Source organism: Nocardioides sp. (assembly GCF_030019515.1).
Taxonomy (GTDB): Bacteria; Actinomycetota; Actinomycetes; order Propionibacteriales; family Nocardioidaceae; genus Nocardioides.
In genome coordinates this window covers 1-227,572 of record NZ_JASEEQ010000002.1, presented here as the reverse complement: position 1 = coordinate 227,572, position 227,572 = coordinate 1, and the positions used below count along the sequence as shown (strand labels likewise).

Annotated in this window: 212 protein-coding genes and 2 tRNA genes (1 of these 214 cut by a window edge); 122 read left to right on the top strand and 92 right to left on the bottom strand. The window is 72.7% G+C overall.

Annotation, left to right across the window (positions count from 1 at the left end; genetic code table 11):
- The 5 genes from QMC84_RS03485 to QMC84_RS03465 form a co-directional block, all read left to right on the top strand.
- Positions 1-68: the 3' end of an RluA family pseudouridine synthase gene (locus tag QMC84_RS03485; protein WP_300371813.1), read on the top strand. 871 nt of this gene lie to the left of the window's left edge; only the last 68 of its 939 coding nucleotides appear in the window; its start codon lies off the left edge, out of view; the stop codon is at positions 66-68.
- Positions 58-756, top strand: a complete 699-nt coding sequence (locus QMC84_RS03480) for a GNAT family N-acetyltransferase (RefSeq protein WP_300371811.1) — start codon at positions 58-60, stop codon at positions 754-756. Before QMC84_RS03485 ends, QMC84_RS03480 begins: the two co-directional genes overlap by 11 nt.
- 327 nt (positions 757-1,083) lie before the next feature.
- Entirely contained in the window at positions 1,084-4,635 is a 3,552-nt protein-coding gene (gene dnaE / locus QMC84_RS03475; RefSeq protein WP_300371809.1) for a DNA polymerase III subunit alpha, read from the top strand.
- The gene (locus QMC84_RS03470; protein ID WP_300371807.1) at positions 4,632-5,255 is read left to right on the top strand and encodes a hypothetical protein; all 624 of its coding nucleotides are present in this window, start codon (positions 4,632-4,634) and stop codon (positions 5,253-5,255) included. Before dnaE ends, QMC84_RS03470 begins: the two co-directional genes overlap by 4 nt.
- Positions 5,256-5,265: 10 nt before the next feature.
- The gene (locus tag QMC84_RS03465; RefSeq protein ID WP_300371805.1) at positions 5,266-6,867 is read left to right on the top strand and encodes a DUF3352 domain-containing protein; all 1,602 of its coding nucleotides are present in this window, start codon (positions 5,266-5,268) and stop codon (positions 6,865-6,867) included.
- Here the strand turns inward: QMC84_RS03465 and ybaK are convergent.
- Both ybaK and QMC84_RS03455 read right to left on the bottom strand, forming a co-directional pair.
- Positions 6,854-7,306: a Cys-tRNA(Pro) deacylase gene (gene ybaK / locus QMC84_RS03460; protein ID WP_300371803.1), complete on the bottom strand. Its 453-nt coding sequence runs from the start codon at positions 7,304-7,306 to the stop codon at positions 6,854-6,856. The two genes, QMC84_RS03465 and ybaK, sit on opposite strands and share 14 nt — an antisense overlap.
- Before the next feature lie 199 nt (positions 7,307-7,505).
- Positions 7,506-8,171 (bottom strand): LON peptidase substrate-binding domain-containing protein, encoded by a 666-nt coding sequence (locus QMC84_RS03455; protein ID WP_300371801.1) that lies wholly within the window; start codon positions 8,169-8,171, stop codon positions 7,506-7,508.
- A gap of 144 nt (positions 8,172-8,315) precedes the next feature.
- Between QMC84_RS03455 and hisD the strand changes: the two genes are divergently transcribed.
- The 9 genes from hisD (at position 8,316) to QMC84_RS03410 (ending at position 14,735) form a co-directional block, all read left to right on the top strand.
- Entirely contained in the window at positions 8,316-9,611 is a 1,296-nt protein-coding gene (gene hisD / locus QMC84_RS03450) for a histidinol dehydrogenase (RefSeq protein WP_300371799.1), read from the top strand.
- Positions 9,611-10,693 carry a histidinol-phosphate transaminase gene (locus QMC84_RS03445; protein WP_300371797.1) on the top strand — a complete coding sequence of 361 codons (1,083 nt, stop codon included), beginning with the start codon at positions 9,611-9,613 and terminating at the stop codon, positions 10,691-10,693. Before hisD ends, QMC84_RS03445 begins: the two co-directional genes overlap by 1 nt.
- Positions 10,690-11,298: an imidazoleglycerol-phosphate dehydratase HisB gene (gene hisB / locus QMC84_RS03440; protein WP_300371795.1), complete on the top strand. Its 609-nt coding sequence runs from the start codon at positions 10,690-10,692 to the stop codon at positions 11,296-11,298. The genes QMC84_RS03445 and hisB overlap by 4 nt, the downstream gene beginning before the upstream one ends.
- Before the next feature lie 11 nt (positions 11,299-11,309).
- Entirely contained in the window at positions 11,310-11,966 is a 657-nt protein-coding gene (hisH, locus tag QMC84_RS03435) for an imidazole glycerol phosphate synthase subunit HisH (RefSeq protein WP_300372306.1), read from the top strand.
- Positions 11,967-11,973: 7 nt separating this feature from the next.
- Positions 11,974-12,303, top strand: coding sequence for a hypothetical protein (locus QMC84_RS03430; RefSeq protein WP_300371793.1), 330 nt, complete (start codon positions 11,974-11,976; stop codon positions 12,301-12,303).
- Positions 12,304-12,311: 8 nt separating this feature from the next.
- Complete coding sequence (priA, locus tag QMC84_RS03425) at positions 12,312-13,043, top strand: bifunctional 1-(5-phosphoribosyl)-5-((5-phosphoribosylamino)methylideneamino)imidazole-4-carboxamide isomerase/phosphoribosylanthranilate isomerase PriA (protein ID WP_300371791.1); 732 nt, start codon at positions 12,312-12,314, stop codon at positions 13,041-13,043.
- Positions 13,043-13,804, top strand: a complete 762-nt coding sequence (gene hisF / locus QMC84_RS03420) for an imidazole glycerol phosphate synthase subunit HisF (RefSeq protein ID WP_300372304.1) — start codon at positions 13,043-13,045, stop codon at positions 13,802-13,804. Before priA ends, hisF begins: the two co-directional genes overlap by 1 nt.
- 12 nt (positions 13,805-13,816) lie before the next feature.
- On the top strand, positions 13,817-14,242 hold the full coding sequence (locus QMC84_RS03415; RefSeq protein ID WP_366145733.1) for a phosphatase PAP2 family protein: 426 nt from the start codon (positions 13,817-13,819) through the stop codon (positions 14,240-14,242).
- A gap of 112 nt (positions 14,243-14,354) precedes the next feature.
- Entirely contained in the window at positions 14,355-14,735 is a 381-nt protein-coding gene (locus QMC84_RS03410; RefSeq protein ID WP_300371789.1) for an HNH endonuclease, read from the top strand.
- Here QMC84_RS03410 and QMC84_RS03405 read toward each other — a convergent pair.
- Both QMC84_RS03405 and QMC84_RS03400 read right to left on the bottom strand, forming a co-directional pair.
- Positions 14,693-14,872: a hypothetical protein gene (locus QMC84_RS03405; protein WP_300371787.1), complete on the bottom strand. Its 180-nt coding sequence runs from the start codon at positions 14,870-14,872 to the stop codon at positions 14,693-14,695. The two genes, QMC84_RS03410 and QMC84_RS03405, sit on opposite strands and share 43 nt — an antisense overlap.
- A gap of 56 nt (positions 14,873-14,928) precedes the next feature.
- Complete coding sequence (locus tag QMC84_RS03400; protein ID WP_300371785.1) at positions 14,929-15,561, bottom strand: TIGR03085 family metal-binding protein; 633 nt, start codon at positions 15,559-15,561, stop codon at positions 14,929-14,931.
- 113 nt (positions 15,562-15,674) lie between these two features.
- Here QMC84_RS03400 and QMC84_RS03395 point away from each other — a divergent pair, with 113 nt between their 5' ends.
- The 6 genes from QMC84_RS03395 (at position 15,675) to QMC84_RS03370 (ending at position 20,987) form a co-directional block, all read left to right on the top strand.
- Positions 15,675-17,468: an ABC transporter ATP-binding protein gene (locus QMC84_RS03395; RefSeq protein WP_300371783.1), complete on the top strand. Its 1,794-nt coding sequence runs from the start codon at positions 15,675-15,677 to the stop codon at positions 17,466-17,468.
- The gene (locus QMC84_RS03390; RefSeq protein ID WP_300371781.1) at positions 17,465-19,264 is read left to right on the top strand and encodes an ABC transporter ATP-binding protein; all 1,800 of its coding nucleotides are present in this window, start codon (positions 17,465-17,467) and stop codon (positions 19,262-19,264) included. The genes QMC84_RS03395 and QMC84_RS03390 overlap by 4 nt, the downstream gene beginning before the upstream one ends.
- A gap of 36 nt (positions 19,265-19,300) precedes the next feature.
- Positions 19,301-19,687: a phosphoribosyl-AMP cyclohydrolase gene (hisI, locus tag QMC84_RS03385; RefSeq protein ID WP_300371779.1), complete on the top strand. Its 387-nt coding sequence runs from the start codon at positions 19,301-19,303 to the stop codon at positions 19,685-19,687.
- The gene (locus QMC84_RS03380) at positions 19,680-20,258 is read left to right on the top strand and encodes a Trp biosynthesis-associated membrane protein (RefSeq protein WP_300371777.1); all 579 of its coding nucleotides are present in this window, start codon (positions 19,680-19,682) and stop codon (positions 20,256-20,258) included. The genes hisI and QMC84_RS03380 overlap by 8 nt, the downstream gene beginning before the upstream one ends.
- Positions 20,259-20,326: 68 nt before the next feature.
- Positions 20,327-20,527 (top strand): HGxxPAAW family protein, encoded by a 201-nt coding sequence (locus tag QMC84_RS03375; protein ID WP_300371775.1) that lies wholly within the window; start codon positions 20,327-20,329, stop codon positions 20,525-20,527.
- Positions 20,528-20,540: 13 nt separating this feature from the next.
- Positions 20,541-20,987: a DUF2752 domain-containing protein gene (locus QMC84_RS03370; RefSeq protein WP_300371773.1), complete on the top strand. Its 447-nt coding sequence runs from the start codon at positions 20,541-20,543 to the stop codon at positions 20,985-20,987.
- 71 nt (positions 20,988-21,058) lie between these two features.
- Here QMC84_RS03370 and QMC84_RS03365 read toward each other — a convergent pair whose 3' ends face one another.
- Positions 21,059-21,406 (bottom strand): DUF4190 domain-containing protein, encoded by a 348-nt coding sequence (locus QMC84_RS03365; RefSeq protein ID WP_300371771.1) that lies wholly within the window; start codon positions 21,404-21,406, stop codon positions 21,059-21,061.
- Positions 21,407-21,596: 190 nt separating this feature from the next.
- On the opposite strand from QMC84_RS03365, the gene trpC reads away from it, so the two are divergent.
- The 8 genes from trpC (at position 21,597) to pyk (ending at position 33,803) form a co-directional block, all read left to right on the top strand.
- A complete protein-coding gene (gene trpC / locus QMC84_RS03360) occupies positions 21,597-22,379 on the top strand; it encodes an indole-3-glycerol phosphate synthase TrpC (protein WP_300371770.1) in 783 nt (260 codons plus the stop codon).
- Positions 22,376-23,641, top strand: a complete 1,266-nt coding sequence (gene trpB, locus QMC84_RS03355) for a tryptophan synthase subunit beta (RefSeq protein WP_300371768.1) — start codon at positions 22,376-22,378, stop codon at positions 23,639-23,641. The genes trpC and trpB overlap by 4 nt, the downstream gene beginning before the upstream one ends.
- Positions 23,638-24,462 carry a tryptophan synthase subunit alpha gene (gene trpA, locus QMC84_RS03350; protein WP_300371766.1) on the top strand — a complete coding sequence of 275 codons (825 nt, stop codon included), beginning with the start codon at positions 23,638-23,640 and terminating at the stop codon, positions 24,460-24,462. Before trpB ends, trpA begins: the two co-directional genes overlap by 4 nt.
- A complete protein-coding gene (locus tag QMC84_RS03345; RefSeq protein WP_300371764.1) occupies positions 24,455-25,117 on the top strand; it encodes an SCO family protein in 663 nt (220 codons plus the stop codon). Before trpA ends, QMC84_RS03345 begins: the two co-directional genes overlap by 8 nt.
- Positions 25,114-26,082: a prolipoprotein diacylglyceryl transferase gene (lgt, locus tag QMC84_RS03340; protein WP_300371762.1), complete on the top strand. Its 969-nt coding sequence runs from the start codon at positions 25,114-25,116 to the stop codon at positions 26,080-26,082. The genes QMC84_RS03345 and lgt overlap by 4 nt, the downstream gene beginning before the upstream one ends.
- Before the next feature lie 107 nt (positions 26,083-26,189).
- Positions 26,190-30,749 (top strand): glutamate synthase large subunit, encoded by a 4,560-nt coding sequence (gltB, locus tag QMC84_RS03335; protein ID WP_300371761.1) that lies wholly within the window; start codon positions 26,190-26,192, stop codon positions 30,747-30,749.
- Positions 30,742-32,238, top strand: coding sequence for a glutamate synthase subunit beta (locus tag QMC84_RS03330; protein ID WP_300371760.1), 1,497 nt, complete (start codon positions 30,742-30,744; stop codon positions 32,236-32,238). The genes gltB and QMC84_RS03330 overlap by 8 nt, the downstream gene beginning before the upstream one ends.
- 101 nt (positions 32,239-32,339) lie before the next feature.
- Positions 32,340-33,803, top strand: a complete 1,464-nt coding sequence (gene pyk / locus QMC84_RS03325) for a pyruvate kinase (RefSeq protein ID WP_300371759.1) — start codon at positions 32,340-32,342, stop codon at positions 33,801-33,803.
- A 6-nt stretch (positions 33,804-33,809) separates the two neighbouring features.
- Here pyk and QMC84_RS03320 read toward each other — a convergent pair whose 3' ends face one another.
- Positions 33,810-34,433 carry a hypothetical protein gene (locus QMC84_RS03320; protein ID WP_300371758.1) on the bottom strand — a complete coding sequence of 208 codons (624 nt, stop codon included), beginning with the start codon at positions 34,431-34,433 and terminating at the stop codon, positions 33,810-33,812.
- A 74-nt stretch (positions 34,434-34,507) separates the two neighbouring features.
- Positions 34,508-34,584, bottom strand: a tRNA-Leu gene (locus QMC84_RS03315).
- Positions 34,585-34,648: 64 nt separating this feature from the next.
- Here QMC84_RS03315 and QMC84_RS03310 point away from each other — a divergent pair.
- On the top strand, positions 34,649-35,263 hold the full coding sequence (locus QMC84_RS03310) for a response regulator (protein ID WP_300371756.1): 615 nt from the start codon (positions 34,649-34,651) through the stop codon (positions 35,261-35,263).
- Between the two features lie 182 nt (positions 35,264-35,445).
- The gene (locus QMC84_RS03305; RefSeq protein ID WP_300371754.1) at positions 35,446-36,789 is read left to right on the top strand and encodes an ABC transporter substrate-binding protein; all 1,344 of its coding nucleotides are present in this window, start codon (positions 35,446-35,448) and stop codon (positions 36,787-36,789) included.
- Between the two features lie 101 nt (positions 36,790-36,890).
- Here QMC84_RS03305 and QMC84_RS03300 read toward each other — a convergent pair whose 3' ends face one another.
- The 8 genes from QMC84_RS03300 to QMC84_RS03265 all read right to left on the bottom strand — a co-directional run bounded on the left by QMC84_RS03300 (position 36,891) and on the right by QMC84_RS03265 (position 44,258).
- Positions 36,891-37,664 carry an ABC transporter ATP-binding protein gene (locus QMC84_RS03300; protein ID WP_300371752.1) on the bottom strand — a complete coding sequence of 258 codons (774 nt, stop codon included), beginning with the start codon at positions 37,662-37,664 and terminating at the stop codon, positions 36,891-36,893.
- A complete protein-coding gene (locus QMC84_RS03295; RefSeq protein ID WP_300371750.1) occupies positions 37,661-38,584 on the bottom strand; it encodes an ABC transporter ATP-binding protein in 924 nt (307 codons plus the stop codon). Before QMC84_RS03295 ends, QMC84_RS03300 begins: the two co-directional genes overlap by 4 nt.
- Positions 38,574-39,554: a branched-chain amino acid ABC transporter permease gene (locus tag QMC84_RS03290; protein ID WP_300371748.1), complete on the bottom strand. Its 981-nt coding sequence runs from the start codon at positions 39,552-39,554 to the stop codon at positions 38,574-38,576. Before QMC84_RS03290 ends, QMC84_RS03295 begins: the two co-directional genes overlap by 11 nt.
- A gap of 20 nt (positions 39,555-39,574) precedes the next feature.
- Positions 39,575-40,810 (bottom strand): branched-chain amino acid ABC transporter permease, encoded by a 1,236-nt coding sequence (locus tag QMC84_RS03285; protein ID WP_300371746.1) that lies wholly within the window; start codon positions 40,808-40,810, stop codon positions 39,575-39,577.
- A 264-nt stretch (positions 40,811-41,074) separates the two neighbouring features.
- A complete protein-coding gene (locus tag QMC84_RS03280; RefSeq protein WP_300371744.1) occupies positions 41,075-41,809 on the bottom strand; it encodes an amino acid ABC transporter ATP-binding protein in 735 nt (244 codons plus the stop codon).
- Positions 41,806-42,600, bottom strand: a complete 795-nt coding sequence (locus tag QMC84_RS03275) for an amino acid ABC transporter permease (protein ID WP_300371742.1) — start codon at positions 42,598-42,600, stop codon at positions 41,806-41,808. The genes QMC84_RS03280 and QMC84_RS03275 overlap by 4 nt, the downstream gene beginning before the upstream one ends.
- Positions 42,597-43,436: an ABC transporter substrate-binding protein gene (locus QMC84_RS03270; RefSeq protein WP_300371740.1), complete on the bottom strand. Its 840-nt coding sequence runs from the start codon at positions 43,434-43,436 to the stop codon at positions 42,597-42,599. The genes QMC84_RS03275 and QMC84_RS03270 overlap by 4 nt, the downstream gene beginning before the upstream one ends.
- Before the next feature lie 75 nt (positions 43,437-43,511).
- Complete coding sequence (locus QMC84_RS03265) at positions 43,512-44,258, bottom strand: DUF554 domain-containing protein (protein ID WP_300371738.1); 747 nt, start codon at positions 44,256-44,258, stop codon at positions 43,512-43,514.
- Between the two features lie 110 nt (positions 44,259-44,368).
- On the opposite strand from QMC84_RS03265, the gene QMC84_RS03260 reads away from it, so the two are divergent.
- Positions 44,369-44,944, top strand: a complete 576-nt coding sequence (locus tag QMC84_RS03260; protein WP_300371736.1) for a GNAT family N-acetyltransferase — start codon at positions 44,369-44,371, stop codon at positions 44,942-44,944.
- Between the two features lie 105 nt (positions 44,945-45,049).
- Here QMC84_RS03260 and QMC84_RS03255 read toward each other — a convergent pair whose 3' ends face one another.
- The gene (locus QMC84_RS03255) at positions 45,050-45,529 is read right to left on the bottom strand and encodes a hotdog fold thioesterase (protein WP_300371734.1); all 480 of its coding nucleotides are present in this window, start codon (positions 45,527-45,529) and stop codon (positions 45,050-45,052) included.
- A 42-nt stretch (positions 45,530-45,571) separates the two neighbouring features.
- On the opposite strand from QMC84_RS03255, the gene polA reads away from it, so the two are divergent.
- The 4 genes from polA to QMC84_RS03235 all read left to right on the top strand — a co-directional run bounded on the left by polA (position 45,572) and on the right by QMC84_RS03235 (position 51,633).
- Positions 45,572-48,253, top strand: a complete 2,682-nt coding sequence (gene polA, locus QMC84_RS03250) for a DNA polymerase I (RefSeq protein WP_300371732.1) — start codon at positions 45,572-45,574, stop codon at positions 48,251-48,253.
- Complete coding sequence (locus QMC84_RS03245) at positions 48,253-49,269, top strand: LLM class flavin-dependent oxidoreductase (protein WP_300371730.1); 1,017 nt, start codon at positions 48,253-48,255, stop codon at positions 49,267-49,269. The genes polA and QMC84_RS03245 overlap by 1 nt, the downstream gene beginning before the upstream one ends.
- A gap of 79 nt (positions 49,270-49,348) precedes the next feature.
- The gene (locus QMC84_RS03240) at positions 49,349-49,825 is read left to right on the top strand and encodes a hypothetical protein (RefSeq protein WP_300371728.1); all 477 of its coding nucleotides are present in this window, start codon (positions 49,349-49,351) and stop codon (positions 49,823-49,825) included.
- Positions 49,822-51,633, top strand: a complete 1,812-nt coding sequence (locus QMC84_RS03235; RefSeq protein WP_300371726.1) for a glycoside hydrolase family 15 protein — start codon at positions 49,822-49,824, stop codon at positions 51,631-51,633. The genes QMC84_RS03240 and QMC84_RS03235 overlap by 4 nt, the downstream gene beginning before the upstream one ends.
- On the opposite strand, the gene QMC84_RS03230 is transcribed toward QMC84_RS03235, so the two are convergent.
- Positions 51,630-52,877 carry an oligosaccharide flippase family protein gene (locus QMC84_RS03230; RefSeq protein WP_300371724.1) on the bottom strand — a complete coding sequence of 416 codons (1,248 nt, stop codon included), beginning with the start codon at positions 52,875-52,877 and terminating at the stop codon, positions 51,630-51,632. The two genes, QMC84_RS03235 and QMC84_RS03230, sit on opposite strands and share 4 nt — an antisense overlap.
- 119 nt (positions 52,878-52,996) lie before the next feature.
- On the opposite strand from QMC84_RS03230, the gene QMC84_RS03225 reads away from it, so the two are divergent.
- Positions 52,997-54,664 (top strand): hypothetical protein, encoded by a 1,668-nt coding sequence (locus tag QMC84_RS03225; protein WP_300371722.1) that lies wholly within the window; start codon positions 52,997-52,999, stop codon positions 54,662-54,664.
- Positions 54,665-54,694: 30 nt separating this feature from the next.
- Complete coding sequence (locus QMC84_RS03220; protein ID WP_300371720.1) at positions 54,695-54,850, top strand: hypothetical protein; 156 nt, start codon at positions 54,695-54,697, stop codon at positions 54,848-54,850.
- A 10-nt stretch (positions 54,851-54,860) separates the two neighbouring features.
- Here QMC84_RS03220 and QMC84_RS03215 read toward each other — a convergent pair whose 3' ends face one another.
- Positions 54,861-56,009: a glycosyltransferase family 4 protein gene (locus QMC84_RS03215; protein ID WP_300372300.1), complete on the bottom strand. Its 1,149-nt coding sequence runs from the start codon at positions 56,007-56,009 to the stop codon at positions 54,861-54,863.
- A gap of 45 nt (positions 56,010-56,054) precedes the next feature.
- On the opposite strand from QMC84_RS03215, the gene QMC84_RS03210 reads away from it, so the two are divergent.
- Positions 56,055-56,795 (top strand): class I SAM-dependent methyltransferase, encoded by a 741-nt coding sequence (locus tag QMC84_RS03210; RefSeq protein WP_300371718.1) that lies wholly within the window; start codon positions 56,055-56,057, stop codon positions 56,793-56,795.
- The gene (locus QMC84_RS03205; RefSeq protein ID WP_300371716.1) at positions 56,762-60,907 is read left to right on the top strand and encodes an alpha-(1->3)-arabinofuranosyltransferase; all 4,146 of its coding nucleotides are present in this window, start codon (positions 56,762-56,764) and stop codon (positions 60,905-60,907) included. Before QMC84_RS03210 ends, QMC84_RS03205 begins: the two co-directional genes overlap by 34 nt.
- On the opposite strand, the gene QMC84_RS03200 is transcribed toward QMC84_RS03205, so the two are convergent.
- Positions 60,805-62,034: an acyltransferase gene (locus QMC84_RS03200; RefSeq protein WP_300371714.1), complete on the bottom strand. Its 1,230-nt coding sequence runs from the start codon at positions 62,032-62,034 to the stop codon at positions 60,805-60,807. The genes QMC84_RS03205 and QMC84_RS03200 overlap by 103 nt on opposite strands.
- Positions 62,031-63,863, bottom strand: a complete 1,833-nt coding sequence (locus QMC84_RS03195; protein WP_300371712.1) for a hypothetical protein — start codon at positions 63,861-63,863, stop codon at positions 62,031-62,033. The genes QMC84_RS03200 and QMC84_RS03195 overlap by 4 nt, the downstream gene beginning before the upstream one ends.
- 129 nt (positions 63,864-63,992) lie before the next feature.
- On the opposite strand from QMC84_RS03195, the gene QMC84_RS03190 reads away from it, so the two are divergent.
- Genes QMC84_RS03190 through QMC84_RS03180 form a run of 3 tightly spaced genes read left to right on the top strand, consistent with a single transcriptional unit; the run spans position 63,993 to position 66,996 of the window.
- Positions 63,993-65,192: a nucleotide sugar dehydrogenase gene (locus QMC84_RS03190; protein ID WP_300371710.1), complete on the top strand. Its 1,200-nt coding sequence runs from the start codon at positions 63,993-63,995 to the stop codon at positions 65,190-65,192.
- An 11-nt stretch (positions 65,193-65,203) separates the two neighbouring features.
- Entirely contained in the window at positions 65,204-65,959 is a 756-nt protein-coding gene (locus QMC84_RS03185; RefSeq protein WP_300371708.1) for a glycosyltransferase family 2 protein, read from the top strand.
- Positions 65,956-66,996: an NAD-dependent epimerase/dehydratase family protein gene (locus QMC84_RS03180; protein WP_300371706.1), complete on the top strand. Its 1,041-nt coding sequence runs from the start codon at positions 65,956-65,958 to the stop codon at positions 66,994-66,996. The genes QMC84_RS03185 and QMC84_RS03180 overlap by 4 nt, the downstream gene beginning before the upstream one ends.
- 10 nt (positions 66,997-67,006) lie before the next feature.
- Here the strand turns inward: QMC84_RS03180 and QMC84_RS03175 are convergent, their stop codons facing one another.
- Positions 67,007-67,684, bottom strand: a complete 678-nt coding sequence (locus QMC84_RS03175; protein ID WP_300371704.1) for a class I SAM-dependent methyltransferase — start codon at positions 67,682-67,684, stop codon at positions 67,007-67,009.
- 118 nt (positions 67,685-67,802) lie between these two features.
- On the opposite strand from QMC84_RS03175, the gene QMC84_RS03170 reads away from it, so the two are divergent.
- A complete protein-coding gene (locus QMC84_RS03170; RefSeq protein ID WP_300371702.1) occupies positions 67,803-68,732 on the top strand; it encodes a DUF3068 domain-containing protein in 930 nt (309 codons plus the stop codon).
- 82 nt (positions 68,733-68,814) lie between these two features.
- Here the strand turns inward: QMC84_RS03170 and QMC84_RS03165 are convergent, their stop codons facing one another.
- On the bottom strand, positions 68,815-69,633 hold the full coding sequence (locus tag QMC84_RS03165; protein WP_300371700.1) for a class I SAM-dependent methyltransferase: 819 nt from the start codon (positions 69,631-69,633) through the stop codon (positions 68,815-68,817).
- 224 nt (positions 69,634-69,857) lie between these two features.
- Between QMC84_RS03165 and rpsA the strand changes: the two genes are divergently transcribed.
- A complete protein-coding gene (gene rpsA, locus QMC84_RS03160) occupies positions 69,858-71,330 on the top strand; it encodes a 30S ribosomal protein S1 (RefSeq protein WP_300371698.1) in 1,473 nt (490 codons plus the stop codon).
- Positions 71,331-71,518: 188 nt separating this feature from the next.
- Here the strand turns inward: rpsA and QMC84_RS03155 are convergent, their stop codons facing one another.
- On the bottom strand, positions 71,519-71,665 hold the full coding sequence (locus tag QMC84_RS03155; RefSeq protein ID WP_300371696.1) for a hypothetical protein: 147 nt from the start codon (positions 71,663-71,665) through the stop codon (positions 71,519-71,521).
- 93 nt (positions 71,666-71,758) lie between these two features.
- Here QMC84_RS03155 and QMC84_RS03150 point away from each other — a divergent pair, with 93 nt between their 5' ends.
- The gene (locus tag QMC84_RS03150; protein ID WP_300371694.1) at positions 71,759-72,703 is read left to right on the top strand and encodes a helix-turn-helix domain-containing protein; all 945 of its coding nucleotides are present in this window, start codon (positions 71,759-71,761) and stop codon (positions 72,701-72,703) included.
- Here QMC84_RS03150 and QMC84_RS03145 read toward each other — a convergent pair.
- Together QMC84_RS03145 and QMC84_RS03140 are read right to left on the bottom strand one after the other, a co-directional pair.
- On the bottom strand, positions 72,700-73,977 hold the full coding sequence (locus tag QMC84_RS03145) for an AMP-binding protein (RefSeq protein ID WP_300371693.1): 1,278 nt from the start codon (positions 73,975-73,977) through the stop codon (positions 72,700-72,702). The genes QMC84_RS03150 and QMC84_RS03145 overlap by 4 nt on opposite strands.
- A gap of 192 nt (positions 73,978-74,169) precedes the next feature.
- Positions 74,170-75,747 (bottom strand): methyl-accepting chemotaxis protein, encoded by a 1,578-nt coding sequence (locus tag QMC84_RS03140; protein ID WP_300371691.1) that lies wholly within the window; start codon positions 75,745-75,747, stop codon positions 74,170-74,172.
- Positions 75,748-76,034: 287 nt separating this feature from the next.
- On the opposite strand from QMC84_RS03140, the gene QMC84_RS03135 reads away from it, so the two are divergent.
- Genes QMC84_RS03135 through coaE form a run of 3 tightly spaced genes read left to right on the top strand, consistent with a single transcriptional unit; the run spans position 76,035 to position 79,454 of the window.
- Positions 76,035-78,371 (top strand): TPM domain-containing protein, encoded by a 2,337-nt coding sequence (locus tag QMC84_RS03135; RefSeq protein ID WP_300371689.1) that lies wholly within the window; start codon positions 76,035-76,037, stop codon positions 78,369-78,371.
- Between the two features lie 44 nt (positions 78,372-78,415).
- Positions 78,416-78,820, top strand: coding sequence for a hypothetical protein (locus tag QMC84_RS03130; protein ID WP_300371687.1), 405 nt, complete (start codon positions 78,416-78,418; stop codon positions 78,818-78,820).
- 31 nt (positions 78,821-78,851) lie between these two features.
- The gene (coaE, locus tag QMC84_RS03125) at positions 78,852-79,454 is read left to right on the top strand and encodes a dephospho-CoA kinase (RefSeq protein ID WP_300371685.1); all 603 of its coding nucleotides are present in this window, start codon (positions 78,852-78,854) and stop codon (positions 79,452-79,454) included.
- Here coaE and QMC84_RS03120 read toward each other — a convergent pair.
- Both QMC84_RS03120 and QMC84_RS03115 read right to left on the bottom strand, forming a co-directional pair.
- Entirely contained in the window at positions 79,443-80,402 is a 960-nt protein-coding gene (locus tag QMC84_RS03120; RefSeq protein ID WP_300371683.1) for a sigma-70 family RNA polymerase sigma factor, read from the bottom strand. The two genes, coaE and QMC84_RS03120, sit on opposite strands and share 12 nt — an antisense overlap.
- Before the next feature lie 165 nt (positions 80,403-80,567).
- Positions 80,568-82,778, bottom strand: a complete 2,211-nt coding sequence (locus tag QMC84_RS03115) for a S9 family peptidase (RefSeq protein WP_300371681.1) — start codon at positions 82,776-82,778, stop codon at positions 80,568-80,570.
- Positions 82,779-82,801: 23 nt separating this feature from the next.
- Between QMC84_RS03115 and QMC84_RS03110 the strand changes: the two genes are divergently transcribed.
- From QMC84_RS03110 to QMC84_RS03100, 3 genes are all read left to right on the top strand, one after another.
- Entirely contained in the window at positions 82,802-83,497 is a 696-nt protein-coding gene (locus QMC84_RS03110) for a 5-oxoprolinase subunit PxpA (protein WP_300371679.1), read from the top strand.
- Between the two features lie 365 nt (positions 83,498-83,862).
- Positions 83,863-84,462 (top strand): allophanate hydrolase subunit 1, encoded by a 600-nt coding sequence (locus QMC84_RS03105; RefSeq protein ID WP_300371677.1) that lies wholly within the window; start codon positions 83,863-83,865, stop codon positions 84,460-84,462.
- Entirely contained in the window at positions 84,459-85,340 is an 882-nt protein-coding gene (locus QMC84_RS03100; RefSeq protein WP_300371675.1) for a biotin-dependent carboxyltransferase family protein, read from the top strand. The genes QMC84_RS03105 and QMC84_RS03100 overlap by 4 nt, the downstream gene beginning before the upstream one ends.
- Here QMC84_RS03100 and QMC84_RS03095 read toward each other — a convergent pair.
- Positions 85,288-86,616 carry a DNA polymerase IV gene (locus tag QMC84_RS03095; protein ID WP_300371673.1) on the bottom strand — a complete coding sequence of 443 codons (1,329 nt, stop codon included), beginning with the start codon at positions 86,614-86,616 and terminating at the stop codon, positions 85,288-85,290. The genes QMC84_RS03100 and QMC84_RS03095 overlap by 53 nt on opposite strands.
- A 237-nt stretch (positions 86,617-86,853) precedes the next feature.
- Here QMC84_RS03095 and QMC84_RS03090 point away from each other — a divergent pair, with 237 nt between their 5' ends.
- A complete protein-coding gene (locus QMC84_RS03090; protein WP_300371671.1) occupies positions 86,854-87,789 on the top strand; it encodes a DUF4192 domain-containing protein in 936 nt (311 codons plus the stop codon).
- Between the two features lie 319 nt (positions 87,790-88,108).
- Complete coding sequence (locus QMC84_RS03085) at positions 88,109-89,353, top strand: HNH endonuclease signature motif containing protein (protein ID WP_300371669.1); 1,245 nt, start codon at positions 88,109-88,111, stop codon at positions 89,351-89,353.
- A 127-nt stretch (positions 89,354-89,480) separates the two neighbouring features.
- On the opposite strand, the gene QMC84_RS03080 is transcribed toward QMC84_RS03085, so the two are convergent.
- The 3 genes from QMC84_RS03080 to QMC84_RS03070 form a co-directional block, all read right to left on the bottom strand.
- Complete coding sequence (locus QMC84_RS03080) at positions 89,481-90,473, bottom strand: LuxR C-terminal-related transcriptional regulator (RefSeq protein WP_300371667.1); 993 nt, start codon at positions 90,471-90,473, stop codon at positions 89,481-89,483.
- Between the two features lie 187 nt (positions 90,474-90,660).
- On the bottom strand, positions 90,661-92,133 hold the full coding sequence (lysS, locus tag QMC84_RS03075; protein WP_300372298.1) for a lysine--tRNA ligase: 1,473 nt from the start codon (positions 92,131-92,133) through the stop codon (positions 90,661-90,663).
- Between the two features lie 92 nt (positions 92,134-92,225).
- A complete protein-coding gene (locus QMC84_RS03070) occupies positions 92,226-92,672 on the bottom strand; it encodes a DUF3151 domain-containing protein (protein ID WP_300371664.1) in 447 nt (148 codons plus the stop codon).
- Positions 92,673-92,710: 38 nt separating this feature from the next.
- Between QMC84_RS03070 and QMC84_RS03065 the strand changes: the two genes are divergently transcribed.
- The gene (locus QMC84_RS03065) at positions 92,711-94,186 is read left to right on the top strand and encodes an MFS transporter (protein WP_300371662.1); all 1,476 of its coding nucleotides are present in this window, start codon (positions 92,711-92,713) and stop codon (positions 94,184-94,186) included.
- Between the two features lie 77 nt (positions 94,187-94,263).
- Here the strand turns inward: QMC84_RS03065 and fbaA are convergent, their stop codons facing one another.
- Together fbaA and QMC84_RS03055 are read right to left on the bottom strand one after the other, a co-directional pair.
- Positions 94,264-95,295: a class II fructose-bisphosphate aldolase gene (gene fbaA, locus QMC84_RS03060; RefSeq protein WP_300371660.1), complete on the bottom strand. Its 1,032-nt coding sequence runs from the start codon at positions 95,293-95,295 to the stop codon at positions 94,264-94,266.
- Between the two features lie 142 nt (positions 95,296-95,437).
- Positions 95,438-96,085: a TrmH family RNA methyltransferase gene (locus QMC84_RS03055; RefSeq protein ID WP_300372296.1), complete on the bottom strand. Its 648-nt coding sequence runs from the start codon at positions 96,083-96,085 to the stop codon at positions 95,438-95,440.
- Positions 96,086-96,185: 100 nt separating this feature from the next.
- Here QMC84_RS03055 and QMC84_RS03050 point away from each other — a divergent pair, with 100 nt between their 5' ends.
- Positions 96,186-96,950, top strand: a complete 765-nt coding sequence (locus tag QMC84_RS03050; protein WP_300371658.1) for a VTT domain-containing protein — start codon at positions 96,186-96,188, stop codon at positions 96,948-96,950.
- A 23-nt stretch (positions 96,951-96,973) separates the two neighbouring features.
- Here the strand turns inward: QMC84_RS03050 and pyrE are convergent, their stop codons facing one another.
- Positions 96,974-97,513, bottom strand: a complete 540-nt coding sequence (gene pyrE, locus QMC84_RS03045; RefSeq protein WP_300371656.1) for an orotate phosphoribosyltransferase — start codon at positions 97,511-97,513, stop codon at positions 96,974-96,976.
- Between the two features lie 49 nt (positions 97,514-97,562).
- Here pyrE and QMC84_RS03040 point away from each other — a divergent pair, with 49 nt between their 5' ends.
- Positions 97,563-98,717 carry a pyridoxal phosphate-dependent aminotransferase gene (locus QMC84_RS03040; RefSeq protein ID WP_300371654.1) on the top strand — a complete coding sequence of 385 codons (1,155 nt, stop codon included), beginning with the start codon at positions 97,563-97,565 and terminating at the stop codon, positions 98,715-98,717.
- 12 nt (positions 98,718-98,729) lie between these two features.
- On the opposite strand, the gene QMC84_RS03035 is transcribed toward QMC84_RS03040, so the two are convergent.
- Both QMC84_RS03035 and clpB read right to left on the bottom strand, forming a co-directional pair.
- Complete coding sequence (locus QMC84_RS03035) at positions 98,730-99,773, bottom strand: hypothetical protein (RefSeq protein ID WP_300371652.1); 1,044 nt, start codon at positions 99,771-99,773, stop codon at positions 98,730-98,732.
- Positions 99,774-99,817: 44 nt separating this feature from the next.
- Positions 99,818-102,412: an ATP-dependent chaperone ClpB gene (gene clpB / locus QMC84_RS03030; RefSeq protein WP_300371651.1), complete on the bottom strand. Its 2,595-nt coding sequence runs from the start codon at positions 102,410-102,412 to the stop codon at positions 99,818-99,820.
- 145 nt (positions 102,413-102,557) lie between these two features.
- Between clpB and QMC84_RS03025 the strand changes: the two genes are divergently transcribed.
- Both QMC84_RS03025 and QMC84_RS03020 read left to right on the top strand, forming a co-directional pair.
- Positions 102,558-103,382 (top strand): pentapeptide repeat-containing protein, encoded by an 825-nt coding sequence (locus tag QMC84_RS03025; RefSeq protein ID WP_300371649.1) that lies wholly within the window; start codon positions 102,558-102,560, stop codon positions 103,380-103,382.
- 92 nt (positions 103,383-103,474) lie between these two features.
- Entirely contained in the window at positions 103,475-104,974 is a 1,500-nt protein-coding gene (locus tag QMC84_RS03020; RefSeq protein ID WP_300371646.1) for a hybrid sensor histidine kinase/response regulator, read from the top strand.
- A 32-nt stretch (positions 104,975-105,006) separates the two neighbouring features.
- Here QMC84_RS03020 and QMC84_RS03015 read toward each other — a convergent pair whose 3' ends face one another.
- The 5 genes from QMC84_RS03015 to QMC84_RS02995 form a co-directional block, all read right to left on the bottom strand.
- Positions 105,007-105,441, bottom strand: coding sequence for a helix-turn-helix transcriptional regulator (locus QMC84_RS03015; RefSeq protein WP_300371645.1), 435 nt, complete (start codon positions 105,439-105,441; stop codon positions 105,007-105,009).
- A 1-nt stretch (position 105,442) separates the two neighbouring features.
- Positions 105,443-106,639, bottom strand: a complete 1,197-nt coding sequence (locus QMC84_RS03010) for a DnaJ C-terminal domain-containing protein (protein WP_300371643.1) — start codon at positions 106,637-106,639, stop codon at positions 105,443-105,445.
- Between the two features lie 62 nt (positions 106,640-106,701).
- Complete coding sequence (grpE, locus tag QMC84_RS03005) at positions 106,702-107,322, bottom strand: nucleotide exchange factor GrpE (RefSeq protein ID WP_300371641.1); 621 nt, start codon at positions 107,320-107,322, stop codon at positions 106,702-106,704.
- Positions 107,319-109,184 carry a molecular chaperone DnaK gene (gene dnaK / locus QMC84_RS03000; RefSeq protein ID WP_300371639.1) on the bottom strand — a complete coding sequence of 622 codons (1,866 nt, stop codon included), beginning with the start codon at positions 109,182-109,184 and terminating at the stop codon, positions 107,319-107,321. Before dnaK ends, grpE begins: the two co-directional genes overlap by 4 nt.
- Before the next feature lie 203 nt (positions 109,185-109,387).
- A complete protein-coding gene (locus QMC84_RS02995; protein ID WP_300371637.1) occupies positions 109,388-109,885 on the bottom strand; it encodes a MarR family transcriptional regulator in 498 nt (165 codons plus the stop codon).
- Between the two features lie 39 nt (positions 109,886-109,924).
- Between QMC84_RS02995 and QMC84_RS02990 the strand changes: the two genes are divergently transcribed.
- Positions 109,925-110,890 (top strand): EamA family transporter, encoded by a 966-nt coding sequence (locus QMC84_RS02990; RefSeq protein WP_300371636.1) that lies wholly within the window; start codon positions 109,925-109,927, stop codon positions 110,888-110,890.
- On the opposite strand, the gene QMC84_RS02985 is transcribed toward QMC84_RS02990, so the two are convergent.
- Together QMC84_RS02985 and QMC84_RS02980 are read right to left on the bottom strand one after the other, a co-directional pair.
- Complete coding sequence (locus QMC84_RS02985) at positions 110,809-111,384, bottom strand: hypothetical protein (protein ID WP_300371635.1); 576 nt, start codon at positions 111,382-111,384, stop codon at positions 110,809-110,811. The genes QMC84_RS02990 and QMC84_RS02985 overlap by 82 nt on opposite strands.
- Positions 111,385-111,498: 114 nt before the next feature.
- Positions 111,499-111,951: a nuclear transport factor 2 family protein gene (locus tag QMC84_RS02980; protein WP_300371633.1), complete on the bottom strand. Its 453-nt coding sequence runs from the start codon at positions 111,949-111,951 to the stop codon at positions 111,499-111,501.
- 83 nt (positions 111,952-112,034) lie between these two features.
- Between QMC84_RS02980 and QMC84_RS02975 the strand changes: the two genes are divergently transcribed.
- From QMC84_RS02975 to QMC84_RS02955, 5 genes are all read left to right on the top strand, one after another.
- Complete coding sequence (locus tag QMC84_RS02975; protein ID WP_300371631.1) at positions 112,035-112,913, top strand: TIGR03619 family F420-dependent LLM class oxidoreductase; 879 nt, start codon at positions 112,035-112,037, stop codon at positions 112,911-112,913.
- Positions 112,913-114,064, top strand: a complete 1,152-nt coding sequence (locus QMC84_RS02970; protein WP_300371629.1) for a hypothetical protein — start codon at positions 112,913-112,915, stop codon at positions 114,062-114,064. The genes QMC84_RS02975 and QMC84_RS02970 overlap by 1 nt, the downstream gene beginning before the upstream one ends.
- Positions 114,061-114,903, top strand: a complete 843-nt coding sequence (locus QMC84_RS02965; protein WP_300371627.1) for an SDR family oxidoreductase — start codon at positions 114,061-114,063, stop codon at positions 114,901-114,903. The genes QMC84_RS02970 and QMC84_RS02965 overlap by 4 nt, the downstream gene beginning before the upstream one ends.
- A 55-nt stretch (positions 114,904-114,958) precedes the next feature.
- Entirely contained in the window at positions 114,959-116,116 is a 1,158-nt protein-coding gene (locus QMC84_RS02960; protein ID WP_300371625.1) for a sulfotransferase, read from the top strand.
- A gap of 142 nt (positions 116,117-116,258) precedes the next feature.
- The gene (locus QMC84_RS02955; protein ID WP_300371623.1) at positions 116,259-116,993 is read left to right on the top strand and encodes an NAD(P)H-binding protein; all 735 of its coding nucleotides are present in this window, start codon (positions 116,259-116,261) and stop codon (positions 116,991-116,993) included.
- A gap of 65 nt (positions 116,994-117,058) precedes the next feature.
- On the opposite strand, the gene QMC84_RS02950 is transcribed toward QMC84_RS02955, so the two are convergent.
- The 9 genes from QMC84_RS02950 to QMC84_RS02910 all read right to left on the bottom strand — a co-directional run bounded on the left by QMC84_RS02950 (position 117,059) and on the right by QMC84_RS02910 (position 125,624).
- The gene (locus QMC84_RS02950; protein ID WP_300371621.1) at positions 117,059-118,456 is read right to left on the bottom strand and encodes a cytochrome P450; all 1,398 of its coding nucleotides are present in this window, start codon (positions 118,454-118,456) and stop codon (positions 117,059-117,061) included.
- 70 nt (positions 118,457-118,526) lie between these two features.
- Complete coding sequence (locus tag QMC84_RS02945; protein ID WP_300371619.1) at positions 118,527-119,279, bottom strand: ZIP family zinc transporter; 753 nt, start codon at positions 119,277-119,279, stop codon at positions 118,527-118,529.
- 113 nt (positions 119,280-119,392) lie between these two features.
- A complete protein-coding gene (locus QMC84_RS02940; RefSeq protein ID WP_300371617.1) occupies positions 119,393-120,304 on the bottom strand; it encodes an alpha/beta hydrolase in 912 nt (303 codons plus the stop codon).
- Positions 120,301-120,891, bottom strand: a complete 591-nt coding sequence (locus QMC84_RS02935) for a TetR/AcrR family transcriptional regulator (RefSeq protein WP_300371615.1) — start codon at positions 120,889-120,891, stop codon at positions 120,301-120,303. The genes QMC84_RS02940 and QMC84_RS02935 overlap by 4 nt, the downstream gene beginning before the upstream one ends.
- Complete coding sequence (locus QMC84_RS02930) at positions 120,888-122,258, bottom strand: NAD(P)-binding domain-containing protein (protein ID WP_300371613.1); 1,371 nt, start codon at positions 122,256-122,258, stop codon at positions 120,888-120,890. The genes QMC84_RS02935 and QMC84_RS02930 overlap by 4 nt, the downstream gene beginning before the upstream one ends.
- Before the next feature lie 42 nt (positions 122,259-122,300).
- Positions 122,301-123,275 (bottom strand): sucrase ferredoxin, encoded by a 975-nt coding sequence (locus QMC84_RS02925; RefSeq protein ID WP_300371611.1) that lies wholly within the window; start codon positions 123,273-123,275, stop codon positions 122,301-122,303.
- Positions 123,272-124,399, bottom strand: coding sequence for a cupin domain-containing protein (locus QMC84_RS02920; protein ID WP_300371609.1), 1,128 nt, complete (start codon positions 124,397-124,399; stop codon positions 123,272-123,274). The genes QMC84_RS02925 and QMC84_RS02920 overlap by 4 nt, the downstream gene beginning before the upstream one ends.
- A complete protein-coding gene (locus tag QMC84_RS02915) occupies positions 124,400-124,672 on the bottom strand; it encodes a hypothetical protein (protein WP_300371607.1) in 273 nt (90 codons plus the stop codon).
- Between the two features lie 25 nt (positions 124,673-124,697).
- A complete protein-coding gene (locus tag QMC84_RS02910) occupies positions 124,698-125,624 on the bottom strand; it encodes a sucrase ferredoxin (protein ID WP_300371605.1) in 927 nt (308 codons plus the stop codon).
- Positions 125,625-125,872: 248 nt separating this feature from the next.
- Between QMC84_RS02910 and QMC84_RS02905 the strand changes: the two genes are divergently transcribed.
- Positions 125,873-127,003, top strand: coding sequence for a TIGR04053 family radical SAM/SPASM domain-containing protein (locus QMC84_RS02905; protein ID WP_300371603.1), 1,131 nt, complete (start codon positions 125,873-125,875; stop codon positions 127,001-127,003).
- 3 nt (positions 127,004-127,006) lie between these two features.
- Here the strand turns inward: QMC84_RS02905 and QMC84_RS02900 are convergent, their stop codons facing one another.
- The 3 genes from QMC84_RS02900 to QMC84_RS02890 all read right to left on the bottom strand — a co-directional run bounded on the left by QMC84_RS02900 (position 127,007) and on the right by QMC84_RS02890 (position 131,311).
- Positions 127,007-130,063: a helix-turn-helix transcriptional regulator gene (locus QMC84_RS02900; protein ID WP_300371601.1), complete on the bottom strand. Its 3,057-nt coding sequence runs from the start codon at positions 130,061-130,063 to the stop codon at positions 127,007-127,009.
- Positions 130,064-130,076: 13 nt separating this feature from the next.
- Positions 130,077-130,232: a hypothetical protein gene (locus tag QMC84_RS02895; RefSeq protein WP_300371599.1), complete on the bottom strand. Its 156-nt coding sequence runs from the start codon at positions 130,230-130,232 to the stop codon at positions 130,077-130,079.
- 74 nt (positions 130,233-130,306) lie between these two features.
- Entirely contained in the window at positions 130,307-131,311 is a 1,005-nt protein-coding gene (locus tag QMC84_RS02890) for an AraC family transcriptional regulator (RefSeq protein ID WP_300371597.1), read from the bottom strand.
- Between the two features lie 130 nt (positions 131,312-131,441).
- On the opposite strand from QMC84_RS02890, the gene QMC84_RS02885 reads away from it, so the two are divergent.
- Entirely contained in the window at positions 131,442-131,696 is a 255-nt protein-coding gene (locus tag QMC84_RS02885) for a DUF4242 domain-containing protein (RefSeq protein WP_300371595.1), read from the top strand.
- A 22-nt stretch (positions 131,697-131,718) separates the two neighbouring features.
- Here QMC84_RS02885 and hutI read toward each other — a convergent pair whose 3' ends face one another.
- From hutI to QMC84_RS02870, 3 genes are read right to left on the bottom strand one after another with little or no spacing between them, the layout of a single operon-like run.
- Positions 131,719-132,885 carry an imidazolonepropionase gene (gene hutI / locus QMC84_RS02880; protein ID WP_300371593.1) on the bottom strand — a complete coding sequence of 389 codons (1,167 nt, stop codon included), beginning with the start codon at positions 132,883-132,885 and terminating at the stop codon, positions 131,719-131,721.
- Complete coding sequence (locus tag QMC84_RS02875; protein WP_300371591.1) at positions 132,882-134,195, bottom strand: formimidoylglutamate deiminase; 1,314 nt, start codon at positions 134,193-134,195, stop codon at positions 132,882-132,884. The genes hutI and QMC84_RS02875 overlap by 4 nt, the downstream gene beginning before the upstream one ends.
- Entirely contained in the window at positions 134,192-135,379 is a 1,188-nt protein-coding gene (locus QMC84_RS02870; protein ID WP_300371589.1) for an allantoate amidohydrolase, read from the bottom strand. The genes QMC84_RS02875 and QMC84_RS02870 overlap by 4 nt, the downstream gene beginning before the upstream one ends.
- 22 nt (positions 135,380-135,401) lie before the next feature.
- Between QMC84_RS02870 and QMC84_RS02865 the strand changes: the two genes are divergently transcribed.
- The 8 genes from QMC84_RS02865 (at position 135,402) to QMC84_RS02830 (ending at position 142,814) form a co-directional block, all read left to right on the top strand.
- Positions 135,402-136,043 carry a nitroreductase family protein gene (locus QMC84_RS02865; RefSeq protein WP_300371588.1) on the top strand — a complete coding sequence of 214 codons (642 nt, stop codon included), beginning with the start codon at positions 135,402-135,404 and terminating at the stop codon, positions 136,041-136,043.
- A 76-nt stretch (positions 136,044-136,119) separates the two neighbouring features.
- Entirely contained in the window at positions 136,120-137,466 is a 1,347-nt protein-coding gene (locus QMC84_RS02860) for a M20 family peptidase (RefSeq protein ID WP_300371586.1), read from the top strand.
- Positions 137,466-138,929, top strand: coding sequence for an MFS transporter (locus tag QMC84_RS02855; protein WP_300371584.1), 1,464 nt, complete (start codon positions 137,466-137,468; stop codon positions 138,927-138,929). The genes QMC84_RS02860 and QMC84_RS02855 overlap by 1 nt, the downstream gene beginning before the upstream one ends.
- A gap of 102 nt (positions 138,930-139,031) precedes the next feature.
- Complete coding sequence (locus QMC84_RS02850; RefSeq protein ID WP_300371582.1) at positions 139,032-139,583, top strand: DUF1992 domain-containing protein; 552 nt, start codon at positions 139,032-139,034, stop codon at positions 139,581-139,583.
- A complete protein-coding gene (locus QMC84_RS02845) occupies positions 139,580-140,437 on the top strand; it encodes a 3-hydroxybutyryl-CoA dehydrogenase (protein WP_300371580.1) in 858 nt (285 codons plus the stop codon). Before QMC84_RS02850 ends, QMC84_RS02845 begins: the two co-directional genes overlap by 4 nt.
- Before the next feature lie 160 nt (positions 140,438-140,597).
- On the top strand, positions 140,598-141,695 hold the full coding sequence (locus QMC84_RS02840; protein ID WP_300371578.1) for a CoA ester lyase: 1,098 nt from the start codon (positions 140,598-140,600) through the stop codon (positions 141,693-141,695).
- The gene (locus QMC84_RS02835; RefSeq protein WP_300371576.1) at positions 141,692-142,570 is read left to right on the top strand and encodes a CoA ester lyase; all 879 of its coding nucleotides are present in this window, start codon (positions 141,692-141,694) and stop codon (positions 142,568-142,570) included. Before QMC84_RS02840 ends, QMC84_RS02835 begins: the two co-directional genes overlap by 4 nt.
- Before the next feature lie 100 nt (positions 142,571-142,670).
- Positions 142,671-142,814 carry a hypothetical protein gene (locus QMC84_RS02830; RefSeq protein WP_300371574.1) on the top strand — a complete coding sequence of 48 codons (144 nt, stop codon included), beginning with the start codon at positions 142,671-142,673 and terminating at the stop codon, positions 142,812-142,814.
- On the opposite strand, the gene QMC84_RS02825 is transcribed toward QMC84_RS02830, so the two are convergent.
- From QMC84_RS02825 to hutH, 3 genes are all read right to left on the bottom strand, one after another.
- On the bottom strand, positions 142,815-143,825 hold the full coding sequence (locus QMC84_RS02825) for a M48 family metallopeptidase (RefSeq protein WP_300371572.1): 1,011 nt from the start codon (positions 143,823-143,825) through the stop codon (positions 142,815-142,817). It lies immediately after the preceding gene.
- A gap of 127 nt (positions 143,826-143,952) precedes the next feature.
- Positions 143,953-145,620, bottom strand: coding sequence for a urocanate hydratase (hutU, locus tag QMC84_RS02820; protein WP_300371570.1), 1,668 nt, complete (start codon positions 145,618-145,620; stop codon positions 143,953-143,955).
- Entirely contained in the window at positions 145,617-147,188 is a 1,572-nt protein-coding gene (hutH, locus tag QMC84_RS02815; RefSeq protein WP_300371568.1) for a histidine ammonia-lyase, read from the bottom strand. Before hutH ends, hutU begins: the two co-directional genes overlap by 4 nt.
- A gap of 322 nt (positions 147,189-147,510) precedes the next feature.
- Here hutH and QMC84_RS02810 point away from each other — a divergent pair, with 322 nt between their 5' ends.
- The 8 genes from QMC84_RS02810 (at position 147,511) to QMC84_RS02775 (ending at position 158,485) form a co-directional block, all read left to right on the top strand.
- Positions 147,511-148,806 carry a choice-of-anchor P family protein gene (locus QMC84_RS02810; protein ID WP_300371566.1) on the top strand — a complete coding sequence of 432 codons (1,296 nt, stop codon included), beginning with the start codon at positions 147,511-147,513 and terminating at the stop codon, positions 148,804-148,806.
- A 105-nt stretch (positions 148,807-148,911) separates the two neighbouring features.
- Entirely contained in the window at positions 148,912-150,105 is a 1,194-nt protein-coding gene (locus tag QMC84_RS02805) for an MFS transporter (RefSeq protein ID WP_300371564.1), read from the top strand.
- 88 nt (positions 150,106-150,193) lie between these two features.
- Entirely contained in the window at positions 150,194-150,562 is a 369-nt protein-coding gene (locus QMC84_RS02800) for a hypothetical protein (protein ID WP_300371562.1), read from the top strand.
- Positions 150,563-150,636: 74 nt separating this feature from the next.
- Positions 150,637-151,407, top strand: coding sequence for an IclR family transcriptional regulator (locus QMC84_RS02795; RefSeq protein ID WP_300371560.1), 771 nt, complete (start codon positions 150,637-150,639; stop codon positions 151,405-151,407).
- A gap of 57 nt (positions 151,408-151,464) precedes the next feature.
- Positions 151,465-153,894, top strand: a complete 2,430-nt coding sequence (locus QMC84_RS02790) for a hypothetical protein (RefSeq protein ID WP_300371559.1) — start codon at positions 151,465-151,467, stop codon at positions 153,892-153,894.
- Positions 153,895-154,021: 127 nt separating this feature from the next.
- Positions 154,022-157,156, top strand: coding sequence for a heterodisulfide reductase-related iron-sulfur binding cluster (locus QMC84_RS02785; RefSeq protein WP_300371557.1), 3,135 nt, complete (start codon positions 154,022-154,024; stop codon positions 157,154-157,156).
- A 98-nt stretch (positions 157,157-157,254) separates the two neighbouring features.
- Positions 157,255-157,521 (top strand): hypothetical protein, encoded by a 267-nt coding sequence (locus QMC84_RS02780; protein WP_300371555.1) that lies wholly within the window; start codon positions 157,255-157,257, stop codon positions 157,519-157,521.
- Between the two features lie 10 nt (positions 157,522-157,531).
- Positions 157,532-158,485 carry a hypothetical protein gene (locus tag QMC84_RS02775; RefSeq protein WP_300371553.1) on the top strand — a complete coding sequence of 318 codons (954 nt, stop codon included), beginning with the start codon at positions 157,532-157,534 and terminating at the stop codon, positions 158,483-158,485.
- Here the strand turns inward: QMC84_RS02775 and QMC84_RS02770 are convergent.
- Complete coding sequence (locus QMC84_RS02770; RefSeq protein WP_300371551.1) at positions 158,467-158,745, bottom strand: hypothetical protein; 279 nt, start codon at positions 158,743-158,745, stop codon at positions 158,467-158,469. The genes QMC84_RS02775 and QMC84_RS02770 overlap by 19 nt on opposite strands.
- Positions 158,746-158,755: 10 nt before the next feature.
- Positions 158,756-160,486 (bottom strand): sodium:solute symporter family protein, encoded by a 1,731-nt coding sequence (locus QMC84_RS02765; RefSeq protein ID WP_300372294.1) that lies wholly within the window; start codon positions 160,484-160,486, stop codon positions 158,756-158,758.
- Positions 160,487-160,667: 181 nt separating this feature from the next.
- Here QMC84_RS02765 and QMC84_RS02760 point away from each other — a divergent pair, with 181 nt between their 5' ends.
- From QMC84_RS02760 to QMC84_RS02750, 3 genes are read left to right on the top strand one after another with little or no spacing between them, the layout of a single operon-like run.
- Positions 160,668-161,201 (top strand): pilus assembly protein HicB, encoded by a 534-nt coding sequence (locus QMC84_RS02760; protein ID WP_300371549.1) that lies wholly within the window; start codon positions 160,668-160,670, stop codon positions 161,199-161,201.
- A gap of 39 nt (positions 161,202-161,240) precedes the next feature.
- Entirely contained in the window at positions 161,241-162,098 is an 858-nt protein-coding gene (locus QMC84_RS02755) for a DUF4097 family beta strand repeat-containing protein (protein ID WP_300371547.1), read from the top strand.
- 60 nt (positions 162,099-162,158) lie between these two features.
- The gene (locus QMC84_RS02750; RefSeq protein WP_300371545.1) at positions 162,159-162,314 is read left to right on the top strand and encodes a hypothetical protein; all 156 of its coding nucleotides are present in this window, start codon (positions 162,159-162,161) and stop codon (positions 162,312-162,314) included.
- Here the strand turns inward: QMC84_RS02750 and QMC84_RS02745 are convergent, their stop codons facing one another.
- Together QMC84_RS02745 and dcd are read right to left on the bottom strand one after the other, a co-directional pair.
- The gene (locus tag QMC84_RS02745) at positions 162,315-163,268 is read right to left on the bottom strand and encodes a siderophore-interacting protein (protein WP_300371543.1); all 954 of its coding nucleotides are present in this window, start codon (positions 163,266-163,268) and stop codon (positions 162,315-162,317) included.
- 27 nt (positions 163,269-163,295) lie between these two features.
- Complete coding sequence (dcd, locus tag QMC84_RS02740; RefSeq protein ID WP_300371541.1) at positions 163,296-163,871, bottom strand: dCTP deaminase; 576 nt, start codon at positions 163,869-163,871, stop codon at positions 163,296-163,298.
- Positions 163,872-163,935: 64 nt separating this feature from the next.
- Here dcd and QMC84_RS02735 point away from each other — a divergent pair, with 64 nt between their 5' ends.
- From QMC84_RS02735 to QMC84_RS02715, 5 genes are all read left to right on the top strand, one after another.
- A complete protein-coding gene (locus QMC84_RS02735) occupies positions 163,936-164,745 on the top strand; it encodes an SGNH/GDSL hydrolase family protein (RefSeq protein WP_300371539.1) in 810 nt (269 codons plus the stop codon).
- Between the two features lie 31 nt (positions 164,746-164,776).
- Positions 164,777-164,852 (top strand) — tRNA-Gly (locus QMC84_RS02730).
- 280 nt (positions 164,853-165,132) lie between these two features.
- Complete coding sequence (locus tag QMC84_RS02725; RefSeq protein ID WP_300371537.1) at positions 165,133-166,386, top strand: hypothetical protein; 1,254 nt, start codon at positions 165,133-165,135, stop codon at positions 166,384-166,386.
- On the top strand, positions 166,386-167,471 hold the full coding sequence (locus QMC84_RS02720; protein WP_300371535.1) for a hypothetical protein: 1,086 nt from the start codon (positions 166,386-166,388) through the stop codon (positions 167,469-167,471). Before QMC84_RS02725 ends, QMC84_RS02720 begins: the two co-directional genes overlap by 1 nt.
- A gap of 152 nt (positions 167,472-167,623) precedes the next feature.
- On the top strand, positions 167,624-168,265 hold the full coding sequence (locus QMC84_RS02715; RefSeq protein WP_300371533.1) for a DUF2461 domain-containing protein: 642 nt from the start codon (positions 167,624-167,626) through the stop codon (positions 168,263-168,265).
- A gap of 25 nt (positions 168,266-168,290) precedes the next feature.
- On the opposite strand, the gene QMC84_RS02710 is transcribed toward QMC84_RS02715, so the two are convergent.
- The 3 genes from QMC84_RS02710 to QMC84_RS02700 form a co-directional block, all read right to left on the bottom strand.
- Entirely contained in the window at positions 168,291-168,743 is a 453-nt protein-coding gene (locus QMC84_RS02710) for a nuclear transport factor 2 family protein (protein WP_300371531.1), read from the bottom strand.
- A 130-nt stretch (positions 168,744-168,873) separates the two neighbouring features.
- Positions 168,874-169,332: an Rrf2 family transcriptional regulator gene (locus tag QMC84_RS02705; protein WP_300371529.1), complete on the bottom strand. Its 459-nt coding sequence runs from the start codon at positions 169,330-169,332 to the stop codon at positions 168,874-168,876.
- Between the two features lie 74 nt (positions 169,333-169,406).
- Positions 169,407-170,303: a sulfite exporter TauE/SafE family protein gene (locus tag QMC84_RS02700; RefSeq protein ID WP_300371527.1), complete on the bottom strand. Its 897-nt coding sequence runs from the start codon at positions 170,301-170,303 to the stop codon at positions 169,407-169,409.
- Between the two features lie 256 nt (positions 170,304-170,559).
- Between QMC84_RS02700 and QMC84_RS02695 the strand changes: the two genes are divergently transcribed.
- The 10 genes from QMC84_RS02695 (at position 170,560) to QMC84_RS02650 (ending at position 178,960) form a co-directional block, all read left to right on the top strand.
- Positions 170,560-171,069 carry a DUF2231 domain-containing protein gene (locus tag QMC84_RS02695; RefSeq protein ID WP_300371525.1) on the top strand — a complete coding sequence of 170 codons (510 nt, stop codon included), beginning with the start codon at positions 170,560-170,562 and terminating at the stop codon, positions 171,067-171,069.
- A gap of 20 nt (positions 171,070-171,089) precedes the next feature.
- Complete coding sequence (locus tag QMC84_RS02690) at positions 171,090-171,779, top strand: response regulator transcription factor (RefSeq protein ID WP_300371524.1); 690 nt, start codon at positions 171,090-171,092, stop codon at positions 171,777-171,779.
- Positions 171,780-171,786: 7 nt separating this feature from the next.
- On the top strand, positions 171,787-173,133 hold the full coding sequence (locus QMC84_RS02685) for a HAMP domain-containing sensor histidine kinase (RefSeq protein ID WP_300371522.1): 1,347 nt from the start codon (positions 171,787-171,789) through the stop codon (positions 173,131-173,133).
- A 144-nt stretch (positions 173,134-173,277) separates the two neighbouring features.
- Positions 173,278-173,538 carry a hypothetical protein gene (locus QMC84_RS02680; protein WP_300371520.1) on the top strand — a complete coding sequence of 87 codons (261 nt, stop codon included), beginning with the start codon at positions 173,278-173,280 and terminating at the stop codon, positions 173,536-173,538.
- Positions 173,535-174,470 carry an FAD:protein FMN transferase gene (locus tag QMC84_RS02675; protein ID WP_300371518.1) on the top strand — a complete coding sequence of 312 codons (936 nt, stop codon included), beginning with the start codon at positions 173,535-173,537 and terminating at the stop codon, positions 174,468-174,470. Before QMC84_RS02680 ends, QMC84_RS02675 begins: the two co-directional genes overlap by 4 nt.
- The gene (locus QMC84_RS02670; protein WP_300371516.1) at positions 174,467-175,072 is read left to right on the top strand and encodes a hypothetical protein; all 606 of its coding nucleotides are present in this window, start codon (positions 174,467-174,469) and stop codon (positions 175,070-175,072) included. Before QMC84_RS02675 ends, QMC84_RS02670 begins: the two co-directional genes overlap by 4 nt.
- A complete protein-coding gene (locus QMC84_RS02665) occupies positions 175,069-176,325 on the top strand; it encodes an NADH-ubiquinone oxidoreductase-F iron-sulfur binding region domain-containing protein (protein ID WP_300371514.1) in 1,257 nt (418 codons plus the stop codon). Before QMC84_RS02670 ends, QMC84_RS02665 begins: the two co-directional genes overlap by 4 nt.
- Positions 176,322-176,513 carry a ferredoxin gene (locus QMC84_RS02660; RefSeq protein ID WP_300371512.1) on the top strand — a complete coding sequence of 64 codons (192 nt, stop codon included), beginning with the start codon at positions 176,322-176,324 and terminating at the stop codon, positions 176,511-176,513. Before QMC84_RS02665 ends, QMC84_RS02660 begins: the two co-directional genes overlap by 4 nt.
- A 270-nt stretch (positions 176,514-176,783) precedes the next feature.
- A complete protein-coding gene (locus QMC84_RS02655; protein WP_300371510.1) occupies positions 176,784-178,637 on the top strand; it encodes an acyl-CoA dehydrogenase in 1,854 nt (617 codons plus the stop codon).
- A 92-nt stretch (positions 178,638-178,729) separates the two neighbouring features.
- The gene (locus QMC84_RS02650) at positions 178,730-178,960 is read left to right on the top strand and encodes a DUF6458 family protein (RefSeq protein WP_300371508.1); all 231 of its coding nucleotides are present in this window, start codon (positions 178,730-178,732) and stop codon (positions 178,958-178,960) included.
- 15 nt (positions 178,961-178,975) lie between these two features.
- Here the strand turns inward: QMC84_RS02650 and QMC84_RS02645 are convergent, their stop codons facing one another.
- Positions 178,976-179,857, bottom strand: coding sequence for a LysR family transcriptional regulator ArgP (locus QMC84_RS02645; RefSeq protein ID WP_300371506.1), 882 nt, complete (start codon positions 179,855-179,857; stop codon positions 178,976-178,978).
- A 70-nt stretch (positions 179,858-179,927) separates the two neighbouring features.
- Between QMC84_RS02645 and QMC84_RS02640 the strand changes: the two genes are divergently transcribed.
- From QMC84_RS02640 to QMC84_RS02630, 3 genes are read left to right on the top strand one after another with little or no spacing between them, the layout of a single operon-like run.
- The gene (locus QMC84_RS02640; protein WP_300371504.1) at positions 179,928-180,530 is read left to right on the top strand and encodes a LysE/ArgO family amino acid transporter; all 603 of its coding nucleotides are present in this window, start codon (positions 179,928-179,930) and stop codon (positions 180,528-180,530) included.
- Between the two features lie 10 nt (positions 180,531-180,540).
- On the top strand, positions 180,541-181,377 hold the full coding sequence (locus QMC84_RS02635) for a maleylpyruvate isomerase family mycothiol-dependent enzyme (protein ID WP_300371502.1): 837 nt from the start codon (positions 180,541-180,543) through the stop codon (positions 181,375-181,377).
- Positions 181,378-181,384: 7 nt separating this feature from the next.
- Positions 181,385-182,326 (top strand): oxidoreductase, encoded by a 942-nt coding sequence (locus QMC84_RS02630; RefSeq protein ID WP_300371500.1) that lies wholly within the window; start codon positions 181,385-181,387, stop codon positions 182,324-182,326.
- Here QMC84_RS02630 and QMC84_RS02625 read toward each other — a convergent pair.
- Positions 182,317-183,765 (bottom strand): hypothetical protein, encoded by a 1,449-nt coding sequence (locus QMC84_RS02625; protein WP_300371498.1) that lies wholly within the window; start codon positions 183,763-183,765, stop codon positions 182,317-182,319. The genes QMC84_RS02630 and QMC84_RS02625 overlap by 10 nt on opposite strands.
- A gap of 80 nt (positions 183,766-183,845) precedes the next feature.
- Here QMC84_RS02625 and QMC84_RS02620 point away from each other — a divergent pair, with 80 nt between their 5' ends.
- Entirely contained in the window at positions 183,846-184,667 is an 822-nt protein-coding gene (locus QMC84_RS02620) for an oxidoreductase (protein ID WP_300371496.1), read from the top strand.
- 29 nt (positions 184,668-184,696) lie between these two features.
- Here the strand turns inward: QMC84_RS02620 and QMC84_RS02615 are convergent, their stop codons facing one another.
- On the bottom strand, positions 184,697-185,383 hold the full coding sequence (locus QMC84_RS02615; RefSeq protein ID WP_300371494.1) for a VC0807 family protein: 687 nt from the start codon (positions 185,381-185,383) through the stop codon (positions 184,697-184,699).
- A 102-nt stretch (positions 185,384-185,485) separates the two neighbouring features.
- Here QMC84_RS02615 and pgm point away from each other — a divergent pair, with 102 nt between their 5' ends.
- A complete protein-coding gene (gene pgm, locus QMC84_RS02610) occupies positions 185,486-187,135 on the top strand; it encodes a phosphoglucomutase (alpha-D-glucose-1,6-bisphosphate-dependent) (RefSeq protein ID WP_300371492.1) in 1,650 nt (549 codons plus the stop codon).
- Positions 187,136-187,145: 10 nt separating this feature from the next.
- Here pgm and QMC84_RS02605 read toward each other — a convergent pair whose 3' ends face one another.
- Genes QMC84_RS02605 through QMC84_RS02585 form a run of 5 tightly spaced genes read right to left on the bottom strand, consistent with a single transcriptional unit; the run spans position 187,146 to position 192,314 of the window.
- Positions 187,146-187,541 carry a hypothetical protein gene (locus QMC84_RS02605; RefSeq protein ID WP_300371490.1) on the bottom strand — a complete coding sequence of 132 codons (396 nt, stop codon included), beginning with the start codon at positions 187,539-187,541 and terminating at the stop codon, positions 187,146-187,148.
- Positions 187,542-187,577: 36 nt separating this feature from the next.
- Positions 187,578-188,369 (bottom strand): ATP-binding cassette domain-containing protein, encoded by a 792-nt coding sequence (locus QMC84_RS02600; protein ID WP_300371488.1) that lies wholly within the window; start codon positions 188,367-188,369, stop codon positions 187,578-187,580.
- Positions 188,369-190,228, bottom strand: a complete 1,860-nt coding sequence (locus QMC84_RS02595; RefSeq protein WP_300371486.1) for a branched-chain amino acid ABC transporter ATP-binding protein/permease — start codon at positions 190,226-190,228, stop codon at positions 188,369-188,371. Before QMC84_RS02595 ends, QMC84_RS02600 begins: the two co-directional genes overlap by 1 nt.
- Positions 190,225-191,109: a branched-chain amino acid ABC transporter permease gene (locus tag QMC84_RS02590; protein ID WP_300371484.1), complete on the bottom strand. Its 885-nt coding sequence runs from the start codon at positions 191,107-191,109 to the stop codon at positions 190,225-190,227. The genes QMC84_RS02595 and QMC84_RS02590 overlap by 4 nt, the downstream gene beginning before the upstream one ends.
- Entirely contained in the window at positions 191,109-192,314 is a 1,206-nt protein-coding gene (locus tag QMC84_RS02585; RefSeq protein WP_300371482.1) for an amino acid ABC transporter substrate-binding protein, read from the bottom strand. The genes QMC84_RS02590 and QMC84_RS02585 overlap by 1 nt, the downstream gene beginning before the upstream one ends.
- 228 nt (positions 192,315-192,542) lie before the next feature.
- Here QMC84_RS02585 and QMC84_RS02580 point away from each other — a divergent pair, with 228 nt between their 5' ends.
- From QMC84_RS02580 to QMC84_RS02550, 7 genes are all read left to right on the top strand, one after another.
- On the top strand, positions 192,543-194,114 hold the full coding sequence (locus tag QMC84_RS02580; protein WP_300371480.1) for an NAD(P)/FAD-dependent oxidoreductase: 1,572 nt from the start codon (positions 192,543-192,545) through the stop codon (positions 194,112-194,114).
- A gap of 43 nt (positions 194,115-194,157) precedes the next feature.
- Positions 194,158-195,090, top strand: coding sequence for an ABC transporter ATP-binding protein (locus QMC84_RS02575; RefSeq protein ID WP_300371478.1), 933 nt, complete (start codon positions 194,158-194,160; stop codon positions 195,088-195,090).
- A complete protein-coding gene (locus tag QMC84_RS02570) occupies positions 195,074-195,985 on the top strand; it encodes an ABC transporter permease (protein WP_300371476.1) in 912 nt (303 codons plus the stop codon). The genes QMC84_RS02575 and QMC84_RS02570 overlap by 17 nt, the downstream gene beginning before the upstream one ends.
- A complete protein-coding gene (locus QMC84_RS02565; RefSeq protein ID WP_300371474.1) occupies positions 195,985-196,896 on the top strand; it encodes an ABC transporter ATP-binding protein in 912 nt (303 codons plus the stop codon). The genes QMC84_RS02570 and QMC84_RS02565 overlap by 1 nt, the downstream gene beginning before the upstream one ends.
- Positions 196,893-197,612: an ABC transporter permease subunit gene (locus QMC84_RS02560; RefSeq protein WP_300371472.1), complete on the top strand. Its 720-nt coding sequence runs from the start codon at positions 196,893-196,895 to the stop codon at positions 197,610-197,612. Before QMC84_RS02565 ends, QMC84_RS02560 begins: the two co-directional genes overlap by 4 nt.
- A 61-nt stretch (positions 197,613-197,673) precedes the next feature.
- Positions 197,674-198,063 (top strand): DUF2510 domain-containing protein, encoded by a 390-nt coding sequence (locus tag QMC84_RS02555; protein ID WP_300371470.1) that lies wholly within the window; start codon positions 197,674-197,676, stop codon positions 198,061-198,063.
- A 178-nt stretch (positions 198,064-198,241) separates the two neighbouring features.
- The gene (locus tag QMC84_RS02550) at positions 198,242-198,640 is read left to right on the top strand and encodes an ester cyclase (RefSeq protein ID WP_300371468.1); all 399 of its coding nucleotides are present in this window, start codon (positions 198,242-198,244) and stop codon (positions 198,638-198,640) included.
- A gap of 79 nt (positions 198,641-198,719) precedes the next feature.
- Here the strand turns inward: QMC84_RS02550 and QMC84_RS02545 are convergent, their stop codons facing one another.
- The 7 genes from QMC84_RS02545 to ctlX form a co-directional block, all read right to left on the bottom strand.
- A complete protein-coding gene (locus QMC84_RS02545; RefSeq protein ID WP_300371466.1) occupies positions 198,720-199,370 on the bottom strand; it encodes an endonuclease/exonuclease/phosphatase family protein in 651 nt (216 codons plus the stop codon).
- Positions 199,371-199,554: 184 nt separating this feature from the next.
- The gene (locus QMC84_RS02540) at positions 199,555-200,022 is read right to left on the bottom strand and encodes an SRPBCC family protein (protein WP_300371464.1); all 468 of its coding nucleotides are present in this window, start codon (positions 200,020-200,022) and stop codon (positions 199,555-199,557) included.
- Between the two features lie 42 nt (positions 200,023-200,064).
- Entirely contained in the window at positions 200,065-201,408 is a 1,344-nt protein-coding gene (locus QMC84_RS02535; RefSeq protein ID WP_300371462.1) for a hypothetical protein, read from the bottom strand.
- A 397-nt stretch (positions 201,409-201,805) separates the two neighbouring features.
- Positions 201,806-202,999 (bottom strand): hypothetical protein, encoded by a 1,194-nt coding sequence (locus QMC84_RS02530; protein WP_300371460.1) that lies wholly within the window; start codon positions 202,997-202,999, stop codon positions 201,806-201,808.
- Positions 202,996-204,816 (bottom strand): AAA family ATPase, encoded by a 1,821-nt coding sequence (locus tag QMC84_RS02525; protein ID WP_300371458.1) that lies wholly within the window; start codon positions 204,814-204,816, stop codon positions 202,996-202,998. The genes QMC84_RS02530 and QMC84_RS02525 overlap by 4 nt, the downstream gene beginning before the upstream one ends.
- 199 nt (positions 204,817-205,015) lie before the next feature.
- Positions 205,016-205,204 carry a DNA/RNA helicase domain-containing protein gene (locus QMC84_RS02520; RefSeq protein WP_300371456.1) on the bottom strand — a complete coding sequence of 63 codons (189 nt, stop codon included), beginning with the start codon at positions 205,202-205,204 and terminating at the stop codon, positions 205,016-205,018.
- A 43-nt stretch (positions 205,205-205,247) separates the two neighbouring features.
- Positions 205,248-206,288: a citrulline utilization hydrolase CtlX gene (ctlX, locus tag QMC84_RS02515; RefSeq protein WP_300371454.1), complete on the bottom strand. Its 1,041-nt coding sequence runs from the start codon at positions 206,286-206,288 to the stop codon at positions 205,248-205,250.
- Positions 206,289-206,422: 134 nt separating this feature from the next.
- Here ctlX and QMC84_RS02510 point away from each other — a divergent pair, with 134 nt between their 5' ends.
- Genes QMC84_RS02510 through QMC84_RS02495 form a run of 4 tightly spaced genes read left to right on the top strand, consistent with a single transcriptional unit; the run spans position 206,423 to position 212,629 of the window.
- Positions 206,423-207,424: an iron ABC transporter substrate-binding protein gene (locus tag QMC84_RS02510; protein WP_300371452.1), complete on the top strand. Its 1,002-nt coding sequence runs from the start codon at positions 206,423-206,425 to the stop codon at positions 207,422-207,424.
- A gap of 8 nt (positions 207,425-207,432) precedes the next feature.
- A complete protein-coding gene (locus QMC84_RS02505) occupies positions 207,433-209,001 on the top strand; it encodes an iron ABC transporter permease (protein WP_300371450.1) in 1,569 nt (522 codons plus the stop codon).
- Positions 208,998-210,059 carry an ABC transporter ATP-binding protein gene (locus QMC84_RS02500; RefSeq protein ID WP_300371448.1) on the top strand — a complete coding sequence of 354 codons (1,062 nt, stop codon included), beginning with the start codon at positions 208,998-209,000 and terminating at the stop codon, positions 210,057-210,059. Before QMC84_RS02505 ends, QMC84_RS02500 begins: the two co-directional genes overlap by 4 nt.
- The gene (locus QMC84_RS02495) at positions 210,056-212,629 is read left to right on the top strand and encodes an AMP-binding protein (protein ID WP_300371446.1); all 2,574 of its coding nucleotides are present in this window, start codon (positions 210,056-210,058) and stop codon (positions 212,627-212,629) included. The genes QMC84_RS02500 and QMC84_RS02495 overlap by 4 nt, the downstream gene beginning before the upstream one ends.
- On the opposite strand, the gene QMC84_RS02490 is transcribed toward QMC84_RS02495, so the two are convergent.
- The 3 genes from QMC84_RS02490 to QMC84_RS02480 all read right to left on the bottom strand — a co-directional run bounded on the left by QMC84_RS02490 (position 212,607) and on the right by QMC84_RS02480 (position 216,254).
- On the bottom strand, positions 212,607-213,824 hold the full coding sequence (locus QMC84_RS02490) for a phosphoribosyltransferase family protein (protein WP_300372292.1): 1,218 nt from the start codon (positions 213,822-213,824) through the stop codon (positions 212,607-212,609). The genes QMC84_RS02495 and QMC84_RS02490 overlap by 23 nt on opposite strands.
- Positions 213,825-213,996: 172 nt before the next feature.
- Positions 213,997-214,614, bottom strand: a complete 618-nt coding sequence (locus tag QMC84_RS02485; protein ID WP_300371444.1) for a PASTA domain-containing protein — start codon at positions 214,612-214,614, stop codon at positions 213,997-213,999.
- Between the two features lie 191 nt (positions 214,615-214,805).
- On the bottom strand, positions 214,806-216,254 hold the full coding sequence (locus tag QMC84_RS02480) for an RNB domain-containing ribonuclease (RefSeq protein ID WP_300371442.1): 1,449 nt from the start codon (positions 216,252-216,254) through the stop codon (positions 214,806-214,808).
- An 18-nt stretch (positions 216,255-216,272) separates the two neighbouring features.
- On the opposite strand from QMC84_RS02480, the gene yaaA reads away from it, so the two are divergent.
- Positions 216,273-217,028, top strand: a complete 756-nt coding sequence (yaaA, locus tag QMC84_RS02475; RefSeq protein ID WP_300371440.1) for a peroxide stress protein YaaA — start codon at positions 216,273-216,275, stop codon at positions 217,026-217,028.
- A gap of 117 nt (positions 217,029-217,145) precedes the next feature.
- Here yaaA and QMC84_RS02470 read toward each other — a convergent pair whose 3' ends face one another.
- The 3 genes from QMC84_RS02470 to QMC84_RS02460 form a co-directional block, all read right to left on the bottom strand.
- Entirely contained in the window at positions 217,146-218,372 is a 1,227-nt protein-coding gene (locus tag QMC84_RS02470; RefSeq protein ID WP_300371438.1) for a bifunctional RNase H/acid phosphatase, read from the bottom strand.
- Entirely contained in the window at positions 218,369-219,073 is a 705-nt protein-coding gene (locus tag QMC84_RS02465) for a C4-type zinc ribbon domain-containing protein (protein ID WP_300371436.1), read from the bottom strand. The genes QMC84_RS02470 and QMC84_RS02465 overlap by 4 nt, the downstream gene beginning before the upstream one ends.
- 102 nt (positions 219,074-219,175) lie before the next feature.
- Positions 219,176-220,294 carry a Nif3-like dinuclear metal center hexameric protein gene (locus tag QMC84_RS02460; RefSeq protein WP_300371434.1) on the bottom strand — a complete coding sequence of 373 codons (1,119 nt, stop codon included), beginning with the start codon at positions 220,292-220,294 and terminating at the stop codon, positions 219,176-219,178.
- Positions 220,295-220,345: 51 nt separating this feature from the next.
- Here QMC84_RS02460 and QMC84_RS02455 point away from each other — a divergent pair, with 51 nt between their 5' ends.
- Complete coding sequence (locus QMC84_RS02455; protein ID WP_300371432.1) at positions 220,346-220,657, top strand: antibiotic biosynthesis monooxygenase; 312 nt, start codon at positions 220,346-220,348, stop codon at positions 220,655-220,657.
- A gap of 353 nt (positions 220,658-221,010) precedes the next feature.
- Here QMC84_RS02455 and QMC84_RS02450 read toward each other — a convergent pair whose 3' ends face one another.
- Positions 221,011-222,576 carry an AMP-binding protein gene (locus QMC84_RS02450; RefSeq protein WP_300371430.1) on the bottom strand — a complete coding sequence of 522 codons (1,566 nt, stop codon included), beginning with the start codon at positions 222,574-222,576 and terminating at the stop codon, positions 221,011-221,013.
- Between the two features lie 217 nt (positions 222,577-222,793).
- On the opposite strand from QMC84_RS02450, the gene QMC84_RS02445 reads away from it, so the two are divergent.
- The 3 genes from QMC84_RS02445 (at position 222,794) to QMC84_RS02435 (ending at position 225,289) form a co-directional block, all read left to right on the top strand.
- Entirely contained in the window at positions 222,794-223,174 is a 381-nt protein-coding gene (locus tag QMC84_RS02445; protein ID WP_300371427.1) for a hypothetical protein, read from the top strand.
- 64 nt (positions 223,175-223,238) lie between these two features.
- The gene (locus QMC84_RS02440) at positions 223,239-224,633 is read left to right on the top strand and encodes a HAMP domain-containing sensor histidine kinase (protein ID WP_300371426.1); all 1,395 of its coding nucleotides are present in this window, start codon (positions 223,239-223,241) and stop codon (positions 224,631-224,633) included.
- A complete protein-coding gene (locus QMC84_RS02435; RefSeq protein ID WP_300371425.1) occupies positions 224,618-225,289 on the top strand; it encodes a response regulator transcription factor in 672 nt (223 codons plus the stop codon). The genes QMC84_RS02440 and QMC84_RS02435 overlap by 16 nt, the downstream gene beginning before the upstream one ends.
- Positions 225,290-225,441: 152 nt before the next feature.
- On the opposite strand, the gene QMC84_RS02430 is transcribed toward QMC84_RS02435, so the two are convergent.
- On the bottom strand, positions 225,442-226,293 hold the full coding sequence (locus tag QMC84_RS02430; protein WP_300371424.1) for a serine/threonine-protein kinase: 852 nt from the start codon (positions 226,291-226,293) through the stop codon (positions 225,442-225,444).
- A 4-nt stretch (positions 226,294-226,297) separates the two neighbouring features.
- Positions 226,298-226,726, bottom strand: a complete 429-nt coding sequence (locus QMC84_RS02425; RefSeq protein ID WP_300371423.1) for a hypothetical protein — start codon at positions 226,724-226,726, stop codon at positions 226,298-226,300.
- Between the two features lie 199 nt (positions 226,727-226,925).
- On the opposite strand from QMC84_RS02425, the gene QMC84_RS02420 reads away from it, so the two are divergent.
- Positions 226,926-227,572 (top strand): hypothetical protein (locus QMC84_RS02420; RefSeq protein WP_300371421.1); only part of this gene is annotated, 647 nt, incomplete at its 3' end.

Below are 227,572 nucleotides of genomic sequence, written 5' to 3'. Positions count from 1 at the left end.
TCCAGTACGAGTCGGAGTACCCGGAGGACCTCGCGCACGCGCTCGAGGTGATCCGCGGTGCAGACTGACCTGCTGCTGAGGCAGGCGGGGCCCGAGGACGCCGGGGCGATCGCCGATCTCTACACCGCCGCCCGGGTCGCGGCGGTCCCGCAGATGCCACCGGCGGTGCACAGCAACGCCGAGGACCGAGCCTGGATGGCGGGCCAGCTCGCCCGCACCGACCGCGAGGCGTGGATCGCCGAGCGGCACGACGAGCCCCTCGGGTACGCGCTCCTCGCGCCGGTCTGGCTCGACCACCTGTTCGTACGGGCCGACGCGACCGGGGAGGGTGTCGGGACCGCGCTCCTCGACCTGGTCAAGGCGCTGCGTCCCGACGGGTTCTCGCTGTGGGTCTTCGAGACCAATGCCGGGGCCCGTCGCTTCTACGCTCGCCACGGCCTGGTCGAGCTCGAGCGCACCGACGGCGCGGCCAACGAGGAGAAGGCCCCCGACATCCGGATGGCCTGGCCGGGAGCGGACGCGCTCGGGTTCTACCGCGGTCTGATCGATGAGGTCGACGAGCAGCTCGGCGACCTGCTGGCCCGGCGCGCCGCGCTCACCCGAGCCGTCCAGGCCCACAAGACGGACGGCGCCCGCGACCCCGAACGCGAGCGTGCGATCGCCGAGGCGATGGCCCGGCGCGCGCCCGGGCTCGGCGTCGAGCGACTGGAGCGGATCGTGCACACGATCATCACCGAGAGCCTCGGCCGGTCCTGAGCCGAGCTGTGCCCTGAGCTGGCCCCGCCAGAGCCACCCGGGTCGGCGAGACGCGGTATCGCGCGCCCCACAGGCACCACCGGTCGGCCGATCCCTGCACTTCTCGGCCGAAGTTTCGGCCCAACAGTGCAGGCTTCCCCGGGTACCCGGGGAAACCGCCGCGGGCCCCTCCGGGCGTTGTCGGCGGTTGGTGCCACGATGCGGCGTACGGGCGGGTTAGGGTGGTCCCCTTCCCCCAGGTCCACGCCGCGATTCCCCCGTGGCTCTGGTTCTGCATGCCCGCACGACGAGTTTCCGCCTGAGCACATCGAGGAGTGGCCCGCGACGATGGCGACCGGCACCCAGGACTCCTTCGTCCACCTCCACGTCCACACCGAGTACTCCATGCTCGACGGGGCCTCGTTGCTCGACGGGCTGTTCCGCCGGGTGGCCGACCTCGAGATGCCGGCGATCGCGATGACCGACCACGGCAACCTGCACGGGGCGTTCGACTTCTACTCCAAGGCCCGCAAGCACGGCGTGAAGCCGATCATCGGCATCGAGGCCTACATCACGCCGGGCACGGGCCGCGGCGAGCGTCGGCGGGTGCGCTGGGGCAAGGGCGACGCGGCCGAGGAGGGCGGCGACGACGTCGCCGGCGGCGGTGCCTACACCCACATGACGATGTGGGCCGAGAGCACCGAGGGCATGCACAACCTGTTCCGGCTCTCCTCCCTGTCCAGTCTCGAGGGCTACTTCTACAAGCCCCGGATGGACAAGGAGATCCTCCAGCGGCACAGCAAGGGCATCATCGTCAGCACCGGGTGCCCCAGCGGCGCCATCCAGACCCGGCTGCGGCTGGGGCAGTGGGACGAGGCCGTCCGCGAGGCCGGCGAGCTGCAGGACATCTTCGGCCGGGACAACGTCTACCTCGAGCTGATGGACCACGGCATCTCCGTCGAGAAGCGGGTCCGCGACGACCTGCTGCGGCTGGGCCGCGAGCTCGGCATCCCGCCGCTGGCGACCAACGACTCCCACTACAACAACCCCGACGACGCGGACGCCCACGACGCCCTGATCTGCGTCGCCTCCGGCAAGCGGCTCTCCGACACCAACCGGCTCAAGTTCGACGGCGGCGGCTACTACATCAAGTCGCCGGCCGAGATGCGCCAGCTCTGGGCCCAGCACGACCTCGCCGCCGCGTGCGACAACACCCTGGCCGTCGCGGAGCGCTGCGAGGTGGAGTTCGTCGAGTCCACGGGCGGCTACATGGCCCGGGCCGACGTCCCGGCGGGCGAGACGGAGGACAGCTGGTTCCGCAAGGAGGTCTGGCGCGGCATCGAGGCCCGCTACCCCGGCGACCGGCTGACCCAGGAGGTCAAGGACCGCGTCGAGCTGGAGCTCGCGATCATCTCCCAGAAGGGCTACTGCGGCTACTACCTCGTGGTCGCCGACTTCATCCAGTGGTCCAAGCGCAACGGCATCCGGGTCGGCCCGGGTCGCGGCTCGGGCGCGGGCTCGATCGCGGCGTACGCGCTGAGCATCACCGACCTCTGCCCCCTCGAGCACGGGCTCTTCTTCGAGCGCTTCCTCAACCCCGAGCGTCCGTCGATGCCCGACTTCGACATCGACTTCGACGACCACCGCCGCGGCGAGGTCATCAAGTACGTCTCCGACAAGTACGGCGCCGACCGGGTCGCCCAGATCGCCACCTTCGGCCGGCTCAAGGCCAAGGCTGCGATCAAGGACGCCGCGCGGGTGCTCGACTTCGGCTTCGCGATCTCCGACCGGATCACCAAGGCGCTCCCGGCCGACGTCATGGGCAAGGGCGTCGCGCTCAAGGACATCTTCGAGCCCGGCCACAAGCGGTACGGCGAGGGCGGGGAGTTCCGGTCCCTGCACGACTCCGACCCCGACGTGCGCCGGATCTACGAGACCGCCGTCGGACTCGAGGGCCAGATCCGCAACTGGGGTGTGCACGCCGCGGGCGTGATCATGTCCAGCGAGCCGCTGATCGACATCGTGCCGATCATGGCCCGCCCGCAGGACGGCACGATCATCACCCAGTTCGACTACCCCATGTGCGAGTCGCTCGGGCTGGTCAAGATGGACTTCCTCGGCCTGAGCAACCTCCACATCCTCGACGACGCGGTCGCGAACATCGAGGCCAACCGGGGGGAGCAGGTCGTCCTGGAGGAGCTGCCCTTCGACGACCGGGCGACCTACGAGCTGATGGGCCGCGGCGACACGCTGGGCGTGTTCCAGCTCGATGGCGGCGGCATGCGGGCGCTGCTGCGCTCGATGCAGCCCGACCAGTTCGCCGACATCACCGCGGTCAGCGCGCTGTACCGGCCCGGCCCGATGGGTGCGGACTCGCACAACAAGTACGCCCGCCGCAAGAACGGCCGCGAGCCGATCGAGCCGATCCACCCGAGCCTGGCGGAGGCGCTCGAGCCGGTGCTGGGGGAGACCTACGGCCTGATCGTCTACCAGGAGCAGGTGATGGCGATCGCCCAGGTCCTGGCGGGCTTCACGCTGGGGGCCGCGGACAACCTGCGCCGGGCGATGGGCAAGAAGAAGAAGGAGGAGCTCGACAAGCAGTACGCCGGGTTCCAGTCCGGCATGCTGGAGCGCGGCTTCCCGCAGGCCGCGATCGACACGCTCTGGGCGATCCTGCTGCCGTTCTCCGACTACGCGTTCAACAAGTCCCACTCCGCGGCCTATGGCGTCATCACGTACTGGACCGCCTACCTCAAGGCGAACTACCCCGCCGAGTACATGGCCGCGCTCCTGACGTCCGCGAAGGACGACAAGGACAAGCTCGCCATCTATCTCAACGAGTGCCGCCGGATGAAGATCCAGGTGCTTCCGCCGGACGTCAACGAGTCCGCCCACAACTTCACGCCGGTCGGCAACGACATCCGCTTCGGCCTGACCGCGGTCCGCAACGTCGGCAGCAACGTCGTCGACGGCATCGTCGCGGGCCGGGAGGAGAAGGGCCGCTACGAGGACTTCAACGACTTCCTGTCCAAGGTTCCCGCGCACGTGTGCAACAAGCGGGTCTTCGAGTCGCTGATCCTCGCCGGCGCCTTCGACGACATGAAGCACAAGCGCCGCGCCCTGCACCTCAAGCACGAGGAGGCGGTGGACCGCTACGTCGGCCTCAAGCGCGAGGACGAGGGCCAGGACTCGCTCTTCGGCGGCTCGGGCTCCGACGACGTGGTCTTCGACGTCAGCATCACGCTGCCCGAGGTCGACGAGTGGGACAAGATGACCCTGCTCAGTCGGGAGCGGGAGATGCTCGGGCTCTACGTCTCCGACCACCCCCTGCTCGGCCTCGAGCACGTGCTGGCCAACAGCAGCGACTGCAGCATCGGCCAGCTGATGCTCGACGAGGACCGTCCCGACGGCTCGTCGGTCACGATCAGCGGCCTGGTCACCACCGTCCAGCGCAAGATCACCAAGCGCGGCGACGCCTGGGCGATGGTCACCATCGAGGACCTCGACGGTGCGATCGACGTGCTGCTGTTCCCGAGCGCCTACCAGCTCGCCGGACCGCACCTGGTCGAGGACGCGATCCTCACGGTGAAGGGCCGGCTGTCCCGGCAGAAGGACCAGCCCGAGATCCATGGCCAGGAGGTGACCGTCCCCGACCTCTCGGACGGGCCCTCCGGGCCGGTGGTGATCAGCCTGCCCTCGACCCGCTGCACGCCGCCGGTGGTCGAGCAGCTCAAGGACGTGCTCGGCACCCACCCGGGCCTGACCGAGGTCCGCCTGCGACTCTTGACCCGTGAGGAGACCGTGGTCATGCGGCTCGACGACCGGCTCCGCGTCACCCCGAGCCCGGCGCTGTTCGCCGACCTCAAGCAGCTGCTGGGGCCCGGGTGCCTGACGGGGTGAGCGGCCCCGGGCATCGCGCGTCCCTGCGCCCAGGGCTGGTCCAGCTCCTGATCGGCGTGCTCGTGCTCGCCGCCGCGGGCGCGCTGGGCGGGGTGGTCTGGGAGTGGGTGTGGACCGCCCCGGTCGGTGTGGTCGCCGACCACCAGTGGCTCGCCGAGGACGAGGCCGGCCTGCGCGGACAGTTCTCCGGGACCGGCTGGTTCGTCGTCGTCGCCACCGTCACCGGACTGCTCGCGGGCGGTGTCGTCGCGACCTTCCTCGACCGGATGCCGCTGCTCACGCTGCTCGCGGTCGTGGTCGGCTCCGCAGCCGGCACCTGGCTGATGCTCACCGTCGGCACCGCTCTCGGCCCGCCCGACCCGACCCTGATCGCGCGCACCGCCGAGAACGGCACCCACCTCCCCGGCGAGCTCGGCGTGTCCCGCCGTACGCCGTGGATCTCGATGCCCGCCGGAGCGCTGGTGGCGCTCACGCTGGTCTTCTTCGGGCTCTCCCCGGGACGCCGGCACCACCACGACCACGTCCACGAGCAGCACGACGAACACCGCCGCGAACACGGCCACGAACACCGACACGAGCACCGCCAGGATCCGCACTCGCCGGAGCACCGCGCCGGGTAGGCTCCCGCCCGTGGAGAACAGCCCGGAGTACCTCGACAGCGGCACCGGCGGACCGCTTCAGCGGCCGTCCACGCCGTCCGGCCGCAGCGGGCCCCGGACCGGTTGGATCGTCGGTGGCGGCGTCGCCGTGCTCGCCGTGGTCGGCGCCGGGGCGTGGGCCGCCTGGTCGTTCTTCGCCACCGGTCCGCAGCCGGCCGAGGCGCTGCCGGGCGCCACGATCGCCTACGCGAGCGTCGACCTCGACCCGAGTGGCGGGCAGAAGATCGAGGCGCTCCGCACGCTGCGGAAGTTCCCGGCGTTCAAGGACGAGATCGGGCTCGAGACCGACGACGACATCCGGCAGTGGATCTTCGAGGAGGTCCAGGGCTCCGGCGCCTGCGCGGATCTCGACTACGGCGACGACGTCGAGCCCTGGCTCGGCGACCGGATGGCCGTCGCCGCGGTCGACGCCGGTGAGGACGCGCCGTCACCCGTGTTCGTGCTCCAGGTGACCGACGAGGGCAAGGCCGACCGGGGGCTGGCCAAGATCCAGGACTGCAGTGGTGGGGACGGCGGTGCCTGGTCGATCGCCGACGGCTGGGCGCTGGTGGGGGAGACCCAGGAGATCGTCGACCGGGTCGCTGCCGACGCCGCCGAGTCCCCCCTCTCGGAGGACGAGGACTACCGCACCTGGACCGACGCAGCCGGCGACGCCGGCATCGCGACGGCCTACCTCGCGCCCGAGGCCGGGCAGGTCCTCGCCGACAACCTCGGTGGCCTGATGCCGCCGCTGTACGGGCTCGGCGACGCCGTCCCGGGCTCGAGCACCGACCTGCTGCCCTCCGAGGTCACCCGGGGGCTCGAGGAGTTCGGTGGCCTGGCCGCGACCCTCCGCTTCGACGACGGCTCCCTCGAGCTGGAGGTGGCCGCGGACGCCGGCAAGTCCCAGGAGGCGCTCGACGGCGCCGACCGCGGGGACGACGTGCTCGCGACGCTCCCCGACGACACCGCGGCCGCACTGGGCATCGGGTTCGCCGACGGGTGGTTCGGCGACCTCGTCGACCAGTTCGCCGGCCAGCTCGGCGGCGACCTGAGCGGTGACGAGCTCCTCGACGAGCTCTCCTCCGATTCCGGCCTCGACCTGCCCGAGGACGTCGAGACGCTGACCGGCGAGTCCGCCGCGCTGGCCATCGGGGGCGACTTCGACCTCGAGACGTTCGTGAACTCCGCAGACGGCAGCGGGGTGCCGGTCGGGCTGAAGGTGCAGGGCGACCCGGACGGGATCGAGTCCGTGCTGGACAAGCTGCGCCCTCAGCTCGACGGCGCCGAGTCCTTCCTGGGCAGCGACCGCGACGGCGACCTGATCGCCATCGGCCCCGACGCCGACTACCGCCAGCAGCTGCTCGAGGACGGGGACCTCGGCGGGTCCGAGGTGTTCGAGAACGTCGTGCGCGAGGCCGGCGACGCGGCCGCGATCCTGTTCGTGAACTTCGACGCCGGCGACTGGCTGGCGAGTCTCGCGGGCGACGACCCGGAGGTCGAGGACAACCTCGAGCCGCTGCAGGGGCTGGGTGTGAGCACCTGGCTCCAGGACGACGCCAGCCACGTGGTGCTCCGGCTCACGACCGACTGATCGCCGCCACGGTCGCGTCGGTGGCCCGCACCAGGTCGGCCGGCGCGATCCCCAGGTCCAGGCCGCGACGCCCCGCGGAGACGTAGACGGTGTCGAAGCCGAGCGCGCTCTCGTCGAGCACGGTCGGGTGCGACCGCTTCTGGCCCACCGGCGAGATCCCACCCGCGACGTACCCGGTCGCCCGCTCGGCCGCCGTCACCTCGGCCAGCGCCGCCCGGCTCGCGCCCAGCGCACGCGCCAGGGCCTTGAGGTCGAGCTGACCGGTCACGGGCACGATGCCCACCGCCAGCCTCCCGTCGACGCTGGCCATCAGCGTCTTGAAGACGACGGCCGGGTCGAGGCCGAGCGCCTCGGCCGCCTCCAGGCCGTACGACGCGGCCCGCGGGTCATGGTCGTACTCGTGGAGGGTGAACGGGACCCCGGCCCTGGTCAGCGCCACGCTCGCGGGGGTGCCACCGTGTCCGGTTCTGGTCTTCTTGGCCACTGGACCGGTCTGCACCCTTCCGTTGGTGGTGAAGGCCGACTCTCGGCCCACCGGATTTCGACGCGCTCGCGCGACTTCGTACCTCAGTCGCGTCGCTTGCTCAATCTTCGCTCACCACGCGCCCACGCTCGTTCCTCGCGTGCGCGCTGTTCGCTCAGTTCGGCGACCAGCGGGTCCGGGCCACCTCGGTGGCGGGCAGCGAGGGGATCACGTTCATCGCACGCAGCTCGGCGCGCAGCAGGTCGGTGACCATGACCAGGCGGATCGCCGCGTCCTCGGCCTCGAGCAACGACTGGCGCTCCGGCATCGGCAGGGGCGCGACGGCCGCCAGGGTCCAGGACAGGTACGTCGGGTCCCGCGGCAGGGCCCCGGCGTACGGGTCGGCCCGGATGTCGGCCAGGGCGGCTCGGTAGGCCGTGAACGCCATCCGGGCCCGGTCGAGGACCGCCTCGGCCACCGGCGCCTCGGGATCGGGCAGGTCGGTCACGTGGCCGACCGGGAAGAGCCCGGTGGTGTCGAGCCGGTCGAGCTGGATCCGCTCCAGGCCGACCGCCACCACGTCGAAGCTGCCGTCGGGGTGCGGCTCGACCTCCGTGAGCTGCACCCGGCAGCCGACCCGGTACAGCGACTGGGCGCCGTGCTCGCCCACCTCGTAGCCCTCCCGGATCGCCACGGACCCGAAGACCCGCGCCGCGGGGTCCTCGATGCGCAGCAGGTGGTGCACGAGCGCCCGGTACCGGTCCTCGAAGACCGTGAGCGGCACGCTCACCCCCGGGAACAGCACCGCGTTCAGCGGGAACATCGGCAGCGTCTCGGGCACGGTGCCAACGTAGCCGCTGGGGATGTCCGGGGTTTCGAGGCTCGCTGCGCTCGCACGTCAACCACCGGGCCGGCTCGCGGCGCTCGCACCTCAACCGCCGGACGGAGTCGGGCACGGGCCGCGCGCGCTCGTAGAATCGGGTCCATGATCCGTCGCATCGACCTGCGCGGCGCCGACCCTGGTGCCGACTACAGCGCAGCGGTTCCCCGCGCCGACTTCGACGTCGAGGCGGCGGTCCCGGCGGTGCACGCGATCTGCGAGGACGTCCGGACCCGCGGGCTGGAGGCGATCCGCGAGCTGTCGGAGCGGTTCGACGGGGTCGCCGTCGACGACCTCCGGGTGAGCCCGGAGGCGCTGTCCACCGCGCTCGAGCGGCTCGACCCCGACATCCGGGCCGCCCTGGAGGAGTCGATCGCGCGGCTGCGCGCCACCTGCGCGAACGAGCTCGAGCAGGACGCCGTCACCGATCTGGGCCCCGGTGCGCGGGTCACCCACCGCAAGGTCCCGGTCGGGCGGGTCGGCCTCTACGTCCCCGGTGGCCTGGCGCCTCTCGTCTCCAGCGTGCTGATGAACGTCGTGCCGGCCCAGACCGCGGGCGTCGGGTCGATCGCGCTCGCGAGCCCGCCGCAGCGCGAGTTCGGGGGCGCCGTGCACCCGACCATCCTGGCGGCGTGCGCGCTGCTCGGGGTCGAGGAGGTGTACGCCGTCGGCGGCGCCCAGGCGATCGCGATGTTCGCCTACGGCACCGGCCCGTGCGCCAAGGTCGACCTGGTCACCGGACCGGGCAACATCTACACGGTCACCGCCAAGCGGCTGCTGAAGGGCCTGGTCGGCATCGACTCCGAGGCGGGACCCACCGAGATCGCGATCCTGGCCGACGACACCGCCGACCCGGCGTACGTCGCCGCCGACCTGCTCAGCCAGGCCGAGCACGACCCGCTCGCGGCGGCGGTGCTCGTCACCCCCTCCGACCGCCTCGCCGACGCGGTCGCGGCCGAGCTCGAGACGCAGGTCGCGGCGACCAAGCACGTGGAGCGGATCCGCACCAGCCTGTCCGGACGGCAGTCCGGGGTGGTGCTGGTCGACGACCTCGAGCAGGGCCTGGACGTCGTGAACGCCTACGCCGCCGAGCACCTCGAGATCCACACCGAGGACGCCGCGTCGTACGCCGCCCGGGTCCGCAACGCCGGCGCGATCTTCGTCGGCCCCTACGCGCCGGTCAGCCTCGGCGACTACTGCGCCGGCTCCAACCACGTGCTGCCGACCGCCGGCTGCGCCTGCCACTCCTCGGGTCTCTCGGTGCGCGCGTTCACCAAGTCGGTGCACGTCGTCGACTACTCCCGGGCCGCGCTCGACGCCGTGGCCGGGCACGTCGTGACGCTCGCCGAGGCCGAGGACCTGCCCGGCCACGGCGCTGCGGTCAAGGCCCGGTTCAGCTGATGACCTGGCCTCCGCTGCGGGAGGAGCTGCGGGGGGTCGAGCCGTACGGCGCTCCCCAGCTCGACGTCCCGGTGCAGCTCAACACCAACGAGAACCCCTACGGTCCGTCCGACGCCTGCGCCGACGACATCGCCGCGGCGGTGCGCGCGGCGGCCACGTCGCTCAACCGCTACCCCGACCGCGAGCACACCGAGCTGCGCGCCGCGCTGGCGGCGTACCTCGGGCACGGGGTCACGCCCGAGCAGGTCTGGGCGGCCAACGGCTCCAATGAGGTGATGCTGCAGCTGCTGCAGGCGTTCGGCGGACCCGGACGCACGGCGCTGAGCTTCGCGCCGACGTACTCGATGTATCCCGAGTACGCCCGCGACACGGTGACCGAGTGGGTCGTCGGGCACCGGGAGTCCGACTTCGCGCTCGACCTCGACCACGCTCACGACCTGGTCTTGGAGCGCCAGCCGAGCGTGGTGCTGCTGCCGAGCCCGAACAACCCGACCGGCACCGCGCTGCCGCCCGAAGCCGTCGGGTTGCTGTGCAAGGCCGCTGGCGACGGCGGGATCGTCGTCATCGACGAGGCGTACGGCGAGTTCCGCCGAGAAGGCGTCCCGAGCGCGCTCGAGCTGATGCCCGAGCACCGCAACCTGGTCGTCACCCGCACGATGAGCAAGGCGTTCGCGGCGGCCGGCCTGCGGCTGGGCTACCTCGCCGCCGATCCCGCGATCTGCGACGCGATCCGAGTGGTCCGGCTGCCGTACCACCTCTCCTCGGTCACCCAGGCGACCGCGCTGGCGGCGCTGAAGCACGCGCCCGAGCTGCTCGGGAAGGTCGACGAGCTGCGCGCCGAGCGGGACGCGACCGTGGACTGGCTGCGGGCGCAGGGGCTGCGCGTCGCCGACAGCGACGCCAACTTCGTGCTGTTCGGCACCTTCGCGGACCGCCATGCTGTCTGGCAGGGACTGCTCGACCGGGGCGTGCTGATCCGCGAGACCGGCCCCGACGGGTGGCTCCGTGTGTCGATCGGCACCGCGGACGAGATGATGGCCTTCAAGAACGCACTGACCGAAGTCATGGGAGACGAGTCATGAGCCGGACGGCACGCATCGAGCGGCAGACCAGCGAGTCCAAGGTGCTCGTCGAGGTCGACCTCGACGGCACCGGGCGCCACGACGTCTCGACCGGCGTGGGGTTCTACGACCACATGCTGACCGCGTTCGCCCGTCACGCGCTGGTCGACCTGACCGTGCAGACCGACGGCGACACCCACATCGACGCGCACCACACCGTCGAGGACACCGCGATCGCGCTCGGCCAGGCGCTGCGCCAGGCGCTCGGCGACAAGCGGGGCGTGCGCCGGTTCGGCGACGCGACCGTGCCGCTCGACGAGGCCCTGGTCCAGGCGGTCGTCGACGTCTCCGGCCGGCCCTACTGCGTGCACACCGGCGAGCCCGAGGGGCAGCAGTACGTCCAGCTCGGTGGCACCATGCCCGCCTACCTCGGGTCGCTGACCCAGCACGTCTTCGAGAGCATCGCGTTCCACGGCCACTTCGCGCTGCACGTGCGGGTGCTGGCCGGCCGCGAGCCGCACCACATCGTGGAGACCCAGTTCAAGGCGTTCGCCCGGGCCTTCCGCGACGCCGTCGCGCTCGACCCGCGCGAGACCGGCGTGCCCTCGACGAAGGGCTCGCTCTGACCGCCCCACGGCTGAGCGGAAAGCCCCGCGTCGTCGTCCTCGACTACGGCTCGGGGAACCTCCGCTCCGCCGTGCGTGCCGTCGAGCGCGCCGGCGCCGAGGTCACCCTCACCGCGGACCGGGCGCTCGCGCAGGAGGCCGACGGCCTGCTGGTGCCGGGCGTGGGCGCCTTCGCGGCCTGCCTGGCGGGCCTGCGCTCGGTGCGTGGTCAGGAGGTGATCGGACGGCGCCTGGCCGGCGGCCGGCCCGTCCTCGGGATCTGCGTGGGCATGCAGATCCTCTTCGAGCGCGGCGTCGAGCACGGGGTCGAGACCGAGGGCTGCGACGAGTGGCCCGGCGTGGTCGAGCGGTTGCAGGCGCCCGTCGTACCCCACATGGGGTGGAACACGGTCGAGGTGGCCGAGGGCAGCACGCTGTTCCGCGGCATCGAGGAGGAGCGGTTCTACTTCGTGCACTCCTACGGCGTGCGGCACTGGGCGCTGGAGACCCACGGCCGCACCCGGCCGCCGCTGGTCTCCTGGGCCCAGACCGGCCTGACGGAGCACGGCGGGGACCGGTTCGTCGCGGCGGTCGAGAACGGACCGCTGAGCGCCACCCAGTTCCACCCCGAGAAGTCCGGCGACGCCGGAGCGGCGCTGCTGCGCAACTGGGTGGAGTCGCTGCGGTGAGGACGACATGAGCAAGGAGCGGGCGCAGCGCCGGGCCGAGCGCGAGCGGGAGGCCGCGGTGCTCGCGGCGGCCCGGGCGGCCGCGGCGGAGCGCAAGGAGCGTCGCGACGCACGCGTGCGCGCGGTCACCGACCGGCTGCCGAGGCCTCCCAGGCGGCCCAGCGGCCTGCTCGCGCAGCGGCGCCGACGCCAGAACGGCGCGCTGGTCGCCGCGCTCCTCGCGTTCAACGTGCTGGCCTGGATCTTCTTCGGCGAGTGGGAGATCCGGCTCGCCGCGTTCGTGGTCAGCGTGCTGGCCGCGCCCGTCCTCCACACAATGCTGTTCCGACGTACCTGAAGGGCACCATGTCTGACTACCTCGAGCTCCTCCCCGCCGTCGACATCACCGAGGGGCGGGCCGTCCAGCTCGCCCAGGGGGTGGCCGGCTCCGAGCGCACGTACGGCGACCCGGTGGCGGCTGCGATGCGCTGGCAGCAGGCCGGCGCGGAGTGGATCCACCTGGTCGACCTCGACGCGGCGTTCGGCCGCGGCTCGAACCGCGAGCTGCAGGCGAAGATCGTCGCGGCGCTGGACGTCCAGGTCGAGATGAGCGGCGGGATCCGCGACGACGAGTCGCTCGCGGCCGCGCTGGCCACCGGCTGTCGCCGGGTGAACATCGGCACCGCCGCGCTCGAGCAGCCCGAGTGGTGCCGGCGGGTGATCGCCGAGCACGGGGACCGGGTCGCGATCGGCCTCGACGTACGCGGTCGGACGCTCGCCGCACGGGGCTGGACCAAGGAGGGGGGCGACCTCTACGAGACGCTCGCGCGCCTGGACGCCGAGGGCTGCGCGCGCTACGTCGTCACCGACGTCAACAAGGACGGCATGCTCCAGGGACCGAACCTCCAGCTGCTGCGCGAGGTCTGCGCCGCCACCGACGCCCCGGTGGTCGCGTCGGGTGGCGTCACGACGCTGGCCGACATCGAGGCGCTGATGGAGCTGGTGCCGGTCGGTGTGGAGGGCGCGATCGCCGGCACCGCGCTCTACGAGGGCCGGTTCACCATCGAGGACGCGCTTGCGCTGACGCGCGGTGCGTGATGGCGCTCGCCGTACGCGTCATCCCGTGCCTCGACGTGGACGCCGGGCGGGTGGTCAAGGGCATCAACTTCAAGGAGCTCCGTGACGCCGGGGACCCGGTGGAGCTGGCCCGCACCTACGACGCCGAGGGCGCCGACGAGCTGACCTTCCTCGACATCTCCGCCTCCTTCGAGGGGCGGGCGACCACGATGGAGATCGTCTCGCGCACGGCCGAGGAGGTCTTCATCCCGCTGACGGTCGGCGGGGGAGTGTCCTCGGTCGCGGACGTGGACCGGCTGCTGCGCGCAGGTGCCGACAAGGTGGCGGTCAACACGGCCGCGATCAACCGGCCGGAGCTGGTGGCCGAGATCGCCGACCGCTTCGGCAACCAGGTGCTGGTGCTCTCGGTGGACGCCCGCCGCGCGCCTGGCACCGCGTCGGGCTTCGAGGTGACCACCCACGGCGGCCGGAGGTCGGCCGGGATCGACGCCGTCGAGTGGGCCGTGCGCGCGGCGGACCTGGGCGCGGGGGAGATCCTGCTCAACGCCATGGACGCCGACGGCACCCAGGACGGCTTCGACCTGGAGCTGATCCGTGCCGTACGGCGGGAGGTGACCGTGCCGGTCATCGCCTCCGGCGGCGCCGGCGCGGTCGAGCACTTCCCGCCGGCGGTCGAGGCCGGCGCGGACGCCGTCCTGGCGGCCACGGTCTTCCACTTCGGCACGCTGCGGATCGCGGACGTCAAGGAGTCGCTCGCCGGGTCGGGCCACCCGGTCCGCTGACGCTGCGACTGGATCGTCCGGCTCACCGGGGCCGTCTTCTTCGGCCTGGTGCTCGCGGGTGTCGGCGGGTTCTACGCGATCGCCACCATGGTGATCAGCCGGGACCGGCCGCCGGTGCGGATCCTCGACCCCGGCCTGGTGCCCGACGACAGCTTCCCCTCGGGCCACCTCGGCACCGCGATCGCGGTGTACGGCGGCACCGTGCTCGTGCTGCGGTGGCTGAGGCCCCGGGCGCGGGCGTGGGCCTGGCTGCTGCTGCTCTTGCCGGTCGCCGTGGCGCTCGCCCGGCTCTACCAGGGCGCCCACCACCCGACCGACGAGCTGGCCAGCGTGCTCTACGCGACGGCCTGGCTGGGCGTCGTCGGCAGGGTGGTGCTCGGCCTGGTCACGTCGTCGCGAGACCACAGGGTGCGAAGACGCGAGTCGGTGCTCGGCTGAGAGGTGCGAGATCCGCGCGTCGAGCCGCGCGGTCGGGTCGACCGACGGACCGACCGGGAGCCTCTCGGCGAGGTGTGCCCGTCGACGGCCGGAGGCGCCCTAGTCTCGGCTCGTGGCCTCCCGGACCCGCGCGGCGACGTACGCCCGCCGTCGCAAGCGCCGGATGGGCGCCGTCACCCACGACCTGACCGACGCCCAGTGGTTGGCGCTGATGGAGGTGTGGGGCGGGTGCGCCTACTGCGGCAACGAGGCCGCGGCCCTGCAGAAGGACTGCATGCTCCCGATCTCACGCGGCGGCCGCTACACCCTCTCGAACGTCGTTCCCGCCTGCGGGTCGTGCAACGCCAGCAAGTGCAACGCCGAGGTGACCACCTGGCTGCGCCGCAAGAAGCGCGACGACGGGGCGTTCTTGGTCCGCCAGGTGCAGATCGTTCGGACGATCGAGAGAAGTCAGAACGGTCCGCCGAAGTTCGGTCCGCTCGGGTTGTTGTAGTTCTCCACGTCGCCCTGGCTGCGCCGCTTCAGACCACGGACGTCACCGTCGACGATCCCGCTGCGGCTCGGCCAGAACGCCCAGACGGCCGCAGCGACCACGACGATCACGACGATCCCGACGATGATCCATACCATGATGTGACCCCGATCGACACTGTCCTGGAGACAGTGGGTCTCGCGAGCCTAGCCGCTCACACGCCCAGGTCGGCGGAGCGGAGTCGGGCGACGGCGTCCGGAGCGCCCTCGAACGTCAGCCCTCGGGTCTGGTCGCGTCCGAAGAGGAACAGCACCAGCTCGACGACCGGTCCGGAGACGACGACCGGGTCCGGCCCCTTGCGCACGGTCGCAGTGATGCCGGTGTCGGAGCGCCGGACCACGGCAGGGACCGGGAGCCGGCGCCCGATGAAGGCGCCGCCCCTGCTCAGCTGCGACCACAGCAGGTCGAGGTCGGCGTCCGGCAGGCTCCGCGGCTCCCACCCGGGCTGTGCCCGGCGCAGGTCCTCGTGGTGCACGACCAGCTCGAAGGTGTTCATCAGCCCGTCCAGCAGCGGCACGAGTCGCAGCGGCGGCGAGGGGCGCCGGAGCCGCTCGACCTGCACGCCGAAGGAGCGTTGGCGGCCCTGCGCCATCGCCCGGTCGGTCAGCCCGGCGAGGCGGGGGACGACGTTGCCGAGCGCCGAGACCGGCCGGCGCTCGCGGATCAGCAGGTGGTCGACCAGGTCGCGGGCATCCCATCCCTCGCACAGCGTCGGAGCGTCCGGGCCGAGGGCGAGGGCCAGGTCGCACAGCTCGGTCCGTTCCTGCAGGGCGAGGGGAGCACTCATGCCCCGAGACTATGTCGGTGGCCCCGGGGAATACCCTGTGCGGGCCGCGGGGTTGCCCGCGAGAAGGACCAGAACGACCAAGACCGGGACGACAGGGACGGGCCAGGACCAAGGTGGCGGACGAGCGCGGGAGCCGGCGTGGGACGACGCGCGAGGGATTCGCCGTCCTGGCGGTCGCCATCAGGCGGGAGCCCTGGATCTTCGCGGCCTCGACGATCGGCAGCGTGCTCTTCGGCGCACTGACCGTGGCCGACGCCTGGGTGCTCGGCTGGTCGACCGACCACGTGGTCCTGCCGGCCTTCGAGGACGGCGAGGTCGGTGGCGACCTGCTGCTGGCGGTGCTGGCGCTGTTCCTCGGCGTGGCGATCCTGCGCGCGGTCGGGATCGTCGCCCGTCGGCTCGGCGCCGGCGTCATGCAGTACCGCATGCAGGCCCACACCCGCCGCGCCGTCACCCGGCAGTACCTCGCGCTCCCGATGGAGTGGCACCAGCGCCACCCGACCGGCCAGCTGCTCTCCAACGCCAACTCCGACGTCGAGGCCGCCTGGGGGCCGATCGCACCGCTCCCGATGGCCGTCGGCACCGTGGCGATGATGGTGATCGCGGTCGTCCAGATGTTCGTCGCCGACGTGGTGATGGCGCTGGTCGGACTGCTGGTGTTCCCCGCCGTGATCGCCGCCAACCTCGCCTACCAGCGACTCGCCTCGCCGCTGATGACCCGCGCCCAGCAGCTGCGCGCCGAGCTCAGCGAGGTCGCCCACGAGTCCTTCGACGGCGCGATGGTCGTCAAGACGCTCGGCCGCGAGCCCGAGGAGACCGCCCGCTTCGCCGACCGGGCCCACCAGCTGCGCGAGGTCAACGTCCGCGCCGGGCGGATCCGCGCCGCCTTCGACCCCACGCTCGCCGCCCTGCCCAACGTGGGCGTGCTGGTCGTGCTCGCCGTCGGCGTCGAGCGGGTCCTCAGCGGGGCCACGGACGCCGGCGACGTGGTCACGGTCGCGTACCTGTTGACGATCGTCTCCTTCCCGATCCGCTCGATCGGGTGGCTGCTCGGCGAGTTCCCGCGCAGCGTGGTCGGCTATCACCGGGTGCGCTCGGTGCTGCGCGCGACCGGCGAGATGCCGTACGGCGACCGGTCCGCCGCCCGGGGCGACGGCGGCGCCCGGCTCGAGGTCGAGCACCTCGGCTACGGCTACGACTCCGACCAGCGGCTGCTCGAGGACGTCACCTTCGCCGTCGAGCCCGGCCGGACCGTCGCGGTGGTCGGCGCCACCGCCTCGGGCAAGAGCACCCTCACCACGCTGATGGCGCGCCTGGTGGACCCCGACGCCGGCCGGATCCTGCTCGACGGGACGGACCTGCGCGACCTGGGCCGGGGCCAGCTGGCCGAGACCGTCGCGGTCGTGCCCCAGACCGCCTTCCTCTTCGACGACACCGTCCGCGGCAACGTGACCCTGGGCGCCGACGTCTCCGACGACGACGTCTGGGCCGCGCTGCGGGCCGCCCAGGCCGACGGCTTCGTGGCCGCCCTCCCGCACGGGCTCGACACCCGGCTGGGCGAGCGCGGCACCTCGCTCTCCGGTGGCCAGCGGCAGCGGATCTCGCTGGCCCGGGCGCTGGTCCGGCGGCCCCGGCTGCTGATCCTCGACGATGCGACCTCCGCCGTCGACGCCGAGGTCGAGGCCCGGATCCTCGCGGCCCTGCGCGCCGGCGGGGGCGAGAGCACCCTGGTGGTGGTCGCCTACCGCAAGGCCACCATCGGGCTGGCCGACGAGGTCGTGCACCTCGAGGACGGGCGGATCGCCGACCGGGGCACGCACGCCGAGCTGCTCGAGCGCAGCGCGTCCTACGCGCACCTGGTCAACGCGTACGAGCAGCACGCCGAGCTGGTGGAGGACGCCGGATGAGCACCGTCCTGGACTCCGGCGAGGAGATCGGCGCGATCGCCACCCTGCGCCGCGGCGTGCACTACTCCCCGGAGCTCACCGAGGGGATCTGGCGTACGATGGCGCTCGCGATCCTCGCCTCCCTCGGCCAGGTCGTCGTCCCCGTGGCCGTCCAGCAGACCCTCGACCGCGGCCTGAACGGTCCCGGTGGCCCGGACGTCTCGTTCACCGTGCTCACCGGCATCGGCGCCGCGGTCGCGATCGCGGCGACCAGCTGGGCGTCGTACGCCATGACGGCGCGGCTGTTCACCGCCTCCGAGCGCGGCCTCGCGACCCTGCGGATCAAGGCGTTCCGCCACGTGCACGACCTGCCGCTGCTCACCCAGAACACCGAGCGCCGCGGCGCCCTGGTCTCGCGGGTCACCAGCGACGTCGACCAGGTCAGCCAGTTCCTGGTGTTCGGCGGCCTGCTGTTCGTGGTGAGCATCGGCCAGGTGCTGGTCGCGACCGTCGTGATGGTGGTCTACAGCTGGCAGCTCGCGCTGGTGGTGTGGCTCTGCTTCGCGCCGCTGTTCCTGTCGCTCCGCTACTTCCAGCGCAAGCTGTCCGATGCCTACGGCACCGTGCGGCGCCAGGTCGGGGTCATGCTCTCCGCGATCTCCGAGCCGGTCGTCGGCGCCGCGGTCGTCAGGTCGTACGCCGTCGAGGCCCGCACCCAGGACCGCATCGACGGCGCGATCGACGAGTACAAGGCCGCGAGCACCCGGGCCCAGGGCTTCACCGCCTTCTCGTTCTCGCTCGGCGGGGTGTCGGCGGGGCTCGCCAACGCCGGCGTGCTCATCGTCGGCATCTGGCTGGGGCTGGAGGTGCTGCCGACCGGCGCCGACATCACGGCGGGCGAGGTGCTGGCGTTCGCGTTCCTCGTCACCCTGTTCGTGGGGCCCGTGCAGATGGGCACCCAGATCCTCACCGACGCGCAGAACGCCATCGCCGGCTGGCGCCGGGTGATCGGCATCCTCGAGACGCCCGCGGACCTCGTGGACCCGGGGGAGCAGGGCCGGACGCTGCCGCGCGGCCCGATCGACGTGCACCTCCGGGGCGTCACGTTCGCCTACCCGGGCGGCCCTCCGGTGCTGCGCGACGTCGACCTCGACATCGCGGCCGGCACCCGGGTGGCCGTGGTCGGCGAGACCGGCTCCGGCAAGTCGACGATCGCCAAGCTGCTCACCCGCCTGATGGACCCCTCCGAGGGGACGGTGCTGCTCGACGGCATCGACGTGCGGGAGATCGCCCAGGCCTCGATGCGCCGCAGTGTCGTGCTGGTGCCGCAGGAGGGGTTCCTGTTCGACGACACCATCGCGGCCAACGCGCGCTACGGCCGGCTGGAGGCCACCGAGGAGCAGATCCTCGCCAGCGCCTCCGAGCTCGGGCTCGGCGACTGGGTCGCCGGGCTGCCGCACGGCCTCGGCACCCGGGTCGGCCAGCGCGGCGAGTCGCTCTCGGCCGGGGAGCGGCAGCTGGTCGCCCTGTTGCGCGCCCAGCTGGCCGACCCCGACCTGCTGGTGCTCGACGAGGCGACCAGCGCGGTCGACCCGGCCCTGGAGATGCGGATCGGCCGCGCGCTCGAGCGGCTGATGAGCGGTCGTACGTCGGTGACGATCGCGCACCGGCTCTCGACCGCCGAGAGCGCCGACGAGGTCGTGGTGGTCGATCGGGGCCGGATCGTCCAGCGCGGACCGCACGCCGCGCTGGTCGCCGAGGCCGGATCGGTCTACGCCGGGCTGTACGCCTCGTGGACGGCGCAACAGGGCTCCTGACGGCGTCTCGGCGCACCGGCACGGGATACTGGACCGGTGACCACCCTCGACCCCGCCATCGCCGGCCGGCTCAAGCGCAACCCCGACGGGCTGGTGCCCGCGGTCGTGCAGCAGCACGACACCGGCGAGGTGCTGATGCTGGGGTGGATGGACGACGAGGCGCTCGCTCGCACCCTCACGACCGGCCGGGCGACGTACTGGAGCCGGTCGCGGCAGGAGTACTGGCTCAAGGGTGAGACCTCCGGCCACGTGCAGTGGGTCAAGGAGGTCCGCCTGGACTGCGACGGCGACACGCTCCTGGTCAAGGTGGAGCAGGTCGGCGCGGCGTGCCACACCGGCGACCGCACCTGCTTCGACGCCGACCGGCTGCCCACTCCCGACCGGCCTGCCCCCGATCAGCCCAGCGCCGCCGGCCGTGGCTGAGCCCCGCCGTACCTTCGGCCCGGTGGTGCTCGTCGGCCTGGCCGCCGGTGCCCTCGCCGCCATCGCCGGTGACAAGCCGTCCGCCGCGGCGGACGGGGCGGGTGCGGGCGCGGCCCTGGTCACCTACGACGCCCACCTGCCGGTCGTGACCGCGCTCGGCCTCGTGGTGCTGGCCTGCTGGGGCGTCGTCCTGGTCACCCGCGGCCGGGTGCGCCGCGCCGTGGCCGGGCTGGGGCTTCTGGCCGCCGTCGGTGCGGTCGCCGGCGTCGTCGCCGGCTTCTCGCAGGTGCCGGACCGACTGCGCGAGGAGCTGACCCAGGTCGGCGTCACCGGTGCGGACGTCGGCCACACGGCCTGGTTCTGGGTGGCCGGCGCCGGCGCGCTGCTGTCGGTGCTGGCGACGGCGGCCGCGGTGGCCTGGGTGCCCGGCTGGCCACAGATGGGCAGCCGGTACGACGCCCCGGGAGCCGCGCCGGCGACCCCGGCGGCGCCGCCGGAGGAGCAGACCAGCCTGGACCTCTGGAAGGCGATCGACGAGGGTCGCGACCCCACGGACGCCGCGCCTGAATAGACTGTGGCCGCGACACCCACCCCAGTGACCGACGAGCCCGTCCGGACCCCGCTTCGAGGAGCCCCTGCATGTCGAACAACCACGGCAACACCCCCGCGGCCTGGACGGCGGTCGCGATCGCGATGCTGGGCTTCGTCGTCGGGGCCGTGGGCCTGCTCCTCGACCCGGTGAGCTACCCCGTCTTCTGGGTCGGCGTCGCGCTCGGCGTCGCCTCGCTGGCGGTCTTCGTCGTGATGGCCAAGCTCGGCTTCAACCAGTCGGACCACTGAGCCGGTTCCCGCCGTGACCACCACCGCGCCGCCCACCGCCTCCTCGGCCGTCTCCCGCGCGACCCGGTGGCAGCGGATGGCGGCGCCCGCGTTCACGATCGGCGCGCTGGGCGTGGCCACCTTGGCGCTGCACGTGCGCGACCCCCACGAGAGCGGCTCCTGGGGCTACTGCCCGAGCGCGGCCCTCGGCTTCTGGTGCCCGGGATGCGGCGGCCTGCGCGCCGTCAACGACCTCACCCGGGGCGACGTGGGCGCTGCGGCGTCCAGCAACCTGCTCTTCATCGCGATCCTGCCGCTGCTGGTGTTCCTGCTCGGGCGCTGGGCGGTCGACCGCTGGGTGGGGCGCGAGCGCGAGCCCGATGCGCGTCTGGTCACCGTCGGCACGGTGACCCTGTGCGTGGTCGCCGTCGTGTTCGCGGTGCTCCGCAACCTGCCGGCCGGGTCCTGGCTGGCCCCGTAGATCGAGGCTGAGGCTCGAGACGCGCGAAGGGCCGACCCCGCCGGGGTCGGCCCTTCCTCGTCGCAGCGCGTCTAGGACGTGCTGTACTCGAAGTTCGTGTCCAGGGTGCCGGTGGCGACCAGGATGATCGTGACGATCACCATCGCGATCCCGACGAACCCGGTGATGATGCCGGCCAGCGCCATGCCATCGCCCTTGAGCTGGCCGTTGGAGGCGCGGATGTCCTTGCGGGCCAGGAAGCCGAGGACCAGCGCCACGATGCTGGTCACCACCAGGAAGCCGCAGCAGATCGTCAGCAGGCCGACCAGGCCGGTCACCAGCGAGCCGATCGCCTTGCCCGAGGTCTTGGGGGGCAGGCCGCCCTGCGGCGGCACGGGTGCGCCGTACTGGGGTGGGGGAGGTGGCTCTGAGTAGCTCACGTGCTCGAAACCCTTCGTCTGGCCGTCCGTCTGCCGGCCGCTTGCTGCGGACCCTACCGGTGCCGTGACCCCGGCACCGGCGCCTCGCCGTCCGCGTCCCGAGGCGCGGTCCGCGGGCGACCGGTGGCGTGACAGACTTCCCTTGCCGTACCGCCCTGCCCGACGCCCGCTGACTGGAGTGAGTGCCCACATGTCCGTGCTCGACGACATCGTGGCCGGCGTGCGGCTCGACCTGGCGGAGCGCGAGTCCACGACCAGCCTCGCCGACCTGCGCGCCGCGCTGGCCGACGTCGACGCGCCCCGGGACCCGATGCCGCACTTCCGGGCGCCCGGCTCGAGCGTGATCGCCGAGGTCAAGCGCCGCAGCCCCAGCAAGGGCGACCTCGCCGCGATCCCGGACCCCGCCGAGCTCGCCCGGCGCTATGCGGCCGGCGGTGCGGCCGCGATCAGCGTGCTCACCGAGCAGCGCCGGTTCGGTGGCAGCATCGCGGACCTGCGCGCCGTCCGCGCGGCGGTCGACACCCCGATCCTGCGCAAGGACTTCATCGTCACGAGCTACCAGGTGGTCGAGGCCCGCGCGGCCGGCGCCGACCTGGTGCTGCTGATCGTCGCGGCCCTGGGGGACGACGAGCTGCGGCGGCTCCACGACGAGGCCCGCGAGCTCGGCCTGACCGTCCTCGTCGAGGTCCACGACGAGGCCGAGACCGAGCGCGCCGTCTCCCTCGGCGCGGAGCTGGTCGGCGTGAACGCCCGCAACCTGAAGACCCTTGCGATCCACGACGACACCTTCGGGCGGCTCGCGCCCCTGGTGCCCGACGATCGCGTCAAGGTGGCCGAGTCGGGGATCTTCGGCCCCGACGACGTGACCCGGTTCGTGCGCGAGGGTGCCCGCGCCGTGCTCGTCGGCGAGGCACTGGTGAGGGACGGCGACCCCGAGGGCGCCGTGCGCAGGATGACAGGAGTCGAGGCATGACGACCAGGCCCGAGAGGACGACGACGTACGACGCGGACGCGCTCGGGTGGTTCGGCGGACCCGAGGAGGGCTTCGGCGGCCGGTTCATGCCCGAGGCCCTGGTCGCCGCCCTGGACGAGCTCACCGTCGCCTGGCAGGACGCGATGGCCGACCCGGAGTTCGTCGCGGAGTTCGACACGATCCTGCGCGAGTACGCCGGCCTGCCGAGCCCGCTGTACCTCGCCGAGCGGCTCAGCGCCCAGGTCGGCGCCCGGATCCTGCTCAAGCGCGAGGACCTCGCCCACACCGGCGCGCACAAGATCCGCAACGTGCTGGGCCAGGCCCTGCTCACCCGGCGGATGGGCAAGACCCGGGTGATCGCCGAGACCGGTGCCGGCCAGCACGGCGTCGCGAGCGCCACCGCGGCGGCCTACTTCGGTCTCGACTGCACCGTCTACATGGGCTCCGTCGACACCCGGCGGCAGGCCCTGAACGTGGCCCGGATGAACCTGCTCGGCGCCACGGTGGTGCCGGTCGACTCCGGCAGCGCCACGCTCAAGGATGCGATCAACGAGGCGCTGCGCGACTGGGTGGCCAGCGTCGACCACACGGCGTACCTCTTCGGCACCGCGGCCGGCCCGCACCCGTTCCCCAGCATGGTGCGTGACTTCACCCGGGGGATCGGTGACGAGGCCCGCGCGCAGTGCCTCGATCGGTTCGGCCGGCTCCCCGACGCGATCGCGGCCTGCGTCGGCGGCGGCTCCAACGCGATCGGCCTGTTCACGGCGTTCCTCGACGACGCGGACGTGGCGATCTACGGGTTCGAGGCCGGCGGCGAGGGCTTCGAGACCGGCCGGCACGCCGCCACGATCCACGCGGGTGAGCGGGGCGTCCTGCACGGGGCGCGCACCTACGTCCTCCAGGACGAGGACGGCCAGACCCTCGAGTCGCACTCGATCTCGGCCGGGCTGGACTACCCCGGTGTCGGCCCGCAGCACGCGCACCTCGCCGCGACCGGGCGGGCGACGTACCTCCCCGTGACCGACGACGAGGCGATGGCGGCCCTCGCCCTGCTCAGCCGCACCGAGGGCATCATCCCGGCGATCGAGTCCGCCCACGCCGTCGCGGGCGGCCTCCGGGTCGCCGAGCGGCTGGCCGCCGAGCAGGGACCCGACGCGACCGTGCTGATCAACCTGAGCGGACGCGGCGACAAGGACATGGGCACCGCGATCGAGTACTTCGGGCTGGTCGACGGTCAGGACGCCGAGGAGCCGATCGGATGAGCACGCGCACCGCGTTCGAGAGGGCGAGGGCCGAGGGTCGTGCGACCCTCGTCGGCTACCTGCCCGCGGGCTTCCCGGACGTCGCCGGCGGCATCGACGCGATGCTCGCGATGGTCGACGCAGGCTGCGACGTGATCGAGGTCGGGCTGCCCTACAGCGACCCCGTGATGGACGGTCCGACGATCCAGGCCGCCGCACAGCAGGCCCTCGACCGGGGGGTGCGCACCGCCGACGTGCTGCGCACCGTGGAGGCGGTCGCGGCGACCGGGACCCCGACCGTCGTGATGACCTACTGGAACCCGGTCGAGCGGTACGGCGTCGCCCGGTTCGCCGCCGACCTCGCGAACGCCGGGGGAGCGGGCCTGATCACGCCCGACCTGACCCCCGACAGTGCGCCGGAGTGGATCGCGGCGGCCGACGCGCACGACCTGGACAAGGTGTTCCTGGTCGCGCCGTCCTCGACCGACGAGCGGATCGCGATGACCACCGCGGCGTGCCGCGGCTTCGTGTACGCCACCGCCGTGATGGGCGTGACCGGCGCCCGCGCGACGACCAGCGACCTCGCCGGGCCGCTGGTCGCACGTGCCAGGACCGCGATCTCCGCGGCGGGCACGGACCTGCCCGTCGGCGTGGGAGTCGGGGTCAGCACCGGCGACCAGGCCGCCGAGGTGGCGGCCAAGGACGGGATCGGCGCCGACGGCGTCATCGTGGGCTCGGCGTTCGTGCGCACGCTGCTCGACCACCCCGACGACCGGGCCGCCGGCCTGCGGGCGCTCCGGGCGCTGACCGAGGAGCTGGCAGCCGGGGTCCGGCGTGCGTAGGCGGCCCCCCGCAGCGTCCGCCCGCCCGGTCGTCAGCAGGGTCGTCGGCAGGGTCGTCGGGCTGGTGCTGGCCGGGGCGCTGGTCGCCGGCTGCTCCAGCAGCACGGCCGAGGGCGACGGCGGCTACCGCGCCGCCGTGACCCACGACCCCTACCCCGTCTCGGCCACGCCGCTGACGGACACCGACGGCCAGCCGTACTCGCTGGCGAAGGACACCGACAAGCCGGTGACGCTGGTGTTCTTCGGCTACTCCAGCTGCCCGGACATCTGCCAGGTCGTGATGGCCAACGTCGCGTCCGCGCTGACCCGGCTCGACGAGGCCGACCGCAGCTCCGTCGACGTGGTGTTCGTGACCACCGACCCGAAGGTCGACACCGAGCAGCACCTGCGCGACTACCTCGACCGCTTCGACCCGTCCTTCATCGGGCTGACCGGGGACCTCGACACGATCGCCGCGATCGGCAAGCCGCTCGCCGTGTACGTCGCCGACGGCGAGCGACTGCCCAGCGGTGGCCGCGACCTGAACAGCCACAGCAGCCAGGTCACCGCGATCACGGCCGACGACACCTCGCCGCTGCTGTGGACCCAGGACACCTCCTCGGCCGACCTGGCCGCGGACCTGCACACGCTGCTCGCCGAGGAGGCGGACCGGTGACCACCCTGATCGCGCCCCTGATCGCCCCCCTGATCGCCCAGGTGAGCGCGCTGTCGATCCCGAGCCCGTCCTCCGGCGTGTGGTACCTCGGCCCGGTGCCGATCCGCGGCTACGCGCTCGCGATCATCGCCGGCATCGTCGCCGCGATCTGGATCGGCGAGCGGCGCTGGATCGCGCGGGGCGGCCGGGCCGGCGACGTCCAGGACCTCGCGCTGTGGGCGGTGCCGTTCGGGCTGGTCGGTGGCCGGATCTACCACGTGCTCACCGACAACGACCTCTATTTCGGCGACGGCCGGCACCCGATCGAGGCGCTCTACGTCTGGCGCGGCGGCCTCGGGATCTGGGGCTCGATCGCCCTGGGCGCCCTCGGGGTCTACATCGGTGCCCGCCGCAAGGGCATCCGGATGCTCCCGGTGCTCGACGCGATGGCCCCCGGCGTCCTGATCGCCCAGGCCGTCGGGCGCTGGGGGAACTGGTTCAACCAGGAGCTGTTCGGCAAGCCGACCGACCTGCCCTGGGGCCTGGAGATCGACGCCGACCACCGCCCGCTCGGCTACCTCGAGGACCCGACCTTCCATCCCACGTTCCTCTACGAGTGCGTGTGGAACCTCGGGGCGTTCGGGTTCGTGATCTGGGCCGACCGGCGGTTCCGCCTGGGCCACGGCCGGGTGCTGGCGCTCTACGTCATGGCCTACACGCTGGGACGCGGTTGGATCGAGATGCTGCGCATCGACGACGTCGAGCTCTCCGACGTCGGCGGTCTGCGGTTCAACGTGTGGACCTCGATCGTGCTGTTCGTGGTGGCCGCGGCCTGCTTCGTGGTCAGCAGCCGGTTGCGGCCGGGCCGCGAGGAGCAGGTCTACGACGCCGCGCACGCGGATCGGGGGTCGGACGAGGACTCCGGGGACGTACCCTCCTCGGACGGGGGCGTCCGCGCCCGCCAGGATGGAGAACCGCCCGGGTGACCGGGTGCTAACCTGTCACCTCCGCTAGGGCCAATGTCGTCCCCTGCACCTGGCCGGTTCTCCCGGCCACCACTGCACTGCTTGACCAGACGACGGGAGAATGCCCGGTGCCCTACTCGCACGCATTCCCGCCGCCCCAGGGCCTCTACGACCCTCGCCACGAGCACGACGCGTGCGGCGTGGCGTTCGTCGCGACCCTGACCGGCGTCGCCAGCCACGAGATCATCGAGCAGGCCATCCAGGCCCTGCTGAACCTCGACCACCGCGGGGCGGCAGGCGCGGAGGTCAACTCCGGCGACGGCGCGGGCATCCTGATCCAGGTCCCCGACGCGTTCCTGCGCGTGGTCACCGCGCAGCTCGGGTTCGAGCTGCCCGCCCCGCACGCGTACGCCGTCGGCACGGCGTTCCTGCCCGCCGAGGCCGAGCAGGCGGCGAAGACCCGCCAGCGGATCGAGGAGATCGCGGCTGAGGAGGGCCTGACCGTCCTCGGCTGGCGCGAGGTCCCCGTCGACCCCGCCTCCCTGGGCAGTACCGCTCGCGCGGTGATGCCGTCGTTCGCCCAGCTCTTCGTCGCCGGCGCCGGAACCCGGGTCACCGGGATGGCGCTGGAGCGCCTGGCGTTCTGCCTGCGCAAGCGCGCCGAGCACGAGACCGACGCGTACTTCCCCTCGCTTTCCTCGCGCACGCTGATCTACAAGGGCATGCTGACCCCCGTCCAGCTCGACGAGGTCTACCCCGACCTGCGCGACGAGCGGATGACCTCCGCGATGGCCGTGGTCCACTCCCGGTTCTCGACCAACACCTTCCCGAGCTGGCCGCTGTCGCACCCGTTCCGGTTCATCGCCCACAACGGCGAGATCAACACGGTGATGGGCAACCGCAACTGGATGCGCGCCCGCGAGGCGCTGCTGGCCTCCGACGTCATCCCGGGCGACCTGGAGCGGCTCTACCCCGTCTGCACCCCGGGCGCGTCGGACTCGGCGTCCTTCGACGAGGTCCTCGAGCTCCTGCACATGGGCGGCCGCTCGCTGCCGCACTCGGTGCTGATGATGATCCCGGAGGCGTGGGAGAACCACGCCGAGATGGACGACAAGCGCCGGGCCTTCTACGAGTTCCACTCCGCGCTGATGGAGCCCTGGGACGGGCCCGCGTGCGTGGTGTTCACCGACGGCTCGCAGATCGGCGCGGTCCTCGACCGCAACGGGCTGAGGCCGTCGCGCTACTGGGTGACCGACGACGGCCTGGTGGTGCTCGCCTCCGAGGTCGGCGTGCTCGACCTCGACCCGGCCAAGGTCGTCCGCAAGGGCCGCCTCCAGCCCGGCCGGATGTTCCTCGTCGACACCGACGAGCACCGGATCATCGAGGACGAGGAGGTCAAGGCCGAGCTCGCGGCCGAGCACCCCTACGACGAGTGGCTGCACGCCGGCCTCATCCACCTCGACGACGTCCCCGAGCGCGAGCACGTCGTGCACACCCACGCCTCGGTGACCCGGCGCCAGCAGGTGTTCGGCTACACCGAGGAGGAGCTGCGGGTCCTGCTCACCCCGATGGCGAACACCGGGGGAGAGCCCCTGGGCTCGATGGGCACCGACACCCCGATCGCGGCGCTGAGCGCGAAGCCGCGGCTGCTGTTCGACTACTTCAGCCAGCTGTTCGCCCAGGTCACCAACCCGCCGCTGGACGCGATCCGCGAGGAGCTCGTCACCTCCCTCGCCGGCACCATCGGCCCGGAGTCCAACCTGCTCCAGCCCGCGCCGGCGTCCTGCCGGATGGTGCAGCTGCCGTTCCCGGTGATCTCCAACGACGACCTGGCCAAGATCCGGCACATCAACCGCGACGGCGACATGCCGGGCTTCATCACCCACGTCGCTCGTGGTCTCTACCCCGTCGAGGGCGGCGGTGCCGCGATGGCGCAGCGGATCGACGAGATCTGCCAGGAGGTGTCGGCGGCGATCGCCGACGGCGCTCGCATCATCGTGCTGTCCGACCGGCACTCGACCGCCGAGCTGGCGCCGATCCCGTCGCTGCTGCTCACCGGCGCCGTGCACCACCACCTGGTGCGCGAGAAGACCCGCACCCAGGTGGGCCTCCTGGTCGAGGCCGGCGACGTCCGCGAGGTCCACCACGTCGCCCTGCTCGTCGGGTACGGCGCGGCCGCGGTGAACCCGTACCTGGCCATGGAGTCCGTGGAGGACCTCGCCCGCGAGGGCTACTACGTCAAGGTCGACCAGGAGCTGGCGGTGGCCAACCTGGTCAAGGCGCTCGGCAAGGGCGTGCTCAAGGTGATGTCGAAGATGGGCGTCTCCACGGTCGCCTCCTACACCGGCGCCCAGATCTTCGAGGTGATCGGCCTGTCCCAGGCCGTGGTCGACAGGTACTTCACCGGCACCGTCTCCAAGCTCGGTGGCATCGAGCTCGACACGATCGCGGAGGAGGTGGCGCGACGGCACGCCACGGCGTACCCTCGCGGCGGCATCGCGCCCGCGCACCGGGAGCTGGAGATCGGCGGCGAGTATCAGTGGCGGCGCGAGGGTGAGCCGCACCTCTTCGACCCCGAGTCGGTCTTCCGGCTGCAGCACTCGACGCGAACCGGCCGCTACGACGTCTTCAAGCAGTACTCCGCCCGCGTCGACGAGCAGTCGAAGCGGCTGATGACGCTGCGCGGGCTGTTCCGCTTCAGGAGCGCCGAGGAGGCCGGTCGCCGGCCGATCCCGATCGACGAGGTCGAGTCCGTCTCGTCGATCGTCAAGCGGTTCTCGACCGGCGCCATGTCCTACGGCTCGATCTCGCAGGAGGCGCACGAGACCCTCGCGATCGCGATGAACCGGCTGGGCGCGAAGTCCAACACCGGTGAGGGCGGCGAGGACCCCGAACGCCTCTACGACCCCGAGCGCCGCAGCGCGATCAAGCAGGTCGCGTCGGGCCGCTTCGGCGTGACCGCGGAGTACCTCACGAACTCCGACGACATCCAGATCAAGATGGCGCAGGGCGCGAAGCCCGGCGAGGGCGGCCAGCTGCCCGGCAACAAGGTGTATCCGTGGGTCGCCAAGACCCGGCACTCCACGCCGGGCGTGGGCCTGATCAGCCCGCCGCCGCACCACGACATCTACTCCATCGAGGACCTGGCCCAGCTGATCCACGACCTCAAGAACGCCAACCCGCAGGCCCGCGTCCACGTGAAGCTGGTCTCCGAGGTCGGCGTCGGCACGGTCGCGGCCGGCGTGTCGAAGGCGCACGCCGACGTGGTGCTCATCTCCGGCCACGACGGCGGCACCGGTGCCGCGCCGCTCACCTCACTCAAGCACGCGGGCGGACCCTGGGAGCTCGGCCTGGCCGAGACCCAGCAGACGCTGCTGCTCAACGGGCTCCGCGACCGCATCGTCGTGCAGACGGACGGGCAGCTCAAGACCGGCCGCGACGTCGTCGTCGCGGCGCTCCTCGGCGCCGAGGAGTACGGCTTCGCCTCGGCGCCGCTGGTCGTCTCGGGCTGCATCATGATGCGGGTCTGCCACCTGGACACCTGCCCGGTCGGCGTCGCGACCCAGAACCCGGTCCTCCGGGATCGGTTCAGCGGCAAGGCCGAGTACGTCGTGAACTTCTTCGAGTACATCGCCGAGGAGGTCCGCGAGCTGCTGGCCGAGCTGGGGTTCCGCAGCCTCGACGAGGCGATCGGCCAGGTCGGCTCGCTCGACGTGGCCGGCGCAGTCGACCATTGGAAGGCCTCGGGGCTCGACCTCACCCCGATCCTGCACCAGCCGGACCGCTCCGCCTTCCCCGACCAGGACCTGTACTGCACCAAGCAGCAGGACCACGGCCTGGAGAGGTCGCTGGACGTCACCGAGCTGCTGGCGCTGGCGCAGCCGGCGCTGGAGTCCGGCGAGCCGGTGCGCGCGCAGGTCGCGATCCGCAACGTCAACCGCACGGTCGGCACGATCCTGGGCCACGAGGTCACCAAGCGGTACGCCGGCGCCGGGCTGCCCGACGGCACCATCGACCTGACCTTCGTCGGCTCGGCGGGGCAGTCCTTCGGGGCCTTCGTCCCGAAGGGGATCACCCTGCGCCTGGAGGGCGATGCCAACGACTACGTCGGCAAGGGCCTGTCCGGCGGCCGGATCGTGGTGCGCCCCGACCGGGCGGCGACGTTCGCCGCGAACGAGCAGATCATCGCCGGCAACGTGATCGGGTACGGCGCGACCTCCGGTGAGATCTTCATCCGGGGCGGCGTCGGTGAGCGGTGCTGCGTGCGCAACTCCGGCGCGTGGGTCGTCACCGAGGGCGTCGGCGACCACGGCTGCGAGTACATGACCGGTGGCCGGGTGGCCGTCCTGGGCCGGACCGGGCGCAACTTCGCGGCCGGCATGTCCGGCGGCGTGGCCTGGGTCCTCGACCTGGCGCCGGGCCGGGTGAACCCGGAGCTGGTCGAGCTCGGGCCGGTCGGCGGCGATGCCGCGGCCGAGCTGGAGCAGCTGGTGCGCACGCACCTCGAGGAGACGGGCTCCACCGTCGCCGAGGAGCTGCTCGCCGACTGGGAGACCGCGCTGACCCGGTTCACCGAGATCGTGCCCACCGACTACCGCAAGTCGCTCGAGGCCAGGGCCAAGGCCGAGGCCGACGGCCTGGACGAGAACGAGACCGCCCACGCGATGATGGAGGCTTTGCATGGCTGACCCCAGAGGCTTCCTCAAGAACGGCCGGGAGGTCGCCGAGCGGCGCCCGGTCGAGGAGCGGATCCAGGACTGGAACGAGGTCTACCCGGGCTCCGCCGGGCGGGCGCTGCTCCCGATCATCACCGAGCAGGCCGGGCGCTGCATGGACTGCGGCATCCCGTTCTGCCACCAGGGCTGCCCGCTGGGGAACATCATCCCCGAGTGGAACGACCTGGTCTGGCGTGATGACTGGGAGGGCGCCATCGAGCGCCTGCACGCGACCAACAACTTCCCCGACTTCACCGGCCGGCTCTGCCCGGCGCCCTGCGAGACCGCCTGCGTGCTCGGCATCAACCAGGACCCGGTGACGATCAAGAACGTCGAGGTCGCGATCATCGACAAGGCGTGGGACTCCGGCTTCGTGCGTCCCCAGCCGCCGGAGTGGCTCTCCGGCCGCACGGTCGCGGTGGTGGGCTCCGGCCCCGCCGGCCTGGCCGCCGCCCAGCAGCTGACCCGTGCCGGCCACACCGTGGCCGTCTACGAGCGCGCCGACAGGATCGGCGGGCTGCTGCGCTACGGCATCCCCGAGTTCAAGATGGAGAAGCAGCACCTCGACAAGCGCCTCGAGCAGATGCGGAGGGAAGGAACCGTGTTTCGGGCCGGCGTCGATTGTGGTTCCGACCTCGACGGACCAGCACTGGTCGACCGGTACGACGCCGTCGTGCTCGCCATCGGCTCCACCGAGGCGCGCGACCTGTCGGCCCCCGGCCGCGAGCTCGGGGGGATCCACCAGGCGATGGAGTTCCTCCCGCAGGCCAACCGGGTCGCTCTCGGTGAGGAGGTCGACGGCCAGATCACCGCGGCCGGCAAGCACGTCGTCATCATCGGCGGCGGCGACACCGGGGCGGACTGCCTCGGCACCTCCACCCGTCAGGGTGCCGCGTCGATCACCCAGCTGGAGATCCTGCCGGAGCCGCCCGGGGTGCGGCCGGCCGGACAGCCGTGGCCCACCTACCCGATGGTCTTCCGGATCTCCTCGGCCCACGAGGAGGCGACCGAGACCGAGCTCGGCAGCCGGGTCTACGCCGTCTCCACCCAGGAGTTCCTCGGCGACGCGGACGGCAACGTCCGTGCCCTGCGGCTGGTCGACGTCGCCCCCTCGACGGTGCCCGGCGAGGAGGGCCGGCTGGTCGAGGTCGAGGGCTCCGTGCGCGAGATCCCGGCCGACCTGGTGCTGCTCGCGATGGGCTTCACCGGGCCGCAGCAGGCGGGCCTGGTCGAGCAGCTCGCCGTGGACCTGGACGAGCGGGGGAACGTGGCTCGCGACGCGCGGTACATGTCCTCGGTCGACGGCGTCTTCGTCGCCGGCGACGCCGGGCGCGGCCAGTCCCTGATCGTCTGGGCGATCGCCGAGGGCCGTGCCGCTGCCGCCGCGGTGGACACCTACCTGACCGGCTCCACGACGCTGCCCGCGCCGATCCCGCCGACCGAGCGCCCGCTGGTGGTCTGAGGACCTGACGGCCGGGACCAATGGCACGTTCTGGCCCCGACCTCGCAGGTTACCGGGAAGTTAGGTCTTGGAACGATCAAAGTCGCGGTAGGGTGAAGCACGTGCGTAGAGCGAAGATCGTGTGCACCCTGGGCCCCGCGGTGGCGAACCCCCGACGGATCCGTGAGCTGGTGTACGCCGGCATGGACGTCGCCCGCCTGAACATGAGCCACGGCTCGCACGAGGACCACGCGGCGGCGTACCGCCTCGTGCGCGAGGCCTCGGACGCGAGCGGCCACGGCGTCGGCATCTTCGCCGACCTCCAGGGCCCCAAGATCCGGCTCGAGCGCTTCGCGAACGGGCCGGTCGAGCTGCGCCGCGGCCAGGAGTGGACGATCACCACCCGCGACGTGCCCGGGGACGACCGCGAGTGCGGGACGACGTACAAGGGCCTGCCCGGTGACGTGAACGTCGGCGACCCGATCCTCATCGACGACGGCAAGGTGCGGCTGCGGGTCACCCGGGTCGACGGGCCGGACGTGCACACCGAGGTGCTCGTCGGCGGCAAGGTCAGCGACAACAAGGGCATCAACCTGCCCGGCGTCGCCGTGTCCGTCCCCGCGCTGTCGGAGAAGGACATCGAGGACCTGCGCTTCGCGCTGCACCTCACGGTCGACTTCATCGCGCTGAGCTTCGTGCGCGACGCCAAGGACGTCGAGGACGTCCGCCAGATCATGGACGAGGAGGGCGTGCACCTCCCGGTGATCGCGAAGATCGAGAAGCCGCAGGCCATCGAGAACCTCGACGAGGTGATCGCGGCGTTCGACGGCTTCATGGTCGCCCGCGGCGATCTCGGGGTGGAGTGTCCGCTCGAGGACGTCCCGTTCCTGCAGAAGCGGATCGTCGAGAAGGCCCGTCTCAACGCCAAGCCGGTCATCGTCGCGACCCAGATGCTCGAGTCGATGATCGGCAACCCGGCGCCGACGCGCGCCGAGGCCTCCGACGTCGCGAACGCCGTCCTCGACGGCGCGGACGCGGTGATGCTGTCCGGTGAGACGAGCGTGGGGGAGTACCCCGTCCACACCGTGGAGACGATGGCGCGGATCATCGCGGCGACCGAGGCGCACGCCCTTGCGCAGCCGTCGGGCCGCGCCGCGCTCGCGGAGATCGACTGGGACCCGCACACCCGCGGCGGCGTGATCGCCAAGGCGGCCGAGGAGGTCGCCGAGCGGGTGGGGGCGAAGTACGTCGTCGCGTTCACCCAGAGCGGCGACTCCGCGCGCCGGATGTCGCGCCTGCGCGGTCCGATCCCGATCCTCGCGTTCACGCCGGTCGGGGTGGTGCGCTCGCAGCTCGCGCTGACCTGGGGCATCGAGACGTTCCTGACCACACCCGTCGAGCACACCGACGAGATGGTCCGCCAGGTCGACGACCAGCTGCTCCGGATCGGCCGGGTCCGCGAGGGCGACCTCGTCGTCATCATCGCGGGTGCGCCTCCGGGCATCCCCGGCTCGACCAACGCGCTGCGGATCCACCGGATGGGTGACGCGATCAACCAGGTGGCGCCGGCGTACCGCCGGGGCTGATCGACCTCAGCGCAGCCAGGACCGCGTCGACGCGATGTCGTCGACCGTGCACGGCTCGCCGTGCGGCTTGACCAGCACGGGCTGCGGGTAGGTCCGCCCCTCGGCGGTCGCCTCGAGCGCGACGCCGGTCAGGTGCCCGGGCGCGCTGGGATCCGTCAGTCGCACCACGACCAGGACCGCCTGGAGCCCGTCGGCCGGCGACAGCGTGCGGCCCACCAGCGGACGACGCTCGTCCCAGTCGGCCAGCGAGTCGGCCAGCCCGGCGTTCTTCATCGGCGGGTAGTCCAGGATGATCCCGCGGATGCTCGGGTTGCCGCTGAACGCGACCGTGTCGGTCTCCACGACGTCCAGGTTCTCCGCGTCCCGCAGCTCGACGCCCTCGAGCGTCACGTCGGCGCCCTGGGCGGCCAGGGAGCCCGGATGCAGGATCAGCTCGCCCTCCGGGTCGGACACCACGCACCGGGCCGGGTCGGCCGCGGCGGTCGGCGCCGGGCCGCCGGTCCGGTCCCCGGCTGCCGCATCGTCCGGGGACGCGTTGCACCCGGCGAGCAGCGCGCCGGCGACCAGCAGTGCGACCACACCCGTGGTCCGGACCCGGTCCATGCGGGTCAGCGTAGCCAGCACGCTCACGCCGTCAGCCCGATCAGGGCGTCGAGCCGGGCGACCCCGGCCGCCGACAGGCCCGTTCGGACCGGTGCTCCGGGTGGTGCCCCGGGTGGGATTCGAACCCACACTGGACGGTGTTTGAGACCGCTTCCTCTGCCGGTTGGGATACCGGGGCGCGCGCAGCACCCTATCCGAGACGGCTGTGTCGGCCGCACCGGCCGGCGGATAGCCTGCTGTCCGTGAGTGAGACCCAACAGCCGGCCCCGCAGCCCGGGGGCGCCCTGCCGCGGCGCGTCGTCATCGCCGAGGACGAGGTGCTGATCCGCATGGACCTCGCCGAGATGCTCGGCGAGGACGGCTACGACGTCGTCGGCCAGGCGGGCGACGGGGCCACGGCGGTCCAGCTCGCCGAGGAGCTGCGCCCCGACCTGGTGATCCTCGACGTGAAGATGCCGGTCCTGGACGGGATCGCCGCCGCCGAGCGGATCGCCGAGGCCCGGATCGCCCCGGTCGTGATCCTGACCGCCTTCTCGCAGCGTGAGCTCGTCGAACGGGCCCGTGATGCCGGCGCGATGGCCTACCTCGTCAAGCCGTTCTCCCGCTCGGACCTGGTGCCGGCGATCGAGATGGCGGTCAGCCGGTTCGCCGAGCTGGCCCTGCTCGAGGCCGAGGTCGCCGATCTCACCGAGCGCCTCGAGACCCGCAAGGCCGTGGACCGGGCCAAAGGCGTCCTGCAGGAGCAGCTGCACCTCTCCGAGCCCGACGCCTTCCGCTGGATCCAGAAGACGGCCATGGACCTGCGCCTGTCCATGCGCGAGGTGGCCGAGGGCGTCGTCAGCCACGGGGTCAGCTGAGGTCCGATCGGACTGGTCTAGTCCGTATTCTTCCCGGGTCGGAGACCTCCTCCGGCTCCGGAACCCGAAGGTCACAGTTCCGCAACGAGCCGCTCGTGCAGCGTCGTCGTCCTGATCTTGCGCTACTTTGACCGCACGCCGACGGAGGGTGTCGGCGCTTCTCGAGACCAATCGGAGGCTTCATGAATCGCCCCAAGAAGATCGCGCGTCTCGGCGCACTGGTGCTGTCCACCTCGCTCGTGCTCGCCGCCTGTGGTGGCGGCAGCGACGACGAAGAGCCGGCCGGCACCGAGAGCAGTGCCCCTAGCGGCGAGAGCTCGGCACCTGCTGGCGCCGGGATGCAGCTGTACTTCGTGGACGGGAACACGGCGAACTACTCCGAGGACTTCGATCCCGGAACGCTCGAGGGCGTGAAGGCGACCTACCCGGGGGCGGAGCTGGGAGACGACTTCAAGAACCGGATGCTGACGGTCGACCCGAAGCTCAAGGACTTCACCTACGGCCCGGAGTCCTACGACGCCACGGTCGTTGCGGCGCTCGCAGCCGTTGCGGCCAAGGCCGACTCGGGCAAGGCCATCGGGTCGAAGATGCAGGAGGTCTCGGCCGAGGGTGAGAAGTGCACGACCTTCAAGGAGTGCGCCGACCTGCTCGCCGACGGTGCGGACATCGACTACGACGGCGTGTCCGGGCCCATCGACCTGAACTCGACCGGAAGCCCGTCCGCGGCGACCATCGGCATCTTCCAGTACGGCGCCGACAACAGCTACTCCCCGATCGACTACGTCACCGGCGAGATCCCCGACGTCGCCTCGGTGAAGGCGGACCAGAAGATCAGCGGCGACATCCCCAAGGGCGACGGCACGCTGACCGTCGGCACCCTGCTCCCGCAGAGCGGTGACCTCGCCTTCCTCGGCCCCCCGGAGTTCGCGGGTGTCGACCTGGCGGTGAAGGACATCAACGAGGCGGGCGGCGTCAACGGCAAGCCGGTCAAGCAGATCAAGGCCGACTCCGGTGACGGCACCCCGAACATCGCGCCGTCCGAGGCCGACAAGCTGCTGCGCGGCGGCGCCGACGTGGTCGTCGGTGCTGCTTCGTCGTCGGTCTCGCTGAGCGTCATCGACCGCATCACCGCGGCCGGCGTCGCCCAGGTCTCGCCGGCGAACACCTCGACGGCGTTCGACACCTACGCGGACAACGGCCTGTACTTCCGTACGGCCCCGTCCGACGTGCTCCAGGGTCAGGTGATGGCCTCCACGCTGATCGGCGACGGCAAGCAGAACGTTGCGATCCTGGCCCGCCAGGACTCCTACGGTGAGGCGCTTGCCGACAACGTGAAGAAGTTCTTCGAGCAGGCCGGTGGCACCGTGGTGTCGTTCCAGCTCTACGACCCGAACGCCGCGACCTTCAGCGCCGAGGTGCAGAAGATCGCTTCCGAGGACCCGGACGCCATCGTGCTGATCGCGTTCGACGAGACGAAGAAGATCGTGCCCGAGCTGATCAAGGCGGGTCTGGGACAGGGCGACTGATCGCCCTCGCCTGACCGCACCGAGAACACAGCGAGGCGCCTCCCGGTCAGCCGGGAGGCGCCTCGTCGTTCGTTCTGCGGACCGTGGTCGGCGAGGGCGTACTAGCCCTTCTTGGCGAGCGTGCCCAGGTAGAGCTCGATGACCTTCGGGTCGTTGGCCAGCTCGTGGCCGGTGGCGGTGTAGGCGTTGCGGCCCTGGTCGAGGACGTAGCCGCGGTCGCAGATCTGCAGGCACCGCGCGGCGTTCTGCTCGACCATGATCACCGAGACGCCCGCCTTGTTGATCGCGCGGGTCTGCACGAACACCTCGTCCTGCATCGCGGGGGACAGGCCGGCCGAGGGCTCGTCGAGCAGCAGCACCGACGGCTCCATCATCAGGGCACGCCCCATGGCCACCATCTGGCGCTCGCCGCCGGACAGCGACCCGGCCCGCTGGTTGCGGCGGTCCCGGAGCGCCGGGAACAGGCCCGCCACGAAGTCGAACCGCTCCGCGAACTTCCGCGGCGCCTGGTAGCAGCCCATCTGCAGGTTCTCGGCGATCGTCAGGCTGGGGAACACGTTGTCGGACTGGGGGACGAACCCGAGTCCCTTGGTGACCAGTGCGTCGGCCCGGTCGTCGGTGATGTCCTCGCCGCGCAGCTTCACGCTGCCGCTGTGGATGCGCACCAGGCCGAAGAGGGCCTTCAGCAGCGTGGACTTCCCGGCCCCGTTGGGGCCGATGATGCCGACCAGCTCGCCGGGCTGGCAGTAGAGATCGGCACCGTTGAGGATGTTGACCCCCGGCAGGTAGCCGGCGATCAGGTCGTCGGCGCGGAGGACCGCGCCCTCGGCCGCCGCGAGGTGCTGGGCACGGACGTCGCTGGTGGTCTCGTTCATCGGGTCTCCTCGTCGTCGGCCCGGAGCTCGGCCTCCACCTCGGCAGCGAGCACCGACTCCTCGATCTCAGTGATGTCTGTGTCGTGGTGCGCGCCGAGGTAGGCGTCGATCACCCGCTGGTCGGCCATGATCGAGGCCGGAGGTCCCTCGGCGATCACCCGGCCCTGGGCCATCACGACGACCCAGTCGGAGATGTCGCGGACCATGTCCATGTCGTGCTCCACGAACAGCACGCTCATGCCGTCCTCGCGCAGCGACTTCACGTGGCCGAGCAGCGACTGCTTGAGCGCGGGGTTCACCCCGGCCATCGGCTCGTCGAGCATGATCAGCTCCGGATTGACCATCAGCGCACGCGCCATCTCCAGGAGCTTGCGCTGCCCGCCGGACAACGAGCCCGCGAAGTCGCCCTCCTTCGCAGCCAGGTTGAACCGGCCGAGCAGGTCGCGGGCCCGGACCGTGATCGAGTCCTCCTCGGCCTTCCAGAGGAAGCGGAAGGGCGCCGCCCAGAACCGCTCACCGCGCTGTCCCGTGGCGCCCAGCCGCATGTTCTCCAGGACCGTGAGCTTGGAGAGCACCTTCGTCAGCTGGAAGGTGCGCACCATGCCCAGCCGCGCCACGTGCGAGGCAGACACGCCCTTGAGCGACTTCTTGTTGAACGTCCACTCGCCCGTGTCGGGCTGGTCGAAGCCGGTGAGCACGTTGAAGAACGTGGTCTTCCCGGCGCCGTTCGGCCCGATCAAGGCGGTGATCACGCCGCGCTGGATCTCGAGGTGGTCGACGTCGACGGCGCGGAGCCCGCCGAAGGTGCGAGTGATGCCGTCGACGACCACGATCGGGTCCTTCTTGGAGACTCCGGGCTCGGGGTCCACGCCGACGAGGTCGGAGGCCCGGCTGCGGGTGTCCTGCATGTCATCGGGCATCGATCGCGATCTCCTTCTTGTCCCCGAAGATCCCCTGCGGGCGGAAGATCATCAGCAGCATGAGTACGAGGCCGACCACGGCGAACCGGATGTTGCCGACCTGGTCGGGGCTCATCAGGTCCGACGGAATGATCGGGTTGTCACCGTTCGACAGCTTGGTGAGGGCCACACCTAGGAACGACAGCACCGCCCAGAACAGCACGGCGCCGACGGCCGGCGACATCACCCGGGCAGCGCCACCGAGGATCAGCATCGTGAAGGCGATGAAGGTGAAGTCGGTGTTGAAGCTGTCCGGCTGCACCGAGGCGAGGCCGAGTCCGCCGATGAACCCGCCGATCGCGCCGATGACGCCACCGAGGATGAGCGCCTGCATCTTGTAGGAGTAGACGTTCTTGCCCAGCGAGCGGACCGCGTCCTCGTCCTCGCGGATGCTCTTGAGGATGCGACCCCAGGGCGAGCGCATCAGCAGCCAGACGAGGACACACGTGAGGACGACGAGGATCCAGCCGACGGTGATCACCCAGAGGTCGTTGCGGCTGAAGCTCAAGAACCCGTTGGGGAGATCCGGGAACGGGTTGAGCGACCGGAAGCCGAGGGTGAACCCGCTGACGCCGTCGCGCGCGTGGAAGTAGTCCTTGAAGGACGTCGAGAACACCAGTCGCAGGATCTCCGCGACGGCGATCGTCACGATCGCGAGGTAGTCCGCGCGCAACCGGAGCGTGGGAACGCCCATCACGAGAGCGAGCAGGACGGCGCCCACCACCCCCAGGAGCAGCGCCACGACCAGCGGCAGGTCGAACGAGGCGATCGCGACGCCCATGGCGTACGCGCCGGCGGCGGAGAAGGCTGCCTGGCCGAAGTTGAGCAGGCCGGTGTAGCCGTAGTGGATGTTGAGGCCCATCGCGGCGAAGACGAACGAGAGGGCGTACGGCGAGAACGCGTCGTGCAGCGGGGTGCTGATCAGGTCCATGACTTATTCCTCTCTCGTTCTCAGCCGATCCGTTCCCGGCGGCCCATGATGCCTTGGGGACGGAAGAGCAGGATCAGGACCAGCAGCAGGAGTGCGCCGGCGTTCTTCAGGTCGGACGGGATGACCAGCGTGGAGAGGTCGATCAGGACGCCGATGATCAGGCTGCCGACCAGGGCGCCCCACACCGAGCCGAGCCCGCCCACGCACACGGCCGAGAACAGCAGCAGCAGGACGAGCTGGCCGATCTGGAAGGTGACGCCGAGCTGGAAGCCGAGGAAGACGCCGGCCAGGGCGGCGAGCGCGGTGCCGATGATCCACACGACCGAGACGACCCGGTCGACGTTGATGCCGGTCGCGGACGCGAGCGCGGGATTGTCGGCCACGGCCCGGGTCGCGCGACCGAGACGGGTGTAGGAGAGGCCGAGGATGACCGCCAGGAGCACGACGATGCAGGTGCCGGCGATCGCGATGTCCCGGTCGGTGTAGGTGAACAGCCCGCCGGCGTCGTGCCCGGCCGGGGTGAGGTACTCCTGGTAGTTCAGCAGGCGACCCTCGGTGAAGTACTGGAAGACGTTCTTGAGCAGGAACATCAGGCCGATGGAGACGATCATCATCGCGATCAGGCCGGTGCCCCGGTGCCGCAACGGTCGCCAGAGGCCGAAGTCCTGGACCCACCCGAAGACGGCCGCGAGCGCCACGGTGATGACCGCCGCCCACACGAACGGGATGCCGGCGGACGTGTTGAGGTAGTACGCGACCACGGCGCCGAAGGTCACCAGCTCGCCGTGCGCGAAGTTGGTGAGCCCGGTGGTGCCGAAGATCATCGACAGGCCGAGCGAGGCGAGCGCGATGATCAGGCCGAACAGCGCGCCGCTGTAGACCAGCCCGGGCAGCCGGTCCCAGGTGGTCTCGACGTGCCGGGTGTCCGGCCCGATGGGGAAGGCGAGCGGCAGGGTCTGGTTCGGGAGCAGGGTGACCTCGCGGACGTTGTCCTCCGTGCGCAGCTCGACGCCCTCCGGCAGAGTGTCGACGACGAGCTCGACGGTGACCTGACCGCCCTCTCCGGGGACCTCGACGGAGAACTTTCCGTCCGGTCCGCTGGTTCCGGTGTACTCCTGTCCGTCGGCCGTGGTCACGTTGATCTCGACGCCCTCGACCGGGGTGTTGCCCTCGGCCGAGTTCACCAGGGTGCCGACGATCGTGTTGCCGTCCTCGGCCGCCTGGGCCGGTCCGGCACCGAGGAGGCTGGCGAGCACTGCGAGCAGCAGGGCGGCGAGTGCGAGCGGGGCCGAACGCGGCCGCGCGCCTCGCCGAGCACGATTCTGACGGTAGGGCATAGGGCTCCTTCGCCGCGCTCCGCAGAGCATCGTTGGGCGGTTCGTACCGGTCGGTCGGCGGATCATAACGCCGCCGGGGGTGCTGGTGCTGCCGACGCGAGCGCGACGACCGCTCGACGAAGATAACGACTCGGGAACAGGTTCGCATCGGCTGACCTGATACCGGGGCCGATCTGGGCCGGGTCAGAGCACCTTGGACAAGAACGCCTGGGTGCGCTGGTGCTGTGGATCTGAGAGCACCGCGCGCGGGTCGCCCTCCTCGACGATCACGCCGTCGTCCATGAAGACGAGCCGGTCGCCGACCTCGCGGGCGAAGCCCATCTCGTGGGTGACGACCATCATCGTCATGCCCTCCGAGGCCAGGTTCTTCATGATCGCGAGCACGTCGCCGACCAGCTCGGGGTCCAACGCGGAGGTCGGCTCGTCGAACAGCATCATGTCGGGATCCATGGACAGGGCTCGGGCGATCGCGACCCGCTGCTGCTGGCCGCCCGAGAGGTGGGCCGGATAGACGTTCTCACGATCGGCAAGGCCGACCTTGGCCAGGTTGCGGCGGGCGATCTCGACGGCCTCGTCCTTGGAGCGCCTCTTCACCCGCCGTTGGGCGGCACAGAGGTTGCCCAGCACGTTCATGTGCGGGAACAGGTTGAACTGCTGGAACACCATCCCGATGCGGGATCGGACCGCGTCGAGGTCGGTCTCCGGATCGGTGATGTCGATCCCCTCGACGAGGATCTTGCCGGAGGTCGGCTCCTCGAGCCGGTTCACGCAGCGCAGCAGCGTGGACTTCCCGGACCCGGACGGGCCGATCACGCACACGACCTGGCTCTGGTCCACGCGGAAGTCGATGCCCTTGAGCACCTCGTGCTCGCCGAAGTACTTGTGCAGGTTCGAGACCTGGATCGCCGGGATGCTCATCGGGCTGCTCTCTGCTGTCGTCGCTCGAGGAACGCCACGAGCTGGCTGGCCGGGATCGAGATCACCAGGTAGACCAGTGCGATCGCCAGGAGCGGGCTCGCATTGGAGTAGTTGACGAGGCCCTGCTGACCGAACGACGTGAGCTCGACCTGGTCGTACTGCATGCCGACGAACGTCAGCAGCGAGGTGTCCTTCACCAGCAGGATGAGCTCATTGGTCAGCGGTGGGATCACGATCCGGACCGCCTGGGGCAGCGTCACCGTGACCATGGTCCAGAACCCGTTCATGCCGAGCGACTGCGCGGCCTCGCGCTGCCCCTTCGGGACCGCCTGGATGCCGGCGCGCAGGGTCTCGGCCATGTAGGCCCCGGACACCATGATCAGCGCGATCAGGCCGGCGCCGATGGTCCCGCCCGGAGCTGTCCAGCCGAAGGCGAGCGGCACGCCCAGTGCCATGAAGATGATGACGACCAGCGCCGGGAGGCCGCGGAAGAACTCGATGTAGACCGTGGCCAGCCAGCGGTAGAGCCGCAGCGGCGAGAGCCGCATCAGGGCGAGCACGAGGGCGAGTGCGATGCCGCCGGCGAACGCGATCACCGTGTACTTCACGGTGTTCTTGGCAGCGATCAGGACGATGTCCGGCCACAATCCCTTCCAGGTGTCCCCGTCCAGGAAGTTCTTCGAGATCGCGTCCCGGTCCGCTGTCACGACGACGATGGCGACGACGGCCAGCAGGACGGCGTACGCGACGCCGTCCCGCAGCCGCCGCTTGGTGGCCCGCTTCAGACTCACTGGTCCGTGGCGAAGTAGGTGTCGTAGATCTTCTCGTAGTCGCCGTCGTCCTTCATGGTGGCGAGCGCCTCGTTGACGGCGTCGATGAGGCTGGTGTTGTCCTTCTTCATCGCCAGGCCGTAGCTCTCACCGGTGTCGTAGGTCTCCACGACCTTGAACTCGCCGGCGGCCTTGGGGTCGTTCTGGTGGTCCAGGTTCACCGGGAGGTCCTGGAGCAGCGCCTCGACCTGCCCGGCCTTGATCGCGGCGTACATCTCGCCGTCGCTCGGGAACACCACGACGTCGGCGCCGGAGGCGTTCTCGTTGGTGTAGGCCTCGCCGGTGGTGCCCTTCTGCACACCGACCTTGACGCCGTCGAGGTCGTCGATCGAGGTGATGCTGGAGTCCGCAGGCACGAGCAACGACTGCTCGGAGTCGTAGTAGCCGTCGCTGAAGCCGAGCTTCTGCTCGCGCTCGGGGGTGATCGTCATCGCGCTGGCGGCCATGTCGCACTGGCCGGACGCCAGCGCGAGGCCGCTCTGGAGCGCGTTGAAGTCGGAGTCCTTGATCTGGACCTGGAGGTCGAGCTGCTCGGCGATCGCGTTGACGATGTCGACGTCGAAGCCGGCGAACCCGGTGTCGGTGGTCTTGTCGAAGTTCTCGAACGGCGGGTACGGCACGTCGGAGCAGACGGTCAGGGTCCCGTCGGAGATCAGGTTCAGGTCCGCGGCGCCGCTCGGGCTGTCGGAACCCGTCGTGTCCGAGCCGCCGTCGGACCCGCAGGCAGAGGCGGTGAGCGCGAGGGCGGACAGGACGGCGGCGGCCAGGGTGGCGCGGGGTGTCAGGCGAATCAGCATGGCTGCACATTAGACCCGCGGCGTGTCACGTGGATCACAGACCCGTCTCAATCTGCAGAGTCTCAATGCAGAGCCTCAATGCAGCGTCGCTGCGACCTCGACCAGCACCGGCGCCACGAGCAGCGCCGGCAGCAGATCGGCGACCGGAATCTCCCGGATCCGGAGCAGCCGGAGCGCCACCCCCACGAGGAGCAGCCCTCCGGTCGCGGTGATCGCGGCCAGGTGGGCGTCGGGGAGCACGTCGCCGACCCCGAGGCCGACCAGTGTGAGGGAGCCCTGCACGACCACGACCGTGAGCGCGCTCGCCGCGACCCCCCAGCCGAACGAGGCGGCGAAGGCGACCGCGGCGAACCCGTCGAGGGCGGCCTTGAGGAGGAGCTGGTCGGCGCCGTTCCCGAGGCCGTCGTCGAGCGATCCCAGGATCGTCAGCGGGCCGGTGCAGAACACCAGCGACGAGACGACGAACCCCTCGACGAAGCGGTGCCGCTCGACCGACCCGCTCTCGCGGGTCAGCCGGACCTGCAGCCAGCCGCCGAACGTCTCGACCCGCTGCTCGAGCCGGAGCAGCGAGCCGCCGATGCCGCCGATCAGCAGCGCGCCCAGCACGATCAGCATCGGTGCGCTGTCGCCGACCTTGTTCGCCAGGTCGCCGTCGAGCACCGCCATCGCGGCGGTGGCGGCGATCAGCAGCGTCACGAGCCCCAGCGCGTCGGTCACCAGGTCGCGGGTGCGCACCGGCAGGCGGTTGCCGAGGAGGACGCCGACGGTGGCGCCGAGCAGCACCGTGACGACGTTGACGATGGTGCCGATACCGGGGAACACGGGACTCCTCTGACAAGACAGCGGGGCTGAGCGTAGTCTCCTGCAGTGGTGCCGCGTTCGGGGGACGAGAGACGTGGCGTAGCACGGAGGTCCGGAAGGCCAATGACTCGATGAGCCGCTCTTTGGTGTCGCTCCGCATCGCCGTGCCCGCGGACGCGCCGGCCCTCGCGGACCTGTGGACCGACGTGCTGCGTCGTACCGGCCCCGAGGACCAGACCGCCGACCTCGAGGTCCTCCTGAAGCGGCTCGAGAGCTGCCCCGACCAGCGCATCGTCGTGGGGGAGTACGACGGCGAGTTCGCCGGCGCCGTCCACCTCGAGGCGACGACCATGTCCGCCCTCAACCTGGAGCCCGTCGTGCGCGCCCTCTCCCCGCACGTGCTGCCGCGGTTCCAGCGGCACGGCGTCGGCCGCGCGTTGATGGACGCCGCCGTCACCTGGGCCGAGGAGCTGGGCGTCAGCCACGTCGCCACCGCCGCGGTCGCCGGCTCGCGCGACGCCAACCGCTTCATGGCGCGACTCGCCCTGGGCCCCTACGCCGTACTCCGGGTCGCGACCACCCACGCGGTGCGCACCCGGCTGACGGCGTGCCGCCGCCCGGCCCAGTCCAGCGGCGGCCGCCAGCTCACCCAGGTGCTCGCCGCCCGCCGCTCGATGCGCCGCAGCCGGGCCGGCGTGGAGAACTAGCGGAGCCGCGCCAGCGGATCCGCTGATGGTGGTCGAGCGAGTCGCGCCACCGAGGAACGAGGTCGTGACCGACGTGTCGAGACCGGTCGAGCTGCCTCGGACGTCTCAGCCGGCGTACCGCTCCCGCGGCATCAGCGCGCAGGTGATCCGCGTGGTGCACACACGCTTGCCGCGCTCGTCGGTGATGACGACCTCGTAGGTCGCCATGGTGCGGCCCAGGTGGATCGCCGTGGCCGTGCCGGTGACCGTGCCCGCGGTGGCCGAGCGGTGGTGGGTCGCGTTGATCTCGATGCCGACCGAGAGGCGGTCGGGGTGGGCGTGGACGGCGGACCCCACCGAGCCCAGGGTCTCGGCGAGCACCACGGACGCCCCGCCGTGGAGCAGGCCGTAGGGCTGGGTGTTGCCCTCGACCGGCATCGTGCCGACGACCCGCTCCGCGGAGATCTCGGTGAGCTCGATGCCCATCTTCTCGTTGAGGGCGCCCATCCCCTGGGGCATCGAGGCGATGTAGTCGTCGACACCCATCTCGGGGCCGGTCTCGGGGCCCGTCGCGGGGCTGGCCTCGGGGCGCTGGTCGTCGCTCATGCACCCATTCTGGCCGTCGGTGCCCGCCGCTAGAGTCGCAGGGTGCCACGCCTCCTGCTCCTCGACGGTCACTCGCTCGCCTACCGCGCGTTCTTCGCGCTGCCGGTGGAGAACTTCTCGACCACGACCGGGCAGCACACCAACGCGGTCTACGGCTTCACCTCGATGCTGATCAATGTGCTGCGTGACGAGCAGCCGACCCACGTCGGCGTGGCCTTCGACGTGTCCCGCCAGACGTTCCGGCTCGAGGAGTACGCCGAGTACAAGGCCAAGCGCAACAAGACGCCGACCGAGTTCAGCAGCCAGCTGCCGTTGATCGAGGAGGTGCTCGACGCGCTGCGCATCCCGTTCCTGAAGAAGGACGGCTACGAGGCCGACGACATCATCGCGACCCTCGTCACCCGGGCTCTCGAGGACCCGGAGATGGAGGTCCTGATCCTGACCGGCGACCGCGACTCGCTCCAGCTCGTCACCGAGCGCTCGACCGTGCTCTACCCGATGCGCGGCGTCTCCGACCTGGCCCGGATGACGCCGGCCGCGGTCGAGGCCAAGTACGGCGTGCCGCCGACCCGCTACCCCGAGCTCGCGGCGATCGTGGGAGAGACCTCCGACAACCTGCCCGGCGTGCCGGGCGTCGGCCAGGGGTACGCCGCCAAGTGGATCAACCAGTTCGACGGCCTCGACAACGTGATCGCCCGCGCGGACGAGATCACCGGCAAGAAGGGCGAGGCGCTGCGCGCCCACCTCGGCGACGTGATCCGCAACCGCCACCTCAACGCCCTGGTCTGCGACCTCGACCTCGACCGGACCCCGGCGGACCTCGCTGTGCAGCCGTGGGACCGCCACGAGGTGCACACGCTCTTCGACGGCCTCGAGTTCCGGGTGCTGCGCGACCGGCTCTTCGAGACGCTCACCTCCGAGGAGGAGATCGACGACTCCGGCTTCGACGTCACGATGAGCGTCCTGGCGGCCGGCGAGCTGCCCGCGTGGCTGGAGCAGCACGCCGCCTCCGGCGAGCGGGTCGGCCTGCACGTCGCCGGGCGCTGGGGCGCCGGCACCGGCGACGTGACGTCGCTGGCGTTGGCCACCACCGACGGCGTGGCCGCCTGGGTCGCCGCCGACCAGCTCGACGTCGCCGACCAGACAGCACTCGCGGCGTGGCTGGCCGACCCCGAGCGGCCCAAACTCCTCCACGACGCGAAGGGGCCGATGCTCGCCCTGGCCGCCTGCGGCCTGCCGCTGACCGGTCTGGGCCGCGACACGGCGCTGTCGGCGTACCTCGCCCGGCCCGACCAGCGCTCCTACGACCTCGCCGACCTCACCGTGCGCTACCTCAAGCGCGAGCTCAAGCAGGGCGACGCCGACGACGGACAGCTCAGCCTGGACGGCCTCGACGACGCCACCAGCGGGCAGCGCGCGGGCGAGGTGGAGATGCTGCACGCGCGGGCGGTCCTCGACTTGGCCGCCGCCCTCGACGACGAGCTCGAGGAGCGTGGCGGCACCCGCCTGCTCAACGACGTCGAACTGCCGCTGGTCGACCTGCTGGTGAAGATGGAGCAGACCGGCATCGCCGTCGACACCGACCACCTGGAGGCGCTGGAGGGCCACTTCGCCGCCGAGGTGCGCGACGCCGCCGAGCAGGCGTTCGCGGTGATCGGCAAGGAGATCAACCTCGGCTCGCCCAAGCAGCTCCAGGCGGTGCTGTTCGACGAGCTCGGGATGCCGAAGACCAAGCGCACCAAGACCGGCTACACGACCGACGCGGACGCGCTCCAGGCGCTGTACGTCAAGACCGAGCACCCGTTCCTGCTGCACCTGCTGCGCCACCGTGACGTGACCCGACTGCGGCAGACGATCGAGGGCCTGCTCAAGACGGTGGCGGGCGACGGGCGCATCCACACGACGTTCAACCAGACGATCGCCACGACCGGTCGCCTGTCCAGCACCGATCCCAACCTCCAGAACATCCCGATCCGCACCGAGGAGGGCCGCCGGATCCGCGAGGGCTTCGTGGTCGGTCGCGGGTACGAGTCGCTGATGACCGCCGACTACAGCCAGATCGAGATGCGGATCATGGCCCACCTGTCCGAGGACGACCTGCTCATCGAGGCGTTCAGATCGGGTCGCGACTTCCACTCGATCACCGCCGCCCGCGTCTTCGACGTGCCGGCCGACGACGTCACGGTCGAGATGCGGGCCAAGATCAAGGCGATGAACTACGGCCTCGCCTACGGCCTGTCCGCGTTCGGCCTCGGCCAGCAGCTCGGCATCGAGCCGAGCGAGGCGCGCGGGCTGATGGACGAGTACTTCCAGACCTTCGGCGGCATCCGCGACTACCTCGCCGGCGTGGTCGAGGAGGCCCGCAAGGCCGGGTTCACCGAGACGATCTGGGGTCGCCGGCGCTACCTGCCCGACCTGACCAGCGACAACCGCCAGCGCCGCGAGATGGCCGAGCGGATGGCGCTCAACGCGCCGATCCAGGGCTCGGCCGCCGACCTGATCAAGATCGCGATGCTCAATGTCGACCGGGCGATCGCGGCGGCCGGGTTGGCCTCCCGGGTGCTGCTCCAGGTGCACGACGAGCTCGTGTTCGAGGTCGCGGTGGGGGAGCAGGAGGCGCTCGAGGCGCTGGTCCGCGAGCAGATGGGCGCCGCCGCCGCGCTCGCGGTCCCGCTCGACGTCTCGGTCGGCTTCGGCCGCAGCTGGCACGAGGCGGCGCACTGATGAAGAGCATCGGGTTCCTCTCCTTCGGCCACTGGACGCCCTCGCCGCAGTCCCAGGTGCGCACCGGGGCCGACGCCCTGCTGCAGTCGATCGACCTCGCGGTCGCGGCCGAGGAGGTCGGCGTCGACGGCGCGTACTTCCGGGTGCACCACTTCGCCCGGCAGCTCGCGTCGCCGTTCCCGCTGCTCGCGGCGATCGGGGCCCGGACCAGCCGGATCGAGATCGGCACCGGCGTGATCGACATGCGCTACGAGAACCCGCTCTACATGGCGGAGGAGGCCGGCGCCGCAGACCTGATCTCCGGCGGGCGGCTCCAGCTGGGCGTCAGCCGCGGGTCGCCGGAGCAGGTCGTCGACGGCTACCGCTACTTCGGCCACCTGCCCGCCGAGGGCTCCGACCACGCCGCGATGGCGCGTGAGCACACCGCCGTGCTGCTCGAGGTGCTCAAGGGGGAGGGCTTCGCCGAGCCGAACCCGCGGCCGATGTTCCCGAACCCGCCCGGCCTGCTGCGTGTCGAGCCGCACTCACCGGGCCTGCGGGAGCGGATCTGGTGGGGCGCCGGGTCGCGGGCGACCGCGGAGTGGGCGGCCGAGCAGGAGATGAACCTGATGAGCTCGACGCTGCTCACCGAGGACACCGGCGTGCCGTTCCACCAGCTGCAGGCCGAGCAGATCCAACGGTTCCACGACGCCTGGCGGGCCGCCGGCCACGAGCGGGCGCCGCGCGTCTCGGTCAGCCGGAGCATCTTCCCGGTCGTCACCGACCTCGACCGCACCTACTTCGGTGATCGGAGCGGCGAGGACCAGGTCGGCCGGCTCGAGGGCGGCCTGGCCCGCTTCGGGAAGACGTACGCCGGCGAGCCCGACGCCCTGGTGGCCGAGCTCGCCCAGGACGAGGCGATCGCCGCGGCCGACACGCTTCTGCTGACGATCCCCAACCAGCTCGGCGTCGACTACAACGTGCACGTCCTCGAGAGCGTCCTCACCCACCTCGCGCCGGCGCTCGGCTGGCGGTGAGCGGGTCGGCCTTGACCCTGTGGAGCCCGCCATCTAACGTACATACAAATAGACGTTAGAACTTCGTCGGAGTGTGGCCATGGACTGGGCGGGATGGTCTCTCTTCGGCCTGCTCGCCACGGTCGGTCTCACGGCCCTGATGATCAGCGCGCAGCTCGGGGGGCTCAGCCGGCTCGACCTGCCGCTGATCCTGGGCACGGTCGTCACGCCGGACCCGGACCGGGCACGGGCGGCCGGCTTCCTCATCCACCTGGCTGTCGGGCAGTGCTTCGCCCTCGGCTATGCCGGCTGCTTCGTGCTCCTCGGGCAGGCCACCTGGTGGATCGGAGGCCTGCTCGGTGCGCTCCACGGTGCGGTCGCGTTGACCGTGATCCTCCCGATGCTGGTGGGCGTGCACCCGCGGATGGCCTCGCACCGGGCCGGCCCGCAGTCGGTCGCCGTCCTGGAGCCGCCCGGGCTCATCGGTCTCAACTACGGTGCCCAGACCCCGCTGGTCACCATCGCCGCGCATGTCGCCTACGGCATCGCGCTCGGTGCCCTCCTCGAGATCTCGTGAGCGGGAGCCGCACCCGGGAGCCCGTGCCGATCGAGGACTACGCACTGCTCGGCGACACCCGCACGGCGGCGCTGGTCGACTCGGACGGCTCGATCGACTGGCTCTGCATCCCCCGCTTCGAGGGGCAGCCGGTCTTCGGTCGCCTGGTCGGCGGGGAGGCCGCAGGACACTTCAAGCTCGGCCCGGCCGGTCCGGCCGGGCCGGTGACCCGCCGCTACCGCCCGAGCACCAACACCCTCGAGACGACCTGGGAGACGCGGTCCGGGCGCCTCACCCTGACCGAGGGCATGGTGGCCGAGGTCAGCGGGGAGCTGCTGCCGTCCACGCTCCTGGTCCGCCGGCTGTCGGCCGAGGGCGGGCCGGTGGCGGCGGTGATCGAGTTCGACCCACGCCTCGGCGACCGGCACCGACGCCCCCGGGTCCGGCGCCGGGGAGCGCTCCTGGTGTGCACCTGGCCGGCGCTCGCCGTCGCGTTGACCATGGACTCGCCCGCGCAGGTCGAGCCCGGCCTCGCCCAGCCGTTGACGATCACCCCCGGCCACCCGCTGACCTGCGTGTTGACCGTCGCCGACCGAGAGCCACTGGTCCACGTCGACCCGGTCACTGCCTGGAACGCCCTCGAGCGCGACGAACTGCGCTGGCAGGACTGGTGTGCGGAGATCGACCCGGACCTGCCCCACCGCGACGCCGTGGTGCGCAGCCTGCTGACCCTCCGGCTGCTCACGTACTCACCGTCCGGGGCGCCGGTCGCAGCGCCCACGACCTCGCTGCCGGAGAGCCTCGGCGGCGGCCGGAACTGGGACTACCGCTACTCCTGGCCACGCGACGCGAGCATCGGGGTCGCCGCCTTCCTGGGTGCGGGAAAGCAGGCCGAGGCGCGTGCGTTCATGGCCTGGCTGCTCAGCGCCACCCGGCTGGACCGCCCGCGCTTGCCCGTCCTGCTGACCCTGCACGGCAAGCACCCGAGGTCCGAGCGCGAGCTGACGGCGTGGCCCGGCTACGCCGCGAGCACGCCCGTGCGCGTGGGGAACGCAGCATCTGCGCAGCACCAGCTCGACGGGTACGGGTGGGTGCTCGACGCCGCATGGCTGCTCTCCCGCTCCGGCCACCGTCTGTACTCCGAGACCTGGCGGGCGATGGCCGGCTTCGCGGACCGGGTGGCGGAGCACTGGCGAGAGCCCGACGCCGGGATCTGGGAGATCCGCGCGGACTCCGCCCACCACGTGCACTCCAAGATGATGGCGTGGCTCGCCCTGGACCGGGCGGTCCGCCTGGCCGAGCACCATCGCACGGCCGGCTCCCGCCGGCGCCGGTGGTCGCAGGAGCGGGACGCGCTCCGCGAGGACATCACCCGGCACGGCTTCGACCCCGAGCGTGGGACCTACACGCGCAGCTACGGCTCGGCCGAGGTCGACGCGGCGCTCCTGGTCCTACCGCAGCTCGGCTTCGAGGCGCCGGAGTCGGCACGAGTCCAGGGGACCCTCGACGCGGTCGCTCGCGAGCTGGATGCCGGCCGTCCGCTGCTCTTCCGCTACCCGCCGGGACATGACGGCCTCGACGGCTCCGAGGGCGCCTTCCTTCCGTGTTCGTTCTGGATGGTCCAAGCACTCGCGCGCAGCGGCCGGCTCCCCGAGGCGCAGGTGCTTCTCGATGAGCTCGTGGCGCTGGCCAGTCCGGTCGGGCTCTACGCCGAGGAGATGGACCCGAGGACCCGGCGCCATCTCGGCAACTACCCCCAGGCCCTGACGCACTCGGGCCTGATCCAGGCAGCACTCGCCCTCCGGGACGCGGCGGCGACCGAACGCTAGGACGCGGGAGCGGGCTCCTCGACCGGCGCCGACCTGGTGACGCGCAGGCTCACGGCCAGCAGGGCGACCAGCAGCACGGCGTCGACGCTGATCACCACGGTCAGCAGGCCGCGCAGCGTCTCGGTCGTCAGGCCGAGCCCGATCATGGCCAGGAACGCCGCCCACACCAGGTACACCGCCCGCTGGCCCTGGCGGGCGAGCACCGCGTAGACCAGCAGCTGGAGCATCGAGAGCACGGTGCCGAGGATCGCGTAGATCCACAGGTGGTCGGTGATCTCGGTGTAGCGAGCGCCGCCGACGAACACCAGCGCCAGCTGGGGGAGCAGCGCGGCCCCGGCCGTGGCCGCGGCGCCCAGCAGGGCCACCACGCCCAGGCTGCCGGTGAGGGCGCGGCGCCGCTCGCTCGTGGTCGACATCGACGGGAAGGCGATGACCACCACGAACTGGGGGAGGAACAGCACCGCCTTGGTCAGGATCAGGCCGCCGGCGTACAGGCCGGCGTCGTGGTCGGCGAGCACGTTGCGGGCCACGATGATGTCGGCGTTCGAGAGGGCGAAGAAGGCGAGCAGCACCTGGGAGTTCAGGGCGGACTCGCGGATCACCCGGCGGAAGCCGTGGTTCTCGCTGGGGACGCCGGGATCGAGGCGGCGACGCAGCAGCCACCAGCCCGCCACCACCGGTGCGCACGCGCCGAGGCCGGTGCCGACCAGCGCGGCGAGCTCGGTGGGCTGCCAGGCGATCAGCGCGGTCCCGACGATCAGTCGCGGCACGCCGCTGAGCACGTACAGCACCGACAGCGCCTGCCAGCGCCGCTCGCCCTGGAGGATGCCGGCCTGGCCGCCCATGATCGTGAACGGGACCGAGACCACGGAGACCAGCGCCGCCGTGAGCAGGCTGTCGAGCTGCAGCACGACGTTCAGGAGCGGCGAGACCAGCAGGAGCAGCACCCCGAGCGCCGCCGCGGCGCGGTAGGTGACCCCGAGGATCGTCTTCTCGATCTGCGCCACGTGGGTCGGCTCGGCCGCGATCCGCCGCGCCGCGGTCGCCTGCAGGCCGAGCTGCAGGACGGTGATCACCAGCAGGGTCGCCATCAGGCTGGCGAGCGCGCCGTACGAGCTGGGCCCCAGCATCCGTGCCGCGATCATCGTGAAGCCGTACGTCGCCACGTTCATCAACGCCATCGCGACGGCGATCGAGCCGCCGCCCCCGAGCAGCTCTCTCAGGCGACGGGTAGGTGGGGTCACGGAAGGGAAGCGTATGCGAGACTCGCGCGCGTGATCCGCGCCGGTGCCGTGCTGCGCTTCAGGCACCCGAGCGTGCTGCTCCGGAAGCTGCCGCTGTAGTGCGAACGTCCCGGTGGCTGGTGCCTGCGTGGGCGATCGCGGTCGCCGCGCTGGTGCTCGGGCCGGCCCTCGGGCCCGGTTACCTGCTGACCTACGACATGGTGTGGGTGCCCGACCTCGCCCTGCGCCCGGACTTCCTCGGGCTCGGATCAGCGCTGCCGCGAGCGGTGCCCTCCGATGCGGTCGTCGCGGTGCTCGACGAGGTGCTCCCCGGGATGCTGCTGCAGAAGGTCGTGCTCGTCGGTGCGCTCGTGGTCGGCGGGCTCGGCGCCGCCCGGCTTGCCGGCCGGGCCACGGCCGCCCGCCTCGTCGCGGTCGGCGTCTACGTCTGGAGCCCGTACGTCGTCGAGCGGCTCTGGATCGGGCACTGGCCGCTGCTGCTGTGCTGGGCGGTCCTGCCCTGGCTGGTCGCGGAGGGGATCCGGCTGCGCGCCGACCCGCGGATCGGCGCCGCCCTGCCGTTCCTGCTGCTCGCCGGCAGCCTGAGCGCGAACGCCGGGCTGATGGCCGCGACCGCCCTCCTCGCCGTCGGCGCCACCCGGGCCACGGTGCCCCGCCTGCTCGGGCTCGTCGTCGCCGCCAACGCGCCCTGGGTGGTCGCCGGCCTGCTCCACCTCGACACCGCGACCTCGAACGCCGCCGGCGCGGTCTTCGGCCTGGACGCCGAAGGCCCGCTGCCCGCGCCGCTCGCCGCGCTGACCCTCGGTGGCATCTGGAACGCCGAGGTCGTCCCCTCCTCACGCGAACTGCTGGTCCTGCCGCTGGTCCTGACCCTCTCGTATGCGGCGCTCGCCGCCATCGGAGCCCGGCCGCTGGCGCGACGCCTCGGCGGGCGCGTGACGATCGCGTTGGTCGGGCTCTGGGCCGCGGGGTACCTCGTCGCGGTGCTCTCGTGGGCGAGCCCGGACACGGTCGGGTGGCTGGCCGGGCACGTGCCGGGCGGGGGGCTGCTGCGCGACGGCACCCGATCGCTGGCGCTCTGTGCGCCCTTGACCGCCGCGCTCGTGGCGGCTGGTGTGCAGCGCTGCGTCGAGTGGTGCGCGCACCGGGCGGCGAAGCTCCTCGTCATGGCTGCCGGTGCGCTGCTCCCGCTCGCCTTCATGCCCGACGCCGCGTGGGGGATCGGGGGGCGCCTGGAGCCCGCGGACTATCCGGCGGCGTGGGCGGCGGCGCGCGCGACGCTGGGCGATGGACGCGCCGACCTGCTGGTGCTGCCGTTCACCAGCTACCGGGCACCGGCGTGGAACCACGACGGCAAGGTCCTCGACCCCCTCCCGCGCTACCTCCGGCCCGACTACGTCGTCAACGACCAGCTCGTCGTGGACGGCCGGGTCATCGCGGGGGAGGACCCGCGGGTCCCCGATGTGCTCGCAGCGCTGGCGCTCCCGGACGCCGATGACCGGGCGGCCGCGCTGGCGCAGCTCGGCATCGGTGCGGTCGTCCGCGATCGCACGGTGCCGACCACCCGGGCATCCGACGCAGCGGTCGGCGGCACGGCCGTGTTCGACGGCGGGGGCCTGGACGTGGTCGTGCTCGACGCGCCGGTCCACGAGCGGCAGGTCCCGGCCGGCTGGCTGGTCGCCCTCGGCCTGGCGTGGGCGGCGTTCCTCGGCCTTGCGGGGTTCGGGGTGTGGAACGGGGGCCGGGCCATCTCGTCGAGAATGCGGACCCGCCCAGGTCCTGGGTGATACCGTCGGCCGCGAGAGGGAGGAACTCACGTGCAAGCTTTTCTGATCACCTTCGCGAGCGTCGTCGTCGGCGGCGGTCTCGCGGGTGCGACCGTCATCGGTCTCGTGAACTCGCAGACCGCGCCTCCCGACAAGTCGCCCGCCAACGTGAGCAACCCGGTCCTGGAGTACGGCGTCACTCAGTGAGCTAGCGGCGCTAGTCGGTGGCGTCCTGGTCGTTGACCAGCTCGCCGCCCAGCGCGCTCACCACGACGTGCGCGAACGCTGCCTGCGCGTGTTCCCAGGTGTAGCCGGCGCTGTGCTGGACAGCGCCCTCCGCCAGCCTGGCCCGGCCCTCGTCGTCGCGCAACAGCCGGCCGAGCGCGGCCGTCAGCTCGCCGGGGCTGCCGACCAGGACACCGGAGACGCCGTCGACGATCGACTCGCGGGTGCCGCCTGCGTGGGCGTAGGCGATGGTGGGCGTCCGGTGCGCGGCCGCCTCGCCGACGACCAGGCCCCACCCCTCCTTCAGAGAGGGCAGCGCCATCAGCCAGGACTCCTCGTAGATCTCCTGCTTGCGGAGCTCGGTCACATGACCCTCGAAGACCACGGACCCGCGCGCGACCTGCTCGGCGGCGTAGGTGTGCAGCTCGCCCTCCCACCAGCCACTGCCGACCACGCGCAGCCGGAGGTCCGGGAACTCCGTCACCAGGGTGGCGACCGCGTCGATCGCGTGCTCCACCTGCTTGTGGGGGACCAGGCGGCCGACCACGCAGATGGATGGATGGGCCGACTTGCGAGCCTCGACTCTGACGACCGGGTCCGTTCCGTTGTGCACGACCGCGATCCGCGGCCCGGTGACGCCGAGCTCCCGGAGCTCGGCGCGGGTCGCGCGGGAGACCGCGACGTACTGCTGACGGCGGTAGAGCCGGGGCGCGACCCGGCTCTCGATCCACCATCCGACCCTGCCGGTCAGGCCGGGGTAGACGACCGGCCACTGCTCGCGGTGCACGTGGTGGACCAGCACGACGATCGGCTTGCGGGTCACCAGGGCCGTGAAGAACGGGAGCCCGTTCTGGACGTCGACCACGACGTCGACCCGACCGAGCTGCCGGCGCAGCAGCGCCCACATGCCGAGGAGGTAGACCGAGAGCTTCGAGCCGCGGCGCACGAACCTGACGCCGTCGACCGTCTCGTCGGGAGCGGCGCCTGCGTACGCGGCGCAGAAGATCGTGACCCGGGCACCCCGAGCGACCATGCCGGCGGCCATCTTCTCGAGGTACCGCTCCGCGCCGCCGCCCTCGGGATTCCGTGTGTCCCGCCAGCTGAAGAACGCCACGTGGCGCCCGGCAAGCGCATCGGTCATCGGCACGGGGCGAGGTTACCCGCTGGTTCGGATAGGGTGCCGCGCATGCCGTGGCAGCCCGATCTCAGCCGGTCGGTACGGCTGTTTCGGGACTTCCGCGTGGAGCAGACCGACCCGAGGCGCTTCTACACCGCGCTCGCGCAGGACTCGGTCGGTCAGCTCTCGGCGTACCTCGCGCTGGACGGGCGTGGCCTGACCGGTGCGACCCTCCTCGACGTCGGGGGCGGCCCCGGCTACTTCCGCGACGCGTTCCGGGCCGCGGGAGCGACGTACTGGGCCCTGGACGCCGACGTCGGGGAGCTCGCCGGACTGGGCGGCATCGCCGCCGGCACGGTCGTCGGCGACGGCATGAACCTGCCCTTCCGCGACGGCTCGGTCGACGTGTGCTACTCCTCGAACGTGCTCGAGCACGTGTCGCGGCCGTGGGACATGGCCGACGAGATGCTCCGGGTCACGCGACCCGGCGGGATCGTCTTCATCTCCTACACGCTGTGGTGGGGTCCCTGGGGAGGACACGAGACCTCGCCGTGGCACTATCTCGGCGGCGACCGCGCGCGGCGCCGCTACCGTCGGCGGCACGGGCGCGAGCCCAAGAACAGGTACGGCGAGTCACTGTTCCCCCTCACCGTGCGCGACGGGGTCGCCTGGGTGCGACGCCAGCAGGCGGGCGACGTGCTCGCGGTGATCCCTCGCTACAACCCTCGGTGGAGCTACTGGATGTCTCGGGTTCCGGCCCTCCGAGAGGTGGTGACGTGGAACCTCGCCCTGGTGCTGAGGAAGCGCTGACCACGCAGGCGCCGATCAGCGCGGTGGCGCGCTTCCGACTCCGCCTGGCCGGGGCCTGCGCACTGCTGGTCGGTCTGGCCCTGGTGCAGTCGCCGGGACTCCTCGTCGCAGACACGAAGCTCGACCTCGCCGTGGCGCCCGGTCGCTTCCTCCTCCGGTCCGTCCACCTGTGGGACTCGACCGGCGCCCTCGGCCAGCTCCAGAACCAGGCGTACGGCTACCTGTGGCCGATGGGTCCGTTCTTCCTCGGCGGGATCGAGAGCGGGCTGCCCGCCTGGGTGGTGCAGCGGCTCTGGCTCGCGCTGGTCCTCTGCGTCGCGTTCCTGGGCGTGGCGCGACTCGCCCGGGAGCTCGGGGTCCGGTCGGACCTGGCCTGCGTCCTCGGCGGCTTCGCCTACGCCTTGTCGCCACGGATGTTGAGCACGCTCGGGCAGATCTCGATCGAGGCCTGGCCCAGTGCGATGGCACCGTGGGTCCTGCTGCCACTGGTGATCGGCTCGACCCGGGGCTCCGCCCGACGGGCCGCGGCCTGGGCCGCTCTCGCTGTCGTGATGGTGGGCGGGGTCAACGCGGCCGCGACCTTCGCCGTGCTCCCGCTCGGGGTGCTCTGGATCCTGACCCGGGGGCGCGGCAGCCGGAAGCTCACGCTGCTCCTGTGGTGGCCTGCGCTCACCGTGGTCGGAACGCTCTGGTGGCTCATCCCGCTGTTCGTGCTCGGGGCCTACAGCCCGCCGTTCCTCGACTTCATCGAGTCGGCGTCGAACACCACCTTCCCCACCACGGTGTACGACGCGTTGCGGGGCACGTCGAACTGGGTGGTGTACGTCGGCTCCACCTCGCGCGCCGGCAACGACCTCATCCGGGACCCCATCGCGATCCTCAACAGCGCCGCCGTGGTGGTCCTCGGCCTGGTCGGGATCGGACAGCGGCGAAACCCGGAGCGGGTGTTCCTGTGCCTCAGCGTCCTCGTCGGCATGGTGCTGGTGACCATGGGCCACACGGGCGCGACCCAGGGTTGGTTCGCCGAGGACCTGCAGGCCGCGCTCGACGGTGCGCTGGCGCCCTTGCGGAACGTTCACAAGTTCGACCCCGTGGTGCGCCTGCCGATGGTGCTCGGCCTCGCGTGGGCCGTCGACGCGCTGATGGCCCAGCGCCGGCGGGCGCCGGCGCCGGACGCCGACCGCACGACGACCACGCTCGACCGGGTGGCGGCGCTCGGGCTGGTGCTCGCCTCCGTCGCGGCCGTTGCGGGCGCGGCGATGCCGGCCGGTCTGGGGCGGATCACCCCGACGGGCGGGTTCGTCGCGGTCCCCGGCTACTGGTCGCAGACGACCGACTGGCTCCGAGAGCGCGACGCGACCGCCCTCCTCCTGCCCGGCTCGTCGTTCGGCGACTATGTCTGGGGCTTTCCGCAGGACGAGCCGATGCAAGCCCTCGCCCGGAGTCCCTGGGCGGTCCGCAACGCCGTCCCGCTGACGCCTCCGGGCAACATCCGCATGCTCGACGAGATCGAGACGCGGCTGGCCCAGGGCAGTGGGTCGCCGGCGCTCGCGTCGTACCTGCGTCGTGCCGGCATCACCCACCTGGTGGTCCGCAACGACCTGGCGCGCAGCGGCGACGTACCCGACCCGGTGCTGGTGCACCAGGCACTGGCGGGATCGGCGGGCATCTCCCGGGTCACCTCGTTCGGACCGGAGATCGGCGGCGCCGGGCACATCGACACCGAGGACGACTCACGCATCGTCGTCAACGGCGGCTGGCAGGCCAGCTACCCGGCGATCGAGGTGTACGCGGTCGACGGCGCGGCGTCGGCCGCCGCCCGCACGAGCCAGGTCGTCCCGGTCGTCGTCGGCGGCCCGGAGGACCTGCTGGACCTCACCCGCCTCGCCGTGCTCGGCGACGAGCCCACCCGGCTGGCCTTCGACGTGCCAGCGGACCGGGACCCGGGCGCGCCGGTGGTGCTCACCGACGGCCTTCGAGCCGTCGAGAGGCACTTCGGCCGGCTCCACGACGGGCAGTCGGCGACGCTCGCCCCCGGCGACCCACGGCGCCTGGCGAACCCGACCCGCGACTATCTCCCCGAGGGCGCGGGCACCTGGGAGACGTGGGCGCGCTACGGCGGCATCGCCACCGTGACCGCCTCCTCGTCCCGCTCCGACGCCACCAGCCCGGGCGTCGTCCAACGCGGTCAGCTCCCGTTCGCCGCACTGGACGGGTCGCGGAGGACCCGCTGGGAAGCCGCGGTCCCGGGCACCGACACCTGGTGGCAGGTCGACCTCGTCGGGCCCCGGTACCTCGGCGAGGTGACCGTGACGGCCGGGCCGGACGAGAGCGAGGTCGTCCGGGTGGAGGCCGGCGATGTCACGACGGAGCCGGTCACCGTGCGAGCGGGCGCGAGCCGCACGATCGCGGTCGGCGCCCAGGACGTCGAGACGGTCCGCGTGGAGGATGCCTCGGGACGCCCCGGCCACCGGCTGGCACTCGCCGAGGTCGAGCTGCCCGGCGTGGACGCGACCCGCGAGCTGGTGCTGCCGGCCGTCCCCGAAGCATGGGGCACCCCTGCCCGGATCGCGTTGCGTGCCGTGTCCGACGGGCGCACCGGCTGCGCCGAGGTCGATGGATCGGTCCGCTGCGTGCCAGGGCGAGAGGTCGCCGCCGAGGAGCCCCTCGGGTTCCGGCGGGTCGTCAACCTGCCCAGGGCCGCCACCTACGACGGGCTCCAGCTGCGCGTCAGCGGGCGGTCCGGAGGCCGCCTGCAGCGCCTCCTGGGCCGGCAACAGTTCGGCCTCGTGACGACCTCGTCGCACAGCAATCCCGACCTCCGATCGTCGGCGCTCGCGGCGGTCGACGGAGACCCCGGCACGACGTGGTCGGCGGCGCTCTCCGACCTCCACCCCCGGCTCGACGTCCGGTGGCTGGGCGTACGCACGGTGCGCGGGCTCGAGCTGCGGCTGCTCCCCGACGCCGATGCTCGGATCCCGAACGAGCTCGTGCTCAGCTGGCCCGGTGGGCAGCGCGTCGTCCGGGTCCCCGACGACGGCGACGTCCGGTTCCCCCCGATCCGCACCGACCGACTCACGATCGCGGTCGAGGAGGCGGACCCAGCGGTCGACCTCGACTTCGACCAGGCCGCCTCGCCGGTGCCGATCGGCATCTCCGAGCTGCGGGTGCTGGGCGTGCCCTACTTCCCCCAGTCGCACGAGGGCACCATCCGCACCCGATGCGGAGCGGGACCGGACGTCACCGTTGCGGGGCAGACGTTCCACACCAGGGTCCGGGCGACGGTCGAGGACCTCTATGCCGGCAGCACCGTCGGGGCGCGGATCTGCCGCGCTGCGCCGGTGACCCTGCCCTCGGGGGAGAGCAGGATCTCGGTCACGGCGTCCAGGAGGTTCACGCCCGTCTCGCTCGTCCTGTCCGACGGCGTCGCGTGGTCGTCGGGGGCGGCCGCCGCGGCTGTCGACCGGGTCTCGCCGGTCGACTTCCGGGTGCGTCCGGCAGGATCGGGTGGCCTCCTGACGGTGCAGCAGAACGTGAATCCCGGCTGGACCGCCGTCCAGGACGGCGACGCTCTCGCGCCCGTGCAGGTGGACGGGTGGAAGCAGGGCTGGCAGCTCGAGGGAGGCGAGGACGTGCGGGCCGAGTTCGAGCCCGACCGGACCTATCGCGCGGGCCTGGGGGGCGGCGCCGTCGCCGTCCTCGTCCTGCTCCTGCTCGCCCTGGTGCCGTGGCGGCGGCTTTGGAACGGCACGTCCCGGCCGGCTCTCGCCGCCGGGCGCGTCCGCGGCGGGGTGCTGGCGAGCGTCGGTCTGGGAGCGGCCGGGATGCTGGCCGGCTGGCCGGGCCTGGTCGTCGGGGCGGTCGCGATCGTCGCGGGCGCCCTTTCCGGGCGCCGTACCGGTCTACTGCCGTGGCTGGTCATCCTCGCGATGGTGCCGGCGGCCGCGGCGTACCTCTGGCGTCCGTGGGCGAGCCCGCACGGCTGGGCCGGCGCGCTGGCCTGGCCGCACTACCTGGTCGTGGTCGCCCTCTGCCTCGTGCTCGGCGCGCTGGTCGAGCGGCGGCGTCCGACGTTGCGCAGCCGCATCGCCGGCCGTTCGACCGCCCGGTAGGCGATCTCGGACGCCGCCAGGCTGAGCGCCACCGTCAGTGTCCAGATCTGCCAGGTGTGCCCGCCGAAGAGCGGGAAGCCGACGCCCTCCATCACGAAGTAGAGGATCGGCAGATGGAGGCAGAACACGCTGTACGACACGTGGCCCAGGTGCCGAGGCAGGCGGGCGGACATCACGCGCGCGTAGCTGCCCTTGTCCGGCGGCCGTAGGCCGCTGATGACGACCAGGCCGCCGATGGCGGCGTACAGCAGACTCTTGGTCAGCGCCTCGACGTCGGTGGCCACGTAGAGGAGGGTCGGGCCCGCAACGGGGGTCGAGGCCACCAGCATCAGGCCGAGCACCAGGACCCAGCAGACGCCCGGCGAGCCCTCCAGCGCCTCCAGCAGCTGGGTCGCCGGACCCGGGCCGCGGCCCGGCCTGCGGGCCTGGCGCAGCACGTCCGTGAGGGCCACGGCGAGGCCCACGGCGAACCAGGTCAGGTACGACGGCAGCCAAAGGGTCGGCGCGCCGTCGCTGCGCTCGCCCGCAGCGGCAGCCAGGTGGAGGTGCCACCAGGAGCTCAGGACGACCATCGCGAGCAGGACCAGCGCGACACGTCCCGGCCGCAGCGGCCGGTGCGCGCGACCCAGGACGAGCAGCATCAGCAGCGGGAGGACGATGTAGAACGAGACCTCGACCGAGAGGCTCCACATCTGCGTCAGGCCTTGGGGCAGGGCGTCGGCGAGGTAGATGTTGGTCAGGCTCAGCGAGCGGACCCACTGCGCCGCCGAGGCCGGCCGGTTCTCTGGGATCAGGGTCAGGGCCAGCACGACGGTGACGGCGTACACCGGGTAGATCCGTAGCACGCGCTTCCAGTAGTAGCGGCCCGTCGACGGCGGCGGGGCGTCGACCATCCGGCGCGCGAAGTGCGGGCGGCTGAGGAGGAAGCCGGAGAGCACGAAGAAGATCGCGACGCCCACGTCGAGCCGCGAGAGCAGGTTGCCCCACGTCCCGTTGCGCACGTACGCGCCGGACTGGAACGCGACGTGGGTCGTGAGCACCGCGAGGGCGCCGACCGCACGCAGCGAGTCGAGCACCGGGAACAGCGGCGCGACCTCGACGCCCGCGGGCCTGTGGTCGCCCGTCACGAGGGTCCCGCCTCTCCGGTCGTGGGCTGTCCGACATCGATGGTGTCGACGCACACGGCGACGTCCTCGCCGAGGCCGCTGAGCCGCACCGTCGTGAAGCGACCCTCGACCTGGGCGTAGAGCGAGTGGGCGCCCCGCTGCACCTCGACCTGCTGGGAGGTCTTGCCGGCACTGACGGTCATCGTCGAGTCCGCCGAGGCGAGGTACCCGATCCGGATCCACCAGTTCCACTCGAAGGCCGTGCTCCGCAGGGGGATCGAGCGCCCGGCACCCTGGACCAGCCAGCCACAACCGGGCCGCGGGCCGGTGCGGGATGTCACGCTCGGATCCACCCGGGCCTCCTCGAGCCGGCCCTCGTCGGTGACCACGTTGAGATCCTCGGACCAGGCCGGGAACGCGAGGCTGTCGGTGACCAGCGAGGAGAACGTCACCAGCCGATTGTCGGGCGCGAGCAGTCCGGAGACCACGTCCTCGGGCAGCGTGCGGTCAGCGACGTCGACGGCGCCCGACTCCTCGACGTCCTCGCGGAGGTTCGTCAAGAAGGTCCGACCGTCGTCGTGGGCGTTCCACCACGAGAGATAGGTCAGGCCGCTCGCCACTCCCGAGACGGTGATGGCGGCGGTCAGCAGCGCCACCGCCGGGCGGGGGATCGCGAGGTCGAGACGGGGACGTCGGCGCGGGGAGCTCGATCCCTCGGCGCCGACGAGCTCCAGGAAGGCGAGGCCCACCGACAGCGCGAGCACGCACGCCACGTCCGTCAGGTAGCGGTACTCCCGACCGATGGCAGGTCCGAAGGGCTCCACGCGGGCAGCCACGACCAGGGCGCACAGCGCGCCGAGGTAGCCGGACAGCAGCAGCCAGGCCCGCAGGGTGCGCTCGCGACGGAGGGCGCCGTACAGCACGACGAGGACGATGAGCACCCAAGCCAGGTTCACGGTCCATGACGGTGGGTCGGCGTAGCCCGCTCCGCTCCACAGCCACGGGCCTCCGACGGCGCCCGCGGGGAAGCCGGTCGCGAGCATCGCCTCCACGGCCTGTCCGGCCGCCCCGGCGGTCGGCGGGTCATAGGGCTGCCGGACGTGGTCGGTGTAGTAGACCAGGTACGCCGCCAGCAGGGGCAGGCCGAGCGCGACCGCCGGCCAGTAGCGACGCAGCAGCCCGAGGACGCGGCGCACCGGCCTCCCGGTCGCGAAGTAGGCGAGGGCCAGGTACCCGAGTACGGGGAGGATGAGGAGGGCCTTGACGTCCCCGAGCAGCCCGACGGCCACGCCGAAGTACGCCACTCCCGCCCAGACCAGGCGGCGCCCGCGCAGGTAGCGGACGGCGGCGCCGACCGCGAGGAAGAGCCCGACCTGCATCGACAGCTGGCTCAGGCACGCGGTCCACCACATGGTCGCCGGCACGGTGATGGAGGTGAACAGGTAGAGCGACAGCGGCACGAGAATCCCCGGCCGGCGTCCGAACAGCGTGACGAGCATCCACACGGCCGCGACGCTCGCCAGCGCCTGGATCGCCAGGGTGCTGGCCAGCGCCAGGCCCCAGTCGAGCGGCCCGAGCTCCGCCACCACCCACGCGAGCGCGCGCCCGAGCGGCATCAGGTGGTTGTTCCAGGGTGCAAGAAGGTACTCGGTGTCGAAGTGGGCCTCCCGGGCGTCGAGGATCAGGCTGAAGTCGTCCTGGTGGAACCAGGTGCCCGACAGCGCCCAGGCGCGCAGGCCGAGCTGCGCGAGGACCAGCAGCACCGCGGCGCTGAGCACGAGGTCCCGGGTGTGGCCCGAGCGTTCGGCCTCCGCGAGCCAGCGCCCGGCCCGGGTGAACAGCGTTCGCACGAGACCTCCTCAGCGCGGGAGTCTGCCACACCGATGACCCCGGAACCGTGCGGTCCGATCGCCCCGCCGCGGTAGTTTGGGCGAGACCACTCGAACCCGAGCCGACCGACACGACGGAGTAGCAGCAGCGTGGCAGATCAGTTCGACTTCGACGTGTGCGTGGTCGGCGGCGGCGGGCACGTCGGGTTCCCGCTGTCCGTGGCGTTCGCATCTCGGGGGCTCCGCGTCGCGGTCTACGACGTGAATGCAGCAGCCGTCGAGACGATCGCCGCCGGGCGCGCCCCGTTCCTCGAGCCCGGCGTCCACGCACCGCTCGCCGACGCGCTCGCGTCGGACCGCCTGGTCGCGACGACCGACCGCGAGGTCGTCCGCCGGGCCGAGCACGTCGTGATCGTGGTCGGCACCCCGGTCGACCAGTACCTCAGCCCCGACCCCGAGGCCGTGCCGCGGGTGGTCGGGGAGCTGGAGGACCTGCTCGTGGCCGGACAGTTGGTCGTCCTCAGGAGCACGGTCTTCCCCGGAGTGACCCGCCGGGTCGAGCAGCTCCTCGCTGGCAGCCACCCGGAGGTCGACCTGGCGTTCTGCCCCGAGCGGATCGCCGAGGGCCGGGCCATGACCGAGCTCTTCACGCTGCCACAGCTGGTGGCTGCTCGCAGCGACCGGCCGATGCAGCGCGCAGCGGCCCTGTTCGGCAAGCTCACCGACACCATCATCGAGCTGGCGCCGGAGGAGGCCGAGCTCGCGAAGCTGTTCACCAACTCGTGGCGCTACATCAAGTTCGCGGCCGCCAACCAGTACTACATGATCGCCAACGACCTCGGCCTGGACTTCGCCCGGATCCGTGACGCGATGACCACGGGCTACCCCCGCTCGGCGGACCTGCCGGGCGCGGGGTTCGCCGCCGGCCCCTGCCTGTTCAAGGACACGATGCAGCTCGCCTCGGTGACCGGGGGGGCCTTCGCGCTGGGGCACTCCGCGATGCTCGTCAACGAAGGCCTCCCCGACTACCTCGTCCGCGGGATGGAGCAACGGCACGACCTCCCGGCGCTCACCGTCGGGATCCTCGGCATGGCCTTCAAGGCCGAGAGCGACGACCGGCGCTCGAGCCTGTCCTACCGGCTCAAGCGGGTGCTGTCCTTCCGCGCCGGTCGCGTCCTGACCACCGACCCGTACGTCGCCGACGACCCCGACCTCCTGCCCCTGGACCGGGTGCTGGCCGAGGCCGACCTGCTCGTGATCGGGGCGCCGCATGCGGCCTACCAGGACCTCGAGTCGGCGGTCCCGGTCGTCGACGTGTGGAACCTGCTCGGAGCGGGGTCGGCCCTGTGACGCCCACAGCCGTGTCCGTGATCGTCCCGGCCTACCACGAGGCCGAGGGCATCGGGCGGGTGCTCGACCGGCTCATCGACGCCATCACCCTCGAGTTCGAGGTCCTCGTGGTGGTCGACGACGAAGGCGACCCGACCGTGGCCGCCGTGCGGCAGCACGTGCCCGACGACCCCCGCGTGCGGACACTCGTGAACACGTACGGGCGTGGCCCCGCCAACGCTATCCGGTACGGCATCGACGCGGCCCGCCACCCGGTCGTCGTCGTGACGATGGCCGACGGGAGCGACGACCCACGGATGATCGACCCGCTCTCCCGGCTCGTGGAGCGGGGCGTGGTCGTCGCCGCGGCCTCGCGCTACTCGCCCGGCGGCCAGCAGGTGGGTGGGCCGGTCCTCAAGGGCATGCTGTCGCGCGCCGCGGGCCGCACGCTGGGGACCTTCGCCCGCGTCGGCACCGACGACGCCACCAACAGCTTCAAGGCCTTCGCCACCGACTTCGTGCGCGAGGTGGGCATCGACAGCCGCAGCGGCTTCGAGATCGGGCTCGAGCTGACAGCGAAGGCCCGGCGGTTGCGCCGCCCCGTCGCCGAGCTGCCGACCATCTGGCTCGACCGCACGGTCGGAGAGTCCAGCTTCGACCTGAAGGACTGGATCCCCAAGTACCTGCGCTGGTATCGCTTCGCCTTCGGCCCCCAGCTCACCGTGGAGCAGGTGCGCGCCGAGGGTGCGAGAATCGCCGCTCGCAACGACAGGAGGGTGCGTCCGTGACCGAGGGATCGGGCCAGCGGGTCCTGGTGACCGGGTCGGCCGGGTTCATCGGCGGCTACGTCGTCGAGGACCTCCTCCGTCGTGGGTACGCCGTCACCGGGATCGACAACTACTCCAAGTACGGTCCGGTGACGAAGTCCTATGACAACCACCCGTCGTACCGCTTCGTCGAGGGCGACGTGCGCGACCTCGAGCTGATGGCCGACCTGGTGACCGACTGCGACCACCTCATCGCGGGGGCGGCCATGATCGGCGGGATCTCCTACTTCCACACCTACCCGTACGACCTGCTCGCGACCAACGAGCGGATCATCGCGGCCACCTGCGACACCGCGATCCGGGCGATGCCGGCCGGTCGGCTGCGCAAGGTGACCTACCTCAGCTCCTCGATGGTCTTCGAGTCCACGGACCGGTGGCCCTCGAAGGAAGGGGACGAGCGGGCGATCCCACCTCCGCTGTCGTCGTACGGCTTCCAGAAGCTCGCGGTCGAGTACTTCGCCCGCGCGGCCTGGGACCAGTACCGCGTCCCCTTCACCATCGTCCGCCCGTTCAACTGCGTCGGGGTCGGAGAGGGCCGCGCGCTCGGCGACGTCGAGATCCCGAGCGGCAACATCAAGCTCGCGATGAGCCACGTCGTCCCGGACCTGATCCAGAAGGTGCTCCGGGGCCAGGATCCGGTGCACGTGCTCGGCGACGGCAGCCAGGTGCGGCACTACACCTATGGTGCGGACCTCGCCGACGGCATCGTCCGCGCGATGTCGTCCGAGCGGGCGCTGAACGACGACTTCAACCTCTCCACCGCGCAGTCGACCACCGTGCTCGAGCTGGCCGAGCGGATCTGGCGCAAGTGCCACGGGCCCGACCGCCCGTTCTCGGTGGTGAGCGACGAGCCGTTCGCGCACGACGTGCAGCGTCGCGTCCCCGACGTCACCAAGGCCGAGGAGATCCTCGGCTTCCGGGCCACCACGACGTTGGACGAGATGCTCGACGTGGTGATCCCGTGGGTCGCCCAGGCCGTCCAGGACGGGCTGATCTGAGGCCGCCGCGTCAGACCCGCCGGCCGACGACCAGCATCTGCTTGCCCAGGACCCGCCAGGCCGGTCGGCAGCGCAGGTAGCCGCGGACCATGAACGGCCGCACCTCGAACCGGGCGTCCTTGATCGTGTAGGGCAGGAACCTGCCGATCCGCTCCTCCACCTCGTAGCCCGAGAGCTCGAGGGCCTCGGCGACGCTGAGGTCCGTCAGCGGCAGGTGGTGGTCGAGGTAGTCCCAGTAGCGTCCGGGCAGGTGCCGGATGTTCGGCATCAGCACGACCAGGCGCCCGCCGGGCCTGGTCACCCGGTGGCACTCACGCAGGGTCGACATCAGGTCGGCCTTGGTCGGCAGGTGCTCGAAGAAGTTCGAGGTGAACACGGTGTCGACGACGCCGTCCGGCAGCGCACCGAGGTCATCGGAGCGCGTGGTCAGCACCTCGACCCCGAGGGCGGCGTGGGCGGCGGTGTCGGGGTTCAGGTCCACGGCGATCCGTCGCCCTGCGGAGACCGCGTTGACGAACTCACAGCTGCCCGCGCCCAGGTCGACCACCGTCGCGTCGCGCGGGACGTAGCGCTGGAAGACCTCGCGGACCAGCACCTGCCACAGCATCCGCTTGCCAGCGAGCTCGCGCTCGTCGAAGCGGTTGCGGTAGATCGCCGGCAGGTCGTCGCCGGCGGAGCCCTCGGTCATGGCAGAGGACACTAGCCCGACCCCCGGCAACAAATCGGAGACGACTGTGACAGACGCCGCATTTCTACCCGCGGGTACTGCTACGGTTCACCGGATCGCAACATCCTTGGGAGGGGACGTGAAGCGTAAGTGGTTCGGCAGGGTGCTCCTCGGCGTGGGTGCCTTCCTGCTCGTGGCCGGGCTGCTCGGCATCGTCTGGGCACCGGGCGTCGTCAAGAAGACGCCGCTTGACGTCAACCAGGTGACGCACCTGTCGGGCACCGTCCAGAAGCTCAACGTCGAGACCGGTGAGCTCGAGGAGAACCCGGTCAAGGTCCAGAGCATCACCAAGACGGACTCCGAGCACTCCGACGACGAGATCGTCAGCTGGGTCCAGACCACCTGCGTGGTCATCGACGTCAACGACGCGCCCGACTGCGTCGACGGCGACGACGAGCGCCTGGTCTCCGCGAGCACCGACGTGTTCGCCAGTGACCGGGTCACTGCGCTCGCCGTCAACGACACCGACTACCTCCCGGCCGACGCCACGCCGCACGACGGCCTGATGAACAAGTGGCCCTTCGACGCCGAGAAGACCACCTACCCGTTCTGGGACGGCACCGCCGGCCACGCCATCGACGCCGTCTACGACCGCACCGAGACGCTCGCCGGCATCGAGTGCTACGTCTACAAGGCCTCCGTCACCGACGCCCCGATCCAGATCGCCGAGGGCATCGACGGCACCTACGACAACAACATCGAGATCTGGGTCGAGCCCAAGACCGGTGCGATCCAGCAGCAGACCCAGGACCAGCAGCGCTACCTGACCGACGGCACCCAGGTCCTCGACCTGAAGATCGGCTTCACCGACGACCAGATCCAGCAGTTCGCCGACGACGCCGAGACGAACATGCGCACGCTGGCGATCCTGACCGTCTGGCTGCCGATCGTCGGCTTCACGGGCGGGGCGCTCTGCGTGCTCGCCGGGCTCGCACTGCTGCTCACCGCTCGCCGCGCGGCCGCCGGTGGCGCGTCCGGCAAGCGCGAGATGGCCGACGCCGCCAGCTGACGGGTCAGCCGAGTCTCGACACGGCGGTCGCGACCTCGCGAGCTCGGTCGCGCGCCTCGCTCGACCACCACCGTCGGGTCCGCTAGCGCGTCCCCGACAGCCTCGCGCCGAAGATCGCGGTGCCCGGCGTGTACCGACCGCGGGTCAGCGACCAGCCGCCCCAGACCCGGTCGTGGTCCTCGGGCCACTCCGGCTCGAGCAGGTCGGTGAGCGAGAAGCCGTGCCCGGCCAGCAGCGCCACCCAGTCGCCGAGCGTGCGGTGGTGCTCGACGTACGACACCACGCCGGTGGCGTCGTCGACCTCGACGTACGGCGTGCGGTCCCAGTAGGACTGGCTCGCGACCAGGCCGGCCTCGGTCGGGTCGTCGGGGAACATCCACCGGGTGGGGTGGGTGATCGAGAAGGCGTAGCGGCCGCCGGGACGCAGCACCCGCGCGGTCTCGGCGACGGCGTCGGCGATGTCGCTGACGAACTGGAGCGCGCCGAACGAGGAGAACACGACATCGAAGGAGTCGTCGGCGAACGGGAGCGCGGTGGCGGTGCCGAGCACCGACGGGACCGCGAGGCCGGTGTCGAGGTCGATGCGGCGCGAGTGCTGGAGCTGGCGGAAGGAGAGGTCGAGGCCGTAGGCCCGCCCGCCCTGGCTGCGCACCCACCGAGAGCACTGTCCGGCGCCGGACCCGACCTCGAGCACGTCGCGCCCGGCGACCTCGCCGAGCACCCGTGCCCGCGCCTCGGTGAGGCCCTCGGGCCCCCAGACGAAGCCGACGTCGCCGAGGAACTCCCCGTGGGTGGACTGGTACTCGTCGGCGTAACGGTCCCAGTCCGGGCCATTGGCCCGGCGGGACTCGTCCTCGGTGACCGGCCGACGCTCGACCCGCACCGGAGGATGGTTCTCCACCCTCGGAGCGTAGTCCCCGGCCCGCGGGGGACCGGGGCCGGTCACCCGCCGGGTCGCTCGGTTGGACGAACTTCTCGCGCCCCGCGTAGTCTCTAGGTTGCGCCGGAGGTCTGCCCGGGTCCCAGACGGAGCGGACACGCGCTCGCTTTCCATCCCATGGTTGGTGAAAGACGACCTTCGACGTGCCCGCACGACTTCTATCCACCCAAGGAACAACCTCCCTTATGACGAGCACGATCTCTGTTCTGCCGGACTACGACGCACCGCAGGTCGCGGTCAACGACATCGGGTCCGAAGCGGACTTCCTCGCCGCCATCGACGAGACGATCAAGTACTTCAACGACGGCGACATCGTCGCCGGCACGATCGTCAAGGTCGACCGCGACGAGGTCCTCCTGGACATCGGCTACAAGACCGAGGGCGTCATCCCCTCGCGCGAGCTGTCGATCAAGCACGACGTCGACCCCTCCGAGGTCGTCGCGGTCGGCGACGAGGTCGAGGCCCTGGTCCTCCAGAAGGAGGACAAGGAGGGTCGGCTGATCCTGTCCAAGAAGCGCGCCCAGTACGAGCGCGCCTGGGGCACGATCGAGCAGGTCAAGGAGGAGGACGGCGTCGTCGAGGGCACCGTCATCGAGGTCGTCAAGGGCGGCCTGATCCTCGACATCGGCCTGCGCGGCTTCCTGCCCGCCTCGCTGGTCGAGATGCGCCGCGTGCGCGACCTGCAGCCCTACGTCGGCCAGACCCTCGAGGCCAAGATCATCGAGCTCGACAAGAACCGCAACAACGTGGTCCTGTCGCGCCGCGCCTGGCTCGAGCAGACCCAGTCCGAGGTCCGCCACGGCTTCCTGACCCAGCTCCAGAAGGGCCAGATCCGCAAGGGCGTCGTCTCCTCGATCGTCAACTTCGGTGCGTTCGTGGACCTCGGTGGCGTCGATGGCCTCGTCCACGTCTCCGAGCTGTCCTGGAAGCACATCGACCACCCGTCCGAGGTCGTCGCCGTCGGCGACGAGGTCACCGTCGAGGTCCTCGACGTAGACATGGACCGCGAGCGGGTCTCGCTGTCGCTCAAGGCGACGCAGGAGGACCCCTGGCAGCACTTCGCCCGGACCCACCAGATCGGTCAGATCGTGCCGGGCAAGGTCACCAAGCTGGTGCCGTTCGGCGCGTTCGTCCGCGTCGAGGAGGGCATCGAGGGCCTGGTGCACATCTCCGAGCTCGCCGAGCGTCACGTCGAGATCCCCGAGCAGGTCGTCCAGGTCAACGACGACGTGATGGTCAAGATCATCGACATCGACCTCGAGCGGCGCCGGATCTCGCTGTCGCTCAAGCAGGCCAACGAGACCGCGACCGCGGCCGACGTCGAGGACTTCGACCCCACGCTCTACGGCATGGCGGCGACCTACGACGAGCAGGGCAACTACGTCTACCCCGAGGGCTTCGACCCCGAGACCGGCGAGTGGCTCGAGGGCTTCGACGAGCAGCGTGCGGTCTGGGAGGACCAGTACGCCAAGGCGCACGCCCGCTGGGAGGCGCACGTCAAGCAGCAGGCCGAGGCCGCCAAGGCCGAGGTCGAGGCCGGCGAGGCCACGTCGTACTCCAGCGGCGGCTCCGACGACTCCAGCTCCTCCGACGGCGGCTCGCTCGCCTCCGACGAGGCGCTGCAGGCTCTCCGCGAGAAGCTCACCGGCGGCAACTGAGCGCCGCCGGCGGAGCGTCCGCTGTGTTGGCGGGCCTCGACGACCGCTTCGCTCCAAGGTCGCCTTCGGCCCGCCGCCTTGCGGCCGCACTCGCCGGACGACGCTCAGCCTGACACTGGACTGAACAGCACGAAGGCCCGCCCCGGGATGACCGGGGCGGGCCTTCGTGCGTCTCGAGGGTTGGTGCCTCAGGCGGCCCAGGGGGAGCGGAACTGCGGGTCCGGGGCGTGGGACGTGGGCGGCCGCTGGGGTCCGCGGCCGTCGTGGGCGAGCAGCTTGATCATGGCGATGCCGAGCACCGCGACGATCGCGAGGAGGATGATCACGGAGGTCATGGCAGTAATCATGCGCGCGTGTCATTCCTGCCACGAGTGGCAGGAATGACAGTATGCATTGATTTTCTGCCACGTCTGCGGCAGGCTGGTCCGGTGCACAAGGTCGCGGTCGTGGTCCAGGACGGGGCGGAGCCGTTCGGGCTCGGCTCGTTGGTCGAGGTGTGGGGCGAGCCGTACCACCCCGAGGACGACAACCCGGTCTTCGACTTCCGGGTCTGCACGCCGCGCCCGGGCCGGGTCCGCGGGCGCTCCGACTACGACCTGGTCGTCGAGCGCGGGCTGGAGGCCACCGAGGACGCCGACCTGGTCTGCCTGAGCCCGAAGTACGAGTTCCTGCGCCACGACCCGGTCGTGATGGACGCGGTGCGCGCGGCGTACGAGCGCGGCGCGATCATCTACGCGCACTGCTCGGGGGTCTTCGAGCTCGGCGCGGCCGGCCTGCTCGACGGTCGCGAGTGCACCACGCATTGGCGCTACACCGACAAGCTGGCCGCCCTCTACCCGCAGGCGGACGTCCGGCCCGACGTCCTGTACTGCCACGACGGCAACGTGCTCACCGGCGCCGGCGCGGCGGCCGGGATCGACGCCTCGCTGCACCTGGTGCGCGAGCAGTTCGGCGCCAGGGCGGCGGCCGCGACCGCGCGGCGGATCGTGGTGCCGCCGCACCGCGACGGCGGGCAGGCCCAGTTCATCGCCCGGGCGGTCCCCGACTGCGAGGCCGAGACCCTCGGCCCGCTGCTGGAGTGGATCGTCGACAACCTCGGTGAGGACCTCGGCGTCGAGGCCCTGGCCCGTCGCAACCACATGTCGCCGCGCACCTTCGCCCGGCGGTTCCGTGCCGAGACCGGCACCACGCCGCACTCGTGGGTCACCCGCCAGCGCGTCCAGGCGGCCGAGGAGCTGCTCGAGCGCACCGACCACTCGATCGACTGGATCGCCGACGAGGTGGGCTTCGGCAACGCCGCGACGCTGCGCCACCACTTCGGCCGGGTGCGTGGGCTCAGCCCGCAGCAGTACCGCCGCCGCTTCGCCGGTTAACGGCTCAACTGATCTCGCAGGACCTTCCCGGTCGGGGTGCGGGGCAGGTCGTCGAGATGGCGGTACGTCTTGGGGCGCTTGGGCGGCGCCAGCCGCTCGCGTGCGAACGCGTCGAGCTCGGCCGCGGTGGCGGTGCCGACCACCGCGGCGCACACCCGCTGGCCCCAGTGCTCGTCGGGGACGCCGTACACCGCGACGTCCTCGACGCCCGGGTGCTCGCGCAGCGTGTTCTCCACCTCGAGCGGGTAGACGTTGACGCCGCCGGTGATGAGCAGGTCCTCGCGGCGCCCGTCGAGGTAGAGGTACCCGTCCGCGTCGAGGCGGCCGAGGTCGCCGACGGTGAACGCACTCGTCCCATCGGGACGGGCCCGCCAGGCGGTCGCTGTCCTCTCCGGATCGCCGAAGTACTCGAAGCGGGCGTACGGCGGCACCGTGCACCAGATCGTGCCGTCCGCGTCGACCTCCAGGGCCCGGCCCGGCCGGGCCCGCCCCACGGTGCCGGGGCGCTCGAGCCACTCCTCGCTGTGGCACGCGGTGAACTGGCCCTCGGTGGAGCCGTAGAACTCCCAGGTCGACCCGGGCGGGAACGCCTCGATCAGCCGGCGCTTGAGCGCCGGCGGGCACGGGGCGCCGGCGTGCGCCACCAGCCGGAAGCAGGACAGGTCGGGCCGGCCGGCCCCGGAGTCGGCCAGCGCGTCCCAGTGCGCGAACAGCCGCTGGAGGTGCGCCGGCACGCAGAACATCGTCGTCGGCCGCTCGCGCTCGATCGCCCCGGTGATCCGCGCCGGGTCGAAGCCGCCCGGGGCGACCACGCGCCCGCCGGCCAGCGCGGTGCCCATCGCGAAGCGCAGCGGCGCGGAGTGGTACAGCGGGCTGAGGACCAGGTTCACGTCGGCGTCCGTGAAGCCCCACAGGTCGCGCTCCTCGGCGACGAGCGCGGCGGCGTCGGCCTCGGTGAGCAGCCCGCTGTAGACGCCCTTCGGGGTGCCCGTGGTGCCGCTGGTGACGTGCATGGGGCGGGCCCGCGGGAGCGCCCGGCGGAACCGGGCGGGGGTGTTCGCGACCATCGCCGCGACCTGGTCGGCGGAGTCGACCACCAGGTCCGGGTGCAGGGTGGCGAGCAGCCGCTCCCGCTCGTAGGCCGTCAGCCGGGGGTCGAGCGGGATCGGGAACATCCCGGCTGCGAGCAGCGACATCACCAGGTCCAGGTAGTCGAGCGACCCCGACACCAGCAGCGCGACCCGGGCGCCCTCGCGCAGCTCGAGGTGGTCCACAGCGCAAACCTACTGTTGCCGGACGCGCGAGAACCCGCCGTACGCCGTGGCGCCGGCCCAGCCAGCCCGCACTCCCCATCCTGGTGAACCCGCCCGGGACCAGGACCGTGCTGTCCGTCGCCCGGAGCGCGAGCCTGTCACCGGTGTCGGCCGGGCCGGTGGCACGAATGCCGCCGGCCCGGCCGTTGGTGACTAGTAGCGGAACTGCCCGACGAGCTGCTGCATCTTGGCCGCCATCCGGGCGAGCTCCTCCGCGGCCTGGCTGGTGCTCTCGGCGGCCATGGTCGTGTCGGAGGAGGACCGCGCCACGCCGGTGATGTTGTCGGCGATGTCGGTCGAGCCCAGCGCCGCCTCGTTGACGTTGCGCGACATCTCGTTGGTCGTCGCGGTCTGCTCCTCGACCGCCGAGGCGATCGTGGTCTGGGCGTCGTTGATCTGGGCGATGATCCCCGAGATCTGGCTGATCGCCGCGACCGCGGCCTCGGTGTCGGTCTGGATCGTCTCGATCCGGCGGCTGATGTCCTCGGTGGCGCGGGCGGTCTCCTGGGCCAGCTCCTTGACCTCGTTGGCGACCACGGCGAAGCCCTTGCCGGCCTCGCCGGCACGGGCGGCCTCGATCGTCGCGTTGAGCGCCAGCAGGTTGGTCTGCTCCGCGATCGAGTTGATCACCTTGATCACGTTGCCCACCTCGGAGGAGGACTCGCCGAGCTTCGCGACGGTCGCGTTCGCCGAGTCGGCGACCCGGACGGCGTCGGCGGCGACGTTCGCGGCGCTGGTGGCGTTCTGGGCGATCTCCCGGATCGAGGCCGACATCTGCTCGGTGCCGGTGGCGACGGTCTGGACGTTGCGGGAGACCTGCTCGGCGGCGCTGGACACCACGCCCGCCTGGGTCGCCGACTCCTGGGCCGACCCGGACATCTGCCCGGACACGCTGGACAGCTCCTGGGAGGCGGACGCGAGGGTCTCGGCGTTGGCGGCGATGTCGGACATCGCCTCGGCCAGGCGGCCGCTGGCGACGTTCAGCGCGGTCGCCATCTGCCCGACCTCGTCGGTGGTGTCGAGGTCGAGGTACTGGGCGAGCTCGCCGTCCGCGAGACCCCGCAGGGCGACGGCGGTCTGGTCGATCGGCCGGGTGATCCGACGGGCGACGAACAGGGATAGCGCCAGGGTCAGCAGCAGGCCGAGCCCCAGTCCGAGGTAGACGATGGTGCGCGCGTTCGTGTACGTCGAGCGAGCCTGCTCGACCGAGGCGGCCGCCTCGCCGTTGATCATGGCCTCGAGATCGTCCAGGGTCTGCCCCATCGCGTCGACCAGCGGCACGACCTCCTGGGCCCTGAGCGCGGTGAGCTCGGTCATCTTGCCCTGCCTCGCGAGGTCGAGGACCTCGCCGCCGGCGAGCTCGGTGTAGGCGGCCCAGTTCGCCCGGAAGTCCGCCATCATCTGCAGGTCCTCGGGGTCCAGGTCCTTGTCGAACGTGGCGAGCGCGGCGTCGACGGCGTCGATGTCGGCGAGGTAGGCGTCGTGCGCGGGGCCGTCGGTGACCTGCAGCTCATCCTCGGTGGCGTCGATCCGGGTCTGCAGGAACGCCTCGCGCACGGTGTTGACGTGTCCGACCGGCTTCATTCCCTCGGTCTCGATGGCGGCCGCCTCGTCGGCGATGTTGCCCATCTCGATGATGGCCAGCTGGCCGATGGTCCCCGCGAGCACGATGCCGATCAGCGAGACGGCGAGCACCTTGGTGCGCAGCCGCCGGTTGTCGAACCAGCGCATCAGATGCCGTCCGGGCCGTCCGGGCCGTCCGGAGGCCAGCGGCTGCGTTGGGGTGGTGGTCGTTGTTGACATGGTGGCGAGCTCCTCGCGTCTGGCCGCCTGGCGACGGTCTCTTCTGGATCGCCCGAGAACGCGACCCGTCACCCCCGCAGGTCCTCCGTGTCGCCGAGGTCCCGATCGGCGGGCTGAGACGGCGTCTTAATCCGCGTGGCCCAGATCACGGTCCGGGTCTCCGGCTCCGGTGCGGCGGTGGTCGACCACCGATCGCACAGGGCACGATGTGCGGCATGCGAAGGCTTCTCGCCGGCTCGGGCGTACTCGTGGCCCTGGTGCTCGGTTCCGGCGGGCCCGCCCCGGCCGTGATCGTCGTGGCGAGCGCCGAGGAGCCGGTCTGCTCCGGGGCCACCGTCGTCGACGGCGCCGGGGTGCTCGACGACGCGCGCATCGAGCAGGCGGCCGCCGCGTTCGGCGACGGGATCGTCGTCAAGGTGCTCAGCTACCGCTCCACCGACGGGGAGGACCTCTACGACCGGGTCCTCGACGAGCGTGAACGGTGCGGAGGCTGGGGGTTCCGGCCGGGCCGGGGAGAGTCGCTCCTGGTGCTGGCCGTCGCGACCGAGGACCGGCGGCTCGCCAGCCACTACGACGGTCGCGCCCAGGACCGGTTCGAGACGGCCCGCGAGCGCGCGGAGGTCGACGGCATGGGCGCGAGCTTCGGCAACGGCCAGTGGACGCGTGGCATGGTCGACGGCCTGGCGATCTACGCCCGCGCGTACGCGCGCGGCGCCGGCGGCGGGAATGGCGGCGGGAACGGTCCGCCGTCGACCGGCGGGCCGAGCCTCGGCGAGCTCCCGGAGGCCGGCAGCACCTCCGAGTCGTCCGGACCGTGGCTGCTCCTCCTCCCGGCGGCGCTGGTCGTCGGCGGAGCCGGCTGGGGTGGGCTGGTGCTGGCTCGCCGGCGCCGGGCCCGGCGCGCGGCCCGCGCGGCGCTGGCGGCCGCCACCGACGACCTGGCCGCCGCGTGGCTGGACGTGGAGCAGGCGCGCGAGTACGTCGACGCGCGGGTCGCCTCGCTGCCGTCGGTCGACGACACCACGGTGAAGCAGGTCCGCACCGACCACCGGGCCGCGACGGCGGCGCTCGAGCACGCGACGGCGGCGTACCTCACGCTCTCGCAGACCTACGACGTCGCGCGGGTCGCCCGCCTCGACGCGGGCGAGGCGACCGCCGGGGTCGCCCCGGTGACGGCGGCGGCAGCCGACCTCCGCGCCGCCCACGCGGAGCTGGCCGGGGTCGAGGCGGCGGTGACCGCGTTCGAGGGGCTGCGCGACGACCTCCCGGAGCAGGTGACCGCGCTCCGCGGAACCGCCGGGCACCTGACCGGCCTGCTGGAGCGACGGCGCGCGGAGGGCTACCGGACCGGCGACCTGGACGGGGCACCGGGCGCGGCCGAGCAGGCCGCCCGCGACGCGGAGGCGCTGGGCGGCCAGCTGCGGTTCGGCGACGCCTCGCTGCGCCTGGGCGCCGCTGCCGAGGCCCTCGCCGAGCAGGTGGCCTGGCTGGAGGGGCTCGACGACTACCGGGCCGCGCTCGCCACCGACCTGGCCTCGCTGGAGGCCCGCTGCGCCGACCTGGACGCCGCGATCGCCGACGCGCGGGTCACGCTCGAGCACCTGGACTCGACGTACGACGCCTCCTGCACCACCGGCGTGCGCGACCGGGTCGAGGCCGCGGCGCTGGCCCGTCGGCGCCTGGACGGCGAGCTCTCGGCGATCCGGAGCGACTCCTCGATGGCGACCCAGGAGTTCCGGCGCGCGCGGGAGCAGGTCGGTGCCGCCGCGCAGACCGCGGACCGGATCACGACCGACGCCGCCGCGGCGGGGGACCGGGAGAGCGAGCTGACCGAGCTCACGGCCCAGCTGCCGCTCACCGCCCAGCGCCTCGCGGCGGACGCGGCCGGGGTCGGTGCCCGGATCGAGGCGAACCCGACCGCGATCTCGTACCTCGACGTGGTCCCGCCGGTCGCCGAGCTGGAGGCGGAGGCCGCGCGGCTCGGCGACCGGGCCCGGCAGCCGAAGGCGCCGCTGCTGGCGCTGCGCGACGACCTCGACACCCTCGGCCGTCGGGTCACCGAGAGCGCCGGCGTCGTCGCGGCGATCATCGCCGCCTACGAGGACGCCCAGCGACTGCTGGCGGCGGCCGGAGCGGCCGTCGCGGACGCACGGGACGAGGTGGATCGCGCAGATGTCGGCAGCGCCGCCCGCGCGACCCTCGCCGAGGCCGAGGACGCCCTGGTGCGCGCCGACGGCGCCGACACGCTCGACGCCGTGCGGCGGGCGGCCGAGGAGGCGCGCGACCTCGCCAACGACGCCGCCGCCCGGGCTCGGCGCGACCGGCGCGGGGCCGAGCAGCGACGTGCGGCCGCGCGCCGCGGGTCGGGGGGTGGCTCGTTCCTCGGCGGTGGCGGTGGCATCGGCGGCTTCGGCGGAGGTGGGCGCGGCTTCGGTGGCGGGGGCTTCGGGGGCTTCGGGGGCTTCGGCGGTGGCGGTGGTGGCTCCCGCGGCTTCGGCGGTGGCGGTGGGTCTCGAGGAGGAGGCGGCGGAGGCGGGTCTCGGGGCTTCTGAGCGGTTCGCCTGACGGGAGCCTCCCGGTCGGGGAGGCTGTGCGGATGAACCTGCCCCGAGTGGTCATCGGCGTCCTGCTCCGCTCCGTCGTGATCGCGGCGGTGATCGCGGCCTACGTGGCGGTGATCGCCCGCAGCGAGAGCACCGACGCCCTCGGCGCCGGGCTGCTCGCGTTCCTCATCCTGGTCGCGATGGCGTTCGTCTGGGCCGTGGTCGACGGCATCCGGCACGGCCTGCTCGAGGCCCTGCTCACCTGGGTCCTCACCTCGGCCGTCGCCGGCGTCGGCATCCCGGTGGTGCTCGCGCTCACCGACGACCGCGACCTGGCCGCCGAGGTGAGCGACGGTGCGGTCTTCTTCGCCGTCGTGCTCGTGGTGCCGGCCGCCCTCGGCTTAGCGCTCGGCGGCCTGGTGCACCGGTTCCGCGGCCGCCCCGAGGTCACCGCCTGACCGCCCGTCGCGGCTCCGGCAGGATGGCCCCATGAGAGTGGGACTGACCGGCGGCATCGCCTCGGGCAAGAGCACGGTGTCGGCGATCCTGGCCGAGCTGGGGGCGGTGGTCATCGACGCGGACCGGCTGGCCCGGGAGGTGGTCGCGAAGGGCACGCCCGGCCTGGAGCAGGTGGTGGCGGCGTTCGGCCCCGGGATCCTCACCGAGGGCGGCGAGATGGACCGGGCCGTCGTGGGCCGGATCGTGTTCGCCGACGAGCAGCAGCGCAGGACGCTCGAGGCGATCGTGCACCCGCTGGTGTTCGAGCGGTACGCCGCGCTGGAGGCGGCCGCCCCCGCGGACGGGATCGTGGTCCACGACATCCCGCTGCTGGCGGAGTCCGGCCGCGCCGCGGACTTCGACGCGGTGATCGTCGTCGACGCGCCGCATGAGACCCAGGTGGAGCGGCTGCTGCGCGACCGGGGGATGACCCGCGAGGATGCCGAGTCGCGGATCGCCGCTCAGGCGACCCGCGAGCAGCGCCGCGCGATCGCGACGTACGTCATCGAGAACATCGGGACGCGCGAAGACCTCCGTCAGCGTGTGGCGGAGGTCTTCGAGCAGCTGCGCTCAGGCGGTTCCTCAGGCGGCTAGATCAGGGTCACCCAAGCGGCGGAGCTTCTGCAGCGCCTCGCGCTCGAGCTGGCGCACCCGCTCGGCGGAGATGCCGTGCTTGGCGCCGATGTCGGCCAGCTTGTGCTGGCGCCCGTCGGCCAGGCCGTAGCGCGACCGGATGATGTCGGCCGCCCGGTCGTCGAGCTTGCCGACCAGGCTGTTGAGCCGGTCGCGCGACTCGACGTCGATGAAGTTCAGGTCCGGACCGGGCGCGGTCTCCTGGGCCATCAGGTCGCCCAGCGAGGTGTCGCCGTCCTCGTCGACGGGGGAGTCGAGGCTGACGTGCTCGCGGCCCCAGGCCATCAGGTCGAGGACCCGGTCGACGTCCATGCCGAGCTCCTCGGCGATCTCGCGCGGCTCGGGCTCACGGCCCAGCTTGCGCTCGAGGGTCCGGCGCGCGCCGCCGACCTGGTTGAGCTCCTCGACCACGTGCACGGGCAGCCGGACCACGCGGGCCTGCTGGGCGATGCCGCGGGTGATGGCCTGGCGGACCCACCAGGTCGCGTAGGTCGAGAACTTGTAGCCCTTGGTGTAGTCGAACTTCTCGACCGCGCGGATCAGCCCGGTGTTGCCCTCCTGGATCAGGTCCAGCATCGGCATCTGGGCGCGGCCGTACTTGCGCGCGATCGAGACGACCAGGCGCAGGTTGGCGGTGATGAACGTGTCGACGGCCTTGCGGCCCTCCTCGGCGAGCCACTCGAGCTCCTCCTGGGTCGCCGTCATCGGCGCGCCGCCCTTCTTGCGGCCGACCCGGCCCTCGGCGAGCAGGTTCTCGGCCATCAGGCCGGCCTCGATCGCCTTCGACAGCTCCACCTCGGAGGCGGCGTCGAGCAGCGGGTTGCGGGCGATCTCGTCGAGGTACAGGCCGACGCTGTCGCGGCCCTCGATCTCTCGAGTGCCGGTGCTGACAGCGGTGCGTACAGCCATGGGTCGCCCTCCAATCTCACGTGGGCAGCGCTGTTGCGCTCCCACACGTCACGTACAACGTCCACGGTGACCAGCGGATTCCCTGGCCAAACCTCGAACCTCTCACCCCGAATGACGTGCGAGTGGCCCGCGGAGTTGCGTCGGCGGCGTACTCTCAGGGACTTCTCAGGGGACCTCGGGGCTGCGGACCCCGCCCGGGCGGTCCGCGAGACCCATCCGGTCGAGCATCCAGGCGAGGGCGAAGGCGCGGTCGTGCCAGGCCTTGTAGCGGCCCGACACGCCGCCGTGCCCCGCCGCCATCTCGGTGCGCAGCAGGAAGTCGCGCCGCCCGACCGCCGTCGCCCGCAGCCGGGCGATCCACTTCGCGGGCTCCACGTAGAGCACCCGGGTGTCGTTGAGCGAGGTCTCCGCCAGGATCGGCGGGTAGTCCTGGGCGGCGACGTTGTCGTACGGCGCGTACGACGCCAGGTACTCGTACACCTCTGCGTCGGTCGTCGGGTCGCCCCACTCGTCGTACTCCGGCACCGTCAGCGGCAGGCTCGCGTCGAGCATGGTCGTCAGCGAGTCCACGAACGGCACCCCCGCGACGATCCCGGCGAACAGCTCCGGCGCCTGGTTCGCGACCGCGCCCACGAGCAGCCCGCCGGCGCTGGCGCCCTCGGCGAGGAGCCGGTCGGGAGTGGTCCAGCCGGTGGCGACCAGGTGCCGCGCGCACGCGACGAAGTCGGAGAACGTGTTCTGCTTGCGCATCAGCTTGCCCTCGTCGTACCAGTGCCGCCCCATCTCGCCGCCGCCGCGCACGTGCGCGATGGCGAACGCCGCGCCGCGGTCGAGCAGGGACAGGCGGGCGATCGAGAAGTACGGGTCGATCGAGGTCTCGTAGGCGCCGTACCCGTAGAGCAGCACCGGCACCGGTCCGGTGCCGCCGCCCGCCCCAGAATCGAGGGGAGTCTCCCGCGACCCGCGCTTCGCGACGATCGAGATCGGGATCCGCGCGCCGTCCTCGGCGCTCGCCCACAGCCGGTGCTCCTCGTAGTCGGCCGGGTCGTAGCCGCCCAGCACCGGCGCGCGCCGCAGCAGCGTCAGCTCGCGGCTGCGCACGTCGTAGTCGTAGACCGACGACGGGACCGCGAGCGAGGTGTAGCCGAGCCGGACCACCGGCTGGTGGAAGCCGGGGTTGCCGGCCGTCCCGACGGTGAAGATCTCGCGGTCGAACTCCACGAGGTAGTCGTCGGTGACGCCGCCCTCGCCCTCTCCCTCAGCGCCGAGCTCCAGGATGCGCAGCTGGGTGAGGCCCGCGCTGCGCTGGTGCACGACGAGGTGGCCGGCGAACGCGTCGACGTCCTCGAGGCGTACGGCGGGGTCGTGGGGCACCAGCGGCCGCCACTGCTCCGCGGGGGTCGGCAGCACCGGCGCGGTGCCGAGCTCGAAGTCGGGACCGGCGTGGTTGTGCAGGACCAGGAAGACGTCCTCGCCCGCGAGCACCGCGTGCTCGAGCGAGTACTCCAGCCCCTCGCGCCGCTCGGTGAACACCCGCCAGCCCGCGTCCGGGTCGTCGGCGTCGAGGAAGCGGTACTCCGAGGTGGTCTTCGACGCCGAGGCGATCACCAGGAAGCGGTCGGTGCGCGTGCGACCGACCCCGACCCAGAAGCGGCCGTCGGTCTCGTGGTGGACCAGGACGTCCTCGTCCTGGGTGGTGCCCAGGCGGTGTCGCCAGATCTTGTCCGCGCGCCAGGTGTCGTCGACGGTCGTGTAGTAGAAGCTCTCGCCGGCCCGGTCCCACGTGGCGCCGCCGAGGACCCCGGTGATCTCGTCCGCGCGCAGCTCGCCGCTGTCGATCTCCAGGACGCGGATCGTGTACCGCTCGTCGCCCACCACGTCGGTGGCGTAGGCCAGGAGGTTGCCGTCGGGGCTGACCGAGGAGCCGCCGAGGGAGAAGAACTCGTGGCCCTCGGCGAGCGCGTCGAGGTCGAGCAGCACCTGTTCGCCGGGCAGCGCCGGCTGGTCCGGGTGGGTGTCCTCGGCGGGCTTCGGCGGCGTCCAGTCGTCCGGGTCGGCGACCGGGACGCGGCAGCTGGCGCCGTACTCCTTGCCGGCGAAGGAGCGGCCGTAGTACCAGAAGCCGCGGTTGCGGGTCGGCACCGACAGGTCGGTCTCGCGGGTCCGGGCCCGGATCTCCTCGAAGATCGACTGGCGCAGGTCGGCGAGGTGGGCGGTGCGCTCCCTGGTGTAGACGTTCTCGGCCTCGAGGTAGGCGACGACCTCGGGGGCCTCCTTCGCGCGCAGCCACTCGTAGTCGTCGACCCGCCGGTGCCCGTGGTGCTCGGCGATGGTCGGGCGTCGCTCAGCGGTCGGCGGCACGAGAGAGGGCTGCATGGGCGCGACGATAGCGTCGGGACATGGAGCGGCCCCGGATCGACCTCAACGCCGACCTCGGCGAGGAGATCACCGACGACGAGTCGCTGCTGGCCGTCGTGACCAGCGCGAACGTCGCCTGCGGCTACCACGCCGGCAGCCGCGCCGTGATGCGCGCGGTCTGCGCGGAGGCGGCCCGGCGCGAGGTCAGCCTGGGCGCCCAGGTCTCCTACGCCGACCGCGAGCACTTCGGGCGGGTCGAGCTCGACGTCTCCTACGAGGTGCTCCGCGAGCAGGTCGCCGACCAGGTCGGCGCGCTGTCCGAGATCGCCGCCGAGGAGGGCACCGCGGTCCGGTACGTCAAGCCGCACGGTGCGCTGTACCACCGGGTGCTCGACGACGAGGCCCAGGCACGGGCGGTCCTGGACGGGTCCGGGGTCCTGCCGGTGCTGGGGATGCCCGGCGCGCTGCTGCGGCTGGCCGCGGCCGCCGGCCGGACGGTGTTCCTCGAGGGCTTCCCCGACCGGGGCTACGCCGCCGACGGCCGGCTGCTGCCGCGCTCGGCGCCCGGTGCGCTGGTCGAGGACCCGGACCGGGTGGTCGCGCAGGCGGTCGCGCTGGCGAGGAGCGTCGACTCGGTCTGCCTGCACGGCGACACGCCCGGCGCGGTCGGGCACGCGCTCGCCGTACGCCGGTCCCTGCAGGAGGCCGGCTTCGCGCTGCGGCCGTTCGCGTCGTAGGGCAGCAGCTCGTCCACAGGTTGGTCCACAGGTCTGGACCGCGACCTGTGCACAGCGTGCTCCTGTGGTGGACAGCAGGGGCTGAGCTGTGGAGGAACCTGTGGGTTCGCGGGAAGGCCTTGCGGGGTGCGCGCGGCCTCCCGTAGAACTCTCCTACCGATCCACCGCTTGCGGGGGATCGGGGATCGGACAGGAACGAGGATCCGTACCGCGAGGCGACTCGCGGCGTCGGCCCGGTGACGGGGACGGCGGGGTCCGAGGGCCGGTCCGGTGGACCGGGCGTCACCTCTCCGGTCGAGCCGAGGGGCTCCTGGTGCTCATACCACCGGGAGCCCCTCACCCATTTCCCCGCCATGCTGGGTCTCATGCCTGTGCAGCTGCGTCCGTTCGGCGCCACCGCCGCGCTCGCCGAGGTCGGCGACCCCGCGACCGCGCTCGCGTTGGCCACCTGGGCGCGCGCGAGCGGCGTGGCGGCACTCGAGGTCGTGCCGGCCGCGGAGACCGTGCTCTTCGACGGCGTGACGGACCTGCCGGCCCTCGCCGCGGCCCTGCGCTCCTGGTCCCCGTCCGACGCGCGCCCCGACGGCGACCTGGTGGAGGTCCCGGTGACCTACGACGGTCCCGACCTGGCGTCGGTGGCGCAGGCATGGGGCACCGACGTCGCGGGCGTCGTGCGGCGGCACACCTCGGTCGAGTACGTCGCGTCCTTCTGCGGGTTCGCCCCCGGGTTCGCCTACCTGGCCGGACTGCCCGCGGAGCTCGCCGTACCTCGCCTGGACTCGCCGCGCCCCCGGGTCCCGGCCGGGTCGGTGGGCCTGGCGGGTCCGTGGTGCGGGGTCTACCCCTCGGCCTCACCCGGTGGCTGGCGGCTGCTGGGCCGCACCGACGCACCGCTGTGGGACCCCGATCGGGAGCGGCCCGCGCTGCTCGCTCCCGGCACCCGCGTCCGGTTCGTGCGGGCATGAGCCTCCACGTGCTCGCGGCCGGGCCGCTGACGCTGGTCCAGGACCGGGGCCGGCCCGGACTGGCGCACCTCGGCGTCCCGCGGGCCGGTGCGCTCGACGCGCCCGCGGCCGCGCTGGCCAACCGGCTGGTCGGCAACGACGCCGACGCCGCGGTGCTCGAGGTCGTGCTCGGCGGGCTCGAGCTGTACGCCGAGGCTGCCTGCTGGGTCGCCGCCACCGGGGCGCCCGCGCCGCTGGAGATCGACGGCTCGGCCCGCGGCCACGGCCGGGCCGAGCGGCTGGCCGCCGGCGCGACCCTGCGGCTGGGCCGACCGCCGACCGGGGTGCGGACCTACCTGGCGGTCGCCGGCGGGATCGCGGTCGACCCGGTGCTCGGGTCGCGCTCGACCGACACCCTCGCGTGGGTCGGGCCGCCGCCGGTGCGGCCGGGTGTGCGGCTGCCGCTCGGTCGCCCGCACGCGGTGCCCCGTCCGCTGGACACCCCGCCCGCGTACCGGCCCGGACCGCTGCGGGTCACCCCGGGCCCGCGCGCGGACTGGTTCGCGAGCGACGCGCTCGACCTGCTGTGCGGCTCGACGTACGTCGTCGAGGCGGACTCCAACCGGGTGGGGCTGCGCCTGGACGGGCCCGCGGTGACGCGGATCCGCTCCGGCGAGCTGCCCAGCGAGGGCATGGTGCTCGGTGCGGTGCAGGTGCCGCCGAGCGGCCGCCCGGTGGTGTTCCTGGCGGACCACCCGCCGACCGGCGGCTACCCGGTGCTCGCCGTCGTGCATCCCGAGGACCTGTGGCGGTGTGCGCAGCTGCGGCCGGGGGAGCGGGTCCGGTTCAGCCCGGCTCCGCCTCCGGATCCTGCGGCTGCGGCGGCTGCCAGGCGGTGAGCCGGGGGTCGTCGTCGGCGTAGCTGCGCACCGGGCCCGGCGGGGTCTCGGCGGTCTCGAACCGCACCGTGACGACGCCGCGGCCCGATCCCCACACCCAGCCGCGGCCCATCTCGGCGTGCGCGACGTCCATGCCGGGCGCCCAGCTCTGGCGGGAGTGGTGCGGCACCTCGATCTCGGGCAGCTCGACCTCCTCCTCGCCGGTCTCGCCGAACAGGTCCTCCTGGATCCAGTCGGCCAGGCCCGAGACGCCCACCCCGAGCAGCCGGACGCCGCCGGACGTGTCCAGGTCGGCGAGCAGCCTGCGGGCGAGCCGGGCGATGGTGCCCGCTCCGTCGGTGGGGGAGGCGAGGGTGGTCGAGCGGCTCAGGGTGGTGAAGTCGTGAAGGCGCACCTTGATGGTCACGGTGCGGCCGGACAGGCCGTGCTTGCGCAACCGGTCGGCCACCTCGCCCGCCTGGCGCGTCAGCAGCCCCTCCATCAGGCGCCGGTCGGTCAGGTCGGTGTCGTAGGTGCCCTCGACGCTCACCGACTTGGCCTCCCGCTCGGCCACCACCGGCCGGTCGTCCTGGGCGCGTGCCAGGTGGAAGAGCCAGTGCCCGTTGGCCTTGCCGAGCAGCCGGACCAGCTCGTCCTCGCTCACCGTCTCGAGGTCGGCGACGGTGTGGATGCCGACCCGGCGCAGCCGCTCCGCGGTAGCCGGTCCCACGCCCGGAATGACGGTGACCCGCATCGGGCGCAGCAGCTCCTGCTCGGTGCCGGGCGCCACGACGACCAGGCCGTCGGGCTTGTCGAGGTCACTGGCGACCTTCGCGACGAACTTCGAGGTGCCGACGCCGACCGACGCGGTCAGCCCGCCGGTCACCTCCTGGACCCGGGCGCGCAGCTCCTCCGCGAACGCGGCGACGGTCGGCACGGTCAGGTCCGGGAGGCCGGCCTGCTCGAGGTCGACGAACGCCTCGTCCAGCGACAGCGGCTCGACCAGCGGCGAGACCGCGCGCAGCACCCGCATCACCTGGGCGCTGGTGTCCCGGTAGGCGTGGAACCGGCCGCTCAGGAAGGCGGCGTGCGGGCACCGCGACCGGGCCTCCCGGGTCGACATCGCGGAGTGCACGCCGTACCGGCGCGCCTCGTACGACGCGGTCGCGACGACGCCCCGGCCGCCGATGCCGCCCACGACGACGGGCTTGCCGCGCAGCGAGGGCTTGTCGCGCTGCTCGACCGCCGCGAAGAACGCGTCGAGGTCGAGGTGGAGCACCGACGCATCCGCACGCACGGGCGCAACGTACCTCCTCGCACCGACCGGCCCGCTCACCCTCCACAGATGCCGGCCCGACCACCTTCTCCACAGCCCCGGCCCGGACCGGCGTCGACGGTCGGTGTGCGCGGGGAGGTTCGACCCATGACTGCTTCTCTTCCCGGTTCCACTCCCGGTTCCACTCCCGGTTCCACTCCCGGTTCCACTCCGGGTTCCACTTCCGGTTCCACTCCGGTCCCGCCGCCGGTCACCACCATGACCGCCCGCACGCCCGAGGACATGCTCGCCCTGGTCCCCGTGGTCCTCGGCTTCCTGCCGACCGACTCGGTCGCCATGCTCACGTTCGGCTCCCGGCGACCCTTCCACGCCCGCGTGGACCTGCCGACCGCCGGTACCGATATCCCCAAGGCCGTCGAGACCCTGCTCGCGCCCGCTCGCGCGCACGGTGTCGCCCAGGCCCTGTTCGTCCTCTACTCCGACGACGACCGGCTCGCGGCCGCCACCAGCCGCGCGCTGTGCCGCGCCTTCGTGGACGCCGGCGTGCAGGTGATCGAGGCGCTGCGCACCGACGGCCACCGGTGGTACGCCGCCCATGGCCGGCGCCCCGGTGTCCCCGCCTGGGGCGTCCCGTACGACCTCTCCGCCCACCCCTTCCTGGCCCAGGCGGTGCTCGATGGCCGGGTCCTGCACGGGTCCCGCGAGGAGCTGCGGCGCACCCTCGACGGCGACGTGGAGCGCACGGGCCGGGTGGTCGCCGCGCTCGCCGCGCTCGGCGGCCGCACCGGCGACCCGCCGCCGCGGGCGGCGGAGGCCCTCTGGGCCCGCGACCTCGTGGTCCGCCACACCCGGGCCGGATCGGCGCCGGAGGACGAGGAGGTCGCCCGGCTGCTGCGCGGGCTCCTCGAAATCGAGGTGCGCGACGCCGCGTGGGGCCCGCTGGACCGCGCGAGCTCCCACGCGCACGTCGCGTTCTGGACCGACGTCGTGCGCCGGACGCCGGTGCCGCTGCTCGCGGCGCCGGCCGCGCTCCTGGCGTTCGCGGCCTGGCAGGCCGGTCACGGCGCGCTGGCCTGGTGCGCGTTGGACCGCAGCGCCGAGGCTGACGAGGACTACTCGCTGGCCGCGCTGGTGGCCCAGGCCCTCGAGCGCGCCGTGCCGCCGGATGCGTGGGACGAGCGGGCCTGTGGCTGAGCCGGCATCGGCGGTCTCGGTGCGAGGGGCGCCGGCGACGAGCCGGCATCGGTGGGTGAGGTGGGAGGGGCGCCGGCGACGAGCCTCGAAACCACCGGACCGCTGAGGGCTGTGCTTCGGCTACCGGCTGGCCAGTGGTTGCGGTTCTCGGCAGCTAACGGGACAGGTGGGCGGGTGGTTGCCGCCTGCCTCCCGGCGTGCTGACCGACGCCTCGACGCTGACTCGAAGTTCCTTTCGAGATCCTCTCGTCACGCCTGTTGACTTTCCGAGCACACGTTTGATACTATGCTGGGACGCAACAGCTCTCGGGAGCCGCCCATGACCGCCATGGCCCAGCCACGACACCACGTCTCGCGCGCCGTCGCGGCCCTGGAGACCACGTTGGACGACGTGGCCGACACCTCGCTCTGGTCGATGGACCCCGCCGAGACCGCGCAGACCTTGACCCACCTGACCCAGGTCGCCGCCCGGGTCGCCGAGCTCGAGGCCCGGGTCGCCACCCACGCCGCCACCGTGGAGGTCGCCGCACGCGACGGCGCGACCTCGTTGACGTGCTGGTGGGCCCACCAGACCCGACAGACCCACACCCAGGCATCACACAAGACCAGGCTCGCCACCCGGCTGACCCAGCACCAGCCGACCCGCGACGCCCTGGCCGCCGGGACCCTCCTGGTCGACCAAGCCCAGGTGATCATGACCGCCGTCGAGGCGCTGCCCGACCAGGTGGACCCCGCCCTGGTCGACCAGGCCGAACGACACCTGGTGCGCGAGGCTGCCCACTTCGACGCCGACGCGCTACGCAACCTCGGCAAAGGACTCCTCCACGTCATCGACCCCGAAGCCGGCGACGCCCACGCGGCCAAGCTCCTCGAGGCCGAGGAACGCCTCGCCGCCCAAACCACGCGACTCACCCTGACCGACCTCGGCGACGGCACCACCCGGCTACGCGGAACCTTGCCCACCGCCCAGGCCCAGGCGCTCAAGAAACAGCTCCTCGCCTACGCCGCCCCCAAACACCGCGCCGCGGTCGACGGTTCCGTGGGTGAGCGGGTGCCGGGGCCCGAACGGATGGGCCGGGCACTGTGCGAATGGATCGAGCGCTACCCGACCGACCGACTCCCACACGCCGGCGGCGTGTCGGCGACCGTGGTGGTCACCATCCCCCTCGAGACCCTCCTCGGCGGCCTCAAGCCGGGGGTCCTGGACACCGGCACCGGCATCTCACCGAGCCAGGCCCGACGCCTCGCCTGTGAGGCCGGGATCATCCCCCTCGTCCTCGACGGCAACAGCCAACCCCTCGACATCGGCCGCCGCCGCCGGTTCCACACCACAGCCCAACGCCTCGCCATCGCCCAACGCGACAAGACCTGCACCACCCAAGGCTGCGACTGGCCCCCCGGCCTCTGCCACACCCACCACAACCACCCCTGGGCCACCGGCGGCACCACCACCGTCAACGACGGCCGACTCCTCTGCCCCAAACACCACGCCCGAGCCCACGACCCCCACTACCCGATGACCCAACTCCCCGGCGGGAAAGTCGCCTTCACCCGGAGGACATAAGCCGACGCGCCATCGGCCCGTCTCTCGGCCCGTCACCACAGCCCCACGACCACCACCCACCCGCCGGCCGGACACCGCACCCCCGCGCAGAGCCTGGTGCGCGCCCGCCGGCGCGCCCGCGGCCGGATCAGAGCCAGCCGCGGCGGACGGCCTCGACGCCGGCCTGGAAGCGGGAGTCGGCACCGAGCTCGCTCATCAGCCCGGCGACGCGGCGGCGCACGGTGCGCAGGCTCAGGCCCAGCTTGCGGGCGATCAGCTCGTCCTGGGCGCCGGTGGCGAGCTGCTGGAGGAGGAACCGCCGCAGGTCCGAGCGCGGCTCGCCCTGCTCGAGCTCGGGGACGGTGGACGCCCGCTCCCAGAGCATCTCGAAGAGCAGCGCGAGCGCCTCGACCAGGCCCTGCTGGCGCACGAGGGTGCGCGGCTCGTCGACGAACCCGAGCGGCTCGGGGAGCACGGCATGGGTGGTGCCGATCACGAACATCCGGGTCGGGACGTCCGGGAGCACCCGGATCTCCTCGCCGGCCTCGGCGCGGGCGCGCACGACCTCGGGCGCCTCGCGGAGCACCCGGACCGGGTAGATCGCCCGGGACCGGCGGCCGGAGGCGACCAGGTCGCGCACCACCTGGACCATCGGCCCCTCCCGGTGCACCCGCCACTGGTCCGGGCGCAGCCAGGCGAGATCCCCCTTGCTGTGCTGGATCAGGGCGGCGATCAGGGGGCCCGGCTGGCCGCCGGAGCTGATCTCGCCGTCGATGGGCCGGACGTCGTGCACCTCGCCCTCGGCCGGGCGGGCGGCGCCGGCGACGAGGAGGGGTACGGCGCGCGCCAGCTGCGCCACGTCGGCGTGCGCCTGGGACGCGGTCTCACTCAGCTCGACGATCAGCCGGGCCAGCGCCCGCGCCGGCGCCTCGACGTGCACCCGGTCGTCCTCGAGGTGCACGATGCCGCGCTCGACCAGGGGCTCGAGGTCGACCAGCAGCTGGTCGGGCGTGCGCAGCACCGCGGCGGCCACGAAGGGCAGCCGCTGGCCGGAGTGGCGCACGACGCGCTCGTAGGTGCGCTCGACGGCCGGGCTGAACCCGAGGGCCGTCAGGACGGTGGTCGGTTCGGATCGGACCATCGTGGCATCTTAGTGCCAGAGGCAACTTCTCTCCGGCTGGCACGGAGAGGTCAGTGCCATGATCCCGGCACGCGCCACGGCCGCGCACCGATCTCGGGGCATGGTCGAGCCGGGACGACCCGCATCGGGGGATCGGTCGTCCCGGTGGCGCAACCATCACAGCGACGGGACGCTCAGCCGCGCGCGCTCAGCGGTCGGCCTCCGGCTTGAGGAGCGGGAACAGGATCGTCTCCCGGATGCCGACCCCGGTGAGCAGCATGATCAGCCGGTCGACCCCGATGCCGGTGCCGCCCATCGGCGGGGCGCCGTACTCCAGCGCCCGCAGGAAGTCCTCGTCGAGCTGCATCGCCTCGGCGTCGCCGCCGGCGGCGAGGAGGGACTGCTCGGTCAGGCGCTCGCGCTGGATGACCGGGTCCACCAGCTCCGAGTAGCTCGGGGCGAGCTCCATGCCACCGATGATCAGGTCCCAGGCCTCGACCAGGCCGGGGGTCGTGCGGTGCGGTCGGGCGAGCGGGCGCACCGACTCGGGGTAGTCACAGACGAAGGTCGGCTGGATCAGGGTGTGCTCGACGAGCTGTTCGTACAGCTCCAGGATGATCTCGCCGGCCCCCCAGGCGGGCTTGAGCGCGATCTCGCGGGCCTCGGCGAGCCGGCGCAGGGCCCCCGCGTTGTCGTCGCTCTCCTCGGTGGAGATCTGCTCGCCGACCGCGTCGGAGACCGCGTCGGCGATCGGCAGCCACCGCCACTCCCCGGACAGGTCGATCTCGCGGCCGTGGTGGTCCACCACGGTGGTGCCGACGCCGGCCGCCTCGGCGGCGTTGAGCACGATCGACCGGGTGCGCTCGGCGGCGGTGAACTGGTCGCCGTACGCCTCGTAGAACTCCAGCATCGTGAACTCGGGGCTGTGGGTCGAGTCGACGCCCTCGTTGCGGAAGATCCGGCCGAGCTCGTAGACCCGGTCGACCCCGCCCACGACGGCACGCTTGAGGAACAGCTCGAGGGCGATGCGCAGCGTCATCGGCTGGTCGAACGCGTTCAGGTGGGTGCCGAACGGGCGCGCGGCGGCGCCGCCGTGCACCATCTGCAGGATCGGCGTCTCGACCTCCACGAAGCCCGCCTCGTCGAGGGAGGACCTGATGGAGCGGAGCACCGCCGCCCGGGTGCGGACCATGTCGCGCGCCTCCTGGCGCACGATCAGGTCGGCGTAGCGCTGACGGACCCGGGACTCCTCGGACAGCTCCTTGTGCAGCACCGGCAGCGGCCGCAGCGCCTTGGAGGCCATCGCCCAGCGAGACGCCATCACCGAGAGCTCGCCGCGCTTGGAGGAGATCGCCCGGCCCTCGACGAACACGTGGTCACCGAGGTCGACGGTGTGCTTCCAGTCGTCGAGCGCCTCCTCGCCGACCTCGGCGAGGCTCAGCATCACCTGGAGCCGGGTGCCGACCCCCTCCTGCAGGGTCGCGAAGCAGAGCTTCCCGGTGTTGCGGACGAACACCACGCGGCCGGTCACGCCGACGACGTCCTGGGTCTCCTCCCCGGCCTCGAGGTGACCCCAGGTCTCGCGCACCTCGGCCAGCGTGTGCGTGCGGGGCACTCCGACGGGATAGGCCTCGCGGCCCTCCTCGAGCAGCCGAGCCCGCTTGGCCCGGCGCACCCGCATCTGGTCGGGCAGGTCGTCGTCGGGTGGGGGCGTGGGGTGCTCGGTCACCGGGCAAGGCTACCGACGCCCGCCCGACGCTCAGGACGCCAGGCTCAATCGTCCAGGTCGCCGAGCAGCTCGTCGTACGCCGCCGGGCTCGAGTCGCGCAGGAACTGGGAGCACCGCTCCCACTCGGCGGTCTCGCCGATCTGGCGGGCGGCCAGTGCGAGCAGTCCCAGCGACTGCAGGAACCCACGGTTCGGCTCGTGCTCCCACGGCACCGGCCCGTGGCCCTTCCAACCGTTGCCGCGCAGCCGGTCCAGGCTGCGGTGGTAGCCGACCCGCGCGTACGCGTAGACCGTGACCAGGTCGTCGAGGTCCTCGGCCTGGTCGGCCAGCAGCATGCCGAGCGTCGCCCAGGCGAGCGGCGACTCCGGGTGCCGGCGGACCACCTCCATCACGTCCGCACCTTCGACGAGCTCGGCCGCCGCCGGGTCCTCGGGAAGATGGATCGGCGGCGGGCCCGCCATCAGGTCTGCACCAGGCGTCAACGAGTTCATGGGTGCGATTGTCCACGGTGGGGTGTTGAGTGTGCTGCGTGACCCGACCCGCCGCCTCGCCGGACGTGACCGCGACCTCGGAGGAGAAGGAGCCGTGGCCGGCACTGTTCGCCCTGTGCATCGGCTTCTTCATGATCCTCGTCGACACCACCATCGTCTCGGTGGCGACGCCGGCGATCATCGAGGACCTCCGCGCCGACGTGAACGACGTCGTCTGGGTGACCAGCGCCTACCTGCTCGCGTACGCCGTGCCGGTGCTGATCACCGGCCGGCTCGGCGACCGGTTCGGGCCCAGGCGGCTCTACCTCACCGGGCTGACCGTGTTCACCCTCGCGTCGTTGTGGTGCGGGCTCACCGGGTCCATCGAGATGCTGATCGCGGCCCGGGTGCTCCAGGGCGTCGGCGCGTCGATGATGACCCCGCAGACGATGGCGATCATCACCCGGATCTTCCCCGCCCACCGGCGCGGGTCGGCGATGGCGCTCTGGGGCGCCACCGCGGGCGTCGCCACCCTGGTCGGCCCGATCCTCGGCGGCGTGCTGGTCGACGGCCTGGGCTGGGAGTGGATCTTCTTCATCAACGTCCCGGTCGGGCTGGTCGGGTTCGTGCTCGCCGTGCGACTGGTGCCGCGGCTGGAGACGCACGACCACCGCTTCGACTGGCTGGGCGTCGGGCTCAGCGGCGGGGGCATGTTCCTGCTGGTCTTCGGCATCCAGGAGGGCCACCAGTACGACTGGAACGGCGTGATCTGGACCCTGATCGCGTCCGGCCTGGTCGTGCTCGGCGGGTTCGTGGTCTGGCAGGCCCGCAACCGCCGGGAGCCCCTGGTGCCGCTGAGGCTGTTCGCCGACCGCAACTTCACGCTGGCCAACGTCGCCATCTCGGTGATGGGCTTCGCGATCACCGCGATGGCGATCCCGATCATGATCTGGGCGCAGGTCGTGCGCGGCCTCAGCCCGACCCGGTCGGCCCTGCTGCTGGTCCCGATGGCGGTGATGACGATCCTGCTGGCCCGCAACGTGGGCCGCCTGACCGACCGCGTCCACCCGCGCCAGATCACCAGCTTCGGGTTCGCGTGCATCGTCGCGTCCCTGGTGTGGCTCTCGGTGCTGATGACGCCCGACACCTCGATCTGGTGGCTGGTCCCGGCGATGGTGCTGCTCGGCATCGGCAACGCCTGCGTCTGGGCGCCGAACAGTGCCACCGCCACCCGCAACCTGCCGATCCGGCTGGCCGGCGCCGGCTCCGGGGTCTACAACGCCACCCGCCAGGTCGGCGCGGTGCTCGGCTCGGCGGCGATCGCGGTGCTGATGGACGCGCGCCTTGCTGCGGAAGGGCTCCCGCCGTTCACCGGCGAGGGTGGCGACGGCGGCCCGGTGCGGCTGCCTCCGGCCGTGGCCGATCACTTCAGCCAGGCGATGGCGACCTCGATGCTGCTCCCGGCCGCGGTGCTGGTCCTCGGCTTCGTGGCGGTGCTGTTCTTCGAGCGGCCCCAGCACGCCGGCTTCGAGTGACCGCGGACGTCAGACGGGCGGAGCCAGTGGCTCCGCCCGTCTGATCGGCCCGTCTGATCCGCCTGTTCGGGTCCGGGTCAGCCGATCGAGTGGCCGGCGGCGCGCAGGTTCTGGCACGCCTCGACGACCCGGGCGGCCATGCCGGCCTCGGCGGCCTTGCCCCAGGCGCGCGGGTCGTAGAGCTTCTTGTTGCCGACCTCGCCGTCGATCTTCAGCACGCCGTCGTAGTGGTTGAACATGTGCGCGGCGACCGGCCGGGTGAACGCGTACTGGGTGTCGGTGTCGACGTTCATCTTCACGACGCCGTAGTCGACGGCCGCGCCGATCTCCTCGGCGGTCGAGCCCGAGCCACCGTGGAAGACCAGGTCGAACGGCTTCGAGCCGGCGGCCAGGCCGAGCTTCTCGGCGACCGCCTCCTGCGCGGCCTTGAGGATCTCCGGGCGGAGCTTGACGTTGCCCGGCTTGTAGACGCCGTGCACGTTGCCGAAGGTCAGCGCGGTCATGTAGCGGCCGTTCTCACCGGCGCCGAGCGCGGCGACGGTCGCCAGCGCGTCCTCGGGGGTGGTGTACAGCTTGTCGTTGATCTCGCCGACGACACCGTCCTCCTCGCCACCCACGACGCCGATCTCGACCTCGAGGACGATGTGCGCGGCCGCGCAGCGCTTGAGGAGGTCCTGGGCGATCTCGAGGTTCTCCTCGAGCGGTACGGCGGAGCCGTCCCACATGTGCGACTGGAACAGCGGCGCCTCGCCGCGGGCGACCCGCTCGGCGGAGATGTCGAGCAGCGGCCGCACGAAGCCGTCCAGCTTGCCCTTGGGGCAGTGGTCGGTGTGCAGGGCGACGTTGACCGGGTAGTTCTTGGCGACCTCGGCGGCGTACGCGGCGAACGCGACCGAGCCGGTGACCATGTTCTTGATCGACGGCCCGGAGAAGTACTCCGCACCGCCGGTCGAGACCTGGATGATCCCGTCCGACCCCGCGTCGGCGAAGCCCTGGAGCGCCGCGTTCAGGGTCTGCGACGACGAGACGTTGATGGCCGGGAACGCGAACGCGCTCTTCTTGGCCGCATCCAACATCTCGGCGTACTTCTCGGGGGTGGCGATGGGCATGCGGACTCCTCGTGCGAACGACTGAACGGATCGACTTCGACCCTAGTGCCTGCACGAAGGCGCCCGTAGGGACCTCCGGCCCGGGATCCCGGGCCGGCCGGACCGGGTCCCGCCGACCCGCTGCTGCGGCGTCGACCCCGCGCTAGCCGCGCCAGGCGCCGCCGCCGGACAGGTCGGCGTACGCCCGCACCCACGCGTGCATCGCGATCGCGGCGGCCGCGGAGGCGTTGATGGACCGGGTCGAGCCGAACTGCGCGATCGAGAACGTGCCGTCGCACGCCTCCCGGGCGGCCTCGGAGAGGCCCGGCCCCTCCTGCCCGAACAGGAAGCACACCCGGCGCGGCACCTCGGTGGTCTCCAGGTGCGCCGAGCCCGGGAGGTTGTCGATGCCGTGCAGCGCGACCGGGCCGCCGGGGTGCTCGCGGAGGTGGTCCGCGAGCGCGTCGACCGTCGGGTGGTGGCGGACGTGCTGGTACCGGTCGGTCACCATGGCGCCGCGGCGGTTCCACCTCCGGTTCCCCACGATGTGCACCTCCGCCGCCAGGAAGGCGTTCGCGGTGCGCACGATCGTGCCGATGTTGAAGTCGTGCTGCCAGTTCTCGATGGCCACGTGGAAGTCGTGCCGCCGGGTGTCCAGGTCGGCGACGATCGCCTCGACCGACCAGTAGCGGTAGCGGTCGACCACGTTGCGCCGGTCGCCGGCGGCGAGCAGCCCGGCCTCGTACTCCTCGCCCGTCGGCCACTCCCCCGGCCACGGTCCGACACCGACCTCGGGCGGTCCGTGGGGCATCGGGTCGTACGGTGCGCGCTCCTCCACGCCGGTAACGGTACGGCGAACACTTCGCGTTCAGCGCGAGGCATCAGGACCTGGCAGGTACCGTTGCCGCGTGATGAGCGTCCTCCCTGGGCAGACGATGCTGCTCGGCATGGACTGGATGGACCCGAACTGGCTCCTGGACCAGTTCGGCGCGGAGTTCTACTGGATCAGCCTGCTGATCGTCTTCATCGAGTGCGGGCTGTTCTTCCCCTTCCTGCCCGGTGACACCCTGCTGTTCGCGCTGGGGCTGTTCCTCAACGCCGAGCGGATCGACATGTTCCCCGGCGGGCCGCTGGTCGAGCTGGTCATCGCCTCGCTGCTGCTGAGCGCGGCGGCGTTCCTGGGCAATGTCGCCGGCTACGAGATCGGCCGCGCCATCGGCCCCCCGCTCTACCACCGCGACGGCCGGCTGCTGAAGAAGAAGTACTTCGACCAGACCCACGACTTCTTCGATCGGCACGGCAACAAGGCCCTGGTCATCGGCCGGTTCGTGCCGTTCGTGCGCACGTTCATCACCGTGGTCGCGGGCGTGACCCGGATGGAGCGGCGCCGGTTCTTCCTGTGGAGCGCGGTCGGCGCGGTGCTGTGGGTGCTGAGCATCCTGCTGCTCGGCTTCACCCTCGGCGGGGTGTTCCCGAGCCTGGGCGAGAACATCGACAAGGCGCTGCTGGTCATCCTCGCCTTCACCGTGGTGCCGATCGCCTACGAGTGGTGGCGGCACCGGCGTGCGGCGAGCCGCCGTGGCGCCGACCAGACCGGCAGCGACCAGGCGGGCACCGACCGGGGCGGCCTGCCCGACCTCGACGTCACCGGCGCGGACGCGACCCGCCGCGACTGATCTCTCACGGGTCGGCGCACAGGTCAGGCGCCGGCCTCACGGGCCGCATCGAGCTCGGCCTTGGTGAGGACCGCGCGCACCTCGAGCCCGACGTCGGCGAGCGGGTTCTCGCCGGCCGGGCTGCGGTCGATGGCGCAGACCACGACGTCGACCTCGGCGCCGGCCGCGCGCAGCGCCCGGGTCGCCTCCCGGACGGCACCGCCGGTGGTGATCACGTCCTCGATCAGGGTGACCCGCCGCCCGGCGACGTCCGGGCCCTCGGCGAGCTTGCAGGTGCCGTACTCCTTGGCACTCTTGCGGACGAAGAGCGCGGGCCGACCGGTGAGGCTGCTGACCATCGTGGCGATCGGGACCCCACCCAGCTCCAGGCCGCCGAGCAGGTCGGTGCCGTCCGGCAGCAGCCCGACCATCTCGCGGGCCACCCGGAGCAGCAGCCGCGGGTCGGCCTCGAACAGGTACTTGTCGAAGTACTCGGTCGCCTGCTGACCCGACCGCAGGGTGAACTGCCCGGTCAGGCGGCAGACGGCGTCGATGTCGGCGGCGAGCGTCTCGTCCTGGGTCACGGGCGCACCCTAGCGACCGCCGTGTCGAGACCGCACTAGGGTCGGTCGCATGCTCGCCCACCGCCTCGAGGGCATCCCGCCCACGATCTTCTCGGAGATGTCGGCGCTCGCCGTGCGCACCCGGTCGGTCAACCTCGGCCAGGGCTTCCCCGACGTGGACGGCCCGCCGGCGGTGATCGCCCGCGCGGTGGCCGCGCTCGAGGGCGGCCTCAACCAGTACGCACCGGGCTCCGGGGTCCCCGCCCTGCGCCAGGCGATCGCCCGCCACCAGCTGCGCCACTACGGCCTCGAGCTCGAACCGGACAGCCAGGTCGTGGTCACCACCGGGTGCACGGAGGGCATCGCCGCCGCGCTGCTCGGGCTGGTGAACGCCGGCGACGAGGTGGTCGTGCTCGAGCCGTACTACGACTCCTACACGGCGATGATCCAGATGGCGGGCGGCGTACGCCGTCCCGTCACCCTGCGGGCGCCGAGCTTCCGGCTCGACGCCGACGAGCTGCGGGCGGCGATCACGCCGCGGACCCGGTTCGTGCTGCTGAACTCCCCGCACAACCCCACCGGCACCGTGCTCACCCGGGCCGAGCTGCAGGCGGTCGCGGACGTCGCGATCGAGCACGACCTCGTGGTGATCACCGACGAGGTCTACGAGCACCTCGTCTTCGACGACCACGAGCACGTCCCGATCGCGACCCTGCCGGGCATGTTCGACCGGACGCTCACCCTCTCCAGCGCCGGCAAGTCCTACTCGTTCACCGGCTGGAAGGTCGGCTGGGCCACCGGGCCCGCCGAGCTGGTCGGGGCGGTGCTGGCGGCCAAGCAGTGGCTGACCTTCACCTCGGGCTCGCCCCTGCAGCCGGCGATCGCGTTCGCGCTCGACGAGGAGCCGGACTTCCCCGCCCGGCTGGCCGCCGGGCTGCGTGCCAAGCGCGACCTGCTCTGCGCCGGGCTGGCGCGGGTCGGGCTCGACGTCCAGGTTCCCGAGGGCACCTACTTCGCCAGCACCGACGTCTCCGCGCTGGGCTGGGCGGACGCCCGCTCCTTCTGCCTCGCCCTGCCCGAACGCGCCGGCGTCGTCGCCATCCCGACCCAGGCCTTCTACGACTCCGACGCCGGCCGGCACCTGGTCCGCTGGGCGTTCTGCAAGGAGGCCGGGGTCATCGAAGAGGGCCTGCGCCGGTTGGCCGGGGCCGACCTCACCGCCTAGCCCTGGTCGGGACTACGTCAAGGGCGGCCGGGACTGGAACCAGGGGGCGGCGTCGGGGCGGACCAGCAGCAGGACGGTGCCGACCGCGGCGACCAGGGGGACGACCAGCAGGAAGCCGCCGGCGACCAGGCCGACCAGGCACAGTGCGGCACTGACCCCCGCGGAGACGAGGAGCACGACCCGGGCCCAGCCGACACGGCGGTAGACCAGCGCCGCGAGCACGCCCGCGGCCACGCACCACAGGACGATCACGGCGCTCATCGCGAGCGAGACGCCGATCAGCATGCCGTCGGAGACGCCCTGCTCGGTCAGGTCGGGGCGCTGGCGGTGCACCTCGTCGAGGAGCGGGTCGGGGTCCACGGCGAGCACCACCGCGGTGAGCAGCAGGCCGAGCGCCACGAGACCGCTGGACAGCCAGGTCAGCGCGCACGCGGCGACCACGGGCCGCGGCCGGTCCGCGGCCGAGCGGGTCGGCGGCCCGGCCACCGGCTGCTGGGTCCACGGCTGCTGGGTCCACGGCTGGTGGGCCGGAGGGTGCTGGGCGGGCGACTCGCTCGAGGACGGTGCGGCCGGCGGGGCGACCGGCGGGGCGACCGGCCGGGCGGCCGGCGGTGCCGGCACCGCGGGTGCGTTGCCCTCGAACCACGATCGCGACGGCTGCAGCCACAGCATCACCGCGGACGCGGCGACCACCGACGACACGAACCCGCCGGTCACCATCCCGCTCAGGAACAGCGGCACCGCGAGCACCGTGAGCGCCAGCCGGGCGCTGCGGCTGCGCCGCAGCACCTGGTAGCCGAGGATCGCGGCCGCGGTCGCGCAGCCCGCCGCGACCATCGAGACGACGCGGAGCGCCGTGATCGCGCCGTCGACCCCGATCCCGAGGTCGGCGCCGGGCGGCTCGGCGAGGAAGCGCTCCACCGACTCGCGGGTCTCCAGCGTGTGCAGCGCACCGATCCGGTCGAAGACCATCCCGACGACGATCGCCGAGCCGGCCATGATCAGCCAGGCCGCCAGGGTCACCTGGCGCGGACGGGTCGGGGTCGATGGGCTCACGCCCTCATTTGATCACGTGACCCCAGGACGTCCGGCGGGCAGCATCACCCGGCGGTGAGCACCAGGCCGTCGCCCTCCGGTGCCCGGTCGACCGTCACGCCCGCCCCGTCGACCACCTCGCCGCCGATCAGCAGCTTCGCGAGCGGGTCGCCGATCGAGCTCTGGATCAGCCGGCGCAGCGGACGGGCGCCGTACGCCGGGTCGTACCCGACGTCCGCGAGCCACTTCCGGGCGGCGTCGGTGACCTCGATGCTGATCCGGCGCACCGCGAGCCGCTTCTCCAGCAGTGCGAGCTGCAGGTCGACGATGTGGGTCAGGTCGTCCATGGTGAGCGCGTCGAAGACCACGATCTCGTCGAGCCGGTTGAGGAACTCCGGCTTGAACGAGGAGCGGACCACCGCCATCACGGACTCGTGCTTCTTCTCCGGGTCCAGCGTCGGGTCCACCAGGAAGCCCGACCCCAGGTTGCTGGTGAGGATCAGCAGCGTGTTGCGGAAGTCGACGGTGCGGCCCTGGCCGTCGGTCAGCCGGCCGTCGTCGAGCACCTGGAGCAGGATGTCGAAGACCTCGGGGTGGGCCTTCTCCACCTCGTCGAGCAGGACGACGGAGTACGGCCGGCGGCGGACCGCCTCGGTGAGCTGGCCGCCCTCGTCGTAGCCGACGTAGCCGGGAGGCGCGCCGACCAGGCGGGCGACCGCGTGCTTCTCGGAGTACTCGCTCATGTCGATGCGCACGATCGCGCGCTCGTCGTCGAAGAGGAAGTCTGCGAGCGACTTGGCCAGCTCGGTCTTGCCGGTGCCGGTGGGGCCTAGGAACAGGAAGGACCCGGTGGGTCGCTGCGGGTCGCTGATGCCGGCGCGGGAGCGGCGGACGGCGTCGCTGACCGCGGTCACGGCGGCCCGCTGCCCGATCAGGCGCCGGCCGATGACCTCCTCCATCCGGAGCAGCTTGGCGGTCTCGCCCTCGAGCATCCGGCCGGTCGGGATGCCGGTCCAGGCCTCGACCACCTCGGCGATCTGCTCGGCGCCGACCTCCTCGCCGACCAAGGGCTCGATGTCGGAGCGCTCGGCGGCGCCGGCGGCCTCGATCTGCCGCTCCAGGGCCGGGATCCGGCCGTAGAGGAGCTCGCTGGCCTTGCCGAGATCGCCCTCGCGCTGGAGCCGGTCGGCCTCCATGCGCAGCTGGTCCAGCTGGCGGCGCAGCTCGCCCTCGCCCTCGAGCGTGGACTTCTCCCGCTCCCAGCGGGCCTCGAGGGAGCGCAGTCCCTCCTCGTGGTCGGCGAGGTCCTTGCGGAGGTTGGCCAGCCGCTCCTTGGAGGCGTCGTCGCTCTCCTTCGCCAGCGCGAACTCCTCCATCTTCAGCCGCTCGACCGCGCGGCGCAGCTGGTCGATCTCCTCGGGCGAGGACTCGATCTCCATGCGCAGCCGCGAGGCGGCCTCGTCGATGAGGTCGATGGCCTTGTCGGGCAGCTGCCGCCCGGAGATGTAGCGGTCGGACAGGGTGGCGGCGGCGACCAGCGCGGCGTCGGTGATCCGCACGCCGTGGTGGGCCTCGTACTTCTCCTGGATGCCGCGCAGGATCTGGATGGTGTCCTCGACGCTGGGCTCGCCGACGAAGACCTGCTGGAAGCGGCGCTCCAGGGCCGGGTCCTTCTCGATCCGCTCGCGGTACTCGTCGAGCGTGGTCGCGCCGATCATGTGCAGCTCGCCGCGGGCGAGCATCGGCTTGAGCATGTTGCCGGCGTCCATCGCGGAGTCGCCGCCGGCGCCCGCGCCGACGACCGTGTGCAGCTCGTCGATGAAGGTGATGATCTGGCCGCCGGCGTCCTTGATCTCCTCGAGCACGGCCTTGAGCCGCTCCTCGAACTCGCCGCGGTACTTCGCCCCCGCGACCATGCCGGCCAGGTCCAGGCTCAGCACCCGGCGGCCCTTGAGCGAGTCGGGCACGTCCCCGGCCACCACCCGCTGGGCGAGGCCCTCGACGACGGCGGTCTTGCCGACGCCCGGCTCGCCGATCAGCACCGGGTTGTTCTTGGTCCGCCGCGACAGCACCTGCACGACCCGACGGATCTCGGCGTCGCGGCCGATGACCGGGTCGAGCCGGCCGTCGGTGGCCGCCTGCGTCAGGTCGACGGAGTACTTCTCCAGCGCCTCGTACGTCGACTCGGCGTCCTGGCTGGTGACCCGCCGGTTGCCGCGGACGGCCGTCAGCGACTCCCGCAGCCCGTCGGCGCTCAGGCCGGCGTCGGTCAGCGCGGTGCGGGCGCTGCTCTCGACGGTCGCGAGCGAGATCAGCAGGTGCTCGCTCGCGACGTAGTCGTCCTTCATGCCCGACGCCAGGTCGAGAGCCCCGGCGAGGACGCGGGTCAGCGCCGCGGAGGCGCTCGGCTGCTGCACGGTGGCGCCGGAGGCCTTCGGCAGCCGGTCCCGCTCGGCCGCGGCGGCCCGGACCAGGGTGGGCACGTCGACGCCGGCCTTCGCGACCAGGTTGGCCGCGGTGCCGTCCGTCTGGAGCAGCAGCGCCACCAGGAGGTGGATCGGCTCGGTGTGGATGTTGCCGGCGGTGGTGGCCGACAGCTGGGCGGCCTCGATCGCCTCGCGGCTGCGGGTGGTGAACTTCTCGGCCCCGAACTGGCTCATGTGCGTCATTCTCCTCGTGTCTGCCTGCTTCTGCTCAGCGCGCGCCGGACAGCCCTGCACCGGCTCTGCTCGATCCAACGCTGCGAAAGTTGAGTCTGTTCCACTCAACTCTGGGGAGATCTCGCAGGTCGGAGAGGATGGCCCCGTGCCTGACCCCGGACCCGCTCCCGTGCCCACCCCGCCCCTGGAGCTGACCGCCGACTGCAGTCGCTGCCACGCCTTGTGCTGCGTGCTGCTGCCGTTCCGTCGCGAGGGAGGGTTCGGAGCCGACAAGCCCGGCGGGGTGGCCTGCCACCACCTGCAGGCCGACGACCGGTGCGCGATCCATGCCGACCTGCGCGAGCGGGGCTGGCCGGGGTGCACCGTCTTCGACTGCTTCGGCGCCGGCCAGCAGGTCACCGAGGTGACCTACGGCGGCGCCTCCTGGCGCGACCTCGACAGCGCGGGCGACCTGGGCGAGATGGCCGCGGTGCTCTCGGCGCTGCGCCGGGTCCACGAGATGCTCGTGCACCTCCAGGAGGTCGCGCGCCGCGCACCCGACCCGGCCGCCGACGACCTGGTCGGCCGGCTGCTCGCGCTGCGCGACAGCACGCCGGTGGAGATCCTCACCGCCGACCTCGACGAGCTGCAGGACGTCTGCGGTGAGCTGCTCGCCGCTGCCAGCCGGCGACTGCGCGACCCCGCCGGTGCGGACCTGACCCGCGCCGACCTCGCCGGCCAGGACCTCCGGCAGCGGGACCTGCGCTCGGCGTCGCTGCGCGGCGCGCTGCTCCTGGGCGCCGACCTCCGCGCGGTGCGGCTGGCGAGCGCCGACCTCCTCGGCGCGGACCTGCGCGGCGCGGACCTGCGCGGCGCGGACCTCGCCGACGTGCTGTTCCTCACCGCGCCCCAGCTGGCCGGGGCGCGCACCGACGACACGACCCGGGTGCCGGGCCACCTGCCCCGATCGGCGACCGGCGCCGGGGGGTGATCTGGACCACCTTCCGCCGATGTCGGCGAACCCGCCGATGCCGGCCCGGGGCGGATCTACGGTGATCCGACCCCGTCCCGGAGGGAGGCACGATGACCGCCGTGACCAACCCGACGGTCTCGCGCCGCGTCGTCATCGTCGATGACACCCCGGACCTGCGTGCCCTGCTGCGGATCGCGCTCGAGCGGGCCGGGTACGTCGTGGTCGGCGAGGCGGGGGACGGCCGGGCGGGGATCGACGTGGTCCGCGAGCAGCGTCCCGACCTGGTGATGCTCGACCTGTCGATGCCGGTGCTGGACGGGCTCGAGGCACTGCCCCCGATCCGTCGGCTGGTCCCGGACGGGACGATCGTGGTGCTCTCTGGATTCGGGCCCACGATCATGTCCGAGCGGGCCCTGGCGCGCGGCGCCGACGGCTACGTGCAGAAGGGTGCCTCGCTGCGCTCGATCGTCGAGAGCGTCAACGGCCTCGTCGACGGGACCGTCGACGGCACCCGGCGCGGCGTCGGCGCCGCAGCGGGCACCCCGCTGGTGCGCCCGCTCGCCGGCGGCCCGGAGGACGGCCCGGCGGACCGGACGGACGAGGGGACGGGCGAGGGGACGGGCGAGGCGGCCACCGTCGACACGCGGGCGGCCGCACCGCCGGTGGGCCCGCACGTGTCCTCCTGGGAGGCGCTGGGCATGGCACCCGTCGGGGTGCTCGAGCTGGCCGACGAGCCGCTGTTCCGCGTCGTCTACGCGAACTCGGTCGCGCAGCGGCTGCTCGGCACCGAGGTCTCCCCCGGCTCGCCGCTCGGCCTGGTGTCGGCCGAGCTCGCCGGACTGGTCTCCCACCACCGGCTGGAGGCGGACGCCTCCTTCGAGGTCGCCCTGGAGACCGGTCGGGCCCGGGCCACGGTGCGGCGTACCGGCTGGTCGCTGTGCGTCTACCTCGACTCCGCGGTCGACGACGTCGCGCTGCTGCGACGCGCGATCGCCACGTCGGCCCACGAGATCCGCGGCCCGGTCGCGGTGATCTGCGGCACCGCGGAGACCCTCCAGCTGGCGCCGGACCTCTCCCAGCGCGAGCTGCAGCGGATGGCGCAGTCGATGGCCCGCCAGGCGCGGATCCTGGACGGGATCACCGCCGACCTGCTGACCGCGGCCCAGATCCAGCGGGGCACGCTCCGACTGGACATGCAGCCGGTCGCCCTGCGGTCGCTGATCGAGGGGGTGGTCGCCGACCGGTACGCCGTCGACCTGGTCGTCGAGGACGACCGCCCGGTCCGCGCCGACCCGCTGCGCGTCGAGCAGGTCCTCACCAACCTGCTCAGCAACGCCCACAAGTACGGCCGGCCGCCGGTGACCGTGCGCGTGTACGCCGCCGGCGACCGGATCTGCGTCGACGTCGGCGACCAGGGCGACGGCGTGCCGCCGGAGTTCCGCCCGCAGCTGTTCCGGGAGTTCAGCCGCGCCCGGTCCGCGGTCGCGACCGGCACCGGGCTCGGGCTCTACGTCGTCCGCACCCTCGCCGAGGCCCAGGGCGGCACCGTGTCCTACACGCCCGGGCGTCCATGCGGCTCGGTGTTCACGCTCAGCCTGCTGCCCGCCTGAGCGCCGGCCGGCCGGGGCCCACGGGCGAGCCGTCAGCGGCCGCGGCGCCAGACCACGACCGACTGGCCGGGGTCGGGTCCGCGCAGCACCGGCAGCGTGTTCGGCCGGCCGCCGGCGCGCGCCGACACCGCCTGGCGCAACGCGTCGCGCAGTGCCGCGACCTCGTGCTGGAGCTCCTCGTTGCGCTGCGCGAGCGCGGCGGCACGGTGCTCGAGGTCGAGGATCCGGCGTACCCCCTCGATGCCGATCCCTGCGGAGGTGAGCCCGGAGATCTCCCGAAGCCGCTCGATGTCGCGGTGGGAGTAGCGCCGACCGCCGCCGACCGTGCGGCCCGGCGAGACGAGGCCGAGGCGCTCGTAGGTGCGCAGCGTCTGCGGGTGCAGCCCGCTCAGCTCGGCGGCGACGCTGATGACGAACACCGCGGCGTCGGGGCCGGGCGGCTCGAACGGCGGTCGGCGGGTGGGCATCTCACGCCTCCTCGAAGAGCTTGGAGCGCAGCGGCTTGCCGGCGGTCGCGTCGCGGTAGGCCTGGACGGCCGCCCGGGCGGCGGTGTCGAGCACCGCGGGCACCTGGACCTCGACCGTGGCGAGCAGGTCGCCGCGGCTGCCGTCGGGCTTCGGCGCGCCCCGGCCGCGCACCCGGAACGTCCGCCCGTTGGGGGTGCCCGCGGCGACCTTGAGGGTCACCGCTGCGCCGCCGAGGGTCGGGATCTTCAGGTCCGCGCCGAGCGCGAGCTCGTCGAAGGAGACGGGTACGTCGAGGGTGAGGTTGTCCCCCTTGCGGCCGAACAGCCGGTGCGGCGAGACCTTGACGGTGACGAACAGGTCGCCGGCCGGGCCGCCGTTCTCGCCGGCCCCGCCCTTGCCGCGCAGCCGGATCCGCTGGCCGTCGCGCACCCCGGCCGGGATGCGGGCCTGGATGGACCGCGCCGAGGTGCCCCGCCCGGAGCCGTGGCAGGTCGGGCAGGCCTCGTCGTACACGAGCTGCCGGCCGCCGCAGCGGGGGCAGGTCTCGTTGATCGAGAACGCCCCGCCCGCGGAGGAGACCACGAAGCCCGCGCCGTCGCACTCCGGGCAGACGTGCGGCTTGGTGCCGGGCTTGCCACCGGTGCCGTGGCAGTCCGGGCAGGGCGCGTCGGAGGTGAGTCGCAACGAGATCGTGACGCCGTCGATGGCGTCGGTGAAGCTGATCGTCGCGGTCGTCTCGACGTCCGGGCCCTTGTGCGCCCGCGGCCGCTGCTGCTGCCGGCCCCGGCCGAAGCCGCCCCCGAAGAGGTCGCCGAACATGTCGCCGAAGCCGCCACCACCGCCACCGGAGGCCCGGTCGCGCAGCAGGTCGTCGAGGTTGAACCCCCCACCGCCCTGGCCGCCGCCGCCGAAGCCATAGCGGTTGGCGCCCGAGCCGTAGAGCTCGCGCATCTCGTCGTACTTCTTGCGCTTCTCGGGGTCCCCGACGACGTCGTAGGCCTCGGCGACCGCCTTGAACTTGTCGTGCTTGGCCCGGCTGTCGGCGGAGTCGCCCGGGTTGGAGTCGGGATGGTTGGCGCGCGCCAGCTTGCGGTAGGCCCTCTTGATCTCGTCGGTCGACGCGGACTTCGTCACGCCCAGCTCGGCGTAGAAGTCCTTCTGGGCCCAGTCGGCCCGGAAGCCGTCAGTGGTGCTCACCCACGCACCCCCCTCTCCGTCCTCGTCGTGATCGTTCGCGTCAGCCCGTCACCGGGTTCGATTCACTGGGTTCGATTCACTGGGTTCGATTCCTGGGCCGTCGGCCCGCTGGGCGGGTCGACGACCAGCACCTGTGCGGCCCGCACCACCCGCTCGCCCATCCGGTAGCCGGCCTTGGCGATCACCTTGCAGGTGGTCACCGCGACCTCGGGGTCCTCGCCGATGTGGGAGAGAGCCTCGTGGATGGTCGGGTCGAACGGGTCGCCCGGCGCGCCGAACCGGGTCAGCCCGAGGCCGACGACCGCGCGCTCGAGCTGCTCGGCGACGGCCTTGAAGCCGCCCTCGAGCTCGTTGTGCTCGCGGGCCCGGTCGACGGCGTCCAGGACGTCGATGATCGGCGTGAGCGCGACGTACGTCGCGTTCTGGCGGATCAGCTCCCGGTCGCGGTCGACGCGCCGCTTGTAGTTGACGAACTCGGCCTGGAGCCGCTGGAGGTCGCCGGTGAGCTCCGCGACCGCCCGCTGGGCGATCGTGAGGTCGTCCTCCAGCTGCTGCGCGGCCGCCGGCTCGGCGGACTCGGGGGCCTCCTCGGGGGCCTCCGGGGGGCTCTCGGCGTCCGGAGACGGCGGCACCGCAGCCTCCTCGGCCGAGAGCTCCTCCTGGGTCTGGGGCTCCTGGGTCACTTGGTCTCGCCCTCGGCCCCGTCGTCCGCGACGCCCTCGTCGACGATCTCGGCGTCGACGACGTCGTCGTCGGACTCACCGGTCGCGCCCGCCGAGCCCCCGGCGGCGGCCGAGTCGGCCTCGGCGGCGGCGTACATCGCGGCGCCCATCTTCTGGCTCGACTCCCCGAGCCTGGTGACGCCGGCCCGGATGTCGTCGGCGTCGGCGTCCTCCTTCTCGAGGGTCGCCTTGAGCGCGTCGACGTCGGTACGGACCTCGGTCTTCACGTCGTCGGGCAGCTTGTCGCTGTTCTCCTCGAGGAACTTCTCGGTCGTGTAGACGAGCTGCTCGGCCTGGTTGCGGGTCTCCACGGCCTCGCGACGCTTGGCGTCCTCCTCCGCGTACTGCTCGGCCTCACGCACCATCCGGTCGATCTCGTCCTTGCCGAGCGCCGAGCCACCGGAGATCGTCATCGACTGCTCGCGACCGGACGCCTGGTCCTTCGCGGAGACGTGCACGATGCCGTTCGCGTCGATGTCGAAGGTGACCTCGATCTTCGGGATCCCCCGCGGCGCCGGCGGCAGGCCGGTGAGCTCGAAGTTGCCGAGCGGCTGGTTCTGCGCCCACATCTGGCGCTCACCCTGGGCGACCTTGATCTCGACCGAGGGCTGGTTGTCGTCGGCGGTGGTGAAGATCTCCGAGCGCTTGGTCGGGATCGTGGTGTTGCGCTCGATCAGCGTGGTCATCACGCCGCCCTTGGTCTCGATGCCCAGCGACAGCGGGGTGACGTCGAGGAGCAGCACGTCCTTGACCTCGCCCTTGAGGACACCGGCCTGGAGCGCGGCACCGACCGCGACGACCTCGTCGGGGTTGACGCCCTTGTTGGGCTCCTTGCCGCCGAGCAGCTCCTTGACCACGTCGGTCACGGCGGGCATCCGGGTCGAGCCGCCGACGAGCACCACGTGGTCGATGTCCTTGACGGCGACGCCGCCGTCCTTGAGCACGCTCTGGAACGGCTTCTTGGTGCGGTCCAGCAGGTCCGCGGTGAGCTTCTGGAACTCGCTGCGGGTCAGCTTCTCCTCGAAGTGCAGGGGGCCGGACTCGCCGTGGGTGATGTAGGGCAGGTGGATCGTGGTCTCCGAGGAGGAGGACAGCTCGATCTTCGCCTTCTCGGCGGCCTCCTGGAGGCGCTGCTTGGCGATCTTGTCGGCCGCGAGGTCGACGCCGTTGTTGTCCTTGAACTTCTTGACCATCCAGTCGACGACCCGGGCGTCCCAGTCGTCGCCACCGAGGTGGTTGTCACCGGAGGTCGCCTTGACCTCGACCACGCCCTCGCCGATCTCGAGGAGGGACACGTCGAAGGTGCCGCCACCGAGGTCGAAGACGAGGATGGTCTGGTCGTCGCCCTTGTCGAGGCCGTAGGCCAGCGCCGCCGCGGTCGGCTCGTTGACGATCCGCGAGACGTTGAGGCCCGCGATCTCGCCGGCCTCCTTGGTGGCCTGGCGCTGGGCGTCGGAGAAGTACGCCGGGACCGTGATGACCGCGTCGGTCACGGGCTCGCCGAGGTAGGCCTCGGCGTCGCGCTTGAGCTTCTGCAGCACGAACGCGCTGATCTGCTGCGGGGTGAAGTCCTTGTCGTCGATCTTGGTCTTCCAGTCGGTGCCCATGTGCCGCTTGACCGACCGGATGGTCCGGTCGATGTTGGTCACGGCCTGCCGCTTGGCGACCTCGCCGACGAGCACCTCGCCGGACTTGGCGAAGGCGACCACGGACGGGGTCGTCCGGGCACCCTCTGCGTTGGCGATGACGGTGGGTTCGCCACCCTCGAGGACGGCCACGACGCTGTTCGTCGTGCCCAGGTCGATGCCGACCGCACGTGCCATCTCTGCATACCTCCGTGTGTTGAAGACTCAGGGTTCAGACTCAGGGCGCCAATCCTGCGCCGCCACGACGAGTCTGGCAAATAACTTGAGTCGACTCAACTCAAGTTCGTTCACCAGGCCCAACGCAGGTCGCGGTGCGGGATGTTCCCGGATCGGGGAGGTGGTTCTGGCCTCGTCGGCGGCCGCGCCGGCGGACGCGGCGCTCAGATCCCGAGCGAGCGACCCCACGTCTCCAGCAGGTGCGCCAGGCGGGCCCGCTCGAGCTCGGTGAGCGTGCCGACCAGCCGGTGCTCATTGGCCATGTGCGCCTCGAACGCGCGGTCGATCAGGTCGAGGCCGGCCGGCGTGAGGGCGACCACCCGGCTGCGGGCGTCGGCCTCGCCCACCCGGCGGGTCACCCAGCCGTGCTCGGCGCAGCGGTCGACCCGCTTGGTCACCGCCCCCGAGGACACCATGGTCGACGCGGCCAGATCGCCGGGCGTGAGCTCGTACGGCGCTCCGGTGCGGCGCAGCGTGGCCAGCACGTCGAACTCGCCCTCGCCGAGACCGAACCGGGCGTAGACCTCCACGAGCTCCTCGGTGAGCCGCGCGGCGACCCGGTGCAGGCGGCCGATGACGCCCTGGGGCGAGGGATCCAGGTCCGGGCGCTGGTCGCGCCACTGCGCCATGATCCGGCCGACGTGATCCAGGTCGCTTGCCACACTCGGAATATATCTGACGTGGAAGGTATTCTGTCTTCCGTGGAAACTAACTGGCGGACGCTGAGCCTGACCGCGCTGGCGCCGATCGCGTGGGGCTCGGGCTACTACGTCACCGAGGCGTACCTGCCGCCGGACCGGCCGCTGTTCGGAGCGATGGTCCGGGCGCTGCCGTTCGGCCTGGTCCTGCTGGCCTTCCGGCCCCAGCTCCCGCGGGGCGAGTGGTGGGGCCGGGCGCTGCTGCTCGGCACGCTCAACGTCGGGGCCTTCTTCGTGCTGATCTTCGTCGCGGCGTACCGCCTGCCCGGCGGGCTCGCGGCCACCCTGACCGCGACCGCGCCGGTGATGATGATGCTGCTGGCCTGGGGCCTGGTCCGCGAGCGTCCGCGCGCCGCCTCGCTCGCCGGGGCGGCGGTCGGGTTCACCGGGGTCGCGCTGCTGGTCCTGCGCGGCGGCACGGCGGTCGACCCGGTCGGCGTCGCCGCGTCGTTCGCCGCGGTCGCCATGTCCTCCCTCGGCTACGTGCTGATCAAGCGGTGGGAGCCGCCCGTCGACCTGCTGACGTTCACCGCCTGGCAGCTGGTCGCCGGCGGCCTGGTGCTGCTCCCGATCGCCCTCGTCGTCGAGGGCGCACCGCCGCCGCTCGACCTGCGCGCGGTGGGCGGCTTCCTCTACCTCGGCCTCGTGGCGACCGTGCTGGCGAACGCGCTGTGGTTCCGCGGCCTGCGCCGGCTGCCCGCCGCCGCGGTGTCCCTGGTCGGCCTGCTGAACCCGGTCGCCGGCACCGTGGTCGGCATCGCGCTGGCCGGGGAGCTGTTCGGGCCGACCCAGGCGCTCGGCATGCTGCTGGTGCTCGGCGGCATCCTCGTCGGGCAGCCCGCGATCGCGGACCGGCTGCGGGTGCGGCTGCGCGCGCGGGTGCGGACTCAGCCGATGGTGACCCTGACCTCGTTCGACTCCAGCCCGGTGTCGGTGTCGACGACCCGGAACCGGTTCGGGCCGGAGTAGCTGGTCGCCACCGAGGTCTGGAACGTCTCGTCGCTGACCGAGGCGGTGACGGGGAAGTCCCGCCACGACCCGCCCGTGAACCGCTGCACCTGCAGGATCGCGCCCTCGCCGCCGGGGTAGACGCCGGTGAGGCCGAAGGTCTCCATCGGCCCGGCCGAGGTGGTCGAGGCGGACAGGGTGATCTGCTTGCGGGGGGACTTCGACTTCGTCGGTTCGGTCGACCGGTCGCTGCTCGCCGGCGTTGACTGCCCGGGCGCGAGCGTGATCTCGGGTCCGCTGGCCGCCGGCGTCTTCTCCGGCCGGGGCAGGTACATCGAGCGCTCCGAGCCCGCCCCGTCGCCGCCGCCGTCGCCGCCCAGGCCGAGCACGCTGGCCCCGGCGATCATGACCAGCCCCAGGATCAGTCCGACGACCAGGGCGACACCCACGAGAGCCACCAGCCCGGTGACGACCGGGTGCCGCTCGTCGGGGCGCTCGGGCAGCTGCTCGGACACGCGGTCATCTCCCCCGGCTCGTGGCGTACGTCGTCACCATTGTCGGTGACCCACGCAAGGCCGACCAAACGGGTGGCGGCTCGCGTGCCGGAGGAGGCTGCTGACGGCGGGCTCCTAGAGGCCGCGCTTCCAGACGATCTCCTCGTGCAGCCGGCGGCTGCGCCAGCCGTCGGGGGTGCGCACCATCGTGTGGTGGTACAGGCCGCCGAACTCCACGACCTGGGTGTCGTCGGCCCCGTCCTCGCCCTGACCCGGGAGCGGCATCGGGTTGTGGAAGTACGCCGTGACGACCGCCTCGTCACCGCCCCGCCCGTCGCCCGGGAACCGGACCTCGACCTGGGCCAGCGAGTGCATCCGCCGGGGGAAGAACGCCGGCAGCACCTCGGCGAGCCAGGCCTTGACCGCCGGGTAGGTGTCGGCGATGCCACCGGACTCGGTGTAGTCGATCTCGGCGTCGGGGGTGAACACGGCGTCGAGCGCGTCCCACTCCCCGGTGTCGATCGCCCGGGTGTAGCGCACGAGCACCGCCTCGATCTCGAGGCGGTCGCTGATCTCCTGGAGGTCCACGGCGCCACTCTGGCAGAAAACTGGAACACGTTCTAGTGTGTGGTCTCGACAGGCTCGTCCACCGACCGGACACGAGGGATCCGATGAGATTCACCTACGCCGAGGCGATGACCCAGGCGCAGTTCTACGCGCCGCTCGCCCAGGCCGCCGAGCGGGCGGGCTACACGTCGATGACGGTGGCCGACAGCCTGATCTACCCGAAGGACTCCGACTCGAAGTACCCCTACACCGACACCGGCGACCGGGAGTTCCTCGAGGGCAAGGAGTTCATCGAGACGATGGTGCTGTGCGCGCACCTGTTCGCGCACACCACGACGCTGCGGTTGACCCCGTTCGTGCTGAAGCTCCCGATCCGACCGCCGGTACTGGTGGCCAAGCAGGCCTCCTCGCTCGCCTACCTGTCGGGGGACCGGCTCGGGCTCGGCGTCGGCATCTCGCCGTGGCCCGAGGACTTCGACGCGATGGGCGTGCCGTGGGAGCGCCGCGGCAAGCGGATGGACGAGTGCATGGACGTCCTCCGCGGCCTGACGACCGGCGAGTACTTCGAGTACCACGGCGAGTTCTACGACGTCGACGCGCTCAAGCAGTGCCCCGGCGCGGCCGAGCGGATCCCGCTGCTCGTCGGCGGGCACGCCGACGCCGCGCTGCGCCGCGCCGTACGGAAGGGCGACGGCTGGATGCACGCCGGCGGCGACGGCGAGGAGCTGGACCGGCTGCTCACCCGGCTCGCCGAGATCCGACGAGAAGAGGGAGTGGCGGGCGACGATTCCTTCGAGGTGCACGTGATCTCCTACGACGCCTACGACGTCGACGGGATCAAGCGGCTGGAGGACAAGGGCGTGACCGACTGCATCGTCGGGTTCCGGGTGCCCTACATCAAGGGCCCGGACACCGAGCCCTTGGAGAAGAAGATCGAGCACCTCGAGCGGTACGCCGAGCAGATCATCCACAAGGCCGGCTGATGGGTGACCTCACGCGTCCCCTGCAGGACGCGATCGCGGAGGCGGAGAAGCTCATCGAGAGCGCGCCGTTCATCCGCACCGAGCAGGACCTGCTGGAGGGCTACGACTACCTGTCCGGTCGGATCCGGATGGCGATGCAGATGGCCTTCGACCACGACCTCGAGCGGCCGCTGTTCATCAACCCCACCCACCAGTTCTCCCGGCAGGGCCTGGACAACCCGGACGCCATCTACTTCAACGCCTACCTGAAGGAGGGCGTCGAGTACGCCGTGCGCGGGGTGCGCGGCAGCACCGCGGACCTGTCCTTCCAGGTGATGGGCGGGGCGTACACCGCCGACGCGGCGGCCACCTCGATGCTCGCGTTCGACGACCGCGAGCTCGACATCGCCGCCGACGGCTCCTTCGAGTTCACCTACGTCGCCGAGCCGGGCGCGAAGACGATGATCGTGCGCGAGGTCTACAACGACTGGGACACCGAGGAGCGCGGCCGGCTCTGGATCGAGCGCACCGACACCGTCGGCCGGCCGGCGACCCCACTGACCAGGGACCGGCTGGCGAAGAGGTACGAGGTCGCCGCCAAGCTGCTCACCGGATCGATCCAGACCTGGCTCGCGTTCCCGCAGTTCTTCGAGCGCAAGGAGCCGGCCAACCGGCCGACCCCGCCGCGCTCGACCCCCGGCGGGCTGTCGTCGCAGCGCTCCTCGATCGGCCACTACGACCTCACCGAGGACCAGGCGCTGATCGTGACGGTGCCGGAGTGCACCGACTGCGCGTACCAGGCGATCCAGATCGGCTCGGACTGGTACGTCTCCACCGACTACGAGACCCACCAGACGTCGCTGACCAAGGCCCAGGCCGTGGTGGACCCCGACGGCCTGATCCGGTTCGTCATCTCCGAGCGCTCGCCCGCGGGCCCCGACGCGCGGATCGCCAACTGGCTCGAGTGCACCGGCCACCGCACCGGCTCGATCATGCTGCGCTGGCAGCGCCTCGAGCGCGACCTCGGCCCCGAGGACGGCCCCGTCGTCGAGGTCGTCGACCTGGCCGCCGTACCCGACCGGCTGCCCCACTTCACCCCGATCACCACCGAGCAGTACGCCGAGCGGATCGCCGCCCGGCAGCGCTCCGTCGCCCGAAGGATGCTGAGTTGAGCACTGAACTTGGTTACGCGCAGGCCCACGACACCTCGATCGAGGAGCGCTACGCCGCCGTCCCCCTGCTGAGGGGCAAGGTCGTGGTGATCTCCGGGATCGGCCCCGGCCTGGGCCGGGCGCTGGCCGAGGAGGCCGCCAAGATGGGCGCCGACCTGGTGATCGCCAGCCGCACCGAGTCGCGGCTGCACGAGCTGCAGGCCGAGCTCGAGGGCTACGGCGGCAAGGTCGTGAGCGTCGTCACCGACGTCACCGACGAGGACTCGCGCGCGAGTCTGCGCGACCGGACCCTCGAGGCGTTCGGCCGCGTCGACTGCGTGATCAACAACGCCTTCGCGATCCCGCCGATGGACCCGATCACGCAGATCGACCCGCGCAAGCTCGCGAAGGTCAACGAGACCAACGTGTTCGCGCCGCTGCGGCTCTCGGCGCTGTTCGCCGACACGCTCGCGGAGACGAAGGGCTCGATCATCATGCTGAACTCCTGCGTCTCCTTCTCCTCCCAGCCCGAGTACGCCGGCTACAAGCTCTCCAAGGGCGCGCTCGAGCACCTGGCGTCGTCGCTGGCGACCGAGCTCGGCCCGCGCGGGATCCGGGTCAACAGCGTGGCGCCGTCGTACATCTACGAGGACGTCAACCGCGGCTACTTCGACTTCCTCGCGGCCGTCGAGGGCAAGACGCACGAGGAGGTGTACGCCGAGAAGGCGGCGCCGACCGACCTCCGGCGGCTGGCCTCGGCGCAGGAGGTCGCCCGCGCCGCGCTGTTCCTCGCCTCCGACCTCGCCTCCGCGGTGACCGGGCAGATGCTCACCGTGGACTGCGGCGAGTTCCACGACTGATGACGACGTGGCGGCGGGTCGGGAGGCCTGGCCGAGCAGACAGGAACACCGACCGATGAGCGACAACGTGATGACCCGGGAGCGGGCGGACGTCGGCTCCTACGAGGACATCGCCGCCGCCGCCGTCCGCACGACCGGCCTGAGCGACTTCGGCGACGGCGCGCACGAGGAGGGCCTGCGGGTCCTGGTCGACGACCTCGCCTCGCCCGACGCCGGGCTGACCCCGCGGGGCAACTACTTCCAGCGCTCGGAGGTGAAGAGCGCGCTGGTCGGCGTGCTGCTCACCCAGGCGCAGTTCGCCGCGCACCCCGAGCACCGGGACGTCCCCATCGAGCGGCCGGTCTTCGTGATGGGGCTGCCGCGGACCGGCACCACCGCGCTGCACCGGCTGCTGCACGCCGACCCGATGGCCCAGGGGCTGGAGATGTGGCTGACCCAGTACCCCCAGCCGCGCCCACCGCGGGACACGTGGGAGCAGGACCCGATCTTCGCCGCCATGCAGCAGGCCTTCTCCGCGCACCACGTGGAGAGCCCGGAGTTCATGGGGATCCACTACATGGACGCGACCACGGTCGAGGAGTGCTGGCGGCTGCTGCGCCAGACCGGCAAGTCCAACTCCTACGAGTCGCTGGCGAACGTGCCGCGCTACACCGCCTGGCTGCAGGATCAGGACTGGACCGACGCCTACGCCCGGCACAAGGAGAACCTGCAGCTGGTCGGCCTCAACGACCCGGAGAAGCGCTGGGTGCTCAAGAACCCCTCGCACCTGACGGCCCTGGACGCGCTGATGGCCGTCTACCCGGACGCGCTGATCGTGCACACCCACCGCGACCCGGTCGTCTGCATCGCGTCGTCGTGCTCGCTCTCGGCCGAGACGACCGCGGGCCACAGCACGACGTACGTCGGCCGCACCATCGGCTCGACGCAGCTCGACCTCTGGTCGCGCGCCTACCACGCGTTCCAGGACGCGCGGGCGCACTACGACCAGGTCCAGTTCGTCGACGTCGCGTTCTCCGACCTGCGCGCCGACCCGCTCGGCGTGACCCGCGGCGTGTACGACGCCTTCGGCCTCGACTGGACCCCCGACGTCGAGGCGGCCATCGCCGAGCTGGACCGCGAGTCGAGGTCCGGCAAGGCGGCCCCGTCGCACTCGTACTCGCTCGAGGACTACGGCCTGACCGACTCCGAGGTGCGTGCGGCCTTCGACCGGTGAGCGCCCTCGCTCGCGGCCGCCTCCGTCGCGTCGAGACACCTGAAGCGGCCGGGCTCCGGCGGCGAGGGCAGCCGTTGCGGGTGTCTCGACGCTGACTGCGGCCGACCTATGGTGGCAGTGACCCGTCGTCCCAGGAGCAACCATGAAGATCGCCGTCGCCGGCGCCACCGGCCTCATCGGAGCCCAGCTCACCGCACTCGCCCGGGAGGAGGGGCACGAGGTCGTCGAGCTGGCCCGGTCGACCGGGTTCGACCTGCTCCGACCCGAGGGCGGCGACGCTCTCGAGGCGGCGCTGGCCGGGGTCGAGGCCGTCGTGGACGTGACCTCCAGCCCCGGCATGGAGGACGCCGAGGCGTTCTTCACCACCGTGGCCCGCAACCTGGGGCAGGCGGCCACCGCCGCCGGGGCGTCCCGGACGGTCGTGCTCTCGATCGTGGGCGTCGACCGCAGCCCGGACTTCGACTACTACGTCGCCAAGCTCGCCCACGAGCGCGCCACCCGCGAGCACGCGCCCGGCCCGGTGGTGCTGCGGGCCACCCAGTTCCACGAGTTCGCGGGCCAGATGCTGGCCTGGAACACCCAGGACGGCGTGGTCCGGGTGATGGACGTCCCCAGCCAGCCGGTGGCGACCGGCGAGGTGGCGCGGGTGCTGCTCGACCTCGCGACCGGGGCGCTGGCCGGCGACCAGGACCTCGCCGGCCCGCGGCCCGAGCGGCTCGTCGACCAGGTGCGGGTGCTGGTCGAGCGCGCCGGCTCGGACGTCACCGTCGAGGCGGCCCCGGCCGCGCCGAGCATGGCCGGCGGCTCGATGCTGCCCGGGTCGGATGCCCTGCTGCGCGGACCCGACTGGGCGACCTGGCTCGACCGGCAGGCCTGAGGGGTCGCGGGTCCTGCCGCACCTGACCGGCGGCCGCGGGGACGACCGGGTCGCCGCGACCTGACCTAACGAGTCGTGACGCGGATCCGTGCGCCGTGGCGCGGCACGCTGGTGATGTTGCGGACCTTCGGCTCGTCGGTGCCGATCGCCTCCACGTCGTACGCCGTGAAGACCTCGCGCAGGACCGCCACCCCCTCCATCAGCGAGAACCCGGCACCCAGGCATCGCCGCACACCGCCGCCGAACGGGATCCAGGTGTTGGCGGGCGGATTCTGGCCGAGGAACCGCTCGGGCCGGAACACGTCCGGGTCGGGATGGTTGTCCTCGCGCTGGTGGGCGATGATGATCGACGGCCCGACCGTGGTGCCCTTCGGCAGCTCCCAGCCCCCGACGGTGGCCGGCGCCTGGAGGGTGCGCACCACCATCGGGATGATCGGGTGCAGCCGCAGCGACTCCTTGAGCACCGCGTCGAGGAAGTCGTCGTCGCCCTCGGCGGCCGCGCGCTGGCACCGCGCGAGCAGCGCCGGGTCGCGGCCCGCCTCGTAGAGCGCCCAGGACAGCCCGGAGGCGGTGGTCTCGTGGCCGGCCAGCAGCAGGGTGACCAACTGGTCGCGCAGCTCGTTGTCGCTCAACCGCTCGTCGGGCCGCCCTGGCGTCCCGCCGTCCTCGCCCTGGAGGATCAGGCGGGAGAGCACGTCGGTGCGCTCCGCCAGGTCGGGGGCGGTACGACGGTCGCGGATCTCGGCGTACATCAGCCGGTCCAGCTCGCGCTGGTTGTCGACGGTCGCCTTCCAGGGGCCGAACCGCTGCAGCCAGGGGTAGCCCCAGCCGAGCAGGACCGCGGGGCTGATGTTGACCGTCCGGTTGACCCGGGGCCGCAGCTGGGCGAGCCGCGCCTGGTCGGTGACGCCGAAGACCACGCGCAGGATCACCTCGAGGGTGAGCGCGTTCATCCGGTCCAGCGCGCGGAACTCCTGGCCGCTGCGCCAGCTGCCGACCTCGGCGCGGGCGACCTCGGCGACCAGCGCCTGGTACTCGCGCAGGGCGTGGCCGTTGAACGCCGGCATCAGCAGCTTGCGGGCCCGCTTGTGCTCGCGGGAGTCCTGGAGCAGCAGCGAGTGCTCGCCCATGATCGGGCCGAGGATGCCGTTGGCCTTGCCCGCGTGGAAGACCTCCGGGTCGCCGGCGAAGATCTCCTTGGCGTGCTCGGGCCGGGTGAAGAACACCAGCGGCCGGCCGCCGGGGGCGAGCCGCACGGTGAAGACGTCGCCGTACCTGCGCCGCAGGTAGGGGTGGAACCGGTGCCGGAAGCGGAGCAGCCCGGCGGTCTGGACGAGCACCGGCCACCGCGGCCCGGGCGGCAGCCCGGCGCGGTCGACCGGCGGGAGCTTGCCCTGGTTGCCCGGGCTCATCCGCCGCATCCGCTCGCTGGTCAGCTCGCTCACGTCGTCCAGGGTCGCCATGGACCGACTCTAGGTCGCATCAGCCGAATTGAATAGTCGTCAATAGCGCTCGCCGGCCCGGCCCCGGCGGTCAGCCGGCGCGCTCGATGACGAACGAGGACAGGAAGCCGACGGTGGCGATCAGGCCGGTGACCAGGTGGGCGCGCTCGAAGGCCTCGGGGATCATCGTGTCGGCGACCATCGCCAGGATCGCGCCGGCGGCAAGGGCGGTGATCGCCGCGACCGTCTCGCCGGAGGCGCCCTGCAGCGCCAGGACACCGACGGCACCCGCGATGCCGCTGGCGACCGCGATGCCGGTCCACACCCCGAACACGTAGCGCGCGCTGCGGCCGTTGCGCTTCATGCCCGCCGAGCTGGACAGGCCCTCGGGGAGGTTGGAGATGAAGATCGCGGCCAGGACGGGTACGCCGACGCCACCGCCGCCCAGCAGGGAGAGGCCGAGCACCACCGACTCCGGTACGCCGTCGAGCAGGGCGCCGACCGCGATCGCCGTGCCGCTGCCCGACTGCTCGTCCTCCGAGGGCTGCTCGTCGCCCGCGCGCTTGCGGTGCCGGGCGCCCCGACGGGCGAGGAGGATGTTCGCGGCGACGTAGGCGATCGCACCGACGAGGAAGCCGCCGCCCGTGGCGGCCAGGCCGCCGGTCCGCTCGGCCTCGTCCATCAGGTCGAAGGCCAGCGCGGAGATGAGCACCCCCGCGCCGAACGCCATCACGCCGGCGACCACGATCCGCGGGACACGCACCGACCACGCGATCGCCGCGCCGATGACCAGGGCGCCCCCGGCGAGAAGCCCCCAGAGTCCTGCCTGGATCCAGATCGGCACCCGGTCACCCTAGACGGACGGGCCCGTCCCTGGCCCGGCGAGCGGTGATCCAGCAACCGGCCCGCCTGCCAGAACGGTTGCTCAGGCACCGCCCACCCCGGCCCGCGGGGCCGCTAGCGACCCGGCGGAGCCAGCACCCTCGAGAGGAAGGCCACCTGGTGGCGTACGGCGGCCTCGTGCCAGGGCTTGCCGGGCCACACGTCGAAGTGGTCGCAGGGGTAGTGGCGGACCTCGGCGCGGCCGGCGAAGGCGGCCTTGGCGGCGGCCCGCGGTGGGGCGCTGCGGTCGAGGTCGGCGATCTGGACGAGCAGCGGGGCGCGGACGTGCCTGGCCTGCCGGCCAGGCCGGTGGTTGCCGAGCTCGAGGCCGACCGAGGCGTCGATCTCGTTGCGCCAGGTCGGGCCCGCGAGAGCCAGGTAGTCCTCGAGGCAGCCGTCCAGCGTCAGCGCGCCCAGCTCCCCCGGGCGGGCGACGACCGGCATCATCCGGGTCGCGCCGACCCGGCTGCGGACGCCGGCAACGGTGGAGCGCAGCATCGCCGACGGCCGGTGGTGCGACAGCGCGTGCCGGCCGGCCGCGAGCCCGTCGACCAGCGGGGTCAGCGACACGACGGCCGCCACGTCGTCGCGGTGCGCCGCGGCGGCCAGCACGTGCCCGCCGGCCAGCGACACGCCCCAGAGCACCAGCCGCGCCGGGTCGACGCCGGGCAGCCGCGCGGCGGCCGCCATCGCGGCCCGGTAGTCCTCGAGCTGGCCGGCCATCGAGACGGTCTGCCGGGGCGAGCCGCCGCTGGCGCCGAAGCCGCGGTAGTCGAAGGCGAGGACGTCGAGCCCGGCCGCGGCCAGCGCCTCCGCGAACGGCTGGAGGCCGGAGTCCTTGGTGCCGCCGAGCCCGTGCGCCATCACGGCCACCGGCCGGCCGGCCTCGGTGGCGAGCGCCTCGCCCTCGCCGGTGAAGTGCCAGGCGTGGCAGTCCGCCCGGTCCCGCCGGGGGCCCGAGGGGAAGGCGATCTCGTCGTACTTCACTGGGTCCTCCCGTAGATCGAGCTCAGCCACACGTGCACGACCGCGTCGACGTGGCGGTCCCAGTCGAAGTCCGCGGGTGCGCGGACGACGCGCGCCAGCGTGCGGTCGTTGAGGTCGAGGAGCGCGGTGGCGATCGCCCGCGCGTCCACCCCGTCGGGCGCTGCGCCGCTCGCCCGCTCGCCCGCGATCACGTCGGCGAGCACGCCGATGAACGTCTGCTGGAAGGCGTCCCACTGGTCGCGGACGCCGGGGCTGGTCGCGCGGGCGTCGAGCAGGGCGCGGTAGAGGTGCCTCCGCTCCCCCCAGCCGACGAAGATCGCGCGGATCGCGGTCACCAGGCGATCGCGCATCGAGCCGTCACCGCCCAGCAGCTCCGCGGCGCCGAGGCCCTCGTCGTACATGTCGTCCATCAGCGCCGCGACGGCGGCGGCCTTGTTCTCGAAGTAGAAGTAGAACGCGGACCGCGTGACCCCGGCCCGGCGGGAGATGTCGGCGATGTTGATCGCGTCGAGCGGGCTGTGCTGGAGCCGGTCGTCGAGGGCGGCGAGCAGCGCGGTGCGCCGCTCGTCGCCCCTGGTGGCGCTCACGAGGCCCGCCCCGCCAGAAGCGGCGCACCGTCGGCGGCGGCGCGCTCGCGGCCGCGCGGGATCTCGCGGGCCCGCAGGTCGTGCTCGTAGACGAAGTAGTCGAGCTGCTGGGTGTGGCGGGGCCGGTCGAGCATGTGCCCGGTGTACTTCTGCTGGTCCTGGACGATCACCCGCTCCATCTCCTCGACGGGCGGCAGCCGGTACAGGCCCGCGGCGTACGCCGCCACCAGCCGCGCCTGGGCCTCCACGAACGGGAACAGCGTCGGGGTGGCCTGCGCGAAGCCGGCGAAGACCAGGTCGTCGATGCCGGGCTTGAACATCCGCTTGTACAGGCTGATCTGGTTGTCGGGCGCGCTGATGAACGCGGGGTCGAAGAACGGGAACGTGATGTTGTAGCCGGTGGCGTACACGATCACGTCGAAGTCGCCGCTGGTGCCGTCCTGGAAGTGCACGGTCCCGCCGTCGAGCCGGGCGATGTCACCCTTCGGCGTGAGGTCGCCGGACCCGAGCCGAAGCGGCAGCTCGACGGACTGGGTCGGGTGCGCCTCGAAGAACTTGTGGTTGGGCTTGGGCAGGCCGTACAGCTCGGGGTTCGAGCCGGCCATGAACTGCATCTTCTGCACGAACCAGCGCTGCCACTTCAGCGGGAGGTACGGCGTGGTCACGTAGTACTTGTCCGCGGGGAGGCCGTAGGTGTACTTCGGCACGATCCAGGCGCTCGACCGGGTGGAGAGCGTCACCTCGTTCTGCAGCGACCGCGAGGACAGCTCGACGGCGATGTCGGCGGCGCTGTTGCCGATCCCGACGACGAGGATCCGCTTGCCGGTGAAGTCGAGCGGGTCGTGCGGGTCGATGTAGTGGTGGGAGTGGATCGAGTCGCCGGTGAACTCGCCGGGGAAGTCCGCGAACCGCGGGTCCCAGTGGTGGCCGTTGGCGACCACGAGCAGGTCGAAGCGGCGGGTGCCGGTCCGCTCGGTCCGCAGCTCCCAGCCGCCCGCGGGCAGCCGCTCGGCGTGCACCACGCCGTTCTGGAACTCGATGCGCTCGAGCAGGCCGAACGCGTCGGCGTAGGAGTCGAGGTAGGCCTTGATCTGGGTGTGGTGCGGGAAGTCGGGATAGTCCTCCGGCATCGGGAAGTCCTTGAACGACAGCCGGTGCTTGGAGGTGTCGATGTGCAGTGAGCGGTAGGCGCTGCTGCGCCCGTTCGGGTTGCCGAACGCCCAGTTGCCGCCCACCCGGTCGGAGGACTCGAACGTCGTGTAGTCGATGCCGTAGTCGTCGAGCATCTTGCTCGCGGTCAGGCCGCTGATGCCGGCGCCGATCACCGCCACCGTGGGCCGAGCCGCCTGGCTCGTGGGTTGCGCCACCGGACCTCCTGAGTTGAGTGGAACGTGTTCTAGTCCAGGACGCTAGGTCTTGGACTGACACGCGTCAACTGATCGCGCCGGACGATGCCCAGGTCGTGGTCGGGAGCGCCGGGTCACGCTGAGCAGCTCGTGCGCCGGCACCGGGTTGTCACGCTGCGCCTTGCAGGTCAGCCGCGTGGCGGTGCCCGGGTCGTGGGTGGTGCGGACCTGGACGTCGTACGTCGCGCCCGCGACGGCGAAGGCGGCCGTCGTGACGTCGCCCGCCACCGAGCGTCCCACCAGCACGACGTCCGGCTCGCGGGTCACGGCCAGCTCGCGGCGCAGCAGGATCTCGGCGGCCTGGACGCCCATCGGCTGGGAGGAGCGGCCCCGCAGGTGGTCCAGGTCGAGCTCGCCGGCGAGGTGGGCGCCCGCGACCGCGAGCGCGGCGGCCGGGTCCAGCCGGCCGTAGTAGAGGCCCTGCGGCAGCACCACCATGTTGCCGGCGAACCGGTCGCCGCCGATGTGCGAGACCTCCCAGGTCTCCTCGGGGTGCGCCCGGCCGAGGGCCTGTGCGACCGGGCGGCCCCGCTCGGCGCAGCAGGCGTCGTGCCGGCCGTTGGTGCACACGCAGAACAGGGCGCCGTCGTACGCCGCCAGGCCGGTCGACCCGCCGGCCCGGAACCCGTCGAGGTCGAGGTCGAGCACGTCGCGCACGTCGCCCAGCCGGCCGGACTCGATCCGGGGGTGGACCGGGTCGGCCTGCGCGGCGAACACCCGGACGCCGGCGCCGTCCGGCTTCGAGCTGAACCTCCGGACCAGCAGGATCTTCGCGCGCAGCGCCCGGGCCCGGTCCTTGAGCGCGGCGCCGACCCCGTCGGGCAGTCGCGCGTCGAGGAGCGCGTCGCTGCCCCACGGCCCGGTGTGCTCGACCAGGAGCCAGGTGCGGACGTGGGTCGCGGTGCCGGCGACCGGCTCGTCGCGCAGCACGCTGGCGGCCGCGCAGCGGAAGGCGGGCGGCGGGGGCGCCGGGCTCACCGGACCTCCAGGAGGCCCTCCCGGACCAGCCGTCGGCACAGCACCAGGCGGCTCTGCTCGTCGAGCGGCAGGTCGGCCGGCGTCAGCTCGCCGCGGGAACGGACCTCCTCGAGCGCCGGGCGGATCCAGGCGGGCACCGTCAGCGACCGGTCGCCGAGCAGCACCTCGATCCGCTCGCCGCGGTCGAGGAGGACGCACGGGTGGCCGGGGCGGCGGCGCAGGGTGGTGGTGTCGGTGATCGCACCGCGGGCGAGCACGTCGTGCAGGCCGCCGTCGAGGCGCGGCGGGCGCGAGGTGAGGAAGCGCCGGACCTCCGCCTCGACGGCCGCAGTGGCGTCCAGGCGGCGCACGGCCTCCGCGAGCCGCTCGAGCCGCTCGGCGAGCGGACCGGCGAGGGCAGCCGGCTCGTCGAGGTAGCCGGCGGGCAGGTGCTCGTCGGGCACCTCGCCGAGGGCGGTGGCCACCGTGCGCTCGACCAGCCCGCGCCAGGTGAGCTGGGTGATGCCGAGCGTCACGTGCAGGGAGACGGTGTCCTGGGCGCGTGCGGCGTGCGGGGTGCCGGTCGGCAGGTACATCGACACCCCCGGCTCGAGCAGCACCTCCTCGGGGCCGTCCGGCCCGTGCACCTCCCACCGCTTCGAGCCGGCGGTCTGGAAGACGAACACGTCGTGGGAGTCCGAGTGCACCGCGAAGCCCTGCGCGCCGGGCGGGGTCAGGTAGGCGTTGGCCTGGCAGGGGTGGCCCAGCTCCAGCTCGAGCTGGGCGATCAGCCGGGTCAGCGGCGGCCAGTAGCGGTGCAGGCCCTGGAAGACCACGGTCGCGCCGTCGTCGAAGAGCGCCAGTGCCTTGCGGGCGTCGACCAGCCCGGTCAGCGGCTTGCCGGCGAGGGTGGCCCGGCGGGTGTACGCCGACTCCGGGAGCACGGAGCCGTCCTTGGCCATCCGGATCGACGGCGTGCGGAGGGCGGCGCCGGCCAGCAGGTGGTCGGCATCGGCGAGCGACAGCAGGCCGACCACCCCCTCGGGGTCGGCGGGGTCGGTGCGGTGCAGGTGCACGCGTGACGCCCAGACCTTCGCGAGGAAGGTCTGGGCGTCACCGCTCAGCAGGTCGAGTGCGCTCCTCACTCAGGAGGCGCCCCCGTCGGTGCCGTCGCCGTCGGTCCCGTCGCCGTCGGTGCCGTCGCTGTCCGAGCCGTCGCCGTCGGTGGTGTCGGTCGCGTCGCCGTCGGTGCCATCCCCGTCGGTGCCGTCGGCGTCACCGCCGTCGGTGCCGTCGGTGCCGTCGGCGTCACCGCCGTCGGTGCCGTCGGCGTCGCCGCCGAGGCCGGTAGTGGGGTCGCCCGCGGGGGCGGTGCTCATGTCGTCGTCGCTCAGAGGCTCTTCGGGCGTGGTCGTCATCTGACGTCCTCCTGGGTCGGTGGGGCTAGTGCTGGTCGCTGGGGAAGGGGTCCGCGATCATCCGATCCTGTACCCAGCCGACCACGGCGTACACCGGCGCGGCCTTCGTCCTCAGGTCCGCGCAGCTCTGCCGGCGCGGGGCGCCGAGCGACTCCTCGACGTCGACCAGGTACGCCGCGCCACCGGCCTCGAGCCGCACCCGGCCGCTCTCGACCGCGACCACGCGGACGTCGTCGAGGCGATCCAGCCCGAGCTCGGCACGCAGGTGCAGCTCGGCGACCTGGGCGGCCCCGGGCAGCCCGGAGCGGCCGCGGGCCAGGTGGGCCGGCAGCCGGCCGGCCTCCAGCGCGGCGCAGGCCTCGACCGCGGACGCCGGGTCGAGCCGGCCGAGGACCACGCCCGCGGGCAGCGCGAGCAGGGTGCCGGAGAACCGGTGCCCGCCCAGGTGGCTGGTCTCCCAGGTCGCCTCGGGCCAGCGGTCGGCCAGGGCGGCGGTGACCGGGCGGCCGCGCTCGGCGCAGCACAGGTCGCGCCGACCGTTGGTGCACACCAGCCACAGCGGTCCGGCGTACGGCTCCCACGCGAGGTGGCCCAGCGGGTCGTCGGCGACCGTCGCGGTGCTAGCGAGCAGCTCGCCGGGGTCGGCGAGCAGGGCGGTGCGCAGGACCGGCCGGTCCCCGAGCACGGCCGAGAAGACCCGCACCCCCGGCCCGGACGTCCCACCGTGGCGGCGGATCAGCTGGACCCGCACGCCGTGGCGCGCGGCGATCCCGGCGAGGTGGTCGCGCACCGCCTCGGGCAGCCGGCTCTCCGCGACCGCCTGCCGGCCCCACGGGCCGGGCTGCTCGACGAAGAGCCACGCGGCCTCGGTGGGCGCGGAGCCGGCCATCGGCTCGGTGTCGAGCAGGCTGGCCCCGGCGCAGCGGAAGGCCGAGTCGGCGGTCGTGGTCACGGGTCACGAGTATGTCTGCCCGGTGGGCGGCGAGCCGACCAGCCTCCGGCACCGGCCACCCGCTGGCACCCGACGGGCCGCGCGTGATCGGGGACACACCCGCCGGGCTTCGACGTTCGGCGCCCTGTTCTCTAGGGTCGAGCCGTGTATATTCGCCGGGTGCGCAGGGTGACGGTGGTCGGACCCGGGATGCCCGGACCGGTCGCCGTGCTGCTGCTCGCGTGCCTGGCACCCGCCGAGGAGGCCCGATGACCGACCAGCGCGCCGTGCGACAGCTGCGCCACGACCCGGCGGACCGCCCGCTGATCACCATCTGGGAGGTCACCCGCGCCTGTGCCCTGGTCTGCCGGCACTGCCGGGCCGACGCCCAGACCCGGGCGCACCCGCGTCAGCTCACCACGGAGCAGGGCCGGGCGCTGCTGGCCGACATCGCGGGCTTCGGCACGCCGTACCCGATCGTCGTCCTGACCGGCGGCGACCCGTTCGAGCGGCCGGATCTCGCCGAGCTGGTGAGCTACGGGACGTCGCTGGGTCTCCACGTCGCGCTCTCGCCGTCGGTGACCCCGCGGCTCACCCCGGACGTGCTCGCCGACCTGCGCGCCGCCGGTGCCGTCGCCATGTCGCTGTCCCTGGACGGCGCGGCCGCCGCGACGCACGACTCGTTCCGCGGCGTGCCCGGGGTCTTCGACGACACCCTGCGCGCCGCCCGGTGGGTCAAGGAGGCGGGCTTCCGGCTGCAGGTCAACACGACCGTCACCGAGGCGAACGTGGCCGAGCTGCCCGACGTGCTGCGCACCGTGATCGGCCTGGACGCCTCACTCTGGAGCGTGTTCTTCCTGGTGCCGACCGGCCGCGGCACGGCGCTGACCCCGCTCTCGGCGCCGGGCGTCGAGGACGTGCTGCACTGGATGCACGACGTCTCGGACCTGATCGCCGTCAAGGCCACCGAGGCGCCGCACTACCGGCGGGTCGCGATCCAGCGGGCTCGGGGCGACCACGTCGAGCTCGGCGAGCTGTACCAGCGGCTGACGGCGGCGACCGCGAGCCTGCGCCTGGGGCGCACCGAGCAGCTGCGTCGGCCGCGGCCACCGATCGACGTCAACTCCGGCCGCGGGTTCGCGTTCATCGACCACCTCGGCGACGTCTACCCCTCCGGCTTCCTGCCGCAGCGCTGCGGCAACGTCACCGAGCAGGGCTTCCGGGAGCTCTACCGCACCGACCCGCTGCTGCGGTCGCTGCGGGACCCGTCCGCGTTCCACGGCAAGTGCGGGACCTGCGAGTTCCGCGAGGTGTGCGGCGGATCGCGCTCGCACGCGTACGCCGTCACCGGTGACGTGCTCGGCTCCGACCCGACCTGCGTGTACGTCGCCGCGAGCTGACGGCTAGCCGATCAGCCCGCGGCGCCGGGCGATCGCGGCGGCCTCGGTGCGCCCGGCGGCGTCCAGCTTGCCGAGGATGTTCGAGACGTGGACCGAGACCGTCTTCGCGCTGATGAACAGCTGCTTGGCGATCTCGCCGTTCGACCGACCCTGGGCGACCAGCTGGAGGATCTCGCTCTCGCGGGGCGTGAGCGAGTCGGGCGCCGACTCGGCGCGCGCCGGGGCGCCGCCGATCGAGCGCAGCTCGTCGAGCAGCGGCCGGGCGCCCAGCTGGTGCGCGGTGACGCGGGCCAGGTCGCCGAGCTCGCGGCCGCCGGCGAGGTCGCCGGTGGCGCGCAGGATGCCGGCCAGGACGGTGCGCACCCGGGCCAGCTCGTGGACGTGCCCGAAGTCCTCGAAGAGCACCACCGCGTCGCGCCAGGTGCCGACCAGCGCGTCCAGGGGTGGCGCGTCGACGCCGGCCAGCCACCGGACCCGGAGCGTCTCCGCCTCCAGCCTCTTCATCCAGGCGCGGCCCTCCGGACCCCAGTGGCCCGACGGGTCGGAGTAGCGCTGGAGCACGACGGCCCCGTCGGCGTGGATCCGGTCGACGCGGACGGCGTACGCCGAGCGCTCGGCACCGGAGAGTCCCGGCATCGCCTGGGCGACCGCGCCGATGGCGAGCGCACCGAAGCGGATCCGCGCGCTGAACCACTCGTGCCACAGCCGCCCCAGCACCCCGACGACGTCGTCGTAGACCTGGAGCGCGCCGTCGGCGTCGCCGGCCCGGCCCGCCTGCACGATCTCCAGCGCCGCCGAGTGGATGGCGACCGCGCCCTCCCGCGACCAGAAGCGCCGCAGCTTGCGGGCCTCGGCGGCGACGTCCGCGCCGCGACCCTGCTCCACACTCAACCGCAGCGCCGTGAGGATCGCCCGCGGGATGGGCGGCGGGCTCTCGCCGTCCAGGACCGTGAGGGCGAGCACGTCGTCCCACGCCCCACGGACGTAGCGGACCCACGAGAGCTGCACCCGTGACTCCAGGGCGTACGGCGCCCACGTCAGTCCGTCCGCGGCGGCGCGGTCCATGGCGCTGCGGAACCACCGTTCGGACTCGTCGAACTCCCCCCAGTCCTCGAAGGACCGGCTGAGCAGGAACCGCGCCCGCAGCTCGGCGTGGACCGCGCCCGACCCCTGGGCCCGGGCCACCGCGTCGACGAGCGCGGAGCGCAGCCCCTCCTTGGGGCCGGCCTTCTTCAGGCCGCTGAGCGTGGTGATGACCTCGGAGGCGAGCTTGTCGAGGTTGAGCCGCTCGTTGAGGGCGAGCGCCTCCATGCCCGCGACCTCCGCCTCCTCGTAGCGCCCCCTCCCCGCCAGCACCCGGGCGTGGGTGGTGAGCGCCCGCGCCCGCCACCGGTTCTCGCCCTCCGGCGCCAGCGCGAGCGCCTCGGCGGAGACCCCGATCGGGTCCTCGTCGGTGTCGACGTTGATGAGGATGCCCGCGCGGGTGGTCAGCATCCGCGAGCGCCACTCCGGCGGCGCGTCGTCCGGCAGCCGGTCGAGCTGCTCCTGGATCAGGGCGACGGCGCGCTGCGGATCGCCGCTCTCGCTCAGCGCCTCCGCCGCGCTCTGCACCAGCGTGGAGACGTCGACCTCGGCGCGCTCGCAGCGACGCGGGTCGACGAGCAGCTCGAGGGCCTGCTGGTAGTGGTACGCCGCCTCGTCCGGGCCACCGACGTCCCACGCCTCGCGACCGGCCTGGATGCTGGCGCTCAACGCGGTGTCGAGGTCGGTGGCCAGCCGGGCGTGCCGGGCCAGCTCGGCCGCGGTGCCCGCGGCGGCCCCGGACCGGAGGGCGGTGACGTACTGCGCGTGCAACCGGACCCGCTCACCCGGCAGGAGGTCGTCGTACACCGCCTCGCCGAGGAGCGCGTGGCGGAAGGAGTAGCGGCCCTCGCTGGCCAGGAGGATGTTCATCTCGACCGCCTTGCGCAGGCCCTCGTCGAGCGCCGCCGCGTCGAGCCCGGAGGCCGCGGCCAGGGTGTCGTGGGAGACCCGGCGGCCGGAGACGCTGGCCGTGCGGACCACCTGCCGCGCGGTGTCGTCGAGCCGGTCGAGGCGCACGAGCAGCACGTCGGCGAGGTCGGCGGGGACCCAGCGGCCCGGGCCGGCGGCGGCGCTGGTGAGCTCCTCGACGAAGAACGCGTTGCCCTCGGCGCGGTCCACGATGTCGGCGAGCTCGCGCTCGGCCAGGCCCTCGGGGGCGAGCTCGGCGATGAGCGCCCGGACGGCGCCCTCGGAGAGCGGGGAGAGCGCCACCCGGTGCACGCCGCGGATCCGGGACCATTCGGCGACCTGGGGGCGCAGCGGGTGCCGGCGGTGCAGGTCGTCGGAGCGGTACGACGCGACCACCGAGACCGGGCCGTCGAAGGGCCGGGTGAACAGGAAGCTGAGCAGGTCGCGGGTCGACTGGTCGGCCCAGTGCGTGTCCTCGATGACGAGGAGCAGCGGCGCCTTGACGGCGGCCGTCTCGAGGAGGGTGTGCACGGCCTCGAAGAGGTCGCCCCGGTCGAGGGCGCCGGGGTCGCCGCCCGGGTCGCCGCCGGAGCGGTCCGGGGAGCCCAGCACCCGCCGGCCCGGCTGGAGGCGCGCGAGCGCGGGGTGCCGGCCCGCGACGTCCGCGACGAGGTCCGGGAGGTCGGCGGCGAGCCGGCCGAGGACCTCGGAGAACGGCAGGTACGGCAGCGCGCCGTCGCCGAAGTCGAGGCAGTGGCCCGCCACCACCTGCCAGCCCTCGGCGAAGGCCAGGTCGCGCAGCTCGGTCAGCAGCCGGGTCTTGCCGACGCCGGCGTCGCCGGAGAGCAGCACCAGGCCGGTGTCGGGGCCGGTGCCGAGGCCGGCGTCGGGGCCGGTTTCGGGGCCGGTCTTGGGGCCGGGTGCGCCGGTCCGGTGCGGACGGACGCCGAGCAACGAAGCGATCTCCGTCAGCTCGGCGTCTCGCCCGACCAGGGTCCGGCTGGTGTGTGCGGCCACGCCGTCCATGATCCCTTGTTCCGGGACCAGGCGCAGCGTCGGCTGGCTCATCGCGGCGCGCCGCTCAGCGCACCGTCGTCCAGGTCTGCCCGTCGACGTCCCGGTGCCGGCGTACCAGCGCGCGCCGCTTGCGGCGGCCCGCCAGGTCGGCCTGGACCCGGTTCAGCCGGTACTCCAGCTCGGTCTTCACGTAGTCGCGGTGTGCGGTGTTCTCGGTCATGGCGGGCTCCTCAGCTCCTCGGTGATGTGCCGAGGCTCGCTCGCTGAGGTAGGCCCGCGCATCGGGAAGGTGCCCTATCCGGTCGGCACCGGCTCCGGAGGTGCCTTAGGCGGCTGGGGCAGCCGGCCCGAGGTCCGCCGCCACTGCCCGGGGGAGAGGCCGTGGGCGCGCTTGAACGCCCGGCTGAACGCCTCCTCCGAGTCGTAGCCGACCCGGTGCGCGATCGCCGCCACGCCGAGCTCGCTGGACTCGAGCAGGTCCCGGGCCAGGTGCATCCGCCAGCCGGCCAGGTACCGGATCGGGGGCATCCCGAGCACGGTTCGGAACCGCTCGTCGAGGAGCGACTCGGACACGGCCGCCGTCCGGGCCAGCTCGGCCACCGTCCAGCGGGTGGCGGGGTCGGCGTGCATCGCGGCCATCGCCGGCGCCAGCACCGGGTGCAGGAGCGCGCCGAGCCAGCCGTGGTGCGCCGCGGGCGCGTTCGCGAGGTGCAGCCGGAGCACCTCGACCAGCAGCAGCTCGGGCAGCCGCGGCGGCACCTCGAACCGGCCGTCCGCGAGCCGGGCGGTCTGGTGCACGGCGTACGCGATGCTGGCCCCCACGAACTCCCGGGCCTCGCCGACCGGGCTCACGACGAACACCGGAGGCAGCGCGGCGAGCTGCGGGTCGAACAGCGGGTCCTCGCTCGCGAGGTAGCCGCACACCACCTGGGTCGGCGCGCCGCCCCCGCCGTGCTCGATGGCGGGCATCCGGGTCCACGGCGGCTGCTCGACGAGGCTCCCGAGCTCGACCAGCTCGGCGGCCTCGACCCCGCCCATCCGGTGGGTGTCGCCGTAGGGCAGCACGATCACGTCGCCGGCGCCGGCCCAGAGCCGGTCCCCGTCGCCGACCTGGATCCAGCAGCGACCACGGACGATCACGTGCATGAGGACGACCCGGCTCGCGCCGGGGACGAGGAGGGCGGCGAGGTCGGCCCCCGGGACCGACTCGTAGGCCCAGGCCTCGCTGTAGGACCCGCGCAGGAAGATCGCGCCGTCGAGTCGGAGCTTGGCGAGCGCGTCCGTGAGCGGGTTCGTCATCTGCTCAGCATGCGTCCGTGCGAGGCCCACGACCAGATCCCGGACGGGTCATGTGGTCCGGGCGATCAGTCATGGTCCTCGGCTGCCGTGCCGCCGAGACTCGATGGACCAGCAACGAGAGGAGAGCCCGATGCCGCTCTACATGGACGTCCACGAGGCCCTGCCGGAGGGCGCGACCGCCGCCGACGTGGCGGGGGCGCACGCCGAGGACCTGAAGATCCAGGGCAAGTACGGCGTGGACTACCGCAGCTACTGGGTCGACGAGGCGAACGGGAAGGTGTTCTGCCTGGTCGACGCCCCCAACCCGGAGGCGGCCGCCGCCGTGCACCGCGAGGCGCACGGCCTGGTGGCGGACCACATCCACGAGGTGGTCGCCGGCGACTGAGCCGCGAGGCCCGGCCCCCGCGTCACAGCGGGCGTCCGGCGGCCCAGGTCTGCCGGACGAGGGGGACGCCGGGGCGGTAGGCGAGGTGGACGTGGGTGGGGGCGTCGAGCACGACGAGGTCGGCCCGGCGTCCCGGCAGCAGCGCGCCGACGTCGTCGCGGTCCAGCGCCTCCGCGCCGCGGTAGGTCGCGGCGTGCACGGCCTCGGCCGGCGTCATCCCCATCTCGCGGACGGCGAGGGCGATGCACAGCGGGATGCTGCTGGTGAAGCAGGACCCGGGGTTGCAGTCGCTGGCGAGGGCGACCCGGACCCCGGCGTCGAGGAGCCGGCGGGCGTCGGGGTAGGGCTGCCGGGTCGAGAACTCGACGCCGGGCAGCAGCGTGGCGATGGTGCCGCTGTCGCGTAGCGCCGCGACGTCCTCGTCGCTGAGGTAGGTGCAGTGGTCGACCGCGACCAGGCCGAGCTCCGCAGCGAGCCGGACCCCCTCGCCGTAGGTGAGCTGGTTGGCGTGCAGCCGGCCGCGGAGGCCGGCGGCCGCGCCGGCCCGCAGGATCGTGCGGGCCTGGTCGGCGTCGAAGGCGCCGCGCTCGCAGAACACGTCGATCCAGCGGGCGTGCTCCTTGGCCGCGTCGAGCATCGGGCCGGTGACGAGGTCGACGTACTCCCCCGGGTCGCCCTCGGGGACGACGTGCGCGCCGAGGAACGTCGTCTCGTCGGTGAACTGGCGCGCGACCGCGAGGCTGCGGGCCTCGTCGTGGACGCTCAGCCCGTAGCCGCTCTTGATCTCGACGGTGGTGGTGCCCTGGCGGCGCATCTCCTCGACCAGGCGGGCGACGTGGCTGGTGAGCTGCTCGTCGGTGGCTGCGCGGGTGGCGGCGACCGTGGTGCGGATGCCGCCGGCCGCGTACGGCGTCCCGGCCATCCGGGCCGCGAACTCGGCGGCCCGGTCGCCCGCGAAGACCAGGTGGCTGTGGCTGTCGACGAAGCCGGGCAGCACCGCGCGGCCGCCGGCGTCGACCAGCTGGTCGGCGGCGGGCGCGTCGGCGGCGCGGCCGACCCAGGCGACGTGCGCGCCCTCGAGCAGGAGCGCGGCCTGCTCGACGACCCCGAGCAGGCCCCGACCGTCCTCGGCGGCCTCCGGGTCGTTGGTGACCAGCTCCCCGATGTTCGTGATCAGCGTCGTGGTCACGGCACCCTCCCCGCCCTCCCCGTCAGTGTGCTCACCATCAGTGCGCTCAGCGCCGCGTCGAGCTCGCGCCCGATCGCCTCGTGGTCGTCCCTGGTGGCGACCACCCGCCCGCCGATCACCACCTGGGTGACGTCGGCGCCCGTCGCGGCGAACACCGCGGTGTGCTCGTCCGCGCCGGTGCCGGCCGTGCGCGGGCTGGCGGTGTCGATCGTGACCAGGTCGGCGGGCTCGCCCACCGCGATCCCGCCGGCCGCCCCGATGGCGAGCAGCTCGGCGGCCGACCAGTGCCCGCGCTCCCGGGTGACCAGCCGCTCGTCCATCTCCAGGCCGCGCAGCTCCTCGAACGGGTCGATCACCGCGTGGCTGTCGCTGCCGATCGTGATCCGGCAGCCCGCGTCCGCGAGCCGGCGCGCCGGGCCGATGCCGTCGGCGAGGTCGCGCTCGGTCGTGGGGGTGACGCAGACGTTCGTGCGGGTCGCGCCGAGCAGCGCGATGTCGTCGTCGGTGAGGTGGGTGGCGTGGACCACCGTCGTGCCCGGACCGAGCAGGCCCTCGTCGTGCAGCAGCCGGGTGGGGGTGACGCCGTACGCCGCCAGGCAGGCCTCGTTCTCCTGCTGCTGCTCGCTCAGGTGGACGTGCAGCGGGTCGCGTCCGCGGAACACGTGCAGCTGCTCGCGCGGGACCGCGCGCACCGAGTGGATCGCGGCCGGGCCGTCGCCGACCCGCGCGGCCCACTGCTCGGCGGTGCCGTCGCTGAAGCGGAGCTGGGCACCCTCGGGAGGCGCGCCGAAGCCGCTGCTGACGTAGCAGGTGTCGAGCAGCGTGATCCGGATGCCCGCCTCGGCCGCGGCCGACCGCAGCGCGTCCCCCATCGCCGGCTCGGGGGCGTGCAGGTAGTGGAACTCCGACACGCTCGTGTAGCCGGCGGCGACCATCTCCCGGTACGTCGCCCGGGCCAGCGCGAAGTACGCGTCGGGGGCGAGCCGCGCCGCCACGTCGTACATCTGCTCGCGCCAGGTCCAGAACGTCCCCCGCCCCACCTGGGTCCGCCCCCGCAGCGCCCGGTGGAACGCGTGGCTGTGGTCGTTCCTCAGCCCGGGGATCGTGAGGCCGGGGAGCCGGGTGGTTTCCCCGGGTACCCGGGGAAACCGGTACTTCTCGGCCGAAACTTCACCCGACAAGTGCAGGTTCTGCCCTACCGGTGTGACGGATGTGAACCGGCCGTCCTCGATCTCGACCAGCACGTCGTCGCGGACGGCGCCGTCGACCCACGCCCGCTCCAGGAGGTACGCCGAGGAGGACTCGCTCACCGGGTCAGCCGTTCCAGGGTGTCGGCCAGGGCGGAGACGCCCACCAGGCAGTCGGGGAGCTCCGCGTGCTCGGCCGGCGAGTGCGAGACGCCGGTCGGGTTGCGGACGAACAGCATCGCGGTCGGGATGCCGGCGGCGGAGAGGATGCCCGCGTCGTGGCCGGCCTGGGTCGGGATCACCGGCCAGTCGCCGCCCTCGTGGTCGGCGGCGACCCGCGCGGCCAGCGCAGCGTCGAACGCGACCGCCGGCGACACCGACTCGACGGTGACCACCAGCGCGGTCCCGTCGCGCCCGGCCCGGTCGGTCGCCTGGGTGGTGATCCCCTCGACCAGCGCCGCGAGGGACTCCTCGGTCGCGCACCGGGCGTCCAGCCAGGCAGTCACGTGCGAGGGCACCGCGTTGGTCCCGTTCGGCTCGACCGACACCCGGCCGAACGTCGCCCGCTCGCCGGCGAGCCGCGCCTGCTTGTTCGCGCCCAGCGCGGTGAACGCGTAGGTGAGCATCGGGTCGGCGCGGTCCTCCATCCGGGTGGTGCCGGCATGGTTCGCGGAGCCGGCGAAGTCGAACCGGTAGCGCCCGTGCGGCCAGATCTCGCTCGCGACACCGACGGCCGCACCGCGGTCCACGAGGTCGCGGCCCTGCTCGACGTGCAGCTCGACGAACGTGCCGACCGAGGACAGCAGCGAGGAGGACGCGCCGCCCGCGACCACGTCACCGAAGGCCACGCCGTCGCGGTCGCGCAGCTCGCGAGCCTGGTCCCACGACACGGCGCCGGTGGCCAGCCGCGAGCCGAGGCAGGCCAGCCCGAAGCGCGAGCCCTCCTCCTCCACGAACACCGACACCCCGATCGGCCGCGCCGGCGCGACGCCGCGCGAGCGCAGCAGGTCGAGCGCCGCGAGCCCCGACACGACGCCGAGCGGGCCGTCGTACGCGCCGCCGTCGAGCACGGAGTCCAGGTGCGACCCGGTGAGCACGGCAGGTCCGGCGCCGACGTCCCACCAGCCCACGACGTTGCCGTAGGAGTCGCCCTCCACGCGCAGCCCGCGGGCCCGGCACTGCTCCACGAACCACGCGCGCAGCTCGGTCTCGGGAGCCGTGAAGGGCGAGCGGTTGTAGCCGCCGCTCGTGGCCGAGCGCCCCACCGGCGCGAGGTCGGCCCACATCCGCTCGAAGTCGTCAGGCACGGTGCCCTCCATAATCCGGTCCATGGAGTTCCAGGACGTCGTACGCCGCCGCCGCATGGTCCGCAACTACGCGACCGACCCCGTCGACCCGGCGATCGTCGACCTCGCGCTGCGCAACGCCACCCGCGCGCCGAACGCCGGCTTCAGCCAGGGCTGGGCATTCCTTCTGCTCGACACCCCCGAGGACGTACGGCGGTACTGGGTGGCCACCGCCGGCGACGACGGGGTCGCCCACCCCGACCGGTGGCTGGCCGGCATGATGCGCGCCCCGGTGGTGATCCTGCCCTGCTCGAGCAAGGCCGCCTACCTGAGCCGGTACGCCGAGCCCGACAAGGGCTGGGCCGACCGCGACGAGACGCGCTGGCCCAAGCCCTTCTGGGACATGGACACCGCGATGGCGAGCCTGCTGATCCTGCAGACCGCCACCGACGCCGGGCTCGCGTCGTGCTTCATCGGGATCCCGCCCGATCGCGACGCGGCCGTGCGGGAGGCGTTCGGCATCCCCGACGAGTTCGACCCCGTCGGCGTGGTCACCATCGGTCACCACCCCGAGGACCCCGCCGACGCGGGGGCCGCGGGCTCGCCGGCGCGCCGGCGTCGCCGGCCGGTCGAGGAAGTGGTGCATCGCGGTAGGTGGGGGCACGGGGCCAGTCCATCGGCGTGAGCGTCCGGGGTCAACGACCCCGACGGGTCCGGCCGTCTCGCATCCGAGACCGGCGCCGGGCTACTAGCCTCGGCCCGTGACCCGCCCCACGAACCCGCCGGCGACCCATCGCGCCGTCGGCAGGCTGCAGGCGCTGGTCCGCATCCCGACGGTGTCCGACCGCGACCCCGATCGGGTGGACACCGGCGCGTTCGACCGGCTGCTCGAGGAGCTGGCCCGGCAGTTCCCGCGGCTGCACGAGCGGCTGGAGGGCACCCGCGTCGACACCCACGGCCTGCTGTTCCGCTGGCCCGGTCGCGCCGCGGACCGCCCGGTGGTGCTGATGGCCCACCTCGACGTCGTACCCGTCGACGAGACCGCGCCCTGGCGCTACCCGGCGTTCGGCGCCGAGATCCACGACGGTGCCGTCTGGGGCCGCGGCACCCTCGACGACAAGGGCGCGGTCGTCGGCATCTGCGAGGCCGTGGAGACACTGCTCGAGCAGGGCTTCGTGCCGAACCAGGACGTGTGGCTGTCCTTCGGCTGCAACGAGGAGGTCTCCGGCACCGCGGCGGCCCTCGCGGTCGCCGAGCTCGAGGCCCGGGGCGTCCGGCCGTGGTTCGTCGTCGACGAGGGCGGCGCGATCGCGTCCGAGGCGTTCCCCGGCGTCGGCGCGCCGATCGGCGTGGTCGGCGTGACCGAGAAGGGCGTCACCTCCCTCGAGCTGCGCGTCGACGGCCGCGGCGGGCACGCCTCGACACCGGCGCGGATGGGGCCGACCGCCCGGCTGGCCCGCGCGATCACCCGGCTGGACCGCTCACCGATGCCGGCGAGCGTCCCCGATCCGACCATCGAGCTGTTCCGCCGGATGGCGCCGCACGCGTCGCTCGCGCTGCGCCCGCTGCTCGCGAACGCCGGCCGGCTGCGCCCCGTCCTCACGCGGGTCCTGCTGACCGCCGGTCCGGAGCCGGCCGCGATGACCCGGACCACGTTCGCGGTCACGACGCTGTCCGGCTCGCCGGCCCTCAACGTCATCGCCAGCACCGCCCGGGCCGGCGTCAACATCCGGATCATGGTCGGCGACACGGTCGCCGGCGTCCTCGAGCACGTACGGCGCGCCATCGCCGACGACCGGGTCCGGATCGAGGTGGTCGAGCGCAACGAGCCGAGCCCCGTCTCGCCGATCGACGACGAGGCGTTCGCGCTGCTGGAGGCCACGATCGCCGACGTGTTCCCCGACGCCGTGGCCGCGCCGTACGTGATGATGGCCGCCACCGACTCGCGGTTCTTCACCGCGATCTGCGCCCGCGTCTACCGGTTCGCGCCGTTCCGGATGTCGAAGGCGCAGCGCGAGTCGATCCACTCCTACGACGAGCACCTCGGGGTCGACGCCCTCGTCGACGGCGTGCGCTGGTACCAGCGCCTCATCGAGAGGATCCCCTGATGGAGCCCGTGACCCGACCCCCGACCCGGGCCCAGATCCAGCCGCGCCACTCGCTGTTCGCGGTCGTCGGCTTCCTGGTCTGCGTGGAGCTGGCCAGCGGCATCCTGCAGGGCTACTACACGCCGATCTTCAGCGACATCGCCGACCACCTCGCGATCGCCGACGCCGATGTGAACTGGTTCGAGGCGGCGCAGCTGGTCGTGTCGGCGCTGGTGGTGCCGCCGCTGGCCCGGCTCGGCGACCTGGTCGGCCACAAGCGGGTGCTGTTGCTCTCGACCGCCGTGACCGCGGCGGGATCGTGGATCCTGGCCGTCGCCCCGTCGTTCTCGACGTTCCTGGTGGGCGCCGCGCTCCAGGGCGCGTACGTCGTCTGGCTGCCGCTCGAGGTCGCGATCATCTACCGGCGGACCGCCGGCACCGGCCGGCAGAACCAGCTGACCCGCCGGTCGGCGGCGGTCCTGGTCGGCGCCCTCGAGCTCGCGGTGATCGTCGGCGCCGTGACGAGCGGCGCCCTGGTCGAGACGACCTCGATGACCGTGCTGCTGGCCCTGCCCGCGGTCGCGGTGACCGCGTGCTTCGTGGTGATCTGGCTCGGCATCGAGGACCTCCCCGGCACCGCGACCGGCGGCCTGGACCTCGGCGGCCTCGGCCTCGTCACGACCGCGGTCGGGCTGGTGATGGCGGGGCTGATCGTGGTCCGCGTCGACGGCGTGGGCAGCGTGCTCGCCTGGGCCCTGGTCGTGCTCGGTCTCGCCGCCCTGGTGCCGTTCGTGCGCTTCGAGCTGGGCCGGGCCGAGCCGCTGATCGACGTACGCCTGCTCCGCGAGCCGGGGCAGTGGCCGGTGCAGCTCACGGCGTTCCTGTTCGGGATGTCCGTGCTCGGCGCCCAGATCCCGCTGTCGACGTTCGCGCGCACCGACCCCGACGTCGCCGGCTACGGCCTGGGCGCGGGTGCCGGGTTCGTGTCCACGTTGATCGGCCTGTACGTGATCTTCCTGGCGATCGGCGCGTTCACGCTGCCGCTCACCACCCGCGCGCTCGGACCCCGCGGTGCGCTGGTGTTCTCCTCGCTCCTGGTGGCGGCCGGCTACGCGCTGTGGCTGCCGTTCCACGACGCGACCTGGCAGGCGCTGGTCAACATGGCCGTCGCCGGCCTCGGGTCCGGCGCGCTGGTGGCCGCGCTGCCGGCCACCGCGGCCGCCGCGGCGCCTCCCGAACGGACCGGGTTCGCGACCGGCATGACCAATGCGACCAAGACGGTCGGCGGCGCGATCGCGTCCGCGATCTTCGCGATCGCCCTCTCGGCCACGGGCAGCATCGACGACCCGACCGAGGGCCATGCCGCGCTCTCGGGCTACCTCACGGTGTGGACGGTGTGCGCGGTGGCGGCCCTGGCCGCCGCGGTCGCGCTGCTGGCCGTGCCGCAGGTGGTCGCCGAGGACCCCGAGCCGGTGCTCCGCTAGGCCGACCGGGGCCGATGGTCCCGGACGTTCGTGGGGTCTCCCGCGCGGAAGAGCCTGATCTCCTCAGGGACTATCGTCGAGGGGGCAGGAGGTGAGCACCGGATGCCCGAGCGCGACCAGCAGCCCGACGCCGACCAAGAGGGCCGGGAGAGCCGGGAGGCCGGACGTGCGGCGGCCCGGGCCCGGATCGAGCAACAGCAGACCTGGGTGGACCTGCAGGTGCGTCAGGCGATGGAGCGCGGCGAGTTCGAGAACCTGCCCGGCGCCGGCAAGCCGATCGCGGGACTCGGCGAGCAGCACGACCCGGACTGGTGGCTCAAGAGGCTGGTCGAGCGCGAGCGGATCACGGTCCTCCCACCCAGCGTCGCGCTGCGCAAGGAGGACGCCGAGCTGGACGCCACCCTCGACCGGCTGCACTCCGAGACCGAGGCCCGCGAGCACGTCGAGGACTTCAACGCCCGCGTGATCGCGGCGCGCTACTCCCTCTCGCCCGGCCCCCCGTTGATCACGATGCCCCGCGACGTCGGCGCCACGGTCGCCGCGTGGCGCGAGCGGCGCGCCGCCCGGCGTACTCCTCGGTACGAACCCGCCGCACCGCCGCCGAGGCGGCACTGGTGGAATCGTCGCAGCAGACGTCCCGAGGGAGGGTCATGAACGCGGTCGTGAGCAGGGTCGGTGTGGTCGGTGGCGGGCTGATGGGCTCGGGCATCGCCGAGGTCAGCGCGCGAGCCGGCCAGGACGTGGTCGTGGTCGAGTCCTCGGAGGACGCGGCCAAGGCCGCGCTGGGTCGGCTGGAGAAGTCGTTGTCGCGGGCGGAGGCCAAGGGCAAGATCGGCTCGGCCGACGAGGTGCTCGGACGGGTCCGGGTGGTCACCGACCTGGACGCGCTCGCCGACCGCGAGGTCGTCGTCGAGGCGATCGTCGAGGACGAGACCGCGAAGGTCGCGCTGTTCAAGCACCTCGACGCGGTCGTCGCCGCCCCGGACGCGATCCTGGCCTCGAACACCTCCTCGATCCCGATCATGAAGCTCGGCGTGGTCACCTCGCGGCCGGCCCAGGTGATCGGGGTGCACTTCTTCAACCCGGTGCCGGTGCTGGGGCTGGTGGAGCTGGTGCCCTCGCTGCTGACCTCGCCGGAGACGACCGCGCGGTCGCGGAGCTGGGTGGAGGGCACGCTGGGCAAGCAGGCCATCGACTGCCAGGACCGGGCCGGGTTCGTGGTCAACGCGCTGCTGATCCCGTTCATCCTGTCCGCGATCCGGATGTTCGAGTCCGGGTTCGCCTCGGCCGAGGACATCGACCGGGGCCTGGTGCTGGGTGCCGCGCACCCGCAGGGGCCGCTGGCGCTGGCCGACCTGATCGGCCTGGACACCACCAAGGCGGTCGCCGAGTCGCTCTACGAGGAGTTCAAGGAGCCGCTGTACGCCGCTCCCCCGCTGCTGCAGCGGATGGTCGACGCGGGCCTGCTGGGCCGCAAGACCGGGCGGGGCTTCTACACCTACGGCTGAGCGGAGACGCGTCAGCGGATCCGCTGATGGGGGTCGAGCAAGCCGCGCGACTGAGGGACGAAGTCGCGACCGGCGTGTCGAGACCGAGTCGCTCACCGATCGGATCGGCTGTCAGATGCGTCATACCGACGCGTAGCCGCCCGCTGCTACCTTCCGGCCCATGACCGGATCGCGCAGCGCCAAGGACTTCTTCCGACCCCTCGCGGTGGGGGCGCCGACGCCCCTGACCGAGATCCCGGCCCGGCCGAGCCGGGCGATCCACTTCTTCGACCCGAGCAACCCGAAGATGGCGAGCAAGGTCCCCGACCTGGTCGGCAAGGTGGACGTGCTTCTCGGCAACCTCGAGGACGCGGTCAAGGCCGACAACAAGCTCGCCGCCCGCGAGGGCCTGGTGAAGATCGCCCAGGCCACAGACTTCGGGCCCACCCAGCTGTGGACCCGGATCAACGCCCTGGACAGCCCGTGGGTCTTCGACGACCTCACCACCCTGGTCCCGGCGATCGGCGACAAGCTCGACGTGATCATGGTGCCGAAGGTCCAGGGCGCCGAGGACATCCACTACGTCGACCGGCTGCTCGCCCAGCTCGAGGCGAAGGCCGGGCTCGACCGCCCGATCCTGGTGCACGCGATCCTCGAGACCGCCCGCGGCGTCGCCAACGTCGAGGAGATCTGCGCCGCCAGCCCCCGCATGCAGGGCCTCAGCCTCGGCCCGGCCGACCTCGCCGCCGATCGCCGGATGAAGACCACCCGGGTCGGCGGCGGCCACCCGGGCTACCTGGTGCGCCAGGACCCGCCGAAGAACGACGTCGGCGTGGCCGACATCGAGGCCAAGCGCGCGACGTTCCAGCAGGACCTGTGGCACTACACCATCTCCCGGATGGTCGACGCGTGTGCGATGAACGGGATCTACCCCTACTACGGCCCGTTCGGCGACATCGCCGACACCGTGGCCTGCGAGGACCAGTTCCGCAACGCCTTCCTGCTCGGCTGCGTCGGCACCTGGAGCCTGCACCCCAAGCAGATCGAGATCGCCAACCGGGTGTTCAGCCCCAGCGTCGAGGACGTCACCCACGCCCGGCGGGTGGTGGCCGCGATGGGCGACGGCACCGGCGCGGTCATGCTCGACGGGAAGATGGAGGACGACGCCTCCGTCAAGCAGTGCCTGGTGATGGTCGAGCTCGCCGAGCAGCTCGCGGCGATCGACCCCGAGCTGAAGAAGGCGTACGACGAGATCCGGGTCGACGGGGTGGACGCATGAGTAGCACCTCGCCGGCCGGCTTCACGCCGCTGCGCAGCGTCCTCTACATGCCCAGCTCCAACGAGCGTGCCCTGGAGAAGGCCAAGACGATCGCCTGCGACGGGCTGATCCTCGACCTCGAGGACGCGGTCGCGCCGGACGCCAAGGCCGCGGCCCGCGACGCCGCCTGCGCGGCCGCCGCGAGCGGCGAGTACGGCCGCCGTACCCTCACGATCCGGGTCAACGGCATCGGCACCGAGTGGCACGACGCCGACCTCGAGGCGGCGGCCCAGGCCGGGCCGGACGCCGTCGTCGTCCCGAAGGTCGACAGCCCGGCCGCGGTGGGTCGGCTGGTCGACGCCCTCGAGCGGTACGGCGCCCCCGACCGCACGACGCTCTGGGCGATGGTCGAGACCCCCGTCGCGATCCTCGACGCGCTCGCGATCGCCCGGGCGTCGCAGCGGCTGAGCGCCTTCGTGATCGGCACCAACGACCTGGTCAAGGAGCTGTACGCCGAGCACGTGCCCGGCCGGGCGCCGATCCTGCCCAGCCTCCACACCGCGCTGCTCGCGGGCCGCGCCGCCGGCATCGCCGTGCTGGACGGCGTCTACAACGACGTGCAGGACACCGACGGGTTCCTCGCCGAGTGCCGCCAGGGCCGCGAGCTGGGCTTCGACGGCAAGACCCTGATCCATCCGAGCCAGGTCGAGGGCGCCAACGAGGCGTTCGCGCCCAGCGAGCAGGCGGTCGAGGAGGCCCGCGGGCTGATCGAGGCGTGGGAGGGCGGTCAAGGCTCCGGCGTGGTCACCTACAACGGCCGGATGGTCGAGAACCTGCACGTCGAGTCGGCCCGACGGGTCCTCGACATCCACCGCGCGATCCGGTCGCTGGGCTGACGGCGAGGATCCGGGCACAGCCCGATCTGACGGGAGGGTTTGCGGGCCGAGATCCGCTGGGTACTACCGATCAGGGGTTACTCACAGGGAGGTTTCGCAAATGATCATTCTCGGCTTGATCCTGCTGATCATCGGGCTGGTGGCCAGCATCCCGATCCTCACGACGATCGGCATCATCCTGCTCATCGTGGGGCTGATCCTGAACCTGGTGCCGATCGGAGGCACCCGCCGCAGGGTCTTCTAGTCAGTCGTCGCCGCGCCGCAGCTGCTCGTCGAGCCAGAGCTTGACGCTGCCGAGCACGCCGGCGACGTCGTGGACCAACCTGCCCACGGCGTCCTGGCTCTGCCGGAAGGTCTCGGAGTAGCTGCGCGCGGCGGCCGTCGCCGCCTCGGAGACCCCCGCCTGGTCGTCGTCCTGGCGGCGCGGGTAGTCCCCGGCGAGGATCCGCGTGTACTCACCGGAGTCGACCCAGCGGCGCAGCTCGGTCGCGTGGACCACCAGGAACGGGTGGGAGCGGTTCTCGACGAGCAGCATCTTCAGGACCGAGTCCCGCAGGTCGGCGTCGTCGTACTCCTGGCCCTGCGCGAAGAACGACGTCGCGTCCAGGTCCTCGAGGTGCCCGCCACTGGCGAGCTTCATGTGCACCCGGAACGCGGTGGCGGGGTCCTGGGTCGCGAGCAGGCCGGCCCGGTCGGCGGAGAGCTCGGCCTTGCGCGACCACTCGTGCAGCGCGGCCATGATGGCTCGGAAGCCGAGGCCGCCGACGGGCACGGCGCTGAGCACGCCCGTGAGCTGGATCAGCCGCTGCAGCAGGGTCTGGTAGACCGCGTGGCCGCTCATCGCGTGGCCGAGCTCGTGGGCGACCACGAAGCGCAGCTCCTCCTCGTCGAGCAGGTCGACCAGGCCGGAGTTGAGCACGACGAACGGCTTGCTCATCCCGATGGTCATCGCCCCGGGCACCGGGTTGGCCACGACGTACATCTCCGGCAGCTCCGGGGCGTCGAGGGTGCGCCCGACCTCACCCAGGAGCCCGTGCAGGCGGGTGAACTGGCGCTCGTCGACGCGCACCGCGGAGCCCAGGAAGACCAGGCGTACGGCGCGTTCGTTGAACAGCCCCGAGATCGCCTTGAGCAGGGCGTCGAACCCCTTCAGCTTGCGCAGCGCAACCAGCGCGCCGCGGTCGGCGGGGTGCTCCCACGCGCGGGAGCTGATGTCGGTGAGGGTCGTGCGGGACCGAGCCGGCTGGGGCGTCACGCCCTCACTCTGGCACGCGCCGGGTCGGGTCCGGCCGGACTTCTCGGGCAATCCCTGCGCTTCTCGGCCGAAGTTTCGGCCCAACAGTGCTGGTTTCCCCGGGTACCCGGGGAAACCGCCGCCCCGCTCAGCCCTCGCTCATCGGCACCCGCACGCCGCGCTCGCGGGCGACCTCGACGGCGCGGTCGTAGCCGGCGTCGACGTGGCGGATCACGCCCATGCCGGGGTCGTTGGTGAGCACCCGCTCGATCTTCTGCGCCGCGAGGTCGGTGCCATCGGCCACGCAGACCTGGCCGGCGTGCAGGGACCGGCCGATGCCGACGCCGCCGCCGTGGTGGAAGGAGACCCAGCTGGCGCCGGAGGCGGTGTTGACCAGCGCGTTGAGCACCGCCCAGTCCGCGATGGCGTCCGAGCCGTCGAGCATGCCCTCGGTCTCGCGGTACGGCGAGGCCACGGACCCGCAGTCCAGGTGGTCGCGGCCGATCACGATCGGGGCCTTGAGCTCACCGGAGGCGACCATCTCGTTGAACTTCAGCCCGGCGAGGTGGCGCTCGCCGTACCCGAGCCAGCAGATCCGTGCGGGCAGCCCCTGGAAGTGCACCCGCTCCCCGGCCATCGTGATCCACTTGTGCAGCCGCTCGTTGTCAGGGAAGAGCTCGAGGATGGCCCGGTCGGTGGCGGCGATGTCGGCCGGGTCGCCGGACAGCGCGGCCCAGCGGAACGGGCCCTTGCCCTCGCAGAACAGCGGCCGGATGTAGGCCGGCACGAAGCCCGGGAACTCGAACGCCCGGTCGTAGCCGCCCTTGCGGGCCTCGTCGCGGATCGAGTTGCCGTAGTCGAAGACCTCGGCGCCCTTGTCCTGGAGCTCGACCATGGCCCGCACATGCGCCGCCATCGACGCCTGCGCCTCCTTGGTGAAGCCCGCCGGGTCGGCCTCCCGCCGGGCCGCCCACTCCTCGAACGGGACCCCGACCGGCAGGTAGTAGAGCGGGTCGTGGGCGGAGGTCTGGTCGGTGACGATGTCGACCGGCACGTCGGTCTCGAGGATCCGGGGCAGCACCTCGGCGGCGTTGCCGAGCAGGCCGATCGACAGCGGCCGCCGCTCGTCGCGGGCCTGGGTCGCGAGCGCCACCGCCTCCTCGAGCGAGGCCGCCTGGACGTCGAGGTAGCGGTGCTCGATCCGGCGCCGGATCCGCTCGGGGTCGCACTCCACGCAGATCACCACGCCGTCGTTCATCGTGACGGCGAGCGGCTGGGCTCCGCCCATGCCGCCCAGCCCCGCGGTGACGGTGATGGTGCCGGCCAGCGTCCCGCCGAACCTCTTGTCGGCGACGGCGGCGAACGTCTCGAAGGTGCCCTGGAGGATGCCCTGGGTGCCGATGTAGATCCACGAGCCGGCGGTCATCTGGCCGTACATGGTCAGACCGAGGTCCTCGAGCCGGCGGAACTCCTCCCAGTTGGCCCAGTCGCCGACCAGGTTGGAGTTCGCGATCAGCACCCGCGGCGCCCACTCGTGGGTCCGCATCACGCCGACCGGCTTGCCGGACTGCACCAGCATCGTCTCGTCGTCACCGAGCGTGGTCAGCGTCCGCACCAGCGCGTCGTAGGCCTCCCAGGACCGCGCCGCCTTGCCGGTCCCGCCGTACACGACGAGGTCCTCGGGGCGCTCGGCGTTCTCGGGGTCGAGGTTGTTCATCAGCATCCGCAGCGGCGCCTCGGTCTGCCAGGAGCGCGCGGTCAGCTCGGTGCCGTGGGCGGCGTGGATGGGCAGGCGGGGGTTGTGGCTGGTGGTCACGACAGTTCTCCGATCACGGACTCGGCGGCATGGAGTACGGCGCCCGAGGAGACCAGGCCGACGACGGCCTCGATCTCGGGCGAGAGGTGCCGGTCGGGGCCGGGGCCGGCGACCCCGGAGTCGCGCAGCAGCCGGACGACCGCACCGGTGGCCGGCGACGGCTCGAGGGGGCGGCGCAGGTCGAGGGCCCGGGCCGCGGTCAGCACCTCGATCGCGACCACCCGGGCCAGCCCGTCGACGGAGCGGCGCAGCTTGCGCGCGGCCGACCACCCCATCGAGACGTGGTCCTCCTGCATCGCGCTGGAGGGGATCGAGTCGACCGACGCCGGCACGGCCAGCCTCTTCAGCTCGGAGACGATGGCGGCCTGGGTGTACTGCGCGATCATGTGGCCGCTGTCGACCCCGGGATCGTCGGCGAGGAACGGCGGCAGCCCGTGGTTGCGCGCCTTGTCGAGGAACCGGTCGGTACGCCGTTCGCTGATCGAGGCCACGTCCGCGGCGACGATCGCGAGGAAGTCGAGGACGTAGGCGACCGGCGCGCCGTGGAAGTTGCCGTTCGACTCGACCCGCCCGGCGTCGGCGAGCACGACCGGGTTGTCGACCGCCGAGGCGAGCTCGCGGGCCGCGACGGTCGCGGCGTGCTCGACGGTGTCGCGGGCGGCGCCGTGGACCTGGGGCGAGCAGCGCAGCGAGTAGGCGTCCTGGACCCGGTTGCAGTCGGGGCCGCGGTGCGACGCCACCACGCCGGAGTCGGCGAGCAGCGCGACCAGGTTCGCGGCCGAGAGGGCCTGGCCCGGGTGCGGCCGGATCGCCTGGAGCTCGGCGGCGAAGACCCGGTCGGTGCCGAGCTGGCCCTCCACCGACATCGCGGCGGCGATGTCCGCCGTGCGCAGCAGCAGCCGCAGGTCCTCGATCGCGAGCACCAGCATGCCGAGCATCCCGTCGGTGCCGTTGATCAGCGCGAGGCCCTCCTTCGCCGCCAGCTCCACCGGCTCCAGTCCCACCGCGGCGAGCGCGTCGGCGGCCGGCAGCAGCGCGCCGGAGGCGTCGTGGACCTCGCCCTCACCCATCAGCGCCAGCGCGCAGTGCGCCAACGGGGCCAGGTCGCCCGAGCAGCCGAGCGATCCGTACTCGCGCACGACCGGCGTGATGCCGTGCTCGAGCAGCCCGGCGAGCAGGCGGGCCGTCTCGACCCGGACGCCGGTGTGCCCGGTGGCCAGCGTCGAGAGCCGCAGCAGCATCAGCGCCCGGACCACCTCGCGCTCCACCTCCGGCCCCGAGCCGGCGGCGTGCGAGCGCACCAGGGAGCGCTGCAGCTGGGCGCGCATCTCGGCGGGGATGTGCCGGGTCGCGAGCGCGCCGAAGCCGGTCGAGACGCCGTACACGGGCTCCTCGGACGCGGCCAGCTCCTCGACCACCTCGCGCGCCCGGGCGATCGCCGCCAGCGCGTCGTCGGTGAGATGGACCGGGGCGCCGTCCCGCGCCACCGCGCGGAGCTCGGTGAACGAGACGGGCCCGACACCGACGCCGACCGCTGGGCCGGTCGCTGGGCTGTGCAGGTGGTTCATGACCGCCATCCTCACCCGCTCCGACCGCGTCGACCAGACGGTGCCGGCCGACCACAGTCTGAGATCCGAGACACCCGAGGTTACTCGGGCGTAACCACGTCCGCGTGCGGCCGTTGGACCCTGCGGAGGCTGGGACGCGGCGAGGGACGACGCGAAGGTGCCGGATGTCCGGGCACACCAGTCCATCCGACCCGAGGAGGGCACCTTGACCGAGCACACCCACGACCGTGGGAACCAGCACGATCTGTCTAGACCATGGGGTTCGGGCGCCGCACAGCGGGCACCCCGTACCCGTACATCCGCAACGCAGGGGGGATCCCAGATGAAGCGCCGTCGAACCGTCGTCCTGTCCGCCATCGCCGCCGGTCTGCTGACCGCCACGCTCGGCATCGCCCCAGCCGCGACGAGCGCACCCGCCACCACCGGCGGGTCCGGGACCGCCGCCAAGGCCACCAGCAACAGGTCCACCAGCGACATCGCGCTGAAGGGCTACGGCTACGGCACCCGCGTCGTCGGCGGCGAGGTGCCGGCCGGCTCCAGCATGACCGCGTTCACCGCGCTCGGGTGCGCCGTCAAGACGGGCCTCGACCGCACCAACGAGATCGCCGAGGCCGACCTCCAGGGCAACGGCACCGTCTCGGGCGTCAAGACCGAGCTGTGGACCCGCAACATCGACGGGGCCCGACACTCCTACTCGCGCAACGCCATCGCGTCGCTGGTGCTCGCGGACAGCCCCTTCGGCTCGCTGAGCATCCGCGGCATCACCTCGCTCTCGCACGCATGGCACGACGCGAAGGGCTTCCACGCCGAGACCGAGAGCAGCGTCGGCAAGATCGTCTTCACCCCGCCGGCCGGCGACCCGCAGGTCCTCGACCTCCCGACCCCCGGCCAGCCGGTCCCGGTCCCGGGCCTGGGCACCATCTACCTCGGCGGCTCGGGCAAGAAGGTCACCGACACCGGCGCCGCAGCCCGGGCCACGGCCCTGCGCGTCGACCTCACCCCGTCCACCGGCAGCGAGGTCTACGTCGCCCGCACCACCGCCCAGGCGCTCTCGGGCGTCAAGCACGGCCGGTTCGGCGGCTTCTCCGCCGGCACCGAGGTCACCGCGCTGGACAGCACCCTCCACAGCGGCCGCAACCCGTTGACGCTGATGCCGTGCCAGGGCACCAACGGCGAGGTCCAGTTCAAGGACAACGCGACCGTCGACCTCGGCGGCCAGGTCATCCTCAACGGCGTGAGCAGCCGCCAGCGCGGCACGCGGTTCCCGGGCAGGAGCGTCGCCTGGGAGCGCGGCTCGGTCGCCGAGCTGAACCTCGGCGGCGGCCAGCTGGTCGTCGACGCGGTGGTCGGCAAGGCCACGGCGATCCGCAAGAGCACCGGCAAGCTGATCACCAGCACCGACGGCAGCACGGTCGGCTCGATCACGGCGAACGGCGAGCCGCAGACGTTCCCGGACACCGGCGTCCTGGAGATCCCGGGCGTCGCCAGGCTCGAGCCCATGGTCGTCACCGAGGTCGCCGGCGGCATCTCCGTGGTCGCGCTCCGGATCACGCTGCTGGACGGCACCGGAGCGGTCATCGACCTGGGCGTCGCGAAGGCCACCATCCGCGCCAACTGACGGGCCAGCTGGCGGGCCGACTGACGGGCCAACTGAGGGGTTCGCCACGCCTCATCCTGCGAGACGCGGCGTCGTACGTCGTGTCGCCGGGCGTTGACTGGGTCCGTGACCCTGACCGCCCGGCGACCCGACGTCGGCGCCGCGCGTCGTTGGTCGATGCTCGGCGCCAGCACGCTGGCCCAGGCCGCGACGGCGGTGATGGTGCACGGACCGGCGTTCCTCATCCCGACGCTCCACGAGCGGGAGGGGATGGGCCTGGCCGAGGCCGGGCTGGTCGCCGCAGCGCCGACGCTGGGCGTGATGCTCACGCTCGTCGCGTGGGGTGCCGTGACCGACCGGCGCGGTGAGCGCTTCGTGTTGCTGGCCGGCCTCACCGCGACGGCGCTGGCCGGGGCGGCAGGTGCCCTGACCGGCGGTACGACGCTGCTGGCCCTCGCCCTCTTCCTCGCCGGCGCGGCGGCCGCGAGCACCAATGCCGCGAGCGGGCGGGTCGTGGTCGGCTGGTTCCCGCCCGCGCGCCGCGGCCTGGCGATGGGCGTCCGGCAGATGGCCCAGCCGGTCGGCGTCGGGGTGGCTGCGATCTCGATCGCCGTGGTCGCGGACGTCGCCGGGATCCACGCCGCCCTCTGGGTGCCGACCCTCGCGTGTGCGCTCGCGGCCGTCGTCGTGGGCCTGGTCGTCGTGGACCCGCCCCGGCCACCGCGGCGCGACGGCGCGGCCGCGAACCCCTACCGCGAGGACACCTACCTCGCACGCATCCACGGCGTCTCCGTGCTGCTGGTGGTCCCGCAGTTCGTCGTGTGGACCTTCGCCCTGGTCTGGCTGGTCCAGGACCGGGACTGGTCACCGGCCGCTGCGGGCGCGGTCGTCGCCGTCGCCCAGCTGGCGGGGGCGCTCGGCCGGATCACGGTGGGGCACCTCTCCGACCTGGTCGGCAGCCGGCTGCGGCCGCTGCGGTGGGTGGCCCTCGCGGCGGCCGCCAGCATGGGCCTGCTCGCCCTCACTGCCGGCCTGGACCTCGGCGTCGCGGTGCTGCTCGTCGTGGTCGCGACGCTGGTCACGGTCGCCGACAACGGCCTGGCCTTCACAGCGGTCGCCGAGCGCGCCGGGCCGTACTGGTCGGGCCGGGCGCTCGGGGTGCAGAACACCGCCCAGTTCCTCGCGGCGTCGGCCGTGCCGCCGGCGGCGGGGCTCGTGGTCGCGGGCGCCGGGTTCCCCGCGACGTTCGCCCTGGCGGCCCTCTTCCCGATCCTCGCGGCGCCGCTCGTCCCGGTGCGCGAGGAGCGCGCCCTGCACTGACTGTGCGCCGGGCGGGACGGGCGAAGGGACTGCACCACGGCCCAGCGGGGTACGGAGGCCTTGGGGGTAGCCGACCAGGGAGGACCCAATGACCACCGTGATCGTGATCGTCGTCGTGCTGGTGGTGCTCGCCATCGCCGTCGCGGCCTATCTGATGAGCAAGCGCCGGAACGAGCAGCGCCGGCACCGTGCGGACCAGCTGCGCACCAAGGCCGCGGCCCAGGGTGGCGCCGTCGACGCGTCCCGCCAGGAGGCCGCAGCCGCCGAGGCGCGGGCCGAGGTGGCGCGGGCCGAGGCCGAGCGTGCAGAGCAGCAGGCCGCCGAGGCGCGCCAGGGGATGCACATGGACGAGGCCCGCCGGGAGGACTCGCTGCGCTCCGCCGACGCGGTCGACCCCGACGTGGACCACCGCACGGACGGCTACCGCCCCGGTGCCGCCGGCTCCCGGGACACCTGAGGGCCGTCCTGCCACACCGGCCCTGATCCAGCCCCAGACCCGGCACCCGCCGGACGCGCCGTAGTCTGCGCCGCATGAGCCAGGTCCCCGCCGCGACCCGCGCCCTGCGGGTGCTGCGGTTCCTGGCCGGCCAGCCCGACCCGGTCGCGCTGGACCGGATCATGCGCGCCGTCGGCCTGCCGCGCAGCACCACGTACCACCTGCTGCACGCGATGATCGACGAGGGCTTCGTCGTGCACCTGCCCGACGAGCGCCGGTTCGGACTCGGGCCGGCGGCCTTCGAGCTGGGCAGCGGCTATGCGCGGCAGGAGCCGCTGCAGCGGATCGCCCGCCGGCCGCTGGCCGACCTGGTCGACCGGACCCGCCAGTCCGCGCACCTCGCGATCCTGCACGGCCGCGAGGTGCTCTACGTCGTCGAGGAGCGCGCGCCCGGGCGGCCGCCGCTGGTGACCGACGTCGGCGTGCGGCTGCCCGCCCATCTCACCGCGAGCGGCCGTGCGATCCTCGCCCTGCTCCCCCAGACCCAGGTGCGGGCGCTCTACTCGCAGCCCTCCGACTTCGTCGACCGGCACGGGGTGGGGCCACGCACCCTGAGCGCGCTGCGCCGGGTGCTCACCGACACTCGGCAGCGCGGCCACGCGGTCGAGAACGGCGAGATCACCCCCGGGCTGGCGAGCGTCGCCGTCGCAGTCCTCGACCACAACCGGCACCCGGTCGCAGCAGTGGCCGTCACCTACCCCCAGGCGGCGGGCCACGAGGACACCGCCCACGCCGAGCTCGCCGCCGCGGTCGCCGCCACCGCCGGTGCGCTGACCCGCAGGATCGGCGGTCCCCACGATCGATGACCCATCACCCGCGTCCACCCGGCTCGTTGAGGCACCAGACGAGGCGAGGAGTGCTGGGTGAGAGAGAAGAGTCCGGCCCGACGGCTGGCCTGGGCCCTGGTGGCGGCGGTGGTCGCGGTGGGCACCGCGATCTCGATGGGCGGGGCCGCGGGGCAACGGCCGGGCGGGCTGGGTGAGCGCTACGCGTTCGCCCAGGACGCGCTCGGCGGCCTGGGCGTCGACAAGAACGCGATCTCCCGGGCGGGTGACCTGGGCGACCTGACCCGGGACCCCACGACCGCGGCGGAGAAGGCCGCGGCCACGGCGTACGTCGACCGCGAGCGCGCACTGCCCGACCCCGAGCTGACGACGGCACCGGTCACCGGCCCGCGGCACCTGCACCCGCAGGACCGCTACGCCCTGGCCGGGGGCTGCTACACCCTCACCGCGGACGGCGACCCGTTCTACTTCAAGGCCACGGACCTCGGCAGCTACCTGATCTACGACGCCGACCGGGCCTTCCTGCTCGCCGACGGCAGCCGCGCCGACCAGCCGGGCGCCGACGCCGTGTGGGACATCTCCCGCGCGGGCGCGGGCCGCTACTCCTTCCGCAACGGCACCGGCGCGCTGACCCTCGAGGGCGCGACGTCGTTCCGGCCGACCCGCGCGGCCGGCTGCACGCCGTACCCCGAGTCCCAGATCGACATCAGCGGCCGCCCGCACGCGGGCGTGACGCCGTTCCAGGAGGTCCGTGGCTACGTGGACGGGCACACCCACGGGATGGCCTTCGAGTTCCTCGGGGGCGACGTCCACTGCGGCAAGCCCTGGGACCGGTACGGCGCGCCGTACGCGCTGGTCGACTGCCCCGACCACACCGCCACCGGCGGGTACGGCGGCGTCCTGGAGTCGGTGCTCTCCGGCGAGCCGCACCACGACCCGGTCGGCTGGCCGACCTTCAAGGACTGGCCGGCGCCGAACTCGCTGACCCACGAGGGCACCTACTACCGCTGGTTGGAGCGCTCCTGGCGGGGTGGCCAGCGGATCTTCGTCAACCTGCTCGTCGAGAACAACCAGCTCTGCCAGATCTACCCGATCAAGCGGAACTCCTGCGACGACATGGAGTCGGTGCGCCTGCAGGCCAAGGACATGTACGCCATGCAGGACTACATCGACGCCCAGTTCGGCGGTCCCGGCAAGGGCTTCTACCGGATCGTCAAGAGCCCCTACCAGGCCCGGAGGGTGATCAACGCCGGGAAGATGGCGGTGGTCATGGGGATCGAGACCAGCGTCCCGTTCGGCTGCACGTTCAAGGCGCAGCCGGGCGGCGACGTGCCGGCCTGCGACGTCGACGACATCGACGCCCAGCTCGACCAGGTCAAGCGGATGGGCGTGCGCCAGATGGAGCTCGTCAACAAGTTCGACAACGCGCTGTCCGGCATCGCCGGCGACAACGGCGAGGTCGGGGTCGCGGTCAACAGCGCGAACTTCCTCGAGACCGGCACGTTCTGGGACATGGAGCACTGCGAGCCCGAGATCCCGGGCGCGCACGACCACAACCAGCTCGCGGCGCCCGACATCTCGGCCGGCCAGCAGGACGCGCTGTTCGGCGCGATCGGCGAGCTCTTCGGCCCGCTCAACCTGCCGGCGCTCCCGGTCTACCCGCCGCCGGACCACTGCAACAGCCGCGGCCTGACCACGCTCGGCGAGTACACGATCAAGGGTCTCGCCCAGCGGCACATGATCTTCGACCCCGACCACATGAGCGTGAAGGCCCGGACCCAGGCGCTCGACCAGATCGACGACCTGGGGTACCACGGCGTCATCTCCAGTCACTCCTGGGCCACGCCCGACGCCTACCCGCGGATCTACGAGGAGGGCGGGTTCATCACGCCGTACGCCGGCGACTCCACCGGCTTCGTCGAGAAGTGGCGCACCCACCTCGGCTGGGCGGACCCGCGCTACTACTGGGGGATCGGGTACGGCGCGGACATGAACGGACTCGGGGCGCAGGGCGACCCGCGGGGCGCGGACGTACCCAACCCGGTCGGCTACCCCTTCACCGGCCTCGGCGGCGTGCAGGTCGACCGGCAGCACGCCGGCGAGCGCGTCTACGACATCAACGTCGACGGCGTCGCGCAGTACGGCCTCTACCCCGACTGGATCCAGGACCTCGGTCAGGTCGCCGATGCCCAGCACCAGGGCGACGGGGCGCGGATCAAGGACGACATGGCACGCGGCGCCGAGGCGTACCTGCAGATGTGGGAGCGGGCCGAGGGCATCGCCCCCGACTCCTGCCGCAACCCCGGCCTGCGCAAGCCGCTCGGCCGGGCGCTCGCCCTGGTCCGCCCCGGGATGACCACCAAGCAGGTGATGCAGGCCGTCGGCCAGCCCTACACGCGGCTCGGCACGACGTACGGCTTCTGCGCGAAGACGTCCTCGGACCCGAAGGTGCTGGTGACGGTGACGTTCTCCCGCGCAGGTCGGGTCGCCGAAGTTACCAACCGGTAGGATCCTTCTCACGCCTCCGGGGGACTGACGGACCCCGCGACTGCCAATAGGCTCGCGGGCACGCCCCGGCTGAGACATCCGGGGCGACATCGGGCGGCGACACCAAACACGTGACAGGGAGCTACCAGTGACTGCAGTGCTGATCTTGGGTCTCGTGATCAACGCGATCGCCCTGCCGATCGCGGGGAAGCGGGCCCTGTTCCTCTACCGCCTGATCAGCAGCGGCCAGCCTGCCCCCGACCGGATCGCGGGGGTGACCCGGCGCCTCGGCGCCGCCGCCAAGCGGCAGGTCGTCGAGGTGTTCGGCCAGCGCAAGATGCTGAAGTGGACGGTGCCCGGCTCCGCGCACTTCTTCGTGATGTGGGCCTTCTTCATCCTCGCCACCGTCTACTTCGAGGCGTACGCCGTCCTGTTCGCGCGCGACCCCGGCTGGCACTGGCTCGTCTTCAACAGCTGGGGCGTCCTCGGCTTCCTCCAGGACTTCATCGCCGTGATGTGCACGCTCGGCATCGTGGTCTTCTGGGCCATCCGGCTGCGCAACCAGCCCCAGCAGATGGGGCGCAAGTCCCGCTTCTTCGGCTCGCACCTCGGACCGGCGTACTTCACGCTGTTCATGATCTTCAACGTCATCTGGACGATGTTCCTGTTCCGCGGGGCGGTCGAGTCCCGCGACATGGGCACCGAGCACGGCTACGGCAAGGCGGCGTTCGTCTCCTACCTGCTCGGCAAGGTGCTGCCGGACAGCACCGCCCTGATCGGCATCGGCCTGCTCCTGCACATCGGCGTGATGCTGGCGTTCTTGATCTTCGTGCTGAACTCCAAGCACCTGCACATCTTCCTGGCGCCGCTCAACGTGCTCTTCGGCCGCGAGCCGAAGGCGCTCGGTGCGGTCAAGCCGCTGATCTCGGCGGGCAAGCCGGTCACGCTCGACGACATCGACGACCTCGACGAGGACGCCAAGCTCGGCGCCGGGGCGATCGAGGACTTCACCTGGAAGGGCCTGCTCGACATGGCGACCTGCACCGAGTGCGGTCGATGCCAGTCGCAGTGCCCCGCCTGGAACACCGAGAAGCCGCTGTCGCCGAAGCTGATGATCATGGCGCTGCGCGACGCGTCGTTCGCGAAGGCGCCGTACCTCCTCGCCGGCGAGGACAAGCGCGCCGGCCTGCTCGAGGGCAGCGACACGCTCACCAAGGAGGCGGAGCGGCCGCTGGTCGGCGACACCGGTGACGAGTGGTTCTACATGCCCGAGGACGGCTCGGCGGTCATCGACCCCGACGTGCTCTGGTCCTGCGTCACCTGCGGCGCCTGCGTCGAGCAGTGCCCCGTCGACATCGAGCACGTCGACCACATCGTCGACATGCGCCGCTACCAGGTGCTCGTCGAGTCGAACTTCCCCAGCGAGCTCAACCAGCTGTTCCGTGGCCTGGAGAACAACGGCAACCCGTGGAACATGTCGCCCAACGCCCGGATGGACTGGGCCAAGGGCCTGGACTTCGAGGTCAAGGTCGTCGGCGAGACGATCGAGTCCCTGGACGAGGTCGAGTGGCTGTTCTGGGTCGGCTGCGCCGGCGCGTACGAGGACCGGGCGAAGAAGACCACCCGCGCGGTCGCCGAGCTGCTCGACATCGCCGGCGTGTCCTTCGGCGTCCTCGGCAACGGCGAGACCTGCACCGGCGACCCGGCCCGGCGAGCCGGCAACGAGTTCGTCTTCCAGGGGCTCGCCCAGCAGAACGTCGAGACGTTCAAGCAGACGCGGGTCAAGAAGGTCGTCTCGACCTGCGCCCACTGCTTCAACACGCTCAAGAACGAGTACAAGGAGTTCGGCATCGAGCTCGAGGTCGTGCACCACACCCAGCTCCTCAACCGGCTGGTGCGCGAGGGCAGGCTGACCCCGGTGAACGACGGCGCCGGCGCACACCAGCGCAAGATCACCTACCACGACCCGTGCTACATCGGCCGCCACAACGGGGTGTACGCGCCGCCGCGCGAGCTGCTCCAGGTGCTGCCGGGCGCCGAGGTCGTCGAGATGGAGCGCAACTCCGAGCGGTCGTTCTGCTGCGGCGCCGGTGGTGCTCGCATGTGGATGGAGGAGACCATCGGCGAGCGGATCAACGAGAACCGCACGGCCGAGGCCGTCGGGACCGGCGCCGACCAGATCGCGGTCGGCTGCCCGTTCTGCCGGGTGATGCTCTCCGACGGGCTCACCGCCCAGCAGGACAAGGGCGCGGCGCGCCCCGAGGTCGAGGTCCTCGACGTCGCTCAGATGCTGCTCGCCTCGGTGAAGGGCGTGATGGCCACCCGGCACGCGCCGGGCTCGGTCGGCACGACCGCGCCTGCGGCCCGCTCCGAGGAGACCAAGGCGGAACCCGAGCCGGGTGACGCGACCCAGACCGCCGACACCGTCACCGAGACCGCGGACGTGGGGCCGGCGGCGAAGGCCTCCGGCGGGTCGTCGCTGTTCGACACCCCGGCCGACTCGGTGACCGCCACGGAGGACAAGTCCGTCACGGAGGAGGCCCAGGCCGCCAAGCCGGCGTCCTCGGGCGGCTCACTGTTCGACCTCGGCGGCGACACCGACTCGACCGTCGAGGCGAAGCCGACGCCCGAGGCGCAGACCGAGGTCGCCAACACCGGCAGCGACACCGCGACCACCGGGTCGTTGTTCGACATCGCCGACGACAAGCCGGCCGAGCAGGCGGAGCAGGCGAAGGCGGAGCAGGCGAAGGCGCAGGAGCCGAAGGCCGAGACCCCCGAGCCGCCGGCGCCGACGACCGCGGCCGCCGGCCCGGACCTCGGCTCGGGCTCGCTGTTCGACATCGCCGCCGACGAGCCGGCCGCCCCGGCACCGAAGGCCGAGGAGCCCAAGGCCGAGGAGCCCGTGGCCACGGCACCGAAGGCCGAGGAGCCCGCGGCCGCCGCACCCGCGGTCGAGGAGAAGCCCGAGATCGACCTGGGCTCGGGCGGCTCGCTGTTCGACATCGCGGCCCCCGACCCGCAGGAGCTCAGCGCCTCGGCGACCGCGGCCGCCAACGCCGCCTCCGGCACGACGCCGGAGCCGGAGCCGGAGCCGGAGCCGGAGCCGGAGGCCGAGCCCGAGGCCGAGCCCGAGGCCGTTGCCGAGCCCGAGGTCGAGGAGCCGGCGGCGGAGCAGTCCGCGCAGCCCATGGAGGAGAAGCCGAAGCCGCCCGCCGGCGGCGCGGCGCACCAGCCGAAGACCGATGTCGACATCAACGACACCGGGTCGCTCTTCGACCTGTGACCCGACGGGTCGTGTGCCCCTGGACGCGCCATGGCGCGTGGTGGGGCACACGACCCGTTCCTCGTTCCGGGCCCGAGGCGTGGCGGACCTGCACCGAGATGGGCGAGTACGCCGGCCGGGCCTGCCCGCTCTCCCCCGTGGACGTGCTGACGGAGCACCGCGCGGTCGCCTACGTCGAGACCTCGGACAGCAGCTGCCTGCAGACCTACGGCCCGGTGCCGCCCGACCTGCGCAAGCTGGATCGGGTCGCGATCGTGCCGGCCCCGGGCTCGGTGGACTCGTGCACCGACGACTTCGCGGTGCAGCTGTTCATGAACGCCGACGGCGACCTCGCGGCCGTCTCTCTTCTCATGGGCGAGCCCTAACGTCGACAGTGTGGACCCGCAGGCGTACGTCGACGCCAGGTGGCACGCGCTGCTGCGTGCCGCGGTCGACCTCGGGGTTCCCGAGGAGGACGCCCCGGCGCTGGTCCGGCGGGTGCTCGCCGACCAGCACCGGCGGATCCGCCGCGCGGAGGACCCCGACCCGCTCGTGCACGCCGCCCTCGCGGACGCGATCCGCGGGCCCCGCCCATCCCGACGGCCACCGTGGCGGGTCCTCGCGGGCACCCTCGGTGCGCTCGCCGTGGTGGTGGCCGCGGTTGCGGTCACCCGTCCGGACCACCCGGCCGCCGACCACCTCGGGCCCGATCAGGTGCCGTCGGTGTTCGGCTACGACGACCGGGCCGCCCACGACCTGCTCGCCGGGCTCGGTCTCGAGGTCACCGTCGAGCCGATCCGGGCGTGCGAGGTCGCGGGCCGCGCGCTGGGCAGCGATCCCCAGCGCGGCGAGCGGTTCGAGCGGGGCGACGCGATCACGCTCTACACCGCGGTGCCGGCGAGCATCACCTGCCTGACCGACTACCAGCGGCGCGCGACCGCCTGGCAGCTCGTCGACCTCGCCGGCGGGCGGGGCGCCGGGCCCCCGTTCGCCGACCGGGTGCGCGTCTACACCGGGGCCGAGGCCCCGACCGTGCTCACCCACGACCAGGCGGCCGACCCGGACGCGTGGGCGCGGACCGGCGTGCTGGACGCCCTGCAGGAGGCGGTCTCCGGGGTGCTGCTGACCGACGAGCGGCCGCCGACGTACGCCGTCCCGGCGGTCCGGATCGTGCCCGCCACCGAGGGCCTGGGCGCGTGCGGGGCGCCGGAGCCGTGGGTCGCCGGCAGCGGCGACGCGTTTGCCGTGCTGGTCCTCCCGCCGGACCGGTCCGGCTGTCCGCTGCGGCTCGAGGTCTACCGCGAGGACGGCGCGGTCGACGCCGTCGCGCTCTACGCCGGGTCGTCCTGAGGGCGGTCGTGGTGGGCCGGCACCACGACCGGGCGCAGGCGTGCCCAGGTCACGAACCCCACGCCGACGACGATCATCACCAGGCCCGCCCAGAGGTTGGCGTTGACATCGCCGGTCTTGTCCGACTCCTGGTCGCCGAACAGGCCCATCAGGGTGAGGATCACGCCGTACACGCCGACCAGGCCGCCGATGATGTTGCGGATGTCGAGCAGGCCGGCGGTGTGCCGACCGGTGCGGGCGCTGGAGTTGCTCTCGGACATGGCGTCTCCTCTAGAAGATGACGTTCAAGATGATGACGAGGACCAGGGCTACCCCGGCGAGCGGGAGCGTGCGCTGGTACCACGGGTGGCCGGCCTCGTCCGGATCGACGAGGTCCTCGCGCGGGGTCTCGGAGTAGACCAGGCCGCGCAGCTCCTCCACCGGCTTCGCCGGGGTGACGGCCGAGACCGCGATGCTCAGCACGATGTCGACCACGAACGCGACACCGGCGGCGACGAACGCGGCGCCCTGGCCGCTGATCGGCAGCGTCCCGGTGCTCCAGGAGCCGAACGCGTCCTCGCTGAGGAACGCGACGACCACGGCCGACACGGTGCCCGCGACAAGACCGACCCAGCCCGCGGTCGCGGACATCCGCTTCCAGAACATCCCGAGGATGAAGGTCGCGAACAGCGGCGCGTTGAAGAACCCGAACAGGACCTGGAGGTAGTTCATGATGTTGCTGAAGTTGCTCGCCAGACCGGCGGTGAAGATCGCGATCACGGTGGCCACCACCGTCGCGACCCGGCCGACGACCAGGTAGTGGTGGTCGTCGCGGTCCTTGCGGACGTACTGCTGCCAGAGGTCGTAGCTCAGCACGGTGTTGAACGCGGAGATGTTGGCGGCCATGCCGGCCATGAAGGCGGCCAGCAGGCCGGTGATCGCCAGCCCGAGCAGGCCGTTGGGAAGCACGTCGCGCATCAGGTAGAGCAGCGCGTCGTTGTAGGCGACCCCGTCCCCCGACGCGCCGCCGGGCACGCTCTGGCCGGCCTTGACCTGGCCGATCTCGGTCACCAGGCCGGCGGCGATCATGCCCGGGATGATCGTGATGAAGGGGACGAACATCTTGGGGAACGCGCCGATGATCGGGGTCTTGCGGGCCGCGGAGATGGAGTTCGAGGCCATCGCGCGCTGGACCTCGACGAAGTTCGTGGTCCAGTAGCCGAAGGACAGCACGAACCCGAGCCCGAAGACGATGCCGATCACCGAGAGCAGCGAGGAGTCGAACCCGGTCAGCGGCAGCCCGGGCCAGGAGTTCAGCTGCTGGTCGGCCGGCGGGATGACGTCGGGGTGCGCCTGGGCGGCCTCGGTGATCTTGTCCGAGAGCCCGCCCCAGCCGCCGATGCGGTGCAGCCCGATCAGGGTCAGCGGAAGCAGTCCGGCGACGATCACGAAGAACTGCAGGACCTCGTTGTAGATCGCCGCGCTCAGGCCGCCGAGGGTGATGTAGGAGAGCACGATGGCGGCCGCGACGATGAGCGCCACCCACAGCGGCCAGCCGAGCAGCGCGTGCACGATGCTGCCGAGCAGGAACAGGTTGATGCCGGCGATCAGCAGCTGAGCGACCGCGAACGAGATCGCGTTGACCAGGTGGGCGCCGGTCCCGAACCGGCGGCGCATGAACTCCGGCACCGAGCGGACCTTGGAGCCGTAGTAGAAGGGCATCATCACGACACCCAGGAACAGCATCGCCGGGATCGCGCCGATCCAGAAGTAGTGGACCGTCGGCAGCCCGAACTGCGCTCCCGACGCCGACATGCCCATGATCTCGACGGCGCCCAGGTTCGCGGAGATGAAGGCCAGGCCGGTGACCCAGGCGGGCAGCGAGCGGCCGGAGAGGAAGAAGTCGACCGAGTCGGAGATCTGGCGACGGGCGATCACGCCGATACCGAGGACGACCGCGAAGTACAGCGCGACGATCAGGTAGTCGATGAGGTTGGCCGAGATGATCGTGTCGCTGGCCAGGACGGTCGGACTCGCCATGGTGAAGACCTTTCCGTGCAACCGATCCGGTGATCGGGTCCGCGGTGGACCAACGGATCACGTGCCCGGACACCCGCCGGCCGAAACCTCGCACACCATGATGACGCCATGATGACGTCACCCGGTGTTGACATGACGTCATTGTGATGTCATCGTGGTGCGCATGGACATCACGCCGTACGTCGAGAGCCTCCGCCGCGACCTCCTGGCCGCCGCCGAGGCGGCCGGGCCGGAGGCCCGGCAGGCGACCGAGCGGCTGGCCTTCGCCCTCGACCCGGCCGCCCGGCTCGCCCTGATGGAGGCGGTCTCCCAGGCCGCCGCCGAGATCACCGCCGAGCTGCCGGACGGCGGCGTGGACGTCCGGCTCAACGGCCGCGAGCTGGACTTCGTCGTGCACACCACGCCGGCGTCCCCCATGGAGACGCCGGCCCCGACCACGCCGGACGACGAGCCCGAGGACGACGGCAACGTCGCCCGGATCACGCTGCGGATCCCGGAGTCGGTCAAGACCAGGGCCGAGGAGCTGGCCGCCCGCTCCGGACACTCGCTCAACACCTGGCTGGTCACCGTGGTCCGCGCCGCGACCCGGGAGAGCGCGATCAACGTCGACATCGACCTGTCCAGCATCCCCTTCCTCAGCGGCAACGACCCCTTCGGCGGCAAGCGCGGGAACCGCCGGATGACCGGCTGGATCTAGCCACCACTCGGACTCCCGGGACCGGCACCAGGCCGGCCCGTGGCTGACTACACCCTCACGCAGGAGAGCACGATGACCGAGCACCACTTCGAGACCCCCCGACCCGTCCGCCTGCTCGCCGAGATCGGCAAGGGCTCGGTGAAGATCGAGGCGACCGACACCACGCAGACCCACGTCGAGGTCCGCGGCCGCGACGCCGAGCAGACGCTGGTCCGCCAGGACGGGGACCAGGTCAGCGTGATCGGCCCCAAGCAGCGCGGCGGCTTCTTCGGCGGCGACAGCCGCCTCGACGTCGTCGTCACGCTGCCCGCCGCCAGCGACCTGGTGGTCCGCACGGGCAGCGCCGACATCATGGTCAGCGGCACCGTCGCCACCACCCAGCTCAAGAGCGGCTCGGGCGACGTCGAGGTGGACACCGCCGACGGTCCCCTCGTGGTCGAGACCGGCTCGGGCGACGTCCGCATCGAGTCCGCCCGCGCCGACCTCAAGGCCAAGAGCGGATCGGGCGACGTGCTGGTCGTCGACGCGGCCGCCGCCGTACTCGTCTCCACCGGCTCCGGCGACGTGCAGCTGTGGAACACCCGCGGCACCGCCGTCGTGAAGACCGGGTCCGGCGACCTCAAGGTCGGCGAGGCCGAGGGCGACGTCGCGCTGACGACCGGGTCCGGTGACCTGGTCGTCACCCGGGCGCACCGCGGTCGGGTCACGGTGAAGGGCGCCTCCGGGGACGTCGCGATCGGCATCCCGGCCGGCGTCCCGGTGTGGACCGACATCGCCACCGTCGCCGGCGAGATCCGCTCGAGCCTCAGTGGCACCGGGCAGCCCCGTGAGGGGGCCGACCACGTCGAGGTGCGGGCGAAGACGGTCAGCGGCGACATCCACCTGACCGAGGCCTGACCGAGGTCTGACCCCTGCCGTCCCAGCCGTCCACCCACCACCCACCCGTAGGAGAACGTCATGGAGTACAGCAACGTGGTCCTCGACGCCGAGGTCGCGCGCCAACAGCTCGCCGAGCGGATCGCCCGCGCGAGCGCCCCCCGGGTCCCCGCCACCACCTACCGCCACCTGCTCGCCCAGCGGCTGCGCCGGGCCGCGACCCGGATCGACAACTGATCAGGAGCGCATCGCCACGCCGCGGCGCCAGTAGCCCATGAAGGCGACCTGCCGGCGGTCCAGGCCGAGGTCGGTGACCAGGGCCCGGCGCAGCGCGGTGACCAGACCGGACTCCCCGGCGATCCAGGCGTAGAGGTCGTCGAGGTCGTGGCCCACGAGGGTCACCGCCGCGTCGACCTCCTCACCGGAGGAGGAGTACGTCGGCGTCTCCCACAGATCGGGGTCGACCTCGCCGACCTCGTCTGCGTCCTCGTCCCGCAGGCCGCCCACCCCGAGGTGCTCGAGCACGGCGGCGTGCACGAGCGACCCGAGCGGCGCTCCCTCGCGCGGCAGCCAGACGACCTGCACGCCCTCGGGGTGCGCGACCGACTGCACGTCGGCGGCGGTCGGGACCTCGAGGAAGACCGCCCCCCGGGCCCGCCAGGGCAGCTGGCCCAGGATCGCGCACACCGCCGGGACCGCGGTCTCGTCGCCGACCAGCAGCAGCCGCGACGCCGTACCCGGCTCGAACTCGATGCCGCCGAACTCATGGCCGCGACGCGGCGCCAGCAGCACCAGCCGGTCCCCGACCCGGGCCCGCGCGGCCCACGACGCACCGGGGCCGGCCGGGCCGTCGGCACCGTGGACGGCGAAGTCGACGACCAGCCGGGTGTCGGAGCCCGCGCCGCGGACGTCGCGCACGGTGTAGGTGCGCAGGTGGCCGCGCTCCTCGACCGGGCGCTCCAGCCAGGCGGCGTACCAGGACTCCTCCGCGCCGGTGAACGAGGGCAGCGGGCCGTCGCCGTGCGGGAGGATCAGCTTGATCCGCTGGTCGTACAGCGGCCCGTCGACGCCGAAGTCGGCGAGGCACGGGCCGCCCAGCTCGACCCGGACGAAGGACGGGGAGAGCCGTTCGACCCGGACCACCTCGACCTGGTCGAGGATCATCGGCAGCCGGGTCGGGGTGATCGTCATGAGGTTAGGCTAGCCTAACCCCATGGTTCAGATCCGGGTGCGGTGGAAGTTCTGGTACGACCGCGAGGGCGTCGGGCCGCGCTGGCCCTGGTAGCGCGAGCCGTACTTCGCCGAGCCGTAGGGGTGCTCGGAGGGCGAGGAGAGCCGGAAGAAGCAGAACTGGCCGATCTTCATGCCGGGGTAGAGCTTGATCGGCAGCGTCGCGACGTTGGCCAGCTCGAGCGTGACGTGCCCGGAGAACCCGGGGTCCACGAAGCCCGCGGTGGCGTGGGTGAGCAGGCCGAGGCGACCGAGCGAGGACTTGCCCTCCACCCGTGCCGCGATGTCGTCAGGCAGCGTGACGACCTCGTACGTCGACCCCAGGACGAACTCGCCCGGGTGCAGGATGAACGGCTCCTCGCCCTCGGGCTCGACCAGCCGGGTCAGGTCGGACTGGTCTGCGGCGGGGTCGATGTGCGGGTACTTGTGGTTCTCGAAGACCCGGAAGTACCGGTCCAGCCGCACGTCGATCGACGACGGCTGGAGCATGTCCGGGTCGTAGGGCTCGAGGGCGACCCGCCCGGCGTCGATCTCGACCAGGATGTCGCGGTCTGACAGCAGCACGCGGACAACCTACCGGCCCCCACCCGCCGTGGGCAGCGGACGCCGGGACCGCGAGAATGGCCCGGTGAGCCTGCACCGGTACGTCGCCCTGGGCGACTCGTTCACCGAGGGCGTCGGGGACCCCGACCCGGACCGCCCCAACGGCCTGCGGGGCTGGGCCGACCGGGTGGCCGAGGTGCTGGCCCGGCAGACCGACGACTTCGGCTACGCCAACCTCGCGATCCGCGGCCGCAAGCTGCCCGCGATCCTCGACGAGCAGCTCGACGCCGGCCTCGCCCTGGGCCCCGACCTGGTCACGATCCACGGCGGCGGCAACGACGTGCTCCGGCCCCGGGTCGACGTCGATGCGCTCGCCGCCCGGTACGAGCAGGCCATCGGGCGCCTCTCGGCCAGCAGCGCCCGGGTCGTCATGTTCACGCTCTTCGACCCCGGCACGACCGGGGTCTTCGCCGCGATGCGGGGCCGCTTCGCCGTGTTCAACGAGTGGGTCCGCGAGATCGCCGACCGGCACGGGGCGACACTGGTGGACCAGTGGCGGATGCGCGACGTCGAGCTGCCCGCGGTCATGGACACCGACCGGATGCACCTGAACTCCGCCGGCCACGCCTACATGGCGACCAAGGTCCTCGACGCGCTCGGGGTCGCCCACGAGCTGGTCCGGCCGAGCCTCGCCCCGATCCCCGTGCTCGACCGCCGCGAGCGGCTCGCCGCGAACGCGCGGTGGAGCCGCGAGTTCCTCGCCCCCTGGGTGCACCGGCGGCTCACCGGCCGCTCGTCCGGGGACCAGGTCAGGCCCAAGTACCCGACGCTCGTGAACGTCCCCGGCCCCGCCGTACCCCGGGTCATTTATCCGGGCGGGGAGGGATCGATATAGCATGTGCGCCGACCCGCCTCCCGCGGGTCGTGCGGATGTAGCTCAGTTGGTAGAGCGCGACCTTCCCAAGGTCGATGTCGCGAGTTCGAGTCTCGTCATCCGCTCCAATACCCCGCCGGTCGCGCCCACGAGCGCGTCGCTCCGCCCGACGTCGATGTCCGCGTCTCGCGCGTCGACTTCGTCGCCGCGCGGGCCGCGGATTCGCTCTTGGGGTCAGTCGCCAGACGGTGTGGTTGCGGTAGGCGCGTCCGTTGCGGTTCACACCCGGGAGCCGGTCGACAGGCCGACGGGCTCCTCTTGCCTGTGGCCAGTGGGGAACTTGACTAGACCAGTGACGCAAGGTGACAGTGGGACGGCTGGTCTTCCCCACCGTCTCGAGGTCGTCCCATGTCTCGCCGTCCCCTCCTGATCCTCGCCGGCACCCTGGTCGTGCTGCTCGCAGTGACGCCGTTCATCCCACGCGGAGAGGACGACGACGGCGCGATCGCGCCCACCGGGGAGGGCAAGGCGGGGGCGCTGCGCCCGGCCACGACTGCGGGCTGGTCGCGGGTGACGCCGCAGCTGCAGGACGAGATCGACCGGGTGGTCGCGGAGGGCCGGGCCCTCGGGCGGGTCTCGGGCCGGGCGACGCCCGAGCAGCTCGCCGCCTCCGCGGTGCGCTGCGCCGACCTCGAGGGCCAGCGCTACTGCCTCGGCACCGGCTGGACCGAGGACACCCAGGACCAGGTCCGCGACCGGATGGCCAACGCCGCCCGCCGGATCGCCGCCCGCCCCGCCGCTGCTGCGCGCGGCACCGGCGACCTGGACGCCGCAGCGGTGCTGGAGCAGCGCGCGCGGCTGAGCCCGACGGCTCGCGCCGCCGCCGACCGCGCCGAGCTGACCATGGCCGCGCGGTCGGTCGCGAAGGTCTGGCTGCTGCGCCACGAGATCGAGGGCGTCCCGCTGCCCAGCGGCTTCCTCGAGGCGCACCCCGAGGCGCGCGCCGTGCCCGTCGCCAAGACATCGGCCAGGACATCGGCCTCACCCACGCCGACCGCCGCCCCGACCCGGGCGAGCGTCAAGACGATGCGCGACTACCCGCGGCGCGTCGCGATCCTGAACCCGAAGCAGGTGGCGTCGCAGAACCGCACCTACTGGTGCGGCCCGACCTCGATGCAGATGATCGCGTGGGGCTGGCGCGACCGGCATCAGAAGCAGCGGCACTGGGCCCGCCGGCTGCACACGACCAGCAGCGGCAGCTCGGTCTACGACATGGTCCGCGTCGTCAACCAGAGCACCGGGTGGGACCGCGAGGACCATGCCGGGCCCTACATCGTGCTCGACATCGGCCGCTACGGCTTCCGCAAGTGGATGCTGCTGATGATGCGCCACCTCGCCGACTACCACGCGCCGGTCGTGCTGCACCCGGTCCTGCTCAAGCGGTTCTACCCCTACCTCGACGACGACGCCTCGGGGCACTTCCAGGTCGGTCGCGGCTACACCAAGCGCGGCGCCAAGCCCGACCTGCTCAGCTACTTCGAGCCGTGGAACCAGCAGCGCTTCGACCCCTCCGAGCCCTACATCTCCCGGGTGCAGTGGCGCAACGCGTACAAGAGCTACCGCGCCAACCAGGCCCATTACGCCCACAACGTGGGGGTCTGATGCGGGCCCTCCGGTACGCCGCGGCCGCGGTCGTGCTGGGGCTCGCGCTCGACGGCTGCAGCAGCAGCGACCCCGCCGAGCCGGCCCCGAACCCGTCGGCCCCGAACCCGTCGGCGACGGCCCCGAGCACCGCCCCGGGGTCGTCCGGCTCGGCGCCCACGACCGACCTCCTCGACTGGCAGCCGGTCGCCGGGCCGATCGCGGCCACCGTCACCCGCAGCGGCGACTGGACGCTCACGGTCGACCGCGGCGGCCGCGGCTACCGGCTCGACGGCCCGAAGCCGACCGGCGGCGCGGCCGGACCGGGCCTGCGGGTCGGCGACGCGCTCATCGACGGCGACTGGGCGGTCGTCGTGCTGCAGGACAAGGCCGAGCAGCGCCCGATGGCGGCCGAGGTCACCGACCTCGCGACCGGCGAGCGGTTCCGGATCGACGGGCGCTCCGACGTACCCACCACGACCGGCGGCACCTGGGCCCTCGGCGAGGGGCAGCTCGTGCACGCGACCGTCGGCCCGAAGGGCGCGTACTGCGTCGCGACCGTCGACCTCGCCACCCGCACCTCCGAGCTCGGCTGGTGCGCGCCCGAGCGGCACGGCTTCAACGACGCCCGGATCACCCCGGCGGGCACCTCGCTGCTGACCTTCGACGACGCACAGCCGTCCTGTCGCACCCTGGTCTCCCTGGACGGCGACCGGGCCACGCCGTTCCCCGACGTCGAGGACTGCAAGGGCTGGGACGGGCTGCGCACCGACGACGGCGCGGTCTGGTCGGTGATCCCGAAGGAGCGCCAGGTCGAGAGCGCGCACTTCTACGCGCGTGCGGGCGGGGAGTCCGTCGACCTCGGCCCCGGTACGGCGGGCAGCCTGGTCTGGTGCGCGGGCGCGGCGTACTTCGTGCGCGACCCGCAGCGCGAGGGCGACCCCGCGAGCCTGATGCGGTGGACCGCGGACACCGGCCTCGCGGTCGTCTACCGCTCCCCGGGCGGGCAGGCGTTCCTCTCCGAGCCGCGGTGCGGCGGCGACACGCTGACGGTGACCGCGATGGCCGAGGACGGCGACGAGCAGGTCGCCGCTCCGCTCTCCTGACGGGGCACGCCCGGGCGAAGAAATCCGGACTCGAACCGTCACATACTCACGGTCCTCGCGTTGGACCAGTGTCGGACCATCGGGATCCGACCGACCGGCGGGGTGGTGACGCTGCAGCGGGCGGCGCCACCTCGCCTCGTTACGCTCGCGGCGTGACCGATCCCGCCTTCACCGGATTCCCCGTCGCCGCGCTCGACTTCTACGACGACCTCGAGGTCGACAACACCAAGGCGTTCTGGGAGAAGCACAAGGCGGTCTACGCCGAGGCGGTCAAGGCCCCCATGACCGCGCTGTGCGCGGCGCTCGAGCCGGAGTTCGGGACGGCGAAGATCTTCCGGCCCTACCGCGACGTCCGGTTCGCCAAGGACAAGACGCCGTACAAGACCCACCAGGGCGCGTTCGTCCGCGTCGGCGAGGCCACCGGCTGGTACGTCGAGGTCTCGCCCCGCGGGGTCCGCACCGGCGCCGGCTTCTACGAGGCGAGTGGGCCGCGGCTCGCGGCGTTCCGGGCCGCGGTGGCCCACGACCGGTTCGGGCCCGAGCTCGAGAAGGTGCTGCGCGCCCTGGAGCGGAGCGGGTTCGAGGTCGGCGGCGACCGGCTCAAGACCAGCCCCCGCGGGTACGACGCCGACCACCCGCGGATCGAGCTGCTCCGGCACCGGTCGCTGGTCGCGGGGCACCCGCTCGGCTTCGAGCCGGTGATCCACACCGCCGGGCTGCTCGACCTGGTCCGCGCCGACTGGCAGTCGCTGCGCCCGCTGGTGGAGTGGGTCGCCCGGCACGTGCGCGACTGAGCTCTCGCAGCGAGCGGGGCCCGGGTCAGCCCTTGGTGAACGTCGCCATCGTCCGGTCCGGCTCCCAGTAGGCCCTCATCGAGGCGACCCGGCCGTCGTCGTTCACGACGTAGACCATGATCAGGTCGGTCGTGGTGTGGCTGCCGTCGGGGAACGACGTGGTGATCCGGCCGATGTTCGCGCAGGTGTTGCTGCCCGGGTTGGCGAAGGAGTCGTTGATCTCGAACTGGAACCGCGCGATCGGGGCGATCGCCGCGTTCCAGAACGCGGTGATGCCCTCGTGCCCGCGGTGGCCGGCGCCGTCGGGATCGAACATCGAGGGCCCGACGGGGTCCTCCAGCACCGCGTCCTCGGCGTACACCGTCAGCCACTCGGCCAGGTCGCCCCTCGCCACGGCGGCGTAGGAGCGCTGGGACGCGGCCCGCGCGGGGTGAGGGTCGTCCGGGGCGTTCCAGGTGATGGCGTCGGAGGTGATCACCCGCCCATCCTAGAATGAAACTGCAACACGTTCTAGATGCTCCCCGATGCACCTGCCGGATCTGCTGTCGTTCCGGCGGGATCGGGACAGATGCGTCAGGTGCGCGCGGCGACCGGAGGTGGGGCAGTCCCTAGTGCGGCTGCCAGGCGTCCTCGTCGGCGGTCCGCGAGGTGACCGCGTCGGGCAGCCGGCCGTCGGCGAGCTGCTGGATCGAGACCTGCTCGAAGACGTCGCGCAGCGAGTGGCGCGCGGCGATCCACACGTGCTGGAGCACGTCCGCGGTCTCGTTGTAGCTGACCGCCTCGGGGCGCAGCCCGTACACCGAGACCAGCGGGCCGTCGACCGCGCGGATCACGTCCGCGACCGAGACGTCCGCCGCCGGGCGGCCCATCCGCCACCCGCCCGACTGGCCGCGCTGGGACATCACGATGCCGGCCCGGCGCAGGTCGGCGAGGATCGCCTGCAGGAACCCGTGCGGGATCTCCTGGAGTCGCCCGAGCTCCTCCGCGCTCACCGCCCGGCCGTCCGCGCGCGAGGCCATCTCGATCAGCGCGCGCAGGGCGTAGTCGGACTTGGCGGAGACTCGCATGGGTGAAGTGTGTCAGATGTGTCGACTTGTTCAGTCGACCTTGGGGAGTACGCCGGCGCCGGGCCCGACCCGGCTCAGACCCCGACCAGCTCCTGGTCGAGGGCCGCGATCTCGCGGGCCCGCCGCTCCTGGCGGACCGCCCGGGTGATGCCGGCGATCCAGAGCACGAGGAGGGTGCCGGCGAGCAGCGCCACCTGGCCGTCCGAGGCGCCGGCCGCCTCGGCGATGGTCTTGGAGTTGGTGAGCACGATCAGGCCGCCGGCCGCGACGCCCAGCACCCGCGGCGCGAGCCGCTTGACCAGCCAGGCGGCGATCGGGGCGGCGACCACGCCACCGGCGAGCAGCGCGCCTGCGTAGCTCCACTCGATGCCCTGCGACCCGAGGGCGAGGATGAAGCCGAGGGAGCCGCCCACCGCGACGACGAACTCGGAGGTGTCGATCGAGCCGACCACCTTGCGCGGCTCGAGCCGACCCGACGAGAGCAGGGTGGTGGTGCCCACCGGGCCCCAGCCGCCCCCGCCGATCGCGTCGAGCGCGCCGCCGACCAGGCCCATCGGCGCCAGCAGCCGGGCCGAGGGGCGGGTCTTGAACGTCGGCCGCCGGCCGCCGAGCACGAGGAACCGCCAGATCACGTAGCCGCCCAGCCCGAGCAGGATCGCGGCCACCCACGGCTTCGCGGTGTCGCCGTCCAGGCCGGCCAGGAAGGTCGCTCCGGCGAAGGCGCCGACGAAGCCCGGCAGCGCGAGGATCGAGACGGTGCGCCAGTCGACGTTGCCGAGCTTGTGGTGGGAGAACCCCGACACCAGGGAGGTCCCGATCTCGGAGAAGTGGACCGCCGCCGAGGCCGCAGCGGGCGCCACCCCGGTGGCGAGCAGCAGGGTGGACGACGTGACGCCGTACGCCATCCCGAGCGAGCCGTCGATGAGCTGGGCGATCAGGCCCACGAAGGCCAGGACGATGAGCTTGCGCATGAAGTGCACCCCTCGGGTCGTTCGGTGACGGCAGCATCACCGATCAGATCTAGTCAATCCAGTGTAATCAGTTTTCTGACCGGTTCAGTAGCCTTTGAAGTGCTCGGCGTGTCAAGTCGGCGGCCGCAAGGTCCCGCCCGGGCCGGGACCTTTTGATCTGGATTTGAGCCGACGTTGGGGATCACCTGAGCGGAGCACCGCGATCGTCTGCGGGTGCGATCGGCACCACGGTCGGTCGCGAGAGAGGAAGAACCCGATGCCGTCCGACATCTTCGGCCTGCCCCTGCACCCGCTCATCGTCCACGCGACGGCCGTGCTGGTCCCGCTCGCCGCCCTGGTGGTGATCGGCGCCGTGGTCTGGCCGCGGTTCCGCGCCTGGGCCGGGCCGCTGCCGATGGGGTTGAGCCTGGTGGCGCTGATCCTCACCCCGCTGTCCACCTCGAGCGGGGAGAACCTCGAGCACGACGTGGTCGAGACCACGCTGCTCGAGAAGCACACCGAGATGGGTGAGCAGCTGCTGCCGTTCACCATCGCGCTGTTCGTGCTGGCGGTCGGGTTCTGGTGGCTCGACCGGCGCCGTACGACGGCACCCGACACCGCCGCCGCCCCGGCGGACCGCACGGGTGCGGGCGGGCTCCGAACGCTGACCGCCGTGGTCGGCGTCCTGGCCCTCCTCGCCGCGGTCGGCACCGGGGTCCAGGTGGCCCGGATCGGGCACAGCGGGGCGAAGGCGGCCTGGTCCGACGCGGGCTCCGCGAGCAGGTGAGCGGCAGTAGCCTGGCCGACATGATCCGCCTCCTCCTGGTCGAGGACGACCCGGAGATCCGGCGCACCCTCTCCCGGGGGCTGGGCGAGCACGGCGCGACCGTCGTACCCGTGGCGACCGCGGTCGAGGCGATCAAGGCGGTGAGTGCGGAGCGGCCCGACGCCGTGATCCTCGACCTCGGGCTGCCCGACCTCGACGGCGCCGACGTGCTGGCCCTGATCCGGGCCGGCAGCGACCTCCCGGTGGTCGTCGCCACCGCGCGCGACGACGAGCGGGAGATCGTCCGGCTCCTCGACGCGGGCGCCGACGACTACCTGATCAAGCCGTTCTCCGCGGCCCAGGTGATGGCGCGGGTGCGCGCGGTCCTGCGGCGCTCCACCCCGGCGGTCCGGCAGGACCCGCGGGTGGTCGTCGGCGGGCTGGTGGTCGACCCGGCCTCCCGGACCGCCGAGCTGGACGGCGCCGAGCTGAGCCTGAACCGCAAGGAGTTCGACCTGCTGTTCGCGCTGGCCTCCCGGCCCGGCGAGGTGGTCACCAAGCGCCAGCTGCTGGCGGAGGTCTGGCAGATGCCGTGGGGCGGCGCGGACCGGACCGTCGACGTGCACCTGTCCTGGCTGCGCCGCAAGCTCGGCGAGACCGCCGCCGAGCCGCGCTACCTGCTCAGCGTGCGCGGCGTCGGGGTCAAGCTCGTCGACCCCGGCGCCGCGTGAGCGCCCGATGAGCCTGCGGGCCCGGATCCGCGCGCTGGCGGTCGGCGCCACCGCCACCGTGCTGGTGCTCTTCGCGATCCCGCTGGTGCTCCTGCTGCTGCGCACCGCGACCGAGGAGAGCCGGGAGGGCGCCTCGGACGTCGCCCGGAGCGTCGCGGACTACGTGAGCACCGGTCCGGCCGACGCCGACCTGCTCGGCGCGTACGTGGACCGGCTCAACGCCCGCGAGGACTCGCCGCCGGTCACCGTGCTGCTACCCGACGGCACCGCGCTCGGGGCCGCCCTACCCGACGCCGCCGGGGAGTACGCCGAGCGCGGCGACGCGCACCCGTCGTCCGGCGGCGACGGGGACGGGGACGACGGGGACGACAGCCGGCTGATGCCGGTCTCGGACGCCGAGGCCCACGAGGTCGGCGGCGGCCAGCTGGTCAGCGTGCACGCCGGGACCCGTGACGGCGACGCCGTGGTGCTGGCCTACGCCTCCGGCGCGGACGTGCGGGCCAAGCTCCTCGACCGGCTGCTCCTGCTCGGGGCCGCCGCCGCCGGGCTGCTCGTGCTGGCCGCGGCGGCGGCCGAGGTGGTGTCCCGGCGCCTGGTCCGCCAGCTCGCCAGCACCGCGACGGCCGCCGACCGGCTCGGGGAGGGCGACCTCACGGCCCGCGCGCCGGACGACGGGCCGTCGGAGGTGCGGCGGGTGGCGCACGCGCTGAACCGGCTCGCGGAGCGCATCGACGACCTCCTCGCCGCGGAGCGCGAGACGGTCGCCGACCTGTCCCACCGGCTGCGCACTCCGATGACCGCGGTCCGGCTCGACGTCGAGGGGCTGCCGCCCTCCGAGCGCACCGAGGAGCTCGAGGCCCACCTCGACCACCTCGAGCGGACCCTCACCGCGGTCATCCACGCCGCGCGCCGGCCCGAGCGCGAGGGCGCCCTCCCCCGCGCGGACGCCGCCGCCGTCGTCGGCGACCGGGTGGACTTCTGGCGGCCGCTCGCCGAGGACCAGGGCCGCACCGTCTCGACCCGGCTCGCGCCGGGCCCGGTCCTGGTGCGCTGCGCCGACGACGACCTGCGGGCCGCGCTCGACGCGCTCCTGGAGAACTGCATCGCCCACACCCCGGACGGCACCCCGGTCGAGGTGGAGCTCGCCGCGGAGGGGGACCTGGTCCGGCTCGACGTCCGCGACCGCGGGCCCGGGGTGCCCGAGGACGCCGTACGCCGCGGCCGCAGCGACCGCGGCTCCACCGGGCTCGGCCTGGACATCGCCCGCTCCTGCGCCGAGGCCAGCGGCGGCCGCCTCGAGCTGGACCGCCGAGACGACTGGACGGTCGTCCGGCTGCTGCTGGGCCGCCCTTGAGGCCCGTAGCCAGCGCGCCGGCCGTGACCACCCCGTCTGACCACCGGCCCGAGGAGCGACCCGCGGCCGCGCGAGACGAGGATTTGACCTCGATTTGAGGGCCCGTTCCGGCAGGGCTGAGCAACGTCGCGCCACGGTGGGCCCATGACCGAGAACCCCCGCCGCCGAGTCCTCCGCCGAGCCCGTCACGCCACGGCCGGCATCGTGATCACCGCGGTCGCCGGCACCGCAGGCCTGGCCGCGGTCGCCGCCGACGCCACCGGCGCGTCCGGGCCGACCGGCGGGCCCACGACCACCGACACCGGCTCCCGTCAGGACCCCGGCTCCCGTCGGGACGCCAGCACGGGCACCGGCGTCACCCAGGCGCCGGCGGGCCAGCCCCAGGCCACGACGAGCGCGTCATGACCGGCTGCAGCTGGCGGGACTGGTCCTGCACGGTCCGGGTCCTCGTCGGCGGGGACGGCCCGGTCCCGGACCGGGTCGCCGACGACGCGGCCCGGGTGGTCCGCGAGCTGATGCAGGAGGTCGAGGCGGCGGTCAGCCGGTTCCGTGGCGACTCCGAGCTCGAGCGGGTCAACGACGCCGCGCCGCGGCTGCTGACCGTCGGACCGCTGACCCGCGCCCTCGTCGAGACCGCGCTGGCGGCCGCCCGGCGCACCGACGGCGCCGTCGACCCGACGGTCGGCAGCCACCTCGTGGCCCTCGGCTACGACGCCGACCTCGACGTGGTGCGCGACCGGGTCGCGCCCACGCGACCGACCCCCCGGGCCGCGGACTGGACCCGGGTCGTCGTCGACCACGATCTCGGCCGGGTCGGGATCGCGCGGGGGCTGCGGCTCGACCTGGGCGCGACGGCGAAGGCGTGGACGGCCGACGAGGCCGCGCGTCGCGTCTCCGCACGGCACCGGCGCCCGACACTCGTGGAGATCGGCGGCGACGTCGCGGTCGCCGGCTCGGCCGCGGCCCCGTGGCGGGTCCGGGTGGCGGAGTCCGCGGACGCCGCCGGCGAGGTCGTCGGCCTGGCCCACGGCGGTCTCGCGACCTCGTCGACCACGGTGCGCCGCTGGCGCTCCGCCACCGGCTCCGGCTCCCGCACCGGGGCCAGCCACCACGTCGTCGACCCCGCGACGGGCCGGCCCACCACCGGACCGCTCCGGACCGCCACGGTCTGGGCGCCCTCGGCCGTGGAGGCCAACACCTTCAGTACCGCCGCCCTGGTCTGGGGCGAGGCCGCGGCCGCCCGGCTGGCGCTGGCCGGGGTCGACGCCCGCCTGGTGGATCGGGCCGGGGCCATCCGGCTGGTCGGCTCCTGGCCGGCGGCCGGGCGTGCGGCATGACGCTCTGGTTCCTCGCCCGGGCGGCCGGCTTCACCGCCCTCGCCGGCGCCACCGTCGCGATCTGCTTGGGCGCCTGGGCGTCCGGCACCGCGGCCGGCCGACGGGTCGAGGGCCGCGAGTCCCGGCTGCTGCTGCAGCTCGCGCACCGGTCCGCGGCCGTCGTCACCCTCGCGCTGCTCGGCCTGCACGCCGTGCTGCTGGTCCTCGACCGCCACGTCGCGATCTCGGTGCCGGGCGCCCTGGTGCCGTTCACCGCCGGCTACCGCGGCACGGCGGTCGGGCTGGGGACGCTCGCGGCGTACTGCCTGGTCGTGGTCGCCCTGGTCGGGGTGCTGCGCGGCCGGATCACGGGGTCGCCGCGCGCGGTCCGCTGGTGGCGGCCGGTGCACGCACTCGCCTACGCCGTCTGGCCGCTCAGCATCGCCCACGGCCTGTGGTCGGGCACCGACACCCGGACCTGGTGGGCGCTGACGCTGTACGCCGGGTCCGCGGTCGCGGTCCTGGTCGCGCTGTGGAGCCGGCTGCTCGCCGAGGAGGAGCACGCGGCGACGCCCCTGGCGGCGACCCGCCGCGACCTCGCGGCCACCGGCGGTGGCCGATGAGCGCGACCGCCCTCGGCACCGCCCGACTGCTCGCCGGCGTCACCCGCGGGGGGCGCGCCGACCTGGTCACCCACCGGCACCGGCACGGTCCGCAGCGGTACCGCTCGCTCGACGAGCTGGCGGCCGACGCCGCCCGGGTCCTCCTCCTCGGGCGGGGCGGCGCGGCCTTCCCGGTCGCCACCAAGCTCGCGGCCGTCCCCGCCGGGCGCGCCACGCAGGTCCTGGTCAACGGCTCGGAGAGCGAGCCGGCCAGCCGCAAGGACCGGACCCTGATGACGCTGACCCCGCACCTGGTCCTCGACGGCGCGCTGGCCGTCGCCCGGGCGCTGGGCACCCGGCACGTCACGGTCGCGGTGCACGACGCGGGCTCGCACGCCTCGCTGCGCGCCGCCCTCGAGGAGCGCTCGCGGCAGGAGCCGCTGCCCGAGCGGGTCGACGTGTGCCGGACCGCCGGCCGGTTCGTCTCCGGCGAGGTCCGGGCGTTGCTGCGCGGCCTCGACGGCGGTCCGCCCGTCCCGCCCAGCCGCCGTACGCTCCCCACTGAGTCCGGCCTGCACGGCGCCCCGACCTTCGCCAGCAACGCCGAGACGTTCGCGCAGCTCGCGCTGCTGGTCGCGCAGGGCACCACGGAGTTCGGCGCCGTCGGCAGCCCCGAGGAGCCGGGGACCACGCTGCTCACGCTGCTCGGCGACGTCCGCACCCGGGGCGTCGTGGAGGTCCCCACCGACCTGCCGCTGGACGCGCTGCTGCCCGGCGAGGGCGGCCCGGTGCTGGTCGGCGGCTACCACGGCCGCTGGGTCCGCGACGTCCACGACCTCCGCGGCCTCGGCGTCGATCGGCCCGGGCTGCGCGCCGCCGGCCTGCCGCTGAACGCGGGCGTGGTCGCCCGGCTGCCGCGCGAGGTCTGTGCGCTCGCCGAGGTCACCGCGGTCACCCGCTGGCTGGCGGCCCAGTCGGCCGGCCAGTGCGGACCCTGCCTGTACGGCACCGCCGCCCTCGCCCACGACGTCGGCGAGCTGCTGCACGGCCGGGCCGCCCCCGCGGTCGAGGCGCGGCTGCTCGGCCTGGTCGGCCGGGGTGCGTGCGCCCATCCCGACGGCACCGCCGCGTTCGTCTCGACCGCGCTGGACGCGCTCGGCGAGGACCTGGCCCTGCACCGGCGGCACGGCGGCTGCGGCCGGCCGTACGCCGGGGTCCTCCCGCTCGGCCCGCTCGGCCAGGTCGGCCAGGTCGGCCCGGGTGGTGCCCGATGAGGATCGAGGTCGACTGGACCCGCTGCGACGGGCACGGCCTGTGCGGGCTGCTGCTGCCGGAGAACCTCGAGAACGACGGTGACGGGTTCCCGCTCGTGCGTCGCCGCGAGGTCGCCGACGCCGACCTGCGCCACGCCCGCCGCGCCGTCGCCGCCTGCCCCGCGCTGGCCCTGCGGCTGGAGCCCTAGCCCGGCGGCGCGGGCCCGGCGGCGCGCCCGTCGGTTTCCCCGGGTACCCGGGGAAACCAGCACTGTTCGGCCGAAACTTCGCCCGAGAAGTGCAGGCATCGGCCGAGAGGTCCCGCGCCGACCGCAACCACACCGACGGGTGATCAGCCCCAGAGCGATCCGCGGCCGCGCGCGGCGCCGGAGGCGACGCGCGAGGCGCGGCTTGCTGGGTTACTAGCCGGTACGTATCATTGATGTTACTGCCGAGTAATCAAGCGCGAAGGTGGGGCCGTGAGCCACTACAAGAGCAACATGCGAGACATCGAGTTCAACCTCTTCGAGGTGCTCGGTCGTGACGAGGTCCTCGGGACCGGGCCGTTCGCCGAGATCGACTCCGAGACCGCCCGGGCGATCCTCGCCGAGGTCGACCGCCTCGCGCGCGAGGACCTCGCCGCGTCGTTCGTGGAGGGCGACCGCAACCCGCCGGTCTTCGACCCGCAGACCAACACCGCGCCGCTGCCGGAGGCGTTCGTGAAGAGCTACCAGGCGTGGATGGACGCCGAGTACTGGCGGCTCACCACGTTCGCCGAGCTCGGCGGTACGCCGGCGCCGTCCAGCATCTGCTGGGCCATGGGCGAGCTGGTCCTCGGCGCGAACCCCGCGATCTGGATGTACGGCGCGGGCCCGATGTTCGCCGGCGTGCTCTACCGCAACGGCAACGAGCGCGACCGCCAGATCGCCCAGCTGATCGTCGACCACGGCTGGAACACCACGATGGTGCTCACCGAGCCCGACGCGGGATCCGACGTCGGCGCGGGCCGCACCAAGGCCACGCAGAACCCCGACGGCACCTGGAACATCGAGGGCGTCAAGCGCTTCATCACCTCCGCCGAGGGCACGACCGACCAGGTCGTCCACATGGTGCTGGCCCGCCCGGTCGGCGTCGAGGGTGCCGGCGGCCCCGGCACCAAGGGCCTGAGCCTGTTCATCGTGCCGAAGTACCACTTCGACCTGGAGACCGGCGAGCTCGGTGAGCGCAACGGCGCCTACGTGACCAACGTCGAGCACAAGATGGGCATCAAGGTCTCCAACACCTGCGAGCTGACCTTCGGCGACCCGGGTGTCGGCGGCGGCGAGCCCGCCGTCGGCTACCTGCTCGGCGAGGTCCACAACGGCATCGCGCAGATGTTCCAGGTCATCGAGAACGCCCGGATGATGGTCGGCACCAAGGCCATCGCGACGCTGTCGACCGGCTACCTCAACGCGCTCGAGTTCGCCAAGGAGCGGGTCCAGGGCGCCGACCTCGCCCAGTCCGCCGACAAGACCGCACCGCGGGTGACGATCACCCACCACCCCGACGTGCGCCGCTCGCTGATGACGCAGAAGTCGTTCGCCGAGGCCATGCGCGCGCTGGTGCTCTACACCGCGACCTGGCAGGACAAGGTGATGGTCGCCGAGCACAACGGGGAGCGCGACGAGCTCGCCGAGAAGGTCAACGACCTGCTGCTCCCGATCGTCAAGGGCTACGGCTCGGAGCGCTCGTGGGTGCTGCTCGGCACCGAGTCGCTGCAGACCCTCGGCGGCTCCGGCTTCCTGCAGGAGTACCCGATCGAGCAGTACGTCCGCGACGCCAAGATCGACACCCTCTACGAGGGCACGACCGCGATCCAGGGCCAGGACTTCTTCTTCCGCAAGATCGTCAAGGACCAGGGCCAGGCCCTGGGCCACCTGGCCGGTCAGATCCAGGCGTTCATCGACAGCGAGGCCGGCAACGGCCGGCTGAAGAACGAGCGCGAGCTGCTGGCCACCGCCCTGGCGGACGCCAACGCGATCGTCGGCCACATGATCAACGAGCTGATGTCCTCCCAGGACGAGGTCCGCAACATCTACAAGGTCGGGCTGAACACCACCCGCCTGCTGATGGTGCTCGGCGACGTCGTGTGCGCCTGGCTGCTGCTCCGCCAGGCGGAGGTCGCGCTCGAGAAGCTCGGCGGCGACCCCGGGAAGGACCGCGCGTTCTACGAGGGCAAGATCGCGGCCGCCCAGTTCTTCGCGCAGAACAACCTGCCGAGGCTCACGGCCGAGCGCGCCATCGCCGAGTCCATCGACCTGAGCCTGATGGACCTCGACGAGGACGCCTTCTGAGCACCGTCTGACCCGCACCGACGCCCGGCCCGGCAGGAGTCCTCCTGCCGGGCCGAGGTGTATCCGCGGTTCGGACGGGGAACGGTGCGGTCATGGGTATCGGAATCGGCATCGTCCTGCTCGTCCTGGGTCTCATCCTCGTGACCGGCGCGGTGGACCTCCCCGCCAGCGTGGACGACGCGATCGCCGGCGACACTCTCGGGTGGATCTTCCTGATCGTCGGCGCCCTCGCCATCGTCCTCGCGCTGGTCATCAACCAGCAGCGCAGCCGCTCGACCTCGACGTACGTCGAGGAGCGCCGCGCGGACCCGCCCCTGCGCTGACTCTCGGCAGCGTCGTCAGCCGGCCCGGAGCGCGTCGCGGGCGGCCCGGCGGACGGCGTCGGTGAGCCGGTCGAGCGTCGGTGAGTCCAGCCGCCAGCGCTGCCAGTGCAGCGCGACGTCCACGTGCAGGCGGCCCGGCAGCGGCGCCAGCCGGCCGGCCCGCACGTCGGGGCGCAGCTGCGGCTCCGGGATCATCCCCCAGCCCAGCCCGAGCCGGACCGCCTCGAGGAAGTCGGCCGACGTCGGCACCCGGTGCACCGCGTCCGGCAGCCCGACCCCGCGGGCGGCGAGCACGTCGTGCTGGAGGGCGTCCTTCTCGTTGAAGACCACGACCGGCATGCCCGCCCAGTCGGCGCCGCGCCCCTGCCGCCAGCGCTCGACGAAGGACGGCGCCGCCGCGGGCACGTAGCGCAGCGTGCCGAGCCGCTCGACCGAGCAGCCCTGGACCGCGGCGGGCTCCGAGGTCACGGCGGCCAGCACGTCCCCGCCGCGGAGCAGGCCGGCCGAGAACGCCTGGTCCTCGACGTGCAGCCGCAGCACCACGTCGGGCCACCCGGCCACCTCGCCCACCGTCGCGCGGAACCAGGTCGCCAGCGAGTCCGCGTTGACGGCGAGCGGCAGCTCAACGGTCGAGCGGTGCCCGTGGGCGAGCGCGTCACGGACCTCGTCGTGCAGCAGCCGCGTCTCCCGCGCCAGCCGCAGCAGCACCCGGCCGGCCTCCGTCGGCCGGCACGGGACGGTTCGCTGCACCACCACCTGGCCGACCTCGGACTCCAGGGCCCGGATCCGCTGGCTGATCGCGGACGGCGTCACGTGCAGCTCGCGCGCCGCCGCCTCGAACGTGCCGTGGTCGGCGATCGCGACCAGGGCGGCGAGCTGGGCGGGCACGAGGTCCATGAAGCGATGCTAATGGTCCTGCAGATTGTTTCGTTGGCCTTCAGAGCTGTCGGACCCCTAGCGTGAGTCCGTGCTCGACTCCACCTTCACCGGCCTGGTCACCGGACTGTCGCTGATCGTGGCGATCGGTGCCCAGAACGCCTACGTGCTGCGCCAGGGCCTGGCCCGCGAGCACGTCGGGGTCGTGGTGGCGATCTGCACGGTCTCCGACGTCGTGCTGATCACCGGCGGGGTAGCCGGGATCGGCACCATCGTGGAGCAGGCGGGGTGGGTCCTGGACCTGGTCCGCTGGCTCGGCGTCGCGTTCCTGACCTGGTACGGCGTCGCCTCGCTGCTGCGGGCGCGGCGCGCGGACGCGCTGCACGCGGCCGGGCGCGGCGCGACCGGCGTCCGCGGCGTCGCCGTACGCGCCCTCGCACTCACCTGGCTCAACCCACACGTGTACCTCGACACGGTGCTGCTGCTCGGTTCGATCGCCAACCACGAGGGGCCGTCCGGCCGCTGGTGGTTCGCGCTGGGCGCCTGCGTCGCGAGCGCACTGTGGTTCGCCGGGCTGGGGTACGGCGCCCGGCGGGCCGGGCGGCTGCTCGCCAGCCCCCGGGCCTGGCAGGTGCTCGACGTGCTGATCGGTGTGACCATGCTCGCCATCGCGGTGCTGCTCGCTCGGGGCTAGGGTTCCGGGCATGACCGACGTCTCGTCAGCCGTGCCAGATCGCGACCTCCTGCGCGGGTACGTCGACGTCTGGTGGCAGGCGATCAACGACTTCACCGAGCTCCTCGAGGAGCTCGACGAGCAGGAGTGGGCCACGCCGACCGACCTGCCGGGGTGGGACGTGAAGGCGGTCGCCTCGCACATCGCGCACCTGGAGTCGATCCTCTCCGGGGCGCCCGAGGAGACCGCCGAGGTCGGCGAGCCGGACCACGTCACCGGCCTGATGGGCCTTTACACCGAGATCGGGGTGGTGACCCGGCGCGGCGCCAGCCCGGACGCGATCATCAACGAGATCCGGTCCGCCGCGACCGCCCGGCACACGCGGCTGCTGGCCGAACCGCCCACCGACGCGACCGCGAGGCCGGAGCCGATCTTCGGCGGGGTCGGCTGGGACTGGCGCACGCTGCTGCGCAACCGGCCGCTCGACGTGTGGATGCACGAGCAGGACGTGCGCCGCGCCGTCGACCGCCCCGGCGGGATGGACTCCCCGGCCGCCCGCCACACCGCCGAGTACCTCGCCGAGAGCCTGGGCTACGTGCTGGCCAAGCGGGTCGGCGCACCGAGCGGCACCACCGTGGTGCTCGAGCTGGGGGGCAGCGCCCCGTACGCCTTCACGGTCGACGACGCCGGGCGCGGCGAGCGGCTCCCCGAGATCCCCGCCGGGCCGGACGTGCTGCTGCGGATGGACCGGGAGGCGTTCGTCCGGCTGGCCGGCGGCCGCTGCGAGCCGGATCCCGGCACGTTCGAGATCGCGGGCGACCGGGACCTCGCCGGCAGGATCCTCGACGCGATGGCGACCACGCCGTGACCGCGCCATGACCAGGCCCGCGACCCGCTGGTCGCTCGCGGACATCCCCGACCAGGACGGGCGCACCGTGCTGGTCACCGGCACCACGGTCGGCGGCCTGGGGCAGTTCACCGCTCTCGAGCTGGCCCGCCGGGGCGCGCGGGTGGTGCTCGCCGGCCGGACCGAGCAGCGGCTGGCGGAGACCCGGGATGCGATCACGGCCGAGGTCCCGGCCGCCGCACCGGAGACCCTGGTCGTCGACCTCGCCGACCTGGCGTCGGTACGCCGGGCCGCGGTCGAGGCGGCCGGCCTCGGCCCGATCGACGTGCTGGTCAACAACGCCGGCGTGATGGGGACGCCGTACCGGCTGACCGGCGACGGGCTCGAGCTCCAGCTCGCGACCAACCACTTCGGGCCGTTCCTGCTCACCGGCCTGCTGCTGCCGCAGCTGGTCGCGAGCGGCGCGGGCACCGTCGTCACCGTCTCCTCGCAGATGCACCGGGTGGCCCGCTCGGCACCCCTGGACGACCCGCGGAGCCGGCACGGGCGCTATCGGCGCTGGTCGGCGTACGCCGAGTCCAAGCTCGCGAACCTGCTGTTCACCTATGAGCTGGACCGGCGCGCCCGCCACGCCGAGCTGCCGGTCCGGGCGCTCGCCGCGCACCCCGGCTTCGCGGCCACCCATCTCGCGGCGAACGGGCAGTTCGGGCGCGCCCGCGGCGGCCGCGCCACGATCCTGGACGCCGCCATCAAGGCGGTCTCGCCCAACCGTGCCGACGAGGGCGCCTGGCCCACGCTGATGGCGGCGACCGCGGACCTGCCGGGCGGCACCTACTGCGGTCCGAGCGGGATCGCGGAGTGGGGCGGCGCCCCGCAGGTGACCACCAGCAACCGGCGGTCCCACGACGAGACCGCCCAGCGGCGGCTGTGGGAGCTCAGCGAGCAGACCACCGGCATCCGCTACCCCTGATCCTGCTGGTCCACCTCACGGTCGCGGACCCGGACCAGGCCGCCGAGGACCGGCAGGTACGCCGCGCGGCCCGGGCCGAGGGTGATCTCGCCGTGGTGGTTGTCGTGCAGCACGCCGAGCCCGGTCCGTCGGGCCCAGAGCAGGCGGCCGGTGCCCAGGTCGAGGGCGGCGAGGTACCACGCGTCGACGCCCAGCCAGCTGTGCCGCTTCACGGAGGCGTAGACGAGCCCGTCCTCGACCGACACGGCCGGGGCGCCGCTGGGCACGTCCAGGTCGGTCGACCAGGTGACCCGGCACTCGCCGTCGACCACCGCCACCCGGGCGATGCCGCGGTCGCTGGTGCGGCCCAGGACCGTGGAGAGCGGGCCGTCGTAGCCGTGGGAGTTCTGCACGACGACGGCGTCGCCGGCGGCGACCAGGCCGCCGTCGGTCGCGCCCGCGTCGTCGCCGAAGACCTCGGCCCGGCACACCGGCGCGCCGGTGTCGGCGCGGTGGAAGACCACCTGGAGGCGCGGCTCGCGGTTGTCGGCGACCGCCACCAGCCCCGAGGGCAGCGGCACCGGGGCGGCGCCGCGCTCGCCGCCGCCGTCGTACGCCGAGCTCCAGGCGACCGCGACGCGGCGGCCGGCGAGCTCCACGCGGTGCAGCCCCGCGGCCCCGGCGACGTAGGCGCCTGCGGCGGCCGCCGCAGGCGGCCGGTCCACCTCGTCGCCGAGGTCCACGCGCGCGACCCGGCCGCCGGCGACGACGCCCGCGATGCCGGCGCGGGTGGCGAACCAGGTCCGGCCCGCGGCGTCGGCCGCGACCCCGACGACGCAGTCGTCCTCGGCGATGCCGAGGTCGACCGTGGCCTCGGTGGTGAGGTCGGGCTCGTCGTCGGCGTCCGCGGTGCCGACGACCAGCAGCCGGTCGCCCGCGACGACCATCGCCCGGCCGGCGGCGTCGAGGTCGAAGGCCGCCGGGCAGTCCGCGGCCCGGGCGGGGAGATCCTTGGCGGCCCGCTGGCGCAGGCTCTCGGCGTCGACCAGGCGCAGCACCGGGTGCCCGGAGTCGCCGCACACCGTGACGAGCCGGCCGTGCGGGTCCACCTCGAGGCGACGGCAGTCGTCGAGGCCGTAGGACCGGGTGCGCACCTGCGGCGACTCCCCCGCCGGGCCGTGCTCGGCGCCGCCGACCACGGGGCGCCCGACGTACGACGGCGTCACCCAGGTGCCCGGCCCCGGCGGGATCGGCAGCCAGCCGTCGGGCACGACGACCGCGACGCCGGCCAGGGCGAGCACCGCCACCAGCCACCCGGCGACCACGCGGCGGGTCGGCCGCAGCCAGGCCCGCACCCGCGGGAGGTAGAGGGTGAGGCCGGCGAGCAGGAGCACCAGCGGCCCGGCGACGAGGACCAGCAGGGCGACGCCCACCAGGACGACCGTGCGCGCGCCCCTCACCCCGACCCCCTCATCCCGCCCACGATGGTAGGTCGGCCGCACCCCTTGGCCGCGGCGGCACGACGGGGGACAGTGGGCGCATGAAACGACTCTCGGACGTGAAGCGGATCGGATTCGGCGCGATGCGCCTGACGGGGCCCGGCATCATGGGCCCGCCGGCGGACCCCGACGAGGCCACCCGGGTGCTGCAGCGGGCGGTGGAGCTCGGCGTGGACCACATCGACACCAGCGACTACTACGGCCCGTACCTGGTCAACGACCTGATCCGCGAGGCCCTGCACCCCTACCCGCCCGAGCTGGTGCTGGTCACCAAGGTCGGTGCGCGACGCGACGACGACGGCGGCTGGCTGCCGGCGTTCGAGCCCGACGAGATCAAGGAGGCCGTGCACGACAACCTCGGCCGGCTCGGCGTCGAGCGGCTCGGTGGGGTCAACCTGCGGTTCATGGACGGCTGGGACGGGGACTTCGAGAAGCAGTGGACGGTGCTCGCCGACCTGCACTCCCAGGGCCTGGTCTGCGACCTGGGGTTGAGCAACTGCACGGCCGAGCAGGTCAAGGCCGCGCAGGACATCGCGCCGGTCTCGATGGTGCAGAACGCCTACAACGTCGCGCGCCGCACGGACGACGAGCTGATCGACTCCCTCGCCGGCCAGGGCATCTACTACGTGCCGTTCTTCCCGCTCGGCGGCTTCAGCCCGCTCGCCCTCGACGCGGTGCACGGGGTCGCGGCCAAGCACGACGCCACCCACATGCAGGTCGCGCTCGCCTGGTTGCTCCAGCGCTCGGAGAACATCCTGCTGATCCCCGGCACCAGCTCGGTCCAGCACCTGGAGGAGAACCTCCGGGCGGCGCGACTGCGGCTCGACGCCGACGACCTCGCCGTGCTGGACGCGATCGGCTGAGCGCCCGGCCCGGCCTCAGACGGAGACGCTCAACCGGAGACGGGGACCGGGACCGGGACCGGCACCAGCTGGTCGCCGAGCAGGCCCTCGCGGCGCGCGACCAGCGCGGCCGCGCCGACCGTGGCGGCCACGGCGAGCCCGTTGAGCAGCAGCACCGAGACGCTCTTGACGAGCACGAAGGTCTCCAGCGACTGCGACTGGAGCAGCCACAGGGTCATCGTGGCCTTGCCGAGGCAGAGCAGCGCCCAGCCGAGGGTGAGGTACCGGAACAGCCGCCGGATCGCCGGGCGCCCGTGCAGCTCCTCGTCCATCGGGTAGAAGTCGCCGGCCAGCCGAGCGACCATCGGCCGCGCCGTCGCGAGCGTGGCCAGGAACGTCACGCCGATCAGGCCGTCGCTGATGATCGGCTGGAGGAAGTAGAGGTAGGTGCTGTCGGTGAGCAGCGCGATCAGCGTGCGCCCGGTCATCACCACCGCGGTGAGGATGAGCAGGCCCGACGTACGCCGTCCGGTCAGCGCCCGCCACGCGATCGCGCCGTACGACCAGGTGAGCGCGGCGAAGATCGCCACCCAGACGCCCTCCAGCCGCAGGCAGGCGTAGAAGACCGTGGCCGGGACCGCGCAGGCGACCAGCAGGCTGACGCCGAGCCGGCGGACCACCGCGCGCAGGGTGGGCCGGTCGTTCGCGGGTGCGTCGCACTCGGTGAGGGTCGTCATGGGGTCCTGTCTCGTGGAGATCACGAGAGGCTCCCGCGCTGTCCACAGTAGGCCGTGCCCGATCGCACGGCTACTAAAACCATCGACCGGCATGATGGGGACATGAGCGACCCGCGCGCGGGACAGCCCGCCGAACCCTCCGACCTCGTCGACGTCGCCCACCTGGTCACGGCGTACTACACCGGCGTGCCCGACCCCGAGGGCCCGGACTGGGCGGACCAGCAGGTCGCCTTCGGCACCAGCGGGCACCGCGGCTCGTCGCTGCGCACCGCCTTCAACGAGACCCACATCCTGGCGACCACCCAGGCGATCTGCGACTACCGGCGCGAGCAGGGGTACGACGGGCCGCTGTTCCTCGGCCGCGACACCCACGGGCTCTCGGAGCCGGCCTGGGCCACGGCGCTGGAGGTGCTCGCCGCCAACGACGTGACGGTGCTGGTCGACGACCGCGACGGGTACACGCCCACGCCCGCGGTCTCGCACGCGATCCTGCGCGTCAACGGCGGCCGGGTGAGCGGGGCCGGGCTCGCGGACGGCATCGTCGTCACCCCGTCGCACAACCCGCCCTCGGACGGCGGCTTCAAGTACAACCCGCCGCACGGCGGGCCGGCCGACAGCGACGCGACGTCGGCGATCGCGGAGCGGGCGAACGAGCTCATCCGGACCGGCCTGCGCGAGGTGAGGAGGGTCCCGTTCGGGCGGGCGCGGGCCGCAGCCGCGCCGTACGACTACCTGGGGACCTACGTCGACGACCTGCCGAACGTGGTCGACCTGGAGGCGATCCGGGAGGCCGGCGTGCGGATCGGGGCGGACCCGCTGGGCGGCGCGTCGGTGGCGTACTGGGCCGAGATCGCCGAGCGGCACCGGCTGGACCTGACCGTGGTGAACCCGCTGGTCGACCCGACCTGGCGGTTCATGACCCTCGACTGGGACGGCCGGATCCGGATGGACTGCTCCTCGCCGAGCGCGATGGCGTCGCTGATCGCGCAGCGGGAGAGGTACGACCTCGCCACCGGCAACGACGCCGACTCGGACCGGCACGGGATCGTCACGCCGGACGCCGGGCTGATGAACCCCAACCACTACCTGGCGGTCGCGATCGGCTACCTCTTCGGCGGGGCCCGGCCGGGCTGGCCGGAGGCGGCGCGGATCGGCAAGACGCTGGTGTCCTCCTCGATGATCGACCGGGTGGCGGCGGCGGTCGGGCGGGAGCTGGTCGAGGTTCCGGTCGGGTTCAAGTGGTTCGTGCCGGGGCTGATCGACGGGTCGTTCGGGTTCGGCGGGGAGGAGTCCGCCGGCGCGTCGTTCCTCCGCCGCGACGGCTCGGTGTGGACCACCGACAAGGACGGCATCATCCTCGCGCTGCTCGCCTCGGAGGTGCTGGCGCGCACCGGCCGCTCGCCCTCGGCGCACTACGCCGACCTGGTCGCCGAGCACGGGGAGCCGGCGTACGCCCGGATCGACGCGCCGGCCACCCGGGAGCAGAAGGCGGCGCTGGCCGCGCTGTCCGCCGCCGACGTCACCGCGACCTCGCTCGCCGGCGAGGAGATCACCGCCAAGCTCACCGAGGCGCCCGGCAACGGCGCCCGGATCGGCGGCCTGAAGGTGACCACCGAGTCCGCCTGGTTCGCGGCCCGGCCGTCGGGCACCGAGGACGTCTACAAGATCTACGCCGAGTCCTTCCGCGGCCCCGACCACCTGGCACAGGTGCAGGAGGAGGCCCGCGAGGTCGTCAACGCCGCCCTGGGCTAGCCAGCCCTCGTCAGAGGTGGTCGGGAACGATCAGCGCGTCGGGGTCCTGGCGCGGCGGCAGGCACTCCAGGGCCAGCTTGACCAGCGCGACCCGGGCGGTGAGCAGCGCCTTGCGGCGTACGCCGCGCTCGTCGCCGAGCCGCTCCTCGACGGCCGCGCGCACCTGCTCGTCGGTGAACGCCGGCCGCTCGCCCGGCGTCACCTCGACGTCGGGCAGCGCCACCAGCGCGGGCAGCAGCTGGGTGCCGAGCCCGTCCAGCATCTGGAACCGCTCGAAGCGGGACAGCGCCTCCCACGCCTCGTCCTCGGTGCGCGCACCCTTGCGGACCGACCGGTCCTGGGCGGCGAGCACGCTCTTGGCGGCCCCGGTCAGGGCCACGGTCAGCTCGTGTTCGGTGAAACGCACGGGTCCAGCCTGCCGCACCGGTGGCGACGGGTCGACTCAGCCGGTGGAGGCGACCGGGATGTCGGGGGTGACCTCGGCGTCGGCGCCCGAGACCGTGCCGCCGAAGTACATCTGCGCGATGTGCGGGTCGGACAGGATCGCGGCCGCGGGGCGCTGGGTGACGACCTTGCCGGACTCCATGACGATGCCGTCGGTGGCCATCCGCATGCCGAAGCGCACGTTCTGCTCGACGATCAGGATGGTCTTGCCGCTGTCGCGCAGGACCAGCACCGACTCGTAGAGGGTCTGCAGCGACTTCGGGTCCAGGCCGAGCGACGGCTCGTCGAGCAGGAGCAGCACCGGGTCGAGCATCAGCGACCGGGCGAACTCCACCATCCGGCGCTGCCCGCCGGACAGGTTGCCGGCGTTGTCGTTGCACCGGTCGGCGACGATGGGGAACAGCGCGGCCACCTGGTCGTAGCGCTCCCGCACCAGGGCCTTCTTGTGCCGGATGATGTAGGCGCCGAGCATCACGTTCTCGCGCACCGACATGGTCGGGAACAGCGCGTTCGACTGCGGCACCTGGGAGATGCCGCGCTCGAGGATGTCGGCGGCCGAGGCGCGGTGGATCGGCTCGCCCTGCAGGTGCACCTCGCCGAGCCGGGGCGAGAGCAGCCCGCTGACGGTCTTGAGGACGGTGGACTTGCCGGCGCCGTTCGGCCCGACGATGCAGGCCACGGAGCCGGGCGGGACGGTGATGTCGACGCCCTGGAGCACGTCCCCGCCGCCGTACCCGGCGACGACGCCCTGCATCCGCAGCATCGGCACGTCGTTCGGCTGTCCGGTCATCACGGAGCCACCTTCTCCTCGAGGACGAAGTCGTCGCCCAGGTAGGCGTCGATCACGGCGGGGTCGCGCTGGATCTCCTCCGGCGTCCCCGAGGCCATCGTCCGGCCCCGGGCGAGCACGTGGATCGGGTCGCACAGGCCGAGCACGAACGGCATGTTGTGCTCGACGATCAGGAACGTCTTCCCGTAGGAGTTCAGCTCCCGGATCATCTCCCCCATCCGCTCGATCAGCACCGGGTTGATGCCGCCGGCCGGCTCGTCGAGCAGGATCAGCTTGGGGTCGAGCATCAGGATCTGGGCCAGCTCGACGAGCTTCTGCTGTCCGTAGGACAGCGCCCGGGCCTGCTGGTCGCGGAACGCGCGCATGCCGACGAACTCGAGCAGCTCCTCGGCCGCCTTGGCCTCGGCGCCGCTGACCGCGATCCGGCCGAGCTGGGCGATCGAGAACCTGCGCTGCACGGCGACGACGTTCTCCAGCACCGTCATCTCCCGGAACAGCCGGGTGATCTGGAAGGTGCGTCCCAGGCCGAGGTGTGCGCGCTGCCAGGACCGCAGGCCGTCGATGCGCCGCCCGTCGAGCAGGATCTCGCCCGACTCGGCCCGGATGGTGTCGTCGATCAGGTTGAACAGGGTCGTCTTGCCCGACCCGTTCGGCCCGATCAGGCCGGTGATCGAGCCCTCCGGCACGGTGAACGAGGCACCGTCGACCGCCTTGACGCCACCGAAGTGCCGCTTGAGGTCGCGCACCTCGAGCAGCGCCCGGTCCGGGATCTCGCTGCGGTCGACCAGCTGCACCCGGTCGGTGATCGAGGCCAGGCTGCCGCCGGTCCCGATCCGGGCGCCGACCAGGCCGGCCTTGCCCTTGGTACGGCGCCAGCTCAGGACCGACTCGATCGCCGGGATGATGCCCTTGGGCAGGAAGATCACCACGACCACGAGCAGCCCGCCGAACAGGAACAGCCGGGTGTTGCCGCCGCCCCAGTCGTTGTTCGCCATCTCGTTGAGCCACTCGACCAGGAAGGCGCCGATCACCGGACCCCACAGGGTGGCCTTGCCGCCGATCAGCATCGAGAGGATCAGCTGGACGCTGATCAGGATGCTGAACATGCCGCGCGGGTCGATGAAGGTCAGGTAGTAGCCGTAGACCGCGCCGGCCATCCCCACGAACAGCGCACTGGCCATGAACGCGACGATCTTCTGCACCGGCAGGTTGATGCCGATCGTGGCGGCCTTGGTCTCGTCCTCGCGGATCGCGATCAGGCCCATGCCGAGCTTGGTGCGGCGGATCCACCAGGTCATCAGCAGCTGGAGGGCCAGGATGGCGACCAGCACGTAGTAGAACGGCCAGTTCATGATGTCGCGGTCCCAGGTGGGCAGCGGCAGGGTCAGGCCGGTGGTGCCGTTGGTCAGCGACACCCAGTTGACCGCGATCACCTGCACCAGGAACAGGAACGCGACGGTGATGATGACGAACGCGGGGCCGCTGGACCGCAGCGACACGAAGCCGAGGATCAGCGCGACCCCGGCGGCCACCACGCCGCCGAGCGGCACCCACAGCCACGGGCTCGCGTCGGGGAACCGCACGGCGAGCACGCCGATCGTGTAGCCGCCCAGGCCGAGGAACGCGCCCTGGCCCAGGGAGATGTAGCCCGCGAAGCCCGAGATGATGTTCAGCCCGCTGGCGCCGACCGCGAAGATCAGCGACAGGATGATCATGTTCTGGTAGTAGATGTCGTCGCTGACCATCGGGTAGACGACGAGCAGGACGCCCGCGGCGAGCGCGACCGCGCGGCCCAGCCAGATCGGCTGAAGCCAGGGGCGCGACGGGGCCGGCGTCACGGCCTCGGTGGAGGCGTTCATGCGGCCACTGCATCCTCTCGGAGTCGGGTGCCGAGCAGCCCCTGCGGGCGGATCAGCAGCACCAGGAACACGATGGCGTACGGGACGGCGGTGGCCCAGGAGGGCGAGACGTACGCGGAGGTCAGCGTCTCGGCGAGCCCGAACATGATCGCGCCGAGGACGGCGCCGTTCAGGCTGCCCAGACCGCCGAGCACCACGATCGCCAGGAGCCGGGCGATCCACTGGTAGTGCGAGCCCGGGACGAACGGGTAGAGCACCCCGGTGATCGCGCCGCCGGCGCCGGCGGCGGCGATCCCGAGCGCGAACACCAGCGCCGCGACCGCGCTCACCTTGATGCCGACCAGCTCCGCGGACGACGGGTTCGTCGCCGCCGCGCGGATCGCCCGGCCCAGCCAGGTCTTCGTCAGCACGCCCCACAGCAGGACGAGGACCACGACCGCGATCAGGCCGCCGTACACCTGGGCCTTCGGGAGGAACAGGCCTCCCATGATGAAGGACTCGTCGGCGTACGACGGCCGGATCGCCGTCGAGTTGTTGCCCCAGATCTCCCCCATCGCACCCTCGACCACCAGCGCCAGCCCGAACGTGAGCAGCACCGTCGACGCCATCGGCGCCGTGCGGATCGGGGACACGACGACCTTGTAGGTGACCCAGCCGAGCGCGAACACGATGGGTGTCGTGATCACGATCGCGAGCAACGGGTCGATGCCGAACGAGTCCCACAGCCAGTAGGTGATGAACGAGGCCAGGATCAGGTACGCACCGTGGGCGATGTTGATCACCCGCATGACACCGAAGATCAGGGTCAGCCCACTCGCTGCGAGGGCGTAGACGCCGCCCAGCAGCAGGCCGAGGAGGAGGTTCTGGAGCAGCTCGGTCATCAGCCGCTGGCCCCCGGCTTCCAACCGATCTCGATGTCGGCGGTGGACACGTCGGCCGGCAGCACGACCTCGGGCTTGCCGTTCTGCCACTGGCCGATCAGGAACTCACCGGTCGGGGCGCCGGTCTCGTCCCAGGACAGCGAGCCGAGGATCGTGTCGACCTCGTTCTCGCGCAGCCAGTCCGCCAGCGCGCCCTGGTCGTCGATGCTGCCGACGGCCTCGACGGCCGCCTGCATCACCTGGGCCGCGGCGAAGCCGTCAGCGGCGTCCTCGGGGACCTCGTCGGTGCCGAACATCTCCTGGTACTTCGCGACGAACTCGGCGTTGCCCGGGGTGTCGGCCTCCGGGGAGTGGCTGACCGCATAGAGGACGCCCTCGGTGTTCTCCGCGCCGACGCCGTCGCTGTACTGGGCACCGAACGAGGGGGCGTTGGTCTCGTAGAACATGTCCGGCGCGAAGCCGGCCTTGAGCATCGAGCGGGTCAGGCCGATGCCGTCCTCGAACTGCGCGCCGTGCACGACCACGTCCGGGTCGGCGTTCTTCATGGCGTTGACGATCGTGTCGAAGTTCTTGGTGTCGATCGCGTACGTCTCCTGGTAGACGGTCTCGATGCCCGCGGCCTCGAGGACCTCCTGGATGCCGGCCACGTTGGGTGCGGCGAACGGGTCGTCGAGGGTCGGGTACGCCGCGGTCTTGGGCCGCTGGTCCTCCGGGAGGGCGGCGACCCACTCGGCGAACACCTTGCCCTGCTTGTCCGCGGTGGCCTGCTGGGTGAAGAAGAGGTACTTGAAGCCGCGGTTGAACATGTCCGGCGAGCCGCCCGCGGGCTCGACGTACAGCATCTGGTTCTTCTCCGCGACCGCGGAGGCGGGCAGGTTGAGCAGCGAGGAGAAGGTCCCGAGAAGGAGGTCGACCTTGTCCTGGCCGATCAGCGCGTTGAAGTCGCTGACCACGGTGTTCTGGTTCGAGGCGTCGTCCTTGATGACGAGCTCGACGTCGCGTCCGAGGAGACCGCCGGCGTCGTTGACCATCTTCTGCCAGACCTCGTAGCCCTGCTTGGCCGCCTGCCCGGGCTGGGAGAACTCGCCGGTCAGGGGGAGCGAGGAGCCGATCCGGATCGGGGCGGAGCTGTCGCCCTCGCCGCCTTCCGAGTCGTCACCACCGCAGGCTGCCAGTCCGAGCGCCAGCACTCCGGTCAGGGCCATGGCTGTCCAAGCCCGGCGAAGCGAAACGTGCGACATACTTCCTCCTCGGTGCTGCACTCAATGATTGTCGCAATCGATTGCGGCATCCGCAGTCTTGTGAAGGGCGCCACAGTCTGTCAAGCATCTCCCCGCAGATGGCGGCGCGCGGGCGCTCCTCTGGACCACACCAGTGCCGACTTCTGAGCGGGACTCTTGCAAACGGTTGTGGTCCATGTCAGCCTCAGCGCCATGAGTCCTGCCGCGGTCCCCGACCTGCCTGCGCAGGCCGAGGTGGTCGTGGTCGGCGCCGGTCACAACTCGCTGATCGCCGCGGCGTACCTCGCCCGGGCGGGCCTCGAGGTCCTGGTGCTCGAGGCCAACGACACCCCCGGCGGGAACACCCGCACCGAGCAGCTGACCCTGCCGGGATTCGCGCACGACTCGTGCAGCAGCGCGCACGTGCTGATCCAGAACAACCCGCTGATCCGCGACGACGAGCTCGGGCTGCTCGCCGACCACGGGCTGGCCTACCTCGCGACGGACCCGGCCGTGGTGATGCCGCAGCAGGACGGCGACGTCTTGGTGATGCACCGCGACCTGGAGGGCACCGCGGCCGAGATCGCCCGCTGGTCGAGCGACGACGCGCGCGCCTTCGAGGAGCTGGTGGCGCAGTGGCGAGGCGGGCTGTCGGCCGCGCACGGCCGCTGGAGCTCCCACCTGCCCCAGCCCGACGACGACGCCAGCAGGCGCTACCTCGCGTTGCGCCGCCGCAGCGCCTGGGACGTGGTGCACGAGCAGTTCACCCATCCCGTCGTCCGCTCCTTCGTGCTCTGGCTGGCGATGGCCACGATCCAGGATCCGCGCCGGCCCGGCACCGGGTTCCTCCCATCCTCGCTGGTCGCGGGCCGGCTCGACTTCGGCTGGAGCACCCCGGTCGGCGGCAGCCAGGCGCTGCCCGACGCACTGGTCCGGCTGATCGAGAGGCACGGCGGGCGCGTCGTCTGCTCCAGCCCGGTCACCGGCATCGGCGCCGACTCCTCCGGCGTCCGGACGGTCCGGGTGGCCGGCGGTCACGAGGTCCGCGTCGGCCGGGCGGTGGTCGCCGGCGGTCACCTCGCGAGGCTCGGCGCGATGCTCGAGGGCCGCGACCCCACCCCGGACCTAGTCGCCGCCCGCGAGACGTGGCGTCCCGGCCTGTGCGTGCTCGCGGTGCACGCGGCGCTGCGCGGGAACCTCGGCTTCGGCGCCGACGGCGCGCCCGCGGCCGCGGCCGGCCTCGGGACGACGGGCGGGATGCTGCGCCACCTGGACCGCTTCGCCGCCGGCGAGCCCGACGCCGACGATCCGTGGCTGCTGGTGGTGAACCAGACCGCGGTGGACCCCACGCGCGCACCCGACGGTGGCGGGACGTTCAAGATCCTGACGATCGCGCCGCACACCCTCTCCGGCGGGCGCGACTGGGCGGACGTCAAGGACGAGTACGGCGCCCGCCTGCTCGAGCTGGTCCGGCGCCGCTCGCGCGGCCTCGCCGAGGCCGACCTCCTGGCCGTGCGCATCGAGTCTCCGGACGACGTGGCCGCGCACAACCCGCAGAACGTCGGCGGCTCCTGCCACGGCGGGGAGTTCTGGCTGGACGGGACGCACGACGGCGAGGTGGTCACGGGTTGGCAGCGCTACGACACCGACGTCCCCGGCCTGTTCCTCACCGGCGCCACCGTCCACCCCGGCGGCTCGGTCTCCGGCCGGCCCGGCCGCAACGCCGCCCGTGCCGTGCTCACCGGCCTGGGGCTCGATCCGCTGCAGGTGATGGGGCCGGGCTGACCGATCGTCGGTGCCGCCCCCCGTCGGCCGCTAGGTTGAGGTCGTGGGCGTCATCGAGACCGTGGGTCTGACGAAGCGCTATCCGCGCGTCACGGCCCTCGACCACCTCGACGTCACGGTCACCGACGGCGTCACCGGATTGGTGGGCGCCAACGGGGCCGGCAAGTCGACGCTGATCAAGATCCTGCTGGGCCTGGTGCCGGCGACCAGCGGCTCCGCCACCGTGCTCGGCCACGACGTCGCCACCGAGGGCGGCCGGATCCGGTCCCTGGTCGGCTACATGCCCGAGCACGACTGCCTGCCCGCCGACGTCTCGGCCAGCGACCTGGTCGTGCACCTGGGCCAGATGTCCGGACTGCCGTACGCCGCGGCGCGGGAGCGGGCCTCGGACGTGCTGCGCCACGTCGGACTGGCCGAGGAGCGGTACCGGCCGATCGGCGGCTACTCGACCGGGATGAAGCAGCGCGCCAAGCTGGCGCAGGCACTGGTCCACGACCCGCGGCTGGTGCTGCTCGACGAGCCGACCAACGGGCTGGACCCGTCCTCGCGCGACGACATGCTCGCGCTGGTGCGGCGGATCGGCCGGGAGTTCGGCATCGCCGTACTCGTGACCTCGCACCTGCTCGGCGAGCTCGAGCGGGTCAGCGACCACGTCGTCGTGCTCGACGGCGGCCGGCTGCTGCGCTCCTCGGCCACCACCGACTTCCTGCACGCGACCGGCAGCCTGCTGGTCGAGGTGCAGGGCCGTCCGGACGCGGACCGGCTGCTCGGCCAGGCGCTCGTGGACGCGGGCCTGACCGCGCGGCCCGCCGAGGGCACGATGATCGAGGTCGAGGTCCGCGACGAGACGACCCCGGACGTGGTCCGCGACCTGACCGTCGACCTGGGCCTCGGGCTGGTGCGGATGCAGGAGCGGCACCACCGGATCGAGGACGTCTTCCGGGACGGGGGTGCCGGCAGTGTCCAGCCAGCCTGAGGAGTCCGGCCTCCCGGCCGGCGTCATCCACGACCTCGGCTACCGGCCGTACGGCGGGCCGCGGCTCGGCGAGGGTCCGGTGGCGTGGGCGTTCTTCCTCACCGGACTGCGCAACACCTACGGGCTGGGCCGCTCGGCGCGATCGAAGGCGCTGCCGATGATCCTGCTCGGCCTGATGCTGCTGCCGGCCCTGATCCTGGTCGGCGTGCTGGTGCAGGCCAAGAACCTGCTCGACCTGGACGAGCAGATCGTCGCGTACTCGACGTACCCGCTCACGACGCAGCTGCTGATCTCGGTGTTCGTCGCCGCGCAGGCGCCGGCGCTGATCTCCCGCGACCTGCGGTTCCGCACGATCACCCTCTACCTGGCGCGCCCGATGCGCCGGGCGGTGTACGTGCTGGTGCGGCTGGCGTCGCTGACGGTGGCGACGTTCGTGCTGATCGCCGCGCCGCTGCTGCTGATGTACCTCGGCGGACTGCTCGCCGACCTGCCGCCCGGCCGGGAGACCGGCCGCTTCCTCGGGGCGGTCGTCGGCGCGATCCTGCTCGCGGCCTGCCTCGCGGGCCTGGCCGCACTGGTCGCCGCGTTCACCGTCCGCCGGGGGCTGGCCGTCGCCGCGGTGATCGTGGTGCTGCTGGTCAGCTACACGGTGGTCACGACGATCCAGGGGATCGCGGTCGGGTCGGGCCACGAGGTCGTGGGCGAGGTCGCGGGGCTGTTCTCGCCGTACACGCTCATCAACGGGCTGCAGGTGTTCCTGTTCGACTCCCCCGACGCCACGCCGACGCCGCCGGACGGCACCGCGATGGGGCTGCTGTACGTCGTCGCCACCGCGCTCACGATCCTCGGCGCGATCGGCGGGCTGCTGCTGCGCTACCGGAGGGTCGAGTCCTGATGGAGATCCGGATCGACCACGTGTCGCGGTGGTACCGCAACGTCGTCGCGATCAACGACGTCACGATGACGATCGGGCCCGGCGTCACGGGCCTGCTCGGTCCGAACGGAGCCGGGAAGTCCACGCTGATCGCGATGATGTCCGGCTTCCTCGCGCCGTCCACCGGGACGGTGACGCTCGACGGCGAGCCGCTGTGGCGCAACGAGCAGGTGTACCGCAAGGTCGGGCTGGTGCCCGAGCGCGAGGCGCTGTTCGACTACCTCACCGGGCGCCAGTTCGTGCTCGCGAACGCCGAGCTGCACGGTCTGCCCGACCCGGGTGCCGCGGCCCAGCGGGCGATCGCGCTGATCGAGATGACCGACGCGCAGGATCGCGAGATCGCCACCTACTCCAAGGGCATGCGGCAGCGGATCAAGATGGCATCGGCGCTCGTGCACGACCCCGGCGTACTGCTGCTCGACGAGCCGTTCAACGGCATGGATCCCCGCCAGCGGATCCACCTGATGGAGCTGCTGCGCACGATGGGCGCCGACGGCCGCACCGTGCTGTTCAGCTCGCACATCCTCGAGGAGGTCGAGCAGGTCGCCCGCCAGATCGAGGTCGTCGTCGCGGGCCGGCACGCGGCCTCGGGGGACTTCGGCGCGATCCGGCGACTGATGACCGACCGGCCGAACCGGTTCGTGCTGCGCACCGGCAACGACCGGCTGATGGCCTCGGCGCTGCTGGCCGACCCGTCGGTGCGCGGCGCTCGGCTGCGCTCGGAGGGCGGGATCGAGCTGGAGGCCTCCGACTTCGGCCGGTTCAGCGAGGTGCTGCCCCGGCTGGCCCGCGAGCACGGCGTACGCCTGCACGAGGTGACGCCGACCGACGAGTCCCTGGAGAGCGTCTTCTCCTACCTGGTGGCTCCATGAGGCCCCAGACGATCTCCCGCACCATCGTCCGGCTGGGCGCGCAGAGCATCTTCGGGCGCTGGCGCGGCGCGCTGCTGTTCGTGCTGCCGGTGGTGCTCATCGGGCTCTCGATCCTGGTGCGGGGCCTGATCGGCCACGAGGAGATGGGCGCGCGGCACGCGCTGGACGGCCTCGGCCTCACGGTGATCGTGCCGCTGGTCGCGCTGCTCGCGACCTCCGGGCTGCTGGCACCGGAGATCGACGACGGCTCGATCTCCTACCTGCTGGCCAAGCCGATCTCCCGGCACACGATCGTGGCCAGCAAGCTCGTGGTCGCCGCCGGCTGCGTCCTGGCCTTCGCCGCAGTCCCCGTCCTGATCGCGGCGCTGATCCTGCGCCCGTCGTACGCCCTCGGCTTCGCGCTCGGCGCGCTGCTCGGCGGCCTCGCCTACTGCTCGCTGTTCGCCTTCCTGTCGGTGCTCACCCGGCACGCGGTCGTCGTCGGGCTGATCTACCTCCTTGTCTGGGAGGGCCTGCTCGGCGGGCTGCTCGACGGCGTGCGCTGGCTCAGCGTCACCCGCTGGTCGGCCGCGGTCGTGCAGGAGATCGCCGACATCTCGCTCGTCGACGACCTGCCTCTCTGGTACGCCGTGCCGGCGCTGGCTGTCGTCGTCGTCGGCGGGGCGTGGGTCACCGGGCGGCGGTTGCGGGGCTTCAACCTGACGGGCGACGAGTAGGACTACGGCACACATCTGGGTACCGGTGCTCCGTCCGACCTCCGACAGACGAGGGGAAGCCATGGGGAACGCCGAAGCGGGCTGGTACGACGACGGCACCGGTAAGAAGCGCTGGTGGGATGGCGAGAAGTGGACCGACGAGGTCCAGCCGCCGGCGGGGACCGGCGGAGGTCTGGCCGGAATGGTCGGCCAGGTCGAGGCCGCCGCGGTCGCCGGGGCCCAGCCGCGCCCAGCACCGCAGAAGGCCAGCTACGTGGTCCTCCAGGTGATCCTGAAGGAGAAGATGTGGGGCACCGGGTCGGGGAATCTGACGGAGCTGGAGAGCGTGATCAACGCTCAAGCCGCACTCGGCTATCGGCTGCACACCATCACCACCGCCTCCTCGGGCAGCAAGGGTCTCGGCGGCGGCGACCGGATCCAGGCGACGATGGTCTTCGAGCGGCTCACGTAATCACAGCGTTCGTCCGTCGAGCACGAGGTCGTGTCGACTGGCTCGCCGCAGTAGCGGGGAGCGGACGCGCAACACACCGCCGCCTGTCGGCCTCAACGGGCTGCGGGAGCCGGCCGATAAGCAGGCAGATGATCGGCGTATTGCTGGCGCCCGTTATCGCTCGGGGAGACTATGAGTCGTGGAGCAGCCCTCGTCCGTCGTTGCCCGCTGGCTGGCCGCCGGTGACTCAGGAGACATCGAGGCATTTGATGACCTCCTGCATGGTGATGTCGTGGTCCATGCCCCGCGGGGGCTCTCAACTGAGGACCTCGAAGCAGAGAAGCAGGTGTGGCGCGACGCCCTGGCAGCCATGCCCGACCTCCGCCACGAGGTTCAGGAGGTCGTGGCCCAGGGGAACGTGGAGATGGCACGTGTCGTCGTGACCGGGACGCTCCGCCGCGACTTCGCCGGCGTCTCGGGAGGCGGCAGGTCCTTCCGCATGGACCAGGCGGTCATCTGCCACCTTGACGGCGGGAAGATCACCGAAGCGTGGGAGATCGCCGACATGGGTTCCTTGGACGATCACCTGAGCCCCTGACGGAGCGGCACCGAACGGTCGGGGACGATCTGCGCGACAAGAAACGTGCGCCAAACCGCCGCGGGCGTCGCCTCGTCCCTCAACAGCGCGGGCCGAAGGCCTCCACGACGTACGCGTCGTGGTCAGAAATGCGGGTCTTCCCAATGAAGGCTCGATGCCGTTGCGTGGCTTTGATGACCCAGCTCGCGGGGACGGCGATGTGGTCGATGCTGAGCAGACCCTCGATTTGATGGGGCGATGATGCTGTGGGCACTTGGAGCCTCAGGCGCTCGACAGCGCCGAGCACGGACTGCCTGCCGGCGACGGAGCCGGTCCACTCCTTGCCGGACAGGGCGTGATTCCAGTCTCCGCCCCAGACCGAGGGTGCACTGGCTTCGACGAAGGCAACGGCCGAACTGGTCTTCTCCGCACTTGTGGCACCCACCCATGGGTCGCGGATGCCACAAGAGCGCCACGGCAGGATGGAAGAACAGACGCGCAGGCCATCCAACTCAACCATGGCCGAGGCACCGTGGGGGTCCGGTGCAGGGGACACAGGCAGGCGGGAGGCGACTGCGGCCCACCTTCGCTTGGGCGCCATCGTCTGCCGTCCCAGATGCAGGTCGTACCCCGGCAGGTGCAGGCGTTCGGACACCTCAGTCAGGAGTAGGACGTCACAATCCATCGTCTCGAGCAAAGTACGGTGCCGCGCGTCCCAACGTCCCGCGATGTTCCAAGTTCCGATGCGCACGGCCGCAGTCTCGCGGGGTCGCGCTCAAGACGTTGGGCTTTCGCAAGACGCGTCAAAGCTTCGTCACGGCGGTGACCCATTCCGCCGCCTGTCGGACACGAATCTGACGCCGAGTGCCTGGGCGACCATCACATGAATAGCGGCCCCACGCCGGGCTCGCGCCTCATCGCCAGTGTCGACCAGGTCAGCTGTGACGCTTCGCGACGTACCCGTCCAGGTTGCTCAGGGTGGAGGCGAAGGCTGCGGCGTGATCCTCACTCGAGATGCCGTCCGGAACGTCGGTTGCTCTGATGGTGACAAGGGTGCCGTCGTCGACTGGCTGGAGGTACCAGGTGATCGTCATGGTTCCGGACAGGTCGGGGTCGTCGGAGACGAAGTCCGCTTCCTCCACCAGCCGACGTGGTTCATCGATGCTGACGAACCTCGCTTCGACGACGTCCGTGTTCTCGGCCGACTTGCCGGGCGTCGATCCGTCGTCGTAGGTCAGGGTCATCCGGTACCCGCCGCCCGGCCGTAGGTCGAACCAGCTGAAGCGACCGGACATGCCGGCAGGTGGCAGCCACCTCGTCCTGGCCTGTTCGTCGACAAGAGCGGCGAACACCTCGGCGGGCGATGCCTTCACCACTGCCTGTCCGACGTCGGTGTGGCTCATCCGCGCAGAGTAGGTCTGGGGATGCGGGCTGCGCGACTGTCGTTAAGCGGCCGTGGTGTAGTCGTCGGCGATCTGGATGTTGATGGGGCTGTGCCAGAGCTCGACGACCAGGGGGCGTCGGGTGTTGGGGAGTTGGCGGGTGCCGGTGTGGTCGACGAGGTAGAAGGCGCCGTGGGGGTCGCGCCACAGGTAGATCCCGGGGAACGGCTGTTGGACTTTCCAATCTTTGGCGTGGGTCTTGATCCGGTGGTGGAGGGTGGTCATCGGCCCGTAGTTGCCCACCCCGGAGACACCACCGTGGTGATAGGGGATGGTGTGGTCGACCTGCATCGACCGGGTGGTCGAGGAGGCGTAGGGGAAGGTGTCGGCCGGCGTCATCAGATGCACGGCCCGCCGATGTCGATCCGGGATCTCATAGGAGTCCACCGGTGCCTGACCGGCCAGGTCGAGGACCGGGCGGATCGTGAACTTCGCGTGCGGGCCCAGGAGCTCACGCACCCAGGCCTCGGTGACCGGGCCATGGCCCTCCACCCGGACGATCTCCTCGCGGTCCGGACCGGCGTAGGTGTGCACGAACAGGCACACCTGCGGCAACAGATCGGGCAGGTCGGTGTCGGTGGGGGCGCCGGCGACCATCACCAAGAACGCGTGCACCCGCCGGTCGTCGTCGGTGGCCAGGTGCTCGGCGTCGGGGAACCGGTCCGCGAGCTCGGCGGCCTTCGCGGTCACGTACCCGTCGATGGCCTCGATGGTGGCCAGGTCGGCGTGGACCAGGAACGAGGCCATCCCGTGCGCCTCGTCCGAGCAGGATGGGCGGGTCTTCTTGGCGAACCGGGCCTTCGCGGCGCGTTCCTCCTTCGCCCGGGCCACCTCGGGGGCGGCCTGGGCGACCTTGCCGGCGACCAGGGCCTCGAACCGGGACCAGGTGATCCGCCCGTCCGCGGACTCGACCACGGCCGCGTCGACATAGCCGGCCTGCTCGAGGGTCAGGCTGCGGGTCTTGGCGGTGACGTGGCGGGCGTAGGAGGCACGGACCTGGCCGGCCTGGACGCGGGCCCACAGCTTCGGGTGGCGGTGCTGGAGGTCCAGGGCGTCCCCGATCAACGCGGCGGCCGCATACGGGGACCGGCCGATCCGGGCCCCGAACTGTGCGGCCGCGAACTCACAGACCTCCGGGGTCCCCTCCCCGCCCAGCTGGCGGGCACGTTCACGGCCCGGCCGGTCGGCCCCGTCCGGGTCCAGCCGGTCCGCCGGGTGCACGATCGCCCACTCATAGGCCAGCCGCAGCAGGTCGGTCTCGGCGTCGCGGATCGCCTCCGCGCACGCGCCGGCGGCGTCGAGGAGCTCCTCCTCCGACAGGCCCGCCAAGGCGTCTGCTGTGGTCATGAGACCAGTACAACAGGCGGCACCGACACTGGGTCCGCGACGACGTTCGCCCAGGTCAACACGGGTGCGGGACCACGCCCTGCCTTCGGTTCCGGGGTCTCGACACGGTTGCTGCGCAACCTGCTCGACCACCGGAGCCACGTGCTGCGCAACCTGCTCGACCACCGGCGAGCGACCGCTGTTGCCGGATCGTCGTACTCGGTCTTTCGGCGGTGACCACTGAAGGTCAACCACCGCCGACCGTGAGCCGGGCGCCGGCCGTAGGCACCGTCCCCTGTACCACCGCCGACGGTGACCACGTCATCTCGTTCCCGCCACCGCAACCCGACGCCGACCCTCAGGGCGCAGGCGGTGTCGCACCTCAACGGCCGTATAGGGCCGGTCGACGCAGACCTCCTCACACGGCAGCGGATGTGGCCACCGGCGCCACGATGGCGACTGCGAGGTCCGCGACCTGTGCCTGCAGGGCGGCGACGGGTGCGCCGAGGTCCAGCGCGTGCCGGTGGATCACCACCCCCGCATGCGGGATGAACACGTCATTCGTGTCACCCTCCGCGTAGACGAGATGGCCGGCCTTGAGTCGAGTCGCGGTGCAGTACGCCAGCAGCTGGTAGACGTCGGCGTTCGGGTAGCCGGTCGGCTTCTCCGCCTTGTACTTCGCGTCGATCACCGCCTGCGGCTTCCCGTTCGCGCCGTACCGCACCAGATCCGGACGCAGCGGGATCAGACCGGCCCGGTCGAGCCGGTACCGCGTGTCCTGGGTGACGCAGCGTCCACCCCAGGGGGCCAGCGCAGCCGTCAGCGCGGTGGTGACGAACTCCTCGAAGACCGTGTTCATGTTGACCAGGAAGCCGCTGGCGCGCACGCCCGCGTCGAGTACGTCGACCGACCGGCTGCGCAGGATCATCCGGGCGAGGGTGAGCGCCGGCTGGTAGTGCGCGTTGAGCCGGGTCGGTGGTGTGATCGGCAGCGGCTGGCCGGGCACCAGCGCCCGGACGTCCGCCATCCGACCGAGCAGGTGCCGAAGCCGGCGTACCGACGCCCGGCCCACCCCCGACACCCGCAACAGGCGGACGGTCGCGGCCCGGAGGAGCTGGTTCTCGGCGATGTCCACGTCGTACTCGTCGAAGCGCACCTCGAGGGGAATCGCCAGCCCGGCCCGCGAGCGCAGCTGCTCGGACTCGCGGAGCCGGCCACGCATCACCATCTGGGACGACTCCTCGGTCCGATAGCCCTGCAGGAGGCCGCGCTCGAGTGCGCGCTCGGCACGCCGCAGGAACACCTCGGCCATCGCGGGCCACAGGCCCGGCTGGTCGTCGAGGGCGACCGGGTCGTCGCGCCAGGCGCCGGGATCCTGGGCGTAGCCGAGCAGGTACATCAGGCGGGCGATCGTGATCCGGGGCCGGATCCGCAGCTCGACGTCGGCGGCTCGCAGCACGCCGACCCACGGCCCGGCGGTCACCGACCAGGTGCCGCCCGCCAGGCTGGGTGCGACCGTGACCGCGCGGGTCGCCGAGAGGGCTCGGGCCTGCTCGACCGTAAGGCCGGGCACGTCCGCTGCCTCCCAGGCCGCGAGCTCGACCGTGGTCACGGCTGCGCGGCCGCGTCGGAGGGTGGCTCGAGCCGACTCCGGAGCGCGGCGAGCCCGAACTCCGCGTCGATGTCGCGCCCCTCGCCGAAGTAGTGCTCGGCGAGCAGCGGCAGGATCGCGGTCCGCCAGATCCGTTCCAGGCCGTGGGGGTCCGCGACCTTCTTCGACATCAGGTACGACGGCCCGACGGCGAAGTCCGGGTCGCCGATCGTGGTGTTCAGCTCGGCCAGCAGCCTCGCCGGCTCCGCGGGGAGGGCGTGACGCTTCAGCCACCGCCCCAGCAGCCCCTCCACCGGTGGAGCGGTCGGGAACAGCCCCTGGAAGTAGAACCGCCGCCGCATCGCCGCATCCACGAGCGCGATCGAGCGATCGGCGGTGTTCATGGTGCCGATGACGAACAGGTTGCGCGGCAGCGAGAAGGTCTCGTCGGAGTACTGCAGAGCCACCTGGGTGCCGCGGTACTCCAGCAGGAAGTAGAGCTCGCCGAACACCTTCGCGAGGTTCGCCCGGTTGATCTCGTCGATGATCAGCACGTACGGAGACGCCGGGTTCTCGGCCGCCCGGGCCGCCATCCGCCGCAGCGGGCCGGGCACCAGGTCGAACGCCACACCGCCCGAGCCGTCCTGGTTCAGCCGAGGGCGCAGCCCCTCAAAGAAGTCCTCGTACGCGTACGACGGATGGAACTGCACCACCTCGTACTCACCGCCGGCCGGCTCGACGAGCGCCTTGCAGAGCTCCTGCGCGAGGTAGGTCTTCCCGGTGCCCGGCGGCCCGTAGAGGACGATCTGGCGCTTGTCGTTGAGCAGCTCCACGGTCTCGACGAGCCAGTCCAGCGGGAGCAGGATCTTCTCGGCCAGGGCCTGGTCGGGCAGCGGTACGACGGCGTCGGGCAGCACGATGCCCGGCAGGTCGGTCTCGATGCCCGCCAGCGCGGCGAAGTCGGCCAGGTGCGCGGTCAGGTCCGTGAGGGTGAGCTGCCCGCGCAGCCCGTCCGCGGCGTCCGGGGGAAGGTCGGACCGGAGGAACGGCTGGTCCACGTTCTTCCAGGAGACGGGGCGCTGCCGGGTGACCAGCTTCTCGCCGGAGTACGTCGGCTCGCCGGTCACCTGCCCGACGTACACCCGGGACCCGTCGACCGTGACGACCAGGTCGCCGACCTCCATCTCGTTGAGGAACCGGTTGAGGATGCCGACGGACAGGCCCTGGCTGACGGCGGTGGCGTTCGGCAGGTACTCCTTGACCAGCTTCGCGAGCTCGGCCTTGGGGGTGTGCGGGGCGATCTCCGGCAGCTCGGCCCACTGGATCGAGCAGAAGCCCTCCGTGAACCACCGCCCCAGGACGTTGGTGCCGCTGACATTGGCGCCGCGGACCAGCCAGGCTCGCTGGTCGCGCTCCTCACTCGACGTCTCCAATCGCGCAGCCTCGGCGTCCTCGGCCTCCTCACCGGCGTCGAACTCGGAGACCGGCTGCTCGGCCTTCCACGCCTGATAACCCTGCACCGCATGCCGCTCGAACTCATCCGGGTCGGTGTAGGTCGAGAACGCCTCCCGGCCGGCCTCGGTCAGCGACCAGGTGCCTTTCGCCTTCACAAGCCACCCCGCCTTGACCGAGGTGATGGTCGCGAACCGCTGGATCTTGGGATAGCGGCGTACGCCGGGTTGGCTCGGATAGTGCTCGTTCTCGAACGGAGTCGCCGGGCACAGTTCCTCCGCCCGCGGCAGCAGCTCCTGCACGTGCATGCCGTCGGGCCGGTCCATCAGCACCTCGAAGATGGAACGCTGGATCTCGCCTATCCGGCGGCGGTTCACCTGGGACACAGAGCCTCCTTCGGTTCGGACCGGGTCGTGCACGAGGAAGCGGCTCTAGATCAGGCCAGAGTCCCGGTCCATGCACACGCGAGGTCGGAGTCCCTCGTACCCGCGCAGGGGCGATCGCGAACGGTGTCGGGTTCGACGCCACGGATAGCGGGCGGAGGAAGCGCAGCAGGTCGAGGTCGCATGGTCCAATGCGGCCGCCTCAGCCCGTCACAGCGCGGAAGTACGGCCGAAGCCGTTCGCGAAGCGCGGTGTCGCACACATACACGTACGTGCCGAGCATCCCGCGTGTCAGCAGCACCGCGTAGATGTTCTCGACCAGCCTGAGGATGTCCTCGTCACGATGAGGAGGTCGAAGCTCGGGGTTGTTGCCCATCTCGAACGCAGACATCGCCAGGCCCGCCTCGAGGCAGGGCGTGAGGAGATCTCCGGCCTCAGCCCTCGACGTCCGCCACGGCGACGTCCTGCCCGTCGGGGGTGGTGGGGTGCTCCTCGTTGATCGCCTCGACGGCCTCGGTGAGCTCGGGGTCGGCGGGGCGGGGGCGGCGGTCGAGGTGGACGCCGGCGATCATGCAGCGCACCGAGCCGCCGGCGAGCTCGATGGTGGGGATGTCGACCGAGATGATCTCGCAGGACTCCTCGATCGCCGCGACCTGGTCGGGGCGGAGGCTGCGGCGGGCGCGGCCGGACATGGCCATGATGTAGCGGCGCCTGCCCTCCGGCGTGCGACCGCACAGCTCGACGGCGTTGCCGGCGAAGTCGCGGATCTGCTGCTCGGTCAGCTCGATGACCTTGCGGCCGTTGACGCTCAGCCGCTCGCGGACCTGATCGCGGCGCTGCTCGTCGGGGATCATCCCCAGCGCGATCAGCGCGACGTCGGTGCCGACGCAGGCGAGGACGTTGGTGTGATAGACGGGCACGCCGCTGGAGTCGACCGCCTCGAAGGCCATCGGCTCGTAGTTGAAGTCGCTGCAGAACCGCTCCAGGACGTGCGTGTCGGCGCGGTGGCTCACCGCCATGTAGGCCACCCGCGACACGTGGTCGAGCACCATCGCGCCGGTGCCCTCGAGGAAGATGCCGTCCGGCTCGAGTCCGGAGTAGTCGACGATCGTCTGAGTGCGGTAGTCCGACTTGAGCATCTCCAGCACGTCGGCGCGGCGCTCGTGGCGCCGGTTCGAGGCGTACATCGGGTAGACAGCGACGTAGCCCCCCGCGTGGGTGGACAGCCAGTTGTTCGGGAACACGCTGTCCGGGCGGGTGTGGTCCTCGTCCCGGAAGACGTGCACGCGTACGCCGGCGTCGCGGAGCGCCTGCGCCAGCGCGTCCATCTCGGCCAGCGCCTTGCCCGACGTCGCGTCCTCGGACTGGCCGGCCGGGACGTCGCGCTGGAAGGCGTTGTCGGCGGCCGTGGCCGGGTTGGGGACGAAGCGCTCGGCGCGGATCAGGATGACGGCAGACGGGGCTTGGGCACTCACGATCGCCGAATGTAGACCTCGTCGCCCCGATCGGCGGCGGCGGATCGCCGCGGCCCCCCCGGAAGGGCCCTCGGTTGGGCTCGCCGTACCGTCATTGAGTATGGTTAGCCAACCCTAATCAATCTGAAGGACCCATGAAGCGCGTACCGGCCCTCCTCGCCCTGTCCCTCGCGACCACGCTGCTCGCCACCGGCTGCGGCGACGACAGCGACGCCCTGGTCATCTACAACGCCCAGCACGAGGAGCTGATGGTCGACGTCGCCAAGGCCTTCACCGACGAGACCGGCATCGACGTCGAGCTGCGCAACGGCAAGGACCTGGAGATGTCGGCCCAGCTGGTCGCCGAGGGCGACGCGTCACCGGCCGACGTGTTCCTGACCGAGAACTCCCCCGCCATGGCGCAGGTGGAGAACGCCGGGCTGTTCACCGAGCTCCCGCAGGAGGCCGTCGCCCCGATCCCGGCGATGTACCGGCCCCGCAGCGGGCTGTGGACCGGGTTCGTGGCCCGCGCGACCGCGCTCGTCTACAACACCGACCAGGTCTCCGAGGACGAGCTGCCGGACTCGATCCTCGACCTCGCCGACCCCGAGTGGAACGGCCGGATCTCCTTCTCCCCCACCGGCGCGGACTTCCAGGCGATCGTCGCCGCGGTCCTCGACCTGGAGGGCGAGGAGAAGACCCGCGCGTGGCTCGAGGGCATCAAGGCCAACGGGACGGTGTACGACGGCAACAACGTCGTGCTCGAGTCGGTCAACTCCGGTGAGTCCGAGGTCGGGATCATCTACCACTACTACTGGTACCGCGACCAGGCGGAGTCCGGCGACGTCTCCGACCACAGCGCCCTGTACTTCCTCGGCCACCAGGACCCCGGCGCGTTCGTGAGCGTCTCCGGCGCCGGCATCCTCGCCTCCAGCGACCACCGGGCGGAGGCGGAGAAGTTCGTCTCCTACCTGACCAGCACCGCCGGCCAGCAGGTGCTCGCCGACAGCTACGCGCTGGAGTACCCGCTCAACCCCGCGGTGCAGCTCGACCCGCCGGTCAAGCCGTTCGCCGAGCTCGATCCGCCCCAGGTCAACGTCTCGGACCTCGACGGCAAGGCCGTCGTGGACCTGATGACCGAGGTCGGGTTCCTCTGAGCGACCTGGTGCAGCTGCCGCTGCCCGGGACGGAGCCGGCAGCCCGCACGCACCCGCAGCGACCCGAGCCCGCCCCGCCGCTCCTCCTGGCGCTGGGCGTGCTGGTCACCGTCGCCAGCCTGATCCCGCTCGGGTACGTCGTCTGGTCGGTCGCCGACGTCGGCCTGGCCGAGGCCCGCGACTACCTGTTTCGGCCCCGGATCGGCGAGCTGCTGTGGAACACCTCCCGGCTGCTGGTCGGCGGGGTGGCGCTCAGCGTCGTGCTCGGCGTCGGCGGCGCCTGGCTGATCGAGCGGACCGACGTCCCCGGCCGCGGCTGGTGGCACGGCCTGATGTGCGCGCCGCTCGCCGTACCCGCGTTCGTCAACGGCTACGGCTGGGTCTCGATGACGCACGCGGTGCAGAGCTACGGCGGCGCCGTGCTCGTGGTCAGCCTCTCGTACTTCCCGTTCGTCTACCTGCCCACCGTCGCCGCGCTGCGGCGCCTCGACCCGAGCCTGGAGGAGGTCAGCGCCGCCCTGGGGCAGCGCCCGTTCGCGACGTTCCGGCGCGTGGTGCTGCCGACGATCAGCCCGGCAGTGCTCGGCGGCGCGCTCCTGGTCGGCCTGCACCTGCTCGCGGAGTACGGCGCCCTGCAGCTGCTCAACTACCCGACCCTGACCACGGCGATCCTGCAGCAGTACGGCACCTCCTTCAACGGCCCGGCCGCCAGCCTGCTCGCGCTGGTCCTCGTCGTGTTCTGCCTGGCGCTGCTGGCCGTCGAGCTGCTGCTGCGCGGCCGCGGCCGGCGGGCGCGGGTCGGGTCCGGCGCCGCCCGCACCGCCGAGCCGCACCGCCTCGGCCCCTGGCGGCTCCCCGCGGCGGGTGGCCTGGCCGCGCTCGTCGTACTCGCGCTCGGCGTGCCGCTGCTCAACCTGGCCCGGTGGCTGCTGCACGGCTCGTCGACCCGGTGGGACCTGCCCGACCTGACCTCGGCGATCGCGACCTCCGTCGGCCTCGCCGTGCTGGCCGGCCTGGTCGCGACGGCCGCGGCGACCCCGGTCGCGTGGCTCTCGGTGCGCCACCGCGGCGGGCTGACCACGACGCTGGAGCGGGCCACCTACACCGCGAGCGCGATGCCCGGCATCGTCGTGGCGCTCGCCCTGGTCACCGTGTCGATCCGCGCCGTCCCCGGGCTCTACCAGACCGTGCCGCTGCTGGTGATCGGCTACGTCATCCTGTTCCTGCCGCGCGCGGTCGTCAGCCTCCGGCCGACCATGGAGCTGGCCCCGCCGGTCCTCGACGACGTCGCGCGCTCACTCGGCTGCGGTCGCGCGGGCGTCGGCGTCCGGGTCACCGCACCGCTCATCGCGCCCGGCCTGGCCGCCGGCTTCGCGCTCGTCTCCCTGGCCGTCTCGACCGAGCTGACCGCGACCCTGCTGCTCGCCCCGACCGGCACCGACACGCTCTCCACGGAGTTCTGGTCCAAGGCGTCCTCGGTCGCGTACGGCGCGGCCGCGCCGTACGCCCTGGCGCTCGTGGTGCTCTCGGTCCCGGCGACCTGGCTCCTCAGCCGCGTCACGGTGGGTGCGCGATGACCGCGGCGCTGGAGGTCGGCGGCCTCACCGTCGGCTACGGGGACCAGACCGTCCTGCACGCCGTCGACCTCGTGGTCGAGGACGGCATCACCGCCGTGCTCGGGGTGTCCGGCTGCGGCAAGTCGACGCTGCTGCGCTCGATCGCGGGATTCCTGCGGCCGCGCGCCGGCACCATCCGGCTGGCGGGCGTGGAAGTGTCCTCGCCGAGCCGATCCGTGGCGCCGCGGGGCCGCAACATCGGCTACGTCCCCCAGGAGGGGGCGCTGTTCCCGCACCTCGACGTCGCGCACAACATCGCCTTCGGCCTGCCCCGGGCGCTGCGCCGGCGCCCGCACGAGCGGGTCGCGGAGATGCTCGAGCTCGTCGACCTGCCCGCCGCGCTGGCCACCCGGTACCCCCACCACCTCTCCGGCGGGCAGCAGCAGCGGGTCGCGCTGGCCCGGGCGCTCGCGGCGCGGCCCTCGCTGGTCCTGCTCGACGAGCCGTTCTCGTCCCTGGACGCCGGGCTGCGCGAGGAGACCGGACGGGCAGTCGTGGACGCGCTGCGCGCGACCGGGTCCGCGGCGCTGCTGGTCACCCACGACCAGGGCGAGGCGCTGTCCCTGGCCGACCAGGTCGCGATCATGTCCCACGGGAGGTTCCTGCAGGCCGCCGCGCCGCGCACCATCTACCTCTCCCCGGCCGACGAGACCGTCGCCTCCTTCCTCGGGCACGCCGCGCTCCTGCCGGGCGAGGTCGCGGCCGGCGAGCCGTTCCGCGCGACCTGCGCGCTCGGGTCGGTGCGGGTCACCGGCCACCCGGCGCCGGGTCGGGTGACGCTGGCGCTGCGGCCCGAGCAGGTGCAGGTGCGCCCGGTCGAGAGCGGCGAGGGCGTCGACGCCGAGGTCGTGGACGTCAGCTTCTTCGGCCATGACGCCACAGTCCGGACCCGGATCGCCGGCCACCCCGACCTGGTCATCGCGCGCACCCCCGCGGACACGCTGCCCGGCCCGGGCGACCACATCCGTCTCGTCGTCACCGGCGAGGTGCGCTGCTTCGCCCCTGGGACCGGCTCGTGACCACCGACCAGTTCGCCCAGGTCGCCGTACCGGCGCGCGACCTGGACCTGACCCTCCTCGGTGGCCGCCCCGACGACCCCGCGATCGTCGCCGCCGACCGCACGCTCTCGTACGCCGAGCTGGCCGCGCTGGTCGAGCGACGCGCGCTCGAGCTGGACGACCCGGGCCGGCTGCTGCTGCTCGAGATGGCCAACGACCTGCCCAGCGTCGTCACCTACCTGGCCGCGCTGGCCCTGCGCCGGCCGGTCCTGGTCGTCACCCCCGGCGCCCACGACGACATCGTCCGGAGCTACCGGCCGCCGGTGGTCGCGACCTCCGGCGGCGACCGGGTGCTGGACGCCGCGGCACCGGCGCCGGCGCTGTACCCCGACCTGGCGCTGTTGCTGTCGACGTCGGGGTCCACCGGCTCGCCGAAGCTGGTCCGGCTCTCCCGCGGCAACGTCGTCGCCAACGCGCGCAGCATCGCCGAGTACCTCGGCATCCGCCGCGCGGACCGGGCGCTCACTTCGCTCCCCCTGCACTACTGCTACGGACTCTCGGTGCTCAACAGCCACCTGGTCGCCGGGGCCGCGGTCGTGCTCACCGACCTGTCCGTCGCCGACGAGTGCTTCTGGGACCTGGCCCGCACGCACCGGGCGACCACGTTCGCGGGCGTCCCGTACACGTTCGACCTGCTCGACGCGACCGGCTTCGCCGACCGCGACCTCCCGCACCTGCGCTATGTCACCCAGGCCGGCGGGCGGCTCGCCCCCGAGACCGTGGTGCGGTACGCCGAGCTCGGACAGCGGCGCGGCTGGGACCTGGTCGTGATGTACGGCCAGACCGAGGCGACCGCCCGGATGGCCTACCTGCCGCCGACGCTGGCCCTGACCCGGCCCGAGGCGATCGGGATCGCCGTACCCGGCGGGACGCTGCGGGTCGACCCGCTCACCGACGACGGCCCCGGCCGCGACGGTCTGCCTGCGGACGTCGGCGAGCTCGTCTACAGCGGCCCGAACGTGATGATGGGCTACGCCCACGGGCCCGAGGACCTGGCGCGCGGCGCCGAGGTGGCCGCGCTGCGGACCGGCGACCTGGCCCGGCGCGCACCGGACGGGCTGTGGGAGGTCGTCGGGCGGCTCAACCGCACCGCGAAGGTGTTCGGCCTGCGGCTCGACCTCGACCGGATCGAGCGCCGGCTGGCCGCGGCGGGGACGCCGGCCCGCGCGGTGACGGTCGCCGAGGGCCTGCACCTGTTCACCACCCGGCCGCGCGACCGCCGCGCCCTGCCCGGCAACGCCGCGCGGATCGCCGGCATCCCGGCCGGCAGCGTGACCGCGCACCTGGTCGAGACCGTCCCCGCGACCGCGTCGGGCAAGTGCGACTACGCCGCGCTGCTCCGCCAGGCCCGGGCCGAGCTCGAGGTCGTCCGGCCCGACCCGCTGCCGGCACCGGCGTACGGCGACGTCGCGGGCCTGCGCGACGTGTACGCCGTCCTCCTCGGCCGGCCGGACGCCACGGCGCAGGACACCTTCGTGAGCCTCGGCGGCGACTCGCTGTCCTTCGTCGAGCTGTCGACCCGGCTGGCGACCCGGATCGGGCACCTGCCAGCGGACTGGCCGCACCGCTCGATCGAGTCGCTGGCGCACGCGTCCCGGCCCGCCCGCCGGTTCACGACCCCGCTCGAGCTCGGGGTCGTGCTGCGGGCCGTCGCGATCACCCTGATCGTCGTCACCCACGTCGACGTCGTGCACCTGCTGGGCGGCGCCCACGTGCTGCTCGCCCTGGTCGGCTACCACCTGGCCCGGTTCGGCCTGGGCGTCGACGGCCGACGGGCCCGGACCCGGCGGCTGCTCGCCGGCCTGGCCGGGGTCGCCGTCCCCGCCTCGCTGTGGATCGGCGGCGTCGCCCTCGTGACCGGGGAGTACCGCCCGGCCACCGCCCTCTACCTCAACGGCGTGGTCGGCGCGACCCGGTGGAGCGACGACTGGCAGTTCTGGTTCCTGGAGGTGCTGGTCTGGGGCACGCTCGCGGTCATCGCAGCACTCGCCGTCCCCGGCATCGACCGCTGGCAGCGCCGATCGCCGTACGGCGTGGCACTGATCGCCCTCGTCGCCGCGCTGGGGCTGCGGTACGCCGTCGTCGGGGTGAGCGCCGAGGGCACCGAGAAGTACACCGTGGCCGGCAGCCTCTGGCTGGTCCTGCTCGGCTGGGCGGCCGCCGAGGCGCGGACCCGGACGCCGCGGCTGGTGGTCGCCGCTGCCGGCCTGCTCGGGCTGGTGGGCTTCTTCCCGGGCGAGCCGAGCCGCACCGCGATCGTCGGCGCCGGCGTACTCCTGCTGCTCTGGGCGCGACCGGTGCCGGTCCCGACCGTCCTGGCCGCGCCGCTGCGCGTCGTCGCGGGCGCGTCGCTGTGGATCTACCTGACGCACTGGCAGGTCTACCCGGGGCTCGAGGCGGCCGGACGGCCCGCGCTCGCGATCGGCGCCTCCCTCGTGGTGGGCGTGGCCTGCGCCTGCGCCTACAGGCGGCTCGAGCGCGCGGCGCGGCCGCGGCTCCGGCGCCGGCTCAGCAGGAGACGCCGAGCCTGACCGGTCCGGCTGCCTGGGCGGTGAGGTGGTGGCTGAACCACTCGGTCGCGAGCTCGGCGACCCGCTCCAGCGAGTTCCGCTCGGAGAACAGGTGGGTGGCGCCGGGGATGATGGTGACCTTGCTCGGGCAGGACATCCGGGCCGCCGCCCAGCGGTTGAGCTTGAGCACCGTCGGGTCCGCGCCGCCGACGACCAGCAGGGTCGGGGCGGTGACCCGGGCCAGCGCGTCGCCGGCCAGGTCGGGGCGTCCGCCGCGGGAGACGACCGCACTGATCTGGCCGTCCAGGTCGGCCGCCGAGCGCAACGCGGCGCCTGCGCCCGTGCTCGCCCCGAAGTAGCCGACCGGCAGGCCCTCGAGCTCCGGGACGCCGGCCAGCCAACGGGTGGCGGTCGTCAGCCGGCGCGCGAGCCCGTCCACGTCGAAGATCCGGTCGCACGACGACTCCTCGGCCGGGCTCAGCAGGTCCAGCAGCAGGGTCGCGAAGCCGGCGTTGGTCAACCGGCGCGCCACGCGCACGTTGCGCGGGCTGTGCCGGCTGGACCCGCTGCCATGCGCGAACAGGACCACGCCGCGCGGGTGGTCGGGGATCCGGAGGGTGCCGGCGAGGACCGCGCCGCCGGCGGGGATCCGGACCGTGCGGCCGCTCGGGTCGATGCCCGACCCGCGGCCGTCGTCGAGGAGCCGGACGACCTGCTCGTCGGTGGTGGGCCGGAAGTCCTGGTAGTGGGCGCCCACGGTGGTGAACCGCGCGGGCATCTCGACGTACACGATCTCGTCGGCGTCCAGGGCGCGCGCGTCGATGCCGGGCGCGACGACCGGCGCCGCGACCACGACGTACGACGCGCCGACCTCGCGCGCCACCCGGCAGGCAGCCGCCGCGGTGGCGCCGGTGGCGATGCCGTCGTCGACGATGAGCGCCACGCGTCCGGAGAGGTCCAGGCCGGCCCGGCCGCGCCGGAGCTGGGTGGCCCGCTCGCGCAGGGCTGCTCGCTCGTGGTCGTCGAGCCCCGGCTCCCCCGGCAGTCCGGGCTTGCGGACGACGATCACGTCCAGCGGCGCGCGCAGCTGGTAGGCGATCTCGGCGGCCACCGGCACCCCGCCCCGCGGCAGGCCGACCACGACGACGTTGGTGCCCGTGAAGTGCGAGAGCAGGGCAGCAAGCCGCCGGCCACCATCGATCCGGTCGAGGAACATCGTGGACACCTCCCGTCCTTGTCCCCACCACGGTCGCCCGGGGGGTGAGGAACCAGACAGAGCCCCATGGCCCGGGGACCCGGGGCCTTCTGCCCCCATCCGAGGCCGCGCGGCGGGTCAGGTGGCGCCGCACGCGACCGGCCCCGTTGAGTCGGCTGAGCCAGCTCGTGACTCAGCCGTCGCCCACCGTCAGCCGCACAACGGCACCGGCAGGGACCGGCGTCCCAGCGGGCGGGACGGTGCCGGTGACGTAGTGCGGGAAGTCGACATCGGGCACCTCGGCGGTCAGCCCGGCCGCCTCGAGCAGGCGCACCGCGGTCGCGTCCGAGCGGCCGTACCGGACGATCGGCACCATGGTGTAGCCGGACGGGACGCGGGTGACCGAGGCTCGAAGTCCCTGGACGTACCGCCTGGGGTGCGGTCCGCGGTAGGTCACCTGGAACGTGGCGTCGCGGCTGGGGACGGCGAACGTGAGGAAGCACGGGCCGATCGGCCTCGGCCGGCACCGCAGACGCGAGGAGAGCACCTCGACTCCACCGACCCCGGTGCGCGACGACAGGTCGCCGGCCAGGAAGCGCCCGACCGCCTGGTTCGACGCGACGAGGAGCGCCGCGTCCGGTCGGTCGGCGCGCAGCAGGCAGCCCATCGCCAGCGCCGCCCTGCTGAGGAACCGCACGATGGGCCCCGAACCACCCCAGCACGGGTCCGTCGACGTCTCCCAGTCCTCGGGCACCGCGACCACCACGCCGTTCGTGCCCTGCCACCGCATGCCGGGCGGCGGGTCGGCCATCGGCGCCGCCGGCCGGGTCGTAGCGGACGGGGACCCGGTCGCGGACCTCGACGCGGTGGGCCCGGCCGCCGGGTCCGTGTCGGACCCGGACGTGCACGCCGCCAGCGACAGCACGACTGCGAGGACGACAGCGGCGAGGCGAGGTCCCATGGCTGGTCGGACGACCCGCCGGGCCTGTCGGTTCCGACCCGTCACTCCACGGTGAGCTCGACGGTCCGGGTCGTGAGGTCGGCCGTGGTCAGCCGGGCCTGGATGTCGGTGCCGAGCGGCAGCGGCGCGGAGCCGACCAGGCGGGCCTCCACGGCGGGCTCCTGGACGACCACGACGCCCCGGTGCAGGTCCTTCTCGTCGACGTCGACGACCACCCCGTCGAACACCTCGCCGACCCGGCCGCGGAGCACACCGGCCTCGACGAGGTCGACGATCTGCCGCTCGTAGGCGTGGGCCCGGCTGCCGGACGACTGGAGGGTCTTCGGCAGGTCGGGCAGGGCGTCCAGCACCCAGGCGGGCACCTCGGTGCCGGCGCACAGCGCGAGGCAGACCTCCCCGGCGTACCGGTCGCCGAGGCGCCGCAGCGGCGCGGTCACGTGGGCGTACTCCGAGGCCAGCGCCGCGTGCTGCGGGTCCGCAGGCATCTCACCGTCGAACGCGACATACCCGCTCCCGCGCAGCAGCCGCGCGGAGGCGTTGACCATCGCGGCGTGGCTGGGGCGGGAGGGGTCCAGGGAGCGGATGAAGTCCGGATACAGCTGTTCGGCCGGCCAGTCGATGCCCAGCGCCCGGGCGGTGCGGTGCAGCCGCTGGACGTCGCGCGGGTCGGGCGGCGGCAGGGTGCGCAGCAGCCCGACCCGGGCGTAGACCATCAGCGCGGCGGCCGCGAAGCCGGTGAGCAGCGAGATCTGGGCGTTCCACTGCTCCACGGGGAGCTGCTCGCGGAACTCCAGCCGCCAGTGGTCGCCCTCGACGTCGACGTCCTGCTCGGGCAGCGGCAGCGAGACCCCGCCGCGCGCCGCCTCGCGGGCCATCCGGAGCTCGCCGACCTCGCGCAGCAGCGCGAGCGACTCCGCGCCGGTGCCGTCGTCGATCGCCCGCTGCGCCTCCTCGTACGAGAGCCGGGCGGTGGAGCGCACCCGGGCCCGTTCGACGTGTACGTCGGCGCGGCCGCCCTCGGCGTCGACCCGGATCGTCCACAGCAGGGCGGGTCGGACCTGGTCGGGCAGCAGGGAGGCGGCGTCCTCGCTGAGGACCGTCGGGTGCAGCGGGATCTTCGAGTCCGCGCCGTAGAGGGTCTCGCCGCGCCGGTGCGCCTCGGCGTCGACGGGGTCCCCGGGCGCCACGAACGCGGCCACGTCGGCGATCGCGTAGTGCACGACGTACCCGTCGCCGTCGCGCTCGAGGTGCAGCGCCTGGTCGAGGTCCATCGCCCCCGGCGGGTCGATGGTGAGGAACGGCAGGTCGGTGCGGTCCAGGTCCGGCAGCCGGGGGGCGCGGGCGGCCGCGGCAGCCGCCTGCTCCACCTCGGCCGGGAACGCCGGGGTGACCCCGAGGTCGGCCTGGATACGGGCGATGCCGTCGCGCAACTCGGCCGCCGCCACCTCATCGCGAACGGAGCGGACCCGGACGACGCGGCTGCTGGGCATACCGGCACCATAACCACCGTGCTGATCCTGCTGCCGCCCAGCGAGGGCAAGACCGCCGCGCGTCGCGGCAGATCCCTGGACCTCGACGACCTCGCGTTCCCCGCCCTCACCGCGGCCCGCGAGCGGGTCCTGGGCGCCCTCGAGGAGCTGTGTGCCGGCGATCCGACGGTCGCGGCCAGGGCTCTCGGGCTCGGCGCCACCCAGCTCGACCTGGTCGGCGTCAACGCCCGGCTGCGCACCGCGCCGACCGCGCGCGCCGACCAGGTCTACACGGGCGTCCTGTACGACGCCCTCGACGTCGCCACCCTCTCCGCGGCGGCCAAGCGGCGCGCGGCCGGCAGGGTCGCGGTGACCTCGAGCCTGTTCGGGCTGGTGCGGACCGCGGACCGGATCCCGGCGTACCGGCTCTCCGGCGACACCACCCTCCCCGGCCTCGGCGCCGTCGCCGGCGTGTGGCGCGAGCAGCTCGGCCCGGTCGTGATCGAGGCGGTCGGCAGCGGGCTGCTCGTCGACCTGCGCAGCGGCACGTACGTCGCGTTCTGGCGGCCGGCCGGGGTGCGCACCGCCACCGTGCGGGTGCTGCACGAGACGAACGGCCGCCGCCAGGTCGTCAGCCACTTCAACAAGGCGACCAAGGGCCGGATCGTCCGAGCGCTGCTGGAGGCGGGCGCGGATCCGCGGACCCCGGCGCGGCTGGCCGAGGCGTTGCGCGACCTCGGCTGGGTGGTCGAGGAGGACGGGAGTCGCCTCGACGTGGTGGTCAGCGAGTTGTGACCGGCTCGGGGGACGGTCGGTTTCCCCGGGTACCCGGGGAAACCTGCACTGTTCGGCCGAAGTTTCGGCCCAACAGTGCAGGTATTGCCCGAGAAGTCCGCTCGACGGGGCGGCTCGTCACCAGGTGGTGGCGGCGGCGGTGAAGGCGTCGTTGCCGGGCGGCAGCGCGTTGTACATCCGCAGCGACGGGCGGTCGTCGAAGTAGGAGATCACCGTCACGGACGCGGGCGTGAGCTCCATCCGGAACACCGCCCCGAGCGGCGCGTCGAGCGCGTGGGCGACCAGGGTCTTGATCGGTGTCACGTGGCTGACCACCACGACGGTCCGGCCGGCGTGTGCGTCCAGCAGCCGCGCCAGCCCGGCGAGCACCCGCTCCTGCACCACCCGGAACGACTCCCCGCCGCCCTGGGCGCCGCCCGGCGCGACGTCGAGCGATCCCAGCCACGCGTCGAGGTCCTCGCGGTGGCGCTCGCCGACCTCCGCGAACGTCAGCCCGTCCCAGGCGCCGAACTCCATCTCGGCGAACCCGGGCTCGACCTGGACGTCCCGGCCGAGGCGCTCCGCGACGATCGCGGCGGACTCCTGGGTGCGGCGCACCGGCGAGGCGAGCACCGCGTCCACCCGCTCGGCGAGCGGCGCGAGCCAGTCGGCGACGGCGCGCACCTGCGCCCGGCCCTCCTCGCTCAGGCCGGGGTTGGCGCTGGCCAGGCCACCGGAGAAGCGCTTCTCGGTCGTGTGCGGGGTCACGCCGTGGCGGACCAGCACCACCGTCGTCGGCGTGCCCCCGACGCCCCAGCCGCGGACCTGGCCCTGGATCGACGCGGGTCGCTCCGGGGCCGGCGACTCGAGCTCCTCGATCAGCGAGTCCGGCTCGACAACCTCGGCGGGCACCTCGGCGGGCACCTCGGCGGGCACCTCGGCGGGCACGGTGACGCCACTGCGCGTGCCGTCGAGGGCCTCGTTGACGAGCCGGTCGGCGTGCTTGTTCTGCTCCCGCGGCACCCAGGTGTACGTCGTCCCGAACGGCGCGAGCCGGGTGGCCTCGGTCGCCAGCGGCCGCATGTCGGGGTGCTTGATCTTCCAGCGCCCGGACATCTGCTCGACCACGAGCTTGGAGTCCATCCGGACCTCGATGTCGGCGTCCGGGGCGAACCGCTCGGCCAGCCGCAGCCCGGCGATCAGGCCGGAGTACTCCGCGACGTTGTTCGAGGCGATGCCGATCGCGGTGCCGTCCTCGGCGATCACCTCGCCGGTCTCGGCGTCGCGGAGGACGGCGCCGTACGCCGCCGGCCCGGGGTTGCCGCGCGACCCGCCATCCGCCTCGATGACGACGCGTCCGGTCACAGGCCGGACTCGGGGGTCCGCACCAGGATCCGCTGGCACTCCTCGCAGCGGATCACCTCGTCGGCGGGAGCGGCCTTGATCACCGCGAGCTCGGCGTTGTCGATGCCCAGCTGGCAGCCGGTGCAGCGGCGCTGGCGCAGCTCGGCGGCGCCGACCCCGCCCTTCTGCTCGCGCAGCCGGTCGTAGAGCGCCAGCAGGTCGGCGGGCACGCCGTCGACGGCCGGCGCGCGCTCGGCGAGCACGGTGTCGAGCTCGGCGTCGATCGCCGCCAGCCGCTCGTCGCGAGCCGCGGCGAGCTCGCCCAGTCGCTGGTCGGCCTCGGCGACCTGGGCGGTCAGGCCGTCGAGGTCGCGCTGGGCGTCCTCGAGCCGGGCCATCACCTCCAGCTCCTCGTCCTCGAGGGAGCCGATCCGGCGCTCGAGCGACTCCAGCTCGTGCTGCATCCGCTCCAGGTCCTTGGGGCTGGTGACCAGTCCCTGGTCGATCCGGTCGCGGTCGCGGCGGCGCCGGGTCTTGACCGCCTCGACGTCCGCGTCGACCTTCTCCTGCTCGACGGTCAGGTCGTCGACTGCGATCCGGGCGTCGCGGGCGCGGTTGTCGAGCTCGGTGCGGCTCGCCTGCAGCGCGGCGAGCTCGGCCAGCTCCGGCAGGCTCGCCCGCTGGTGGCGCAGCAGGTCGGCTCGCGCGTCGAGCGCCTGCACGTCCAGGAGCTGCAGTTGGGCGGACGGGTCGGCTTTCAGCGTGGGCTCCTCGGATGCGGTGTATCGGATGCGGTGTATCGGATGCGGTGTATGGAGTGCGGGTCAGACGCGGAACGACCAGGGGTCGGTCCGGACCGTGCTGACGCGAGTCTCCACCGTATCGCCCAGGGCCTCGACCAGCCGCGCCTCCACCACCGGGAGCCAGGTCCACTCCGCGGCCCAGTGCGCGACGTCGACCAGCGCCGGCCCGCCGCGCTCCGTGAACCCGCTGGCGGGGTGGTGCCGCAGGTCGCTGGTGACGTAGACGTCGGCGTCGGTGCGCGCCACGGTGTCGAGCAGGAAGTCGCCCGCGCCGCCGCACAGCGCCACCCGGCGCACCCGGCGGCCCGGGTCGCCCGCGACCCGTACCCCCTGGGCGGTGGCCGGCAGGGCGCCGGCCACGTGGGCGGCGAACTCCGCCAGGGTCGTCTCCGGCACCGCGCCGATCCGACCGGTGCCGGTCGGGGACAGCCCGGGGGCGGCCAGCTCGACGACGTCGTACGCCGGCTCCTCGTAGGGGTGGGCCGCGAGCATCGCGCGGACCACCTCGCCCCGGCGGCCGCGCGGGACGACGACCTCGACGCGGACCTCGTCGACCACCTCGACCTCGCCGACCGAGCCGATCGCCGGGTGGGCGCCCTGGAGCGGGCGGAACCGGCCCTCCCCCGGGCTCGAGAACGAGGCGTGGTCGTAGTCGCCGATCCGCCCGACGCCGGCCTGCGCGAGCGCCTCACGGAGCCGGTCCGCGTGGCCGGCGGGCACGAAGACGGTCAGCTTGTCGAGCGGGTCCGCAGGCGCCGGCAGGATCGGCTCGGGGGCGTTCAGGCCCAGCGCCCGCGCCATCGCCTCGGAGACCCCGCCGACGGCCTGGTCGGCGTTGGTGTGAGCGGCGAGCAGGGCGCAGCCGGCGCCCGCCAGCGCGGCCAACGTGCGCCCCTTGGGGGTGGTTGCCGGGAAGCCGTGCACGGCCTTGAGGAACAGCGGGTGGTGGGTGACCAGGAGGTCGGCGCCCCACGCGGCCGCCTCCTGTGCGACCGGCAGCACCGGGTCCACCGCGAACAGGACCTTGCGCACCGGCGCCTCGGGGTCGCCGTACACGAGCCCGACCGCGTCCCAGGAGTCGGCGGTGTGGGGCGGGTACCACCCGTGCAGCAGGTCGACGACGTCCTCGAGGGCGGGCATGGCTGAAGGCTAGTGGCCCGGCCGTGCCGGGGGGCCGCCTACCCTCGACCCATGCCCGTCGTGAAGATCAACGCCATCTCGGTCCCGCCGCAGGCGCACGAGGAGCTCGAGAGGCGGTTCGCCCACCGCGCCCACACGGTCGACGAGACGCCCGGCTTCCTCGACTTCCAGCTGCTCCGTCCGGTGCGCGGCGAGGACCGCTACTTCGTCGTCACCCAGTGGGCGGACGAGGAGTCCTTCGTCGCCTGGCGCGACGGCGACGCCCGTGCCGCCCACGCCGGTGAGCGCCGCGACCCGGTCTCCACCGGCGCCGACCTCCTCGAGTTCGAGGTCGTCCTCGACGTCCCGCCGGCCTCCGCCTGACCCGGTCACCCGCGACGGTTTCCCCGGGTACCCGGGGAAACCTGCACTGTTCGGCCGAAACTTCGGCCGATAGGTACCGGCTTTCCCCGACCAGTCCGCCCGCCGCTCGACGCGGCGACGGTAGGGAGGACCTAGGTCCCTACGCCACCCCGGCGAGGCTCAATAGGTTGAGCCCTGCACGTGAGGCGCTGATCGCCGACGGGACGCTGGTGGAGGTGCAGGTACTTCCGGGCTGCATCACCCTCCGCGGCCCCGTCGGCCGGCGAGTGCCGGCGAGTGCCGGCGGCGCGAACGAGCCGGTCGACGTAGCGACCTGGAGTGCCCGGCCGCTCGTGGCGATCGTCGCCCGGTGGCTAGTTGACCTGCCGGTCCCGGCCTTCCCAGTACGGCGCGCGCAGCTTGAACTTCTGCAGCTTGCCGGTGGCCGTGCGCGCGAGCTCGTCGCGGAACTCCACCGACGTCGGCGCCTTGTAGCCGGCCGCCTTCTCCTTGCACCAGGCGATCAGCTCCTGCTCGGTCGCCGAGGCGCCCTCGCCGAGCACGACCAGCGCCTTGATCGTCTCGCCCCACTTGTCGCTGGGCACGCCGATCACGCAGACCTCGGCCACGGCCGGGTGGGAGAACAGGACGTCCTCGACCTCGATCGAGGAGACGTTCTCGCCACCGGTGATGATCACGTCCTTCTTGCGGTCGCTGATCGTGAGGTAGCCGTCGTCGCCGAGGCTCCCGCCGTCACCGGTGTGGAACCAGTCGCCGGCGAGTGCGCGCTCGGTCTCCTCGGGCTGCTGCCAGTAGCCGTCGAGCACGACGTTCGAGCGGGCCAGCACCTCCCCGGCGTTGTCCTCGTGCTCGGAGATCGCGAGGCGTACGCCGAGCGCGGGCGCGCCCGCCCGGGTCAGGCGGGCCGCCCGGTCCTCGGCGGACAGGTCGTCCCACTCCGCGCGGGTCCGGTTGATGGTGAGCAGCGGGGAGGTCTCGGTGAGCCCGTAGATCTGGATGAACTCCCAGCCGAGCTCCTCCTGGACGCGGATCACCGTCTGCGTGGGCGGCGGTGCCCCGGCCATGATGATCCGGACCCGGTCGCGCCCGGGGATCTCGCCCTCCCAGGTCTGGGCGGCCTCGAGGACCGCGGCGGCGACTGCGGGCGCGGCGCACATCACGGTGACCCCCTGGTCGCGCACCCGGCGGAGGATCTCGGCACCGTCGATCTTGCGGATCACGACCTGGCGGACGCCGAGGCCGGTCATCGCGAACGGCATCCCCCAGCCGTTGGCGTGGAACATGGGCAGCGTGTGCAGGTACACGTCGCGGTCGGTGACGGCGGCGTGCATGGCGAACGTGACCGCGTTGACCCAGATGTTGCGGTGGGTGATCTGCACGCCCTTCGGCCGCGCGGTCGTGCCAGAGGTGTAGTTGATGCAGGCCGTCGCGTTCTCGTCCGGCTCCCAGGCGCGCGGCTCGGCCCCGCCGTCGGCCGGGGCCGCGGCGAACATGTCCTCGTCGCGGCCGAGCACGAACTTGAACTCCGCCGGAACGTCCTCGAGCGTCTCCTCCAGCTCCGGGTCGATCAGCAGCACGCGCGCACCGGAGTGCTTGACGATGTAGTGCACCTCGTCGGGACGCAGCCGGAAGTTCACCGGTACCAGCACCCGCCCGAAGCCGCTGACGCCGAAGAACGACGTGAGCAGACGCGCGCTGTTGTGGCTGACGATCGCCACCCGGTCGCCGACCTCGAGCCCGAGCTCGTCGAGCTTCGCGGCCTGCCGCCGGGCCAGCGCCCCCAACTCGGCGTAGGTGAGGTCGCCGCCCGCACCCAGCGGCGACGCCGGCTGGTCCGGCTCGTCGACGACACCGACCCGCTCGCCGTACACCTGCACGGCCCGGTCGATGAAGTCCGAAATGCTGAACGGGACGATCATGCTGCCTCCTCGGGGTGTGGGCCCCCTCACTCTAGTGAGCCCGACGTTGCCTCGCGGTTGCCCGGCCTCCTGGCGGCGGCTTCGGGAACCGGAGCGCACGGCGGTCCGTCCGGCACCATCCTGGGACCAGTGCCGCCGGTGGGCTGAGCCGCGTCCATGAGAGTCCTCTCATCGGGCTCTCACCTGCACCCCACCATCGGGGATGATGGTGGTCACCATGAAGACGCTCTGGAAGGTGCTGCTCGCACTCGCGCTCGTCGTGCCGCTGGCGGCCTACGTCGCAGGCTCGCTGGTCGCGTCCGCGGCCGACGACCCGGCGCCCCGGCCGCCGATCGTGATCCAGGACGCCGGGCGGTCAGCGTCCCCTGCGGAGACCCCGTCGTCCTCGCCCTCGGCCTCCGACGACGTCCAGAAGGTCGAGCTCGACCCGGACGACCTCGACGACGACAGCGACGACCTCGGTCGCGACGACGACCACGCGGACGACCACGGCGGCGACGACCACCCCGACGACCGCTCCGGGCCGGGTGGGGGCGGCGATGGCCACAGCGACGACAGCGGCGGCGACGACGGTGGCCACGGGAGCGACGACGACTGACCCGGCGATCGAGGGGGCGGGCTCCCGACCCGGCGCCCGGCCGGCTCCCCGGTCGGGCGTCTCCGTGCGCGCACGCATCACGGCCGCCGTCGCGCTCCTCGGCGCCCTGGCGCTGACCGGCGCCGGCGGAATCGTGTACGCCGTCGAGGCCCAGCGGATCGAGCAGCAGCAGGTCACCGAGATCGACCAGGAGCTCGCCGAGCTGGACCGGCTCCAGGACCAGGGGCTGAACCCCGACACCGGCCGCCCGTTCGCCGGCGTCGGCGCCATGCTCGACACGTTCCTGGCGCGCAACGTCCCGGACGAGAACGAGATCCTCATCAGCTGGTACGACGGTGGCCCGCGGCGGGCCTCCCCCACGACCGACTTCGCGAGGACCCGGCTGTTCCGCGACACCGCGCGCCCGCTGGTCCCGGGTGGCGGCTCCGCGCGCGTCGACGTGCCCGGGTACGGCGAGGCGCTGATCACCGTCCAGCCGGTGCGGAGCACCCGCGACGCAGGAGCCCTGGTGGTCGTGACCTACCTGACCGAGGCGCGCGCCGAGCTGCGCGACACGATGCGCACCTATGCGATCGTCGCGCTGCTCTCGCTGCTGCTGGTGACCGCCGCGGCGGCCTGGCTGTCCGGACGCCTGCTGGCGCCGCTTCGGACCCTGCGCGAGACGGCCGACGACATCTCCGAGTCCGACCTCTCCCGCCGACTTCCCGTCACCGGGCACGACGACATCACCGCCCTCACCCGCACCGTCAACGGCATGCTCGACCGGCTCGAGGCGGCTTTCGTCGGGCAGCGGGAGTTCCTCGACGACGCCGGCCACGAGCTGCGCACCCCGCTGACGGTGCTGCGGGGCCACCTCGAGCTGCTCGACACCGGCGACCCGGCCGAGGTCTCCGAGACCAAGGAGCTGCTGCTCGAGGAGGTCGACCGGATGGCGCGGCTTGTCGGCGACCTGATCCTGCTCGCGAAGAGCGACCGGCCCGACTTCCTCCGGCTCCGCTCGGTCGACCTGGCCGGCCTCACCGCCGACGCGCTCGCCAAGGCCCGCGGCCTCGGCGATCGGGCGTGGGTCCTCGACGGCGACGCGTCGGTGCAGATCCACGCCGACGAGCAGCGACTCACCCAGGCGCTGCTCCAGCTCGCCGACAACGCGGTCAAGCACACCGGCCCCGGGGACACGGTCGCGATCGGGTCGTCGTACGACGGCGACCGCGCGCGGCTGTGGGTCCGCGACACCGGACCCGGCGTACCGCCCGAACAACGCGGGTCGATCTTTGAACGATTCGGCCGCGGCGCCGTAGTGCCTGGTGACGAGGGCTTCGGCCTCGGCCTGTCGATCGTGTCCGCCATCGCGCGCTCGCACGGCGGCACGGTCGAGGTCCAGGACGCCGCACCCCGCGGTGCTCGGTTCGTCATGACCCTGCCGGCGCCAGCGAAGGAGGACCCGTGGCCCGGATCCTGATCGTCGAGGACGAGGAGCGGATCGCGTCGTTCCTGGCCAAGGGCCTGCGGGCCGACGGCCACGTGACGACCCGGGTGGCGAACGGGCGCGAGGGCCTCGATCTCGCGCTCGGCGGCGAGGTCGACCTCGTGGTGCTCGACATCGGCCTGCCCGGGATGGACGGCTTCGAGGTGCTCGACCAGCTGCGCTCCCAGGGCTCCACGGTCCCGGTCATCGTGCTCACCGCCCGCGACTCGGTGGGCGACACCGTCTCCGCATTGGAGGGCGGCGCCGACGACTACATGCCCAAGCCGTTCCGCTTCGCCGAGCTGCTCGCCCGGGTCCGGCTGCGGCTGCGGCGGAGCGCCGACGCGGGCGCCGGCCCGCGGGAGGACGTGCTGCGGTCCGGCCGGGTGCGGCTCGACGTCCGGACCCGCCGCGCGGTCGTCGACGAGCGGCAGGTCGACCTGTCGGCCCGGGAGTTCTCGCTCGCCGAGATCTTCATGGTCAACGCCGGCCAGGTGCTCTCCCGCGAACAGCTCCTCGACCACGTCTGGGGGATGGACTTCGACCCCGGCTCCAACGTCGTCGACGTCTACGTCGGGTACCTGCGCAAGAAGCTCGGCGCGGACACCATCGCCACCGTCCGGGGCATGGGGTACCGCTTCAACCGCTGAGACCGGCGGCTCGTGCTTGCGAGCTCGGCGGGCGGCGGGCGGCGGGCGAGGGCGGTGACCAGGCAACCGAACGCAGAGCCCGAACGGTTGCCAGCACACCGACGACCGGGACCGGCTGCGCCGACCGGAACACTCGTGGGGCACATCCCGGCTCAGGAGGCTTTCAGGGCACCGCCCAGCCGGGCGGCGGGGAGCCGGTCCAGCACCGGCTCGAGCGCCTCGGCCAGCTCGTGGGGCAGCGGACGGCCTCCAGGGTCGCGGTCGAGGCCGGCGCGCAGCACCTGGACGACCTCGGCGGGCGTCCGGTCGGGCATCTCGTTGGGGTCCTCGTCGAGCTGGGGGAAGCCGGGGCCGTCGAAGGCGCGGTAGCCGGCGACCGCCTCGAAGAGCGTGGCGCACAGCCCCCACACGTCGCTGGCGGGGCCGGGCGCGCCGTACCGGTCGGGGTCGGCCTGCTCGGGTGCCATGTACGCGTCGGTGCCGATCTGCCGCGTCCCGGCGGCGTCGGCGACCGGCCGGGCGACCGAGAGGTCGATCAGCCGCGCCGGAGCGCCCATGATCACGTTGCTGGGTTTGACGTCGAGGTGCACCCAGCCGAGATGGAGCAGGTAGTGCAGGGCGCTGGCGACCTCGATCGCCAGCGGCAGGTACTGCTGCTCCTGCAGGGGGCCGTGGCGACGAAGCAGCGTCGAGAGCCGCGGGCCGTCGACCTGCTCGAGCACGACGTGCGGCCGCGGCCCGCCGGGCTCGTCGCGCAGCCCGCGCACGACGACCGGGTGGTTGACGGTCGCGAGCGCCTCGACCTCGCGGGCCAGGCCGCGCAGGGCGTGCTCGTCGCGGACCCGGTCCGGGCGGACCAGCTTCACGACCACCGGGAGGTAGGTCAGCTCGTCGAAGGCCAGGTAGGCCTCGTAGGCCGATCCGCCGCCGAGCCGACGGACGGCCGTCAGCTCGGCGGTGATCGCGTCACCCTCGGCGAAGCCCCAGGAGGACGGGTTCGGCACGACGTCAGCCCCGGGTGTTGTGACGGGTGCCGTCGTTGGTGTGGTGCCGCGAGTGGTCCACGTTGCCGCTGCCCGGACCGTCGCTGGTCAGGTCGCGCACGCTGGCGTCGCGGCTGTGGTCGGTGTCGCCGCCGCGGGTGTCGGCGCCCGTGTTGGTGCCCGTGTCGGCGCCCGTGTTGGTGCCCGTGTTGGTGCCGGTGCTCGTCCCGTTGCCCAGCCCGGTGTCGTCATCGTCGTCGTCATCGACGGTGGTGACCACGGCCTGGCTGTCGTCGTCGCGCTTGAACGCCTTGCCGTGGTGGTGGCCCCGGTCGTCGCGACCCGAGTCGTCGGAGCCCTGGTCGGCCACCGCCAGCGGCGCCTGCCAGGCGATCAGGCCGGTGGTGACCAGGCTCGCCAGCCCGAGGGTCCCGGAGGTCATCAGCTTGTTCATCGTCGTCTCCTCGTCGTTGGGAACTGCTGTCGACCAGGAGCCTCCCGGCGGGCGGTGAGGTGCGGATGAGCAGCAGGTGAGAGACCTCTCACGCGGCGGACGAGCGGTGCCCGTATCCTGAGCGCGCCCGCAACCGAGCCCCCGGAGACCCGCGATCCCGCCCCGTCCCGCGACCGCACCCATCGCGCCGCCGTACCTGGTGTGGGCGCGCGCCACGGTGCTCGGCGCCGTGATGCTCGGCACCGGCACCGTCTCGCACGCGTCGGCAGGCGGACGGCTCCCCCACCCCGTCGCGCTGCTGGTCCTGGCGGCCGCGCTGGTCGTCCTGGCCGGCCGGTTCGTGCTCGGCCCGGCGTCCACCCGCCGGATCGTGGTCCTGGTCGTCGTCGGCCAGGGCCTGGCCCACACCGCGCTCTCGGCGCTCGCCGGCCACCGCGGAGAGGAGGGTACGGCGTCCCCACGCCACCTGCCCGCCCCGGTCGCGAGCCTGCCGGTCGACGCCGACGGCCGGCGGGTCGGGTCGCTCCTCGACGCCTACACGTCCACGCCCGCGATGTCCGGCCACGACCGGCCCGGCGTGCCCACGGCACCGCTGACCCACCTGCTGCACCACCTCGCCGACCAGGGACCGACGATGCTGGCCGCCCACGTGGTCGCAGCCGTCGCCCTCGGGCTGGTCCTGGCCGTCGGCGAACAGGCCCTGTGGGCGCTGCTGCACCTGGCGGCGGCCCGCCTCGTCGTGCTCACCGCGGCCCGTCGCAGTGCGGCGGCCCGCCTGGCGGTCCTCCGCGGCGCCGCGAGCGCGCCCCGGCGCCGGCCCCGAGCCGCCGGCTTCGCGCCGGAGAT

Bases quoted from the DNA above. Each gene is read 5' to 3' on its own strand.
- dnaE (WP_300371809.1), top strand. From the start codon at position 1,084: ATGGCGACCGGCACCCAGGACTCCTTCGTCCACCTCCACGTCCACACC.
- hisD (WP_300371799.1), top strand. From the start codon at position 8,316: ATGATCCGTCGCATCGACCTGCGCGGCGCCGACCCTGGTGCCGACTAC.
- QMC84_RS03445 (WP_300371797.1), top strand. From the start codon at position 9,611: ATGACCTGGCCTCCGCTGCGGGAGGAGCTGCGGGGGGTCGAGCCGTAC.
- hisB (WP_300371795.1), top strand. From the start codon at position 10,690: ATGAGCCGGACGGCACGCATCGAGCGGCAGACCAGCGAGTCCAAGGTG.
- QMC84_RS03430 (WP_300371793.1), top strand. From the start codon at position 11,974: ATGAGCAAGGAGCGGGCGCAGCGCCGGGCCGAGCGCGAGCGGGAGGCC.
- priA (WP_300371791.1), top strand. From the start codon at position 12,312: ATGTCTGACTACCTCGAGCTCCTCCCCGCCGTCGACATCACCGAGGGG.
- hisF (WP_300372304.1), top strand. From the start codon at position 13,043: ATGGCGCTCGCCGTACGCGTCATCCCGTGCCTCGACGTGGACGCCGGG.
- QMC84_RS03405 (WP_300371787.1), bottom strand. From the start codon at position 14,872: ATGGTATGGATCATCGTCGGGATCGTCGTGATCGTCGTGGTCGCTGCG.
- QMC84_RS03400 (WP_300371785.1), bottom strand. From the start codon at position 15,561: ATGAGTGCTCCCCTCGCCCTGCAGGAACGGACCGAGCTGTGCGACCTG.
- QMC84_RS03390 (WP_300371781.1), top strand. From the start codon at position 17,465: ATGAGCACCGTCCTGGACTCCGGCGAGGAGATCGGCGCGATCGCCACC.
- QMC84_RS03375 (WP_300371775.1), top strand. From the start codon at position 20,327: ATGTCGAACAACCACGGCAACACCCCCGCGGCCTGGACGGCGGTCGCG.
- trpC (WP_300371770.1), top strand. From the start codon at position 21,597: ATGTCCGTGCTCGACGACATCGTGGCCGGCGTGCGGCTCGACCTGGCG.
- trpB (WP_300371768.1), top strand. From the start codon at position 22,376: ATGACGACCAGGCCCGAGAGGACGACGACGTACGACGCGGACGCGCTC.
- trpA (WP_300371766.1), top strand. From the start codon at position 23,638: ATGAGCACGCGCACCGCGTTCGAGAGGGCGAGGGCCGAGGGTCGTGCG.
- QMC84_RS03330 (WP_300371760.1), top strand. From the start codon at position 30,742: ATGGCTGACCCCAGAGGCTTCCTCAAGAACGGCCGGGAGGTCGCCGAG.
- QMC84_RS03305 (WP_300371754.1), top strand. From the start codon at position 35,446: ATGAATCGCCCCAAGAAGATCGCGCGTCTCGGCGCACTGGTGCTGTCC.
- QMC84_RS03300 (WP_300371752.1), bottom strand. From the start codon at position 37,664: ATGAACGAGACCACCAGCGACGTCCGTGCCCAGCACCTCGCGGCGGCC.
- QMC84_RS03295 (WP_300371750.1), bottom strand. From the start codon at position 38,584: ATGCCCGATGACATGCAGGACACCCGCAGCCGGGCCTCCGACCTCGTC.
- QMC84_RS03290 (WP_300371748.1), bottom strand. From the start codon at position 39,554: ATGGACCTGATCAGCACCCCGCTGCACGACGCGTTCTCGCCGTACGCC.
- QMC84_RS03280 (WP_300371744.1), bottom strand. From the start codon at position 41,809: ATGAGCATCCCGGCGATCCAGGTCTCGAACCTGCACAAGTACTTCGGC.
- QMC84_RS03270 (WP_300371740.1), bottom strand. From the start codon at position 43,436: ATGCTGATTCGCCTGACACCCCGCGCCACCCTGGCCGCCGCCGTCCTG.
- QMC84_RS03260 (WP_300371736.1), top strand. From the start codon at position 44,369: ATGAGCCGCTCTTTGGTGTCGCTCCGCATCGCCGTGCCCGCGGACGCG.
- QMC84_RS03255 (WP_300371734.1), bottom strand. From the start codon at position 45,529: ATGAGCGACGACCAGCGCCCCGAGGCCAGCCCCGCGACGGGCCCCGAG.
- QMC84_RS03245 (WP_300371730.1), top strand. From the start codon at position 48,253: ATGAAGAGCATCGGGTTCCTCTCCTTCGGCCACTGGACGCCCTCGCCG.
- QMC84_RS03240 (WP_300371728.1), top strand. From the start codon at position 49,349: ATGGACTGGGCGGGATGGTCTCTCTTCGGCCTGCTCGCCACGGTCGGT.
- QMC84_RS03215 (WP_300372300.1), bottom strand. From the start codon at position 56,009: ATGACCGATGCGCTTGCCGGGCGCCACGTGGCGTTCTTCAGCTGGCGG.
- QMC84_RS03210 (WP_300371718.1), top strand. From the start codon at position 56,055: ATGCCGTGGCAGCCCGATCTCAGCCGGTCGGTACGGCTGTTTCGGGAC.
- QMC84_RS03175 (WP_300371704.1), bottom strand. From the start codon at position 67,684: ATGACCGAGGGCTCCGCCGGCGACGACCTGCCGGCGATCTACCGCAAC.
- rpsA (WP_300371698.1), top strand. From the start codon at position 69,858: ATGACGAGCACGATCTCTGTTCTGCCGGACTACGACGCACCGCAGGTC.
- QMC84_RS03155 (WP_300371696.1), bottom strand. From the start codon at position 71,665: ATGACCTCCGTGATCATCCTCCTCGCGATCGTCGCGGTGCTCGGCATC.
- QMC84_RS03140 (WP_300371691.1), bottom strand. From the start codon at position 75,747: ATGCGCTGGTTCGACAACCGGCGGCTGCGCACCAAGGTGCTCGCCGTC.
- QMC84_RS03135 (WP_300371689.1), top strand. From the start codon at position 76,035: ATGCGAAGGCTTCTCGCCGGCTCGGGCGTACTCGTGGCCCTGGTGCTC.
- QMC84_RS03130 (WP_300371687.1), top strand. From the start codon at position 78,416: ATGAACCTGCCCCGAGTGGTCATCGGCGTCCTGCTCCGCTCCGTCGTG.
- coaE (WP_300371685.1), top strand. From the start codon at position 78,852: ATGAGAGTGGGACTGACCGGCGGCATCGCCTCGGGCAAGAGCACGGTG.
- QMC84_RS03120 (WP_300371683.1), bottom strand. From the start codon at position 80,402: ATGGCTGTACGCACCGCTGTCAGCACCGGCACTCGAGAGATCGAGGGC.
- QMC84_RS03115 (WP_300371681.1), bottom strand. From the start codon at position 82,778: ATGCAGCCCTCTCTCGTGCCGCCGACCGCTGAGCGACGCCCGACCATC.
- QMC84_RS03110 (WP_300371679.1), top strand. From the start codon at position 82,802: ATGGAGCGGCCCCGGATCGACCTCAACGCCGACCTCGGCGAGGAGATC.
- QMC84_RS03105 (WP_300371677.1), top strand. From the start codon at position 83,863: ATGCCTGTGCAGCTGCGTCCGTTCGGCGCCACCGCCGCGCTCGCCGAG.
- QMC84_RS03100 (WP_300371675.1), top strand. From the start codon at position 84,459: ATGAGCCTCCACGTGCTCGCGGCCGGGCCGCTGACGCTGGTCCAGGAC.
- QMC84_RS03090 (WP_300371671.1), top strand. From the start codon at position 86,854: ATGACCGCCCGCACGCCCGAGGACATGCTCGCCCTGGTCCCCGTGGTC.
- QMC84_RS03085 (WP_300371669.1), top strand. From the start codon at position 88,109: ATGACCGCCATGGCCCAGCCACGACACCACGTCTCGCGCGCCGTCGCG.
- QMC84_RS03080 (WP_300371667.1), bottom strand. From the start codon at position 90,473: ATGGTCCGATCCGAACCGACCACCGTCCTGACGGCCCTCGGGTTCAGC.
- lysS (WP_300372298.1), bottom strand. From the start codon at position 92,133: ATGCGGGTGCGCCGGGCCAAGCGGGCTCGGCTGCTCGAGGAGGGCCGC.
- QMC84_RS03070 (WP_300371664.1), bottom strand. From the start codon at position 92,672: ATGAACTCGTTGACGCCTGGTGCAGACCTGATGGCGGGCCCGCCGCCG.
- fbaA (WP_300371660.1), bottom strand. From the start codon at position 95,295: ATGCCCATCGCCACCCCCGAGAAGTACGCCGAGATGTTGGATGCGGCC.
- QMC84_RS03055 (WP_300372296.1), bottom strand. From the start codon at position 96,085: ATGCCCCACGGACCGCCCGAGGTCGGTGTCGGACCGTGGCCGGGGGAG.
- QMC84_RS03050 (WP_300371658.1), top strand. From the start codon at position 96,186: ATGAGCGTCCTCCCTGGGCAGACGATGCTGCTCGGCATGGACTGGATG.
- QMC84_RS03040 (WP_300371654.1), top strand. From the start codon at position 97,563: ATGCTCGCCCACCGCCTCGAGGGCATCCCGCCCACGATCTTCTCGGAG.
- clpB (WP_300371651.1), bottom strand. From the start codon at position 102,412: ATGAGCCAGTTCGGGGCCGAGAAGTTCACCACCCGCAGCCGCGAGGCG.
- QMC84_RS03020 (WP_300371646.1), top strand. From the start codon at position 103,475: ATGACCGCCGTGACCAACCCGACGGTCTCGCGCCGCGTCGTCATCGTC.
- QMC84_RS03015 (WP_300371645.1), bottom strand. From the start codon at position 105,441: ATGCCCACCCGCCGACCGCCGTTCGAGCCGCCCGGCCCCGACGCCGCG.
- dnaK (WP_300371639.1), bottom strand. From the start codon at position 109,184: ATGGCACGTGCGGTCGGCATCGACCTGGGCACGACGAACAGCGTCGTG.
- QMC84_RS02975 (WP_300371631.1), top strand. From the start codon at position 112,035: ATGAGATTCACCTACGCCGAGGCGATGACCCAGGCGCAGTTCTACGCG.
- QMC84_RS02970 (WP_300371629.1), top strand. From the start codon at position 112,913: ATGGGTGACCTCACGCGTCCCCTGCAGGACGCGATCGCGGAGGCGGAG.
- QMC84_RS02960 (WP_300371625.1), top strand. From the start codon at position 114,959: ATGAGCGACAACGTGATGACCCGGGAGCGGGCGGACGTCGGCTCCTAC.
- QMC84_RS02955 (WP_300371623.1), top strand. From the start codon at position 116,259: ATGAAGATCGCCGTCGCCGGCGCCACCGGCCTCATCGGAGCCCAGCTC.
- QMC84_RS02950 (WP_300371621.1), bottom strand. From the start codon at position 118,456: ATGGCGACCCTGGACGACGTGAGCGAGCTGACCAGCGAGCGGATGCGG.
- QMC84_RS02915 (WP_300371607.1), bottom strand. From the start codon at position 124,672: ATGACGACCACGCCCGAAGAGCCTCTGAGCGACGACGACATGAGCACC.
- QMC84_RS02905 (WP_300371603.1), top strand. From the start codon at position 125,873: ATGACCGACCAGCGCGCCGTGCGACAGCTGCGCCACGACCCGGCGGAC.
- QMC84_RS02900 (WP_300371601.1), bottom strand. From the start codon at position 130,063: ATGAGCCAGCCGACGCTGCGCCTGGTCCCGGAACAAGGGATCATGGAC.
- QMC84_RS02895 (WP_300371599.1), bottom strand. From the start codon at position 130,232: ATGACCGAGAACACCGCACACCGCGACTACGTGAAGACCGAGCTGGAG.
- QMC84_RS02890 (WP_300371597.1), bottom strand. From the start codon at position 131,311: ATGACGAACCCGCTCACGGACGCGCTCGCCAAGCTCCGACTCGACGGC.
- QMC84_RS02885 (WP_300371595.1), top strand. From the start codon at position 131,442: ATGCCGCTCTACATGGACGTCCACGAGGCCCTGCCGGAGGGCGCGACC.
- QMC84_RS02865 (WP_300371588.1), top strand. From the start codon at position 135,402: ATGGAGTTCCAGGACGTCGTACGCCGCCGCCGCATGGTCCGCAACTAC.
- QMC84_RS02855 (WP_300371584.1), top strand. From the start codon at position 137,466: ATGGAGCCCGTGACCCGACCCCCGACCCGGGCCCAGATCCAGCCGCGC.
- QMC84_RS02850 (WP_300371582.1), top strand. From the start codon at position 139,032: ATGCCCGAGCGCGACCAGCAGCCCGACGCCGACCAAGAGGGCCGGGAG.
- QMC84_RS02845 (WP_300371580.1), top strand. From the start codon at position 139,580: ATGAACGCGGTCGTGAGCAGGGTCGGTGTGGTCGGTGGCGGGCTGATG.
- QMC84_RS02840 (WP_300371578.1), top strand. From the start codon at position 140,598: ATGACCGGATCGCGCAGCGCCAAGGACTTCTTCCGACCCCTCGCGGTG.
- QMC84_RS02835 (WP_300371576.1), top strand. From the start codon at position 141,692: ATGAGTAGCACCTCGCCGGCCGGCTTCACGCCGCTGCGCAGCGTCCTC.
- QMC84_RS02830 (WP_300371574.1), top strand. From the start codon at position 142,671: ATGATCATTCTCGGCTTGATCCTGCTGATCATCGGGCTGGTGGCCAGC.
- hutH (WP_300371568.1), bottom strand. From the start codon at position 147,188: ATGAACCACCTGCACAGCCCAGCGACCGGCCCAGCGGTCGGCGTCGGT.
- QMC84_RS02810 (WP_300371566.1), top strand. From the start codon at position 147,511: ATGAAGCGCCGTCGAACCGTCGTCCTGTCCGCCATCGCCGCCGGTCTG.
- QMC84_RS02800 (WP_300371562.1), top strand. From the start codon at position 150,194: ATGACCACCGTGATCGTGATCGTCGTCGTGCTGGTGGTGCTCGCCATC.
- QMC84_RS02795 (WP_300371560.1), top strand. From the start codon at position 150,637: ATGAGCCAGGTCCCCGCCGCGACCCGCGCCCTGCGGGTGCTGCGGTTC.
- QMC84_RS02780 (WP_300371555.1), top strand. From the start codon at position 157,255: ATGGGCGAGTACGCCGGCCGGGCCTGCCCGCTCTCCCCCGTGGACGTG.
- QMC84_RS02770 (WP_300371551.1), bottom strand. From the start codon at position 158,745: ATGTCCGAGAGCAACTCCAGCGCCCGCACCGGTCGGCACACCGCCGGC.
- QMC84_RS02760 (WP_300371549.1), top strand. From the start codon at position 160,668: ATGGACATCACGCCGTACGTCGAGAGCCTCCGCCGCGACCTCCTGGCC.
- QMC84_RS02750 (WP_300371545.1), top strand. From the start codon at position 162,159: ATGGAGTACAGCAACGTGGTCCTCGACGCCGAGGTCGCGCGCCAACAG.
- QMC84_RS02745 (WP_300371543.1), bottom strand. From the start codon at position 163,268: ATGACGATCACCCCGACCCGGCTGCCGATGATCCTCGACCAGGTCGAG.
- QMC84_RS02725 (WP_300371537.1), top strand. From the start codon at position 165,133: ATGTCTCGCCGTCCCCTCCTGATCCTCGCCGGCACCCTGGTCGTGCTG.
- QMC84_RS02720 (WP_300371535.1), top strand. From the start codon at position 166,386: ATGCGGGCCCTCCGGTACGCCGCGGCCGCGGTCGTGCTGGGGCTCGCG.
- QMC84_RS02705 (WP_300371529.1), bottom strand. From the start codon at position 169,332: ATGCGAGTCTCCGCCAAGTCCGACTACGCCCTGCGCGCGCTGATCGAG.
- QMC84_RS02700 (WP_300371527.1), bottom strand. From the start codon at position 170,303: ATGCGCAAGCTCATCGTCCTGGCCTTCGTGGGCCTGATCGCCCAGCTC.
- QMC84_RS02695 (WP_300371525.1), top strand. From the start codon at position 170,560: ATGCCGTCCGACATCTTCGGCCTGCCCCTGCACCCGCTCATCGTCCAC.
- QMC84_RS02690 (WP_300371524.1), top strand. From the start codon at position 171,090: ATGATCCGCCTCCTCCTGGTCGAGGACGACCCGGAGATCCGGCGCACC.
- QMC84_RS02685 (WP_300371522.1), top strand. From the start codon at position 171,787: ATGAGCCTGCGGGCCCGGATCCGCGCGCTGGCGGTCGGCGCCACCGCC.
- QMC84_RS02680 (WP_300371520.1), top strand. From the start codon at position 173,278: ATGACCGAGAACCCCCGCCGCCGAGTCCTCCGCCGAGCCCGTCACGCC.
- QMC84_RS02675 (WP_300371518.1), top strand. From the start codon at position 173,535: ATGACCGGCTGCAGCTGGCGGGACTGGTCCTGCACGGTCCGGGTCCTC.
- QMC84_RS02670 (WP_300371516.1), top strand. From the start codon at position 174,467: ATGACGCTCTGGTTCCTCGCCCGGGCGGCCGGCTTCACCGCCCTCGCC.
- QMC84_RS02665 (WP_300371514.1), top strand. From the start codon at position 175,069: ATGAGCGCGACCGCCCTCGGCACCGCCCGACTGCTCGCCGGCGTCACC.
- QMC84_RS02660 (WP_300371512.1), top strand. From the start codon at position 176,322: ATGAGGATCGAGGTCGACTGGACCCGCTGCGACGGGCACGGCCTGTGC.
- QMC84_RS02650 (WP_300371508.1), top strand. From the start codon at position 178,730: ATGGGTATCGGAATCGGCATCGTCCTGCTCGTCCTGGGTCTCATCCTC.
- QMC84_RS02645 (WP_300371506.1), bottom strand. From the start codon at position 179,857: ATGGACCTCGTGCCCGCCCAGCTCGCCGCCCTGGTCGCGATCGCCGAC.
- QMC84_RS02635 (WP_300371502.1), top strand. From the start codon at position 180,541: ATGACCGACGTCTCGTCAGCCGTGCCAGATCGCGACCTCCTGCGCGGG.
- QMC84_RS02630 (WP_300371500.1), top strand. From the start codon at position 181,385: ATGACCAGGCCCGCGACCCGCTGGTCGCTCGCGGACATCCCCGACCAG.
- QMC84_RS02620 (WP_300371496.1), top strand. From the start codon at position 183,846: ATGAAACGACTCTCGGACGTGAAGCGGATCGGATTCGGCGCGATGCGC.
- QMC84_RS02615 (WP_300371494.1), bottom strand. From the start codon at position 185,383: ATGACGACCCTCACCGAGTGCGACGCACCCGCGAACGACCGGCCCACC.
- pgm (WP_300371492.1), top strand. From the start codon at position 185,486: ATGAGCGACCCGCGCGCGGGACAGCCCGCCGAACCCTCCGACCTCGTC.
- QMC84_RS02600 (WP_300371488.1), bottom strand. From the start codon at position 188,369: ATGACCGGACAGCCGAACGACGTGCCGATGCTGCGGATGCAGGGCGTC.
- QMC84_RS02595 (WP_300371486.1), bottom strand. From the start codon at position 190,228: ATGAACGCCTCCACCGAGGCCGTGACGCCGGCCCCGTCGCGCCCCTGG.
- QMC84_RS02590 (WP_300371484.1), bottom strand. From the start codon at position 191,109: ATGACCGAGCTGCTCCAGAACCTCCTCCTCGGCCTGCTGCTGGGCGGC.
- QMC84_RS02585 (WP_300371482.1), bottom strand. From the start codon at position 192,314: ATGGCCCTGACCGGAGTGCTGGCGCTCGGACTGGCAGCCTGCGGTGGT.
- QMC84_RS02580 (WP_300371480.1), top strand. From the start codon at position 192,543: ATGAGTCCTGCCGCGGTCCCCGACCTGCCTGCGCAGGCCGAGGTGGTC.
- QMC84_RS02565 (WP_300371474.1), top strand. From the start codon at position 195,985: ATGGAGATCCGGATCGACCACGTGTCGCGGTGGTACCGCAACGTCGTC.
- QMC84_RS02560 (WP_300371472.1), top strand. From the start codon at position 196,893: ATGAGGCCCCAGACGATCTCCCGCACCATCGTCCGGCTGGGCGCGCAG.
- QMC84_RS02555 (WP_300371470.1), top strand. From the start codon at position 197,674: ATGGGGAACGCCGAAGCGGGCTGGTACGACGACGGCACCGGTAAGAAG.
- QMC84_RS02540 (WP_300371464.1), bottom strand. From the start codon at position 200,022: ATGAGCCACACCGACGTCGGACAGGCAGTGGTGAAGGCATCGCCCGCC.
- QMC84_RS02535 (WP_300371462.1), bottom strand. From the start codon at position 201,408: ATGACCACAGCAGACGCCTTGGCGGGCCTGTCGGAGGAGGAGCTCCTC.
- QMC84_RS02520 (WP_300371456.1), bottom strand. From the start codon at position 205,204: ATGTCTGCGTTCGAGATGGGCAACAACCCCGAGCTTCGACCTCCTCAT.
- QMC84_RS02510 (WP_300371452.1), top strand. From the start codon at position 206,423: ATGAAGCGCGTACCGGCCCTCCTCGCCCTGTCCCTCGCGACCACGCTG.
- QMC84_RS02500 (WP_300371448.1), top strand. From the start codon at position 208,998: ATGACCGCGGCGCTGGAGGTCGGCGGCCTCACCGTCGGCTACGGGGAC.
- QMC84_RS02490 (WP_300372292.1), bottom strand. From the start codon at position 213,824: ATGTTCCTCGACCGGATCGATGGTGGCCGGCGGCTTGCTGCCCTGCTC.
- QMC84_RS02485 (WP_300371444.1), bottom strand. From the start codon at position 214,614: ATGGCCGACCCGCCGCCCGGCATGCGGTGGCAGGGCACGAACGGCGTG.
- QMC84_RS02480 (WP_300371442.1), bottom strand. From the start codon at position 216,254: ATGCCCAGCAGCCGCGTCGTCCGGGTCCGCTCCGTTCGCGATGAGGTG.
- QMC84_RS02460 (WP_300371434.1), bottom strand. From the start codon at position 220,294: ATGCCCGCCCTCGAGGACGTCGTCGACCTGCTGCACGGGTGGTACCCG.
- QMC84_RS02455 (WP_300371432.1), top strand. From the start codon at position 220,346: ATGCCCGTCGTGAAGATCAACGCCATCTCGGTCCCGCCGCAGGCGCAC.
- QMC84_RS02450 (WP_300371430.1), bottom strand. From the start codon at position 222,576: ATGATCGTCCCGTTCAGCATTTCGGACTTCATCGACCGGGCCGTGCAG.
- QMC84_RS02445 (WP_300371427.1), top strand. From the start codon at position 222,794: ATGAAGACGCTCTGGAAGGTGCTGCTCGCACTCGCGCTCGTCGTGCCG.
- QMC84_RS02425 (WP_300371423.1), bottom strand. From the start codon at position 226,726: ATGAACAAGCTGATGACCTCCGGGACCCTCGGGCTGGCGAGCCTGGTC.